The organism is Ruminococcus albus 7 = DSM 20455, assembly GCF_000179635.2.
GTDB classification, from domain to species: domain Bacteria; phylum Bacillota; class Clostridia; order Oscillospirales; family Ruminococcaceae; genus Hominimerdicola; species Hominimerdicola alba.
Map to the genome: position 1 here is coordinate 2,553,840 of NC_014833.1, position 230,686 is coordinate 2,784,525.

At 44.7% G+C, this 230,686-nt stretch carries 199 protein-coding genes, 4 tRNA genes and 1 pseudogene (2 of these 204 only partly in view); 84 read left to right on the forward strand and 120 right to left on the reverse strand.

Features of this window, described 5'->3' with window-relative positions; all coding sequences use genetic code 11:
- The 6 genes from RUMAL_RS11500 to RUMAL_RS11525 all read right to left on the reverse strand — a co-directional run.
- Positions 1 to 379, reverse strand: the 5' portion of a protein-coding gene (locus RUMAL_RS11500) for a beta strand repeat-containing protein (RefSeq protein WP_013498897.1). The gene continues 8,060 nt to the left of window position 1, outside the view; the window shows 379 of its 8,439 coding nt (coding positions 1-379); its start codon is at positions 377 to 379; its stop codon lies beyond the left edge, outside the window.
- Positions 380 to 397: 18 nt separating this feature from the next.
- Positions 398 to 1,489: a hypothetical protein gene (locus RUMAL_RS11505; protein ID WP_013483892.1), complete on the reverse strand. Its 1,092-nt coding sequence runs from the start codon at positions 1,487 to 1,489 to the stop codon at positions 398 to 400.
- A 33-nt stretch (positions 1,490 to 1,522) separates the two neighbouring features.
- Entirely contained in the window at positions 1,523 to 2,302 is a 780-nt protein-coding gene (locus RUMAL_RS11510) for a hypothetical protein (protein WP_013483893.1), read from the reverse strand.
- 13 nt (positions 2,303 to 2,315) lie between these two features.
- Positions 2,316 to 3,305, reverse strand: coding sequence for a hypothetical protein (locus RUMAL_RS11515; protein WP_013483894.1), 990 nt, complete (start codon positions 3,303 to 3,305; stop codon positions 2,316 to 2,318).
- Between the two features lie 20 nt (positions 3,306 to 3,325).
- Positions 3,326 to 4,339: a hypothetical protein gene (locus RUMAL_RS11520; protein ID WP_013483895.1), complete on the reverse strand. Its 1,014-nt coding sequence runs from the start codon at positions 4,337 to 4,339 to the stop codon at positions 3,326 to 3,328.
- Positions 4,340 to 4,568: 229 nt separating this feature from the next.
- On the reverse strand, positions 4,569 to 5,660 hold the full coding sequence (locus RUMAL_RS11525) for a hypothetical protein (protein WP_013483896.1): 1,092 nt from the start codon (positions 5,658 to 5,660) through the stop codon (positions 4,569 to 4,571).
- Positions 5,661 to 6,640: 980 nt separating this feature from the next.
- On the opposite strand from RUMAL_RS11525, the gene RUMAL_RS11535 reads away from it, so the two are divergent.
- The 7 genes from RUMAL_RS11535 (at position 6,641) to RUMAL_RS11565 (ending at position 14,174) form a co-directional block, all read left to right on the forward strand.
- The gene (locus RUMAL_RS11535) at positions 6,641 to 7,399 is read left to right on the forward strand and encodes an EAL domain-containing protein (RefSeq protein WP_013498899.1); all 759 of its coding nucleotides are present in this window, start codon (positions 6,641 to 6,643) and stop codon (positions 7,397 to 7,399) included.
- A gap of 55 nt (positions 7,400 to 7,454) precedes the next feature.
- Positions 7,455 to 8,174 (forward strand): hypothetical protein, encoded by a 720-nt coding sequence (locus RUMAL_RS11540; protein ID WP_013498900.1) that lies wholly within the window; start codon positions 7,455 to 7,457, stop codon positions 8,172 to 8,174.
- A gap of 18 nt (positions 8,175 to 8,192) precedes the next feature.
- Complete coding sequence (locus RUMAL_RS11545; protein ID WP_013498901.1) at positions 8,193 to 8,864, forward strand: signal peptidase I; 672 nt, start codon at positions 8,193 to 8,195, stop codon at positions 8,862 to 8,864.
- A gap of 32 nt (positions 8,865 to 8,896) precedes the next feature.
- Positions 8,897 to 10,477 (forward strand): hypothetical protein, encoded by a 1,581-nt coding sequence (locus RUMAL_RS11550; protein WP_013498902.1) that lies wholly within the window; start codon positions 8,897 to 8,899, stop codon positions 10,475 to 10,477.
- 71 nt (positions 10,478 to 10,548) lie between these two features.
- The gene (locus RUMAL_RS11555) at positions 10,549 to 13,509 is read left to right on the forward strand and encodes a signal peptidase I (RefSeq protein WP_242837785.1); all 2,961 of its coding nucleotides are present in this window, start codon (positions 10,549 to 10,551) and stop codon (positions 13,507 to 13,509) included.
- Entirely contained in the window at positions 13,481 to 13,936 is a 456-nt protein-coding gene (locus RUMAL_RS11560) for a hypothetical protein (RefSeq protein ID WP_013498904.1), read from the forward strand. Before RUMAL_RS11555 ends, RUMAL_RS11560 begins: the two co-directional genes overlap by 29 nt.
- A gap of 13 nt (positions 13,937 to 13,949) precedes the next feature.
- Entirely contained in the window at positions 13,950 to 14,174 is a 225-nt protein-coding gene (locus tag RUMAL_RS11565) for a hypothetical protein (protein WP_002851980.1), read from the forward strand.
- Between the two features lie 44 nt (positions 14,175 to 14,218).
- Here RUMAL_RS11565 and RUMAL_RS11570 read toward each other — a convergent pair whose 3' ends face one another.
- Positions 14,219 to 15,859 carry a GGDEF domain-containing protein gene (locus RUMAL_RS11570; RefSeq protein WP_013498905.1) on the reverse strand — a complete coding sequence of 547 codons (1,641 nt, stop codon included), beginning with the start codon at positions 15,857 to 15,859 and terminating at the stop codon, positions 14,219 to 14,221.
- A gap of 517 nt (positions 15,860 to 16,376) precedes the next feature.
- Between RUMAL_RS11570 and RUMAL_RS11575 the strand changes: the two genes are divergently transcribed.
- The 3 genes from RUMAL_RS11575 to RUMAL_RS22160 all read left to right on the forward strand — a co-directional run bounded on the left by RUMAL_RS11575 (position 16,377) and on the right by RUMAL_RS22160 (position 18,713).
- Positions 16,377 to 17,171, forward strand: coding sequence for a hypothetical protein (locus tag RUMAL_RS11575; RefSeq protein ID WP_013498906.1), 795 nt, complete (start codon positions 16,377 to 16,379; stop codon positions 17,169 to 17,171).
- 430 nt (positions 17,172 to 17,601) lie between these two features.
- Positions 17,602 to 18,402: a hypothetical protein gene (locus RUMAL_RS11580; RefSeq protein ID WP_013498907.1), complete on the forward strand. Its 801-nt coding sequence runs from the start codon at positions 17,602 to 17,604 to the stop codon at positions 18,400 to 18,402.
- A 158-nt stretch (positions 18,403 to 18,560) separates the two neighbouring features.
- Positions 18,561 to 18,713 carry a hypothetical protein gene (locus tag RUMAL_RS22160; RefSeq protein WP_013498908.1) on the forward strand — a complete coding sequence of 51 codons (153 nt, stop codon included), beginning with the start codon at positions 18,561 to 18,563 and terminating at the stop codon, positions 18,711 to 18,713.
- Positions 18,714 to 18,725: 12 nt separating this feature from the next.
- Here the strand turns inward: RUMAL_RS22160 and RUMAL_RS11585 are convergent, their stop codons facing one another.
- The 10 genes from RUMAL_RS11585 to RUMAL_RS11625 form a co-directional block, all read right to left on the reverse strand.
- Positions 18,726 to 20,483: an ABC transporter ATP-binding protein gene (locus RUMAL_RS11585; RefSeq protein ID WP_013498909.1), complete on the reverse strand. Its 1,758-nt coding sequence runs from the start codon at positions 20,481 to 20,483 to the stop codon at positions 18,726 to 18,728.
- Positions 20,476 to 22,215: an ABC transporter ATP-binding protein gene (locus tag RUMAL_RS11590; protein WP_013498910.1), complete on the reverse strand. Its 1,740-nt coding sequence runs from the start codon at positions 22,213 to 22,215 to the stop codon at positions 20,476 to 20,478. The genes RUMAL_RS11585 and RUMAL_RS11590 overlap by 8 nt, the downstream gene beginning before the upstream one ends.
- Positions 22,216 to 22,299: 84 nt before the next feature.
- Positions 22,300 to 24,522: a polyphosphate kinase 1 gene (gene ppk1, locus RUMAL_RS11595; protein ID WP_013498911.1), complete on the reverse strand. Its 2,223-nt coding sequence runs from the start codon at positions 24,520 to 24,522 to the stop codon at positions 22,300 to 22,302.
- A gap of 326 nt (positions 24,523 to 24,848) precedes the next feature.
- Positions 24,849 to 25,019 carry a hypothetical protein gene (locus tag RUMAL_RS21800; protein ID WP_154662920.1) on the reverse strand — a complete coding sequence of 57 codons (171 nt, stop codon included), beginning with the start codon at positions 25,017 to 25,019 and terminating at the stop codon, positions 24,849 to 24,851.
- Positions 24,994 to 25,146 (reverse strand): hypothetical protein, encoded by a 153-nt coding sequence (locus RUMAL_RS11600; protein ID WP_157865480.1) that lies wholly within the window; start codon positions 25,144 to 25,146, stop codon positions 24,994 to 24,996. The genes RUMAL_RS21800 and RUMAL_RS11600 overlap by 26 nt, the downstream gene beginning before the upstream one ends.
- 225 nt (positions 25,147 to 25,371) lie before the next feature.
- Positions 25,372 to 25,932 carry a GNAT family N-acetyltransferase gene (locus RUMAL_RS20800; RefSeq protein WP_013498912.1) on the reverse strand — a complete coding sequence of 187 codons (561 nt, stop codon included), beginning with the start codon at positions 25,930 to 25,932 and terminating at the stop codon, positions 25,372 to 25,374.
- Positions 25,933 to 26,086: 154 nt separating this feature from the next.
- On the reverse strand, positions 26,087 to 26,383 hold the full coding sequence (locus RUMAL_RS11610; protein ID WP_013498913.1) for a hypothetical protein: 297 nt from the start codon (positions 26,381 to 26,383) through the stop codon (positions 26,087 to 26,089).
- A 200-nt stretch (positions 26,384 to 26,583) separates the two neighbouring features.
- The gene (locus tag RUMAL_RS11615) at positions 26,584 to 26,898 is read right to left on the reverse strand and encodes a hypothetical protein (RefSeq protein WP_013498914.1); all 315 of its coding nucleotides are present in this window, start codon (positions 26,896 to 26,898) and stop codon (positions 26,584 to 26,586) included.
- A gap of 381 nt (positions 26,899 to 27,279) precedes the next feature.
- Positions 27,280 to 27,723, reverse strand: a complete 444-nt coding sequence (locus RUMAL_RS11620) for a GNAT family N-acetyltransferase (RefSeq protein ID WP_013498915.1) — start codon at positions 27,721 to 27,723, stop codon at positions 27,280 to 27,282.
- Positions 27,724 to 28,110: 387 nt separating this feature from the next.
- Positions 28,111 to 28,446, reverse strand: a complete 336-nt coding sequence (locus RUMAL_RS11625) for a hypothetical protein (protein ID WP_013498916.1) — start codon at positions 28,444 to 28,446, stop codon at positions 28,111 to 28,113.
- 438 nt (positions 28,447 to 28,884) lie between these two features.
- Between RUMAL_RS11625 and RUMAL_RS21805 the strand changes: the two genes are divergently transcribed.
- The 6 genes from RUMAL_RS21805 to RUMAL_RS11660 all read left to right on the forward strand — a co-directional run bounded on the left by RUMAL_RS21805 (position 28,885) and on the right by RUMAL_RS11660 (position 33,364).
- Positions 28,885 to 29,058 carry a hypothetical protein gene (locus RUMAL_RS21805; RefSeq protein WP_013498917.1) on the forward strand — a complete coding sequence of 58 codons (174 nt, stop codon included), beginning with the start codon at positions 28,885 to 28,887 and terminating at the stop codon, positions 29,056 to 29,058.
- A gap of 970 nt (positions 29,059 to 30,028) precedes the next feature.
- The gene (locus RUMAL_RS11640; RefSeq protein WP_013498919.1) at positions 30,029 to 30,658 is read left to right on the forward strand and encodes an NAD(P)-dependent oxidoreductase; all 630 of its coding nucleotides are present in this window, start codon (positions 30,029 to 30,031) and stop codon (positions 30,656 to 30,658) included.
- Positions 30,659 to 30,675: 17 nt separating this feature from the next.
- Entirely contained in the window at positions 30,676 to 31,113 is a 438-nt protein-coding gene (locus tag RUMAL_RS11645) for an Rrf2 family transcriptional regulator (protein WP_013498920.1), read from the forward strand.
- A gap of 50 nt (positions 31,114 to 31,163) precedes the next feature.
- Positions 31,164 to 31,781: a 4Fe-4S binding protein gene (locus RUMAL_RS11650; RefSeq protein ID WP_013498921.1), complete on the forward strand. Its 618-nt coding sequence runs from the start codon at positions 31,164 to 31,166 to the stop codon at positions 31,779 to 31,781.
- Between the two features lie 4 nt (positions 31,782 to 31,785).
- Positions 31,786 to 32,550 (forward strand): protein-ADP-ribose hydrolase, encoded by a 765-nt coding sequence (locus RUMAL_RS11655; RefSeq protein WP_013498922.1) that lies wholly within the window; start codon positions 31,786 to 31,788, stop codon positions 32,548 to 32,550.
- A complete protein-coding gene (locus RUMAL_RS11660; RefSeq protein ID WP_013498923.1) occupies positions 32,516 to 33,364 on the forward strand; it encodes an SIR2 family NAD-dependent protein deacylase in 849 nt (282 codons plus the stop codon). The genes RUMAL_RS11655 and RUMAL_RS11660 overlap by 35 nt, the downstream gene beginning before the upstream one ends.
- Positions 33,365 to 33,469: 105 nt before the next feature.
- Here the strand turns inward: RUMAL_RS11660 and RUMAL_RS11665 are convergent, their stop codons facing one another.
- A complete protein-coding gene (locus tag RUMAL_RS11665; RefSeq protein WP_013498924.1) occupies positions 33,470 to 35,068 on the reverse strand; it encodes a recombinase family protein in 1,599 nt (532 codons plus the stop codon).
- A 93-nt stretch (positions 35,069 to 35,161) separates the two neighbouring features.
- Entirely contained in the window at positions 35,162 to 35,326 is a 165-nt protein-coding gene (locus RUMAL_RS22500) for a transposon-encoded TnpW family protein (protein WP_080557294.1), read from the reverse strand.
- Positions 35,327 to 35,440: 114 nt separating this feature from the next.
- Between RUMAL_RS22500 and RUMAL_RS11670 the strand changes: the two genes are divergently transcribed.
- The gene (locus tag RUMAL_RS11670) at positions 35,441 to 37,753 is read left to right on the forward strand and encodes a tetratricopeptide repeat protein (protein WP_013498925.1); all 2,313 of its coding nucleotides are present in this window, start codon (positions 35,441 to 35,443) and stop codon (positions 37,751 to 37,753) included.
- On the opposite strand, the gene RUMAL_RS11675 is transcribed toward RUMAL_RS11670, so the two are convergent.
- From RUMAL_RS11675 to RUMAL_RS11695, 5 genes are read right to left on the reverse strand one after another with little or no spacing between them, the layout of a single operon-like run.
- Positions 37,728 to 38,033, reverse strand: a complete 306-nt coding sequence (locus tag RUMAL_RS11675; protein ID WP_154662872.1) for a hypothetical protein — start codon at positions 38,031 to 38,033, stop codon at positions 37,728 to 37,730. The two genes, RUMAL_RS11670 and RUMAL_RS11675, sit on opposite strands and share 26 nt — an antisense overlap.
- Positions 37,960 to 39,069 (reverse strand): relaxase/mobilization nuclease domain-containing protein, encoded by a 1,110-nt coding sequence (locus RUMAL_RS11680; RefSeq protein WP_013498926.1) that lies wholly within the window; start codon positions 39,067 to 39,069, stop codon positions 37,960 to 37,962. Before RUMAL_RS11680 ends, RUMAL_RS11675 begins: the two co-directional genes overlap by 74 nt.
- A complete protein-coding gene (locus RUMAL_RS11685; RefSeq protein ID WP_013498927.1) occupies positions 39,069 to 39,407 on the reverse strand; it encodes a plasmid mobilization protein in 339 nt (112 codons plus the stop codon). Before RUMAL_RS11685 ends, RUMAL_RS11680 begins: the two co-directional genes overlap by 1 nt.
- 12 nt (positions 39,408 to 39,419) lie before the next feature.
- Entirely contained in the window at positions 39,420 to 39,806 is a 387-nt protein-coding gene (locus tag RUMAL_RS11690; RefSeq protein ID WP_013498928.1) for a hypothetical protein, read from the reverse strand.
- 1 nt (position 39,807) lies between these two features.
- A complete protein-coding gene (locus RUMAL_RS11695) occupies positions 39,808 to 40,725 on the reverse strand; it encodes a ParM/StbA family protein (protein WP_013498929.1) in 918 nt (305 codons plus the stop codon).
- A gap of 918 nt (positions 40,726 to 41,643) precedes the next feature.
- Here RUMAL_RS11695 and RUMAL_RS11700 point away from each other — a divergent pair.
- The 13 genes and pseudogenes from RUMAL_RS11700 to RUMAL_RS11755 all read left to right on the forward strand — a co-directional run bounded on the left by RUMAL_RS11700 (position 41,644) and on the right by RUMAL_RS11755 (position 54,372).
- Entirely contained in the window at positions 41,644 to 41,880 is a 237-nt protein-coding gene (locus RUMAL_RS11700) for a helix-turn-helix domain-containing protein (RefSeq protein WP_013498930.1), read from the forward strand.
- Entirely contained in the window at positions 41,877 to 43,670 is a 1,794-nt protein-coding gene (locus tag RUMAL_RS11705) for a DNA methyltransferase (RefSeq protein WP_013498931.1), read from the forward strand. Before RUMAL_RS11700 ends, RUMAL_RS11705 begins: the two co-directional genes overlap by 4 nt.
- Positions 43,667 to 45,457 (forward strand): Eco57I restriction-modification methylase domain-containing protein, encoded by a 1,791-nt coding sequence (locus RUMAL_RS11710; RefSeq protein WP_013498932.1) that lies wholly within the window; start codon positions 43,667 to 43,669, stop codon positions 45,455 to 45,457. Before RUMAL_RS11705 ends, RUMAL_RS11710 begins: the two co-directional genes overlap by 4 nt.
- Entirely contained in the window at positions 45,454 to 48,666 is a 3,213-nt protein-coding gene (locus RUMAL_RS11715; RefSeq protein ID WP_013498933.1) for an N-6 DNA methylase, read from the forward strand. Before RUMAL_RS11710 ends, RUMAL_RS11715 begins: the two co-directional genes overlap by 4 nt.
- 379 nt (positions 48,667 to 49,045) lie before the next feature.
- Positions 49,046 to 51,085, forward strand: a complete 2,040-nt coding sequence (locus RUMAL_RS11720; RefSeq protein WP_028504397.1) for a hypothetical protein — start codon at positions 49,046 to 49,048, stop codon at positions 51,083 to 51,085.
- The gene (locus tag RUMAL_RS11725; RefSeq protein ID WP_013498935.1) at positions 51,066 to 51,473 is read left to right on the forward strand and encodes a hypothetical protein; all 408 of its coding nucleotides are present in this window, start codon (positions 51,066 to 51,068) and stop codon (positions 51,471 to 51,473) included. Before RUMAL_RS11720 ends, RUMAL_RS11725 begins: the two co-directional genes overlap by 20 nt.
- A gap of 100 nt (positions 51,474 to 51,573) precedes the next feature.
- The gene (tnpA, locus tag RUMAL_RS11730; protein WP_013483496.1) at positions 51,574 to 51,891 is read left to right on the forward strand and encodes an IS66 family insertion sequence element accessory protein TnpA; all 318 of its coding nucleotides are present in this window, start codon (positions 51,574 to 51,576) and stop codon (positions 51,889 to 51,891) included.
- Positions 51,885 to 52,240 (forward strand): annotated as a pseudogene (gene tnpB, locus RUMAL_RS21550) (IS66 family insertion sequence element accessory protein TnpB). The gene tnpA and the pseudogene tnpB overlap by 7 nt, the downstream one beginning before the upstream one ends.
- 92 nt (positions 52,241 to 52,332) lie before the next feature.
- A complete protein-coding gene (locus RUMAL_RS22505; RefSeq protein ID WP_013498936.1) occupies positions 52,333 to 52,542 on the forward strand; it encodes a hypothetical protein in 210 nt (69 codons plus the stop codon).
- A gap of 64 nt (positions 52,543 to 52,606) precedes the next feature.
- Complete coding sequence (gene tnpC, locus RUMAL_RS21375) at positions 52,607 to 53,461, forward strand: IS66 family transposase (RefSeq protein ID WP_050793284.1); 855 nt, start codon at positions 52,607 to 52,609, stop codon at positions 53,459 to 53,461.
- A gap of 25 nt (positions 53,462 to 53,486) precedes the next feature.
- Positions 53,487 to 53,843: an IS66 family transposase gene (locus tag RUMAL_RS22950; protein ID WP_050793285.1), complete on the forward strand. Its 357-nt coding sequence runs from the start codon at positions 53,487 to 53,489 to the stop codon at positions 53,841 to 53,843.
- Positions 53,833 to 54,045 (forward strand): hypothetical protein, encoded by a 213-nt coding sequence (locus RUMAL_RS11750; RefSeq protein WP_043550632.1) that lies wholly within the window; start codon positions 53,833 to 53,835, stop codon positions 54,043 to 54,045. The genes RUMAL_RS22950 and RUMAL_RS11750 overlap by 11 nt, the downstream gene beginning before the upstream one ends.
- A 3-nt stretch (positions 54,046 to 54,048) precedes the next feature.
- A complete protein-coding gene (locus RUMAL_RS11755; protein WP_043550769.1) occupies positions 54,049 to 54,372 on the forward strand; it encodes a hypothetical protein in 324 nt (107 codons plus the stop codon).
- Between the two features lie 403 nt (positions 54,373 to 54,775).
- Here RUMAL_RS11755 and RUMAL_RS11760 read toward each other — a convergent pair whose 3' ends face one another.
- The 8 genes from RUMAL_RS11760 to glpK all read right to left on the reverse strand — a co-directional run bounded on the left by RUMAL_RS11760 (position 54,776) and on the right by glpK (position 62,075).
- Entirely contained in the window at positions 54,776 to 55,630 is an 855-nt protein-coding gene (locus RUMAL_RS11760; protein ID WP_013498937.1) for an aldo/keto reductase, read from the reverse strand.
- 30 nt (positions 55,631 to 55,660) lie between these two features.
- Entirely contained in the window at positions 55,661 to 56,590 is a 930-nt protein-coding gene (locus RUMAL_RS11765; RefSeq protein WP_013498938.1) for a S66 peptidase family protein, read from the reverse strand.
- A 249-nt stretch (positions 56,591 to 56,839) separates the two neighbouring features.
- Positions 56,840 to 57,298: an NUDIX hydrolase gene (locus tag RUMAL_RS11770; RefSeq protein WP_013498939.1), complete on the reverse strand. Its 459-nt coding sequence runs from the start codon at positions 57,296 to 57,298 to the stop codon at positions 56,840 to 56,842.
- Between the two features lie 55 nt (positions 57,299 to 57,353).
- Positions 57,354 to 57,812, reverse strand: a complete 459-nt coding sequence (locus tag RUMAL_RS11775; protein ID WP_013498940.1) for an NUDIX hydrolase — start codon at positions 57,810 to 57,812, stop codon at positions 57,354 to 57,356.
- 13 nt (positions 57,813 to 57,825) lie between these two features.
- Entirely contained in the window at positions 57,826 to 58,194 is a 369-nt protein-coding gene (locus RUMAL_RS11780; protein ID WP_013498941.1) for an HIT family protein, read from the reverse strand.
- A gap of 260 nt (positions 58,195 to 58,454) precedes the next feature.
- Positions 58,455 to 59,021, reverse strand: a complete 567-nt coding sequence (locus tag RUMAL_RS11785; protein ID WP_013498942.1) for a DUF3592 domain-containing protein — start codon at positions 59,019 to 59,021, stop codon at positions 58,455 to 58,457.
- 197 nt (positions 59,022 to 59,218) lie between these two features.
- Positions 59,219 to 60,454: a dockerin type I domain-containing protein gene (locus tag RUMAL_RS22510; RefSeq protein WP_050793286.1), complete on the reverse strand. Its 1,236-nt coding sequence runs from the start codon at positions 60,452 to 60,454 to the stop codon at positions 59,219 to 59,221.
- A gap of 115 nt (positions 60,455 to 60,569) precedes the next feature.
- On the reverse strand, positions 60,570 to 62,075 hold the full coding sequence (glpK, locus tag RUMAL_RS11795; RefSeq protein WP_013498944.1) for a glycerol kinase GlpK: 1,506 nt from the start codon (positions 62,073 to 62,075) through the stop codon (positions 60,570 to 60,572).
- An 842-nt stretch (positions 62,076 to 62,917) separates the two neighbouring features.
- Between glpK and RUMAL_RS11800 the strand changes: the two genes are divergently transcribed.
- The 10 genes from RUMAL_RS11800 (at position 62,918) to RUMAL_RS11845 (ending at position 70,129) form a co-directional block, all read left to right on the forward strand.
- Complete coding sequence (locus RUMAL_RS11800; protein ID WP_013498945.1) at positions 62,918 to 63,208, forward strand: Dabb family protein; 291 nt, start codon at positions 62,918 to 62,920, stop codon at positions 63,206 to 63,208.
- Between the two features lie 8 nt (positions 63,209 to 63,216).
- A complete protein-coding gene (radA, locus tag RUMAL_RS11805; RefSeq protein ID WP_013498946.1) occupies positions 63,217 to 64,593 on the forward strand; it encodes a DNA repair protein RadA in 1,377 nt (458 codons plus the stop codon).
- A gap of 160 nt (positions 64,594 to 64,753) precedes the next feature.
- Positions 64,754 to 65,065 (forward strand): 50S ribosomal protein L21, encoded by a 312-nt coding sequence (rplU, locus tag RUMAL_RS11810; protein ID WP_013498947.1) that lies wholly within the window; start codon positions 64,754 to 64,756, stop codon positions 65,063 to 65,065.
- Positions 65,066 to 65,081: 16 nt separating this feature from the next.
- Complete coding sequence (locus RUMAL_RS11815) at positions 65,082 to 65,393, forward strand: ribosomal-processing cysteine protease Prp (RefSeq protein WP_013498948.1); 312 nt, start codon at positions 65,082 to 65,084, stop codon at positions 65,391 to 65,393.
- A gap of 36 nt (positions 65,394 to 65,429) precedes the next feature.
- Complete coding sequence (gene rpmA / locus RUMAL_RS11820; protein WP_013498949.1) at positions 65,430 to 65,711, forward strand: 50S ribosomal protein L27; 282 nt, start codon at positions 65,430 to 65,432, stop codon at positions 65,709 to 65,711.
- A gap of 154 nt (positions 65,712 to 65,865) precedes the next feature.
- Positions 65,866 to 66,621: a hypothetical protein gene (locus tag RUMAL_RS11825; protein ID WP_013498950.1), complete on the forward strand. Its 756-nt coding sequence runs from the start codon at positions 65,866 to 65,868 to the stop codon at positions 66,619 to 66,621.
- Positions 66,622 to 66,682: 61 nt separating this feature from the next.
- Positions 66,683 to 67,960: a GTPase ObgE gene (gene obgE, locus RUMAL_RS11830; RefSeq protein WP_013498951.1), complete on the forward strand. Its 1,278-nt coding sequence runs from the start codon at positions 66,683 to 66,685 to the stop codon at positions 67,958 to 67,960.
- Between the two features lie 11 nt (positions 67,961 to 67,971).
- Positions 67,972 to 68,397: a Mini-ribonuclease 3 gene (locus tag RUMAL_RS11835; protein WP_013498952.1), complete on the forward strand. Its 426-nt coding sequence runs from the start codon at positions 67,972 to 67,974 to the stop codon at positions 68,395 to 68,397.
- 5 nt (positions 68,398 to 68,402) lie between these two features.
- Positions 68,403 to 69,146 carry a YebC/PmpR family DNA-binding transcriptional regulator gene (locus tag RUMAL_RS11840; protein ID WP_013498953.1) on the forward strand — a complete coding sequence of 248 codons (744 nt, stop codon included), beginning with the start codon at positions 68,403 to 68,405 and terminating at the stop codon, positions 69,144 to 69,146.
- Between the two features lie 188 nt (positions 69,147 to 69,334).
- The gene (locus tag RUMAL_RS11845; protein WP_242843387.1) at positions 69,335 to 70,129 is read left to right on the forward strand and encodes a PfkB family carbohydrate kinase; all 795 of its coding nucleotides are present in this window, start codon (positions 69,335 to 69,337) and stop codon (positions 70,127 to 70,129) included.
- A gap of 203 nt (positions 70,130 to 70,332) precedes the next feature.
- Here RUMAL_RS11845 and RUMAL_RS11850 read toward each other — a convergent pair whose 3' ends face one another.
- Positions 70,333 to 71,835: a WG repeat-containing protein gene (locus tag RUMAL_RS11850; protein WP_013498955.1), complete on the reverse strand. Its 1,503-nt coding sequence runs from the start codon at positions 71,833 to 71,835 to the stop codon at positions 70,333 to 70,335.
- 460 nt (positions 71,836 to 72,295) lie between these two features.
- On the opposite strand from RUMAL_RS11850, the gene RUMAL_RS11855 reads away from it, so the two are divergent.
- Positions 72,296 to 73,534 (forward strand): hemolysin family protein, encoded by a 1,239-nt coding sequence (locus tag RUMAL_RS11855; protein WP_013498956.1) that lies wholly within the window; start codon positions 72,296 to 72,298, stop codon positions 73,532 to 73,534.
- Complete coding sequence (locus RUMAL_RS11860) at positions 73,535 to 74,032, forward strand: hypothetical protein (protein WP_013498957.1); 498 nt, start codon at positions 73,535 to 73,537, stop codon at positions 74,030 to 74,032.
- Between the two features lie 157 nt (positions 74,033 to 74,189).
- Here the strand turns inward: RUMAL_RS11860 and RUMAL_RS11865 are convergent, their stop codons facing one another.
- On the reverse strand, positions 74,190 to 75,491 hold the full coding sequence (locus tag RUMAL_RS11865) for a transglutaminase domain-containing protein (RefSeq protein ID WP_013498958.1): 1,302 nt from the start codon (positions 75,489 to 75,491) through the stop codon (positions 74,190 to 74,192).
- 314 nt (positions 75,492 to 75,805) lie between these two features.
- On the opposite strand from RUMAL_RS11865, the gene RUMAL_RS11870 reads away from it, so the two are divergent.
- The 5 genes from RUMAL_RS11870 to RUMAL_RS11890 all read left to right on the forward strand — a co-directional run bounded on the left by RUMAL_RS11870 (position 75,806) and on the right by RUMAL_RS11890 (position 81,674).
- Entirely contained in the window at positions 75,806 to 76,873 is a 1,068-nt protein-coding gene (locus RUMAL_RS11870) for a branched-chain amino acid aminotransferase (protein WP_013498959.1), read from the forward strand.
- 371 nt (positions 76,874 to 77,244) lie between these two features.
- Positions 77,245 to 78,126 carry a diadenylate cyclase CdaA gene (gene cdaA / locus RUMAL_RS11875; protein ID WP_013498960.1) on the forward strand — a complete coding sequence of 294 codons (882 nt, stop codon included), beginning with the start codon at positions 77,245 to 77,247 and terminating at the stop codon, positions 78,124 to 78,126.
- Positions 78,114 to 79,451 carry a CdaR family protein gene (locus tag RUMAL_RS11880; RefSeq protein WP_013498961.1) on the forward strand — a complete coding sequence of 446 codons (1,338 nt, stop codon included), beginning with the start codon at positions 78,114 to 78,116 and terminating at the stop codon, positions 79,449 to 79,451. Before cdaA ends, RUMAL_RS11880 begins: the two co-directional genes overlap by 13 nt.
- A gap of 67 nt (positions 79,452 to 79,518) precedes the next feature.
- Positions 79,519 to 81,105 (forward strand): NAD(P)/FAD-dependent oxidoreductase, encoded by a 1,587-nt coding sequence (locus tag RUMAL_RS11885; protein ID WP_013498962.1) that lies wholly within the window; start codon positions 79,519 to 79,521, stop codon positions 81,103 to 81,105.
- 14 nt (positions 81,106 to 81,119) lie between these two features.
- Entirely contained in the window at positions 81,120 to 81,674 is a 555-nt protein-coding gene (locus RUMAL_RS11890) for an HD domain-containing protein (RefSeq protein WP_013498963.1), read from the forward strand.
- 107 nt (positions 81,675 to 81,781) lie between these two features.
- On the opposite strand, the gene RUMAL_RS11895 is transcribed toward RUMAL_RS11890, so the two are convergent.
- The 4 genes from RUMAL_RS11895 to RUMAL_RS11910 form a co-directional block, all read right to left on the reverse strand.
- Positions 81,782 to 82,096 (reverse strand): DUF3784 domain-containing protein, encoded by a 315-nt coding sequence (locus RUMAL_RS11895; RefSeq protein WP_013498964.1) that lies wholly within the window; start codon positions 82,094 to 82,096, stop codon positions 81,782 to 81,784.
- Positions 82,097 to 82,265: 169 nt separating this feature from the next.
- Positions 82,266 to 82,643: a metal-dependent transcriptional regulator gene (locus tag RUMAL_RS11900; protein ID WP_013498965.1), complete on the reverse strand. Its 378-nt coding sequence runs from the start codon at positions 82,641 to 82,643 to the stop codon at positions 82,266 to 82,268.
- Between the two features lie 98 nt (positions 82,644 to 82,741).
- Positions 82,742 to 82,996 (reverse strand): hypothetical protein, encoded by a 255-nt coding sequence (locus RUMAL_RS11905; RefSeq protein WP_013498966.1) that lies wholly within the window; start codon positions 82,994 to 82,996, stop codon positions 82,742 to 82,744.
- Positions 82,997 to 83,017: 21 nt separating this feature from the next.
- A complete protein-coding gene (locus RUMAL_RS11910) occupies positions 83,018 to 83,545 on the reverse strand; it encodes a helix-turn-helix domain-containing protein (RefSeq protein WP_013498967.1) in 528 nt (175 codons plus the stop codon).
- 295 nt (positions 83,546 to 83,840) lie between these two features.
- Here RUMAL_RS11910 and RUMAL_RS11915 point away from each other — a divergent pair, with 295 nt between their 5' ends.
- The 7 genes from RUMAL_RS11915 (at position 83,841) to RUMAL_RS11945 (ending at position 92,461) form a co-directional block, all read left to right on the forward strand.
- The gene (locus RUMAL_RS11915) at positions 83,841 to 84,554 is read left to right on the forward strand and encodes a hypothetical protein (protein ID WP_013498968.1); all 714 of its coding nucleotides are present in this window, start codon (positions 83,841 to 83,843) and stop codon (positions 84,552 to 84,554) included.
- 21 nt (positions 84,555 to 84,575) lie between these two features.
- The gene (locus tag RUMAL_RS11920; RefSeq protein WP_013498969.1) at positions 84,576 to 84,902 is read left to right on the forward strand and encodes a DUF3784 domain-containing protein; all 327 of its coding nucleotides are present in this window, start codon (positions 84,576 to 84,578) and stop codon (positions 84,900 to 84,902) included.
- A gap of 279 nt (positions 84,903 to 85,181) precedes the next feature.
- Positions 85,182 to 86,126 (forward strand): hypothetical protein, encoded by a 945-nt coding sequence (locus tag RUMAL_RS11925; protein WP_013498970.1) that lies wholly within the window; start codon positions 85,182 to 85,184, stop codon positions 86,124 to 86,126.
- 186 nt (positions 86,127 to 86,312) lie between these two features.
- Complete coding sequence (locus RUMAL_RS11930; protein ID WP_013498971.1) at positions 86,313 to 87,773, forward strand: flotillin family protein; 1,461 nt, start codon at positions 86,313 to 86,315, stop codon at positions 87,771 to 87,773.
- A gap of 772 nt (positions 87,774 to 88,545) precedes the next feature.
- A complete protein-coding gene (locus RUMAL_RS11935; protein ID WP_419247549.1) occupies positions 88,546 to 90,159 on the forward strand; it encodes a dockerin type I domain-containing protein in 1,614 nt (537 codons plus the stop codon).
- A 193-nt stretch (positions 90,160 to 90,352) separates the two neighbouring features.
- Positions 90,353 to 91,960 carry a hypothetical protein gene (locus RUMAL_RS11940; protein WP_013498973.1) on the forward strand — a complete coding sequence of 536 codons (1,608 nt, stop codon included), beginning with the start codon at positions 90,353 to 90,355 and terminating at the stop codon, positions 91,958 to 91,960.
- A gap of 36 nt (positions 91,961 to 91,996) precedes the next feature.
- Positions 91,997 to 92,461: a hypothetical protein gene (locus RUMAL_RS11945; RefSeq protein ID WP_013498974.1), complete on the forward strand. Its 465-nt coding sequence runs from the start codon at positions 91,997 to 91,999 to the stop codon at positions 92,459 to 92,461.
- Between the two features lie 63 nt (positions 92,462 to 92,524).
- Here RUMAL_RS11945 and RUMAL_RS11950 read toward each other — a convergent pair whose 3' ends face one another.
- The 17 genes from RUMAL_RS11950 to pepF form a co-directional block, all read right to left on the reverse strand.
- Positions 92,525 to 93,280, reverse strand: a complete 756-nt coding sequence (locus RUMAL_RS11950) for an HAD hydrolase family protein (RefSeq protein ID WP_013498975.1) — start codon at positions 93,278 to 93,280, stop codon at positions 92,525 to 92,527.
- Position 93,281: 1 nt separating this feature from the next.
- The gene (locus tag RUMAL_RS11955) at positions 93,282 to 94,337 is read right to left on the reverse strand and encodes a cysteine protease StiP family protein (RefSeq protein WP_013498976.1); all 1,056 of its coding nucleotides are present in this window, start codon (positions 94,335 to 94,337) and stop codon (positions 93,282 to 93,284) included.
- A gap of 3 nt (positions 94,338 to 94,340) precedes the next feature.
- Positions 94,341 to 95,492, reverse strand: a complete 1,152-nt coding sequence (locus RUMAL_RS11960; protein WP_013498977.1) for a phosphoribosyltransferase domain-containing protein — start codon at positions 95,490 to 95,492, stop codon at positions 94,341 to 94,343.
- 141 nt (positions 95,493 to 95,633) lie between these two features.
- Positions 95,634 to 98,399: a calcium-translocating P-type ATPase, PMCA-type gene (locus tag RUMAL_RS11965; RefSeq protein ID WP_013498978.1), complete on the reverse strand. Its 2,766-nt coding sequence runs from the start codon at positions 98,397 to 98,399 to the stop codon at positions 95,634 to 95,636.
- Between the two features lie 121 nt (positions 98,400 to 98,520).
- The gene (locus RUMAL_RS11970; RefSeq protein WP_013498979.1) at positions 98,521 to 99,171 is read right to left on the reverse strand and encodes a TerD family protein; all 651 of its coding nucleotides are present in this window, start codon (positions 99,169 to 99,171) and stop codon (positions 98,521 to 98,523) included.
- 18 nt (positions 99,172 to 99,189) lie between these two features.
- Positions 99,190 to 99,771 (reverse strand): TerD family protein, encoded by a 582-nt coding sequence (locus RUMAL_RS11975; protein ID WP_013498980.1) that lies wholly within the window; start codon positions 99,769 to 99,771, stop codon positions 99,190 to 99,192.
- 165 nt (positions 99,772 to 99,936) lie between these two features.
- On the reverse strand, positions 99,937 to 101,124 hold the full coding sequence (locus RUMAL_RS11980; protein ID WP_013498981.1) for a toxic anion resistance protein: 1,188 nt from the start codon (positions 101,122 to 101,124) through the stop codon (positions 99,937 to 99,939).
- A gap of 2 nt (positions 101,125 to 101,126) precedes the next feature.
- Positions 101,127 to 103,412: a YceG family protein gene (locus RUMAL_RS11985; protein ID WP_013498982.1), complete on the reverse strand. Its 2,286-nt coding sequence runs from the start codon at positions 103,410 to 103,412 to the stop codon at positions 101,127 to 101,129.
- Positions 103,413 to 103,758: 346 nt separating this feature from the next.
- Positions 103,759 to 104,574, reverse strand: coding sequence for a polysaccharide deacetylase family protein (locus tag RUMAL_RS11990; RefSeq protein ID WP_013498983.1), 816 nt, complete (start codon positions 104,572 to 104,574; stop codon positions 103,759 to 103,761).
- Between the two features lie 93 nt (positions 104,575 to 104,667).
- The gene (locus RUMAL_RS11995) at positions 104,668 to 104,913 is read right to left on the reverse strand and encodes an IreB family regulatory phosphoprotein (protein WP_013498984.1); all 246 of its coding nucleotides are present in this window, start codon (positions 104,911 to 104,913) and stop codon (positions 104,668 to 104,670) included.
- A 173-nt stretch (positions 104,914 to 105,086) separates the two neighbouring features.
- Positions 105,087 to 107,498 carry a phenylalanine--tRNA ligase subunit beta gene (gene pheT / locus RUMAL_RS12000; RefSeq protein ID WP_013498985.1) on the reverse strand — a complete coding sequence of 804 codons (2,412 nt, stop codon included), beginning with the start codon at positions 107,496 to 107,498 and terminating at the stop codon, positions 105,087 to 105,089.
- 40 nt (positions 107,499 to 107,538) lie between these two features.
- A complete protein-coding gene (pheS, locus tag RUMAL_RS12005) occupies positions 107,539 to 108,558 on the reverse strand; it encodes a phenylalanine--tRNA ligase subunit alpha (RefSeq protein ID WP_013498986.1) in 1,020 nt (339 codons plus the stop codon).
- A 135-nt stretch (positions 108,559 to 108,693) separates the two neighbouring features.
- On the reverse strand, positions 108,694 to 109,446 hold the full coding sequence (locus RUMAL_RS12010; protein ID WP_013498987.1) for a class I SAM-dependent methyltransferase: 753 nt from the start codon (positions 109,444 to 109,446) through the stop codon (positions 108,694 to 108,696).
- Between the two features lie 405 nt (positions 109,447 to 109,851).
- A complete protein-coding gene (locus RUMAL_RS12015; RefSeq protein WP_013498988.1) occupies positions 109,852 to 110,736 on the reverse strand; it encodes a DMT family transporter in 885 nt (294 codons plus the stop codon).
- Entirely contained in the window at positions 110,729 to 111,136 is a 408-nt protein-coding gene (locus tag RUMAL_RS12020; protein ID WP_013498989.1) for a DUF3783 domain-containing protein, read from the reverse strand. The genes RUMAL_RS12015 and RUMAL_RS12020 overlap by 8 nt, the downstream gene beginning before the upstream one ends.
- Positions 111,137 to 111,147: 11 nt before the next feature.
- Positions 111,148 to 111,792 (reverse strand): hypothetical protein, encoded by a 645-nt coding sequence (locus RUMAL_RS12025; RefSeq protein ID WP_013498990.1) that lies wholly within the window; start codon positions 111,790 to 111,792, stop codon positions 111,148 to 111,150.
- Between the two features lie 79 nt (positions 111,793 to 111,871).
- Positions 111,872 to 113,674, reverse strand: coding sequence for an oligoendopeptidase F (pepF, locus tag RUMAL_RS12030; RefSeq protein ID WP_013498991.1), 1,803 nt, complete (start codon positions 113,672 to 113,674; stop codon positions 111,872 to 111,874).
- Between the two features lie 436 nt (positions 113,675 to 114,110).
- On the opposite strand from pepF, the gene RUMAL_RS12035 reads away from it, so the two are divergent.
- Positions 114,111 to 114,773: a fibronectin type III domain-containing protein gene (locus RUMAL_RS12035; RefSeq protein ID WP_013498992.1), complete on the forward strand. Its 663-nt coding sequence runs from the start codon at positions 114,111 to 114,113 to the stop codon at positions 114,771 to 114,773.
- A gap of 153 nt (positions 114,774 to 114,926) precedes the next feature.
- Positions 114,927 to 115,154, forward strand: a complete 228-nt coding sequence (locus tag RUMAL_RS21380; protein WP_013498993.1) for a hypothetical protein — start codon at positions 114,927 to 114,929, stop codon at positions 115,152 to 115,154.
- 40 nt (positions 115,155 to 115,194) lie between these two features.
- On the opposite strand, the gene RUMAL_RS12040 is transcribed toward RUMAL_RS21380, so the two are convergent.
- The 7 genes from RUMAL_RS12040 to RUMAL_RS12070 form a co-directional block, all read right to left on the reverse strand.
- Positions 115,195 to 115,494, reverse strand: coding sequence for a hypothetical protein (locus RUMAL_RS12040; RefSeq protein WP_013498994.1), 300 nt, complete (start codon positions 115,492 to 115,494; stop codon positions 115,195 to 115,197).
- Positions 115,495 to 115,681: 187 nt separating this feature from the next.
- Positions 115,682 to 119,737, reverse strand: a complete 4,056-nt coding sequence (carB, locus tag RUMAL_RS12045) for a carbamoyl-phosphate synthase large subunit (RefSeq protein WP_013498995.1) — start codon at positions 119,735 to 119,737, stop codon at positions 115,682 to 115,684.
- 16 nt (positions 119,738 to 119,753) lie between these two features.
- The gene (locus RUMAL_RS12050) at positions 119,754 to 120,866 is read right to left on the reverse strand and encodes a carbamoyl phosphate synthase small subunit (RefSeq protein ID WP_037303577.1); all 1,113 of its coding nucleotides are present in this window, start codon (positions 120,864 to 120,866) and stop codon (positions 119,754 to 119,756) included.
- A 210-nt stretch (positions 120,867 to 121,076) separates the two neighbouring features.
- Positions 121,077 to 122,630, reverse strand: coding sequence for a PAS domain-containing protein (locus tag RUMAL_RS12055; protein ID WP_013498997.1), 1,554 nt, complete (start codon positions 122,628 to 122,630; stop codon positions 121,077 to 121,079).
- A gap of 6 nt (positions 122,631 to 122,636) precedes the next feature.
- On the reverse strand, positions 122,637 to 126,047 hold the full coding sequence (locus tag RUMAL_RS12060; RefSeq protein WP_013498998.1) for a transporter substrate-binding domain-containing protein: 3,411 nt from the start codon (positions 126,045 to 126,047) through the stop codon (positions 122,637 to 122,639).
- 247 nt (positions 126,048 to 126,294) lie between these two features.
- Entirely contained in the window at positions 126,295 to 127,797 is a 1,503-nt protein-coding gene (locus RUMAL_RS12065) for a dockerin type I repeat-containing protein (protein WP_013498999.1), read from the reverse strand.
- A 39-nt stretch (positions 127,798 to 127,836) separates the two neighbouring features.
- The gene (locus RUMAL_RS12070; protein ID WP_013499000.1) at positions 127,837 to 128,328 is read right to left on the reverse strand and encodes an SMI1/KNR4 family protein; all 492 of its coding nucleotides are present in this window, start codon (positions 128,326 to 128,328) and stop codon (positions 127,837 to 127,839) included.
- 282 nt (positions 128,329 to 128,610) lie between these two features.
- Between RUMAL_RS12070 and RUMAL_RS12075 the strand changes: the two genes are divergently transcribed.
- From RUMAL_RS12075 to RUMAL_RS12090, 4 genes are all read left to right on the forward strand, one after another.
- On the forward strand, positions 128,611 to 130,596 hold the full coding sequence (locus tag RUMAL_RS12075; protein ID WP_013499001.1) for a DNA gyrase/topoisomerase IV subunit B: 1,986 nt from the start codon (positions 128,611 to 128,613) through the stop codon (positions 130,594 to 130,596).
- A gap of 163 nt (positions 130,597 to 130,759) precedes the next feature.
- Positions 130,760 to 131,230 carry a hypothetical protein gene (locus RUMAL_RS12080; RefSeq protein WP_013499002.1) on the forward strand — a complete coding sequence of 157 codons (471 nt, stop codon included), beginning with the start codon at positions 130,760 to 130,762 and terminating at the stop codon, positions 131,228 to 131,230.
- An 82-nt stretch (positions 131,231 to 131,312) separates the two neighbouring features.
- Positions 131,313 to 133,550 carry a DNA gyrase/topoisomerase IV subunit A gene (locus RUMAL_RS12085; RefSeq protein WP_013499003.1) on the forward strand — a complete coding sequence of 746 codons (2,238 nt, stop codon included), beginning with the start codon at positions 131,313 to 131,315 and terminating at the stop codon, positions 133,548 to 133,550.
- Between the two features lie 155 nt (positions 133,551 to 133,705).
- On the forward strand, positions 133,706 to 134,269 hold the full coding sequence (locus RUMAL_RS12090) for a hypothetical protein (RefSeq protein WP_013499004.1): 564 nt from the start codon (positions 133,706 to 133,708) through the stop codon (positions 134,267 to 134,269).
- A 140-nt stretch (positions 134,270 to 134,409) separates the two neighbouring features.
- On the opposite strand, the gene RUMAL_RS12095 is transcribed toward RUMAL_RS12090, so the two are convergent.
- Positions 134,410 to 135,480: a type IV pilus twitching motility protein PilT gene (locus RUMAL_RS12095; RefSeq protein WP_013499005.1), complete on the reverse strand. Its 1,071-nt coding sequence runs from the start codon at positions 135,478 to 135,480 to the stop codon at positions 134,410 to 134,412.
- A 105-nt stretch (positions 135,481 to 135,585) separates the two neighbouring features.
- Complete coding sequence (locus RUMAL_RS12100; protein ID WP_013499006.1) at positions 135,586 to 137,262, reverse strand: GspE/PulE family protein; 1,677 nt, start codon at positions 137,260 to 137,262, stop codon at positions 135,586 to 135,588.
- Between the two features lie 155 nt (positions 137,263 to 137,417).
- On the opposite strand from RUMAL_RS12100, the gene RUMAL_RS12105 reads away from it, so the two are divergent.
- Entirely contained in the window at positions 137,418 to 138,251 is an 834-nt protein-coding gene (locus tag RUMAL_RS12105) for a prepilin peptidase (protein ID WP_013499007.1), read from the forward strand.
- Between the two features lie 149 nt (positions 138,252 to 138,400).
- On the opposite strand, the gene RUMAL_RS12110 is transcribed toward RUMAL_RS12105, so the two are convergent.
- The 9 genes from RUMAL_RS12110 to RUMAL_RS12150 all read right to left on the reverse strand — a co-directional run bounded on the left by RUMAL_RS12110 (position 138,401) and on the right by RUMAL_RS12150 (position 150,738).
- Positions 138,401 to 140,404, reverse strand: a complete 2,004-nt coding sequence (locus RUMAL_RS12110) for a PilW family protein (RefSeq protein ID WP_013499008.1) — start codon at positions 140,402 to 140,404, stop codon at positions 138,401 to 138,403.
- Positions 140,405 to 140,416: 12 nt separating this feature from the next.
- Complete coding sequence (locus RUMAL_RS12115; RefSeq protein WP_013499009.1) at positions 140,417 to 141,178, reverse strand: type IV pilus modification PilV family protein; 762 nt, start codon at positions 141,176 to 141,178, stop codon at positions 140,417 to 140,419.
- A 21-nt stretch (positions 141,179 to 141,199) separates the two neighbouring features.
- Positions 141,200 to 143,632, reverse strand: a complete 2,433-nt coding sequence (locus tag RUMAL_RS12120; protein WP_013499010.1) for a hypothetical protein — start codon at positions 143,630 to 143,632, stop codon at positions 141,200 to 141,202.
- Positions 143,633 to 143,756: 124 nt separating this feature from the next.
- Positions 143,757 to 144,554, reverse strand: a complete 798-nt coding sequence (locus RUMAL_RS12125; protein WP_013499011.1) for a hypothetical protein — start codon at positions 144,552 to 144,554, stop codon at positions 143,757 to 143,759.
- Positions 144,555 to 144,556: 2 nt separating this feature from the next.
- Entirely contained in the window at positions 144,557 to 146,050 is a 1,494-nt protein-coding gene (gene pilM, locus RUMAL_RS12130) for a pilus assembly protein PilM (protein ID WP_013499012.1), read from the reverse strand.
- Positions 146,051 to 146,145: 95 nt separating this feature from the next.
- Complete coding sequence (locus tag RUMAL_RS12135; RefSeq protein ID WP_013499013.1) at positions 146,146 to 147,342, reverse strand: type II secretion system F family protein; 1,197 nt, start codon at positions 147,340 to 147,342, stop codon at positions 146,146 to 146,148.
- A gap of 300 nt (positions 147,343 to 147,642) precedes the next feature.
- Complete coding sequence (locus RUMAL_RS12140) at positions 147,643 to 148,251, reverse strand: V-type ATP synthase subunit I domain-containing protein (protein WP_193384649.1); 609 nt, start codon at positions 148,249 to 148,251, stop codon at positions 147,643 to 147,645.
- Positions 148,252 to 148,326: 75 nt separating this feature from the next.
- Positions 148,327 to 150,363, reverse strand: coding sequence for an ATP-dependent DNA helicase RecG (recG, locus tag RUMAL_RS12145; RefSeq protein WP_013499015.1), 2,037 nt, complete (start codon positions 150,361 to 150,363; stop codon positions 148,327 to 148,329).
- Between the two features lie 183 nt (positions 150,364 to 150,546).
- On the reverse strand, positions 150,547 to 150,738 hold the full coding sequence (locus tag RUMAL_RS12150; protein WP_013499016.1) for a hypothetical protein: 192 nt from the start codon (positions 150,736 to 150,738) through the stop codon (positions 150,547 to 150,549).
- A 180-nt stretch (positions 150,739 to 150,918) separates the two neighbouring features.
- On the opposite strand from RUMAL_RS12150, the gene RUMAL_RS12155 reads away from it, so the two are divergent.
- Positions 150,919 to 152,256 carry a hypothetical protein gene (locus RUMAL_RS12155; RefSeq protein WP_013499017.1) on the forward strand — a complete coding sequence of 446 codons (1,338 nt, stop codon included), beginning with the start codon at positions 150,919 to 150,921 and terminating at the stop codon, positions 152,254 to 152,256.
- A 55-nt stretch (positions 152,257 to 152,311) separates the two neighbouring features.
- Here the strand turns inward: RUMAL_RS12155 and RUMAL_RS12160 are convergent, their stop codons facing one another.
- From RUMAL_RS12160 to RUMAL_RS12195, 8 genes are all read right to left on the reverse strand, one after another.
- Entirely contained in the window at positions 152,312 to 154,726 is a 2,415-nt protein-coding gene (locus tag RUMAL_RS12160) for a glycoside hydrolase family 94 protein (protein WP_013499018.1), read from the reverse strand.
- A gap of 250 nt (positions 154,727 to 154,976) precedes the next feature.
- The gene (locus RUMAL_RS12165; protein ID WP_013499019.1) at positions 154,977 to 155,375 is read right to left on the reverse strand and encodes a hypothetical protein; all 399 of its coding nucleotides are present in this window, start codon (positions 155,373 to 155,375) and stop codon (positions 154,977 to 154,979) included.
- 149 nt (positions 155,376 to 155,524) lie between these two features.
- A complete protein-coding gene (locus RUMAL_RS12170; RefSeq protein WP_013499020.1) occupies positions 155,525 to 156,271 on the reverse strand; it encodes an amino acid ABC transporter ATP-binding protein in 747 nt (248 codons plus the stop codon).
- 12 nt (positions 156,272 to 156,283) lie between these two features.
- Positions 156,284 to 156,967 (reverse strand): amino acid ABC transporter permease, encoded by a 684-nt coding sequence (locus RUMAL_RS12175; RefSeq protein ID WP_013499021.1) that lies wholly within the window; start codon positions 156,965 to 156,967, stop codon positions 156,284 to 156,286.
- Positions 156,964 to 157,821 (reverse strand): amino acid ABC transporter substrate-binding protein, encoded by an 858-nt coding sequence (locus RUMAL_RS12180; protein WP_013499022.1) that lies wholly within the window; start codon positions 157,819 to 157,821, stop codon positions 156,964 to 156,966. Before RUMAL_RS12180 ends, RUMAL_RS12175 begins: the two co-directional genes overlap by 4 nt.
- A 142-nt stretch (positions 157,822 to 157,963) precedes the next feature.
- Complete coding sequence (locus tag RUMAL_RS12185) at positions 157,964 to 158,599, reverse strand: response regulator transcription factor (protein WP_013499023.1); 636 nt, start codon at positions 158,597 to 158,599, stop codon at positions 157,964 to 157,966.
- 3 nt (positions 158,600 to 158,602) lie between these two features.
- Positions 158,603 to 159,877: a sensor histidine kinase gene (locus RUMAL_RS12190; protein WP_013499024.1), complete on the reverse strand. Its 1,275-nt coding sequence runs from the start codon at positions 159,875 to 159,877 to the stop codon at positions 158,603 to 158,605.
- On the reverse strand, positions 159,874 to 161,529 hold the full coding sequence (locus RUMAL_RS12195) for a histidine kinase N-terminal 7TM domain-containing protein (RefSeq protein WP_013499025.1): 1,656 nt from the start codon (positions 161,527 to 161,529) through the stop codon (positions 159,874 to 159,876). The genes RUMAL_RS12190 and RUMAL_RS12195 overlap by 4 nt, the downstream gene beginning before the upstream one ends.
- 326 nt (positions 161,530 to 161,855) lie before the next feature.
- Here RUMAL_RS12195 and RUMAL_RS12200 point away from each other — a divergent pair, with 326 nt between their 5' ends.
- Genes RUMAL_RS12200 through argS form a run of 4 tightly spaced genes read left to right on the forward strand, consistent with a single transcriptional unit; the run spans position 161,856 to position 166,009 of the window.
- The gene (locus RUMAL_RS12200) at positions 161,856 to 162,941 is read left to right on the forward strand and encodes a D-alanine--D-alanine ligase family protein (RefSeq protein WP_013499026.1); all 1,086 of its coding nucleotides are present in this window, start codon (positions 161,856 to 161,858) and stop codon (positions 162,939 to 162,941) included.
- Positions 162,934 to 163,755 carry a glutamate racemase gene (murI, locus tag RUMAL_RS12205; protein WP_013499027.1) on the forward strand — a complete coding sequence of 274 codons (822 nt, stop codon included), beginning with the start codon at positions 162,934 to 162,936 and terminating at the stop codon, positions 163,753 to 163,755. Before RUMAL_RS12200 ends, murI begins: the two co-directional genes overlap by 8 nt.
- Positions 163,756 to 163,793: 38 nt before the next feature.
- A complete protein-coding gene (locus RUMAL_RS12210; RefSeq protein ID WP_013499028.1) occupies positions 163,794 to 164,234 on the forward strand; it encodes a YwiB family protein in 441 nt (146 codons plus the stop codon).
- 14 nt (positions 164,235 to 164,248) lie between these two features.
- Entirely contained in the window at positions 164,249 to 166,009 is a 1,761-nt protein-coding gene (argS, locus tag RUMAL_RS12215; RefSeq protein WP_013499029.1) for an arginine--tRNA ligase, read from the forward strand.
- A 67-nt stretch (positions 166,010 to 166,076) separates the two neighbouring features.
- Here the strand turns inward: argS and RUMAL_RS12220 are convergent, their stop codons facing one another.
- The 10 genes from RUMAL_RS12220 to RUMAL_RS12265 all read right to left on the reverse strand — a co-directional run bounded on the left by RUMAL_RS12220 (position 166,077) and on the right by RUMAL_RS12265 (position 177,690).
- The gene (locus tag RUMAL_RS12220; protein ID WP_013499030.1) at positions 166,077 to 168,155 is read right to left on the reverse strand and encodes an EAL domain-containing protein; all 2,079 of its coding nucleotides are present in this window, start codon (positions 168,153 to 168,155) and stop codon (positions 166,077 to 166,079) included.
- A gap of 129 nt (positions 168,156 to 168,284) precedes the next feature.
- The gene (yfcE, locus tag RUMAL_RS12225) at positions 168,285 to 168,797 is read right to left on the reverse strand and encodes a phosphodiesterase (RefSeq protein WP_013499031.1); all 513 of its coding nucleotides are present in this window, start codon (positions 168,795 to 168,797) and stop codon (positions 168,285 to 168,287) included.
- A 4-nt stretch (positions 168,798 to 168,801) separates the two neighbouring features.
- Complete coding sequence (locus RUMAL_RS12230) at positions 168,802 to 170,085, reverse strand: bifunctional folylpolyglutamate synthase/dihydrofolate synthase (RefSeq protein ID WP_013499032.1); 1,284 nt, start codon at positions 170,083 to 170,085, stop codon at positions 168,802 to 168,804.
- 54 nt (positions 170,086 to 170,139) lie between these two features.
- Entirely contained in the window at positions 170,140 to 171,384 is a 1,245-nt protein-coding gene (locus RUMAL_RS12235; RefSeq protein WP_013499033.1) for an ROK family transcriptional regulator, read from the reverse strand.
- Positions 171,385 to 171,638: 254 nt separating this feature from the next.
- A complete protein-coding gene (locus RUMAL_RS12240) occupies positions 171,639 to 171,887 on the reverse strand; it encodes a YdbC family protein (RefSeq protein ID WP_013499034.1) in 249 nt (82 codons plus the stop codon).
- A 53-nt stretch (positions 171,888 to 171,940) separates the two neighbouring features.
- Positions 171,941 to 173,929, reverse strand: a complete 1,989-nt coding sequence (locus RUMAL_RS12245) for a lipopolysaccharide biosynthesis protein (protein WP_013499035.1) — start codon at positions 173,927 to 173,929, stop codon at positions 171,941 to 171,943.
- 117 nt (positions 173,930 to 174,046) lie between these two features.
- Positions 174,047 to 174,625, reverse strand: coding sequence for a 5'-deoxynucleotidase (gene yfbR / locus RUMAL_RS12250; RefSeq protein WP_013499036.1), 579 nt, complete (start codon positions 174,623 to 174,625; stop codon positions 174,047 to 174,049).
- Between the two features lie 17 nt (positions 174,626 to 174,642).
- Positions 174,643 to 175,473 (reverse strand): AraC family transcriptional regulator, encoded by an 831-nt coding sequence (locus RUMAL_RS20815; RefSeq protein WP_013499037.1) that lies wholly within the window; start codon positions 175,471 to 175,473, stop codon positions 174,643 to 174,645.
- Between the two features lie 160 nt (positions 175,474 to 175,633).
- A complete protein-coding gene (locus RUMAL_RS12260) occupies positions 175,634 to 177,289 on the reverse strand; it encodes a DAK2 domain-containing protein (protein WP_013499038.1) in 1,656 nt (551 codons plus the stop codon).
- Positions 177,290 to 177,342: 53 nt separating this feature from the next.
- Entirely contained in the window at positions 177,343 to 177,690 is a 348-nt protein-coding gene (locus tag RUMAL_RS12265) for an Asp23/Gls24 family envelope stress response protein (protein WP_013499039.1), read from the reverse strand.
- A gap of 348 nt (positions 177,691 to 178,038) precedes the next feature.
- Here RUMAL_RS12265 and sufC point away from each other — a divergent pair, with 348 nt between their 5' ends.
- Genes sufC through RUMAL_RS12310 form a run of 9 tightly spaced genes read left to right on the forward strand, consistent with a single transcriptional unit; the run spans position 178,039 to position 186,047 of the window.
- On the forward strand, positions 178,039 to 178,785 hold the full coding sequence (gene sufC, locus RUMAL_RS12270) for a Fe-S cluster assembly ATPase SufC (protein WP_013499040.1): 747 nt from the start codon (positions 178,039 to 178,041) through the stop codon (positions 178,783 to 178,785).
- 2 nt (positions 178,786 to 178,787) lie between these two features.
- A complete protein-coding gene (gene sufB, locus RUMAL_RS12275) occupies positions 178,788 to 180,197 on the forward strand; it encodes a Fe-S cluster assembly protein SufB (protein ID WP_013499041.1) in 1,410 nt (469 codons plus the stop codon).
- A gap of 12 nt (positions 180,198 to 180,209) precedes the next feature.
- Positions 180,210 to 181,019, forward strand: a complete 810-nt coding sequence (locus RUMAL_RS20820) for a SufB/SufD family protein (protein ID WP_013499042.1) — start codon at positions 180,210 to 180,212, stop codon at positions 181,017 to 181,019.
- On the forward strand, positions 181,003 to 182,232 hold the full coding sequence (locus RUMAL_RS12285; RefSeq protein WP_013499043.1) for an aminotransferase class V-fold PLP-dependent enzyme: 1,230 nt from the start codon (positions 181,003 to 181,005) through the stop codon (positions 182,230 to 182,232). Before RUMAL_RS20820 ends, RUMAL_RS12285 begins: the two co-directional genes overlap by 17 nt.
- A complete protein-coding gene (gene sufU, locus RUMAL_RS12290; RefSeq protein WP_013499044.1) occupies positions 182,222 to 182,647 on the forward strand; it encodes a Fe-S cluster assembly sulfur transfer protein SufU in 426 nt (141 codons plus the stop codon). The genes RUMAL_RS12285 and sufU overlap by 11 nt, the downstream gene beginning before the upstream one ends.
- 48 nt (positions 182,648 to 182,695) lie before the next feature.
- On the forward strand, positions 182,696 to 183,841 hold the full coding sequence (locus tag RUMAL_RS12295; RefSeq protein WP_013499045.1) for a glutamate-cysteine ligase family protein: 1,146 nt from the start codon (positions 182,696 to 182,698) through the stop codon (positions 183,839 to 183,841).
- A 10-nt stretch (positions 183,842 to 183,851) separates the two neighbouring features.
- Complete coding sequence (locus RUMAL_RS12300) at positions 183,852 to 184,607, forward strand: class II glutamine amidotransferase (RefSeq protein WP_013499046.1); 756 nt, start codon at positions 183,852 to 183,854, stop codon at positions 184,605 to 184,607.
- Positions 184,608 to 184,649: 42 nt separating this feature from the next.
- Entirely contained in the window at positions 184,650 to 185,099 is a 450-nt protein-coding gene (locus tag RUMAL_RS12305; protein WP_013499047.1) for an RrF2 family transcriptional regulator, read from the forward strand.
- Positions 185,100 to 185,144: 45 nt separating this feature from the next.
- Complete coding sequence (locus RUMAL_RS12310; RefSeq protein ID WP_013499048.1) at positions 185,145 to 186,047, forward strand: homoserine O-succinyltransferase; 903 nt, start codon at positions 185,145 to 185,147, stop codon at positions 186,045 to 186,047.
- Here RUMAL_RS12310 and RUMAL_RS12315 read toward each other — a convergent pair.
- The 10 genes from RUMAL_RS12315 to RUMAL_RS12360 form a co-directional block, all read right to left on the reverse strand.
- Positions 186,023 to 186,370, reverse strand: coding sequence for a hypothetical protein (locus RUMAL_RS12315; RefSeq protein WP_154662715.1), 348 nt, complete (start codon positions 186,368 to 186,370; stop codon positions 186,023 to 186,025). The two genes, RUMAL_RS12310 and RUMAL_RS12315, sit on opposite strands and share 25 nt — an antisense overlap.
- Positions 186,371 to 186,442: 72 nt before the next feature.
- Entirely contained in the window at positions 186,443 to 186,775 is a 333-nt protein-coding gene (locus tag RUMAL_RS12320) for a NifB/NifX family molybdenum-iron cluster-binding protein (RefSeq protein ID WP_013499049.1), read from the reverse strand.
- A 52-nt stretch (positions 186,776 to 186,827) separates the two neighbouring features.
- Positions 186,828 to 188,168: a nitrogenase component 1 gene (locus RUMAL_RS12325; protein WP_013499050.1), complete on the reverse strand. Its 1,341-nt coding sequence runs from the start codon at positions 188,166 to 188,168 to the stop codon at positions 186,828 to 186,830.
- Between the two features lie 14 nt (positions 188,169 to 188,182).
- Positions 188,183 to 189,652 (reverse strand): nitrogenase component 1, encoded by a 1,470-nt coding sequence (locus tag RUMAL_RS12330; RefSeq protein ID WP_013499051.1) that lies wholly within the window; start codon positions 189,650 to 189,652, stop codon positions 188,183 to 188,185.
- Positions 189,653 to 189,668: 16 nt separating this feature from the next.
- Entirely contained in the window at positions 189,669 to 190,526 is an 858-nt protein-coding gene (nifH, locus tag RUMAL_RS12335; protein ID WP_002851636.1) for a nitrogenase iron protein, read from the reverse strand.
- Positions 190,527 to 190,613: 87 nt separating this feature from the next.
- Positions 190,614 to 191,495 (reverse strand): radical SAM protein, encoded by an 882-nt coding sequence (locus RUMAL_RS12340; RefSeq protein ID WP_013499052.1) that lies wholly within the window; start codon positions 191,493 to 191,495, stop codon positions 190,614 to 190,616.
- Positions 191,471 to 191,842 (reverse strand): NifB/NifX family molybdenum-iron cluster-binding protein, encoded by a 372-nt coding sequence (locus RUMAL_RS12345; protein ID WP_013499053.1) that lies wholly within the window; start codon positions 191,840 to 191,842, stop codon positions 191,471 to 191,473. Before RUMAL_RS12345 ends, RUMAL_RS12340 begins: the two co-directional genes overlap by 25 nt.
- 19 nt (positions 191,843 to 191,861) lie before the next feature.
- Positions 191,862 to 192,770 carry a PLP-dependent cysteine synthase family protein gene (locus RUMAL_RS12350; RefSeq protein WP_013499054.1) on the reverse strand — a complete coding sequence of 303 codons (909 nt, stop codon included), beginning with the start codon at positions 192,768 to 192,770 and terminating at the stop codon, positions 191,862 to 191,864.
- 1 nt (position 192,771) lies between these two features.
- Positions 192,772 to 193,929 (reverse strand): trans-sulfuration enzyme family protein, encoded by a 1,158-nt coding sequence (locus RUMAL_RS12355; RefSeq protein WP_028504093.1) that lies wholly within the window; start codon positions 193,927 to 193,929, stop codon positions 192,772 to 192,774.
- 352 nt (positions 193,930 to 194,281) lie between these two features.
- Positions 194,282 to 195,355, reverse strand: coding sequence for a LacI family DNA-binding transcriptional regulator (locus RUMAL_RS12360; protein ID WP_013499056.1), 1,074 nt, complete (start codon positions 195,353 to 195,355; stop codon positions 194,282 to 194,284).
- A 400-nt stretch (positions 195,356 to 195,755) separates the two neighbouring features.
- Between RUMAL_RS12360 and RUMAL_RS12365 the strand changes: the two genes are divergently transcribed.
- From RUMAL_RS12365 to metF, 3 genes are read left to right on the forward strand one after another with little or no spacing between them, the layout of a single operon-like run.
- A complete protein-coding gene (locus RUMAL_RS12365) occupies positions 195,756 to 196,631 on the forward strand; it encodes an IS1595 family transposase (RefSeq protein ID WP_013497884.1) in 876 nt (291 codons plus the stop codon).
- Between the two features lie 55 nt (positions 196,632 to 196,686).
- The gene (gene metE, locus RUMAL_RS12370; RefSeq protein ID WP_013499057.1) at positions 196,687 to 198,960 is read left to right on the forward strand and encodes a 5-methyltetrahydropteroyltriglutamate--homocysteine S-methyltransferase; all 2,274 of its coding nucleotides are present in this window, start codon (positions 196,687 to 196,689) and stop codon (positions 198,958 to 198,960) included.
- The gene (metF, locus tag RUMAL_RS12375; protein WP_013499058.1) at positions 198,947 to 199,825 is read left to right on the forward strand and encodes a methylenetetrahydrofolate reductase [NAD(P)H]; all 879 of its coding nucleotides are present in this window, start codon (positions 198,947 to 198,949) and stop codon (positions 199,823 to 199,825) included. Before metE ends, metF begins: the two co-directional genes overlap by 14 nt.
- 83 nt (positions 199,826 to 199,908) lie before the next feature.
- Here the strand turns inward: metF and RUMAL_RS12380 are convergent, their stop codons facing one another.
- From RUMAL_RS12380 to RUMAL_RS12400, 5 genes are all read right to left on the reverse strand, one after another.
- Positions 199,909 to 200,967 (reverse strand): GGDEF domain-containing protein, encoded by a 1,059-nt coding sequence (locus tag RUMAL_RS12380; RefSeq protein ID WP_013499059.1) that lies wholly within the window; start codon positions 200,965 to 200,967, stop codon positions 199,909 to 199,911.
- Positions 200,968 to 201,149: 182 nt separating this feature from the next.
- Positions 201,150 to 204,152: a glycoside hydrolase family 9 protein gene (locus tag RUMAL_RS12385; RefSeq protein WP_013499060.1), complete on the reverse strand. Its 3,003-nt coding sequence runs from the start codon at positions 204,150 to 204,152 to the stop codon at positions 201,150 to 201,152.
- Positions 204,153 to 204,832: 680 nt separating this feature from the next.
- Entirely contained in the window at positions 204,833 to 207,529 is a 2,697-nt protein-coding gene (locus tag RUMAL_RS12390; RefSeq protein ID WP_013499061.1) for a glycoside hydrolase family 9 protein, read from the reverse strand.
- Between the two features lie 320 nt (positions 207,530 to 207,849).
- Positions 207,850 to 209,358 carry a GGDEF and EAL domain-containing protein gene (locus RUMAL_RS12395; RefSeq protein ID WP_336470116.1) on the reverse strand — a complete coding sequence of 503 codons (1,509 nt, stop codon included), beginning with the start codon at positions 209,356 to 209,358 and terminating at the stop codon, positions 207,850 to 207,852.
- A complete protein-coding gene (locus RUMAL_RS12400) occupies positions 209,262 to 209,483 on the reverse strand; it encodes a hypothetical protein (protein ID WP_013499063.1) in 222 nt (73 codons plus the stop codon). The genes RUMAL_RS12395 and RUMAL_RS12400 overlap by 97 nt, the downstream gene beginning before the upstream one ends.
- Positions 209,484 to 209,914: 431 nt before the next feature.
- Here RUMAL_RS12400 and RUMAL_RS12405 point away from each other — a divergent pair, with 431 nt between their 5' ends.
- Both RUMAL_RS12405 and RUMAL_RS12410 read left to right on the forward strand, forming a co-directional pair.
- Complete coding sequence (locus RUMAL_RS12405; RefSeq protein WP_028504092.1) at positions 209,915 to 210,841, forward strand: aldo/keto reductase; 927 nt, start codon at positions 209,915 to 209,917, stop codon at positions 210,839 to 210,841.
- Between the two features lie 160 nt (positions 210,842 to 211,001).
- Positions 211,002 to 212,372: an MATE family efflux transporter gene (locus RUMAL_RS12410; protein ID WP_013499065.1), complete on the forward strand. Its 1,371-nt coding sequence runs from the start codon at positions 211,002 to 211,004 to the stop codon at positions 212,370 to 212,372.
- A 104-nt stretch (positions 212,373 to 212,476) separates the two neighbouring features.
- Here RUMAL_RS12410 and RUMAL_RS12415 read toward each other — a convergent pair whose 3' ends face one another.
- The 5 genes from RUMAL_RS12415 to RUMAL_RS20825 form a co-directional block, all read right to left on the reverse strand.
- Positions 212,477 to 213,118, reverse strand: a complete 642-nt coding sequence (locus RUMAL_RS12415) for a hypothetical protein (RefSeq protein WP_013499066.1) — start codon at positions 213,116 to 213,118, stop codon at positions 212,477 to 212,479.
- A complete protein-coding gene (locus RUMAL_RS12420) occupies positions 213,118 to 213,831 on the reverse strand; it encodes a hypothetical protein (RefSeq protein WP_013499067.1) in 714 nt (237 codons plus the stop codon). The genes RUMAL_RS12415 and RUMAL_RS12420 overlap by 1 nt, the downstream gene beginning before the upstream one ends.
- A 294-nt stretch (positions 213,832 to 214,125) precedes the next feature.
- A complete protein-coding gene (locus tag RUMAL_RS12425; RefSeq protein WP_013499068.1) occupies positions 214,126 to 214,509 on the reverse strand; it encodes a hypothetical protein in 384 nt (127 codons plus the stop codon).
- A gap of 373 nt (positions 214,510 to 214,882) precedes the next feature.
- Positions 214,883 to 216,130, reverse strand: a complete 1,248-nt coding sequence (locus tag RUMAL_RS12430) for a leucine-rich repeat domain-containing protein (protein WP_013499069.1) — start codon at positions 216,128 to 216,130, stop codon at positions 214,883 to 214,885.
- A gap of 133 nt (positions 216,131 to 216,263) precedes the next feature.
- Complete coding sequence (locus RUMAL_RS20825) at positions 216,264 to 217,643, reverse strand: leucine-rich repeat protein (protein ID WP_013499070.1); 1,380 nt, start codon at positions 217,641 to 217,643, stop codon at positions 216,264 to 216,266.
- Positions 217,644 to 217,959: 316 nt separating this feature from the next.
- Here RUMAL_RS20825 and RUMAL_RS12440 point away from each other — a divergent pair, with 316 nt between their 5' ends.
- Positions 217,960 to 218,889, forward strand: a complete 930-nt coding sequence (locus tag RUMAL_RS12440; RefSeq protein ID WP_013499071.1) for a LysR family transcriptional regulator — start codon at positions 217,960 to 217,962, stop codon at positions 218,887 to 218,889.
- Positions 218,890 to 218,922: 33 nt separating this feature from the next.
- Here RUMAL_RS12440 and RUMAL_RS22515 read toward each other — a convergent pair whose 3' ends face one another.
- From RUMAL_RS22515 to gdhA, 3 genes are all read right to left on the reverse strand, one after another.
- Complete coding sequence (locus RUMAL_RS22515; RefSeq protein ID WP_013499072.1) at positions 218,923 to 219,225, reverse strand: hypothetical protein; 303 nt, start codon at positions 219,223 to 219,225, stop codon at positions 218,923 to 218,925.
- A gap of 145 nt (positions 219,226 to 219,370) precedes the next feature.
- Complete coding sequence (locus RUMAL_RS12450; RefSeq protein WP_013499073.1) at positions 219,371 to 222,235, reverse strand: ABC transporter ATP-binding protein/permease; 2,865 nt, start codon at positions 222,233 to 222,235, stop codon at positions 219,371 to 219,373.
- A 557-nt stretch (positions 222,236 to 222,792) separates the two neighbouring features.
- The gene (gdhA, locus tag RUMAL_RS12455; RefSeq protein ID WP_013499074.1) at positions 222,793 to 224,142 is read right to left on the reverse strand and encodes an NADP-specific glutamate dehydrogenase; all 1,350 of its coding nucleotides are present in this window, start codon (positions 224,140 to 224,142) and stop codon (positions 222,793 to 222,795) included.
- 694 nt (positions 224,143 to 224,836) lie between these two features.
- On the opposite strand from gdhA, the gene RUMAL_RS20830 reads away from it, so the two are divergent.
- Genes RUMAL_RS20830 through RUMAL_RS12470 form a run of 3 tightly spaced genes read left to right on the forward strand, consistent with a single transcriptional unit; the run spans position 224,837 to position 228,851 of the window.
- Positions 224,837 to 226,540 carry a PIN domain-containing protein gene (locus RUMAL_RS20830; protein WP_013499075.1) on the forward strand — a complete coding sequence of 568 codons (1,704 nt, stop codon included), beginning with the start codon at positions 224,837 to 224,839 and terminating at the stop codon, positions 226,538 to 226,540.
- 51 nt (positions 226,541 to 226,591) lie between these two features.
- Complete coding sequence (gene uvrC / locus RUMAL_RS12465) at positions 226,592 to 228,436, forward strand: excinuclease ABC subunit UvrC (RefSeq protein WP_013499076.1); 1,845 nt, start codon at positions 226,592 to 226,594, stop codon at positions 228,434 to 228,436.
- 4 nt (positions 228,437 to 228,440) lie between these two features.
- Entirely contained in the window at positions 228,441 to 228,851 is a 411-nt protein-coding gene (locus RUMAL_RS12470) for a peptide deformylase (RefSeq protein WP_013499077.1), read from the forward strand.
- Between the two features lie 115 nt (positions 228,852 to 228,966).
- Here RUMAL_RS12470 and RUMAL_RS12475 read toward each other — a convergent pair whose 3' ends face one another.
- The 6 genes from RUMAL_RS12475 to hslO form a co-directional block, all read right to left on the reverse strand.
- The gene (locus RUMAL_RS12475) at positions 228,967 to 229,344 is read right to left on the reverse strand and encodes a VOC family protein (RefSeq protein ID WP_013499078.1); all 378 of its coding nucleotides are present in this window, start codon (positions 229,342 to 229,344) and stop codon (positions 228,967 to 228,969) included.
- 58 nt (positions 229,345 to 229,402) lie between these two features.
- Positions 229,403 to 229,473, reverse strand: a tRNA-Cys gene (locus RUMAL_RS12480).
- A 9-nt stretch (positions 229,474 to 229,482) separates the two neighbouring features.
- Positions 229,483 to 229,555 (reverse strand) — tRNA-Gly (locus RUMAL_RS12485).
- Positions 229,556 to 229,594: 39 nt separating this feature from the next.
- Positions 229,595 to 229,668, reverse strand: a tRNA-Asp gene (locus RUMAL_RS12490).
- Positions 229,669 to 229,693: 25 nt separating this feature from the next.
- Positions 229,694 to 229,769 (reverse strand) — tRNA-Val (locus tag RUMAL_RS12495).
- A gap of 304 nt (positions 229,770 to 230,073) precedes the next feature.
- On the reverse strand, positions 230,074 to 230,686 hold the 3' portion of the coding sequence (gene hslO, locus RUMAL_RS12500) for an Hsp33 family molecular chaperone HslO (RefSeq protein WP_013499079.1). It continues 266 nt past the right edge of the window; the window shows 613 of its 879 coding nt (coding positions 267-879); its start codon lies off the right edge, out of view — the gene reads right to left on this strand; the stop codon is at positions 230,074 to 230,076.

Consider the following 230,686-nt stretch of genomic DNA (forward strand, 5'->3'; position numbering starts at 1 on the left):
AACCCGTATCAGAGCCAAATGTCAACGTCAAATTATCGTTTTGATGAGCATCTGCAAACTGTTTGGTGACCTGCTGAGATATAAGAGTACCTTCTTCACCTTCGGGGTCTTGTATCATTTCCTCAACAGTGATCATACAAGTATCATCGGCATAGTAAGAACAATAGTCGATAAAATCATATGGTGTTGAAAAAGACACTTCGCCTATATTAAAGCTGTCAGCCGCAACCGCATTCGCCTTGATGGTGGAAGCTGTAAAAATAGACGGAAGTTTTGGAAAGTGAATAGGTAGATTCATCATCTCATCAAGCGGCATAAGATTGCTCATCATAACCGTTGCAGTCAGAAAACTGACAAACCTTTTATGAAGTTTTTTCATTATCTGTTCACCTCACAATCATGATGAAGAATTCTCACTATGAAATTCGCAATCAATAAAGTTAGATGCACTATTTGTTCCAATGTACTGTGTTTCGCCATCAACTTTATATAACTGTATTTGGTATCTGTTTATATCAGTGGAGTCAACCATTAATGTTACCATTTTCCAGTTTGCACGAGTAGCGTTCTTGATTATAGAACCCGTTTCAGCAGCTTCACCATTGCTGTCATAAAGAACAAATTCGTTTCCTGACAGCTCACTAAAGAAGAACTCGTTTATCTCAAATTTGGTTGAATCCCACATTATGTCTACCGTTCCGACACCGCTTCCGGTTAAAACATAATTATAAAAATCATAAGACACACTTGAACAATCATCTGACTCAACCAGTTCTCCTGTCCATGAAGCAGCTTCCGCTGTACTTTCAGCAGTTCCGAAATAGTTACTAAGAGTTGTATGTAAAGATGCAGGGGACGAAGGAACTGCCTCAACATAAATATAGAACTCAGGTTCGGTCTTTTCTTGTTCAGCATCATCAAGAATTATCTTGAATGAATCAGTAGAGCTTACCGTCCCTTTAAGAGCGCAATTGGTGGTAAACGTTGTACTATAATCTGACTCTGTAACAAGGTTGATGGCATCACCGAGACCAGTTGCATTCTCATCGTCTTTTATGAATTGGATGGAATAGGTTCTCTGCTCGTTAGTCCCTAATTTCAACTTAGAAATGTAGTCTGCTTTATCAGCCCCTGTGTACTCTGAAAGTTTTACAAAATCATTACCGTTTTTTATTGCTAAAGATGCATTCAAAGTATAGGTGATATTATCAGGATTTACTTCTAAGGCATTTTCCTGAGCAAAATTACAAACTGTAATAGTATATGCCGTTGAGGATAGTCGCTGAGAAGTTGCTGATGATTTCAAAGAATTAGATGAAAACATCACACTGTCTGCCGGTCTTGTGGAAACTACACGTTTTACAGAATTAACACCGGTATATGATGCAAAGACCACGAAAACACTTACAGCAAACAACGTACTAACAAGCCATACCAGTGCCCAATGCTTTTTCAGCCGTTTCTTAATGCTTTCAAAGTTTACTTTCATGATCTCATCCCTTTCTATAACTTGATTTCACTTTTATTCGGTGGTTCGGCTGGCTGTAATGTAAATGATGTCTGTTTCTTTATTATTTGATGCTGCATTCCATTTGGTAAAGTTCGTAGAGGAGCTTTCAGAAGCCCAACCTATTTCCAAAATATAAAAGTCGTGATTAACGTCCCGTGTTTCTAATTCCTGAACCTGTGAATATATTGGAACTGCATATATCTCAGGCTTATCATTTCCGTCATAAACAAGGTCATAAAAATCATCACCTTTTAGCCCAAGTATTCTTCCATAGTAATCCTCGTTATCCTCATCAGGATTCAAATCAACTAAATCTAAAGGTTCGGCTACCGTTTTTCCAGATTCAATGGTTCTTTTATAGTTTACGGTTTTATCTCCAACAGGTGATTCATAAGTAACAATATCCGTATCAGATGCCAATGCTTCTTCTGCTCTGTATAGAGTATATGTGAAAGGAATATTTGTAGTATGAGCAAGCTGAATATCGTAATATGTTTTTGAATTTCCTGTTATTACACCAAATACATAACATTGTGGTTTCCCCGTCTTCTGAATATTCTCCAGGTCGATGTTACTAAGCTCAAAATATTCAACAGTATCACCATCACCGGCACATAAGTCAAGGCTGGGTGGCTCTTGAACTTTCGTCATTGTTTCGATTTTACTTGTATATGAAAGCCACGCATAGACAGGTACTGCTACCATAAGAAAAAGGGTAGCAACAGCGGCAATGGCGGCTTGAATCTTCTGTGCAGTTGTAAGTTTATTGATAAATTCCTTCATTTGGTTCATCAAAGCCACCTCCTTATGATACGGAGACTGTCATCGACAATAATAGATAACGTACTCTCGCACCTATGATGTTATCAGCTTGATTGTATCTTCCTCCGTAATATAGGTAGTTACTGTTAATATCTGATATAGACACATTGTCAGCAGTTGTAATGCCTTTCATAAAGTATTGTGGATTATCTTCGATATAATCAAGAAAATCGCTATCATCACAAAATGGGTATGTAACTTCAACATCTTCATTAAGAACATCATCGTGTTCTGTGACGGTGTGCGTATTCAGCAGATCGCTAAAGTTGTTTACCCAAACCCAATAGATATTTACGGGGATTGTTGTATCTTTACCCGTGTACGTCTTATCTGAAAGAAGTCGGCTTAATGAAGTAGTATTCTTTATTAGTCCTGAGTATGTATCCGTAGCCAGATCATAATCTTCAAATAAAAGAATATGACCATTCAGATAATTGATGACATCAGCATCATTGGTTGAATCAAGCTGTACCATTGATGTTATATTATTCTCCGTTACGGGATTATAACCTATCAATTCAAATGAAAAGTCTAAATCAACCGAACTTACTCTCGGCGTAACATAGAAAGTTACATAACCTCTGCAATCAGGGTGAATACCGTCATCTTCAACGCCTGTAATTGAGTGATAGTTGCCTATATTCTGTTCCAGACCGTTGGAGTCAGTGCCGTTCATCTTCCATATGATTGCTGTATCATCGTGTACTAAATCAAGATAATCATCATATACACCATTATTTCCATTGGTAAGTACTGAGATCTCATATTCCGGACCCTTTATAGATACTTTCATACCGCTTGCCGAGTTTTCAGAATTATTTGTAAACCAAGCTATCGAGGAAAAAATCAGCATAATAGTGCTTAAAACAAGCATAGCTCCCATTTTTATAAGAGCTGCCTTTTGCATTTTCTTACGCTCCAACAATTCCTCAGAGGCAGAATCCGCAAGATTTATATTATTCTTTTCATTCATCTGCCCCACCTCGCTTATCATTACTCGGCATAAGTGCGAACGTTAAATCCGAAGTATTTTGTATTTTCAATAATCAGCTTATCGCCGTTATCGTAATAATCGCTTAGAATGTCATAGTCGGTCATTTCCGTTCCGTCGGGAATTGCTCCGATTTCTGCGGTACACAGGAACTCGTCAGGATTGTTCTTGATATATTCAAGCATTTCAGCCTGTTGGTCGCTGTTATCAAACAACGCTCCGTCAGCCTGAGTATTGACTAATTGCTCATAATATTCTGCCCATATCCAATAGACCTTTATCTTGTATTCTCCGCTGGCGTTCAGATCGTCCATGTGTTCGCTTGTGCGGTATATCATTTCGCCGTTTTCAATCAGACCGCTGTACTTTCCGTTGCAATTTTCCCTAAAGAAAAGGATATGACCGTTCAACAGCTCGTCAATATTGTCAAGACATTTACGTTCGGTAGTGTCAGAACAATCCACCTCTGACATCTTCACCAAGCTGCCGTCTGCAAGCTCCGTAACAGCAAACACATCATATGTAATATGAATAGAGAGGTCGGCATCTGCTTTCTTAGGCTTGATATAAAATGTGGTAGAGCCATAGGAGCCGGGGAGCGTGACCGATCTGCCGTCCTCCTGTTTCAGATACATAGCTGTGTTGCGGTTGAAAGCAGATGTTTTCAGGCTATCGGAATAACCGTTATCCTGCATAAACTTTGAGACTTCTTCATTGGTGTTCGCTTCAAAATCTTCATCAACACGCATTTCATAGTAGTCCGATCTCATAGGCATAAAGAAATCAGATATAGCTTCTTTCGGAGAAGTTATCTTACCGCCCGAATGTTTGACTGCGATTAGGTACATTGTGAATAATATCAAAAGGACTATGCTGATAAATGACATTAGAGGTGACAGCGAACCCTCCACCTCGATCAGCCGACTATCCTCGGCTTTATATTCCTCCGAAAACTCATAATCATCATCTGATATTTTCCTTGATTTGGTATGCCGAAAATGAGATTTTCTTTTCATACGCAATCGAACCTTTCACGATATTTTCTCAGGTCAAATTGCGATATAATTATTATACTACTTCACTATATATTATATCACAAAACGCCTTGTGTTTCAATAGTATAGGCGTAGATTTTACCCGATTTTCACTTATTCCTGTTATGAAGTAAACCCGCCGAGCATTAGCTGTCCGGCGGGTTAAGTATTCTATCAGAGTAGATCAGTTTTGTATTTAGCCTTGACAGCTTTACTTAAGACCGAATACGATCTCAACAGTCAATTCATCAAGATCAGAATAAATATTATCAGTATTACAGTTAGAGTCTTCGCCCTCAAACCAAATGTATACATCAATTTTTGCACCATCAGATGTTGTAGCCGGAAGAGTCGCAAGGCTTAAACCATCAGTAGTATTCGATGCAGTAGTTGCAGTCCAAGTGGATACAGCTGATGTTCCTGTCAAATCAAGTCCTGCTGTTCCAGTTGCCAACGATGCCGCTGCACTTGTTACTGCCTTTGTAGAAGTATCATATGCAGACGCTATAAAATAACTACTATCAGCACCAGCAACTGGAGCAAACGTCAATGCACTACCGCCAGTAGGCAACACAGCAACACGGAGAGTTTTATCTAAGTCGTGTGCAAGAGCATCTCCGTCTGTATTCTTATCCAGTCCGCTTACCTTTATTTCCTTTACATAAAGGGTATCATCACCATCGTTAGTCAAATCTGCATTGAGTGTTATTGCGTTAGAAGAAGACGACTTAACATAGTAAGTATACTTGATAAATGCTCCATCATCATTATCGCCTATTGCAGCCGCCGTACCATCTTTTTCCTTGTAGTAGATATTTGCTTCTGCATCCGTTCCAGCTGCCGCAGCAGTCGCCTGTATAAAATCAAGTTTTCCACTCGAAAGATTATTTCCACCAGCAGTAGTTGCTAAAGTGAAAATTTCATAACCAGCACTGCTAAGTTTATCACTTTTAGTATTAGCTGCGGTTCCTTTTGCCGATGCGTTAGCGGCAACGCTGTTAGCATGAGCCCATGTTGACATATCTGCACTGGACATAGGAATAAGTGTTGCACCAGCATTAGCTGTACTCTTAGCCTCTTCATCCCAATTGGTATCGCCCGAAGTTGCTACTTCATTGATAAGCAAGCCTTTCTCAGCCTTTGCCTTGACTTCCATACCTGTCACCTGAACTTCTTTGTTCATTGTGAACCATGCGAACGTACTTGTCGCCAGCATTGTAGCGGAGATCATGAGCATTCCGGCAGCGGGAATGAGCTTCTTCATAGGAGAGCTGCCCTTTGTATTCTTAGTATTAGCTTTCATAGTAATGTTCCTTTCATAAGAGGATTTTAGCCTTTGAGTGGTGGCTAATGACCTTTCCTTATATTCCTTGTTGGGGTTGTCATTTTTCGTGAAACGGCTCTATAACCAGTAAAAATGGTCATCTAAACCGTTAGAGCCTGTTACGTACTTGTCGAGAGCATGGCAGCCGAAATAAGTAACGATCCGGCAGCGGGTATGAGCTTCTTCCTTGTGGAAGACTTCTTCTTAGTGTTTATATTAGCTTTCATAATCATTATCCTTTCTTATAAGAATTTTAGCTTGCGGTAAGCTAATCACCTATCATAACTCTACGTTAAAAATCGAATGAGAAAAGAGCTTAATCCGTCAACTATTTGGTATCAACGAGTTAGGTCGATGTTGCAAGCATCGATGCGGAAATCGCAAGCATACCTGCCGCGGGAACTATCTTCTTAATAGTATTGTTCTTCTTGTTTTTAGTATTAGCTTTCATAGTCATTTTCCTTTCATAATAGATTTCGACGCCACGACCGCCGATGGTCCAAAACTTCCACGAAACAAATTGTTTTGTGTTTTTTAACTTGACTATATTATACATGATTTTGTTATCCGTGTCAAGCGTTTTCTATTTTATTCATATTTTTAACTACCAAAATCAGTTAAATGCACAAAGGCGGTAGACTTTGTTGTGCAGATTTTCCAGTTTATTGCTTAATTTAACGTCGATTAGTTACAAAGTGATATGATTTAACAAATTTATATGTGTCCAAACAGCACATTTCAATGATCGGTATTTTGTTAAGTGCAATATATTGGCATTTAATATTTTTTAACATTTTATCATTTATACGGCTAATCGTACATTATTTAAATAAAAGATTAATGCAGCCGTTAAATAATAATTAATTAAATCTATAAAAAATACCCAATTTCGATTGACATTATTTACAATATGTTGTATAATAAAATAGAATAAATAGTACGTTAGGGAGGCGGTAAAAATGAAGAACGATATTCAGACCACTGTCGGCGGTATGAGAGCTGTAGAACTCTATTTCAGAACGATACGCAATATCGCAGCAGGCAACACCGCCTTCTATCAGTCACAGACCAGACTCAACTCCCCCGGGCTCGGTGTACTGATGCCCGAGAATTTCAGGGATGTATCCGAGATAACCCAGCAGTGCTTAAACCTCTTTGATCTGGAACTCTATCAGGCGATGCAGGCTGTATCCACCTTCAGTGAACGAGAACTGATCTTCAACTGGATATCCGTATATATGCCCGCAAAGTTCCTGAGGGATGTTGAAGCTGAAAATAAGATAGTCGATACCAGTGAAAAACAAGGCATAAATTCTTCCCAGCTGTGTTTCGCCCTGTCCGAGAAGCTTTTTGAGGAGACCGATACCGTGGTAGCAGACAATATAAAAAAACTGCGCAACAGAGGTTTCCACTTTATGCTTATGGATTTCGGCAGCATAAGCTCGCCTATAATGAAGCTTTCGGAGTATGAGGTAGATTATGTTATGCTCAGCCCCGAGCTCACTCAGTATATCGGCAAAGGTGAAAGATCTGACAGCGCAGTTAAGTCGCTTATCGACTTTGTGTCGGGGCTTGGTGCCGAACCTATAGCAGACGGCATATCCAACGTAGGTCAAGCAGAGATACTTTACGAACTTGACTGTCAGTACTGTGCCGGAGAGCTTGCAGGAAAATACATGGCTGAACGATATATAAGACGCAAAGGCAAAGAAGATTGACTTGTATATGACAAGATATATTACTTTACATATATAAAGAAATGGGGAATCTGATTTGGCAGAAGAAAAGAAGGTTGTTGACGTACTGACCCTGCGGCGTTCCGCAAAAGAAGCCAAGCGGTACGTTGTTGTAATGAGGATACTTGGTCTGCTGGTAATACTGCTCATCGCAGTTATAGCTATTGCATACGCAATATCCTACTTTTACGACAAGTACGGCAGCTTTACAGTAAAGATCAACAAATACGACATGATGCGTCAAGGTCTGACGCTTTCCGAAACTCCCGAGTTCGATAAAACGACCTCAGTACTCAACGCGGATATAGTTTATGATATGACTAATATAAGCGGTGAAGATCTTCCGGACAATCTTGACATGATAAACGGCTGCCACAATGGCGAGAGCTATATCGCCTACACATTCTACCTTATAAACGGCGGCGATGATACTATCAGCTACGAAGGCGAGATGTCCATTGAAAATGTTACCAGCAACGTTGATGAAGCTGTCCGCGTTGCAGTATACGTAAACGGTGAGAAAACCGTATACGGCAAGACCAAATCCGATGGTACCGGTAAAGAGAGCGACTGCGACAGTGAATTCAAATCATCGACCATCGTTATGGATACAAAACATACAAAGTTTGAACCGAAGGCAAAGGATAAGTTCACAGTAGTCATATGGCTGGAAGGAAACGATCCCGACTGCACCGATGATCTTATCGGCGGTACAATGAAGCTTGGTATGGACTTCAAAATAATTGAGACCACATAAAAGTTAGGAGAGAAGAGTATGAAAAAAGTTCTGAAGATCACAGCGAATGTACTGGTGTGGATAATACTGATATTGGCACTGCTGATAACTATAATGGTATTCTCATCAGGCAGGAACAACGGTATTTCCAATCTGCTGGGCTACATCCCGATGACAGTCGAATCAGACTCCATGAAGCCCACATTCAAGAAAAATGACCTTATAATATGTAAAGAAGTCGATGATGTATACTCCCTTAAAAAGGGCGATGTCATCACCTTCTGGACTATTATCGACGGCAAGAAGGTAAAAAATACCCACCGTATCGTTGAAGTCAACGAATTTGAAAACACCAGAAGCTTCGTTACACGAGGCGATAACAACAACCAGGATGATACAATGCCTGCATACGCAGGTGATGTTATCGGCAAGTGGACAGATGTAAAGCTTGACGGCTTCGGCAAGGTCATGAACTTCCTTAGAACTAAGACAGGCTTCTTCGTATGTATAGTTATACCTATGGCAGTATTCTTCCTGATAGAGCTTTACAAGTTCGTAGTTACTCTCATTGAACTCAAAAAGCCTCAGCTTACGGATGAAGACGAAGAAGAGATCAAAAAACGTGCTATCGAGGAGTACCTTGCTGCACAGAAAAAAGAAGCGACCGCAGAAGACAACGGAGCATCAGCCGAGGTACAGGTCAACAAATAAGGCTGATATCCCCGTGAGATAAGGAGAAGACTATGGCAGGATTTCTCAAATGGTTTTTTGTATTTATCTCCGAGATGCTGAAAGGCTTTGCGATGATATTCTCAGGGCTTTGGAACGGCATCAAGCAGATATTCAACATCAAAAATTACATAAAGGTATTCAAAAGCTATTCCACCGATTTCGGTGCCCTGGGCTGGGTATTGTCTATCCTTGCGATAATCCTTGTAGCCGCAGTATTTGTACTGATAGGCGTGATAATAATCATCGCGGTAAGAAAGTACATCAGGTTCAGGCACTCGATAGTCAGTAATGAGGACTTGCTGGAAGAGATCGCAGATCTTCAGAGGCAGGTACTTAAAATGACCAAGGAAAAGGACGAGATCATGGCGATGAAGGTCGCCCAGATGGGCATACCTACCTCAGGTGCCCTCTCTCTTGCCGGTGTTGGCGGAGATATGTCCGCATTCAATGCAGAGGGTGCCGAAGGTGCTGCTGCGGGTGAGACTTCCGATGACGGTATTGTACAGACAGCGGACAGAAGATTCTCCAGACTTATGGAAGTCGACAGCTTCTACCGCACCTACACTCCTCCCGAGTACGACAATACCATCACCCTTGCATCACTTTGCGATACCTACAGGAACTTTGCGTGCTCGCGTATGCATCTGTTCTATGAACCCAAGACTATCAGACTTTTCATAGCCGGCATGGCTTCCACCAAGCTGATAATCCTGCAGGGTATCTCAGGTACAGGTAAAACATCGCTCCCCTACTCCTTCGGTAAGTTCTTGCAGCATGATACCACCATAGCATCGGTACAGCCCTCATGGCGTGACAGGACCGAGCTTTTCGGATACTTCAATGAATTCACCAAGAATTTCAACGAGACCGAAGTACTGAAAAGGATATACTCCTCCAGCTATAACAACGACATCAACCTGGTGCTTCTCGATGAGATGAACATCGCCCGTGTCGAGTACTACTTCGCGGAGATGCTCTCCATACTCGAAATGCCAAACGCCGACGAATGGGAGCTTGACCTGGTGCCAAATGTATGGAGCACCGACCCTGTCAACCTCAACAGAGGCAAACTGAAGATACCGCAGAATGTATGGTACATCGGTACAGCGAACAACGACGATTCGACCTATGCTATATCCGATAAGGTATACGACCGTGCACAGCCCATAAACCTCGATGCCAAGGGCGTAGCCTTCGATGCACCCGATACAGCACCCATTAATCTGGGTTTCGATCATCTCGATCAGCTTTTCAGGGAGGCATTCGACAAGTACCCCATTTCCCAGGAAACACTCAAGAAGATACAGCAGCTTGACCTGTGGGTAATAGAGAAGCTGCGTGTAGCTTTCGGTAACCGTATACTCAAGCAGATGGGTCTGTTCGTACCCGTATATGTAGCCTGCGGCGGTGAGGAACTGGAAGGCGTTGACTACGTACTTGCTACTAAGATATTCAGAAAATTTGAATCCCTGAACCTTGCTATGCTGAGAGATGAGCTCAGAGAGCTTGTAAACTATATGAACAAATCCTTCGGCAAAAACAAGATGAAGGAATCCATAGAGTATCTTGAAAGACTTCAGAAGCTGTTCTGACAGCTTGCTTGATAAAAGGACATTGTACTTTGTATGTGTCCTAATCTATATCGAAAAGGCAGGTGAGGCGATTGGATAGCTTGTACGGCAAATGGTATGAGGATTTTAAAGAGTCTACAGAGCTTTTTGATGATGATGAGCTGTTCGGATCGCTGGACGCTCTGCTCCATTCAAGCAGGAACACCTTCGCTATGAACAAAAAGCTCATGGCAAAGGCTATAGATGTAAGCTGGGTAGAAGCGATAGAGAACGGTCTTGTTCATCTGGATAACGTACTGAGAAATCCCAGACGTACCATAGAAGACGTTGAGGAGATAGTGCCTATCGCACTTTCAAGAAAGATAACTGTTGAGTCGGTAAAGCATCTGGCCCAGCACACAGATCTTATACAAAGCTATGACGCTAAGACAAACAAGGTAACACCATCAAAGGTGCTGAATGTACATAAGGAAGAAAGCCTTATGACCTATGAGAACAAGTTCGTTAATACGCTTGTTGACAGGCTTTATATATTCATCACCACAAGATACGAAAAACTGGCACAGGTGGCAAGGGATGAGGAAGTATTCACCCTTGGGTATGATACCTCCATAGATGACGGTGCCGGCGGAAAAATGAAGATCGAAGTCAAGCTGGAGACCACCAACAGCCTTGACAGCTACAACAAAAGCGGATATACCGTATGGCAGCGAGTCGAAAAGCTCAAAAAGATAATCGAGGGCTATAAGGGCTCAGAGCTTTGTCAGGCACTCGGCAATACCTTCGTAAGACCGCCCATAATGCGTACCAACGCGATAATGAAAAACGTAGACCTAAAAGCCTGCCTGACCCTGTGGCAGTACATAGTAGGCTATGAAAAGGTAGGATACGAGATAAATGTTGAGGATACAGCGGTAAAGCCCCAGGATAATTACATCGAGGATTTTTACAAGCTGGTCATACTCAACCTTCTCCTGTTCAGGTCATATACGGATAAAAAGTCAAAGGCTCTTGAGGAGCTGAAGACCGATAAGCTGAAACGAGCCGCACCGAGGGTCATCAAGCGGTTCAGCAACGAGATCTCAGGCGATTACAATATCTACGCTGAGGGCGTTGCGGGCTATGTGGCAAAAGAGGGAGAATTCAAACTTAAAAAGAATCTTCCCCAGGATGTGCGAAAGATATTCGATGAAGTAAATAACGTCATAGATATCGAACGCGCATTCATAGCACAGCTTGAAGCCGCAAGACTGAAGGCTGAGCAGGAGCGTCTTGAAGAAGAAGCAAGGCTGGAAGAACAGCGTCGCATCGAAGCTGCAAGACAGGAAGAGCTGGAAAAGATCCGCAAGCGCAAGGAGGAGGAAGAACTCCGACTCCAGCAGATGCTGGAACAGAAGCGGCTTGAACAGGAAGAGGAAGAACGCCGCAGGCAGGCTGAGGAAGCTGAACGTCAGGCAAGACTCGAGGATATGCGCAGGCGCGAGGAAGAAGAACGCAAGCGCCGCGAGGAAGAGGAACGTGCAGCTGCCGAGCGTGAGCGTATCAGCCTGAACAGATCCAAGATGAGAAACGAGCTTGGCGAGGCTGAGGGTCTTGACAGCGAAGAGATAAACAAAGTTCCCGACGAATCAGAGCTTGAAAAACAGGCTTATGAAGAAGTCACCGAGGACGATATCGAACAGGCTATGGCTGTTATGGAGGAGCAGGCTGATGAAGCTCCCGAGTTCGAGGATCCTCGTGCGGTAGCCGCAAGGCTCAAGCTGGAGCAGCAGAAGAAAGAAAAGGAACGGCGTGAAGCTGAACGTGCCGCAAGGCTCAAGGCTGAGAGAGAATACTTCGAGAGCAAGCCGTTCTGGACGATCTACAAAGAGTACTCCAAAAATCCCGTGTATGTTATACCGAGATTCATCACCTACCTGCTGGTAATATGGTTCGGTATAATACCCAAGGATACCGATAACCCTGATTATAAGCGCAGACGTGCCGAGATAGAAGAACAGAAGCGTCTTAAAAAGGAAGAGCAGGAAAAGCGCAGCGAGATGGAAGCATACTACAAGAAGTATGCTCAGACCTTCAAGTACCGCTTTATGAGAATGCTTGCAGACCGCAAGTTCAAAAAGCGTAAGCGTCTTGAAATGAAGGGCAAGCCAAAGCCCGTCTATGTACCGCCCAAGCGTACACCTGAAGAACAGCAGGCTATCGACACCGAGATGAAGCGTCTGTATAAGGAATACCACGTAAGTGTATTTGAAAAGATCCGCAGACGCATAGATGCCGCAAAGCGTTCCTTCGATGAGAGCCATAAGAAAAAGCGAATGACTCAGGCAAACGAACTGATAGGACGTATACAGAACGGCGAAAACGATGTTTCAGACCGTGAAGACAGCGGCATACAGAAAATTGCCAACATCATCACTACGATAATACTGATAGCAGCAGTTATCTTCACAGCGTATGTTATGATATGCGCAGCAAGGAACAAGGCTGTTGATGTATTCGGCAAGAGCGTGCTGAAAGTGGTCACCGGCAGTATGGAGCCTTCCATAAGCGTAGGTGATTACATCGTGGTTGAAAAGGTCAATACCGATACGCTGAAAAAGGATGATATAATATCCTTCTATTCCGAGGATCCTGACATCTACGGTATGCTTGTAACACACAGGATAGTCAGTGTGGAGGCTGACGGCACATTCATAACAAAGGGCGATGCGAACAAAACCGAGGACAGTGTTGCTGTAAAACCCGACAAGATAGTTGGCAGATATACAGGCAGAGCAAGGTTCTTTATATGGGTCAATTCCTTTGCAAGCCCGAAAAAGCTTCTGATGATACTTGTTATAGTACCTACGGCGATCATATTCATGCTTGAACTCAGAAGCCTTGCTAAGCTTGGCAAGAAAGTCAACGAGGCAAATAAGATCTCGTATGAGGAGCGCAGACAGGCACTTATCAGAGAAGCTATAGAAAAAGAAAAACAAAGGCTGGCTGAAGAAGATCAGCAGCGCAAAGAAGAGGTGACAGCGGATGAACCAAGAGAAGATACTGAAACGTAGAATGATCACAGCACTGATACTCTGGATCATCACGCTGATAGCACTTCTGGTGTTTATAGGATTATATATCGATGAAACAAGACGAGTTCAGGAAACCTACAGAAAACAGTACAAGACCGAGCTTACCCACGCAGTAAAGGAGATAGACTCCTATCTTGAAAATAAAGGCGACACAGCACTGCGTTACAAGCGCATAACCAGCTACGTCACCTGTGCAAGCTCTTACGCTTTCCTGATAGAAAACAGTTTTGACAAGCAGCAGAAGGTCATCAACGAAGTGAACACCTGCATGATAAAATATCCCGAGCAGATGAGCACCAGGCTGGAGGAGCTGAAACAGGCTTTCGATGATATCGGCGCAGACCTTGACAAGGGCTACGAAGAAGCGCAGGCTGTTGTGGATTCTGTAAACAAAAAAGGTAACTAGGGAGTGGTCAACAATGAATGAAAAAAGAAAGCTGAAACGAGAGATCAAGATCTGCCGTCAGACTATCGAGGAGATAGAACGAAAGCGTTCAAGATCACAGTCAGCGCTGGTACAGGCAGTGCTTCTGCAGGAAGAACCCGACGAGAACGATGTCGAGTGGTTCAACAAGTACACAGGCGAGATCACAGCCTGCAGAAATCACATGATAGAATTGCAGAAAAAACTGAATTCGCTGTAAAAAAAGAAATAACCGCAGTCCCGATCAGGGGCTGCGGTGTTGTTTTATCTGATCTCTGCACCTGATATTCGGTGCATACGTTGTTTTTCTTCGTACATGGCTTGATCAGCGCGTGAAAGTATCTGCTCGTAGCTCTCATCACCCTCGGTATACGAGGAATGACCTATGGCGATACTCAGTGAGAAGCTTTCTTCATAGGCGAAAGCTCCGTACTCATCACGTTCGGAATTCATCCTGTCCATAAGACTCTGGAGCTCATCGTTAAGCTTTTCAAGATCCTCCTCAGTCTTATCCTTCAGCAGTGCTATGAATTCATCACCGCCCACTCTGTAAACATTGGCGAAAACAGTGCTCATACACTTGGCTGCCGAACGCAGCAGCGTATCACCGCCAAGATGACCGAAGCAGTCATTGGTAGGCTTCAGCAGATTAAGATCCATTGAAACCACGCTCATCTCTTCAAGTGGTATTATGCCTGCATCTCTTTCAAGTGCATACCTGTTTCCAAGACCCGTCAGCTGATCTGTGTACGCCAGTATCTCCAGCAGCTGATCCTCACGCTTACGGCTCATCTCGTTCATCAGCTTGCGTATGCCGTTCACCAGCTCGAAAGCAAGATACATTATGAAGCCTATCCTTACTATGAACGTCTGATCACCCAGTGTAGTCACGAATATAAAGAATATCGCATTGGCAAAAGAGAAGCCCAGCAGTATCAGTATACCCAGCCTGTTTATGGGGTCTATCAGTTTCAGACGCTTCACATTTACAGCAAAGGTTATGAATGACATCACGCCCAGCGAGGTGATGAACACCTTGACAGTTTCAGTATATGTGGCTACACCTGTAAAGTGCAGCACAGATAGTATGACCTCCAGCCCTGCAAATGTAAAGAACAGCCAGCCCAGCTTCAGCGTAGGCACTATGTCCTCAAAATACAGCATGGCTGCAAGCGGCACCATGAAGATCATGAAATAGTTCATGTAGTATTGCATGATTGGATTGCCGAAAATGTACTGATTGAAAAACAGCGGACAATTAACGTATAACGCAAACAGTATCGAAAGCGAACCCAGCGAAAAAGCCTCGGGAGCTTCTATCTTCTTGAAAGTACATATCACGTGTATGACCAACAGCAATACACCGAATATACCCATGATGACATTGATCGTGTACAGCTCGAACTCGTCTTTGAGATAGCTGTATATCAGCTCATTCTCAGCACCGATACGTATCCTGTAACTCGGCATATATTCGCTGCGGAATACTGTATCAACAGTGATGTTGATGTATTTGCCTCCGTTTTCCGGAATATAGATAAAGTGAGTATAGGTACCCGGTGAACAGCCAAAGACAGGTTTTTCACCAAAATGATAAATGGCTTCCCCGCTAAGGTCGCCTGCTGTATCACTTATATCTGCATCAACAAATGAATCATACGTACGAAAAGAAAGGGATTTACCCCTGACATCATCAGTTATCTCATGGCTCATAATAAGACGAAGGATCGTTCTTCCATCCTCACCTTCATACTCATAATGCTCATAAGTCCAGTCCGTATCATAATGATCAACCTTCCCAGAACCCACAGGAACACTGTCATTTAACTTAAAAGCAAGTATCAGCACCACTACCGTTATTATAAAGAGATATAGACCTATATACCTCTTTTCAAGCAGTTTCATATGGTATTCTCCTTTACGGACAGAAATTAATAAAAAATCTGATCATCCCGTTTACACACCAATTAATTTGGTGTAATATCAGAACTAGAAATGATAAACATCAACATGATGATTCATTGTTATATAGCACTTTGTAATGGTGTGTTAATGGGATAACCATGATAAATAATGTTATTACTGCTTTCTACATTATATCATATTATAACAAATTGGTAAAGGTTCTTTTGAAAATTTTATCGTAATTGATTAGATGTATTACTAATAACAAGTTGTTCACAACAAACTTTGATTGTACAAAAGCGCCCATTTCAGGGAATATTCGCCATTTTTCAATGCAGGATATAAAAAAATTAAGATAAATAAAAATTTGCCCAAAATATTATTAAATTTCAGTACAACGATTGACTAATCTGTGTTTATATGGTATAATATACACAAGATATAGTTAGATATCTCCTGCTTTTTTATAACATATAAATAGGCTAAATAATTATACTATTGACGGAGGAGAATGAATATGCGTTTTAATACTTATGGCAACAGCAGAAATCCTATAATTATAATGCTCACTAGTTCTTTCTGTTCTGCAGAATCCTTATCTTATCTTTATGAAGAGCTTACAAATGACTACTATATAATCGTACCCGAATATAACGGACACTATGAGGGCAGTGTTGACTTCACCACAAGCCATGATGAAGCTAAGCAGGTAGTACATTTCCTGAAAGAAAACAGTATCAGTGATATCTGTCTGATATACGGTCAGGCTATGGGCGCTGAGATCGGTATGGAACTTATATCTCAATGTCTTAAACAGCATATAACTATCGAATCAGCTTTCTTTGACGGCGGCACATTCCTGAAGCAGCCCAAGCTTTATAAGGCGATAATGAACTTCAAGCATAAGTCGATGATGAACAAGATGAAGAATCAGAGCGTTGACGAAGTCGTAAGCTGGAAATCCGTAGACCAGTTCACCAAGGAAGATACCAAGACTATGCGTCCTGTTATAGAGTCCATGGTAAAGACCGCTCCCGTTATAACCGACGGAAGTATCAAGAACGAGACCGAAGCCAGGTATACCTTCAATTTTCCCTATCTCCCCGATGAGATGCAGGAGAACATCTTCTTTGTTTATGCCACAGATGAAAAGAATTTCAAATCATGTTTCAAGCACCTGATCGAAGCTTATCCCTCTGCCAATTTCAAGACACTGAGGGGTGAGGGTCACCTTACTTATTCTGTAAGAAAGACCGACGACTATCTGAGGGTAATCAGGGCTATCTGCAACAGGAACAATGAAGACGACTGATCGTACTCCACAGACTTATGGCAAGTACTTATATTGAATAATTTTGATAACTGCCGGAGGATGACCTTTCTTGCTAAAGGTCCCCTCCGGTTTTCTGCTTTGCCGGAAATCGCTTGATTTCCAAATACAGACACTTGCTGCTGAGGTATTTTTCATTCTGATTTGATCTATGTTTCAGACGCCTTTCACATAAGATCATATTGATATAACGTTTATAGATTAATATAATAGTATTCTTCAGCCGTTGGTTATCGTATGGGTGAAATAAAGTATGATCCAAAAATACAAAATTAAGTATCCCGGGACAAAAAAATATTTAGTCAAAATGTCAAATGATACGATGATTTATTGACATATCCCACAAAGGCTGATATAATATAAACCGTTGAAAAACGGAATATCAATACTTGAACTAAAGGAGATATAACTGATGAAAAACAGAATTCTTGCTGCCGCTCTTGCGCTGACAATGAGCGCCTGCATCTGTGGATGCAGTGAATCCAAAAAGACTTCCGATAAGGATACCGCCGCTGATGCCGGTAAAAGAAGCACCGCCATTGACGGCACAGTTACCGATGAAGAAACCACTCCGGACGAAACCACATCGGAAGAGGAAGAAGCTGCCGATGTACCGTTCATTGATCCTCAGGCAGAACAGACTGAAGGTACACATGAGCTGAAATGCAACGTTAGATTTGCCGCTCCCGATGATAAGAACGGTTTTACCTTTGAAGTAACACTCTCTGAGAGCGAGGCTGCATCAGGTATAAATGTAGGTCTTTATAATGAGCAGGGCGAAAAGGTAGCTGATATGGTGGATGACGGCAGCAAAAAGCCCGATAAGGAAGCCGGAGACCATATCTACAGCTGCTACTACAAGCCCGAAAGTGACAAGGCTGCTACTTATGAGCTGACCGCAAGGATCGGCGCTATTCAAACTGCACCTGTCAGAGTTCGCGTTTATGACGAATTTGACGATGAAGATTTCAACAAGCTGAAAGAAGTAACCGCTCAGTTCACCGAGATAGATAAGAAGTACAGAGATGCATCAGGCAAGATCCCCGATGACAAAAAGGATGCAGTCCTTGATGAAGCAGAAACGCTTACAAAGAAGCTGTACGATAACGGCGAGGTCATCGAATACTCCGTTGACAGAAAGAACGGCATCGTAAACATCTGGCTCGAAAGCTACCTGCCCTACGTATACAATATCGACAACGTGACCGAATAATAACCAGTACTCCCGTTAAGGCGGGTACCCATACAGAAGTTTATATTATTTATCGGGGGAAACTTTTCTGAAGAAAAGTTATCCCCCGAACCCGTCTGCAAAGGCTTTGCCTTTGTAGATTCAAACAGACTTTTATCTCTTTTGGGCAGGGGGTAGCTATGTTTGCAAACATAGCTACCCCCTGCCCAAAAGAAATAGAAGTTTTCGGAAAGGGGTCAGCATCAGCGAAGCTGACGCTTAGGAATAACCCTTTTTCAAAAGGGTTTTCCCCAATAGATAGCATAAATATTCTGTATGGGTACCAGCCTTAACAGTGGAGGGTGTTATTCCGCCGCAAACTGCGAATTATAAAGCTCGCTGTAAAAGCCGCCTTTTGCGATAAGGCTTTCGTGAGTGCCCTGTTCGACGATATGACCCGAGCGCATAACAATGATATTCTCGGCTTCCTTGATTGTAGAAAGTCGGTGGGCGATGATGAAGCTTGTCCTGCCCTTCATCATCTCAGCGAAGGCACGCTGTATCATTATCTCGGTACGGGTATCGATTGAAGATGTAGCCTCATCAAGTATAAGCATAGGAGGCAGGGACAGCATGACCCTTGCGATACACAGAAGCTGCTTCTGCCCCTGTGAGAGCGTGCTGAAAGCATCGGATACAACAGTATCATAGCCCTTTGGCAGACGCTTTATGAATCCGTGGCAGTGGGCTGACTTTGCAGCGGCTATGACTTCTTCCTCGGTGGCATCCGGCTTGCCGTAACGGATATTATCACGTATGGAAGCAGTTTTCAGCCATGTTTCCTGCAGCACCATACCGTACATTGAACGCATGGAATCGCGTGTACAGTTCTTTATGGGCTTGCCGCTTATGTTTATGCTGCCGCTGTCTGCATCGTAAAAGCGCATCAGCAGATTTATCATGGTTGTCTTTCCGCAGCCCGTAGGGCCTACTATGGCAGTGCGTTCACCTGCCCTGACGTGCAGGTTGAAATCCTCGATAAGCTTGACTTCGGGGTCATAGCTGAAATATACGTGCTCGGCATCCACACTCCCGTCAACTTTGGTGAGTACTTCGGCATCGGGGTCATCGGGTATCTCTTCCCTTTCGTCGATAAGCTCGAATACCCTTCCTGCTGATGCAAGTGCACTCTGGAGTTCGGTGATAACGCCTGATATCTCATTGAATGGCTTGGTATACTGATTAGCATACGACAGAAAAGCCGACAGCGCTCCCACAGTGAAGCTTCCGCCGCTGAATACCGTAAGTGCACCGAGTATACCGACAGATGTGTACACAAGACCGTTTACAAATCTTGTACAGGGATTTGTCAGTGAGGAGAAGAATATCGCCTTGACACTGACCGCCTGCAGTTTTTTGTTGTACACATCGAACTGTTCTTCGGCTTCATCCTCGTAGCTGAAAGCCTGTACAGTTTTAAGATTTCCTGTTATCTCCTCAACAAGCGCGGTCATCTCACCGCGGGCTACTGACTGCTTGTGAAAAAGGTCAAAGGTGTTCTTCGCTATGAACCTTGCCACAAACAGCGAAAGCGGTGTCAGCAGTATTACCACAAGAGATATCTTCACGTTTATGGAAAGCATGAATATTATAGTACCAATAATTGTACATATACCCGTGAAGAGCTGTGCAAACCCCATGAGCAGACCGTCGGATATCTGGTCTATATCAGTGATGATACGGCTGATTATATCACCGTGAGGGTGTGCATCTATATAGGAGAGAGGCAGACGTGACAGCTTAGAGAATGCCTTGCGGCGTATATCTCTCACCACATTGAAGGTTATCTTGTTGGTGCACAGTGACATGAGCCACTGTGATACTGCTGTTATGGATACTGTCACACAAAGCTTCACAAGCACAGGAGTCAGTGCTTTGATATCAACATTTCCCTTGCCTATTATAAGGTCAACACACTGTCCTATAAGTATCGGAGCATAAAGAGTAGTCGCCACAGTTATAAGGGCTAGCAGCATTGATATGCCGAATAGTCCCCTATACGGTCTTGCATAGGCAAGGAGCGGTTTCAGTACAGATTTTTGTACTTTATCAGCTTTAGCCAATCTCCTTCACCTCCTCCTCGGAAAGCTGTGACAGGCATATCTCACGGTATACATCACATGAGTTACAAAGCTCTTTGTGGGTGCCTATGCCTGCTATCTTTCCGTCATCAAGTACTATTATCTTATCAACGTTCTTTATGGAGGATATCCTCTGTGATACAATGAATACCGTCATATCCCCTGTCTTATCGGAAAGTGCTTTTCTCAGCCTTGCTTCGGTGGCAAGGTCAAGTGCGGACGCTGAGTCATCGAGCATTACTATCTCGGGTGAACCGACGAATGCCCTTGCTATGGTAAGGCGCTGACGCTGTCCGCCCGAAAGGTTCTTGCCCTCCTGCATTATCATCTCGTCCAGCTTATCGGGCTTTTCCATAACGAAATCATAAGCCTGTGCAAGTTTCAGGGCGGATATTATCTCCTCATCATCTGCGGAGCTGTCACGCCATTTCATATTATCTCGGACAGTACCCTTGAAAAGCACTGCACGCTGTGGTACTATACCTATCTTGCCCCTTAGCTGTGCGAATGGGTACTCTTTAACGTCAACTCCGTCGATAAGCACCTGACCCTTTGAAGCATCATAGAATCTCGGGATAAGGTTTACCACCGAGGATTTGCCCGAACCTGTACCACCGATTATGCCAACAGTCTCTCCCCTGTTCACGGTAAAGCTGATATCCTCAAGGGCGTACTCCTCGCTGTCATGGTAAGAGAAGCTCACTCCGCGGAATTCCACCGCAGGTGCTGAGGTATCTGCTGTTACATCGGTATTTCCCTCATCGCTGACAGTAGGTCCGATATCAAAAATATCATTTATACGTATGGCTGAAGCCTGCATCTTGGTGATATTCGTGACGAGTATCGCCATAGCGAGAAGTGCCAGAAGTATCTGGTTCATATAGTTCACAAGGGCTATGACATCGCCCTGAGTAATAACGTCGTTATACACCTGATGCGCACTCGCCTTTAAAAGTACGGCTATGCCCAGGTTCACGATGACGTAAGTCATGGGGTTCATAAGGGCATTTATCCTGCCAGCCTTTATCTGCAGGTCGGCAAGTTCATCGGTGAGCTTTTCAAACTCATTTTCTTCTGACTTCTGTGCAGAAAAAGCACGTATCACCCTTGCACCCGAAAGTGCTTCTCCTGTCAGCAGATTAGTGCGGTCAAGGGTCTTCTGGATATTCTTGTAGCGCGGTATGGTGATGCTCATTATCTTATAGATAACAAAAGCAAGACATGGGGCTATTACAAGGAATATAAGCGTGAGCTTCACCGATATGGCGAATGCCATTATCACCGCACCCACCACGATGAAGGGCGAACGCAGGAGAAGTCTGAGCAGTATATTCACACCGGATTGGGCGGTATTGATATCCGCAGTCATACGTGTAACAAGTGTACTGCTGCCGACCTTGTCTATCTCGGAATAGGAAAGCCTGTTGATATGGCGCAGCAGATCGGTGCGCAGTGCGGTGCCGAATCCGACGGAAGCCTTTGCCGCAAAATACTGTGCCGTAAGGGAACAGGCAAGCCCCAGGAATCCCAGCAGCACCATGATAGCGCCCATACGGAGTATATACGGCACATCCTCATTCTTTATACCGATATCTATTATACGCTTCATGACCACAGGTACGGCAAGCTCGAAGCAAGCTTCGATAAGCTTGAAGAGAGGTCCTATAAAACTCTCCTTTTTATAGTTTTTAAGATAGCGAAACAGTTTGAACATATTTTTCTCCAATACACAGACAGACGGACAGTTTAACGCTGTCCGTCCGATATTTACGTTATCTGATCTTTCTGACCTTTACCTTTACGACGGAATAACCCGATGAACCACGACCAAAAGCTTTTTTTTTTCGGGCGCAGGTTCTGCGGGCTTTTCAGCATTTTCCGCAGCAGGAGCATTCTCCGTCTTTTCGGGTATTTCAACAGGTACCTCAGCAGGAGGATCCACAGGCTCCGGCTTCGGTTCGGGTACAGGCTTGGGCTTTGGTACATTGGCATAAGCCTCAGCGTAAGCCCTGCTCTGGGCATCCACACGTACACCGTCAGATGGCTTGCGCACATATCTGCCGTCGGGCTGCATATCCCTTGCTTTAACATTATCATTCATCTGGGTATCGAACATATCCAGTATGCGCTGACGGATGTCGGGGTCAAGCACAGGTGCGGCTACTTCGACGCGGCGTGTGGTATTTCTGGTCATATAGTCAGCGGAGGATATATATACGTTCTTCCTGACACCGCTGCCGAATATGTATATACGCGAATGTTCGAGGTAGCGTCCCACTATGGAACGTATGCGAACGTTTCCGGTAACACCCTCAACCCCTGCAACAAGGCAGGAAATTCCGCGTATCACCATCTCCACCTTTACGCCTGCCTGAGAGCATTCGATGATCTTATCCATTATCACCTTATCAGTAAGGGAATTAAGCTTAGCGCCAACATAACCGTCACCGCCTGCCTTAGCTATTGCTATCTCGTTATCCATCATTTCAAGGACACGGTTCTGCAGACAATGGGGCGCTACCAGCAGAAGGCTGCTTTTCTCAACAAGCTCGCCTATGGACAGTGTGCGGAATACTTCCTCTGCATCCTTAGCTATATCCCTGTTTGATGTCATAAGACAGAGGTCGGTATAAAGCTCGGCTGTCTTCTCGTTATAGTTGCCTGTGCCTATCTGGGTGGTATACTTTACACCCTCAGCGGTCTTTCGGGTGATAAGACAGAGCTTTGAATGCACTTTCAGACCCTTGGGACCGTACATGACTCTGCAGCCTGCTTCTTCAAGCTGCTTTGACCAGCCGATATTGTTCTCCTCATCGAACCTTGCGCGGAGCTCTACCAGCACGCATACCTCCTTGCCGTTTTCGGCAGCGGTGCACAGTGCCTTTATTACCTTGGAATGCTTTGCCACGCGGTAAAGGGTCATCTTTATGGATACAACGCTTTCATCCTTTGCGGCTTCATTGAGAAGTCTTATAAAAGACTGTATGGATTCATAAGGATAGGACAGGAACAGATCCCTTTCGTCGATCTGATCTATCATCGGACGGCTCTCGTCTATCATACGTGACAGCTGAGAGGTACGCGGTTCAAAGAACAGTTCCTTTTTAGCCTCAGCCTTACTGAATATCGTGAATACATAGGATAGATCAAGGGGTGTTTTTTCAATAAAGACCTGTTTTTTGGACAGTTCAAGCCTGGTGCACAGTTCCTTCTGCAGCGGCTCGGATATCTGCTTTGAAAGCTGCAGTCTTACAGGACACAGACGCTTTCTCTTGTTTATCAGCACAGACATATTCTGCCTGAAATCCAGTTCACGGTCAAAGCTTTCATCCACGTCGATATCGGCGTTGCGGGTTATTCGCATGAGGGTCTTTTCCTCCACCTTATAACCGTGGAATATCTTATCTGTAAAGTGGAGTATAAGCTCCTCCACCAGCACGTAAGCTATGGTATCATCCTGAGCAGGCAGGAATATCACACGTTCAAACTTCTCGCTGCAGCCGATTATACCCAGCGTCACACCGCTTTTTGAAGTAAGCTTGGCAGCCACGTATATGCTCTTGTTAGGCAGAAACGGGAATGGGTGCCGCTTGTCGATGACCAGCGCATTCAGGAAAGGCTTTATCTCATAGGCATAGTAAGCCTCAAGAAATTCAAGCTCCTGCCCCGTAAGGCTCTTGATACTCTTATGAAGTATATTATTAGGTTCAAGTGCTTTGTGTATAGCCTTGAAGCTTTCATCCTTAGTCGGTATAAGCTCGCGCACCCCTGAATATATGGCACTCAGCTGCTCGGACGGCTTCATCTTTGATTTGTTGTCCTTCTGAGAATCATCCACAAGGGAGGCATCATAAAGAGAACCTACTCTCACCATAAAGAACTCATCAAGATTGCTGCCGTATATGGACTGGAACAGCAGTCTTTCAAGCAGAGGATTGCGCTCGTCACGGGCTTCTTCAAGCACACGTTCATTGAATTTGAGCCATGAAAGCTCACGGTTATCGTATACCCTGTTTTTCACGGTATTTTCTCCTATCGTATATAATAAGCTATTATATATTATAGTACACTGTGACGAAATTGTCAACAGTTCAAGGACAGGTTATTTCTATTTTAAGATGGGAGAATACAGAAAGAAATGCCACAATGGTGAAGACGGGTACTGATAAATAATTTTTGAATCTTTGAAGAGAAGGTCACGTATCACAGAATCCACCGCAAATCAAAAATCTCAGAGCACAGCATCATCTTTTTTGACCTCTTGTTTTTTGACCTCTTGTTTTGGTTTACGGTACGCCCTACGCATCACCTTATCAACACTAAAAAACACCGAAATTCCGCACATTTTCAAATGCTGAATTTTACCTCAATACCTGTTTCATCGGATATAAGCACGACATCTATCATCGCTGCCGCTACATCGTACTTCTCCCGCACCGTCAGCTTATCCCACTGCTTCATAGGTTCTTCCAAAGGCTTTGTGTCGATTGCCTTACGCTTGCGGCACATAGTCTGCATTTTTTTTATCAAGCTCCGACTTCTGCTCACTCAGCTTTTCACATTCAGCCGTATCGGACTTGATACGTTCTTTCAGCTTTCCGATCTTCTCATCGAGCTTCGTGATCTTCTTTGCGATGTCAGCCATATCATCACCCCCAATCGTCTGTACTTCGGAAATCAATTTCCATACTCCAATTATAGCGCGCAACAAGGGGCTTTGTCTACTGGTATTGCGCACGAAGATTTGTGTGCCGGATAGGTTTTCCGTTCGACAGATTGTTATGGGGAAAATCAAAAAGCTGTGTAGCGGAGTTTGCTCACACAGCTTGTAAATTTTCATTCTCTTTTGAAATTAAATATTTGTAGGTTGTTATATGTCCCTATTTAGCCATTCTTCCCTTAGAATTGCATACTGGTATTTATCACACCACCTATGATCTAATGCACTATTTCCTTGATACATCTTTACAAAATGTGCCTCTCTGCGCATTCCTATCTTTTCCATAATTCTATATGATCCTATATTCAGCGTGTTGCAATCAGCTATCACTCTTCTAAGTTTGAGAACATCAAAAGCAAGTCTCAATAAAGTATTTCCTATTTCAGTTCCATATCCCTGCTTCCAATAGTTACGATGCAATTCCCAAGCTAATCCAGCAGGATCTTTGTCTGTAAAATACAGTTCGCATGACCCGATCAGTTCGCTGGTGTCTTTCAGTTCAACAGCATATCTGAAATTGACACACGGATTATCTTCGGCACATTTTATAGCCCAATCAAGATAATCGTGAGCTTCTTTTTCATTTTTAGGCTCACTTGAGCGATATTTCATATTTTCAAGACTGCTCAGCCAATCATATACAATTGGGAAATCACTTTGTCTGAATTTTCTGAAAAGAAGTCTTTCTGAATATAACTCGATATATTGCAATTGAAACATCTCCTACTTTGGATACACACAAGCAAGCCAAGTGCTTACTCTCACTTCACCATTATATCACACCACATCCGAAAAAGCAATACCCACCTTCAGTAATTTTCCTGATAACTATCAACACTAAAAAATACCGAAATCCCGCACTTTTTCAAATGCTGAATTTCACCTCAATACCTGTTTCATCGTATATAAGCACGACATCTATCATCGCTGCCGCTACATCGTACTTCTCCCGCACCGTCAGCTTATCCCACTGCTTCATAGGTTCTTCCAAAGGCTTTATGTCGATAGCTTTACGCTTGCGGCACATAGTCTGCATTTTTTTATCAAGCTCCGACTTCTGCTCACTCAGCTTTTCACACTCAGCCGTATCGGTCTTGATACGCTCTTTCAGCTTGCCGATCTTCTCATCGAGCTTCGTGATCTTCTTTGCGATGTCAGCCATATCATCACCACCAATCGTATGGACTTCGGAAATCAATTTCCATACTCCAATTATAGCGCGCAACAATGGGCTTTGTCTACTGGTATTGCGCACGAAGTTTTGTGTGCCGGATAGGTTTTCCGTTCGACAGATTGTTATTGGGAAAATCAAAAAGCTGTGGAGCGGAGTTTGCTCACACAGCCTATGGGGATATTCAGTTTTTAGTTTGTAAGTTTTAATACTCTTGCCTCCCAAGAAGTACGAGCAACAAGATATTCATGATTAGGATACTGTTCTATCTCATATACAGTCCAGACCCCATCTGTTGTTTTACAGACCACTTTCCATGTTTCTTTATATGGTTGTATTTCGGTATAGCTGGTTTCCTCATATACCTTACCGTCAAAGCTAAGTTTATTGCCAGTATACTCTGCTCGTCTTAGATTACTATCTCTTATTCGCAGACCTAATATAACACCTATTATGACCAGTATTATTATTGACAAGATAATTGTAACCTTCTTCTTTTTAGTCATAGTACACCCCGATTTTTTGAAATGATAAATATTGGCAAGCCGTGTGCTTACTCTCACTTCTACATTATACTACACAGCAACTGAAAAAGCAACCCCCACTTTCATCAAACTGCCGCTCAGACTGCGCAATAACTGCGCCGAACACCGGTAAAAAACTCTCAGAGCCGTGCGGATAAAGAGAAAAGTCGCATAGCTCGTACATGAACTTTGTTCATGTATATCACAGCAGTAGCGTGACAGTCAGAGAACGCTTGCCCGATATATGCAGAACGAACAGGCTGCCAAGAAAAAGAAAGGACAGCTTGAATAAAAAAATACGGCAGGGAGTATCCCTACCGCAGTGATGTGTATAGTTGCTAAGATGGATCAGAATTCGTCTGTCTACAGACTAATATGAAACAGTTGATCTTTTGTTCCATATATCGTATGAAAATCACCGATCTTTTCAAACCCATATTTTTCATATAAGCCTTGTTCTCCACTCATGATGTAAACAGTCCGAAATCCAATGGATTTTGCATAGGATAAGATATGCTGAATCATCTTTTCCGATATTCGCTTGCCACGATGCTGTTCGTCAACAAAAACAAAACCAATAAACGGTGAATACTCATATTCTTCCGACAATTCATCTTTTTCAGAAAGTGTACAATAGCCGATTATGTTTTCATTTTCAATGGCAGCGACTACCCGCTCCCAATCTTTAAATGCATTCACCTTCATACGCTCTGCAAGATATGATCCTGCTTTCCATGAACATGACTGAGCAAACAAAATCGTCTTATCCCATAGGATATGTCCTTTTTGCATCATCTGAATTTCCAATAATTAATCCTCCCACGAATTCCGATCTACACGAGCAAGCCGATTGCTTGCCCTTACTCTCTACATTATACCATACCGATCATGAAAAAGCAATTCCCACTTTCATCAAATTGCCGCCCACCCAGCATCATAACTGTGCGCCGAAGCCCGGTAAAATACTCTCAGAGCCTTGCGGAACAGAGAGAAAGTCGCATAGCTCGTACATGAACTTTGTTCATGTATATCACAGCAGAAGCGTGACAGTCAGAGGACTGTAAAACGGTACTTACAGAACGAACAAGCTGCCAAAAGAAAGAAAAATCAGCTTGAATAAAAACAACGGCAGGGAGCGTTTGGCACTCCTTGCCGTGGTGATATGTGTAGTTACTTAGAAAAATCATAATTTAGCTAACCCAAGTCAAACCAATAATCCTCATATTTGTGTTCTTTATAAAATTGTATGAGAAATGGTTTCAACTGTTCATGAATACGCCACAAAACATACTCTGTATCTTCGCTACCGTTAATCTGTACCCATTCATAAATCCTGTCAAGTTCTTCAAGGACTTTCGGTATTTGTTTGATAGAAAAATAGTGACAATCTACGAATATTTGTATTTTGCATTCTTTGAGTGCCTGATTCCATACCTTATTCCAAACTTTTTGAAATGATACTGGTACATCATCAACAAATTCGCCACTGTTATAGTCTTTTCCTTTATATATTCCTAATGTTACTGACATTATATCTACCTCTGAATTCCGATCTACACGAGCAAGCCGATTGCTTGCCCTTACTCTCTACATTATACCATACCGATCATGAAAAAGCAATTCCCACTTTCATCAAATAGCCGCCCAGACTGCGCAATAACTGCGCCGTACCAGTTTAGAATATTGACACCGATGATGATTGAGAGCATCACGCAGGAGCGTGAACGAGTATGACCACCGACCTAAGCGGCGGAGAGATTAAGTCGCATAGCTCCAAATTCGCTGACGGAGCATCGAAAGCCTGCGTGATATGCAAATCCCACAGGAAAAAATAGCAAGCATTGTATTTTGCACCGCACACGGACGAAAATACATCTGCTTGTTGGGGACACCCCAAGCCCCGAAATGACCGCACAGCGATCAAAAAATATCGGCTTACGCCGAAATAGAAATAAAGGAGACACTACTATGGAAAATACAAAACGCAAGAGGGGCAGACCGCCCAAACGCAAGGTTATGTCCGACAGGTCAGAAACTATATCAACGAAGAACATAACAGGCGTGAGCATGAGAAGTACAGACAGAATAAGCTCACTCAGCAGAGAAATAAAGACACTCTGGAATAAAAAACAGCAAGGATAGCTGATTTCCTTGCTGTGGTGGTATCATAATTCCTTGAATGTCTCTTTGTCATATCGTTTCACAACTTTGTGAAATGCAGAATATCGAAGCGTAAGTGTTATTGTATCTTCGCTATCTTCCCGAATAACCTGCGGTTTTCCGTTCACTATATCACAGACTTTCACAGGAGCATGATTAGTTCCAATTAGTGAAATAGTGCCGCTTCCTCTACTCTTGTAAAGATGTAATTTCTTTAGTAGCTTTTTGATATATCTATTCATGTTAACCTCACATAAATTTCGGATTTTCGTCAGAGAAAACTGACTGCCTACATCAGTAATTATACATCATCACCGCCAATTAGTCAATCATAAATCACCAAAAAGAAAGGAAACAACATCTATGAGCAAAATAGGTTATATCCGTGTTTCAACGGAACATCAGGAGACAGCGAGACAGCAGGAGATCATGTGCGGCTACCACGTTGACTGTGTTCGCAGCACTCTCACAGTTGGAGCGTGAACAACTCAAACAGCGACAACGTGAGGGCATCGAAATCGCTAAGCGGAAACTTCCGGGGGACGTTTCCGGGGGCAAGTACACAGTCAGAAAGCCCACCCCGATCGACTGGACGAGGTTCGTGAAGCTCTATGGGGAATGGAAGTCCAAGAGCATCACAGGACGTGACTTTATGCGGAGAATGGGCAGCATGAACTTGTTCATGCGGTCGGCATAACTCCTTTTACCGCCGTGTCAGGGAGTATGAAGCGGAACACGGGATCGCAGAGCCGACCTCTGCTTGATATATAGCAATATAGTTTGCTGAGTATGCACATATTTCTCACAGTCTTTTTATGCAACCCTCCAAAGTTGTAATATATCCATTGACAACTTTGCAATTGCATGATATACTAATGTCAGAAAGTTGAAACAAAAGTGTTTACAACTTTACAAAACACCATAATCATGATATAATCAGGAGGTACTTATTATGAAAATTGCAGTAGTTTGTGCAAACGGCAAGGCAGGTCAGCTTATCGTAAAAGAGGCTGTAAACAGAGGGTTTGACGTTACCGCAGTTGTCAAGGGCGAGAACAAGTCCGCTGCTCAGAACGTTATCATGAAAGACCTGTTCGACCTGACCGCAGCAGACCTCACGGACTTTGATGCTGTTGTAGACGCTTTCGGCGCATGGACACCCGAGACACTTCCTCAGCACTCCACTTCACTTGCTCACCTGTGCGATATTCTTTCAGGAACTGACACAAGACTTCTCGTTGTCGGCGGCGCAGGAAGCCTGTATGTGAACGCTGAGCATACCGCCTGTGTTTCTGACGGTGCTGATTTTCCCGAAGTGTTCAAGCCGCTGGCTTCTGCTATGGCAAAGGCGCTTGGTGAACTCCGTCAGAGAAATGACGTAAAGTGGACATACCTGAGCCCCGCAGGAGATTTTCAGGCTGACGGCGAGCGCAGCGGCAAGTACATTCTCGCAGGCGAGGAGCTGACGCTCAACTCTAAGGGCGAGAGCATTATCAGCTATGCGGATTATGCTGTTGCTATGGTGGACGAGATCGAAAAAGGCGGTCACATCGGGCAGCGTATCAGCGTGGTAAGAGAGTAAGAAAGAGATGAACATCTATGCAGATAACAAGTAAATTCACAGCAGCGGTGCATATCCTTACCTGTATCGACGTTTTTGACGGACAGATGAGAGTGACCAGCGATTTCCTGTCGGGCAGTACGGGGGTAAATGCGGTGATCGTCCGTAATGTTCTCGGACAGCTTCGCACGGCAGGTATAGTCGAAACACGTCAGGGCAGCGGCGGCGCACACCTTGCAAAAGCACTTGACGAAATAACGCTGTACGATATTTACAAGGCGGTTGACTGCGTAGACGATGAGGGTCTGTTCCACTTCCACGAAAATCCCAATGCGGATTGTCCTGTGGGACGGAATATCCACAAGGCTATGGACGAAAGGCTTGAAGCGGCGCAGGCGGCTCTTGAAAACGAGCTGAAAAGCACGACTCTTGCACAAGTTGTCTCTGACACACGAAAGTTAATTGACGAGGAATAAAATGAGAGTGTGCTGAAAACATCGGCACACTCTTTCCATAGGAGGACAATATGACAGCGAATGATTATCTGAGATTTATCGTGGACGTGATACACTCTACCGTTGTTGCAACGGTGGATAGCGATGGTCTGCCCGTGACCTGTGTTATCGACATGATGTATGCAGACGAGAACGGACTGTACTTTCTCACCGCAAAGGGAAAGAACTTCTATCAACGGTTAAAGGACAAGGGCTATCTTGCACTTTCGGGAAAAAAGGGCGATGATACCATGAGCTGTACGGCGATCTCTGTCCGCGGCAAGGTCAGGGAGTTAGGCTCTGATATGCTCCCACTGCTGTTTGAGAAGAATCCCTATATGTGTGAAATATATCCCACCGAGGAAAGCCGCAAGGCACTCACAGTATTTCAGATCCATGAGGGCAGCGGAGAGTGGTTCGACCTGTCGAAGAAGCCTATCGAGCGTGACAGCTTCACATTCGGCGGTGTCGAAAGCAAGGCGAGTGGGTATTTCGTGAACGATGATTGTATCGGTTGCGGTTCGTGCCTAAGCGCCTGTCCGCAGAGCTGTATCGAGCTGAACGGCAAAGCTGTTATCCGTCAGGAAAACTGTCTGCACTGCGGTAACTGTGCGGAAGTCTGTCCTGTGGGAGCAGTCATAAGGAGATGATCGTATGGAGAAGCTCGACTTTCTGATAAACTATCTGCTGTCCGAGAGAGATGATTTAGGCAGGATAGAGATACCAAATAATGATACAGATAAATTCCGCCTTTACCGCAGCCTTGTGAATATCCGCCCTGCTGTCAAGGCAGACGAGGATTATCTGCAAGCCGAGGACGAATATCTCACAGCCTTGACCGAGAGCAAGGGCATCACGGATATTGCAGACCTAACACCCATAGAGGACGGCATTTATCTCTGGAAAGGTGATATTACCACTCTCCGATGCGGAGCGATCGTCAACGCTGCCAATTCGGGAATGACGGGGTGCTGGCAGCCGTGTCACTCTTGTATCGACAACTGTATCCACACCTTTGCAGGGGTACGGCTTCGTTACAAGTGCGGTCAGATCATGCAGGCACAAGGTCATGAAGAACCCACAGGCAAGGCGAAGATAACAAAAGCCTATAATTTACCCTGCGACTATGTGATACACACCGTCGGACCGATCGTAGACAGTATTCTTACAGATGAACATTGCCGTCTGCTTGAAAGCTCCTACAAAAGCTGTCTTGAGATAGCAGTACAGAACGGTATCGGTAGTATCGCTTTCTGCTGTATCTCAACGGGTGTATTCGGATTTCCGCAGGATAAGGCGGCAGAGATAGCAGTCCGCACCGTCAGGGAGTTTCGCAAGAGCCACGATATACAGGTGATCTTCAATGTATTCAAGGAGGACGATCATGAAATTTACAAGAGATTACTCGGCGGAAATTGACCGTCTGAAAAAAGAAATACAGACCGCTGATGCGATCGTCATCGGTGCAGGTGCAGGTCTTTCCACCGCCGCAGGCTTTACCTATTCGGGAGAGCGTTTGCAGAAGTATTTTGCCGATTTCGTGGAGAAATACGGCTTTCGGGATATGTATTCCGGCGGTTTTTATCCCTTTGAAACGTCCGAAGAAATGTGGGCGTACTGGTCACGCTACATCTACATCAACCGCTACATGGACGTGGACAACGGCACATACAAGCGCTTGTTTGAGCTTGTGAAGGACAAGGACTATTTTGTTCTCACCACCAATGTTGACCACCAATTTCAAAAGGCAGGATTTGACAAGCACCGCCTGTTCTACACGCAGGGCGATTACGGGCTTTGGCAGTGCAGTGAGCCGTGCCACCAAAAGACCTATGACAACGAGGAAACCGTCAGGGCGATGTTTGAGCGGCAGAAGGATATGCGTGTTCCGTCAGAGCTTGTACCCCACTGTCCTGTCTGCGGAAAGCCTATGAGCATGAACCTCAGAGCAGATGACACCTTTGTCGAGGACGATGGCTGGCACAGAGCAGCGGAGCGTTATGATGAATTCCTGCGCCGCCATGATGGACTGCATATCCTGTTCTTAGAGCTTGGCGTAGGCATGAACACGCCTGTCATCATAAAGTATCCGTTCTGGAAGATGACCTATGCAAACCCGAAGGCTGTCTATGCCTGCCTGAATTTCGGGGAAGCGTATGCACCAGACGAGATCAAAGAGCAGAGTATTCTTATCAATGGGGATATTCATGAGTTGCTGAATGTCTTAGCTTAAATCAATTCAAGCCTTGCACTCAAAAACAGAGTGCAAGGCTCATTTTACGCCAATAGGGTTTGCTTTAATTAGTCGGCAGCCCACAGCGTACACCAAAATTTTTACTTACGAAATATTCCCCACAAAGTTATAGAATATCTCGATTTTGCGTGTTTTGTTTACCTTGTCTTTTTCATAGATATAAATTTTGTCGATGAAATCTCTTAGCAGGTCGTAGGTCAGTTCTTTAATATCGGTGTATTTATCAACAATCTTCAAGAAACGCTCGGTATTCTCTTCATCGTTCTTGATTTGTTCAAGAGTCTCCGAAAGCTCTTTGATAGTCTGCTCAAGCTGAACCTGCTCCGATTTATATGTTTCAGACAGCATTTTGAAAGTGTCGTCCGTCAGCTTGCCGAGAGCATTATCTTCATAGATCTTCACAAACATTCTCTTGATCTCCGATAAACGTTTTTCAGATTTTGTAAGCTCTCGTTTCTTAGCAGCTTGTTCTTTCTTTGTTGCCGATGCAGAATTTTCCTTACATATCACAATGAACCTGTCACGGTTCTTCCTTGCCTCCGAAGTTACTCGTAAAAGGTCATCAAGAACTATTTCAGACAGCAACTTTTTTGTAATGCAGTGCGTTGAACATTGATTGGCTTTTTCAGCCCTTTTCCGATAACCTTCACAAGTATAAAATATTCTCGGATGACTCTTGTCTCTGTGTACAGACATTCTTGTTCCGCAGTCTCCGCAAAACAATAATCCCGAAAAGCTGTCCACTTCATTATGACGGTTAACTTTGGGTCTGTCAGCCTTTCTTCTCTGCACGATGTTCCATGTATCAATATCAACCAGAGGTTCATGAGTATTAAGAAACTCGAACTGCTGCTCCTTCGGAAATTTCACGAAACGCTTTGATTTGTATGACACCCTGCTTGACTGATGCGTATATGTATGCCCGAGATATGCGGGATTGTCAAGTATCTCACTTACTGCATGTCTGTTCCAGACATATGGCTCGTCAAGAGTGTTAATGTCAAATTCAGAATTTTCACGCAGCTTTCTGACCGCAGTAGGATTAAGATATTTCTTTTCCTTTAAATAACGGACTATCTCCATTATACCCTTGCCGTCAGCATACAGCTTAAATGCTTCACGGATAGCAGGTGCATATCTTTCATCAATGATAAGATGATTCTTGTCTTCGGGCGAAGGCATATATCCGTAAGGAACAGCACCGTTCACCCTTTCCCCACGCATAGCCTGCGCCAGCTTTACAGCTTTGATCTTCTTACTGGTGTCACGAACATACCACTCATTAAATAATGACCTCAGCTCCGTAAATTCATCATCGCCCTGAATGGTATCGACGTTGTCATTTACTGCGATATATCTCACGCCATATTCGGGAAATATGATCTGAAGATACTGTCCCACCAACAGAAAATTCCTGCCGAAACGTGAAAGGTCTTTTGTTATGACCGTTCCGACATTTCCCTTTTCTATCTCGGAATACATTTCCTTGAAGGCAGGACGATTATCAAAGCTGACACCGCTGTAACCGTCGTCAACATAGAATTTACAGTTTTCAAAGCCGTTATCCGCAGCATACTTTTCAAGCAGCTTTTTCTGATTTGTTATACTGTTGGACTCGCCGAGATTAGCATCGTCCTGTGATAGTCTGCAATAAAGTGCAGTTATTTTGTTTGGCTGTATCATTTCTACTCCTTTCCGACAGCCAAATCGATCATGTATATTATACCATAAATCAGTTCGGCTGTCTACACACATTTTATTAATTTCAGGAATTTGCTATCCATTAATATCTCTTTTTATCAATCTCTCGATTTTATCCTCAGCGGTATCAGTCGAAGTTTCGCTGAAATGCGATACCACAATATATGTCATATTTCCGATAGTGATCTTACGCTCTATCGGTTTTATTTTATCTGTTTGCTCCGTTGTCTTTCTGTTCAATCTATCATCCCTTCCAAAATAATTATTTAAGTCCAAATAAACGCACAATAATACATTGCAAATCACCCCAATTTGTGATATAATAGTTGTATAATTCTTTGTAGGAGGCACCCCATGACCCGCTGCGATTTCTGCTCGATAATCAACATCATAACCGAATATATCAGCGAAGCAAAAGCCCTGAGCCAGACCGAGCTTGTATTTCAACTTTTCACCGAGTTCGCCAACGAGAATGACGATTTCGATTTTGATCAGGGCAGAGTCAACCGCTGGTTCAAGGGTAAGGACGCGGTCAGTCCGACTATCACGCGCTTTTACTCTCAGGACGGTTACGCCGAATATCTCGCCTCCGACCTTGAAGAAAAAGTGTTTCCGCTGATGACCGACTACGATATGGCGGCGAAGGATATTTACGATCTGCTGATGAACGATATTTCAATTTCAGATACTAAGAAAAACGAATTGTCAGAACTATATCCACCGCAGAACTCGACCGATACCGCCGACTTCATTTCCGCTGTTCTGCTTTTCGGCATGAACCGCAAATTTCAGAAGCGAGATACCAAAATGCTCACAAGCGGCACTTTGTCAGCGCCCGCCGCTGACATTATTATGTCGGGCTCTGTTCCGAATCCTTGTAAACACTTCTGCGGCAGAGATACCGAGCTTGAAGAACTTCACGCTCTGCTCGAAACTCACAGCAAGATTTTCATAACAAGTCTCGCCGGCATAGGTAAAAGCGAGTTTGCCAAAGCCTACGCCAAGACCTACAAATCAAGCTACACCAATATCCTATATTTCACCTACCCCGGCAGCCTGCAAACGCTCATTGAGGACATGGATTTTGCCGACGATCTCCCGTCTGACGATAACACCACCCGCTTCAAAAAGCACAACCGCTTTTTGCGGAGCATGAAGCCCGACACGCTGCTGATAATCGACAATTTCAATACCACCGCCGCGAACGAACCGCATCTTGACCTGCTGATGAAATACGGCTGTAAGATAATTTTCACCACGCGCAGCCGCTTTGAGGTCGGATATACATACGAACTGAACGAGATCAGCGACCTCGAAAGTCTGTTATCACTTGCCGCGTATTTCTATACCGACACTCCCGATCAGCGGCAGATAGTCGAAAGCATTATCGAAACCGTACACCGACACACTCTGTTGGTTGAACTATCAGCAAGGCTATTGCAGACGGGAATCCTTGAACCGAACGAAGTCCTCTCCAAGTTATCCGAAAGCACTGCCGCCCCCGAAGCGAACGACAAGATCAGCATAACGAAAGACGGTCATACCAAAAAGGCGACTTATCACAACCACATCAAGACGCTGTTCTCACTTTTTGCGTTGTCCGATGAAATGCAGGCGGTCATGCGCTATGCAACTTTTATTCCCGCAAATGGTATTCGCAGGAGACTTTTCGCAAAGCTCATAAGCCTTGAAAGCATGGACACGATCAACGACTTGACCGAGGTGGGCTTTATCCAAAACCCCGAAATGGATAAGATCGTTCTTTACCCGCTTGTGCAGGAAATTATATTATCTGACCTTTGCCCCGATACCGAGAATTGCAGACCGCTGCTTGATAATATTCACCGCACCTGCTTGCAGCATGGCGTTGATATTCCTTACTATCCCGCGTTGTACGCAATTACGGAAAATATCGCGTACAAGATCACGGTTTGCGACAAATCCGATTATCTGCTTTTCGTAGAGGACGCTTTCGCCTATATGGAGAAATACCGTTACGCAAGCGGCATGAAAAAACTTGTTTCTGTGATGACCGACTTACTCTCAGATGAAACCGTAGGCACTCAGAACGACCGCGCCCTGCTGCTGAACAACCAAGCATCCTGCGAGGGTCTGCTGAACGGCAATTACAAAAAAGCCATCAACCTTGAAAAGCGCGCAATAAATATGTGCGAACCGACAGACAATCCCTTGCTTGCCGCAAACCTCCACATGAACCTCGGCTATCTTTACCAGGCGAACGGCAAGACCGACCTTGCGAAGCCGAGTATGGAGAAAGCTATGCAGATTATCGCGGAGGTGAACACTTCGACCCACGATATGATTATCATGTCGCGCAACTACGCCCGACTTCTTGCGGAAACAGGCGAAGCCCGCCGGGCAATCACAGCTCTGCAAAAGTGCGCAGATTTCGTAAAGGCGACCAATTCCGAGACGACCTCCGACTACGCTGACCTCCTTTTCGACATAGCCGGGATCACCTCTCAGTTAAGCGGCATCCAAGCCGCCGAGCCGTATTTTGTTCGTGCTTTCAAGATATACCGCGATATATTGCCCGATGATGATCTGCGCGAAAAAGCCGCGCTTGCCGTAAGATATTTTGAACGTGCCGGAGTAAAGTCTATCCCGAATTACCTCGCTCTCAATGAAAATGCTGCCACACCATAATGACCGTCTGCACGATGACCGCAACAGGAGCAAGGCTGTACCAAAGCCACGCAAGCCCCGTCGCATGACTTGCGGTATTCAGCTTTTCGGCGCTCTTATCCACCGCCGTTTCGATATTAGTTACGGAGGTTTTGGTGTGTTCAAGCATCTTATCGACCGCCTCGTTCTGCTTCTTCATAATGTTTGTTAGGTTGTCGTTAAGCACCTTAGCGGTGTCTTTTCTTACGCTTTGCCGGTACTCCTCCTGCAAGTCGAGCAGGCGCAGTTGGCTCTCTTTCATCTCGCGGAGCTCGTTCTGAGTATCGCGGGTGTAGTTCGTCAACACCTCGTAAAGCCTGTCCACAGTCGCGAGCAGTAGCGTGATCTGGTACTTGTCCTCTGCTGCCCGACGGTCTTCCTCTCTCAAATGCTGCACCTTCTGCCACAGGCTCGACAATTCTTCCTGCGGCGTGGCTCCTTGTGTATTTCGTGGCAAGCTCATATTCTATCCCCTTCCTTGTGTATAGATCTCCTAACCGACTTCCGCGCACCGAAACCGGTTCTCCATTCTTATTCAAATACTGCGGGTGCCGATACGAAACCGTATTCCCTGCGACCCTGCACTCAACATTATAATGCTCCTTCAGCCCGAGAATGACATCATCAAAAGTATGATTCAGCGGATCGGCGATCTCAATTCTTATTACCTCGCGCAGCTCGTCCTTGAAGCTCTCCGCACCGCGCTTTTTCATCTGCGCTTCACCGAAAGTCAGCTTATCTTTCTGACGTCCCATGTCATGGTTATAGAAATTGTCTCGAACCGAATTGGTAAAACCATATTCAAGGCATTTTCGCCCAAAGTATTCAGACATTTCATATAAATCCTTTTGACTTCTGCGATATGACCTTCCCGTATTCATATTGCAATTACTGATGAGAAAATGCACATGAACATGGTCTGTATCGGTATGCACCGCGAAAAGCACCTCAAAACCTTTGCTGTGTATAAAATGTTCAGCGAAATCCAGCGATATCTCGAATGCGGTTTTGTGATCGACATTATCCAACGGGTGAAATGATATTGACATTTTATGCGCGAGGATCGTATTCTTCTTGTGCTTTGAATAGCTTTTCCCGTTCAGCTTGCGGGTGACGAGTATATTATTTGCAAAGTTCTCACGGTTGCAGCCGAGCGCGGTGTAAAGCTCGATATCGGTTTTCTTCACACCGCTTTCGACCTGCTGTTTTTGCCGACCGAGCATATACTCCGCTGCGGCTTTCAGCGCCCCGACCGACTTGCATGGCGCATAATCGACATTCACATTCCCGAACGGCATTATCCCTCCGTGAGCGGCTTGTCAAGGAATGCCGAAAGCCTGTCCATCGCCGCACAGAAGCTGTTCTGATAATACCGGAGCGCAGTCTGCGCCTTGTCGCTCTGAAACGTATTAGCGAGATACGCCACCTGATTCAGATTTACGCCGATCTTCCGCAGTTCGTGCATTATCGCTTTGACATCATCATCGAAGAGATATACCTTAATATCAGTATCACGAACCATTTTTACGAAGAAATCAGTCTTTCCGAGACCACTTGCGGTACGTTTTTTCTCGAATGCCGCAAGTTCTTCCTTGGTCAGCCTTATGTTAAACTGCTTGTCTCTAACTCTATTCATTTAGCTCCTTTCTCAGCCGCCGACAAAATCCATATCAATGTCATCGGCTGAAACGTCGTTATCATTATTATTCGTTATGTTTATCGTCGGCGCAGCGCTGTATGGCATGACCATTTTCGTAAAGCACGCCGCGAGGAACGACGGAAGTGCTTTCTCAACACCGTTTTCCACCGCATTTACTATCTGCTCTACAAAACGTTCCTCTCGCTCGCGAGTCTCGAAATACGGGTCATCTTTCCGTCGGTAATACCGCTTGAAATACTCCGTAACAGCCATCGCGACCGCATGACTGTATGACTTGAACTCGTCCTTGTCCATACTATGCAAGTATTCCCAAGCCTGACGGTCGAGCGGCTTGTCAATGTTGAAACGCAGCGTTGTGCATTTTATGTTGCTCATATTATCCCTCCTTCAACTGCTGAAAAGCAATAGTTTCGTAGCCCTTAGCAGCGGCACAGATGTCATCAATTATCGTTACACGGCTTGCATCAAACTCTCCGAAATTCTTGACGATACAGCCGCCTCCGCCTGCAACATAGAGCCGCATCAGCTCGGGGTCATACTCATACTTTGCAAGGGTCTGGAGCAGATCAGTGCAATATGATTTGATAGTATCGGTTATGCAATTCAAATATTTTTCCGAAATATCCGCCTTGCCTGTTCTTATCACCTGCTCAATAATGCTCTCGTCGATTTTCGTGCAAAACTTGTCCATTACCGCATTTTTCGCAGATATCACGCACTGATTTACGCCGAGCTTTTCCGTGTAGCACTTGCTCTCGATAGGGCGTTTGTTGTTGATGAACATGATGTTCATGGTTCCGTTGCCGATGTCCGCGAGCATATTTACGCCGGTCAGCTGCGTCAGACGGTCGATCACGGCAGGATACCCCTGCGGATAGATCGAGCAGCCAACAATATGCAGCTTGTACGCCACATCATTGAACGTGAATTTGACGTTCTTATTCTTCGTAATGTACCTGCGGAAATCCTCTCTCTGCGTCTTGACCCAAGTCAGTGGTAGCCCTGCTGCGATATGCACATCGGCTTCGGTGCAGTAAGTACATTTCAGTTCCTGAGCTATTGCCACAAGCGTCAGTAAGTAAAAATCCTCGTCCATGCTTTTATCAGCGATAAACGCCTTATGTCCTTCGCCTATGCGATAATACATACTGTCATACTGCAAGATATTTCCATCAAAGGTCGGCTTTGTAGGGTATGCCGTTATCCCCGTCGGCATGATCGTGTTTGCTGTTTTGATGTTGCCATATCCGTGGTCAACGCCTATGATCTTCGTTCCATTCTTTAGTTCTCTCATTAAAAATCCCTCCGTTTCATGTTGTGACGGTTTTAGTATCGCTCTGATACCTCCCGTCAAGAATAATTATACCAGCGATCTCACGATTTGACATTGACTCAAAAATGACTGAAAAATGATTGTTTTTACGCTGCAAAAACACCTCTGATACCAAAAATCGGCGGGCGCATACGCGCCTGAAATCAAATTGAAGTAAAAATGATATTAAAAATATGCACAAAAAAACAGCGGTACCGAACATAGTGCGTTTCGGTATCGCTGTTATGCGTTTTATTCGGTTTTCGGTGCCAGCCTTGAAAACGGTGAGGCAAAAACATTTCATGCTGCGTAAATGGCAGCATAGGCAGGTAGCACCGCTGGCTATACAAACCCCGACTTTGGGCGGGCTTTGCATAGGCTGCGCGGTACTACCTGCTCAGAGGGGAAGACCCCTCCGAGACCTCCCCTAAAGCAGAGCATATGCTCTGTAAAAGCAAGGCTTCTGCTGAGGTGTGTGCAGAAGCCTTTGATCCTGCTAATTACATATATAGAAAGATATATAAGCTAATTACAGTGTTTATAAACAGATTATTACTCTTCGTTCATCACTTAGACACAAACGTCTTGCTCCTTATTCCTTTGATCATAATAACGTTTTGAATGATTGCACATACAGATGAGAAATAAGCTTAGAAGATAACCTAAATCATTACGTTATGAGTTTTGGACCGAGTGAATATGAAAACAGAAATTAAATAACTTTTATTTAGGCATTTATGAAATTGATGGAATAACCTTTAATTGTGATAAATAGCGAAAAATTTAGTTTGTACTAAAAAAATCACCGCAAATCTGTTGACTTTCAACGGAATTTAATATATAATAATATTTGTTTAGTATTTGGGATTATTTGCAATTTTTTTCTTCGGGGGTGATAGAGTGGCTGTGAGTTACAGAAAACTATGGCATTTAATGTTGGATAAGAGAATTAGTAAAACTGAACTTGAAAAGTTGGCAGGTATTTCAGATTATACTATGCGAAAACTAAATAGGGATGATGACGTATCAACTGAAGTTCTTACAAGTATATGCGCTGCACTGAATTGTGAAGTTCAAGACATCGTTGACTTCATACCTACAAAAAATAGTAATTTTGTGTTTGAGGATGACAAATGAAAAAGACAGAACAATCTATTAAAAAGTTATTTATGAAGCCGCTTTCCTCAACTCGCGGTGGTGCATTTTATAATGCTTTCCCATATCCTACTAAGATTTCTCCGGAAGCAATTGCCATATATATCGCTTCAGCAACTAAGCCAGGTGAAAAGATACTTGATGCGTTTTCCGGAAGCGGGAGTACTGGAATAGCAGCTCTGCTTTCGGAATATCCGACTAAAAAAATGATTACAACAGCAATGGCACTCGGGATAAAACCAACTTGGGGTAGCAGAAATGCAGTACTTTATGAGATTGGGACTTACGCTACTTTTGCAACGAGAACGCTTACTAACCGGCTCAAGGCTAAGGATTATTCGATTGCCGTCAAGAGCTTTATTGAAAAAGCTAAGGAACTTGTTGGTGGTTATTATTTTGCCAAATCGCCTAATGGCTCATCTGGAACAATCCGCTACGCCATCTGGACTGAGTTTTTAGTTTGTCCTGAGTGTGGGGCTGAAATTGACTATTTTACGAATGGAACATCGAGAAATCCAGCAACGTTCAAAAAATCTGTCGAATGCCATCATTGCCGAAAAACCTGTTCAGTAGACGAAATGACTTTTGCAACTGAAGAATACTACGACAAGCTACTAAAAAGAACTATATCTCGTAAAAAGCGAAAGTTAGCATGGATTTATGGAACAAGCAAAGGCGAAAACTGGGATCGAGCAGCGACCACGGAAGACGAAGCTTTTATAAGAAAACTCGAAAATGAGTTTGTTCCAAATGAGTTACCACGGGAAATTAAATGGGGAGATTTGCACCGTGCAGGATATCATTATGGGATCACGCATCTCCACCATTTTTATACTATTAGAAATTATCGAGTGATGTCAGCACTTTGGGAACTGGCAGGAACGTATCCAGAACGCGAGGCTGATGCGCTCAAGCTCCTCCTTCTTAGCTATAACGGAGCGCACTGCACTCTTATGACCAGAGTTGTTGCTAAACATAACGCAAAGGATTTTGTTCTGACCAGTGCCCAAAGCGGAGTACTTTATATTAGCAAGCTGCCGGTAGAAAAAAATATCTTGCTCGGATTGCAAAGAAAGGCAAAGCCGTTTGAGGAATGTTATAAGATGCTCGAAAACTGTCACGGAACGATCGAGATTAGGAATGTTTCGAGTACAAAAATGATTGAACTAGATAAGAGTATCGACTTTGTGTTTACTGATCCTCCGTTTGGAGACTATATTCCTTATGCTGAAGTGAACCAAATCAATGAGCTTTGGCTTCCGAAGGTCACAGAGCGGTCTGAAGAAGTGATTATTAGCAACGCTCAGCAAAAGAATGAAGATAATTACCGAGATATGCTAACAAAAGTTTTCAGAGAGATAAATCGCGTCGCTACAGATGATTGTTCAATTGCTATGGTTTTCCATGCCGCAAAAGCATCGATTTGGGGGACATTCGCAGATGCTGTCAAGTCAGCTGGACTAGAGATTGAGCAATCTAGTTTTCTTGACAAAACACAGGCGAGCTTTAAACAAGTTGTCTCAAAAACAGCTGTTCAAGGCGACCCCATCTTTCTTCTTAAAAAAAGTGAATCAGGAAAAACGGTGATTATAAATGAAGAATTAATTCTTAGGCAAGTTGTCGCGGACAATCCACATGAAACGGAAATTGAACAACGCCATTGTTATTCTCTATATATAGGAAAATGCATGGAAAACGGTATTAGTGTACAAAGAGACGCTGTTCAGGTATATGAGTATATTCGTAATCTGCGGGAGGCAGAAACATTATGACGCAACCAAAGACAATCCAACATAAAAAAAGGTTTGGACAGTTTTTTTCTGGAAAGACGGTAGCAGATATGCTCTTCTCTTTACTTCCTCAAGGCTACAAATGGTCAAGTGTTGTCGACCCAATGGTTGGAATCGGTGATATGTTAGTTGCTGTTCAAGAGAATACCAAAGACTGTCCAACAATGCTTGGAATTGAGATTGATAAGGTAGTAGCCAAGAAATGCGCTGAGCGAGTTCCGAATGCGAGTATTCTTTGCTGTGATGCGTTCAAAAATGATAATGTCGTCACATCAAATGGGTTTGATCTTGTCATTACGAATCCTCCTTATGTTAGGTATCAATTGCAATACGATGACAAGGTAATGCCATCGGCACGTGAAATACGAGAAAACCTAATTCGTCAGATTCAACGGATTCCTTATCTCTCTGAAAAAGAACGATTTCTATTTCTACAGCTCGCAAAAAACTATTCCGGATTGTCTGATATGGCAGTTCCGGCATGGCTGCTATGTGCAGCCTTGGTAAAAAAGAATGGCTATTTAGCTATGGTTGTACCAGAAACTTGGCTAAATCGTGATTATGCTTCGCCTATACAATATTTGCTTTTAAAATGCTTCAGAATAGAAACTATTGCAATCGATAAGAACGCAAGCTGGTTTCCAGAAGCACTGGTCAAGACTTGTCTTGTTGTTGCTAAGCGAGTTGAAATACAGCCGCTACATGAAACAGAAAAACTTATTACTCGGATCATAGAAAACAAGAGGATTTATAAACAGCCAACAACTACGCTTTTCTACTATCTCAAAGGAGCAAAGGAAGCAAACAAGTGGTGCTTGTCGGAAGATGCAACTTTTTTCTCCAAGCGCTTGGAATTACCGCATGATCTTGCGGAGATCCTCAAAAGAACCGAGCCTGTTGAATTTATGACCCTTGCAGAAATGGGTATTGAATGTGGTCAGGGCCTTAGGACAGGAGCTAATGATTTTTTTTATATCAAAATCAAAAAGGCTGAAAGAAAAACGATTAGGATTCATAGCAGGGTATGGGATCACGGGGGGAGAGATTATACTTTCCTAAAAGACGATATCATCCCTGCATTGCAGAACAGGGGAGAAATCAAAGGATTGGTTGTTACTCCAGGTAAGCTCAAAACAGGTGTTATTTATCCGCAGAGCGAAGTCAAGGGAGACTTGCAGAATTATATAGGCTCGGCAGAGAAATACATCGATACAAAGGGACGACGGTTCAAGGATTATAGTGCTGTTGTACCAAACGAAAAGAAAGATGGAGATAGAATTGTCCGCGAGTGGTTCCGACTCCCGAAAATGGCAAATCGTCACCTTCCGAATCTTTGCATTACAAGAGTCTCGGCAGGAATTCCCGAGTGTTTGTTTGTTGAGCAAAATGAAAGTGAACCAATTGCAATTGACGCAAATATGGTAACAATCTGGGGGCATGATTCTCAGATGGTTTGGGGTGTTTTCGCATTGCTAAATTCAACATGGAGTAAACTATCACTTGAACTAATCTGCACCGTTATGGGTGGTGGTGCGCTAAAAGTCGAAACGAGTCATGTAAAGAAGCTTCTTGTTCCAAAGCTCAACTATGACCAGCTAAATAGATTAGGAAATATTGGTAAGGAATTGTTTAACCAAGAATGCATGACTGAAGGAATTCAAGATAAAATTGATAATATTATCGCTTCTGCTTTGGGTGCAAAAGAAATAACGTCCAAAATGCGGAGCCTTTTGGAGCGGAAATATCAAGAAAGGAGCACACGATCGTGAATAGAAATCAACTTAGAGACTATGCAATACAAGCGCAAGCTATGATTGATTCAGGTGCTGTTGAAGACAAAATTCGCCACTACTTCTCTTCTAGATTGTTGAGTATTTTTCCAGATTATCCTTGGTGGGTTCAAGCACATATGCAAGGAACGGAGGAACACGTTCATTTTTCTACAGCGGGTAGCAATCGTGAGGGGTTTGTTGACGCTGTGGTTGGAAAAACTGCCATTGAATATGAGAAGAATTTGATGATTCAAAGCATATTTGAGGAAGGCTATCATCAGGTCAAAGAGTATTCAGCTGCGCTTTGCAATATTGGTATACCCGAAACTGAAGTTTTAGGAGTGCTGTCAGATACAGTCAGATGGTACGGATTTAAAGTAAGAGTTATTGGAGAACAGACAGAGGGGATTTTGCTCGGCCCAGATGATGTAGAACTTGAAAGAATAATGTTCGTTGATCTTTCAATTGAAACTGACGAAGAATATTCTCGATTCGAACAGTTTATAGCTCAGTTCATGGCGCGAGAAGAATCGCGTATTCTAAACGCTAAGACACTTGTAATGGATTTTGGTGTTGATAGTAACTTCTACAGATCATTTATCGGAGCATTTTCTGAAGCAACTAATACAGCAATGGCAGAAAAGCCAGATTATGCAGAACTAATCAAACAGGTGTGGCAAAACTTTATCGCATATCTCGGTGTATCAGATTATGGCTCATTTTCAACAGAAACATACGTGAGCGAGTTTTATCTTGTGACAGTTGCAAAAATACTCTGCGCCAATATACTTGCGGGTAGAGCAATCATAAGCTCAGACGACGAGATCAAGGCGATACTTAATGGCGAACACTTCTCAAGGCAAAACATATATAATTTCGTTGATTACGATTATTTTGGATGGCTTAATAGAAGCCCATATGTTGATATTATCATTCCTAGCGTCAGGGAGATGCAAAATCGGCTCAAAGCTTATGATTTTTCTCGGCTTGGAGATGAGGATATATTTGGAAGACTTCTCGCTCAGCTTGCCAACAAGGAGCATCGGCTTATGCTGGGACAGGAGTTCACACCGCATTGGATTGCCAGGGATATTGTTAAGTATAACATAAATAAGATTGGAGACGAGGTTCCACACATAATGGATATGTGCTGTGGATCAGGAGTGTTCCTGATTGAATCGATTAATGCTGTACGAGAGAAATATTCAATCTCTTCGGATAAATACGATGCTAAGAAGGATGCTATCATTTTTTCTGCTGTGATGGGGTTTGATATTGATCCATTGGCAGTAATGCTTGCAAAGGTCAATTGGATTATGACAATGAGGGATTTGTTCCCTTTACATTCGGGAAGTATTACAGTTCCGATTTATCATGCTGATTCCCTATTTGTTGCTACGCCGATTACACATAAAATGCCAACGCAGGATGAGGATTATTATATCATTACACTTAATCATCAACAAATCAGAGTACCTGCATTCCTGTTTTCTACGATGTACAGAAAGGTGTTTGACTCTTTTATATCGAAAGTCTATAGGGTAGCAATGGCGAGAGCGAAACAAGCAGAAGATACAATAGATGCATTTGATGCTGAATCGCTAATCAACGCCGTAGAACGCGAAGGTGAGATTGAACTTGGAAAGCATAGGAAAGCTGAGCTTTCTTTGACGGCAAATCAAATGGTTTTTCAACTTGAAAGTCTCCAGCGTCATGGACAAAATGGTATCTGGCACTTTATTATCAGCAACAGTTATAGACCGGGGCTTACAGAAAAGCAGTTTAATTGCATCGTTTCTAATCCTCCTTGGATGGCAATGAGCAAGCTGGCAGATAATCCTTATAAGAATGCACTTCATGAGATTGCAGAAAAGTATTCGATTCAGCCTAAAGGTGCTGCACATCCGCACATGGAGCTTGCTACGATTTTTTTAGTCAGTTCCATTGACCGTTATCTTCATGACGGAGCATGCTGGAGTTATGTCATGCCTGCAAGTCTGATGAGCGGACTTAATCACGAACCGTTTAGGAAAGAAAAGTTCATAACTTCGGACGCCGAATTAGAAGCGAAAGTCGAGGCAATTTGGGAACTTCCAGTTGATATGTTTAAAAACAAAGCAGTAGTGCTTTCTGGTAAAAAAACTACTCAGGTGCCAGAGACAATCGACGGGCGCGTTTATGAAGCAATGAATAATTATAAAGACTGTATATATACACTCAATCGTCAAGGAAACCGTAGTGCTTGGACAAATAGAGGTAGCACTGTTGATGTTGCTGATGTAATTGCTAGTGATAGGCTCAGTTTTTTACAAGGATGTGACATGTTTCCTAGAACAGCGCTGTTCCATCAATTTGTTCCCAGACCGAACGGAAACTGGGATATTCGACCGATTGACCGCACTGGTGATTTATGGTATCTCGTTAGTGATAGCAAGAAGAATATCTGCAATGACCTTATTTCAGAGGATTTTGATAACGAGTTTATTTATGATACGTTTATTTCTAAGCACTTATCTCCATTCATTATGGCTGAGCCAGCAAAAGGATTAATTCCTGGGCGTAAGGTGGATGGAGTTTGGAAACCACTATATGCAGAGGATTTAGCGCTTTTAAACGCTGGAACGGAATATGTTTTCCAGCAGATTTCAGATGCGATCAAGCAAAACCTAGTTCAATTTCTTAACGAAACAATAAATATTTATGGTAAACTATATAGGCAGAATTTTTCAATGAAAAATTATCTGGTACTTTCAAGTGCGAGCGGATCGAATCCGTGCGCAGCATACCTAGACCTTAGAAATCTCAACAGAAACAGGCTCGTGATTGATCAAACACTATATTGGTATCTTGCTGAAACAGAAGACGAAGCAATCTATATTTCTGGACTTCTTAACAGTTCTGCACTATGGGATGCCATATCAGATTTCCAACCAGAAGGAGGTTTTGGTAAGCGTCACATACACACTCTGCCATATAAGATTATTCCGTCATTCGATTCAGAAAACGATGTACATATAAAAGTAGTTGATGCTACAAAAAATTTGATACATGAATGGCAAACAGTTTGCATGAACGATATATATCGGAATCTTATCAAGCCAAATGGAGGTACGCTTTCCAGCAGACGTAAAAAACAGCAGAGCAAGATACGTGAGCTTACTTCATATGAAATATATGCAACGGCTTGTATGGAATTATTAAGATGAATATGTAACAACACGTTTTATTTTTGAATTAATAAATCTATTAGAAGAATCAAACCATATGTTAAAAACAAACTCGATTCTTGCTGTATCGAAGTTGGTTTTCTTTTCATGTTATCGTTATTCACTATTGCTTTCAATTCGAGCAATATGGAACGAGCGGGACGAGTTATATTGCCATGTGAAGAGTAAAAGAAAAGGATCTGCGGATTGACTTTTGCATGAGTGTCTGGTATATTATAAATTAGGTTTTGTTATCATTTTTTCTGCCTATTACTATGCTATCATTTATGCAAAACAGGAACTAGATAAGTGGAAAGATATGAAATTAATTTCTATTACAATAGCTGTTTGTATAATTGTCAAGAGAGGTGAACTTGCTTTGAAAAAGTTAGATCTTCATATACATACCAAAAAATCAGTAAGTGATCATCCATTTGAATTCTCAATTGACAAGTTGAAAGAATACGTCACTCAAATGGGAATTGATGGAATCGCTATTACTAACCATAACCTATTTGATAAAGATCAATTCTTTGCAATTCAAAATGAATTAAATGGAGTTTGTGTTGTATTGCCTGGTATTGAAATTGATTTAGGCATTAAGTCAGATGGCCATATCATCTGCATTACTACACAAGATGACATCGATGATTTTTCTCAAAAATGTGATAAGATAAATGCCTTAATAAAAGAGCAAAGCGACTTTGTAAAGTATGATGATTTTAAGTTGATATTTACTGATTTAGGTAAATATCTATGGATTCCGCATTATGACAAAGATCCCATTCTAGACAAAGAAATAATCAAAGATATGGGAGAAAATATAAAATGCGGCGAAGTCGGAAGTGTAAAGAAATTTATATACAATCAAAACAATCCTGAATGTCTCATACCTGTTTACTTTAGCGATACTCGTTTTACGGCCGATTTGCCCAAACTTCCTTTAAGGCAAACCTATTTTGATATCGATGAAATAAATGTTGCTACGATTAAGCGCTCTCTTTTGAGTCGCACTCATGTTTCTTTGACGGAGGAAGAAGGTCATAGCCTTTTCTATGTATTGCCAGATCTAAAAATATCTACTGGATTAAATGTTATCGTTGGTGGTAGATCGTCTGGAAAAACTTACACACTAAATGAGATTTCCAAAGCCAATGATAATGTTAAATACCTAAAGCAATTTTCGCTAATTGAACAGGATCCAGAAACATCAGCAAAAATATTTGCAGACAAAATTGCAAATAAAAGAAATAGTTTTGCTGAAGAATACTTCGATCTTTTTAAAGAGGCCGTCTCATCAGTAAAAAACATCTCTATTAAGGATGACGAAGCAAAAATCGAACAATACATAACCAGCCTTGTAAAATGCGCTAAAGAAACTGATAGGGTTGATATGTTTTCAAAGTGTGCCTTATATAACGAAGAAACATTTCCCAAAAGAAAACTTGAAGGCTTAGAGAAGTTAATATCAGCCACTGAAACACTACTTGGAGCAAGAGAGTATAGAGAGCTTATTGATAAGCATATCCCCTACAGCTCTCTTGTTTCGTTGTTGCATGATTTAGTGTATAAATATCGTCAAGAGAAAGAACTCTCACTAAAAGAAAAATGGGTTGGAGATTTAGTCAAAGACGTTAAACGCGCACTTAAAACACGTAGCGCAACAACTGAAATATCGGAAGTTGATTTTTATGAATGTCAGCTTAATAGAAAGAGAGTGCAAAAGTTTAACAAGTTAGCAAAGCTTGTTAAGCAAGAGGAAATAATTAGCAATCAAGAAATTGAAAATTTTAATGTTCAAGCTAAGAAAAGAGCTTTTAAAAATGCTCAGGAACTTAAGGATTTTAGTGGGCGTAGGAATATTAGGTTTTCTGATGTTATTGATCTTTACGATAACAATCCGCAAGAGTATCTTCTGGCATTAAAAGAGATGGAGAACATTCCCGATTCGGATTATTATAAATATTTTGCTTATATCGAATATGCCGTTTTGAATCAATATGGTTTTGAAGTATCTGGCGGCGAACGTGCGGAGTTTAATTTACTTCAAGAAATAAATGATGCATATAGATATGATTTATTACTTATTGATGAGCCAGAATCATCTTTTGACAATATTTTCTTAAAAGAAAAGGTGAATCATATTATCAAAGAACTTTCTAAGACTATGCCCGTAATATTAGTTACTCATAATAACACGGTTGGTGCCTCAATAAAACCTGATTACCTAATACATACTAAGCGAATTATCGGAAAAGATATACGTCATGAAAGATACTGTGGTCTGCCAAGTAGTAAAAATCTAATATCCAATTCTGGTGAATCAATAAAAAATATCGATGTGATGATGGATTGTTTAGAGGCAGGACAAGCTACATACGATGAAAGGAGAAACGATTATGAACTACTTAAAAATTAGTAATGGAAAGGGTTCCTTTAGAAATAAAGACGGCGAATATAAGGAAATAGATACTATCACTAAGGAAGATATACTTTATTTACTTGACGAGGCGACGGATTCAACAAGCAATTTTGAAATGGATGAGATTACGGACGATTCTATTAAAAACGAAGCACATAAAATTATTTATAAAAGTATTTACTCAAAATTCTCTAATCTATTAAATAACAAAAAGCAATTTCTAGACGAGTGTGATGGGCTCTACAAAGATGCACTTCAAAAATACAAACCAAAAGAAGAAGTTATGACAAGCAACGGCAGTAGTTCAGATAATATCGCTCAAGTCGATGTATCATCATTCAAAAGTAAGCGTATAACCCCCAGCACCTACCCCACCGAAGTCTAATAAAGTATAATAAACTCCAAGGAACACCATGAAGTAAATTGAATAATCCAAATTGATCCATGGAGTTCATTGGAGACGATTAGACAAGGAGGTAACAGGTATGGACAAAACAACATCCATCACAACAATCAAAAAAGAAATGCAGCTTCAGGAATGGTCTGCGCAGATCAAAGCACAGCAGGCAAGCGGTCTGACGATCCGGGAATGGTGCAAAGAAAAAGGGATCAAGCCAAACACGTATTACAACCGCCTAAGAAAAGTTCGTGAAAAGTATATCGAAAATTCTCCGACCATCGTTCCTGTATCAGTTCCTTGCTCAAACGAAAATATCCGCATTGAGAAAAACGGACTTCAAATATCTCTTCCGGCAGATATATCTGCGGACACTCTGACCGCTTTGGTGCATGAGCTATGCTGAATGATCTGGCAGCGGACGCACAGGTCTATCTTGTTACGGGATACACCGACCTTCGACGCGGGATAGACGGACTTGCGACTATCGTTCAGGCTCAGCTTCGACTTGACCCGTTCTCGAAAGCATTGTTTTGTTCTGCGGCAGACGTTGTGACCGCATCAAAGGTCTGCTGTGGGAGGGCGATGGTTTTCTGCTGTTGTACAAGCGCCTTGACAACGGAAGATTCCAGTGGCCGCGCAGTGAGACCGAAGCAGTAATGCTCACATCTCAGCAAATTCGCTGGCTTCTGGAAGGCTTGAAAATAGAGCAGCCGAAGGCTATCCGTGAGGGAAAGCCGGGGGCGCTGTATTAAGGCAATACTTACCGAATATTCAGAATATGTGCTTGAAAAGCCCCTCTTTTCGTGGTATCATTAAAGTATCATCACGAACGGAGGGGTGCTTTATGTCCGAACCAAATATGACATCGGAAATTGTATCGCTCCGTAATGAAAACGCTGTTCTCAAGGAAGAACTAGCACTTGCCAATCAGCAGTTAGCGTGGTTCAGAAAGCAGATATTCGGAAGAAAACAGAGCAGACATCTGTTGTTATGGAAAAGGAGTTCGGTGTTCAGCTTTCCATGTTCGGAAACAATGAAGAAAATCCGCAGCTAAATCTGCCGAAACAATTACTGTTCCCGAACACAAGCGCAAGAAAAAACGCACTCACGATGAATGGATGAACAATCTGCCTGTAAAAGAAGAACATCACAAAATTGACAACCCGGTATGCGAAATATGCGGCGCCGAAATGGAAGAACTGACTCCCGAAAAGGCTTACGATGAACTTATATTTACGCCGCCAAAATATCATATCCGCAGGCATATAGTACATAAGTACAAGTGTCCCGAGTGCGGAGAAAAGCCCGAAGAAAGGGACGAACCTTGTCATATCATCCGTGCGCCATATCCTCACGCTATGATCCCGGGAAGCTATTGCTCTCCCGAACTTCTGGCTCATATCATCTACGAAAAATATGCAAAGTCAGTACCTCTGCACCGTCAGGAAAAGGACTTTAATTCCAAAAACATACCTCTGCTCAAAGCGACTATGTCTAATTGGGTAGGCACTGCTGCCGAAAAATGGTGTTTGCCGATTGTGGAGAAAATGCATGAGACGCTTATCGCAGGGCAGATGATCCATGCCGATGAAACGACCGTTCAGGTGCTTCACGAGGAAGGCCGAAAGCCTACCACGACATCAAGAATGTGGGTCTACTGCAACGGCAAAATGAATGACAGGAGCATCATCATTTTCGATTATCAGCCGACACGAAAGGGTGAGCACGCCTCGAATTTCCTGAAAGGATTTATCGGCTATCTTATCTGTGACGGATACGATGCCTACAATGCAGTCGAGGGTGCTAAGCGATGCGGCTGTATGACTCATGCAAGGCGTGGTTTTATTCAGGCTCTTCCGAACGACCAAAAGCTGCACAGCACTTCTGTTGCGGCAAAGGCAGTAGAATATTTCAACAAGATATATCACGAAGAAAAATCTGCTTGCCGACAGCTCCACAGAATACAGATATAAACAGCGCCTTGTGAAGGTAAAGCCTTTGCTTGACGAGTTTTTTGCGTGGCTTGAAAATGTTCAGGTCAGTGGTAAGGGCAAGCTGACAGATGCAGTAAGATATGCGTTGAATGAACGGAAATATCTTTACACGTTTCTTGAAAACGGAGACGTGCCTATCGACAACAACAGAGCCGAAAACGCAATAAGACCGTTTGCGTTAGGCCGAAAAAATTGGCTGTTTTCAAATACAGCAAACGGAGCCAGATCAAGTGCAACGCTGTATTCGATCATTTCAACTGCACAGGCGAACGGTGTTGATGCTGAGAAATACCTGACCGAGCTGTTTTCACAGCCTGCGGGAACGATATTATTACCATGGAGGGAAGAAAATGAAACTTAGTAATGAAGATGCAAAGCTGTTTTATGAACTGTTTTTTCCACTGCTTGACTATGTGAACAGAGAATATCATATACTTCCTGAGGAAGATTATTTCGGGCAAGGAATGATCGACCCACAGGATGCTGCGGAGGTTGCCCACTTTTTATGGGAACGGACATGGATCATTGATGATTATCTTGAGCGATCGGATCTGCCCGAATAACACATGGAGATACTTAAAAGCTGGAAAGGGTGCATCACCGGCAGATTTATCATTGAGCGACATTGGAAAAAGGGATCGGTATTTATATCGATCGATGACAATTCTGTTTTTCTTGTAAACGGCATTGTCAGCAGTTGGGAGGAAATGCTGAGAAATGCACCGATGCCAACTTTGCTTGATGCAGCGCTTCTGCCATTTAAAAATGCGATCATTTCCGATGGCCTTGTATCTGTTATGCCGATCATATTCGGTCCGAACAGCAAAGCTGATTTCAAAGAAATATACATGGACGCAAAGAGAAATGGAGAAATCAAAGCCAGAATATGATGTTACAGCCGGGTGTTATCTGCCCGGCTGTTTGCTTTTATGATGCGGGGGGTTATACGCTTACATTCAAAATGAAATAATATAAAAACACAGTGAAAAAATGACAAAAATCGGGCAGCATATTTGCCACCCGATTTTTTTGATTGATGTTTGATCGATTCGGCTGTCAAGTGTACGTTGTGAGCAGCCTGTATTGTGGTGTGCGCCAAAATAATATATTGGACTTGTGCGGAACGGATTTTGTGTGCGCCAATAGACTACGGGCTATTGGAACATACAATCATGTTAGTCCCAAGCCACTTTTATAAATTCTTCCCAAAGAACGGCAAAATACGCTCAAATGCCGATGTTACATAGGGTTCAAGGTCATATGGCTCGCTTCGGGAACAACGAATATTTCTCCTTATACCTTCATTCCGTTCAGAGCCTTAACAAATTCAGGCGAATCATGGTCAACGATCTCGCTGTGACCAAGGTCAAGTTCTGCGATCTTCTGCATATCCTCATCGGTAAGTGTGAAGTCCCAGATGTCGATATTCTGCTCCATACGCTCCACATGAACAGACTTCGGCAGAATGGAAACACCACGCTGCGTGTTCCATTTGAGGGCGATCTGTGCGGCGGTCTTTCCGTACTTACTGCCAATTTCCGAGAGAACAGGGTGAGAGAAGATGCCGTGCAGGTCTTCCACGGTCAGCCTGTCTTTTTTCGCAAGAGTATCATAGACCGACACCGCACAGCGCATCGGTACATCCGCTACGAACTGCGCCGCACACTGCCAGTTTTTCAGCGCACGTTCGTCATAAACTCCGCACACGATGTCAATGTTCTTTCCCATGTTTTTGAGTATCTCCCTTGCGTTTTCGGGCGTATTCTCAAAAGGCACGAGTTGAAATTTGATGTCGGGAATCTCCTCTCTGATCTGCGTCCACATATCCACAATGGTCTGTCCGGGTGTCATGGTCGATGTACCGATACGAAGTACAGACGGTTGTGTGTCATCGGCTTTCTTCGCACGCTCCACAGATTCACGGCAATAGGCGATGATATACCGTGCGTCCTCGTATACTGACTGTCCTGCCTTTGTAAGCTGTAATCCTCTGTGCGTGCGTGTAAACAGGCGAACGCCGAGACTGTCCTCCAAAAGATTGATCTGCTTGATGACCGCAGGCGGCGAGATGAACAGCGCTTCCGCCGCTTTATTGAAACTGCCGCTGTCAGCGACAACAATGAACGTGTCGAGTTGGTGGTTGTACATGAGGTTTTCCTTTCTAAGATAAATCAGAATTTAATGCTCTATGATTTTAAGGTCAATGCTATTATTTACCGATAAACGAACTCTTCCACCGATAGGAAAAGAGAACATCGGAAATACATGACCGAAATCTACACCAAATACAATTGGAATGTCAGGAGATACTTTGTCCTTGACGATTGCTTTTACAATATCTTCGGTCATTTTGCAGCTTTCATCAAATCTGCCGAACACGATTCCTCTTATCGTGTCTGCTCCGCTGATTTGAAGAAGCGATTGCAGATTACGGTCAAATTCGCACACGAAGTAATCGCCCATGATATTATCATCTTCAAGGAACAATACTCTATTTTCAATCTCAGGCATATAAGGCGTACCCTGTAATAGATTCAACGTACAAAGATTTCCTCCTATTATCTCGCCCTCACATTTTCCTTTCTGAATGACTGTATAACTTTGCGAAGCTACTGACGGTGTGACAGCGAAAGAAGCGTCACTCATTATACATTCCGAAAAGTATTTTTCCGTATATTCACGCTCGTTAAGAAATCCGAGTGCCGCAAGGTGAGGTGCATGGTATGTCACCAAGCCCGTTTTTGCATAAACGGCATTAAGTAAAGCTGTTATATCCGAATATCCGCAAAGTATCTTCGGATTTGCTCTTATCAGCTCATAATCAAGATACGGCAATATTTCATTTGCATTAAATCCACCGATACAAGCCATTACTGCCTTGACGTTTTTATCTGCAAATGCTTCATGTATATCATCGACACGAGAGCGAATAGACGAAGATAAAAACATATTAGTTTCTCTGCAATTTTTGGAAAAGGTTATATTGAAGCCCTTGTCCTTCAGAAAAGTGAATGCGCTGTCATAAATATCAGGACGAACTCTCGTCAAACTGCTTGACGGAGCGATAATGCGAATCTCATCTTCTGGGTTCAATTTTTGGGGTATCATTCTGCCACCGCCTTATTAAATTCCGATTTATACCAGTCCCTTCTGGCTCTATTTCTATTATATCACACCAAAACAGAAAAAACAAGCATAAACCCAAAGGTTCACACTTGCTTTTTGCGGAGTTACCAGTTCTTTGTTTCCTTTTCGCTGCGATTATTCTTCTTGCGTTCCTCGACCATTTTCACGAACCACTCCACCATTGCAGGATAAATGCCATTGTCAAGCCTGTCACCTATCATCTCCGAATTATCAAGAGTGTTTCTCCCATATTGCTTTAATCACTTCTTTATCATTCTCACACAAATTTTCCGGGAGTTCTCCTTTAGCAAAAAATTGAAGCCGTAGGACTTCCTCTTCCTGTCGCTTTAAATTTCCCTCATATGACCTGCAAACAAAGTTAATGTCCAATGCATACACTTCATCTCCATTGGGATAGGTAAAGTGACATTTTTCGCCCGACTGCATATTGTAAAATTGCAAATCCTTTACACACAAGCCTGTTTCTTCCAAGCACTCACGTCTGGCAGCCTCTTCCGGTGTCTCCCCCAGTTCCATACTGCCTGCGGGTACACACCATGTACCGTCATCTGTTCGCTGCTCCAACAAAACCCGGTCTTGCTCATCAAAGATAAACACTCCACATCCCACCATTTGAAGCGGTCTGTGACCAACACCTTCTATTTTTCTAAGATCTAATATATAACCCATTCTATTCTCTCCCTTAGATTAACATTGCTTTTTTTACAGTCATTCAGCTTTCATATCAAACCCCATATATCTCATATTTATCAGCCGTTGTCGATCTCGGCACATAATCGCTCTTGCCAAGCACATTAGCCTTGTCAGTGATATACGCCCGAAGTATCTCCCTGCTCATATTCGTAATATCCTCACGCTCTACTGCTTCCTCGGCGGGCAAAAGCAGCACCTCGTTATTCTCATAGCCGTCCGACTTTGGTTCACCGCTTACATACTCCAAAGTGAACACCACACACCACTGCTCGGGCTTGAACTGCACCGAGAATACGGCTTTGGTTTTTGCGCTCACGCCTGTTTCTTCCAGCACCTCACGCTCGATCGCTTTTGAGGGCAGCTCGCCCTCCTGCACATAACCTCCCGGAACGAGTATCCTCCCCTCGGCAGTACCGTAGGTGTGGCGGACGAGCAGGATTTTCCCGTTTATCTCGACTATGCCGCATACTGTGAAATACTTGTTATTCATTGCAATTCTCCAATTACTCAAGCAGCCTGCTTTTCATATCCGCAAGCTGTTCCTCACTTGGTTTGTTGTCATCTGAATACATCTTCTCCATAGGATACCACCATACCGGACCCCTGCCGTTGTTACCGTAGTTCTCAATATCTCCGTTTACCCTCGGGAGCAGATGCCAGTGCAGGTGCGCATCACCCATACCAAGCAGCTCATAATTTATCTTCTCCGCACCGAATGCCCTTGACACCGCCTCGGCAACGATAGTCATTTCTTCAAGGAACTTTGCCCGCTCTGTCGGGTCAAGGTGGAACAGCTCGGTCTTGTCTCCGTGGTGCTTGTAGAGGAACAGTGTGTAGCCGTGAAAAAGCTGATTATCGCATATCAGGCACATTTAAGACCTCCTCAAATCCGATCAATAACGGTGTGATCTTTCGTATATCCATTTTTGTATCATTCCTATGCATGGCGATATTTATATCTATAATTATAGCAGATAGGATAAGATAAGTCAATTGGCAGATAACAAACAGAATCGGAATAAGATAAAACGGGATATGCCTTTCATCAAAAAAGCATGACCCGTTATTATCAAAAGATATAACTGTTTTCATATACACCGCAATATCGACTATACATACCGTAACTTTTCGTTTAGTGGGAGTGCCGCAATTGGTACCTCCATATACAAAAGATCAGGAAAACCCATATAGCATCCCAGAAGGCCCCGAAGATGATGATAAATACCATCATTACCGAATCACCAAGATTCTTGACATAATGATCTTCAGGGTCATCAGGATCACATCTGACTTTGATCTCCTGTCCTTTTTTGATCTTGTGTGTAGTTGTAATTCTGTCAGTGAAAGCTTCGCCATTGTATTCAAAAGTATAATTGGCTGAATAATCATATCTTGTATAACGGGTCCCCTTGCCGGTTCTGCTTCTTACTTTTTGTACAGATACATCCGTGACTATCACGCCCTTAACTTCGGCTGAGCAGGCTTTCCGATGCGAGATCTCGAATATACCCATTTTTATCATAGCTGCTCCGAATATCAGAAATGGCAGGAAACAGACAGAAGCGATGATCACCTTCTTGACAGGTGAGATCTTTTTTCGCTGTTCTGCGGGTCCGGAAACTTTTGCTTTTTTCGGGGTCTGTTGGTTGCAGCGGTAATTTTGTGTCTTTTGATTTTTCTTGTTTTTCTTTTTATTCAACTTGGTTCTCCTTGTCTTTCTATCCTCAATTGCTATCAAAAATTATGTTGTTGCCCTGACAATAATTATTAATAACGATCATCCCTTTACTGCACCACTACAACGTGCTGTAAATATCGTGTTAACGTTATTCTCCCCCCGACTGCGTCGGGAGGAGAATAATAGCCTTAGTATTTCATGTTCCGATAAAGCACTGATCAATCCGGTATGTCAGTGGGATCAGTATATTCCGGATCGATAAGCAGTCTCCTGCCCTTGATATGTGCTGCAAGCTTTGAAAGATCGGTGATATCCGTCTTTCCGTCGCTGTTGAGATCTGCAGCTGTGGTGTCGGGGAGTTTTCTCCTGCCCTTGATGTGGGCTGCAAGGAGCGAAAGATCTGTAACATTGACCATACCGTCATTGTTCAGGTCACCGACTATTTTTTCAAGGGCTTCGATCTCGGTGTAGAACACACCGCCATTAGTTATATCGTTACCCAGATATTGAACCTTTTTGCCGTTTACAGTGGCTTCAAACTTCTTTGAAAAAAGACTGCCGTTTGCAGGGGAAAGCCTGAACTTAAGACCGTAGACCTTCCCTGCCGTGAATTTATCGACCTCGCCGAATTCGTTGAGTGAATCCAGTTCAGTCCACTCCATATCACTTATCTCGACACCATCGGGGATCTTGCCGAACCATTCCTTGGGGTCGGTTGAAGTTTTTCTGCCATCGCGGGGTATTTTAAGGGTCATGTCGGCTTTTTTGGTTCTCGGGTCGCCGATTATCTTTATATATCCGTTATATATGCCCTTGGTGAACACGAATGTCATCTGGGCTTTTTCAGCATAGTCACGATTATTACCCATAAAAGTATCACATACTACACCATCATCGACGTATGACATACCGATAGGGTAAAGTTCCCCGGGTTCAGCATCTTCGGGTACACGGAAATCTATCGTAAAAAGGCTTGCCTTTTCGATAGGTACTGCTGTGTCGGAATAGGCATAGAACGCCAGCTGACCTTCCTCCACCATTGCAGAACCTGTGGTAAATCCTTCCACAGCTTTACCGGGGGTTATCAGTTCGCCCTTGTAGTTTTCAACGACCTTCAGTCTGGTGTCATAGAAGATATGGAATTTCATTGTGCTTACAGGGGTTTCAACACCCAGCAGACTGAAATATACCCTCTGCACCTTGCCGTGCGCGTATTCGGGTTCAAGACCTATCTTGTCGGCAAATAACATTACCCAGCCGTCAAAATCCCGCGGATCGATCTTCGGGGTGTTCCAAGAAGGCGGCTGTATCCAGTAGGAACTGTCATACTTTACTTCCTTGTCGTCCTGTTTGTTGAAATAGTTTTCATAAGGCGCCGCCTTTGCACTGACAGCAGTATACGGCAGGAATAATACCAATGTCAGCGCCATAATAAGTGCCGTTAAAAAGCTCAATGATCTTTCAATTTTTTCCTCCAATAGAAACAGAGTTTTACGGACGTATTATTATGGCTAAATTATATAACATATTTTTCCTGATGTCAATGAATTAGCGTATTATTGTAAGAAATCACCTATTTTCGTCTGCTTTAATTATGCTTCTTCCCACCGCTTTTTTCCAGCCGCCGATGAGTTCTTTTCGCTTATCATCTGTCATGGCGGGGATAAATTCGCGGAATTTCTGAGAGATGCGGTTGAGGTCTTCGCGGTTCTGCCACATACCGCAGTGAAGTCCTGCAAGGAATGCGGCACCTGCGGCGGTGGATTCGATATTGCGGGGACGTATCATGCTTCTGCCAAGGATATCAGCCTGAAACTGCATCAGGAAATCGTTCTGTGATGCGCCGCCGTCAACCTTGATAAGCCCGAGGGCTGAGGTGTCTTCCTCCATGGCTTTTATGACATCTGCTGTCTGGTAGGCTATGGCTTCAAGGGCGGCACGAACGATATGGGCGCGTCCGGAACCCCTGGTAAGTCCGCAGATAACGCCGCGTGCATCGCTGTCCCAGTAGGGGGTGCCAAGACCCACGAATGCGGGTACGAAGTATACTCCGCCGTTATCGGGTACGCTTTCGGCTATGGCGGCAGTCTCCTCCGCGGTGGAGATTATGCAGAGTTCGTCCCTCAGCCATTTTATCACCGCACCCGATACAAACACAGAACCCTCCAGCGCATAGGTGACTTTTCCGCCGATGCCCCATGCGATAGTGGTCAGCAGACCGTTGGCGCTTTCAACACATTCGTCCCCTGTGTTCATCAGCAGGAATCCGCCTGTGCCATAGGTGTTCTTTACATCGCCTTTGAGGAAACAGCACTGTCCGAAAAGTGCCGCCTGCTGGTCGCCTGCACAGCCGCAAATGGGTATCTCGGCACCTATCAGCGACTTGTCGGTAATACCGAAATCCCCCGAGGAATCCCTTACATCGGGGAGGATATTTTCGGGTATGCCGAGAAGACCCAGTATCTCCTTATCCCATTGCAGAGTATGGATATTGAAAAGCATGGTGCGGGAGGCGTTGGTATAGTCGGTGGCATGGACTTTTCTGCCTGTGAGGTTCCATATCAGCCATGTATCCACCGTTCCGAAGAGGAGTTCGCCCCGCTGCGCTTTTTCGCGGACACCTTCAACGTTATCGAATATCCACTTTATCTTTGTGGCAGAGAAATAGGGGTCTATAAGCAGACCTGTCTTGCTGCGGAAGAATTTTTCAAGCCCCTGTTCGGCAAAACGCGAGCAGGTCTCGGCGGTGCGGCGACACTGCCAAACTATTGCGTTGTATACAGGTTCGCCTGTGTTTTTATCCCATATCATGGTAGTCTCGCGCTGGTTGGTCACACCGATGGCGGCTATCTCGGATATATCCTCGCCGTTGGCAGTGAGGTAGGAGGTGCAGTCGTTGACGGCGCGAAGCTGGGAATCGAGTATATCCTTGGGGTCATGTTCCACCCAGCCAGCTTTCGGGAATATCTGGGGGAATTCGTACTGTGCTGAAAATACCTTTGCACCGTTTCTGTCAAAAAGCACTGCACGTGAAGAAGTTGTCCCCTGATCCAGGGAAAGTATATATTTTTTCATAATTTATCATCCTTTCGTTTAATAGTAGACCACATATAAATTTTCACTTTGACCGATCACAGCTGTGGTCGGGGTAAGTACGAAAATTTATGTCGTTAACTGTAATACCTTTTGTATATGATACTGCAAAAAGCGTAAGTTGTCAACTGTGACTTTGTCTGATGTTTATAATTAAAAAGGGTGTGCTGTCGCCAAACGTATTATGCATCCTGAAATCATATGAGCCCGCGGAGGTACTGAGTCCCCTGAGTGTAAAATGCGATATACTACTCACACGGGTATTGTCAAGATTCTGAAATATCCCCCTTTATACAGTATGACACGCACCTCATATCCCGTAGTCATATTCGGTGCTGCCTGCCATCGTGCGCATAAGCGGGAGAATTATCAGGGGACAAAGCTTTATCCAACATCCGCACCCACGTACCCCGATGGCGATAGTGTCGGCTGCGTTTACATCGTTTCACGCTTCGCAAACTCGGTCAGTATCACGGTCGGGCATCGCAGTGTCGGAAGTGGCTTTGTGCTGTTTGTCGGGCATTAAAAATTTATGCCTTTCTACTATCAGCGATTTCAGGCGAAAAGTTGTACGTTTTTGTACAACTTTTGCAGAAATATGTCTGAGTTAAATATAAAATCATTTGTTTATACAACTTCCGCGTGCGATCTGTGTGCAGTTCTCACATAAATCTAATGGTAAATTTTAGGAGGCTGTCAGCTGTGTCCATACGCAAGGAAACTCTGTTTCAGGGTAAAAAAACGGACTTCTGATTTTTGGGGCTTTACATTTTTATTATGAGATGTTATAATGGTTGCAGTAACGATCTGAGGAGGTCAAAAAAATGATAAGACACATTTGTATGTTCAAACTTAAAAACGAAAACAAGGACGCGCTGATAAAGGAATTCTGCGAGAGGGCTGAAAGCCTGAAAGCTATCCCTCAGCTGAAAAGATACGAGGTAGTATACAACGACAAGAGAACTCCCGACAGCAACTATGATGTTTCGCTGATATTCGATTTTGACAGCGTTGAAGACCTTAACGCTTATCAGACTTCCGATACACATATAAACTTCGGCAAATTCGTGGCGACCGTAAAGGAAGAAAGAGCCTGCATCGACTACGAATTCTGAGGTGAGTGATGGCTAAGGCGAAAAGCGCTTATGTATGCTCGAACTGCGGTTTTGAAGCAAGCAAGTGGAACGGAAAATGCCCCGAATGCGGCGAATGGAACACCTTTGAAGAGGTGGAGATACAGGTATCTGCGAGAACTGCGGGCAAAAGCAGGGGTTCGGCTGTAAAGGATATCTCCGACAGCATACTGAACATCGGTGCAGTGGATGCAAGTGTCCGCGAGATACGCTATGACACGGGAATGAATGAACTCAACAGAGTGCTTGGCGGCGGACTTGTAAAGGGTTCGCTGGTACTTCTGGGCGGTGAACCCGGCATAGGCAAATCCACCATGCTTTTGCAGATATGTCAGACCATGGGCGACGACCATACTATATTATATGTATCGGGTGAGGAATCCGCAAGGCAGATAAAGCTGAGGGCTGACAGGCTGGGTGTGGATAACGAGAACCTCTACCTGCTGGCTGAAACGGACGCTGAAAGCATATGCGCGGCGATAGTCAAGGAAAAGCCCGAGATAGTCATTATCGACTCGATACAGACCATGAGCATAAGCGGAATATCCTCGGCGCAGGGGTCGGTGACACAGGTGCGCGAGTGTACCAATATGTTCATGAGGACGGCGAAATCCGAGGAGATACCCATATTCATCGTGGGTCACGTAAACAAGGACGGCGCTATCGCAGGTCCTAAGGTCATGGAACATATCGTTGACTGCGTGCTGTACTTTGAGGGTCAGAGGAATATGACTTACAGGATACTCCGCGCGGTGAAGAACAGATTTGGTTCAACCAATGAGATAGGCGTTTTTGAAATGGCTGACGCGGGACTTCTGGAGGTGGACAACCCCTCGATGCTGATGCTTGAGGGCAGACCGCTGAACGTTTCGGGCAGCTGTGTAGCCTGCGTAATGGAGGGTTCGCGCCCTATCATGGCGGAGGTTCAGGCACTGGTATCGAAAAGCAGTACCTCTCAGCCAAAGAGGACGGCTACGGGATTTGACTATTACAGGATGTCCATAATACTGGCGGTGCTTGAAAAGCGGCTGGGGTATTTCTTCGGCGGGCTGGACGTATTTATTAATATAGTAGGCGGTCTGAAGCTGGACGATACGGCGGCTGACCTTACAGTGGCTATGGCGCTGTATTCAAGCGTGACGGACAAGGTGGTTGACGAAAAGACCATCGCACTGGGCGAGATAGGTCTGGGCGGAGAACTCAGGAACATCACCCATGCGGAACAGCGCATACAGGAAGCCGAGAGAATGGGGTTTGAAAAGGTCATAATCCCCTATTATGCGGCTAAGAAGATAAACGCCGCAAAGTACGGCATAAAGGTCATAGGTGCAAGGTCGATAAAGGAAGCTTTCAAGGAACTGGGATAAAGTGTAAAATTTCTGTTAAGTCACACAGATACCTTGACTTTTAATAAGAAGTATGTTATGATAATTAAGCCGCATATTTACGGTCTGTTTAAGTGTGTCATGGCGATGCCGCGGCACCACCGTACGTAGCGAGTTCATGAAAAGGCAGGTGCATATAAAGATGTACGCAGTAATTGAAACAGGCGGAAAGCAGTATCAGGTAAAGGCAGGCGATGAGCTCTTCATCGAGAAGCTGAACGTTAATGCTGATGACAGCGTTACTTTTGACAAGGTAATGGCAGTTGGTTCTGATGCAGGTATCAAGGTTGGCGCTCCTTACGTTGAGGGTGCAACTGTATCCGCAAAGGTAGTCAAGAACGGCAAGGCTAAGAAGATCACAGTCTTCACCTACAAGCCCAAGAAGGGTGAGAAGAGGAAGATGGGTCACAGACAGCCCTACACCAAGGTAGTTATCGAAGCTATCAACGCATAATTTGTGAGTTGGTCTTATGATCGCCGCAGATTTTTTCAAGAATGAGAGCGATATGCTTACAGGCTTTCGCGTTTCGGGTCATGCAGGTCTGGCAGATCTCGGGTATGATGTTTGCTGTGCAAGTGTCAGTTCCGCTGTTATGATGGCGGCTAACACCCTCACTGAGGCTTTCAAGCTGGAGGCTGATATCGAGGTGGGTGAAGACGAGATAAAGCTTACCATGAAAGATACCGATGAGAACGCGGATAAAGTCCTGATGGGACTGCTCATCCATCTGTACAATCTGAAGGATGAATTTCCGGGGCATATCAAGCTGAAAGTCGGCTGAGCTGACTTATCACGTTACATGGAGGTGTAATTTCAAATGATAAAGATCTCAATGCAGTTTTTCGCTCATAAAAAGGGAATGGGTTCTACAAAGAACGGCCGTGAGTCCGAGTCCAAGAGACTTGGTGTAAAGAGAGCTGACGGACAGTTCGTACTGGCCGGCAACATCCTGGTTCGCCAGAGAGGTACTCACATTCACCCCGGTGAGAACGTTAAGCGTGGTTCTGATGACACTCTGTTCGCAACCAGCGACGGTGTTGTAAGATTTGAAAGAATGGGTAAGGACCGTAAGAAGGTTTCTGTTTATCCTCAGGCTTAATTGCGAAAAGACAGACCCTGAGCTTACTTTGCTCGGGGTCTTTTTATAAGAGAGAAAAAGACAAAAGAAACAACAAAAACAAGGTATACAAGGCTACATAAATACATCCCGCGTATACTATACAAATGTCAACATTTTTTTGAGGACGACAAAAATGAACAATAATCAGAATATCAATAGAGAGCTGAGCAAGTCCTACTTTAAATTCGGACTTGTTGTTATCTGCATAACTCTCGCTGTTTTTGCGTATAAAAGCTTTTTCGGCTACAGAGATGTCAGGATGTACGAAACCTATGACAACTGTACTGTTACTACAAGTTCAAAGCAGCACAGGGGTTCAAAGGGTGCTATGATAACAACGTATTACGTAAAGGTAGTCTGTGAAGACCCTGCCATTGTCAGCAGTGAGGCTGATGATACTGATGAAGAAACACAGCCAAAAGAAAGCAGGATGAAGGTCAACATAAACTACAACAGCGAAAGTGACAGCGAAAAAGAAGACTCAGCTGTGCTGTTTTCGGATCACGTTCCTTATGAGTATTACAAGCTTTTCAGGAATTACAGCAGCTCAAAGGTGACTATGTATACCACAGACTGGGGCAGGCACTATCCTGTTTCGACGGTAGACTGTGACAAAGCGAAAGCAGAGCGCGACTACAGAAAGCTGGATCCTCCCACCGGAACGCAGTTTTTGCTGGGAATATTCGGCGCCATCGGGTTATTGAATATATTCCTTGGATTAAAGTCAAAGAGTGTAGCCGATAATTACAGCAGCGACAGAGTATACGTACCCGATTTTGCTTTCAAGGATAAAGAAGACGCTCTTGCAGGCATGGCACACGCAAGGATACAGCGTGAAAAGGAAGAGGAATACAGGCGCAGAGAGCGCAACGACAGAGGTTTTTACTGATATTTCATGTGATATCTTTTTAATACATAGAAATTACCGGTTATGATAAGGAGGTCGGAGAATGTTCGTCGATCAGGCAAAAATCTATATCAAAGCAGGCGACGGCGGCGATGGTGCGGTATCGTTCCACCGTGAGAAGTATGTCGCAGCAGGCGGTCCCGATGGAGGTGACGGCGGAAAAGGCGGAGATATCATCTTTAAGGTCGATGACAACATCTCGAACCTTATTGACTTCAGATACAAGAAAAAATACGTGGCTGAAAAGGGTCAGAACGGCGGCGCGAAGAATTCCTACGGAAGAAGCGCTCAGGATCTTGTGATAAAAGTACCCAGGGGCACAGTTATCAGGGATGCCGATACGGGCAGGATACTGGCTGATATGTCAGCTGACGAGCCTGTATGTGTCGCACACGGCGGCAAGGGCGGCAGAGGTAATGCTCATTTTGCCACATCTACAAGACAGATACCAAGATTCGCTAAACCGGGCTTCAGGGGCGAGGAATTCAATATAACCCTTGAGCTGAAGCTGCTGGCAGACGTGGGTCTGGTGGGATTCCCCAATGTGGGCAAATCCACACTTATATCAGTTGTATCTGCTGCAAAGCCGAAGATAGCCAACTACCACTTCACAACACTTGTACCTGTACTTGGTGTTGTTAAGGTCGGGGAAGAAAGGTCATTTGTTATGGCTGACATTCCCGGACTTATTGAAGGCGCAAGCGAGGGCGTAGGTCTCGGGCACGAGTTTTTAAGACACGTTGAAAGATGCAGACTTATCGTCCATGTGGTGGATGTATCGGGTATCGAGGGTCGTGACCCTATCGAGGATTTTGAAGCTATAAACAAGGAACTTGCTAATTTCTCGGAGGACTTAGCGGCTGCACCTCAGATAGTAGCTGCCAACAAGACCGATATGGCTACCCCCGAACAGATAGCAAGGTTCAAGGAATACATCGAAAAGCTGGAGCTTCCCTACTACGAGATATCTGCTGCCACCACCAAGGGCACGCAGGAACTTATCTATGGTATAAACGAAAAGCTGGCTGAACTGCCGCCTGTAAAGAGATTCGAGGCTCAGCCCCTTACACGCGAGGAAGTCGAGAGGAAGAGCACAAACAACCGCGAATTCTCCATTACTGTGGAGGACGGAGTATACTTCGTGGAGGCAGACTGGCTGTACGATATACTCAGAGTTGCGGATATGGACGATTACTCATCACTGCAGTACTTCCAGAACGTTCTGGTATCCAGCGGCATAATAAGAAAGCTGGAAGCTATGGGCATTCAGGAGGGCGATACCGTTGCGGTGTTCGATTTCGAGTTTGAGTATATTCCGTAAGGGAGATACCTATGGATATCGAAATGACAGAGCACGAGGCTTATCAGTACGCTCCTCTTTCACTGGCTTTTCTGGGCGATGCGGTCTATGAACAGCTGGTGAGAACAAAGATACTTCTTGCGGCAGATATGCCCTCACACAAGCTGCACAAGCTGGCGGTGAGCAGGGTATGCGCGGAGTATCAGTCCGAATGTATGCTGCTTTTAATTGATAAAGACATACTTACGGAGAGAGAGTTATCTGTTTACAGGCGCGGACGCAACACTAAAGTTAATGCACCGAAGCATTCTACTATAGCCGAATACCGCAACGCAACGGGGCTTGAATGCTTGTTCGGTTATTTATACCTTACAGCACAGCAGGAGCGTATAGATGTGCTGTTCAGTCTTTGCTGGGAACACGGCGAGGACGAATTCAATGAAAAGATCAAGGAGTGAATTTTATGTCAGGACATTCAAAATGGGAAAATATCAAGAGAAAAAAGGGTGCTACCGACGCTGCGAGAGCTAAGATATTCACCAAGATAGGCAGAGAGATCGCAGTTGTAGTTAAGATGGGCGGTCCCGACCCTGCAGGCAACGCTAAGCTGAGAGATCTTATCGCTAAGGCAAAGGCTAACAACGTGCCTAACGACAACATCGACAGAATAATCAAGAAGGCTGCCGGCGACGGTGACAAGAACAACTACGAATCAATGGTATACGAGGGCTACGGTCCTAACGGTGTTGCTGTTATCGTTGAGTGCCTGACAGACAACAAGAACAGAACTGCTGCTGATGTAAGAAGCTATTTCAGCAAGTTCGGCGGAAACATGGGCAACTCGGGCTGCGTATCCTATCTGTTCTCTGATGTTGGTACTGTTGTTATCGAGAACAACGGTGCTGACGAGGATAAGATAATGGATGACGTTTTCGAGGCAGGTGCTGATGACTTCAACGTTGATGAAGATGTTATCGAGATCGCTTGCGCACCCAACAGCGTTACTGCTGTAAGAGAGGCGCTGGAAGGTCAGGGATACAAGGTACTTTCCGCTGAGGCAGACAAGATACCTTCCACTTACGTTACCCTTACAGACGAGGATTCCATCAAGAAGATGGGTCTGCTTCTGGAATATCTCGAGGATAACGATGATGTTCAGAACGTTTACCACAACTGGGAGAATATGCCCTCTGACGATGAGGAATAATTGACCTTGAAAAAAACGAGCCGACTGTTTTATATGCGGCGCTGATATAGAAGTTTTTCGCCATAGTATTTCTGATATTCAGTCAGAAGTACTATGGCGTTTCTATTGACAGTGCAGAGATTATATGCTATAATTGTTGCTAACATAAATCGTATTTTACTTTTCCAAAACAGAAAGGTTGGATAAATGTGAATATTATTGCTATGACTTGTATGTGCGTAGATGTTTTTGATGATACTGGAGAAATCCGTCCCGGTGGTGAAGCATTGAACTTTGCTGCAATTGCATCACAATACAATCATATTTCAGTTGATCTTCTTGGTGCAATTGGTGACGATGATTATGGTAAGGCAATATTGAAATCTATTGAAAATAAACCTATCAACAAAGAGTTTATCCACATTATTCCAGGCTCTGCTACTGCAAACAATCGGATTTATCTTACTGAGAAAGGTGATAGATATTTCAAGGATGATTCATGGAACGGTGGTATTCATGACACATATCTTCTTAGCGATTCTGACAAGAACAGAATTGCAAGTGCTGATATTATCTTTATAACCTTTGATTCTCCTAATTTTGATGATGTATTAGAACTTAGAAAGAGTTGTCGTTTTCAGCTTGCCGTTGACTTCAACGTGCTAAGAGATTTTAAGAAAATAGAAACTATTGTACCGTACATTGACTTCTTTTTTATCAGTGGTGAGAAGAGTATTCTTTTACAATTTCAAAAATGGTCTGAACGGTATGACAACATATTTAACATTACACTTGCAGAAAATGGCAGCGTTACTTATTATATGGGAAAAGAATATAGAGTGGATGCTGTGCCTGTCAATAATGTAATTGATACAACTGGGTGCGGTGACAGTTATCATGCTGGCTTTCTTTGTTCATATTTGAGAGATTGTGATATTATAAATGCAATGAATGAAGGTTCAAGAGTCGCTTCTAAAACATTAAGTCATATTGGCGGCTTTTAACGGGTATATGTTAATCTTGCAACATCAAATTCTGATTTGGTTTATCTTAGCAACATAAATAAACACAATGCCCCGAAGCGAATTAAAACGCTTCGGGGCAAAACTTCTATATTGGTATCCGCATTATGCTGTCGGCTTTTTTGTTTACATAAGGAAAAGCGACCGACACTGGATTGTCGGTCGCTTTTGTCGATATTCGATATTCAATAATTAATAGCTATTCTTTCAGGAGGGTATATGAAGTCAAACATATTGTTACATATCTGTTCGCCCTTGCTGTCGATCACTGCATATTTATCCGAAGAGATCTGTACGACAGCGTAGCCATCTGAATAGAATGGTGTTGCATACTCGTAGATGCCGGTGATATCTGCCTCGCCCTTATAATTTATGTAACCGTAGTTACGGTTTAGTTCGTATACCAGATGCTTATTATCTTCACCGAACTTTAACTTGTCATACTGGGGTTCAATGATGGTCTTGCCCTTTTTATTGATGACGCCGTAAATCCCATAATCATTACTTTTGGAATATGTGCTGACGATAGCAACACCGTTATGGAAGCTGCTTGCAGAATCGTACTGAGGAGATATTACGTATTCGCCCTTTTTGTTGATATATCCGTAAAATGTGGAATTTTTGCCTTCTACACCCACAGGTGCTAGACCTTCAGCAAAGGCACCCGCTTTGTCAAACTGAGGATTTATGACACATTCGCCCTTCTTGTTGATGTAGCCGTACTTCTCATCGAAACCTACTGCCGCCATACCGTCAATGAATTGATCTGCTTCGTCGTACTGAGTTTCGATAACTGTCTTGCCCCTGCTGTTTATGTATATGTAATTCCCTGTTATGGTCTTCAGGGGGATAGTCTTCCAGTCCACCTTATTCTTATCGCTGCCCCATTCTTCATTGTAGAAAGGGCAGATAGTTTCAAAATTAATGGGATAATCAAATCTTGTATCGTTGATACTCTTGCCCTTTTTATTGCACAGCGTCCAGAAATCGCCGCCGATATCTTTTATAAGGAACATATCATATCCGATATAGTAGACAGAATCGTCATTATACTGAGGGTTGATGATATACTTGCCCTTTTTGTTGATGTAGCCTATGCGACCGTCTACTAAAACTTCTGCCATTCCGTCTTTGAAATCTGTAGCTCTGTCGTACTGCATATCTATGACGACATCGCCCTTTTTGTTGATGAAGCCTGTAAGTTCATCACCCTTTTTTTCTACGCTGACACAGGCAAGACCTTCGGAGAATCCATGGGCACGGTCATACATGGGAGCAATAGCTATCTCGCCCTTTTCATTGATGTAGCCGTATTTACCATCGCTTTGGAATGGTACAAGACCATCACGGAAAAGGGTCTTTTTGTGCGAACCACCCGATGATATAAGCGATACAACACCGATGACGGCAACTGCCGCAACGACTGCCACGCCTGCAAGTATTCCGACTTTTTTAAGTTTCTTTTTATCAAGGGGCTTTTTTGCTGCTGCCGCTGAAGGCTGAGGGATAGTTTCCTGCTCCATGGTTGCTGCCTGTATTGGCGCCTCCGTGATCGGAGCCTGCTGTATGGGTGCATCCTGTATAGTTGGTACAGGCTGAGCATTTGCAGTGCCGCCTACTTTAGTTCCGCAGTTAGGGCAGAAGCTGAGACCCTCACCTATCTGCTGACCGCAATTTGAACAAAACATAGTTGATCCCTCCCTGTGGGATGACCATTATCCCGTTGAAGATATTGGTATCCACATAATAGAATATGGTTATCCCTTTAATACACCATTACAAAGTGCTATATAACAATGGATCATCGTGTTGATATTACACCAAATCAATTGGTGTGTAAACGGGATAATCAGATAATAGAATATAACATTAATAATATATGTAAATTAACATCTGTAATAATAAGACCTAAGTATTATATCATATCAGTATAAATATGTCAAGAAATCCGAGTCCCTGCGTAAATAAAATGTTAATAAAGTCAAAAGCAAAGCTATTATAGTTGAACGAATTATAAATAATACTGCACATCATACACGGGCTGATACTATATATTATTAACATAGCGCGCAAGGACTTTACTTTTGCAAAGATTTATGTTATTATATAAAATGATCAATTCTAATCGAAAGGATGAACTTTTCTTTTATGGATATAGCTTTGATAGCACTGCTGCTGATACTCTCGGCAGTATGCTCGGCTACAGAAACAGCCTTTTCATCATGCAACAGGATAAGGCTGAAAAAAATGGCTGACGGCGGCAGCAGGAGCGCTGCTAAGGCACTTGATATATGCGAAAATTTCGATAAGGCTCTTACTGCCATACTTATCGGCAATAACGTGGTAAACATCGCATCATCGGCTATTGCAACAGTATTTTTCACGGAGAGATTCGGTTCGGGCAGCGTGGGTATCGCTACGGCGGTAATGACGGTGCTGGTACTCATATTCGGTGAGATACTTCCGAAAAGTCTGGCTAAGGAGAATGCTGAGAGTTTCTCGATACTTATGGCGGCACCTCTGGCGGCTTTCATGTTTGTTATAACACCGCTGATATGGCTTTTCACGGGTATTAAAAAAGGCGTGGTGAAGCTGGTGGGCTCGGCAGATGAAACACCTTCGGTTACGGAGGAGGAGCTCAAATACATCATCGAGGAGATAGAGGACGAAGGAGTGCTGGAGGAACAGGAATCCGATCTGGTACGTTCTGCCCTTGACTTCGATGAGATCACCATAAGCAGTATATTCGTGCCCAGGGTGAGCATAGCGGCGGTGGAGCTTGAGGATGATATCGAAGATATAAAGGATCTGTTCCTGAAAACAAAATACTCCCGTCTGCCTGTATACGAAAAGGACATAGACCATATAACAGGTGTGATACATCAGGCGGATTTCTTTGAGATGTATGTATCAAAGGGCAAGAAGGACATATCCCGAATACTCGGAGAACCTATATACATCACGGAGAGCAGGAAAATATCTGAAACGCTGAAACTGATGCAGAAGGAAAAGGTGCACATGGCAGTGGTGCTGGATCAGTACGGCGGTACTGCGGGGATATGCACGCTGGAGGATATCATCGAGGAACTCGTCGGGGAGATATACGACGAGAGCGACGAGGAAGACACCTCGTTCGTGAAGCTTTCGGACAATTCCTGCGAGGTATCTGCTGAACTTTCCATATCGGATTTTCTGGAGAGATGGGAGCTTGATGAGAACGCCATAGAAACGGAAAGACATTCCGTCGGCGGCTGGATAATGGAGCTTCTGGACAGGATACCCGAGGAGGGAGAGCGGATATTCTCACCTCCCTTTGAAATGGAGATACATATGCAGGACGATCAGAAGATAGGTCGGGTAAAAATAACTTTAACGGAGGATGAGTAAATGCCTGTAAGGATAAAACACCCCGAGATGAAACCTCGTGAAAAGAGCTTTTGTGTAAGCACGCTGATATGCACTGTGATATCGTTCCTGTTCACAGTGGAGATATTAACTATGCTGAGAAGTATAGTAACTAATGGCAGCAAAGTGATGACCTGCGCTGTGGTGGCAGGGTATCTGCTGTTTACGGTGATATGCGGCATCTGTCTGTACAAGGGGTTTGCGGCTTATAAGTACGAGGACAGCATGAGCGCACTGGGCAAGGGTATCATCTACTTCTTTGAGGTGATAGTATGTCTGATAAATCTTAGGTTTGCCCTTTCGCTGGTATTTTCGGTATTCGGTAAAAATGAGATAACCGAAAAGATCGTCGGTACAGATCAGAAAGCATTCGTACAGGCGCAGGTCATACCGTGGACTGCCATGCTGGGAGGACTTTTCCTGGCAGATATCATCGGTATTTTCAGTGCGTGGAAGCTGCTGAAATATCAGAAAAAATAATTTCTGAAATGATATTAATATCATTGAAGGAATATTATGCGTTAAAAACGCCCGCGGAGGGATGATCCTCTGCGGGCGGTCTTGTTTCAGTTATTGTATTTCACCTGACGTAAAAACGGATACGGATTCACGGATATTATATGAACACTGCGGCGGATCACATCAGCTTATTATTCATAATATAATGTGAATTGTAGGAGTAGGGTCTGGTCTCGCCGTAGGTTGCGCATACGAAATACCAGTCGCCGTCAGTGCCGTAGTTGTAGGAATCCATGACATAATCTGTGCCGTTTATAGTTACCTCACACCAGAAGTGCTGCCACTTGTTGCCGAGTGATGAACCGCGCCAGCCCTGTACAACTCTTGCATCGTAGCCGAGATATCTCAAAACGGCGCATATTGCCGAGTTATACTGTATGCACTGACCTACCTTGTAGTTGAAGCAGTTATCAACATGGCTCCTGTTCCATATAGTGCTGTATGCGGGGCCGTGGTAGCCGTCGGCATAGGATATCTTCTTGTTCAGCCACTGAACAGTGTAGTCAAGGAATTCTCCCACTGACATATCTGACGTATAGTGGGTATCCACAAAGCGCTTTACTGTTGCAACATCTGCATCACTGAGGGTGATGAGGGTCTTTGTTTCGGTGCTGCCCTGACGGTTGCACTCGTAGTAGGTATTCATCGAGGATGAACGCTTGGCCTTATCCAGCCTGTCGATAAGGTACTGACTGCTCCTCTTGTAACCGAAATCGGCTTCGGGCGCGGGAGCGGATTTGGTATTGATATTGACGGCAGAAGAATAATCACTGTATACAGTACTTCCGTTATCCGCCTTTACAAAAGCCCTGACCCTGACGGAATACTTGGTATTGGCATTAAGATCGGTGATGTCAAGGGAGGTAGTAGCGGAAGAAGTGATCTTCTTCGGAGCGCTCCAGCTGCCGCTGCTGTTCTTATAGGTAACTTCATAACCTGCGCACCTGATCTTATTCCAGTGTACGCTGATACTGCGGATATCGGCTGAAGTATTGGATATAACAGGCGCTGACGGCTTGGTGCAGGCGGATATCTCACTGCTCCTGCTGCTCAATATGCGCTTGCTGCCTGATCTCTTGTATGCAACGATATAATACTTGTACGATGTGCCCGATGTCACCTTGCTGTCAGTATAAGTAGAAGCCACTGCGGGTAAAGTGCCTACCCTTACCCATGCAGGTGCAGATGATGACCACCTGTACACATAGTACCCTGATGCGCCGCTGACCTTATTCCAGCCGATAGTGATATTCTTATCGGTAGAAGAATAAGTCATCATGGCGGAGGGCGCTTTGGCATAAACTGACGATGATGCATATACAGCGTCCTGTACCGAGGCGGATACAGGCAGAGCCGATATACCGCTGCCGACAGTCATCGCTGCGATCAACAGCGCTGCTGCGCGTGTTTTTATACTCATAAAGTTCACTCCATTCAATACTCATTGATAGTCTGGCTAAAATCATACTACCTAATATACAGCTTTTTCGTCAATTTGTCAAGTCCTGACAAAAAATGCAAGTCATCTGCTGTGATCTCACAAGCGCTGATTTGCGGAGAAAGAACTTAAAAAATTCAAGACAGACAGCTGCTGCCCCGTTTTTTCAACAGTAAGATCGTGATTTTGCAGGAAAAAATCAGAAATATTTCAAGAAATGTGATTTTACCCCTTGAAAAATCGGAGAAAGTGTATTATAATAATAGCAGATCAAATTTTAAGAAAGAAGGATCACTATGGAAATCAAAATCGAACTGACCAAAACTCCCAAGGCTAAGCCTACTGATGAGACTAAGCTTGGTTTCGGTCACGTATTCACCGATCATATGTTTGCTATGAACTATGACACAGGCAAGGGCTGGCACGATGCTCGTATCGTTCCCTTTGACAACGTTACACTCTCCCCTGCTGCTATGTGCCTGCACTACGGTCAGGAGATATTTGAGGGTCTTAAAGCTTACAGAACTGCTGACGGCACTGTTCAGCTGTTCAGACCCGATGAGAACTACAAGAGAATGAACGTATCTGCTGAGAGAATGGTAATACCTCAGATAGATGAGGAGTTCATGGTAGAAGCTACCAAGAAGCTGGTAGAGATCGAGAAGGACTGGGTACCTCACACTGACGGTGCTGCACTGTACATCAGACCCTTTATCTTCGCTACCGATCCTTTCGTTGGTGTAAGACCTGCAGATCACTATCTGTTCCTGATAATCCTTTCTCCTTCCGGTGCTTACTACTCCACAGGTCTTAACCCTGTTAAGATCTATGTTGAGCAGAACTACGTAAGAGCCGTAAGAGGCGGTACAGGCTTTGCTAAGACTGCTGCTAACTACGCTATATCCCTGAAGGGTCAGGACGAGGCTCACAACCAGGATTATGAGCAGGTACTTTGGCTGGACGGCGTTGAGCAGAAGTACATCGAGGAAGTTGGTTCGATGAACATATTCTTCGTTATCGACGGCGAGGTAGTTACACCTAAGCTGACAGGCTCGGTACTGCCCGGCATCACAAGAAAGAGCGCACTGGAAGTATGTAAGAGCAAGGGCATCCCATGTTCTGAAAGACGTATCACCATCGAGGAAGTTGCCAAGGCTTACGATGAGGGCAAGCTGGACGAGGTATTCGGCACAGGTACTGCTGCTGTTATCTCCCCTGTTGGTCACCTGAAGTGGGGCGACAAGGTAATGACTATCAACGACAACAAGATAGGCAAGATCTCCCAGATGCTGTATGATACCATGACAGGTATCCAGTGGGGCAAGATCCCCGATACCTTCGGCTGGACCGTTAAGGTAGACTGATAATCTAAAATATTCTGACCCCTGAGTGACATAAACTCCGGGGTCTTTTTTCATCCGCATAACCGATGTATCAAGTGTTGCGATAAAGGATGACCGATAACAGTTTATGAACGGCTGCAGAGATGATCATTTATTACACAGTGCCTTATATGTCAAGGGTATTATTAACGGATGTGCTGCATATCATTATACAGCAGGGTAAATTGTTGGACACTTGTTAACGGCTTTGTGAAACCTATGCAAAATTATTGCCAGATTAGTTACAATTTGTATAAAAAAATTCGGAGAATGCTATTGTACTTTTTTATTGATTATGCTATAATAATATAGAATATAGTATTCATTTTATTAATTTGCAAAGGGTGTGGAATATGCTTCAAACAATACAAGAGACCTTGAATTCTGTATGGGGCGTGTTTCTCAATATACGTCTTAACGATATTGTTGACATAATCATACTTTATTTTCTTATATACAACGGCATAAAGCTGATACGTGAGACCAGAGCTCAGCAGCTGACAAAGGGTATCGCGGTGCTGCTTGCCTGTTATGCCATAGCTTATCTGTTCAATCTCAATACCATGCGCTTTTTGCTGAAGCTGTGCTTTCAGTGGGGCTTTCTTGCGCTTATCATACTTTTCCAGCCTGAGCTTCGGCGTATGCTGGAAAAAGTCGGCAGAACAAGGATAGCGGAGCTGAGTTTTCTGAATCCACAGGATGCGACCTCGGATGAGATGAAGTGGAGCAGTGCGATAGAAGCTATATGCGATGCGGCTCAGAATCTTTCATCCAGCAAAACAGGTGCGCTGATAATATGCGAGCGCAAGACCAAGCTGGGCGAACAGATAGCTACGGGTACAGTACTGAACTGTACACCCTCTGTGGCGGTGTTCGGTAATATATTCTACCCGAATACTCCCCTGCATGACGGCGCGGTGATAGTAAGGGACGGTGTGATACTGGCGGCAGGATGTTTTCTGCCAAGACCCCAGAAGGATGAACTGATAAACAAGCAGCTCGGATCAAGACACAGGGCAGCAATAGGTATGAGCGAGAACTCAGATGCGCTGGTAGTCGTTGTATCCGAGGAAACAGGTGCTATATCCGTAGCGGAGAACGGTGAGCTTACAAGAGGATATACCAAGGAGTCCCTGAAAAAGCTGCTGACCTCCTCGCTTATAACCGATAAGGATAGCGGATCGGCAAAAGAAAGATCATTTGCAGGAAGGGTGTTCTCAAGATGGAAGAAGTAAAAGAAAACGTCAGGAACACCGGTATATCAAAAAAGATCAGAAACATCAAGAACAAGGGCACAGACCTGTCGCTGAGGATACTGGCTTTTATAATCGCGGTGATAGCCTGGTTCATAATGTCAATAACCCAGTTCCCTACCATAAACAAGACCATAACAGGTGTTCATGTTGATTTCAGCATGAACGGCACTATTGCTGAGGATAAGGGGCTGGCGGCTCTGAACTACAAGGATCTTACGGTCGATGTTGAGATAAAGGGCATGAACTATGAGATAGGTACGTACACAGAAAACGACCTTATCGCTACGGTGAATCTTGACAATGTTACAAAGGAAGGCACGTACAAGCTGGATATAGATGTCAAGAGCAGTCACACTACGGACAGATGCACGATAGTATCCGTATTGCCCGAGAGCATAGAGGTGGAATTTGACAGGATCACACAGAAGACCATTGATGTGACCCCCGAGGCTCCGCTTATCTCTGCGGAGGAAGGATATACCCTCAAGGAAACATCGGTATCACCAAAGGAGATATCCATAGGCGGTCCCAAAAACGAACTTGATAAGATCGAAAAGGTGTCTGCACGTATATCCAAATCTAAAAAGCTTTCTGAGGATACTCCGATGCAGGCTGAGGATCTGATATTCTACGATGCCGACGGCAACAAGCTGGACAGCTCAAAATTCACTTTCAGCAAGGCTTCGGAATTCAATGTGAACTTCGTAATATACAAGAAGAAAGTGCTGAACCTTTCGGTAGATATCGGAAGCACGCCCGATGGATTCGATAAATCGTCGATACCCATCAAGCTGTCGCAGGATAAGATATCGGTAATAACTCCGCATCTGGACGAGCCCGACGAGGAGGACATAAGTCTTGGTACAATACCGCTTTCAAGCATAGATCTGAAAAGGGTGTTTAATTTCAAGATCCCCCTGAACACAGGCGAAGTCAATATGAGCGGAAATGATTCCATAGCAGTAAGCTTTGACAAGAAGGGCTACACATCGGCTTCATTCACCCTTTATGCGGATAACATAGAGCTTATTGGTACACCTTCGGATTTTGAGAGCGAGATAGACAACGAGAAGATACCTAATGTGGTGTTATATGGTCCGGAAGATGTCATATCAACACTGACTGACGAGGAAATATATGCCAGTGTATCCCTCAGTGATATCAAGGAATCAGGCTCGTACACCAAGGAATTAATGATATACGCCAAGGACAGGAAAAACGTATGGTGCTTCGGAAGCAACGAGGTACAGATAACTGTATCCAAGCCAAGGATCAACGAGAGCAGTGAAAGCGATATATCATAAGTGATCATAAAAGAAACAGGCGGTTCGGCGCGTAAGCCGTCGAGCCGCTTTTTTGGAGGAAAATAAAATGCCTGTAATTGTAAACCAGATAAGCTCGGCGCCGGGGACGGATGAAAAGAGCATAATTGAAACAGCAAGAAAAAAACTGGGGATATCACCTGCAAGCATCCGCGGTGCACATATATACAAGACCTCACTGGATGCGCGCAAACGCGAGAACATACACTATGTACACTCGGTAATATTCACACTGAACAGCACTGACGAGGAGATACGTATATCAGACAGGGATGCTTTATTCACCTACGCCGCACCTGCTGAATTCAGACCTGTGATATCAAATGACCATGCGGACGGCCGTGTTGTTATCGCAGGTTTCGGTCCTGCCGGAATGTTCTGTGCGCTGGCACTGGCAGAGCAGGGATATCGTCCGCTGGTGCTTGAACGCGGCGAAAGCATGGATGAGCGTGTGGCTTCGGTGGAACGATTCATGGGAACGGGCATACTCAACGAGAAATCTAACATACAGTTCGGTGAGGGCGGTGCAGGAACATTCTCGGACGGAAAGCTTACAACGAGGATAAAGGATCCCCTTTGCAGATATGTGCTGGAAAGAATGACCGCCTTCGGTGCACCCGAGGAGATACTCACAAAGGCAAAGCCCCATATAGGCACAGACAAACTAAGGGGCGTGGTAAAAGGCATAAGAGAGAGGATAATCGAACTTGGCGGCGAGATAAGGTTCTGCACTCAGCTTGAGGATATCGAACTTGACGGCAGACACGCCCGCGCTGTAAGCTTCACGGGGGGCAAAGAGGAAGTATCTGCGGTGGTGCTGGCGATAGGACATTCAGCGAGGGATACTTTCGAGATGCTCCACAGAAAGGGCATATTCCTTGAAGCAAAACCATTCTCCGTAGGGGCGAGGATAGAACACAGGCAGACGGAGGTCGACAGAAGTCTTTACGGGGAGTACGCAGGAAGTCCCATGCTGCCAAAGGGAGAATATCAGCTTTCATACCGTGAGGGCAGCGGACGTGCGGCTTACACCTTCTGTATGTGTCCGGGCGGTACGGTAGTACCTGCGGCTTCGGAGACAGGCGGCACTGTAACGAACGGTATGAGTGTATTCGCACGTGACGGTGTATATGCAAATTCGGCGCTGGTGGTATCGGTAAGTCCCGAAGATTTCGGCAGCAAGCCCCTTGACGGTATGTACTTTGCGCGGGAGATAGAGCAGAAAGCCTACAAGGCTGCGGGCAGCTACAAGGCTTGCGCTTCAAGCGTAAAGGGATTTCTTGCCGGCAAAGCTGACCTAGATACAGACATAGAGCCAAGCTATTCCCTTGGGGTGACGGCGGTAGATTACGAGAAGATATTCCCTAAACAGGTGACTGAAATGATGCGCACCGGTCTGAAAGTATTTTCACGGAAGATGAAATGCTTCGGGGACGGAAAAGCACTTCTCTGTGCACCCGAAACGAGGACGAGTTCACCCGTGAGGATAACAAGGGACAAAGACAGAATGACTTCCCTTTCCTGCGATAATCTTTACCCCTGCGGCGAGGGTGCGGGCTACGCGGGAGGAATAATGAGCGCGGCAGTGGACGGACTGAACACGGCACTGAAGATAATGGCTGAGATAGCGCCATGATATACGGAGGAAACATGACACCGAAAGAATATCTGGAAATACTGCACACCGCAGAAAAGTTGAAAGACACCACAAGGCACTGTACGACATCCAAAAGACGTACCGAAAGTGTGGCAGAACACAGCTGGCGGCTGGCGCTGATGGCGATACTCCTTCGCGGAGAATTTCCCGAAGCCGACATAAACAAGCTGACTGCCATGTGTGTGATACACGACCTTGGGGAATGTTTCACAGGTGACATACCCACATTCAGCAAGACTGACAAAGACCGTGAGACCGAAGACAGACTTCTGAATGAATGGGTAGGTTCTCTGCCCGCGGAAATTTCTTCTTATTTCAAGGCACTGTATCGGGAGATGGAAGAACAGAAAACGATAGAAGCAAAACTGTTCAAGGCACTTGACAAGCTTGAAGCCCTGATACAGCACAATGAATCACCGCTGGATACATGGTCTGAAAATGAACGTGAGTTAAATCTGACTTACGGTACAGATACAGTGGCTTTCTCGGAATGGCTGACAGAACTCCGAAAAGTGATACTTAACGAAACACTGGATAAACTCGGATAATAAAAACGGCGGAGCGTGTAAGACGGTACTCATATAGAATTTTTGCCCCTGAGCCTTTCAAAGTGCTCAGGGGCATTGTACTTATTGTTACTAAGCTAAATCAGAATTTAACGATTGTACTTTGCGCCAGCAGTAATTAACATGGCTAATCCCACTACAAAGCAAACAGCAAAACATAGAAAACTGTAAGCAGAATCTGTCACGAAAAGTATTACCGCAGATATCAGCAACCCAATTCCTATTACAATAAGACCAGTTCCTGACAGCCTGCAAAACGCCGTCTTGTTTTCCGCAGAGACTTTATTGACATGATAATCATGCATTAGGGAAAGTTTTTCTTTTTTCCAGATCAACCAACCCATAACAGCAATAATGGTACCTACTCCTCCAGTTATTAAGACTCCTATTATTTTTCCTATCATATCGAGGATCTCCCTTACAAATTCCGATTTATGCCAGTAATTATAGCACAGCATTGAAGGTCTGTCAATGGAAACGCCATAGTACTTTTGACCTTGCATCAGAAATACTATGGCTTAATGCTTCTGTATGAGTACCGGCTATAGCTCCGCCGTTGATTTTTTTCTGAAATTATTCAATAAGACCTTTTTCTTTCAAAACCTTCTTGATAGCCGCATATGTCTCATCGCTGAGGATATGTTCAACACGGCAGGCATCCTTGGAAGCAGTAGCTTCGCTTACGCCCAATGATACGAACAGCTTGGAAAACAGCTTATGACGCTCATACATTTTTGCAGCTATCTCCATACCTTTATCTGTAAGTGTGATGTAACCATCCTTATCAACGAGGATATATCCGTTCTCACGAAGATTCTTCATGGCTATGCTGACGCTGGGCTTGGAAAATTCAAGTTCGTTAACTATGTCGATGCTTCTGACATCGCCTTTGCGCTCACTGATCATGAGTATGCTTTCAAGATAATTCTCGGCAGATTCCTGTATTTTCAAAGCTGCACCTCCGTTGTAATTAATTATACCATATTATAACACATTTATATAAATATTGCAAGTGGTACAAAAGAAATAATCAGCAGAAGTTAATAGCGTCATATCCTGCGGAATGAACCTGTGAACATTTTTGCTGAACGTATCAGCATTGTCACGCCCATAACTGCACATACCGAACCTAAGGTTATGGAATTTCTGAGGACATATATGCCTGCGGCTGTCACTAAGACACTTACCGCCATGCAGAGGATGAAAAATCCTGCGCGTAGGATAACTCTTACAGAACGGGGTACATATCTGCTGTTCAGAAAACCGCTTAATACCTCTTCAGCTATATCTATGATGATATCCATAATGCTGTCCTCCTTTGATATTTATATCAGGCTGCTGTAATAAGCGCTCAGCTTTGCAGCGGCTTTTTTTATGAGCTGTTCAGCCTTATCGTGAGCGTTTATATCTGCAAAAATGCCCTGAGTGGAAAGTGTCTGTGCCTGCTTTGCAAGTTCTACTGCACGCTGGAATGCTGCTATATCCTCATTTTCTGTAAGCTGTTCCGCAAGGTGCAGACAAGCACGTGCTTTCAGCGCGGTAAATTCGTCGATATATCCATGTGGCGGCTCCGCCTTGACTATCTCCTCATAAACGCCTGCGGCATAGAGGTTGCGAAGTTCGATATAACTTACCATACCTGTATCTGCGGCAGGTGAAGTATCATAGGCTTCAAGCTGTATATCAAGCACTTTGCAGAGATATTCAAGGGTCTTAACCGAGGGCATGGCACTGCCACTCTCTATCTGGCTGAGCATATTTCTGGTTATGAAATCGCCCACCACCTCATTCTGTGTCATCTTTTTAGCGAGGCGTGCTTCCTTTATAATACGTCCGATATTTTTTGCATCCATTTGTTAGCCTCCTTTTTACGTGTCAATTTCATTTACATATAATATAACACACTTTCCGCACAATTGCAAGCGTTTTACAGAAATTTAACATTTGCATTTACTATGTATGGATGTGTGATTTACCAAAAAGGTAAAAAGAAAACTTCTTGCCATATTATAAAGGTATTATATATTATAATACTGCGATTCTGTAAAAATTTTTTTGAAAAACCTCTTGACAAAGTAAATCGTTTGATGTATAATAAGGTAAATTAAATTTACAAGTTCAGTTTACCAAGTAAAGGAGGCGGTAAATATGATGGAAAGATTTGATATTTGGTGGGACGGACTCAGCGGACTGCTGAAGGTGCTTTACTGCATCGCCTTTCCTTCAACTATGCTGCTTATATTTCAGACCCTTATGGCAATGTTCGGTATGCACCACGGTGCACATGATATCAGCGATACCTCGGGACTGGATATGCACACGGATGTGGGCGGACACGATTTCGATATCGGACATGACATAGGCGGTCATCACGGATTTGATATCCACCACGATATCGACGCACACCACAACGGCGACTTCCACGATCATTCTATCAACGATAACGTTACGGACACCTCGATGCACTTCTTCACTTTACAGACGATAGTTGCATTCCTTACAGTGTTCAGCTGGTCGTCGATAGTTCTGGTTGGGTCAAGCGTACCTAAGATAGCGGCACTTGCAGTTGGTTCAATACTTGGCATCGGCACGATGGCACTGGTAGCAAAGATGGTACAGTTTTCCATGAGACTTGCAGAGAACGGAACAGTTGACCTGAGAAACGCAATTGGCGAGAGCGCAACGGTATATATCCCCTGCCCCGCAAAAAATCAGGGAATGGGAAAGATAACCATGACGCTGCAGGGTCAGATGATGGAGCTTGGCGCTTTCAATGAGGGCGAGGAAATGCTGAAAACCGGTACCAAGGTAGTTGTGGTAGATGTCCGCGGTGACGATGTGATAGTAGAAAAAGATGCATGACAGATCCGGGAGGTGCGGGATATGACGAGGACAATTATTTCTATAATACTATTCGTGATAAGCGCACTGTTAGCGAAATGCAGCATAAGGCATTTTCTCGGGCGCGGATACTTACTAAACAATGCGTACATATTCGCACCGAAAACAGAACGGGAGTCAATGAACAAAAAGCCGTATTACAGACAGTCCGCTGTTGTATTTTTACTGATGAGCGCGGTATTCATCGTGCTGGGACTTGCGGTTTTATTTGAGGATACAAAGCTCGAACTTATCGAGCTACCTCTGATTGCGGGTGCTGTGATATACGCAGTTATCTCCGAGGTAAAGATAGAAAAGAAGTCAAAATGACACGGGAAATAAATAAAAAACTATAAGACAAAAGAAGAGACAAAAATATCCATGTGTAGAACAGAAGAAAGAAGACAACAGGACGTATAAAAACAAAAGAAAGAGACATAAAAAAGAGACAATAACTTATGTGTAGGACAAAAGAAGGCAGACAACAGGACGTATAAAAACAAAAGAAAGAGACAAAAAAGAGAGACAATATCTTATGTGTAGGACAGAAGAAGGCAGACAACAAAACGGCTTTTGGTTAAGGCACAAAAGAGAGAAGAGGTAATTTGAATGAAAACAAAAGCAAAAGCCGCACTGATATCCGCAGCAGCAGTTGTGGGTGTTGCAGGTGGGATATGGTTTTCATGGTGCAGTGGAATCAATTACGAGAGAAGATACAAAAAGCTGTTCGACAAGACATTTAAAGGTGACTACAAGATAACCGTTACCGAAAGCGGGTTTTATACCAATAAGAAAACTCCGATAAAGCTGCCTGTACGATACAAAGTCTATGATGTTGAATACAAGGATAAAAACGACAAAGAAAGACATTTTGATCTTGACAGCAGATATCCGTACATTTATGAACCTGATCATGAGACTCTGTTGGAGTATATAAAAAACAAAAACATAAATGCAGACAAAGATGTAGCTATTACACTGAATAATGAAATACATTTGATCACATTAGATGATGGGTTTGATGACCTTCTGCCAAAATATTTTGACGATGTAGAACGCAAGTACGACACAAGTATCTTTGCAGATAGTGACGGATATAGGGTCATTTTATTACCGATAGATAATTCTTTCGATTATATAGACAATTACTACAATCACAATAACGATGATAAAATGCAAGAGTTCATATCACCCAAAACTTGTCCTGTACTATCAGACTTAGATTGGAGATCAGCCGCAGACATCAAGACTTTTTCTCTGGATCTATCTGTCATAATAACCGATGAAAGCAAATTTGGTTTGATGGATGAATATACCGAAAAGGCGGAAGCTCTATGTAAGGAATTCGCAGATGCTTCAGACTTCGGAGGAAATTACAAGTACTTAGTCAGGACAATAAAAGAAGATGGCGAAGGATCTAAAGCTATCGACAGTAACGCCCTCTATGTAATAAACGGTAAGAAAGTAGACTTAGATCCGGATGATAATATAACTTATCAAAAGTTCAAAGATATGATAGTTGAAAAAGCCGGATATGACATATCCGACAGATAAAGGAGAAGAACATGAAAAACATACTTCAGAAGTCCGTATACCGATACGAATCGGACGGCAAGCAGTTCACGGGAACATACCGATGTTAACGCCAATTCCCGAAAGAAAGATAAAGAAGATCAGAACAAAGAAAAAAGACAACATCTCACACAAAACAAATTCTTTGACAGATAAAGGAGAATAACTATGGGAACCGAGTCGATCATTATTATTTGCGTTATAGTTGCGGTACTTTTCGCAGCACTTATGGCTATACTTTCAAGATACAGAAAATGCCCTTCGGACAAGGTGCTGGTCATCTACGGTAAGGTAGGTACAGACAAGAACGGACAGGCAAGGAGTGCAAGATGTATCCACGGCGGTGCGGCATTCATCATGCCTGTAATACAGTCCTATGAGTACATGGACCTGACACCTATATCCATAAACGTTGACCTGAAAAATGCGCTTTCAAAGCAGAATATCCGTATCGATGTTCCTTCAAGATTCACAGTTGGTATCTCTACCGAACCCGGCATCATGCAGAACGCCGCTGAAAGACTTCTCGGTCTGAAGCTGATGGAGATACAGGAACTGGCTAAGGATATCATCTTCGGTCAGCTGAGACTTATCATCGCTACAATGGATATCGAAGAGATCAACTCCGACAGAGACAAGTTCCTGCTGGCAGTATCCAACAACGTTGAGATCGAGCTGAAAAAGATCGGTCTGAAACTGATAAACGTTAACGTTACCGATATCACAGACGAGTCCGGATATCTGGAAGCTCTCGGTAAAGAGGCTGCTGCAAAGGCTATCAACGACGCTAAGAAGAGCGTTGCAGAGAAGCACAGAGACGGTGAGATCGGTCAGTCGCACGCACAGAAAGAGCAGAGGATCGAAGTTGCAGCTGCAAACGCTGACGCTATCAAGGGTGAGAACGATGCTAAGGTAGCTGTTGCACAGTCCGAGGCTGAGAGAAGAGAAAGAGAAGCAGAATCTCTGCGTAAGGCTACCGCTGCCGAAGCAGTTCAGGCTGCAAAGGCTAAGCAGGAAGCTTACATCGCTCAGCAGGAAGCAGAGCTTACAAGAGCAGAGCTGGAAAAGGCTACACAGAAGGCTGACGTTATCGTTAAGGCTGAGATCAGCAAGCAGCAGGCTGAGATCCAGGCTGAGGCACAGGCTGAAGTTACAAGACGTAAGGCAAAGGGTGAAGCTGACGCTATCTTCGCTAAGATGGAAGCTGAGGCTAAGGGTAATCAGGAGATACTCACCAAGCAGGCAGAAGGTCTGAAGCAGATAGTTGCTGCTGCAGGCGGTGATGCTGATGCGGCTGTAAGACTTATCATCGCTGACAAGATGGAGCAGCTGATAGCTATTCAGGTAGAGGCTATCAAGAACATCAAGATCGACAAGATCACTGTTTGGGACAGCGGCGCTAACGGCGGACAGGGCGGCGGCTCTACCGCTAACTTCCTCAGCGGTCTGATGAAGAGCGTACCTCCTCTGAACGATCTGTTCGAGCAGGCAGGTATGTCACTGCCCGAGTTCCTTGGCAAGGACATGAAGGATGCTCTGGAGAAGTCCCGCGAGGAGGCTATCCAGAGAGTTGCAGCAGAGGAAGCTGAAAAGCTTGGCAGCAACGATGTTGAGATAATCGAGCAGTAAATAGTCATAATGCACAAATAACCTCTCAAAATGCACATATCACCTCAATTGATATACTGCTGTCCGGTGCTGCAGATGCTGTGCCGGACAGCAGCTTTTTTATAATAAACTAATTGAAAACCATGCTATATGAGCATGAGAGAACGATCCGAAATGCATTTATGAAGGCTTTTGTACGTTAAGTTGTACGCGAGGCAAGAAAAGGCGCGGAGAGAGGGCTAAAAATCTTTCATGTTTTATCATTTAATTATTTCTAAGCCGTGTAAATTCGACAAATAAATGCTTCTAAAACGTTTTCTAAAAAATCGTTGGCCAAGACGTGAGTTTCATATCTTCGTACTATCTTTTAACCAAACATAATATTGCGATTATGATAAATTCATTTAACATTCGGTTTTCTCGGAAAAACAGGCAAATCCGGTTACAATCGTTGTAACAATTTTAACATTACGGTAACGGGATATAAATTTCTGACGCTAAGATGTTCAGAATGTCAAAACTAACCTTAAAATTTCGTGAAAATTACCCACAATCACACCAGCACATTTGTTTCTATACTATATGTTGTATGTTGTATAATTTTAACCACTAGATTTGTTGTAATTATTTTGTAACCAGTGAATAAGATAATTAAATTTAACTTAAAAGGCGTTTCGTTAATAATATCAATGGTTGACAATGCTAGTATTTTCATATATAATAGGAATACAACAAAACAAACAGTACGAGTAAAGAACAGTCATAAAATTATGTTCCTTTTGTTCACCCGGAGGTGAGTTCGTTGAATATTAAAAAAACAGCGGCAGCTCTTATGGCAGCTGCAATGATGCTCGGTACAACAGCTGTAACAGGCGGTAATGCCATAACAGCTTCCGCAGCTAAAAACAGAAACGGAATTTGTACATATACTTACATCGACGTCAAGACAGACGCTGATGCTTACGCAAGCAAGGCAGGCTGGCTCGACGGCGGAGATGCGGTAAGCATCCTCGGTGAAAAATATGACAGCAACGGAGAACTGTGGTATAAGATACAATATGAACTTCTTATAGGCTATGTTCCCGCAGCTTCCATAAGTGAAAACGGCAAGGGCTATCAGCCTGCAGACTATAGCGGTGATTTTGAGAGCTATATGGAATCTCAGGGCTTCCCCGAGAGCTACAGGATATACCTCAGAAAGCTCCATGAGCAGCACCCCAGCTGGATATTCAAAGCTCAGCATCTGGATATAGACTGGAACAATGCGGTTAATGCAGAAACCGTTGTCGGCAGGAACCTTGTTCACAACGGTGCTCCCGAGTCATGGAAATCTAAGGCAAGGGGCGCTTACGATGCTAATACAGGCACATGGTATCAGCTTGATACAGGCTGGGTAGCAGCATCTGATGAAATAATAAAGTATTATCTCGATCCCAGAAATTTCCTGAGCGAGAACTACGTATTCATGTTTGAGAACCTGTCCTATGATCCTGCTGTACACACCCGTGACGGTGTTGAGGCTATCCTCAGCGGCACATTCATGGACGGCGGCTATACCTGTCCTGATACATGGGAGTGGTTCACCTATGCTGATACCTTTATGGAAGCAGCAGAAATATCAGGAGTATCACCCTATCATCTGGCATCGAGATGCCGCAACGAGCAGGGTGTATACGGTGCTCCGCAGTCTCTCGGTACTATATGGGGATATGAGAATTATTTCAATTTCTTTGATGTAGGCGCATACGCTACGGCTTCACTGACAGCAGGCGAAATGGCTGCAAGATATGCGACAAACTATGATCCTGATTATCTTTTACCATGGACAAACCAGTACAGATCAATTGTCGGCGGCTCCATATTCCTGGGCAACGGCTATATCAACAGAGAGCAGGATACCCTGTATCTTCAGAAATTCGATATGGTCGACGGCGGTAACGGCTACTACGCTCACCAGTACATGACCTGTGTATTCGGACAGGCTAACGAAGCTGTCAGCCTGCTGAACGCTTACAGCGATGATGTGCTTGCTTCTGCTATGGAATTCAAGATACCCGTATACGATAATATGCCAGAAACTCGCTGTCTGAAACCCGGCACTGTTCTCGGTGAGGACGAGATACCTGTAAAGAACAGCGGCAAGACCGTTAAGAAAGACAATAACAATAATACTAACAATACCAATACTTCTAACAATAGTAACAGCGTCTCCAAAGTAGATGAAAAATATGATATCAACAGTGACGGTAATGTGAATATCACAGATGCCAGCGTCATGACAGCACATATCTTATCAAGAAAAGCTATGAATTCTTCAAGCCTTAAAAAAGCCGATATTGACAAGAACGGCAGATTTGAAGTAACCGATGCTATTCTCGTTATAAAGTACTTAAAGAATATCGTATAGTTATATCTGCGAAGTATAGTTTTATAAAGACTGTCCCGATACCAAGTTATCGGGACAGTCTTTTTTTGGAAGAATTGACATATTTAACTTGACATTTATTCAAATTAATATTATAATTATAATAACCGATATGTTACTGCGGTAATAGTTCATTTACGACAACCCCATATGGATTGTCGGGACAGGAGGATATATGCTGATATGCAATAATTGCGGCAAGACAGGTAAACGCGGAAAATTCTGTGTATACTGCGGCGGTGAGCTGACCGAGTTTTTTACGCTGAAGACCGCTGAAAATAATGATGCCCCAAAGGGTAAATGCCCACAGTGCGGAAAGGAATTCGCAGGGGGCAAGTTCTGTGTGTTCTGTGGAACAAAGCTTGATATGGGAGATCAGGAGAACGCTTCGGCACTTGTTCAGGAGATACCTGCGCAGGAAGTAAGCGAAGTTCCTGTTTCTGAGCCTGTACAGGAAGTCATCGAAGCTCCTGTAGAAGATGTCGTTCAGGAAATCACCGAAACTCCTGTCGAAGAAACCGTTCAGGAAGTGAACGAAACCACTGTTGAAGAGGTCGTTCAGGAAATCACCGAAACCACTGTTGAAGAAGCCGTTCAGGAAACAGAACCTATCGAAGCACCTGTACCTGATGTATCATCTGAGGATAACGGCTTTAAATGCAGCGTATGCGGAAAGCTTCACAGCAAGGGAAAATTCTGCACAGTATGCGGAGGTGCTCTTGTACCTGTTGACAGCGGATCTGACAAAAGCGCTGTTCCTTCACCTGCGGCATCAGCTGCTGTTACGCTGAAATGCGCTAAATGCGGCAAAGTTCATAGCGGCGGAAAGTTCTGTACCGCTTGCGGAGGTGAGCTTGTAGCTGCCGATGAAGCAGCTGATACATCAACAAAGGAAGAAACTGCTGCGCCTTCACTTATATGCGAAGTATGCGGAAAGCCCCATGAAAAGGGCAAGTTCTGTACCGCTTGCGGAGGTAAGCTGATAAACGCAAATGCTGCAAATCAGACCGATTCGACACCTGAGCCTGCACCGTCTGTTATACCAACACCGGTATCTGCGTCAACGGCAGAAACTTCTGCACCCGTAACTCAGGTTGCTGGCAAGCTTGTTTGCAAGGAGTGCGGAAAAGCGCATGAGAAAGGCAAATTCTGCACCGCCTGCGGAGGACAGCTCATTCCTGCCGATGATACCCCTGCGGCACCTGAAAGTGCTCCTGTTGCGGAATGGCTGAAATGTTCGGTATGCGGTAAGCTTCATGACAAGGGCAAATTCTGCACATCATGCGGAGGTCAGCTTGTATCTGCAAGTGCGGCAGCTGACACGGTTTCGGCTATACCCACCCCTGTTACACCTGTATCATCGGTGATACCTACACCTGTATCCGCTCCCCTGCCGAATACATCAACAGCGCCAATATCTGCACCTCTCCCTGCAAGCACTGAAACATCGGGCAAACTGGTATGCAAAGTGTGCGGCAAGATACTCGACAAAGGCAAGTTCTGCACTGCCTGCGGCGGTGAGCTGGTTCCTATGGAAAGTCAGACGGTGAGCGCTCCTATTGCAGAAAACAGCAGTCTTGTATGCCCTTCCTGCGGCAAGACATTTGAACGCGGCAAATTCTGTACCACCTGCGGCGCTACTCTCGTTCCGCAGACTTCGGCTGCAGCTCCCGTCAATGACGGAAAACTGCACTGCGTACAGTGCGGCAAGATATTTGACCACGGCAAGTTCTGCACATCATGCGGAGGTCAACTTGTTACTTCGGATAAGCTGAATGTGTGATAATTCATTAGTACAAAACAGAGATGAGGTCTGAGTATGTCTAACGGACAATGCGGAAAACTCAGCATAGACGGATATGTATTTCAGGTAAAGGACTGCGGATCAACAAGGCTCTATATATTCGATAACGACGATGACATCGACGAAGAAAGAGATGTCATAACCAAAACGATATCAATGGATGTATGTTTTGAAAAAGGGCAGTTCGGTAATGAAGAAGTATCACCAAAGCTTGTTATCAACGAATTTCCCACAGGGAAAGCTGATATCCGAGACATGATCGGCATGGAGTTTGAAGTTAAAAGCGCCGATGAAGCTTACGAACGTGAAGACACAATGTATATCTTTGAGCACGAACCTCTCATAAACTACAAGCTGAATATCGTTGACATTGAAACCGATCTGATGCACGTTAAGATAAGCGGAACTGCTGTTACGGACGGATATTCCACCACTGTGAAGACTGCGGAGTTTGAGGGAGAATTCAGACTTCATATTTAAAATGGTACTATATAAATGTGTAAAGGCACTTCTGACAAATATATGTCAAAAGTGCCTTTGTATTTATTCTTTGCATTTATCAAGAAGTGTATCAACGACAAATTCCGCAAAATCACCATCGCCTTTAAAAACGCTTCGGTTGGGGTTTTTAAGGAGCGGATCAAGTGCTTCCGGGATAATGGCGTGGTCTGCTTCTTCAAGCATGGGCAGGTCGATGGTGCTGTCACCTGCGGCGATGATGAATGCACCGCTCTCGCCCTGTGCAAGACGTTTGAGCGCTCTGCCTTTGGTGATATCGGGCGGCAGGAAGTATATCTTTCTACCCGAGGGCATTACATCAAGTTCGGTGAGTTTTCCGTATCTGTCCATAAATTCGTCCACATATTCCGGCTTTGCACAGGATATATAAAGGTACATCTCATCGACAATACGCACCACATTCAGCTTCTCGTTGCCGTCAAGCTCGGCGCGGAGCTTTTCCATAAGGGGCATCAGTTCATCGGCATAGCGCTTTTCACGGTTGCGCCATTCTTCATTCTGAATGCCATTCTCTATCAGTATTGCACCGTTGGTGGTTATTGCCCTGGTGTAACAGCCTTCGGGCAGTTGTATCCTTTCAAACTGCGCCACCGAACGTGTCGTAAGCGGGACAAGTTCGACATTTTCGGGTAGAGAGGACAGATGTGAGCAGACTTTTGCGCTCATGAAACCCTGTTCTGCACCGTTCAGAAGTTCAACGCATATATCGCCCTCACGCCTGTGCTTATAGGAATGTATCAGCGTATTATCGAGGTCACTTGCAATCAGTATCTTTCTCATATCAGTTATCCGCCATCGCTTTGATAAGACCGCAGGCACGGTAGTGTTTCAGCGGATACTCAACAAGCTCACAGCCCTTTTCTTCGGCAAGCTGATAAAGATGTCCCAGATGCTCATTATCATCCAGGCTGTGTACCAGCATTTTCCAGGGCATACGGCGCAGCAGCACTCTTGTGGCTTCACCTATGCTGGGCTTTACAAGATTGATATCAGCGATACCGTATTCCTGACAGATGGCTTTTACCTCCTCCATAGTATTTTCGGCTGTATCGGCAGCATTATCGTTAAGGTCATAGTCATCAAAGCTGAAATGCTCCTCTACTGTATCTATAAACTTATATGTGAGGTCCTTATGGGCAAGCTCCTTGTAGTACACCGCACCGTGAAAGTCCTTTTCGCCTATGATATCGCTTCTGAGGAAAGTCCTGCTGAGAAGTCCCGATACTGTGGAATTAAGGCAGCTGCTGGCGATAAGAAAATCATCGTGAGTGCCGCATTTTTCAGAGATAAAGGCGGGGTCGGAAAGAACACCCAGCCCGGGACTGACTTCTGGATAATCCTTCATAGCTTCTTCCAGCTGACGGGTGATAGCGCCTTTGCCTGTCCAGCCGTCGATGAACTGGATATCCTGAGGTCTGTGTCTTTCAAGGATATAGTTCATGGCATTTTTGTCTATGCCCCTGCCGCGGATTATAGAGATAGTATAGTGAGCGACATTTATTCCGTACTTTCTGTCCATATAGTGTTTCAGCAGTACACCGATAGAAGTGCCTGCCCTCGCAAGGGATACAAGCACTGCGTTTTCGCCCTTGTCCTTAAATATCAGCTGACCCAGCCTGCCCACAGCCTCGGCGGTGATGCCGCTGTACATATCAAGGGCTGTATAGAATGACTTCATGTACTGCTCGGAGGGTTCGTACTCTATTGGCAGCATCTCACAGTAGTGTCTGCCGCCCTGTATAAGCTTTTCTCTCTCCTCGGTGCTCTGAGGTTTTACCTTACCTGTGATATCTTTGAGAAGAATCGTAACGTCTTCATTTTTATATGAACCAAACATCTGCTATATCCTTTCAACAATTATCTCATTACATCCGTAATGGTGAAACAGTGCTGCAAGCTCATTCATGGCATCAGTATTTTCGGGGGCTGAATCTGTTACGATAAGCACAGAATCGTACTTTTTAATATCGTACAGGAAAGTCTGCCTGCCTTTTTCGTAGAAGCTTTGCAGCTTATATCCGTTGAATACGGGATAGTCTGCGGCTTCGCATATCCCTATGGGACTGCGGGTGGTGGCATGGAACTTCACGCTGTTGTATCTGCCGCTGTTTTCAAGCTTTTCAGCTATGATAAGACCTGCATACATACATTCCTCGGTGCCGATGACGGCTATATCTTTCCCTGTGGGTATCATGGTGCTGTCGGCTGAATCTATCATATCATGCCGTGATAGGATGCTGTCAGCATACTCCCCTATCTTAACACCTGTTCTGGGTGTAGTGCAGGGATCAGGTTTAGTAAGGCATGATGCTTTTATCATACTGTCAGCTTCAGGCAGGTCATCTGCACCGCGGATATTGAATGCGTTTACTGTATCTGTATAGTCAATATTCTCTATCTTCAAAAGCTGTCTGCAGATCATGCCGCGGCTTTCAAGGCGGCTGATATTCTCATCGCTCATGCGGTTTATGACCGAAGCGGCAACTATCCTTTTGTCGCAAAGCTGAGGAAATTCATCCCTCATCTGTTCTATCATATTGATAAGGGTCTTGCCTGTAGAGAACTCATCGTCCACGAATATGACAGTATCGGTATCACCGAGGGCTGCAGCAAAGCCGTCTGCAGAAAGCTTCTGCTCGGTAGCATGGCTGTGTTCCTCCTGAAATTCTATCCACCTGCTGACCTCCGTTACTTCCTCACGGGTGGTCTGTATATATGTACAATCCCTGCCCATACATTCAGCAACGGCAGCACCAATGGCTGTAGCGGTTTCGGCAAAGCCTACCACAAGCTTTGTACCCGGAAATTCCCTGCTCAGTTCTCCGCCAAGAGTGCGCATCATAGCAAGGGATGCCTTGGGACTGACAGGTATATGCTTGCCCTGCAGGGGGTCTACCAGAAGATAGGTGCGCTTTGTGTTGTGAAAGCGTTTTGCAAGACGCATAAGCTGTTCCACGGAATATCTTTTTATCGTGGTCTGTTGGTTTTCCATATTTTATCTCCTTTGTCCAAATAATATATGCTCAGTAAAATGCCCGTGATATCCTCACAGACATTTTACCGTTCACATAGTCATTACCGTAAACACGGCTCGCACAAAAACGTGTGAGCCGTGTACAGTATGATATTTGTTTTATTCAGCCTTAGCAGGTGCAGATACTGCCTTTCTGATAAGATCGACAGGTATCATGGTGAGTGCCATGAGTACTACTACGATCCAGCCTGAGATACCGAAAGGTACACAGCTGAACATCTTACCCAGCCACTGGAAAGGTGCCAGGGGGATAAGTGCGCAGTTTACGATCACTGCCTGAACAGCCATAATTGATATCATAGTCTTCAGGAAACCGGGATTAAGGTTCAGACCCTTGAAGATGCCGAACTTTTCATCTCTAACATTGAAGCCGTTGGCAAGTGCGCTGACAATAAACAGTACGAAGTAGCCTGTCTTCAGTTTCTCGATATTACCGCCGAAGAAGTTCTGGCAAAGCAGACCCTTGGAAAGATCCTTCATAACGTCGCCCACGCTGTTGCCTGCTGCAGGGATCAGGAAGTACAGGAAGCTCATGATAGTCAGCCATGCGCCCATTACACCGATCTGTACAGCCATAGGCTTGCTGATGATGCTCTCATCTCTTCTTCTGGGCTTCTCGCGCATATACTTCTCAAATGCGGGCTCATTACCCAGCATGATAGCGCCAAGACCGTCCATAACGAGGTTGACGAACAGCAGGTGTGTTACCTTCAGGGGTTCTTCGATACCGAAGAAAGGTCCGAAAGCGGATACCAGTACAGCTGCAACGTTGATCACCAGCTGGAACTTACAGAATTTAAGGATATTGTTGTAGATGGTTCTGCCGTAGAGGATAGCATCCTTGATGGACTTGAAGTTATCATCGAGGATAACGATCTCGCCTGCTTCCTTGGCAGCTTCGGTACCGCTGCCCATAGCAAAGCCGACATCAGCCTTTTTAAGTGCAGGGCTGTCGTTTACGCCGTCGCCTGTCATACCTACAACGAGGTTCATTTCCTGACAGATCCTTACCATTCTTGACTTATCTGTAGGAAGCGCTCTTGCAATAACACGGATATCTCTTACGATCTTCTTTACTTCGTCATCAGACATCTTGTTGAGTTCAGCAGAAGAAAGTGCTATATCCTTGTCACTCTTGATAAGACCTGCATCCTTAGCGATAGCCTTTGCGGTTTCAAGACGGTCACCAGTGATCATAACTACCTGGATGCCTGCCTCCTGTACCTCGTGGATAGCTTCCTTAGCCTCGGCACGAACATCATCACGTATACCAACAAGACCGATGATAACAACATCATCATTGATCTCATTCTCTACCATAGGCTTTTCGGAATAACCAAAGCTCAGTACACGCATTGCCTTGTTTGCAAGTGCATCGATCTTTTCGTTCAGCTTGTCCATATCTATATCCTTGATATTGCCGTCGGCATCAAGGTACTTTGCAGCCTTTGCGAGAAGTCTTTCGGGAGCGCCCTTGTAGAAGGTCTTGCCCAGATTATCTATTCTGGACTGGCTGAACTTGTTAGCGGAGTTGAAGCCCTGATATGTGGTGACTTCATATTCCTTGTTATCCTTCAGTGCATTGAAATCAGCCTCACCGATGAAGTGCATCAGAGCCTGATCTGTGAAGTTACCGCCGATGACATTGTGGTTGCCGTCGAACAGTGACTGTGTATTCTTACCGATGGAGATATCCAGCAGTTCTTTGACTTTCTTGCTGTTTGCAAGCTTGTCTGCGGGAACGACTTCGCCGTCAGCAGTGAAGAATTCAACAACTTCAAGCTTACCCTTTGTGATAGTACCTGTCTTATCGGAGAACAGAACGTTCAGCGAACCTGCTGTTTCAATACCGACAGCCTTGCGGACAAGTACGTTATGGTCGAGCATCTTGCTGGTGTTCTGCATAAGAACAAGGGAAATCATCAGCGGCAGACCTTCAGGTACTGCGCAGACAACTATGATGATAGCGATAGATACACCTTCAACAAACTTGCCTATGATATCACCGATAGTCCAGTTCTCTGTTATATTGAAGAAAACAGAGGGACCCTTGCCAAGTATCTCACCGGCATCGGTAGTTACATTTGCAAAGAAAATGAAATAGATCATGTAAACGATAGCTATAACGATAGCAGAGATATAACCGAATACGGAGATCTGCTTAGCAAGCTTGGCAAGCTTTACCTTCAGAGGTGAATCTGGTTCTTCCTCATTCATCTCCTCAGCCATCTTACCCATCATGGTCTTCAGACCGACCTGTCTTACATCGAGGTATCCCTCACCGTCGATACATACAGCACCTCTGAACAGCGAGTGTTCATCAACGAAGGTATCACCTGTGATATCTGTAGGCATCTCAAAGCCTGCCTCAGCAGCAGTCTTTTTACATTCCTCTGCCTCACCGTTAAGTGCGGAGTTATCGACTTTGATATTGCCGTGTACAAGCACACCGTCTGCGGGTATTTTGTCACCGGACTGGAGAAGTATCAGGTCACCCTGAACGACATCATCCACTTCGATAACATTGGTTGCACCGTCACGGATCGCCTTACACTTATCCTTTTCGGAATTTTCCTTGAGCTCGATATACTTCTGGTCGCTGGCTACATTAGTCTTTGCAGAAACAAATGCTACTATCAGTACAGCAACTATGGTACCAACAGGCTCATAAGGTTCAGCATAACCTACGAAAGCCATTATTATCATCAGTACTGCTATAGCCAGCAGTATCTTGATCATAGGGTCACCGAAGGTTTCAAGAAACTCTTTCAGGAACGTCGTGGGCTCAGCCTCAGGTATGGCATTGGAGCCGTTTTTGGCGCGTGATTCTTCGACCTGCTTTGAGGTCAAACCTTTAAGATCCATATAATTATACTCCCTTACAGATTTATCCAACAAAAACGTTAGAAATATTTGTCAGAAAATAAGGAGAAACCGCGGCGCCGCCGCAGTTCTCCTGTTTTCTCGGTTTAGATTCGGGTCTTTATCACATACCCGCATATCTCTTGGCGAGATCGGCTATGCTGCCGTCATTGGTACCCTGACCAATGGCATTGAACTTCCATTCGTTGCCGTGTCTGTATATCTCACCGAATACCATAGCAGTTATGCCGGGGTAGCTCTCGGTAAGATTGTACCTGCATATCTCATTGTTGTTCCTGCCGTCCACCAGCCTGATGAATGCATTTCTTATCATGCCGAAATGCTGGTTCTTCTGCATAGCATGGTAGATATTTACAGAAACTACTATCCTGTCATACATCGGAGGCACCTGTGAGAGATCTACAACGATCTGCTCATCATCACCGTCACCCGCACCTGTCAGGTTATCGCCCATGTGGACTACAGAACCTGTTGCATGACGAAGATTGCCGTAGTATACGATATCGTTCTTGTTTGTGAGTCTGCCGCCCTGAAGGAGGAAAGCCGAAGCATCGCAGTCGATAGTATCGCCGCCGACACTCTGCATATTTCCGGAGGTGTTTCCGCCGAAGAGGTTGGAGAAGAATCCACCCTGCTTCTGCTGTGCGGGTGCAGGCGCAGCCTCATCCCAGCCCAGACCGACAATTACCTTTGAAAGTCCTGCACTCTCTTTTGAAAGGCTGACTTTTTGTCCTTTTTGCAGATTGATAGACATGATCTGATCGCTCCTTAATTACTCAGCGTCGATGCCGTAGTGACCGCAAAGTGCAGCCAGACCGCCCTGGAAGCCGCTGCCGATAGCGTTGAACTTCCACTCGCCGTTATTTCTGTAAAGCTCGCCTACAACGATCGCAGTTTCGATGGAGAAATCCTCACCCAGATCATATCTGATGATCTCCTCACCGGTTGCCTGATCTACAACACGGATGAAGGAATTGGATACCTGACCGAAGTTCTGTCTTCTGTTGTCAGCATCATATATAGTAACAGTGAAAGCTATCTTGGAGATATTTTCAGGGATCAGGCTCAGGTCGATCATGATCTGCTCGTCATCGCCGTCGCCGCCGCCTGTCAGGTTATCACCCATGTGCTTAACAGAACCGCTTGCGTGCTCAAGGTTGCCGTAGAAGATGAATTCCTTCTCGGTGGGGCATCTGCCGCTGTCATCTACCATGAATGCAGCTGTATCCAGGTCGAAATCAGAACCTGAATCGAATGCGTTTACGTCCCAGCCCAGACCTACCATGATATTCTTCAGTCCGGGATTACCCTTTGTTAAGCTTACTTTCTGTCCTTTGCTAAGATTGATAGGCATAATATTGTCCTCCTTATAAATACATTTTGGCTTATTGCCTTTCTTTTGGTTTCGGGCTTTCGCCCATTTATCTCTCCGTATTTGCAATTATAGCAGATTTTACCCTGCTTGTCCAGCTACGCAAGTTGGAACTTCCGCAACGGGCAGTTGCAATTTACAGACAGCTTACTTTCTCTTGTCGGGAACATCGTAGTGAGCCTTGAAATCCTGCTTGATAGCTTCAAGTCTTACCTTATCTTCCTGACGCTTCTTCTTAGCCTCAGCCTCGATACCTCTTGTTTCCTCGATACCGTTCATGATGGTCTTCCATGTGGTCTCGAGAGTTTCGATCTGTATGGAGCTGCCTGAAGCAAGTCTTGCGGTCATCTTGGACTGCTCAACTGTATTATGTGCATTCTTTATGAGCATCTCGTTTGTCTTCTGATCGAGTGCTGCCATAGACTCAGCCTGTATCTTCTGACGTTTCAGAAGTATAGCCTGTGCCAGAGCCTGCTTGAATATAGGCAGGGTGATTATGAATGCGGAGTTTATCTTTCTTACCAGGTTGTAGTTTGAGAACTCCATGGTCTTGAGCATTGGTATGGACTGCATAGCAACGTTCTCGGCTGTTCTCAGGTCCTGTACTCTCTGTTCAAGCATCATAAGAGCCTGATTGAGGGACTGGAGCTCGAACTGTATGGAGTTGTCGCCTGTCTTGGTAAGCTCATCCTGCTTCTGTGCTATGTAAGCTTCCAGCTCACGGCAGCCCTGCTCACCTGCGAGTATATACTTTACAAGGTCGTGATAGAAGTTAACATTAGCCTCGAACATGGTGTTCAGCTTTCTGTTGGACTGCTTGATCTCATCCTCATATTTTCTCAGCTGAACGTAGATCTTATCCACCTCGTCACCCATAGTATGGTACTTTGCGAGTATCTTATCCAGCTGTTTTCTTGCGTTGTTGAAGAACTTCTTGAAGAACGAGGGATCGTCCTTTATCTCATCAACATCGAACTTAGACATGATATTGGCAAGCACCTGCATAAGCTGGCTGGTCTCGTCGATCTGTGTCATATTCATGCTGTTGAGCACCTGGTCGGAAGCCTTTGCTATCTCGTCGGCAGCCTCAGCGCCGAAGGTAACGATAGAATCCAGGTTATCAAGCTCGATAGTGCTTACAAGAGCATCTACCTCGGGTGAATTTACCAGCTCGGTGGTCATCTGCTCTCTGTCAGCCACGATATCGTACTTTTCTACTACTGAAAGCTCTGTCTCCTGTGCCACAGGAGCAGCAGCTGCGGTAGGTATTGCGTCTGTTGTCGGTGCTGCTGCAGGTGCGGCCTGGGGAGCAGCCTTTGAAAAATCAAGTCCCATAGTTATTTACCTCTCTTAAATATTCTTTCTCGCCATGAAGTTGGCTGTTTTTTAACTACAAATCTTCTCAGGTCTGGCACGTTAAGGTCGTAGACGTACTGCCCTACCTGATGCTCCTCCATAACGGTGGAGCTGAAGAATTTCTCAACGCTCTGATACCCTGTGGGCACGAAGAATACTATATCGAAGCCTATAAGGTTCAGGAATGCGATGATTATTGAATCCTCCAATGATATTACCCTTTCGCCGGGATTTACATATACCAGCTTGGGGTTTGACTTTGTAAAATCAAAACTCTGTATCTTTCTGACCATATCCATATTCAGGTTCATTATGGTCGCAACTATCGTATACTCTGTGCCGTTTTCAAAAGTGCCCTTTATCATACGGCTGTCGATGAGCAGCTGAAGCTTATCGAGTATATGATCCTGTATCTCATCCCTCAGGAAACCGTAGTGGTAGCTGGGGTGATTCTTTATCACCTGTCTTTGCAGCACTCCCCTTTTCAGGAACTCAGTGCTGTAGCTCTTCATCTCGTTATAGCTGTCAGAGCTTATATACGGCGCCTGTGTGATAAGGAATGTATCGGGGGTCAACAGCTGCTTGATGCTGCCCCAGTACTGTTCAAGGTCGCCGTCCTTTACACCTGATACCTTTGCGAAGATGACGGGCATATTCACCACGTCTTCAACTGTACTGAAATTCGGACGGTATTTAAGTTCCTCTTTCCAGAGCAGTGCTATCTCCTCGTACATTGTCTTTAGTGTTACCGCATTGGCCTTGGAATACTGCCTGTTGCGGTATATACCCGAGTCCTGATACATCAGTGTATCCAGTTCGCGCTCGGCATGGTACGCAAGGGTAGGCATCTGCAGCTGAGTAGTCTCCGACGGGAATTTCTTCGCATCAAGAGTTTCAGCACAATTCTGCTCAAACAGCAGCTTATCTTTAAGGCAGCACTTATCAGCGCTAAGGTCGGGCACCAGTATCAGCACATCCACAGGCAGCCTTGCCAGAAATCTCAGGAACATGGCTTCGTGCTCGTTCTTGCAGCCGCCCATGAGTATGAAGCAGGCAAGTTCGGGCATACGCCAGTTTGTGAAAAGCTGCGCCATATAGCGTTTCAGCCAGCATATCATATATACTGCCTTGTTGGTCAGCCTGTTGAGGTTGCTCGGATCAGCCGCACATTCGCCCAGCATGATATCCACAAAGTTTTTCGCCATTACCCTCTGCAGTTCGATGTTATTGCCGTAGCGTATCTGCAAAGCCAGATCGGCTATCATCTGTTCGGGCTGGTTATAGTATTTTCTCGGCACACCGTTTATCTCGTCCGGTGACGGCAGAGGTATGCCCTCATCTATCACCACGACTTTTCTGCCGTTCTTTTTAAGTTCAAGCTGCATCTGATAAAGGTCATTGAGGTAAGTCATCTTATCCCACACACCGTTTATCCTTGTGAAGATGTTATAATACATCTTCGGGTCAGAACCTCTCTCATTAGCTGGACGCTTGAAATCGGATATATGATCCTCTTCTCCGCTGAGCCATGCATTTGTGCAGTTAGTGAACCTCGGTTCAGCCCCGTATAGCCTCTGCCTGTTCGCCTGAGCCTGCTGCATCTGACGCATATTGTTAAGGCTGAAACCGTCGGGGAAAGCCCCCAGTCCTGCGATATCCAGTTTGAAGGAATCGGCTGACTGCGGATCGAGTTTCAGATATTCATCATCACCATGATACTGCAAAAGCACCACATCGCATCCTGCGTTTGAAAGTACGGTTATCAGCAGAAGTTCATAGTTGCTGATATCGCCCTCATAGAGTATCTTAGGCACCTTGCTCTCACCAAGCTGAGAAGTCACGCGCTCAAACTTATAGTAAAGCCAGCACATGAATTTGATATAACAGTTTTTCAGCATATTATCATTTTTACCCTGAGTTCTCAGCACACTCAGTGTATTGTATATAGAGCCTGCAACGGCACTGCGCTGGTATTCACTCATACGGGGGAGCCATTTTTTCAGCTTCATATTCAGGAAGTTCAGATCCATTTTGAAATCCATGCCCATCATTTCTTCAAAATAGGCGAGGTTCTTGTTATCGGGATTTGGTATCCTGCCCTCGATGATGACACCGCCTGTGCGTGCGGCTTCATAATATTTTTTCAAAAATTCCGCTACCTGCTCGTTATATCCGCAGAAGCGGTAAAAATAAACTCCTTTTTCGGGTCTTGCGCTAAGTTCCTTGAAGTAGTCATCAAGCCCGACCAATCTCTTATGTTCAAACATTCAGACATACCCTTATTTATCCGCTTAATAAGCCCTTATATCGGCTTTTTGCGGAGCATTATTTCTTTTTGGATAAAACCGATTATACGGCTTTATTTTCCTCAATTATTATACCTCATTTCACGAATAAAAGTCAAGGGTTATTCATAGTTTTGACTTCGATTCGTTAATTTATATATATCGGCTCGCTTATACTTAGTCATTTCATATAAAGTGAATATGATGATATTGTTAAAAACGTACTAACGGTCATTTAAAGCTCCAGCGTGTCAAATCACATTGTTTTAATAAGCAAAAAAGACCTGCATTGGCAGGCCTTGATTTGTTTGCTGTATCACGCATCGGATCAGTTTATCTCAAATCCCTTATCGCGGATACCGTCTATCAGATCACCCAGTATCTCCGCGTTGGTAGCTGACACCGAATGCAGCAGATATATCGCCCCGGGGTGAGCGGCATTTTTCAGCTTTTCAAGGGCTTCTGCAGGGTCTGGCTGAGCATCGGGATCCCAGTCGGCATAAGCAAAGCTCCACAGCATCGTCTTATAGCCGCATTCCTGCGTGACAGCAAGGGACTGTTCTGAAAACTCACCCATAGGCGGACGGAACATTGTCATCTCCACCCCGAAATTCTTGCTTATATACTCATGCAGTCCCATTATCTCGCTTCGGGCGGCATCGGGCGCAAGTGATGGCATAGAGTGGTGGTGTACCGAATGGTTCGCTATGGTATGACCCTCATCTATCATGCGCTGCACAAGTTCAGGGTTGCGCTCGGCATAGTCCTGCACCAGGAAGAATATAGCTTTTACATCCTTCTCTTTCAGTGTGTCAAGTATCTTTGCTGTATAGCCGTTTTCATACCCCTGATCGAAAGTTAGTGTGATGGCATCATCATCCTCATTTATGGCGGCTGCATTGTAGCTGCCGTAATCCCTGTTGAAATACAGCGCACCTGTTGTGCGGTTCCTTTCATCAACCTGTACGCCTTGTCCGTAACCGTGCTTCTCCGTCGAAAGCGCTGAGATATCCTTTGGTGTCTGTGTTGTTAGCATGACAGGGTCAGCCGTACCTTTTCTGCCCGACTTCACTGCCACTCCGCAGGCTGTAAGCACACCTGCCGTGAAAAGCGCGGCAAGTCTTGCCAGTATAAGCTTATTCATTCTGCATTCCTCCTTTTTCACATTATCTGCAAAAAAGAAGTTTTGATACACAAAAAGAGGACGGAAAATACTCCCGTCCTCTGAAAGCTCATATCAGTCCTGAAGATAATTCTTTACCAGCGCCTGAAGCAGCTCATCTCTGTCGATATGACGTATCAGACTTCTGGCGTTGTTGTATGTGGTTATGTAGGTTGGATCCTCGGAAAGGATATAACCTACTATCTGATTCACAGGATTATAGCCTTTTTCTTTAAGCGCGTCATAGACCTCCGTCAATGTCTTTTTAAGTTCGGATTCCTTATCACGCTGAAGTGAAAATTCCATTGTTCTGTCATTCATACGATTCATCTCCTTGCTATACAGCACCACTCCGTAAAAGTTAATATCATGACATCGGTGCTTGTATATTGTCCTTGATAATATTATACTCTACTTTTTGGAAAATAACAAGGGGTTGAATAAATTTTATCAATTTTGTACAAATTCAGTAACGAATTTTTAACATTTTGTATTTATCTGAGCTCAGCACCAATTGCAGCCAGTTCCTTTATAGCCTTTTCCATAGCCTTATCAGCCTGATCATCGGTAAGAGTGCCTTCCAGTGATCTCATGGAGATAGAATAGGATACAGACTTCTTGCCGGCCTCGATCTGCTCACCTCTGTATACATCAAAGAGAGTAACGCTCTCCAGTATACCGCCGACAGCCTTCTTTATAGCCTTTTCAAGCTCAGCAGCGGGCAGCTCCTCATCGCATACCACAGAGAGATCTCTTGTTGATGCAGGGAACTTGGGCAGAGGCTTGTATGTCTTGGTATCGCATGAAAGCTCCATCAGTTCGGGGATATTGATCTTGCCGATGTAAGTTCTTGCTTCGATGCCGTAGTTCTCCATTACCTTGGGGTGGAGCTCACCGATGATACCCACCTGCTTGCCGTCAACCTTGATAACAGCACATCTGCCGGGGTGGAAAGCGCTTACCTCAGCGAACTCGCAGTCATCACCGGGTCTTTCGTACTCAGCTTCCTCTGCACCTACCGCATTCAGCAGACCGTCAGCCATACCCTTGAGGGTATAGAAATCAGCCTTATCGGTGGTATCATAGAAACCGAAACCAAGTCTTACAGGCTCATTGGGGAGCACCTCGCCCTCAACGGGGATATACTCGTTGCCCATCTCGAACACATAGCACTCGGGGTTGCGGTAGCTGTAGTTTCTTGCAACAACTTCCAGTACAGAAGGAATGATAGTTGTTCTCATAACGCTGGTATCTTCACCCAGAGGGTTCATGATAGTAACAGTATTTCTCAGCTTGCTGTCAGCAGGGAGAGCTATCTTGTCAAAATACTTGGGCGAGATGAAAGAGAATGTCTCTATCTCGTTAAGACCCATTGAAAGCATAGCTGCCTTTACCTTGCGCTCGTAATTCTGCTTGGGGGTGCGCTGTGCGTTGGCAACACCTCTGATAATGGTATCGGGAATGCTGTTATAGCCGTAGATACGAGCAACTTCCTCAGCGATATCAGCCTTGCAGCCGATGTCAACCCTGAACCACGGAGCGTATACTCTGCCGTCCTTAACGGTGAATTCCAGCTTTTCAAGAATGCTGATCATCTCAGCCTCGGGTATATCAGTGCCGAGGAAATTGTTTATCCAGTCAGCGCTGAACTCAACATTAAGAGGAGTTTCGTTCTGGTAGTTCTCGTCGATAACAGTCTTTACAACTTCACCTGCGCCCAGTTCTTCAACCAGCTGGCAGGCACGCATAAGAGCCTCATAGCACTCGTGTGGGTCAAGACCCTTGTCGTATCTGGAAGAAGCATCTGTTCTCATGCGGAGCTTCTTGGCAGTTGTTGCTATGCTTGCGCCGTCAAAGCAAGCAGACTCAAATACAACGGTGGTGGTATCGTCCATGATACCGCTGTACTCGCCGCCCATAACACCTGCTACAGCTACGGGCTTCTTAGCATCGGCGATGACCAGCATTTCCTCGCTCAGTTCTCTCTCTATGCCGTCAAGAGTAGTTATCTTTTCGCCCTGCTTTGCGTTGCGGACATTTATCTCAGCGCCCTCAACATATCTCAGGTCGAAAGCGTGCATGGGTCTGCCATATTCAAGCATTACATAGTTTGTGATATCAACGAAATTGTTGATAGGACGAACACCGCTGGCACGGAGTCTTTCTCTCATCCATCTGGGAGAAGGTCCTATCTTGACATTCTTTACGATAGCACCGATGTATCTCTTGCAGAGGTCGGTGTTATGTATCTTGACTTTCAGCATCTCGTTGATATCGCCGTCAACGCCCTTGAATTCGGGAGCCTTGACTTTCAGCTCCTTGCCGAAAGTAGCGGCGGTCTCTCTTGCAAGACCGATAACGGACATACAATCGGGACGGTTGGAGGTTATCTCGAACTCAACAGTGGTATCATTGAAGCCGATAGCCTCTCGGATATCCTTGCCGACTGTCTTATCGCAGTCATCACCCAGTATGAATATGCCGTCCTCGATAGCATATGGGAAATCGTGTACCGAAAGACCCAGTTCGCCCAGCGAGCAGAGCATACCGTTAGAAGCCTCGCCTCTCAGCTTGCCCTTTGTGATCTTTACGGTCTTGCCCTCGTGAAGTACAGTTGACTTGTGCTTTGCAACAGGAACGAAATCGTCCTTCTTTACGTTCTGTGCGCCTGTAACTATCTGTACCAGTGCGCCCTCGCCGACATCAAGCTGGCAGATGAACATATGGTCGGAATTGGGGTGAGGAACTATGTCCTTTACCTGACCTACCACAACGTTCTCCAGATAATCGCCTTCTTCGTTATAGCACTCAACTTTTGAGCCCGAAAGGGTTATACCCGAAACAAAATCCTTTATAGGCATATCGCAGTCAACATAATCTGCGAGCCATCTCATTGAAAGATCCATTTATTTAAAACCTCCGTTATTAATCAATATTACCAGCTTATCAGAACTGCTCCAGGAACCTCATATCGTTCTCATAAAGCAGACGCATATCGTTTATGCTGTAACGTCCCATGGTGATCCTTTCAAGACCGATGCCGAAGGCGAAACCGCTGTATACCTCGGGATCTATGCCGCATTCTTCAAGCACCTTGGGGTGTACCATACCTGAACCAAGAAGCTCTACCCAGCCTTCCTGCTTGCACATGGAACAGCCCTTGCCGTGGCAGTTGAAGCACATCAGATCGACCTCTGCTGAAGGCTCGGTGTAGGGGAAGTGGTGGGGTCTGAATCTTACCTGAGTTTCCTCGCCGTAAAGACGCTTCATCAGCAGTTCAAGAGTACCCTTGAGGTCAGCCATAGTAATGCCCTTGTCGATAACAAGACCCTCGATCTGGTGGAACAGAGGTGAATGAGTAGCGTCAACAGCATCAGAACGGTAAACTCTGCCGGGGGAGATTATACGGATAGGAGGCTTTCTGTTCTCCATAGTCCTTATCTGAACGGAGGAGGTCTGTGTTCTCAGCAGAACGTTCTCATTGATATAGAAAGTATCCTGAGTATCTCTTGCAGGGTGATGCTTGGGCATATTCAGTGCCTCAAAGCAGTAGTGGTCTGTTTCTACCTCGGGACCTTCAACGATATCGAATCCCATGCCGAGGAATACTTCCTCTACCTGCTCCAGTGTAACCTGCAGGGGGTGTGCCCTGCCTATCTTCATAGGCTTGCCGGGGAGAGTAACGTCAAGTCTTTCAGCTTTAAGGCGAAGTTCCTCAGCCTTGCTTTTCAGCTCTTCCTTGCGTGCATTGAGAGCTTCCTCGATATCGCTTCTCACCTTGTTTGCCAGCTGACCGATAACAGGTCTTTCCTCAGCGGAAAGCTTGCCCATCTGCTTGAGTATAGCAGTCAGCTCACCCTTTTTGCCGAGGAACCTTACGCGGAAATCCTCCAGCAGCTTGATGTCGCTGATACCCGAAAGTTCGGATTTAGCGCGTTCTTCGATACTGGTTAACTGTTCTTTCATAATTTATCCTCCTAAAATAATACTTAACTTATATACTAAACTCTATTGCAAAATACGCATATAAAGCTCACATGAGCTATGCTTTTTGCAATTGGGAGCTTTAGAGGCGCATATTTTGCTATAGAGTTTAGTATATTATAGCTTACGTACTGTTTTAAGTATGTAAGTATCGTTATATACAACTTTTCCGCCATGCGCCTGCACAGCTTCGTATACCCCCGCAAAGAATGGTGTGCGGTAGGGTTCTTCAAGCGTTATGTGATCGCTGTGGGTGCCGATGTACTGAATATACTCGTCCGCCGTATACTCACGCCTGCCCTTGAAATACTTCGTTTCAAGCTCGGTAAAGCCGTAGTTCACCGCATTGTCGTAAACGAACCCACCCTTGTAGCTGGTCGGCGGCTTGAAGTATTTGTCATAGACCTTCTGTATATCCGCAAAAAGCGCAGGGTCGGGAGTTTTATAGTCCCCGCGGAGATACATCATCGCCAGCATACCGCCGCTGTTCAGCAGTTCAAAGGTCTTGCCGAAAGCGACTATCTCGGGTATCCACTGTATAGTCGCCGCGGAGTAGATAAAGTCAAACTTTTCACCATTAAAATCGTGGGTGATGAAGTCATCATTTATCAGCCTGTAATTGCCGCGTCCGCCGTACTTTTTACGCAGTACTTCCGCGAAATTTGAGCCAAGTTCAATGGCGGTATAGTCACAGCCCGTATCAAGTATCGGGTCGGTAGCCTGCCCCGTCCCGGGACCCAGTTCCAGCACTTTTGTACCCCTGCCGATATCCGCCTTAGCGATGATATGTGCAAACAGTTCATCACTGTAATGTATGCGCCACTTATCGAACTGCTCGGGTATAGTATCAAAACAAAGCCTGTATTCCATACGCCCCCCTTAAACAAAAAACGGTCTTGTCCAAAAAACAGGACAAGACCGACTAAGACGCATCTTGTATATGGTCAAACTTTAAAGTCTGACCGTGACCACCCTGGGGAACCAACATTCCCCTTTCCCGTAACGCAGGCACAGCGTCCGCACTTACAAGCCTAAGCCTTCGGCGCAGCCACTCACAAGTGAACTTCGGCACTCCGCGAAATAAACCGCTTTCAGCACCACAATGGGCGGTTCTCTCTGAAATTCGTGTTGAGTACGTACTCTCTTGGTCATAGTGTTTGATGTGATATAAATTTTACAAACTATATGATATCATATTTTTTCGGAGATTTCAAGGGGTTTACAGAAATTTTACATTCATCTGTATTCTTTGCAGATCATTCCACAAGTCATGGTTCACTCTTTCTTCTCATTCTCCACATGGAGAAAATTGTTATATACAAACACCAGCACAGCCATCGCAATGATTATCACATATCCCACAAAGCTCCATTTATCGGGGAACTGGTTCAGGAATATCACACCTAGGATAGTAGAGAATATCAACTGTGAATAGTCATATACCGATATCTCTTTTGCGGGGGCATGGGAGTATGCCGCGGTTATCGAGAACTGTCCGCCTGCCGCCGAAATGCCTGCGCCCAGCAGCATAAGGAACTGCACCAGCGTCATGGGCTTGTACTGTATTATAAGGAAAGGCAGTGCGAAAAGGCTTGAAAATGCCGAGAAATACGCAACTATCACAGGGCCTTTAACGCCGTGCTGTCCTAAATATCGTACACAAGTATAGGCAAGTCCTGCGCCCATTCCTCCTAAAAATCCGCATATTGCAGGGAAAAGCTCAACATTCGAGAAGCTTGGCTTGATGATAAAAAGACTTCCGATGAACGCGCCCGCTACCGTCAGCGCCTGAAACGGGGTCAGCTTCTCTTTCAGGAATATGAATGAGAAAACTATCACAAAAAAAGGCGACATCTTGTTCAGCATCAGCGCATCCGATAGGTTCATTTTGCCCAGTGCGTAGAAATTTCCCACCATGCCTATGGTTCCGCCGAAGGCTCGCACGAACAGCACTGCATGGTTCTTTTTGTCGCCTATCTCGAATTTCGTACCGCTCTTTTTCAGCGATACGATGGCTATGAACAGCGCAAAGAAGTTTCTGAAAAAGACTTTCTGCATTGTGGGCAGGTCACCCGATGCCGATACGAAAAGCCCCATCAGCGCAAAGCAGAACGCCGAAAGTACTATATAAAATACTGCCTTGTATTTGCTCTTAACCATTTCCGTCACGCTTTCCGCGGGAGGTCATGTACTCGTGCTCCCTTGCAAGTTCGCCTGCCAGTGCTGAAACCGTCCAGTCCCTGTTGTGGGGTGTTACCATAGCTTTCAGCGGAATGTCACAGCCCTTGCTTCTCAGAATGGTGACTGCCTTATTGAGCTCTCTGCCGTCAAGCCCCGAGAATATAAGCAGTTCCTCAGTGACTTCCGTTCTCGATTCGTTTTCTGTATATCCGGGAAGTCCGCACACGTATCCCACGCTGTCTGCACCGCAGTCATTGACTGCCGCTGTATACTTTCCGCCCACATCCGACATGGCTTCTTCAACTGCCGCCGCTTTCTCCGGCAGTACATTTACTCCCACCGCAAGTTTTGGCACAGGTGCGCTCAGCCTTGCTTTCATTTTACCACTTCCTATAATCCGTGTTTATGGAGTGGATCCCACTCCATATCTTCCTTACTGTAATAATCGTCATCGTCGGTGATGACCTTGTAGTTTTTCTTTGGATACTTTATCTCATCATGGAATTTCTCTATAAGGGTAAGCTTAGCCTTTGTGTCGATGAATTTAAGCACTGCCAAACCGTCCTTAGGCTGATATGCACTCTCGCTCCCCTTTTTTCCGACCTTTGCAAACTGCGACTTTTCGCACTTTTTCAGCTTAAAGCACATATTGCCCCTGCCGTCCTGAGAAGTGCGCTCCACCTCATCGTAAAAGAGGGTCACTTTCAGCATATCCCCCATAAGACCAAGCTTTTGCAGATGTTCTATCCTGTCGGTGTATATGCGCGTATACAGCCGTGTATCCCGTGAGAGAGCGTAGTATCTGTACAAAATAATTCCCACCGCGGCATTACCTGCCGCAAGCAGCATCAGCACTATCTTTACAACGATGAACTTCACAAACAGCGAAAGAGCAAATATAACACCTGCCAGTATCAGGTTCCTGTACATTTGTTTGGACATCTTTCTGTGCTCAGCCAGATCGTTGAGTGCCTTTGCCTGCTTTTCAGTACGTGACAGCTCAGGCGGAAAAACATAAACAGGTACACTTTCCAAGCTCTGCACCTCCATTCACACGGCTTACATTATATCATACCGGTATAAAAAAATCAAGCACAAACTGCGCAGGCATCCCTTACTGACCCAGTTCATCCATTTGCTTTATCAGGTCACCAAATAATGCCAGCGCATCGGTGACAGGCTTAGTGGTTGACATATCCACACCTGCCCTCTTCAGCAGTGTTATCGGATCAGCCGAGCATCCGCCCATGAGGAATCCCTCGATATAGTCCTTTACAGCAGGCGCACCCTCTTTGAGTATACGCTGTGAAAGTGCTATGGCTGCAGAATATCCCGTAGCGTACTGGTATACGTAGAAATTGTAGTAGAAATGTGGGATGCGAGCCCATTCCATTTTGATATCCTCATCCATTACTATACCGTCACCGAAGTACAGCTTGTTCAGGTCGCCGTATATCTCGCAGAGTTTATCCGCAGTAAGGGTATCGCCCGAAGCGCATATCTCACTGCACTTCAGCTCAAACTCAGCGAACATGGTCTGTCTGTAAAGAGTAGTGCGGAACTGTTCAAGGAAGTAGTTTATGAGATATGCCTTTTCTTTCCTGTCATCGGTGTGTGCAAGAAGATACTGCATCAGCAGTGCTTCGTTGCAGGTAGAAGCCACCTCAGCCACGAATATAACATAATCGCTGTATACCACAGGCTGGTTCTTGTTTGAGAGATATGAGTGTATAGCGTGACCCATCTCATGTGCAAGTGTGAACATACAATCAAGGGTATCCTTGTGGTTCAGCATAACAAAGGGGTGTACTCTTGCGCCTGCGGAATACGCACCGCTTGCCTTGTTTTCGTTCTCGTAAACATCTATCCAGCGGTTCTCAAAGCCCTCTTTCAGTATGGCGATATAATCCTCGCCCATTGGTGCAAGTGCTTTCAGAACAGTTTCCTTAGCTTCTTCAAAGGTGACCTTCATGGTGAAGTCGGATACTATCGGGGTGTAGAGGTCATAGAAATGCAGTTCATCAACACCGAGAAGCTTTTTGCGCAGTGCGACATAATCGTACATATAGTTAATATTGTCGTGTACTGCCTTGATAAGATTATGGTAGACCTCCACGGGTACCTCATTTGAGGAAAGCGAACCTTCCAGCGCAGAATTATAATTTCTCGCCTTGGTATAGAATTCCAGCGCCTTCATCTGTGAATCGAGCGTAGCCGCACAGGTGTTGCGGAAATTGCCGTAGCCCTTGTATATGGAAGCAAATGCGGACTTTCTCAGTTCCCTGTCGGTGGACTTCACCAGAGGGATATAACTGCCGTGGGTCACCTGATGAGTCTTGCCCTCGCTGTCAACAGCATCCTCAAATTTAAGGTCTGCATCTGAGAACATGGAGTATATCTTGTCTGCCGAATTGCCCATCTCGCCTGCCAGCGCAATTATCCTTTCCTCAGCTTCGGAAAGTACATGGTCTTTCCTGAGTCGTATGCGGTCAAGCTGACGGCGGTACAGTTCAAGCCCGCTGTTCTGCTTATAGAAGCCTTCAAGCACATCATCGGGTATCGAGATAAGCTCGGGACTTTCAAAGCTGCTTGCTGCATTAAACGCAACAAACACATTCATCATCTGACCCACATAGCCCTGATACTTTGCAACAGCCGTATCCTCATCGGACTTGCGCTGTGCATAGTTCACGATGGAATCAGCTGCTACTGATATATCATCGCTCAGCTTTAAAAACTCAAGCAGAGTATCGGCACTTTCACCAAGTCTGCCCTTGTATGCAGCTACCCTTTCGGGGAGCTTTTTAAATTCCTCCAGCGCAGCCTCCCATGCCTCATCTGTTGGGAAAATATCCTCCAATGCCCAGGTGTTTTCCTTGGCAACTTCACTTCTCTTTGGTATTCTTTCTTCGCTCATATCTGATCCTCCATTCGGTAATAATCATAACAGTAATATTATACCACGTAAGTCTGTAAATTACAAGTTTTTTTTGCGAATTGGTTTTTCTTAACTAACCGAAGCCCCCACGCGCAGCATCGTCAGATATATGGCAATTGTAAATTACTTACCGTTAATTAAACTATTATTTTAACAAGTTTCCCAAAGTTTCAAATGGTGTTTTTAGATAATTCTTGACAAATGTTTCCCTCATTGTTATAATATAGTTAATAAGTATCAAGTAGTTTATCATTTTGCTTGACAATTATTGAAATGCATCATTATACCGAAAGCTTTGCTGAATGTATAAGTGATAATACCGAAAAAGGAGGAACTCGAATGAACAGGTTTCATACGAACGTAGCTAAGTATAATGCAAACGTCGATAATATGTAGAAAGGAACGGTGTAATAATATGAAAAATAATACCAAGAGAATCGCAGCAAGTCTTTGCATCATGATGATGATGGGCGCAGCAGTACCTGTAGGAGTTATCGGCGGTGTTGCATCTATAAACGCTAGTGCTGAAACAAGGTCAGTATACACCCCGCCCGTTATAACTTACCTGAAGGGCAACAAAGCTGTCAAGCTGAGCTGGAATGCTATAGAGGGCGCTGAGAGATATGCTGTTGCTGGATATATGAACGGTGAGTGGAAGATGCTCGACAGGACAGAAGACACCACCTATATACTTAGCGGTCTGAAGGATAACACAGAGTACAGGGTAGCTGTTATACCCATGCTGAACGGGAAATACGTGAAGGATTTCTCAAACAGCATAGTTGTAACACCCAAGCCCGCATATCCCAAGGTGACCAATATCGTATACAACAAGACATATCATCAGTTCAAGGTCAGCTGGAACAAGGTCCCCAACGCTGAGTGTTACGGTGTAGCTATATATCTCGCAGGCAAGTGGAGGATAATAGATCAGAACATTTCCGCGGATATAACAACATATACTTCTCCCAAGCTAAAACCCGGCAAGACCTACAAGATGATGATCGGTGCTAAGGTAAACGGCAAGTGGGATCTTTCCAATGTTAACAGCAGATCTTTCATGGTAACAGTAAGGTAAGACTTATACTATTCTCCTTATATACATTTAAGCATGACAAACAGCCGTACTGCACATCCAGTACGGCTGTTTGCTTTTGCTTTTTAGAATATACGTTCCCATGCGACGGCATATAACCGTATACGAACCTATGCACTGCACCTGCTGTAATAAATGCATTCCTATGCCGCATTATGCGATCGCATAAGTTGGTATGCGAAAAATGCCGATAAAGATAAAGAAGAAGATAAAGATAAAGAAAAAGATAAAGATAAATATAAAGATGAGGATGAGGATAAAGAAGAAGATAAAGAGAGTGCGATGACCTTTCCTGCTGACTTCGTCAGCCTCCCCCTCCCCACAGGATACAAAGATCCGTTTTATTTTGACCCGTTGAGATAACAACAGCCGCACCCGGGACGGATACGGCTGTTTGTTTTTTCTACTTCATTTTCCGGTAGATGATATTCGCATATATGAGCCATGCTAACCCTCCCGGGTCTAGCACTATAAATATAAGGGATATCCACGGGTGGGCAAAGCGAAAAGCTATCAGCACGCCAAGAGCACAAAATATCCCGCCCAGGAACGGTGCACCCGAGGGATATCGCTTTCGTTTCTCCACGGGGAGTTTGGAGTTCTTTATTGCCATAACTGTGACATAGTAGTTGAGCGCCACCATAAGTGCCCCCGGCACAAAAAACATCAGCCCTGCAAGTATCCACTGTAATGTCATCGACATAGTCACCGCCCCTTTCACAGAAGCGCCCTGTCGTTTTCGGCAAGGCGCTTTTCGTTGTGTTTATGCACATGATCCTCGAATGGACTTTGTACAAACAAATGATTTTTGTTTTAACTCGGACATATTTCTGCAAAAGTTGTACAAAAACGTACAACTTTTGGCACAAAATCGCTGTATATAGAGGGGCTTATACTCTGATATCGCCCTCGAATACAGTAACTGCTTCACCTGTCATGTAAACTGTTTCATCAGTGTAGCGTATAGTCAGGTTGCCGCCGCGGAGCATTACTGTTACTTCCTCGTCCTTGGGACAATAGCCGTTGAGCACTGCTGCTACTACAGCCGCACAAGCACCTGTGCCGCAGGCAAATGTCTCGCCCGAACCTCTCTCCCATACACGCATTTTCAGGGTATGGCTGTCTATCACCTTGATGAACTCGGTGTTGACTCTCTCGGGGAATATTGGGTCATGCTCAAACTTAGGACCTATCTTCTCTATCTCCATATCGTCGATATTATTCATAAAGACGATGCAGTGAGGGTTGCCCATAGATACGCAGGTAACGTTGTGCTTCTCCCCTGCTATATCAACTTCTCTGTTGACTACCATGCCGTTCTCGTCAGCAGGCAGTGTGCAGGGTATCTTCACAGGGTCAAGGATAGCAGCGCCCATATCAACAGTAGCACCGTTGACCTCGCCGTAATGTCTGCTGAGCTTGACCTTGATGATGCCCGACAGTGTTTCAATGGTCATGAGATCGCGGTCTACCAGACCATTATCACGCATGAACTTAGCCACGCATCTGATACCGTTGCCGCACATCTTGCCCTCAGAACCGTCGAGGTTGAACATCCTCATACGTCCGTCAGCCACCTTGGAACGGCATACCAGTATAACACCGTCGCCGCCGATACCGAAATGTCTGTCGGAAAGGTTCAGCGCAAAGCCCTCGGGGTTATCTATCATACGGTCGAAGCAGTTGAAGTAAACGTAGTCGTTGCCGCAGCCGTGCATCTTGGTGAAGTGCAGAGTGGTCTTTTCGCGGCGCATATTGTTTATATCAACTATCTCGGTGTTGCTCTCGTTGTACTTGCTCCTGATGGAGGAAGCGATAGCGTTTGCAGTATCTATAGAAGTCAGGCAGGGTATGTTCCACTCGACTGTCTTTCTTCTTATCTTAACCGAATCACGGGAAGGTATACGACCCTTTGAAGATGTGGAGATAACGTAGTTTACCTTGCCGCTCTCGATGAGTGTAAGGGTGTTCTCGTCGCTCTCGTGTATCTTCTTTACAGCCTCAGCCTTGATGCCGTGGTCATGCAGTACTCTTGCAGTACCCTCGGTAGCATATATCTTGAATCCCAGGTCAGCGAACATCTTAGCTGTCTGAGGTATCTCCTTCTTATCGGAATCACGTACAGTTATGAATACGCCGCCCTTCTGCTCCAGCTTGTAGCCTGCAGCAGTCAGACCCTTGTACAGGGATTCTTCCAGTGAGCTTGATACTGCCAGTACCTCACCTGTAGACTTCATCTCAGGTCCAAGGTGGTTATCAACGCCTATGAGCTTTTCAAAGCTGAATACAGGCACCTTTACTGCAACATAAGGCGAATTGGGGTGCAGACCTACACCATAGCCCATATCGCGGAGCTTTTCGCCAAGCATAGCCTTTGTTGCGAGGTCTACCATAGGTACACCCGTAACCTTGGAGATATAAGGAATGGTTCTGGAAGAACGTGGGTTTACTTCGATAACATACAGCTCGTCATCATAGATGAGGTACTGGATATTTACAAGACCCTTGGTCTTCAGTGACAGTGCCAGACGCTTTGAGCAGTCAACTACCTTGTCTATAAGTCTGTCAGATACGTTCCATGCAGGGTATACTGCTATGGAGTCGCCCGAGTGTATACCTGTTCTCTCGATATGCTCCATAATGCCGGGGATAAGTATCTCCTCACCGTCGCATATAGCATCTATCTCAAGCTCGATACCCATGAGGTACTTATCTATAAGTACGGGGTTCTCGATGCCCTGGTCGAGTATGATAGCCATATACTCCTTGATATCAGCCTCGTTGAAGGCGATTATCATGTTCTGACCGCCCAGCACGTAGGAAGGACGCATGAGCACAGGGTAGCCTATCTTATCGGCAACGTCCAGTGCTTCCTCACAGGTCATTACTGTGAAGCCCTCGGGACGCTTGATGTGCAGGTCTTCCAGCAGTTCATCAAAACGCTCTCTGTCCTCTGCGGCATCTATGGAATCGGGAGGTGTACCCAGTATCTTGACACCGTTCTCGCTCAGATACTTTGTGAGCTTGATAGCGGTCTGTCCGCCGAAGGCTACCACTACGCCCACAGGCTTCTCAACGCGGATGATGTTCATAACGTCCTCGTTGGTCAGCGGCTCGAAGTACAGTCTGTCAGCTGTATCGAAGTCGGTGGAAACAGTCTCGGGGTTATTGTTTACGATAACTACGTCATAGCCGTGTTCTTTCAGCGCCCATACGCAGTGTACGGAAGCGTAGTCGAACTCGATGCCCTGACCGATACGTATAGGACCCGAACCGAAAACTATTACAGTATCCTTCTTCTGCTTCTGCTCAGCGATGAACTCGGCAGCCTCGTCCTCATCATCGTAGGTGGAGTAGAAGTAAGGGGTATTTGCAGCGAACTCGGCAGCACAGGTATCGACCATCTTGAATACTGCGTGTGCGGGTTCATTTATCTTTTCGCCCGATATGCGCTCGATGACCTTATCGGGATAGCCCATGCGCTTGGCTTCAAGGTATGTATACTTGGATACATTTCCCTTAGCCAGTTCTTTTTCCATATCTATCAGCTTGCAGAGCTTGTTGAGGAACCACTCGTCTATCATGGTTATGGAGTGTATCTCATCAACGCTCACACCGCGGCGGAGAGCCTCGTATACCACGAACATTCTCTCGTCGCTGGGCTCATGGAGCCTTGCCTTGATAGTTTCATCATCAAGCTCCAGCATCTTGGGCGAGATAAGGCAGTCGTGACCTATCTCGGCACCGCGTACAGCCTTCATTATAGCCTGCTCGAATGTAGTACCGATAGCCATTACTTCGCCTGTAGCCTTCATCTGTGTGCCCAGTTCACGCTTAGCGTATACGAACTTATCGAAAGGCCACTTTGGCAGCTTAACTACAACGTAGTCCAGTGCAGGCTCGAAGCAGGCATAGGTCTTGCCTGTTACGGCGTTCTTTATCTCGTCCAGAGTATAACCTATTGCTATCTGCGCTGCAACCTTTGCTATGGGGTAACCAGTAGCCTTTGAAGCCAGTGCGGAAGAACGTGAAACTCTGGGGTTAACTTCTATTACAGCATACTCGAAGGTCTCGGGGTTCAGTGCGAACTGACAGTTACAGCCGCCCTCAACTTTCAGTGTGTCGATTATCTTCAGTGCAGCGGAACGCAGCATCTGATATTCCTTATCAGCAAGGGTAACAGCAGGGGCTATAACTATGGAGTCACCTGTGTGTACGCCGACAGGGTCGAAGTTCTCCATAGAACATACTGTTATAACGTTGCCCTTGGAGTCACGCATAACTTCAAACTCGATCTCTTTCCAGCCTGCGATGCACTTCTCTACCAGTACCTGAGTGATAGGCGAGAGGTACAGACCGTTTCTGGTTATCTCGATGAGTTCTTCTTCATTATTAACGATACCGCCGCCTGTGCCGCCCAGTGTGAATGCGGGTCTGATGATAAGCGGGAAGCCTATGCCCTCCTCCTTGGAGAATGCAACAGCATCTTCAACGGTATTAACTACCTTTGAGGGTATGCAGGGCTGACCTATGGATTCCATAGTATCCTTGAACAGCTGTCTGTCCTCAGCCTTGTCGATAGTTTCGGGATTAGCGCCCAGCAGCTTTACGTTGTATTCATCAAGGAAGCCTTCCTTTGCCAGCTGCATGGAAAGTGTCAGACCTGTCTGTCCGCCCAGTGTGGAAAGCAGGCTGTCGGGTCTTTCCTTTATTATTACCCTCTTTACTGTTTCAAGGGTAAGGGGTTCTATATATATCTTATCCGCCATTGCGTTGTCGGTCATTATGGTAGCGGGGTTGGAGTTTATCAGTATTACCTCAAGACCCTGCTGCTTCAGCGCACGGCAAGCCTGTGTGCCTGCATAGTCGAACTCGGCTGCCTGTCCTATAACGATAGGGCCCGAGCCTATGACCAGTACGCGGCGTATCTCATTATTCAAAGGCATTTTTATCTATCCTTTCTTACTTGGTATCGGGAGAATTTTTGTACTCGTCCATCAACTCGCAGAAGCGGTCGAACAGGAAGCCCGTATCAAGGGGACCTCCGCAAGCCTCGGGGTGGAACTGCACCGAGAATGCAGGTTCATCGGTATAGCGCACGCCCTCGCAGGTATTGTCGTTTGCATTCACAAAGCTCTCCTTTGCGCCTGCGGGCAGTGAATCGCTTATAACAGCGTAGCCGTGGTTCTGTGAGGTGATATATACCCTGCCGGTATCAACTTCCTTACATGGCTGGTTTGCACCTCTGTGACCGTACTTCAGTTTCTCGGTCTTAGCGCCGTGTGCAAGTGCCAGCAGCTGGTGACCAAGGCATATACCGAAGGTGGGTATCTTCAGTGCGCTTATCTTTCTGAGCTCCTCTATGATCTCAACGTTCTCCGCAGGATCTCCGGGGCCGTTTGACAGCATTATGCCGTCGGGAGCAAGTTCTTTTATCCTGTCTATCCCGGTGTACGCAGGCACTACCGTTACCTCGCAGCCCCTGTTTACCAGACAGCGGCATATATTAGCCTTTGCACCGAAGTCGTAAAGCACAACTCTGCGCTTAGCCTCACCCTCCGGAGAGAAAGTTTCTTCCTTATCGCAGGTGGTATTCTTCACCGCGTCGATTATCTTATAGTTCTTTACCTCCTCGGGCACTGTGCCGTCGGTGGATGTAACTATCTTACCGTTCATTACACCATGTTCCCTTACTATACGTGTCAGGTGTCTGGTGTCGATGCCGTATAACCCTACTATGCCGTTTTCACGCAAAAAAATGTCAAGATCACCCTCGCAGCGGAAGTTGCTGGGCTCTTGACACCATTGTCTTACGATATATGCTTTTACATGGGGACGGCTGCTTTCAAAATCCTGTGGGATAACGCCGTAATTGCCGATCAGCGGGAAAGTCTGTACAACGATCTGTCCGTAATAGCTGGGATCGGTAAGGGTCTCAAGATAGCCCGTCATAGCGGTAGTAAACACTATCTCCCCGACAGCTTCACCACTTGCGCCAAAGCTTTTACCCTCAAATACAGTGCCGTTTTCAAGAATAAGATATGCCTTCTGCACTTTAAATCCTCCTTTGAACATTCTTCAAGATATTATAGCATATCCCGACTTATTTGTAAAGGGCAATTATTACAAAAAATAGAAACACGCTTTTAATTATCTTTGAAGAAAATGCCATCGCATGGGTACGCAAAAAGCTGTGTGGTCCTATCGGATATTATCCGACGAGAACCACACTACTGCATCTGAATATCGTATTTCTCTATACCTCATCCACACAGTGATACAAAGCTATGCCTGCGTATCCGAAAGCTTCCCGCTCCTCGCTTTAGCCTCACGGGTCAGCTGGTCGATATCCATAAAGCCTATCACGATGAAATGCTCGTCCTTCGCCATGCGTGATATCTTCATGCTGAAATACACAGGTCTGTCCTGTATCAGGCGGCGATAGGTGAAGGTAAAGGTCTGCCTCAGGCTGAGTTCCTTCATCAGCTTTTTGCGGTTGAGGGCTGTAAGAAAAGCATCTCTGTCATCAGGGCATACATCCTCGCTGAGTTCTGCTTTGCAGTCGCTGAAGAAATGCCAGCCGTGACGCACCTCGGAAAGCGTGCTGTCACCTTCTCTTTTCACATACTCCCTGAACTCCTCGCTGTCTGTATCTATATAGAATATTTTTTCATAATCCCTCGCCAGCGTCTGGGCGATACGATTATACATAAGCCCTGTGCTGACTGCTTTTTCGTAGGCTTCCTTAGTCATAGCCTGCTCGTGGCGTATACTCACAAGGTCTGTGATATCCTGACACATACCCAGCACACAGTATCTGCCCTGAGTGTCCTTGTATTTCAGCTTCGTGGTCTGCAGCTGCCTGGGATTTCCCAGCGCATCGGGAACATCTTCATAGTATATATAAGGCTTGCTCATGGAGAGGGCTAATTTATCAGTTTCAACAAAATATTCGGCTGTCTGTGCATCAAATATCTGTGCATCCGTAAGCCCTATCACAAGGTCTGTTGAGCTTTTGTGAGCATAGTCGGCAAAAGCTTTATTGCAGGCAAGGTACTTCCCTGTTTCGGCATCCTTTGTGAAGGTCATGCCGGGCATATTATCAAGGAGTGAGAAAAATCTGTCCTTCAGCTCCGATATCTTTTCTGCCTCTTCCATGCCCCTCTTGTATTCCTCCTTCTCATCATTAGCAACGAATGAGTGCAGCAGGCAGGTGCCGAGCATATAAGCTATGGAATATACGGGAAGCAGCGGGAACAGCAGCTGTACAAAAAGACAGCACGCCATTATCATACCGAAGGATGCCAGTATGCGAAAACGCACACGGTTCTCCGAATCCGCTCCGCTGCTTATCATTGAAGACAAGGCATGGAGGGATATTATCAATAGAAATACTATCTGGCTGACAAGAAGTACATATCGCACAGGAAGTGCTATGTAGGTACATTCGCTATCAACTGTGAACAGCACCGGTGTGAATATGTTTACTATGGTCACAGCCAGTATCAGCCCTGCAAGTATACGTCCTGTATGAACGAGGAACCGTCCGAAACGGCTATTCTCGTGCAGGTAGGCGACAGTATATTCAGCCCAGAATGTCAGTCCTGCCGCCATAGCTATGAAATACACGGTAGTATCAACAAAAAGCGCCCCTGACAGCTTTTTGTAATCAAGTATGCCCCAGAGTATATCCGTTACATAATATACCAGCACAGCAAACAGGAACCGCCTGTATACGTACCATGCAGGCTTATCGTATACTCTCGGATCACGCAGTATATCCAGATTGACTATGCACAGCACCAGGACTGCCAGCAGACCGATCGCGGAATAATACATATCTTCTTATCCTCTCAGTTTCCTTTTATCTTTCAGATAACTCTTGTTTTCATACATTCTCATATCAGCACGTTCGTAAACCTGGGATACCTTTGAATCGCTATTGTAGTATGCCATACCCAGTGCTATTACGATACCGCCGTTTTCAATAGCTTCTTCGTTATGGTCATTCATCACTTTTATAAGTTCATCTATCCTGGCATAATCATCTCCCTGTGAAAGCACAGCGAATTCATCACCGCCCACACGGAATACGGGGCTTCGCTTGAAGGTGGTGCAGATGATCTTGCAGGCATCTCTCAGGTACTGGTCGCCCGCCTTGTGACCCTCATTGTCGTTTACCTTTTTAAGATCGTTGACATCAAGTATGACTATGGCAAATTCCGGTGCGCGGTCCATTTCGATCTGTGCATTCAGACGTTCTTCGTATACACGGTAGGCATTCCTGTTCTTTATGCCTGTCAGCGCATCTATATTTGCCTCTATCCTGGCCTGTGCAAGACGTCTGCTGTACTCTTCCTCCTGACGCACCTGAGAGTCGATATCGTTGACACCGACTACGAGCCTTCTGCCGTCAGTTTCCTCGACTATGGCAGCTTTCAGCTGTACATAGCGCGGTTCATCATTTATCATAAGACGGTAGCTCAGGGTAAATATACCGTTGCGCTCCACTTCCTCCAGAGCATTTTCCATAGTAAGGGCTGTGAACACCCTGTTCTGATCCTCACGGTAGACCACATGGATCGACTTTTCCCTGAGATCTGAGAAGAAGTTATCACCCTCAGAAGGCATACCCATTGAATCAAATCCTGCTTCGGAACTGTATTCACGGTACCTGCCTGTCTCGGGCACAACTATGTATATACTCAGATAATCACCTGCCAGGGCACTTATCCTGCTGTATGCGGTCTGCTCCTCCTGCATACGCTGTGCAGCCTGACGCTCCTTCATCTGCTCATCGACATTGGTCACGCTCATTATTATAAAACGGTCATCATCCTTCATACGTGTTACCTTCATGGTAACATATACAGGCACCCCGTCCCTGATAAGGCGGTACGTCATTGTGAATATGTTATTCTGTTCCAGGGCTTTCATCATCGTTTTGCGTTCCACCGCCCTGATGACCAGATCGCGGTCCTCGGGATATACCATCTCCACAGCTGCATCATAGCATTCCTCAAAGAAATGCCACCCGTGTACAGCATCTGAAAGCACATCGCCGCCGTTATAGGTGTTGTACTCGATATACTCTTCGGTATTGATATCAACATAGAACAGATACATATACCCCTGAGAAAGAGTCTGTGCTATATGTGTGAATATCAGACCTCTGCCGCGGGCTTTTTCGTAGGATTCCTTTGTCGATACTTTATTTCGTGATATGCGTATACTGTCGGAAACGTCCTGTACTATTCCCAGCAGACACAGCCTGCCGTTTGCATCAGTATATTTCACCTTGATATTCTTTACGCTCCTCATGTTCCCGAAGGAGTCTTCCATATCATCATACAATATCAGCGGTTCATCCATAGAAAGGGCTATCTTGTCATCCTCCATGAAGCGCTTTGCTCTTTCCTCGTCGAAAAGATCAGAGGAAGTAAGACCTATGACCTCTGATGGATCCTTCTTGTGTACATAGTTTGCAAAGGTCTGGTTGCAGGCAAGGTATTCACCCGTGTTAGCATCCTTGGTAAGATATATACCCGGTATATTATCCAGCAGCGAGGTTATGGTCTGCTGAAGCTCCGCCACCTGTGCCGCCTCCTCCAGCAGACGCTTCTGATTGTTCGCCAGACGTTCCGCACGCAGCTTCTGTGTCAGCAGGAAAAGTATGACCGCAAACATGACCGTCAGCACTGCCACGACTATCAGCCAGTTGTCTTTAAGGAACTGCATGAAGGATACCTTTTGTTCCTCAAACATATACGAAGCCAGTGCAGCACCCATATCGCTGTGCTGGGTCATGAGCACTGTTTTGTTCAGTATGGTGTAGAGTACACGGTCAGACTTCTTCACAGCAAAGGAGAACGTCAGCGTTTCACCTGCAGGTACAGTGAACAGCTTATTTTTCTTTAATTCTTCTTCAACAGCACTTATCCTGTAATTGCTCACAAGTACGCAGTCAGCTTCGCCCTCCGCAACAGCTTTATAGCACGCATGCAATCCCTTGTAGGGCTTTCTGTCAGATTCGGGATAATGATCCTTTATGAAGCTTTCGATATTGAGCATATCAGCATTTACTGCAAAGGTGATACTGCTCTCATCAGAAAGTGAACGGCGGTCAGAAATGCGCATAATGGCATTTATCTCAGTTTCCATAGCAGGCGCTGACAGCATTATTCCTCTTTGTGCAGCTTCATAGGTACTCATATATACAGGGAAAACACAGTCTATCTCACCTTTATCAAGCGCTTCAAGAGCCTCCTCGGTCGAATCGAAGGGTATGGTGGTGAACTGAAGATCCTGACAGCCCAGCCTGTTTTTTGCATGAGCCAGATAGTCCTTCAGCGCACCTGTAAGCTCTCCGCTGTCCTCATCTGTACTGCAGAAGGGCAGATAATTCGCTCTGTAGCCTACCCTGATCTCACCGTGTTCTGCCAGCCAGTCCTCCTGATCGGGCTTTAATATCGAATCCTTATTGTTGTAATATATACGCTGCCTGGATATTTTTTCATTGAAATACGGATCCTCATCATGTATCTCATACATCGCCTTGTTTAACTCATCTATCAGCCCGGGGCTTTTCCTGCTGACAGCATAGTAGTAGTCCGAACCGCCTATACGGCTGACCGGTATGATCTTATTCTCGTCCTCGGTAGAATATATGGAAGCAAATCCGTCTATCTCCTTGTTGCAGACCATATTCACCGATCTTTCCTCGCTGCCTGTCAGCTCAACTATCTCAACGGATAAGCCGTTCTTTTCCACCCATTCCTTCAACAGGGTTTCCTGATAGCTTTCCTTGTTAACACCGATCCGCTTTCCGTTAAAGGTGGAAAGATCATCACCTGTGATCTCTCTGTTTTCTGCATCTATATAAATATAGTATGCCTCAGTGCCCATGGGCAGCTCTGAGAAATACATGAACTCCTCACGTTCGGGCGTGTATGAAACATCGCTGAGCAGGTCTATATCCCCGTCCTTCAGCATCTGCAGAAGCTCTGACCAGCCGCCCTCAACATATTCATAAGTCCAGCCTGTGTACGCAGATATCTTCTGGTGATACTCATAGTCAACGCCGCAGCGCCTTCCGAATTTGTCGAAGTAACAAAAGGAGGAATCGAACCAGCCGACACGTACTACCCTCTGTTCATTTTTATCAGCTGATACCCCTGTCGGCATAAGTATACCGGAAAATATCACTGTCGTCAGTAAAACTGTTATTATCCGTTTTATGATACCTGAAGACTTCACTCCACAAGCCCCCTTTTATGCATAGTATATTTATCCTGTGACCTTATCGGTATATTTCTCGGTCATCTCCGTCAGTTGACCTGACTTCCATTATTACTATCATTATAACACAATTATATGAATTGTACAAGCTTTTTTGAAAAAATAATTAAAATATCTATTAATTTCAACGAATTAACTAAAATAATATATGACCGCTGATGCTAATAAAAAAGCAGGACATGATCAAATGCCCTGCTTTTAGGTATCATATCCACTTTTTGGGAATGAATTTCTTTGCCTTGACGTGTGCGGATATTACGGAGATATCAGTGATGTTGATAGCGCCCGAACTGTTTACATCTGCTGTGAGGGGTCCTCTGCCGTCAAGCTTTTTTACACTCTTAACGTGTGCCGCGATTATGGCGATATCCGTAACGTTGATAGTGCCGTCACGGTTGCAGTCACCGAGCAGCAAAGGCTTTTTGGATATCTTTATATCAGCCGTCTGCAGAACTTTTGAATCAGTCACATTGATCTGATTGCCTGATATCTGATAATCTCTGCTGTCGATGCGGTCATCTATAACAACAGTGTACTTGTCAGGAACAAGACCGCCGATGCAGTAGCCGGTCTTCGGGAAACTCATAAGCACGTTTATCTTCTCAGCCACCCTGGGAAGTGATGCATAGTACCTGCCTCCGCCGCCTGCACCGGAGGTTATCTCACCGTTCAGTTTGAGTCTGAACGATAAGGTATAGCTGAATACCGCTTCAAGCTTATCATCCCTGACCCAGAACTCCACATAGCCGTTTTCATCAGGTGTGACGACTGAGATCACAGAACCGCTGCAGCATATATTGGATACCTGTGCATAATAACCATTCCCGCGGTCGCAGCTGCCGCGAAGATCATATTTTACTATGACGGGATCGCTGCTGAGTCCCGCATTATCCGTTATGATAAGATCACTGTCAGCTATACCGGGAAAAGCGTCATTGAACTTCATCTTCACCTTAGTGTATGTCACCTTGCTGTCAAACACCTCGCAGCTTTCACCGCCTGTAACACCTGAGTAGGTTATGCTGTACTTACCTGTACTAGCCGAAAGCGCTACCTTCTCTCCTGCGTGTTCAAGGGGATAAAAGGCGTTCTTCGGTGTGAGGGGCGTATTCTGTGAGTACGATGATGCAGGATCAAGATAAAAATACTCATATTTGTTATTGGTGTTCTTGAACGTTTTGGCAGTATCTGCTATGATAGTATTGGCAGGGACTGTCATCCTGTCCACCACCTTGAATTTCGTCTGATCGGTATAATCCATAACAAGCACGTCCGCAGGACTAAGATAACAGCCCTCCTCAGGGTCTATATGATACTGCGCACCGTTTTTCGTGACCTTGCTGGGTGAAGTGCACTTGAAGCTTTCGGGATAGAACTTATCCATTATCTTATCGAGAGGAAGTTTCTTCTGATTGAAACTTGTCGCATTTGTAATGCCTGTAAGGTCACAGGCATTACCGTAGGTAACCACACTGCCGTCTGAACCCGTGAACCTGGCTATAACTTCACCCTTTGAGTTTTTGAGTGCGAACTTCATATTGCTTATGTCGGTATCATCGCCCTTGACCGCTCTCAGACCTATGTAGGGCTTGTTTAGCCTTACGTTCGTCACCTTCTCGGTCGTATTCGCATAAGCCGATAACGGCACAGCCTCCAGCAGCATGATAAATGCCGCAGCAAAAGCCGTGATCTTTTTTCTGCTCATCATATAATATTTCTCCTTAATTCAAATATTTTATTCATTCGATTATAAATCAACGTATTCCTCAGCTGAATTCCTGATAAGCTCCAAAAGCCATCTAAAAGCCAAATAAAAATCATCGAATGTGATTTCTCTGCCATCATAATACCTTATAATTTTTCCTGTTTCCTTTGAAAAGCACAGGATTTCACCATCACCTATTATCTTAGCAATAATAATATAGTCCTCAGGGAAATCCGGTGTTTTTTTTAGTTTATTAATTTTTGCTACTCTTGCGGTATTAGAAAACTCGGCATAATGCCCACATAGTTGCGCACCATTAGAAAAAAACAAGAATTCTTTATACCCAATTGGCAAAGATGTATCTATTTCCTTTTCCAAATTTTTTATTTCTTCTTCTGTTGCAGATGCATTAAAATAAAATATTAAACTATATTTATCATCTTCACTAACTTCTGTATCTATTTTGCTTGCTATGTACACTAGTTCCTCTAATTGAGGCTTTAAATTATTATTCGGTATATCTGGAATATACATATAATACTCTCCTCGTTGTTTTGATAACAAAACTTACTATTTAATAATATCACTATTTTTTGCTTTTGTCAATCAGCTCCGGCCACCATACTCCCACTTTTCTCAGAAAATGGAAAAACCATGCTGTAAAATCCCATGATATCCGATATTTAGTAAATTTTTTTCGTCACCCCCTTTACAAATCAAACCTTGATGTGGTATAATGATTTTGTTTGTAAATCAAAAGAACAAGTGTTCTCCCTCTTTTACGGGAGTGCTTATGATATCAGGTGAGGTTTTGAAATGGCTGAAAAGAAGCAGGATTACGGCAATGAAGACATTACACTGCTGAAGGGCAAGGACAGAGTACGTCTGCGCCCGGCTGTAATGTTCGGTTCTGACGGACTTAGCGGATGTAAGCATTCGGTGTTTGAGATAATATCAAACTCAATAGACGAAGCCCGTGAGGGTCACGGCGACAAGATAATCGTTACAAAGTATTTTGATGATTCCATTGAAGTGCAGGATTTCGGACGAGGCTGTCCCGTTGACTACAACCAACGCGAAAAGCGCTATAACTGGGAGCTTGTTTACTGCGAGCTTTACGCTGGCGGAAAGTACAACAATAACTCAGGCGATAACTATGAGTACGCACTGGGTCTTAACGGACTGGGTGCCTGCGCTACACAGTATTCCTCTGAATATATGGATGTAGAGGTAATACGTGACGGATTTAAATACAACCTTCACTTTGAAAAGGGTGACAACGTAGGCGGTCTTAAAAAGGAAGAATATTCCTCCAAAAAGACAGGTACACGCACCCGCTGGAAGCCCGACCTCGATGTATTCACCGAGATAAGCATCGAGAAGGAGTACTTTGAGGACATAATGAAGAAACAGGCTGTGGTCAACCCCGGTGTTACCTTTATACTCAGAGTACAGCGTGAGAATATGTCCTTTGAGGAGATAACCTATTATTACGAGAACGGTATCGCTGACTACGTCAAGGAAATAGCAGGCGAGGATACCCTCACCAATGTGCAGCATTTCTCAGGTGACCGCAAGGGACGTGACCGTGCTGACAAGCCCGAATACAAGGTCAAGCTGGGCGTGGCATTCGTATTCTCCAACAAGGTGCAGACGCTGGAATACTTCCACAATTCCAGTTTTCTCTCCCACGGCGGCTCACCAGATGACGCTGTAAGGAGCGCTTTCGTTTCACAGATAAACGCTTATCTGAAGTCCAATAATAAGTACAATAAGAATGAAAAGCCCGTTACATTCCAGGACGTTGCCGACTGTCTGGTGCTGGTGTCAAGCTCATTCTCCACGCAGACCTCATACGCTAACCAGACCAAGAAGGCTATCACCAACAAGTTCATCAAGGAGTGCATGACGGAGTTCTTAAAGCACAACCTTGAGGTATACTTCATAGAGAATCCCGATGAAGCCCTGAAAATAGCCGAACAGGTACTTGTAAACAAGCGCAGCCGTGAAAGTGCTGAAACTTCGAGGCTGAACATAAAGAAGAAACTGCAGGGCACTATCGACCTTTCAAATCAGGTGCAGAAGTTCGTTGACTGCCGTTCAAAGGATCTGAGCAGACGTGAGCTTTACATCGTGGAGGGTGACTCGGCGCTGGGTTCTGTTAAACTGGCGAGGGACGCTGAATTCCAGGCAGTAATACCTGTACGAGGCAAGATACTCAACTGTCTTAAAGCCGATTACGACAAGATATTCAAGAACGAGATAATCACCGACCTTATAAAGGTACTGGGCTGCGGAGTTGAAGTAAACACAGGCAAGAAAAAGGATCTCTCCGCTTTCAACCTTGATAACCTGAGATGGAACAAGATAGTCATATGTACCGATGCGGACGTGGACGGCTTCCAGATAAGGACGCTGATACTCACAATGCTTTACCGCCTGACACCTACCCTCATCGAGAAGGGCTATGTGTATATCGCGGAATCTCCCCTGTTTGAGATAACCACTAAGGACAAGACCTACTTCGCCTACGACGAGCCCGAAAAAGACAAGATACTCAAAATGATAGGTGATAAGAGTTTCACCATACAGCGCTCGAAGGGTCTTGGTGAGAACGAAGCCGACATGATGAGCCTTACTACCATGAATCCCGAAACACGCCGCCTTATCAAGGTAAATCCCGATGATATGGATATGACCAGCTGGATGTTCAATATGCTGCTGGGCGACGACCTGGCAGGACGTAAGGAATTCATCACCAACAACGGTGCCGAGTATCTGGAAATGGCAGATATATCATAATTCACAATTCATAATTATTGACAGGCATTATACGCGGCTGAGTTTTCATTTAACAAATCATTTTGTGCCGCGGTTTGAAGTGAGAGATTTTCACCTCAGACGTTCGCTGAAAGGTGATACCACTGAGCTGTTACCAATACAAGTTTAATGAAGGGGAAGTGCTATGAAACAAAAAGTATTTCTGATCATCTCACTTCTGATCATGTTTACAGGCATATTCATTTCTACTTTTGGTGCAAATAATCGTGAAAAACAGATCAGGAAATGTACAGTTGAGACCGACGCCACTGTTACCAAAGTTCAGGGCCCCAATGATGATGGTGAATCCGAGATAACAGCATATTTTATGGCAGGTACTAAATACATTATCAGGTTCAGTACGTACGGATCTATGGAGACAGGAGAAACGTTCTCTATAAAATACGACCCGAACGATCCAATGAATTATGTTATCTCCGGTCTAACCGATGACAATATACCCGAAAAAGCCCACGGCTATCTTTTGACAAAGATGGGCTTGATACTCTCTGTCATATCCGTAATTCTGTATATAGCCTCGCTCAGACGATCAGAAAAACAATGTGATATTATGGTCAAGCAGACTTTACCGTCAGACAAACATGAAGACTGGTAAATATAGTATACTCTCTGAAATCTTATAGATCATTTACCGCAGTGCGGACACCAATACAAGTTAACGAAAGGAAAGTTTATAAATGGCAAAAAAGAAAGCAGAGCCGAAAAAGGCTGCTGCACCTAAGATAGATGCTTACATTGAAGGCGCAGGTCTTGTAGCTGAGGAAAAGATAACCCAGACACTTGAAAAGAACTATATGCCCTACGCCATGAGCGTTATAGTATCCCGTGCTTTCCCCGAGATAGACGGCTTCAAGCCCTCTCACAGAAAGCTTTTGTACACCATGTACCTCATGGGACTTATAAAGGGCAAGCTGACCAAGTGCGCCAATATAGTCGGTGCTACCATGAAGCTCAACCCTCACGGCGACGGTGCTATCTATGAAACGCTGGTAAGACTTTCCCGCGGCAACGAAGCACTGCTGCACCCCTATGTGCAGTCAAAGGGAAACTTCGGTAAGTCATATTCAAGAGATATGGCTTACGCTGCATCACGTTATACCGAGGCTAAGCTTGAACCGATATGCGAGGAGCTTTTCAGGGATATCGACAAGGAAACTGTTGACTTCGTTCCGAACTACGATAATACCATGACCGAGCCGACACTCTTCCCTGCCACCTTCCCGACCATACTGGTAAATGCAAATGTCGGTATCGGCGTATCTATGGCTTCATCAGTATGTCCCTTCAATCTGGCAGAGGTATGCGAAACTGCCATAGCACTTATTAAAAACAAGGATGCCAATGCACTGGATACCCTGAAAGGTCCCGATTTCCCCGGGGGCGGATATCTGCTTTACGATGAAGCTGAGCTTGAAAAGATATACCGCACAGGCAGAGGTTCTGTAAAACTGCGTGCAAAGTACCGCTTCAATAAAGAGGAGCGCTGCATAGAGATAACCGAGATACCTGCCACCACCACCATTGAAGCGATAATCGAAAAGATAATCGCACTGGTAAAAGCAGGAAAGATCAAAGAGATATCCTATATCCGCGATGAGACAGACCTTGACGGTCTGCAGATAGGTATCGATATCAAAAAGGGCGTTGACCCCGACAAGCTGATGCAGAAGCTTTACAAGCTGACTCCCCTGCAGGATACCTATTCATGCAATTTCAATATACTTGTACACGGCTACCCAAAGGTAATGGGTGTGTACGAAATTCTGGACGAATGGACACGTTTCCGCGTTGACTGCGTGCGCAGACGTGTTGAATATGATCTTAAAAAGAAGAAGGACAAGCTGCACCTGCTGAAAGGTCTGGGCAAGATACTGCTGGATATCGACAAAGCGATACGCATAATCCGCGAGACCGAAGAAGAAAGCGAAGTTATCCCCAACCTGATGATAGGCTTCGGCATCGACGAGATACAGGCTGACTATGTAGCTGAGATAAAGCTGCGCCACCTGAACCGCGAGTATATCCTCAAGCGTACCTCCGAGACTGAAAAGCTTGAAAAGGAGATCGCTGAACTGGAGGATGTACTGGGCAGCGAGAAGAAGATCAAGGATATCATAATCAGGGAACTGAAAGACGTTATAAAGAACTACGGTCAGGAAAGGAAAACTCAGTTCTTCTATCAGAGCGACATCGAGGAAGTCGAGGAGGAAGAGGAGATCGAGGATTACCCCTGCAAGCTGTTTATATCCGAGAGCGGATATTTCAAGAAGTGTACTATGCAGTCCCTGCGTATGGCAAGCGATCAGAAGCTCAAAGAAGGCGATCGCATGATGTCGGAGACAGAGTCATCCAATCGTGCCGAGCTGCTGTTCTTCTCCGATAAGGCGAGCGTTTACAAATCCAAGGCGAGCCGTTTCGGCAACACCAAGGCAAGCGACCTTGGCGACTATATCCCTGCTGTACTGGGCTTTGATAACGGTGAAGCCTTCCACACCATGGTAGAAACTATGGATTATTCGGGCTGTCTGCTGTTTGTATTTGAAAACGGCAAGGCTGCAAAGGTACCACTGGATTCCTATGCTACCAAGACAAACCGTAAAAAGCTGGCAAATGCTTACAGCGACAAATCCCCCCTCGTGGCTATACTGAAGCTCACCGATAACGCACAGGTAATGCTGCGAACTACCAACGGCAGAGCACTGCTTTTTGATACAGCTCTCCTGCTGCCCAAGACCACAAGAAACACTCAGGGCGTACAGGTCATGACCCTTAAAGCCAAGAATGCAAAGGTCGAAAAGGCATACATCGTATCTGACGAAGAAGCAGAAAACCTTTCCAAGTTCCGCAGCAAGACTATACCCGTAGCAGGCTGCCTGGCAAAGGATCTTGAAGACCCTGATCAACTGTCGTTTTAATTCACAATTCATAATTCATAATTGTTGGCAGGGGCGCAAGAATGCCATTTTGCGTACACTGACATGCCGAATTATATTTAAGAAGTCCTTTTCGGATATTACAGGTTTTACAATAGATAAAGATAATGATATAATGTAGATCAAAAGAGGTTTTGATGACTATAAAAACAGTTAGTAAAAAGAAAAAAATTATAATAATACTTGCAGCTATTGTTCTGGTTGTAAGCATTGCTAAATTTATTTTATATTACACTTCAACAGAGCAGAAAATGATCAGGAGTTACAATAACAACAACGAATTGTATGTAAAACTCATTGATGACTTAAGCGATTATCATAATAGTCTTGATGATGATGTTTCCAGAATTGAAATAGGCTGGGATCCTGAAAAAGAACAGTCAGATACCATAATGCGTAAAGATCTTGTGCATAAGGTCCCAATAGATGAAAACATATACAATGACTTGAAACTTGCATTAGATACTATCGATAACTCGGAAAAAATGTATTTCAAAGTTTTTTTTGATCAGGATCGGGTCATAAGAATGGAGATACATATTACTGATTCCAGTTATAGAAATGGAGAAGATATAGTGATCAATACTGATGAATTGGTATATTCTGTTTTGCCTGTTGAAAACCTGAACAAAGATATTGCTAAATCAAAACCAATTGATGAAAATTGGTATTTTGTCAAAGAAGAATATAGTGCAGGTTAATATATATGATGTCAACATTTTCTTTTGATAATTGTTTTAGAGCGTGGACACATAAATGTCCACGCTCTTTCTTTATGTGTAAAAATATACCTCACCGGAGATCAAAAAAAGGGCTGTACCGAAGTACAGCCCATAAATGCTTAGATATTCTGATTGATGTATCTGTTGAGGTCGTTTGCGTTTACGCACTTTTCGAGAGCGACCTCCTTGGAGATAGTTCTGTTTCTGACCAGCTTAGCAAGCTCCTGATCCATAGTCTGCATTCCGACAGCCTTACCTGTCTGCATAGCAGAACCGATGAGGTGAACCTTATCGTCACGGATCATAGCCTTGATGGAGTCGGTAGCGTTCAGGATCTCACAGCAAGCTACACGGCTTGTACCGTCAAATGTACGGCAAAGAGTCTGAGTACAGATACCAACAAGTACAGACGCCAGCTGAGTTCTGATCTGGTGCTGCTGGTGTGCAGGGAATACGTCGATGATACGGTCGATGGTGGAAGCCGCATCAGTGGTATGAAGTGTGGACATAACCAGGTGACCTGTTTCTGCGGCGGTTACGGCAGCTTCGATAGTCTCGAAGTCACGCATTTCTCCGACGAGTATGATATCAGGGTCCTCACGGAGGGCAGCTCTCAGCGCCATGGAGAAGCTGGGAACATCGGGTCCGATCTCTCTCTGGTTGATCATACATCTCTTGTGGGAGTGCAGATACTCGATAGGATCCTCAACAGTGATGATATGTGAAGACTTATGGATATTAACGTGGTCGATCATAGCTGCCAGTGTGGTAGACTTACCTGAACCGGTAGGACCTGTTACAAGTACAAGACCACGGGGACGCATAACGAATTCAGCCAGTACGGGAGGCAGATCCAGATCGGTAAGAGTAGGTATATCGTTTCTCAGCAAACGGATAGCGATAGCCGTATTGCCTCTCTGATGGTAAACGTTAACTCTGTGACGGAAGCCTCTGCTGGATACATAGGTAAAGTCGGTATCGATCTTATCCTTGATCTGCTGTCTCTGTCTGTCGTTACACATATCCTCACATACTCTGAGTATTTCGATCTCAGTCATATCAGGATAGCTGGACAGTTTTCTCAGGTTACCGCCCTGTCTTACGATAGGGGGGATACCAACTGTAAAATGCAAGTCCGAGCAGCCCAGCGCTCTGGATTCGTCCAGTATCTTGTTAATATCAATTGCCATTTGTTTATACCTCCAAACAATATATTTATAGCTGGCTGTTAAACGTCTGATTTTTTGGATAGTATGCTGACGCGACACCCCAACAGCCACCTAAGCTCAACTAATTTATACAGCGTAGGTAACACGTACCAGCTCGTCCATAGTAGTTCTTCCCTGCTGAACAAGCTCAGAAACGTTGTCACGCAGCAGACGGCAGCCTTCTTCCTTGGCGAGTTCCTGTATCTGCTCACTCTTGGCACCTGCAGCGATGATCTCTTTCATCTTCGGGGTAGCCAGAAGTATCTCATGGATAGCTGTACGTCCAACGTAACCTCTTGTACACTTTACACAGCCAACAGGCTTGTATACGGGTACAGACTCGGTAATGCCCATAAGCTCATTATCCTCTTCTGAGGACATATAGCTTTCACGGCAGTTAGGACAAACGACCTTAGCAAGTCGCTGCGCAACAACGCCGATAAGCGATGTAGCAACCATGTATGCATCAACGCCCATATCCACAAGTCTTGTAACAGTGGAAGCAGCATCGTTGGTATGAAGTGTGGACAGCACAAGGTGTCCCGTGATAGCGGCTCTGATACCGATCTCAGCTGTCTCGGTATCACGCATCTCACCGATCATTATGATATCAGGATCCTGACGAAGGATAGAACGCAGAGCTGCCGCAAAGGTCATGCCTGCCTTTTCATTTATCTGACACTGATTGATGTTTGCTATCTTCTTCTCGACAGGGTCTTCGACGGTGATAACATTGAGGTTCGGCTTAGCGATCTCACCAAGCGCCGCATAAAGTGTGGTAGACTTACCTGAACCGGTAGGTCCTGTAACCAGTACCACGCCCTGAGGAACCTTCAGACAGGAAACGAATCTCTTATAGTTATAGTCTGTCATACCCAGATCCTGAATACGTCTTACAGAGCTGTCACCGGCGAGGATACGGAGAACGACTTTCTCACCATATACCATAGGAAGATTGGATACACGGAGGTCAACGGTAGTACCGTCGATGACCTGTGACATACGTCCGTCCTGAGGTATACGCTTCTCAGCTATGTTCATACCTGAAAGGATCTTGAATCTTGTTACAAGCGATACATGGATCCTTGCATCAAGGTCATCCATAAGGGGAACCAGGTCACTGTTGATACGGACTCTGATCTTGGTATTATTCTTGAAGGGCTCGATATGTATATCGGTTGCGCCCTGACGGTAAGCCTGTTCAACTATGGCAGTTGCCAGCTTAACGATAGGAGCGTTATCAACGGTATCAGAACTGAGGTCGATATCATTGAGATCAATGGTCTCCTCTTCCTTCTGCTGCTTAGCTTCCTCAGCCACCTTTGCTGCAGTACCCTCAGAGTACATCTTACCGATCGCTCTGTTGATAGCGCCCTTGGTAGCCAGCTGAGGTGTGATGTTACAGCCTGTGACCATTCTCAGATCTTCAAATATGTACAGGTTCATAGGATCGCTTGTTGCGACCATAAGACGTCTGCCTATCTTCCTTACAGCTATAACGCCTGATGCCCTGGACTTGGCTTCGGGTATGAGCCTTACAACATCAGCGTTCAGCACAGTGTTGTCAAGGTCGATGAACTCAATGTTCATTCTCTCCGCCAGAGTTTTAGCAAAATCAACATCGCTGACAAGCTTCATCTCAACGACGAGATCACCGAACTTCTTGTCCTTTTCCGTTTTTTGCCTTTCAAGGACAGCGTTAAGCTCCTCTTCGGTCAGCAAGTTCTTTTCAAGCAAATATTGTCCGATTGGTCCGTTTCTCATAGATACGCTCCTAACCTCCGCCCTCAGCGGATAAATAAAATTTTGAATAAATTCTTAAATTCTTAATACCTCTTGTAATTCATGTAGAATTGTGTTAAAATATATATATGAAATGCGAATGCATATCAATTCTTTAAGAAAGGAGGAGATCAAAGGTGAATACCGAAACACTGTATCTTATAATAGTATACGCGTTTGTTTTTATCTTCGGAATATGTATAGGCAGCTTCCTTAACGTATGCATTTACCGTCTGCCGCTGGGTGAAAGCCTTATCAAAAGCAATTCCCACTGCATGACCTGCGGCACACCTATTAGAAAACGTGATCTTATACCGGTTGTCAGCTGGTGTCTGCTGAGAGGTAAATGTCACGCCTGCGGTGCCAGGATCTCTCCGAGATACACCGTAGTCGAGCTGCTGAACGGCATCTGCTACCTAATTATCTTCCTGCATTTTGATGTGGTATCTCATCCGCTGTACGCTTCCATCGTCGCGCTGATGACCTCTGCGCTGATAGTAGTATTCTTCATGGACTGGGATACACAGCTTATAAATACATGGGTGGTAATATTCATAGGTGCGCTGTCAATACCTAAGTACATATTCTGCCGCCAGGAATGCAACTACACACTCACCAAGATGATTGTTGGTGCACTGGTGATAAGCATACCGCTGCTTGTGATCTCACTTGCGAGCCATGAAAAAGCTATGGGCATGGGTGATGTTTACCTTATGGCAGCCGCAGGACTCTTCCTGGGAACACCGAATGTAGTCATCGCTATGCTGATAGCCCTTATAACAGGTTCCGTATGCGGCCTGATAATCAAGCACTCAAACGGAAGCTCCGTATTTGCTTTCGGACCCTATCTTGCAATAGGAATCGCGGTCGCTGCACTTTACGGTGATCAGATAGCTGATTTCTACGTAAAGTTCACGGGGCTTGATGAAACACTATCGGAAGCCGCAATGGTCATCGCGAAGGTGCTCTGATAATCAAAAATATCCGCTGAGTTATTCAGCGGTATTTTTTTGCCCTTTTTTAGGAGCCTGTCACATTTGCTCAAAAGGTCTCCGCAGAAACACTGCGGAGATCTTTTCAGCAAGCGGCTGAATTCAGCCGCTTGTGAATTTGTTTTGGTTTAATTTACTCTCAATGAATTTCCATCATAAACGCACGCACAATTATCGTTAACAGTAACGGAAGAATTATTGAAAGAAACACTTACTGATGCATTATCATAAATGTACAGTTTCAAAACCTGACCAGGTGAAAATACGTTAACAATCTGCTTATAATTTTCAGCGGTTTCAGAAACGATCTCTGTAGTACCATCCTCTTCGCACAGTACGAAATGAGCAGGAGATCCCTGAATTGCTAATGAATTGTACCAAGGATTGATATCCTCGATGGTAATAGTTACTTCATAAGTACCTTCATAAGCGCATTCTTTGTAAATAGGTTTGATGGTGAATCCACCTTTCGAATATTTTTCAAAAATATTCGGATCCGAACCAAAGACACCAAGATCTTTATCAGCAGCATCAAATACATGAAGATTCTCAAATACCTGACCAGCAGGTGCATTGTCCTTTGCTTCCTGAATTAATTGTTGGAATCTACTATCATTCTTATAATCATCACTGGTATAACCATCAACTATTGTAATACTTGTAGTACTACTAAAACCTGCAACATTAAATGCAACAATGTCTTTCTGTTCATAGATAGCGTAGTATGTGTCAACAGAAGTATACTTTGCTCCTGATACGAACCAGCCTGCTTTTATATCTGCAGCAACTGCTTTAGGATCAGGATCTCCCGATGGAGCACCTGTAGCATCCGGCTTAGTATTCCAACCTATAAACTTATACGCACCTACTTTAGGATCATCACCATTTCCACGGTGAAAATCTACTGTACCGGTAAATCCATCAGCTTCAGAATAGAAGTCCGCCGTATCTTCCCAGTATGGTGGGGTTTGACCTGTATGATCTATATGATGATCATCAAATCTATCTCTGAAAAGAAATTGGCCTGTCGGCTTATTTAAAACCTCAGAAGTATAATTACAATAGAAAACCAGTTTGTTAGATATGGGTGCTGATCTGTAATAATCGATAGGCTCGTTATTCTCTGAACTTATACCATTAAAATGTAGGAATGTATTAGTAGCGTAGTCCATTTTCTGATTTTTTTTACCAATATCCATCCAACTATTATATATACTATCAGAGATAGAAGAACCGGAAGAAATAGTTTGCGTATCTAAAAGAGCCTTAGTCTCACTATTTTTTAATAGTATTTGTACTTTTTCACTCGACGGTTTTTCCCTTGTGTAAAGGATATAGGTATATGTTCCAGTTTCATCGAGATGATTTGAACCTAAGGAACCAACATTAGATGACTGGACAAGATTATTATAATCTATAGGGTTAAGAGCATTATCACGACTGCTATAGAAATATCCCTTCATATTTTTTTGTGATGCTTCATCCAGATTGATGTTAACAAGCTCAAAATCACGACTCTGGTTGTAGACTACCTTTTTAAATTCATAACTAAGACCTTCACGACTGGGACGCATGAGCTCGATATCAAGGGTCAGGCACTTGCTCTTACCATTATCAAGAGTTTTCATAGAAGCATCAAACTTACAGCCGTAATCATTGTAAAGATCTTCTGAACGAAGGATGCCCATCTTGTCTATATCGATACCGGCATCATTAATCCTAGCTCTCAGTATACAACCCTTAGCGCCCTTTCTGTGAGCAACAGTACCCTGCGCATCATATCCAGCTAACTGAGAACCTCTGATAGCATTATTATCGATTATAAGAACATCTGTCAGCTTTGCAGTAACAAACGGCTTACTTGTTGAATCAACAAGAAATCCATCGATTAACTGGGGAACGCCCTTATAATCCTGAAGTACAACAACATTGGTCGCATATCTCAGTTCGTCATCCACGTTATCCATAAGAATAGAACCGATATCATTAGTATCGTCCATTGCTTGTGTTCTCTCATAGAACTTATTCACAGGTCTGATAAAATTAAGTATAGCACCCATTACCATTACCATAATCGTCGCAACGATAATAAGTTCAATGAGGGTAAAACCTTTTTTATTCACTTTCTTCATATCAGCACCCCCTTATTCTTCTGCAACTTCAGCAGGATCACTATCGAATTGCTCAGGGGTTTTGAAACCGGATCCATCAAAGTAGATATAGCGCATATTGTCTTTTGTATTAGGCAATCCCATCGAATCAAGATCGATATTTACACCCTCTTGAGGAAGGCCATCACCTGTGATTTTCAGACAACCATTCATACTAGCACCGGAATTATGTCGCTTGACACCAAATTTCATATAACCACCATTAGGTGCCCAGAGATGCGATGGGGTCGATTGCTGTCCGTTATCAACATGTGCATTATTAAAGAATGTGAAATCTGTAGAATTAAGTTCAGCTGTCCATTCATGCTGTACTGTATCATAGTTATACAGCGTTACCCAGTATTCATTTTCTTCAAGGCTTAACTGTTCAGCAGATGAAAAGAATGAAAGATCAAATACACCGTCAGGGTCAGTATTATCGAGCTTTGCATTATAGCCGAAAACATGATCATTAACAACAGTTGCAGACGTAAATGGAAAAGATATTCTCCACTGGTTAGTACCATTTGTCATGGGACGAACATTTGAATACTCAGGATCAAGAACGCTTGCATAAGACGAGAAATGCTCAAGATTGGTCGACTGAGAATTTGTCTTTGTCATTCTGCTTGCGGACTTTGCCTGCGAACGCATAGAAGCGCTCGCAGCCATAACAAATCCCGTAGTAGCAACTGCAAATACACCCATTGCAATAATGCATTCGACAAGTGTCATACCTTTTTTATTAGTTTTCATAATTATGACCTCCCTCCTGCATTAATGATTATCATAGTAATCGAGCATAAAGCTCTTTTCTGCCTTTTCTTCTCCGGAACCCTTTACGTAAGCAAGCATCGACTTTGATGAAAGCTGGTTGTAAACAATGGCATTATTATTACCGGTTTTTGTATTGTAATGTTTACAAACGATATTGCCGATAATATTAAGACACTGCATACGAGAAGTTGAATTATTAATTGCTACCTTACACTGACCGCCCTGATTTGTATTGGTATAAGTTGCTCTCGGCATATACATACTAGCTTGTATAAGTGTCGTTGCCTGATCTACTATAAGTTCGCTTCCTTCAGTAAACAGAAAGATGATGTTGTTTGGAGCCATATCAAAGCCATTATTAATTTGATTCTTTGTAGTATTAGCGGCCTTATCACCACTTGTTGCTCCGTTACGGCCCATGCAGTCAACATTACAGAATGTATCAAAATCCATAACAAGATTTTTTGAACCACCAAATGTAAATTTGGGATTCTTATTGAATGAAGAATGATCGTAGGTAGATATCGTATTTTTATCATGACCACTCATAGCATAATCATCTTTTGTATCACCAAAACCTGAATCACTTACAAAGTAGCAGAACTTAGCATCATCAGATTCAGGGTTTGTTGAGTTCTTAACAAGGATAACATTTTCGTTAACTGTTTTACCTCCGTCCTTGAGGATAACCACCAGGTTCTTTTTCCCTGCAGGCAGCTGATCAAGGTCGATAAGTATATTAGTATTTTCAAGGTAATCAATATAGCAATCATCGGTAACTATATGATCAGGCTTGAATGAGCCCGTACCGGTATTACTGGTATAAACAGTGCCATCAGTTCCAAAACTAGTTGCATTTTTTACATTATCAATATCTAAAGTTTTGCGGTCTGCTTTATACATATCCCTATACTGATTATAGATAGTTGAAACAGTTTCACTATAACCTGGTTCACAAAGCAGGTGCTCAGGGAAGTAATAGTAAGGAGGATTAGTATTATCATTTATCGTAGGAAATTCCGGTCTCTGAGCTCTGATTTCACCGGTCCAATCATCATCATAAGTTACAGAGATACCGCAAACAGTTGCCGGCTGTGTACCAGTTCCGCTACGAGTGGGCTTACCTGATGCATCCACAAATCTGTCCTGGTTTTCAAAAATATAATTACCTTTCTGCATGTGGATTTTTTTACAATTAATATTACCAGTCGAATGCGTTATATACAGATCACCGCCAACATACAGCTCACCATTAATATCCATAGTAGTATTTACTACAACATCACCGTTAAACGAATCGGTGCCATTAGTAAGATCTTTAAAAGTATACACATTTCCATACACCTTAAAACCGGCACCATTACCACTGCCGAATTGATAAGCCTTTTTATTGAAATCAGGATCAGTATTGGAACCCTTTATAGCATTCATCATTCCTGTCTGCATATCGTCTGCTTTACCGATATACAGCAGGTTCGTATAAATATCTACCTGATGAGTATCATCCTTACCGAAACATCCACCATTATTAGCAGTATATACCAGTGCTTCACCTACGTTAACGTAGTTGTAATTATATGGTGAAACTCGGGCATCATTATTATCACTTGCAGTTTTTTCAAAATCAGGTGAAAATTCGGGTTCATTATTGGATATAATTAATGATCTCGTAACATTAAGGACACAGCCCTTACTATCGTCTTCGCCCTGACAGTAATAGGGATTACTCTTAAAATAGTTATGATTCTGTATAACCAATGAACCATTGATATCAACATCACCATAAAGTTCATTTTGATTATTGTCAAATTTGTACAGTGTATTATTGTCGTGCGAATCTTTATCTGTTGCACCTGTAGAACCATATACTACGATATTTTCAAAATAACCTTTTGATGGATTACCACCATCAGTACCGATTATCTCAAGTGCCTTAGGAGTATACTGGCTCTTACGCATTGTCTGTGCTGAGAGATATGCTACAGCTGTCTTTTCCTGGCCAAGGTAGGTCGCTGTAGATATCACTTTTACAGAATTATCATTGATCCTTTCCACCTTGAGTTGACACTTGGCATTGCTCCATCTGGGTTCAACTTTACTAATTGGAGTAGGACTGCCTTTATCCATTTTATCAATCTCAACGTTGACAAATCGATTTTCATCTGCAATATGTCTTATCAGATCGAGCTTTGCCTGGATCTCGGCACTAGTGTAGGTTGAATCTGTATAGCCTGTCGTTTCTGCAACAAAAGCACGCAGACATGATGATGCAACATAGTACGCTTGTTTTTTTCGGTACTCAATGTTTGTTCTCACGTTGGTATGATTTACCAACGAGGTGGCAGCTGCAATAATGACCATCATCATAACCGATACAACAGTTACGGTCATCAGCACAGCGCCCTTGCGTTGTGACGTGAATTTGGTTTTCATAATTACCACCTTTCATTCTTTTGGTTTCCCGACTTTGTGTGTAATGATCAAAATAAAAATTTTAATCATTTTTTATAGCACGATTTGGCAGGCGGAATATTCCGCCCACCAAACGCTATAAACATTACTTATCATTATAATCCGGCAGCTTTTCTACTACCATCATTATAAGGGTCATGTTGCCCTCAACATCGGTATCGGATACCTTTGGCTTTGTTGACTTATCACCGGTCTTCTCATTAACAACATCTTCGGTTACGGTCTTACCGTCCTTATCGGTCTCAGCAGAGAACATAAAGTCAACGTTCTTAACGATCATTGTCTTCATAGACTTCGCTTTAGTTGAATTCTGAAGATCATTACAGAACTTCTCAACATCATCTATCTTGCCCTTGTAAGAGAATGAAACCTCATAGCTGCCTATTATAGCAGGAGCTGCAACAGCTTCACCCTTTGCGCCTGCCTCTGCATCAGCAGTATCAGGTGTTATAGGCTCAGACTGATTTATATAATCCTGTACCGTTGTATCAATCTCAGTTACTGCTTTAGTGCTTACATACTCATAAGGCTGGATAGTATAAGGAGTATAAGCTGAAACTGACATATCAAGGTTTTCGATCTTAGCCGTTTCAAGCAGGTTATCGACCTCCTGAGAAGCGTGCTGATTTGCCTGCACAGAATAGAAGCTTTCAGTCATTTTATTAACCTCTAAATAAGCATCTTGAATCCTTTTTTTGAGGTCCTTATCAGCCTTATTTCTCTCCTTCAGATCGGCAAGTGTAGCCTTTGCATCATCAAGTGCAGCCTGTGAATCCTGAAGACTTTCTATTTTGGGTTTTATAAACAGCATTACACCTGCAACCCAAACAAGAACTACGATAACTATTGTAAGTACGATCCTATCGCGGTAATTAAGCTTCATCGTCACTCACCCTCTTTCTCTAAAATAACAGTAATATCATTAATAACAACAGGATTGTCTTTTTTGCCTGTTCCCGTATAGCCGCTATATACGACCTCTGCAACAAAATCAAGTTTCTTAAGATCATCAACGAACTTTTTGGGCACATCCTGTGCTTTTTCCTGCTCTTCTACAGTTAACTGAGAAATAACTATCGAACCATTGTCAAGGTCATAAGTCATACCACCGTATGTGATCTTATCCTTTTCGATCACTTCCTGTATCTTATCGACCTTTTCTTTCTTCATTACAGGGAGAGTGTCGATATCCAGCTGAACTGTTTGAACAAAGTTCTTATACTTGTTTATAAGTTCCAGTCTGTTATGAAGTATCTGGTTAGCAGCCTTGGTCTTTTCTTCTTCCTTTATCTCAGCATCGATCCCAGCTTTTTCATTATCAACATTCTTTACCTGAACAGCGATGAAACCGGTGATCGCTGCGATAAGTATAGCAGAAGCAGCAGACAGGATACCTGCTGTAGTCAGCATCGAGCTCAGACCTGCAGAAGAATCCTTATTATTGGAGTGATCAACTTCAAGGAGATTGATCCTTTCTGTCTGCTTGTTTCTTCTGTACAGAGCACCGATAGCGTTTGCAAATACGGTGAACTCGAAGTTCTCATAGCCTGTTATCTGAGAAGGTGTTCCCAGAACGGAAGCTCTGATATCCAAACCATCCAGTGCATCAACGATCTTCTTGTAATCCTCGATAAAGCCGTAAAGGATAACGTTTGACAGACCGTTACCGCCTCTTGCCTTGTTGAACTGCTCCATTCTGAATATATTCTCGTTCAGAGCTTCCAGAACGTAGTCATCAGCATCGTACTCATCGGGTGAGATCGGTACGTATCTTGCGAATGCCATCTGTCCGTTTTCAAACAGTGTCAGACCCAGGAAGTTATTATCCAGCTGGCACACCAGCAGAGGCATCTTATCAGCATTGGACTTATCGCTCAGAACGATTCTTGAAATAGAATTGCAGCTGATATTTACTGATCTGAGGTTTATGTTCATTACAGCGAAGAGCTTTTTGAAGCCTTCAACTATGGAGCTGGGGCAGGCAGTAGCCAGTACCTTCAGTGAGCCTGGATTCTGCTCACCTGCTTCACCTACTACTGTATATGAAATGGAATACTCATTGGAGATACCCATTTCCTGACTCATATGATTCTGTACCATCTGCAGGAATTCACTGCCCTTAGCCTTAGGTACGATAAGTTCCTTAAATACAATACTGCTGGACGAGAATGTTACAACTGCGTCCCTGTCCATCATCTGCTCTGATCTCAGCGTTGTGAGCAGCAGCTCTGACAGACCTGAAAGCTGGATAACTTCACCGTTAACGATCATGTCACCGGGTACCTGAACAGTTGCCGAATTATCGATTCGGATCCTGCTTGCTGTGTTATCACCTTTTACGATATTGATCTGCCTATCAGAAAAATCGAATGATAGCATTTATTCCTTCACCTCAATATAAAAATTTTTATGATCTATACGCCGTTTCATACTTACGGCGGTCATATACGAGAGGCTTAGAGCCTCTGCGCATATTATTCCTTTTCCATTTCTGCGATACCACCATAGAGCATTGGGAATACAGCAGCAAGCACAAGACCGATGCCGACACCGAGAACGATGATCATCAAAGGTTCCATCAGTCCTACCAGTCGAGTTACAGCGGAATCGGCTTCTTCTTCGTAGAAGTCCGCAGTCTTTTCAAGAATATCATCCAGCGCACCGGACTCTTCACCAACGTAGATGATCGAGCAGAACATACCTTCAAATATCTCTGTCTTTGAAAGAGCAGTAGATACAGGAGAACCCTGCTTTACTTCGTCTACGACCTGAACGAACATCTTATCGATGTAAGTATTGTTAAGTATCCTCGAAGATCTCTCAAGGCAGTCTACCATCGGTATACCGCTGGAGTAAAGAGAAGAAAGAGTTCTCGAGAAACGACCTTCTGCTATCTTTACCATAAGAGGTCCGATAAGCGGCATTTTCAACTTTGCCTGATCGAATTTCAGCCTTACCGATTCGACCTTCAGTGCATACACGATAACGCCGATCACTACAACAACACCTATCAGAAGAGCATACCACTTATTGATGACGAAGTCACTGAATCCGAACAGTGCTTTCTGGAGCACGTTCATCTTTTCTTCAGGCATCATACTCCTGAATATAGGCAGGATCTTTACGCTCATCAGTATAACAACCGCGATGACCAGTACAAGCAGTACGCAAGGATAGATCATTGCACCCTTGACCTTATTGTTCAGCTTGTTTGTGTTTGCATAATACTCCTGAAGCCTTTTCATGGTGATATCAAGCGAACCTGATATCTCGCCTGCGTCTACCATAGATATGAAGAAATCAGGGAAACAGCCTCGCTTAGCATCCAGCGCACCCGAAAAGCTTTCGCCCTTCTGAACTTCCTCATAAACCTGTTTCCAGACTTCCTTTGCGCCCTTGTTTTCTTCCTCTTTATAAAGGATATCGAGCGCCTTGACAATCGTCAGTCCCGACGACATCATTGCCGACAGCTGTCGGCAGCAATACGCCAGTTCAGCCGTGTTGAATCTGTGAGCAGTTTTCCTTCCTCCGCCCAGAGCTTCACTATAGCTTACACAGAACAGACCCTGCTCATAGATCTTTTCAAGCAGTTCCTGCTCGCTGTCAGCCTCGTAGGTACCTTTAATGGTCTTACCCGTGGTATCCTTAGCGACGTAGCTATAATTTTTCATATTGTAGATACACCTCCACCATTTTAATGCTTCACAGCTCATGCCGTCTGACTCAGCAGTGCATTAAAAACACAACAAGGCATAAAACCACAAAACATATTTTTATCATTATATCATTTTTTTGATTTTTTTACAAGTCAAAATACCGATTTTTTTGCAATTTTATTCACAAAATAATAATGATATTTTTAGTCAACTCTCACTAAAAAGATGCATTATTTAACCTTTTAACAAATTCTCAAACTATGCAGAGAATTTTTTTGTACTCATTTGTTCCGATACATTACAGGGAGCATATCATCAGCTTTCATCATCTGTAATATCCGCATCATCGCTGACGGTCTGCATCATTCTGCGGCTGCCGGATGCAAGGAGAACAGGGTGTTTTTTCACATAGAGCTTGTATGACATTACATAAGCCGCAAATGCCGTTCCCAGCATGACCAGTATCGAACCCATGACACCCACAAGGTAGTTGTCATCCAGCATCTTTATCACCCATCCCGCAGGGTAATAGAGTACCTTATAAAAGATATCCCCTTTGCCCTCGGCATTGAAAGAGTCCCGAAATATTGCAGGAATAAAGTATAGCATACCAACAAGTATCAGAACACCAAGTATAGTTGCAAGGCTCCATTCCTCATAGGCTGTATGCTTCCTTCCATCATCAAAAAACACCCATACAAGAAACAGACATATCATAAGTGTACCTATTGCCGACTTGACATCAGGCTGTGTAAGAAAGTTCTTGACACCTATCATAGAATAAGGTAGGAAAGTCGCAAGTGCCGGAAAGAGTACAGATCCGGCAAACGCTCCGAACACCACAAGTGCCAGCAGCAGACCCAGTCTTGCGGCAGTGTATACCACCACAAATCTCAGCCAATCAAAATTTTCGCTGCCCATCATGCCCCTCCTTCTGTAAAGTAGAATTTCTTGATAGATCACATTATTATCACATTTCTTTATGTAAAATATACAAAATCAGTCATTTGCAGTTTCCTGCTCAAAAAGCCTTTCCACCAGTTCCCTCAGACCTCTGTTTTCACCTTTGTCAAGGTGAGTATCTTTACAGAGTATCTGCTTGGCAGTTTCCTGTGCCCTGACCAGTACATCCATGTCCTGTGACATATCAGCGATCTTCATCTTCGGCAGACCATGCTGTCTGCTGCCGAAGAAATCACCGGGACCGCGTAGCTTCAGATCCTGCTGTGATATCTCAAATCCGTCATGGCAGGAGGACAGTATTTTAAGCCTCTGTACGACTTCCTCGGTTGGATTGTCGGTTATCAGTATGCATACCGATTTGTGTTCTCCTCTGCCAACGCGCCCTCTCAGCTGGTGAAGCTGTGAAAGTCCGAATCTGTCAGAATTCTCTATCACCATCACTGCAGCATTAGGTACGTCAACACCAACCTCTACTACAGTTGTGGAAACGAGTATGTCAAGTTCATGAGCTTTAAATTTCTTCATGACCTTTTCTTTGCTTTCGGCTGACAGTCTGCCATGAAGAAGTCCCACACGGTATCCGCTGAAAGCACCCTCTGATATCTCCTTGGCGTAGCTTTTAACGTCACGAAGATCACTATCGCTTTCCTCGATCATCGGGCAGACGATATACGCCTGTCTTCCCTCTTCAAGATACTGTTTAACATACCCGAAAGCGCGTTCCCTCAGTTTCCCGGTAACAGCGTAGGTCTCCACCGGCTGTCTGCCTTTAGGCAGTTCTTTCAGTACCGAGATGTCAAGGTCTCCGTAGATCATAAGTGCCAGAGTACGCGGTATAGGCGTTGCAGACATTACCAGCTTATGGGGATGATCTCCCTTGCCTGCCAGCATAGCCCTCTGTTCAACACCGAAACGGTGCTGTTCATCAGTTATGACAAGTCCAAGCCGTTTGAATTCAGTGCTTGCCTGAACAAGCGCATGGGTACCTACAATAACATTATATTCACCCGCCGCGATTTCTGCCTTGATCTTTTCCTTTTTTTTCGGTGTAAGTGAACCCGTCAAGAGTACCACCTTGACACCAAGCGGTTCAAGGAAAGCTTTCAGCGTATCATAATGCTGACCTGCCAGTATCTCCGTAGGAGCCATAAGTGCCGTCTGACAGCCGTTTTTATAGGCGAAGTATGCAGCACCTGCCGCGACTGCCGTTTTACCGGATCCCACATCACCCTGAATCAGACGGTTCATGGGAAAAGGCTTGCGCATATCTTCAATGCAGTCATTTATAGCACTTTTCTGTCCTGCGGTCAGTTCAAAAGGCAGTGCCGAGAAGTACTCATCCACACTCTCATCATTCATCTGACAGCCTGTATTATCACGGCTTCGGTTCTTCATCATCAGCATACCAAGTGCCAGTGTAAGCAGTTCATCAAAGACCAGCCTGCTTTTTGCCAGCTCCAGCGTGTGCATATCAGTAGGGTAATGGACGTTCTGCAAAGCATAGCTCAACGAACATAGTCCCTGCTCACGCACCACATCATTCGGCAGCGGTTCATAGATAGAGCCATCCAGCGCACCAAGCGCGGTGTGAACATTCTGCCTCAGCTGCTTCTGTGTCAGCCCCTCGGTCAGACGATAGACGGGCTGAACTGGATCGGTACCTGCAACGGGGTATATCTGCGGCGAGTTGATCTCACGCCTTAACATATTGCCCGTCAGCTTGCCGACAAGGTAATACTCATGCCCGACTTCCAGCGCCTTGAACATGAAACCTGCATTGTAGATGACTATGGTGATATCGGCGGTATCATCGGTGACTATGGCTTTGTATACCGTAAGCCCGCGCCTGATATTTCCCTCGGGGAGCTTGCGCACCACCCTGCCTTTCAGCACCACCTGTTCATTCAGTGGCGCATCACGGACAGCCTGCGGCTCATTGAGGTCGATATAGTATCTCGGGAAATGGTACAGAAGATCATAGACCGTTTTCACACCCAGTTTTTCGTAAAGCTCGCTTTTTTTCGGGCCTACCCCCGATAGGTACATCACGGGCTTTGCCAGTTCACTGAGCATATAATTTCACCGCCTTAACACATCTTCCTACCCTAGTATAACACATTCCCCTAAAAATTGCAATACCATGCTGATATAATTTTGTAAAATGTCACCAAACCGTAATATTCTTAAAAAAAAGAAAACAGCTTTTGTTTTTTCTCAGGAACTAATATTTCCCGGGAAAAGACCGAAAAGCTGTTTTCAATCGTTTTCTGTTTTTTCGTTGTTTTCGCCCTTATCGAGATTCTCCAGTGCGAAATTCAGGCACTGTATCACCAGCTGATTGAGCGACAGGTTGTTTTCGTAGGCTAGTTTGTCGAGTTCGTTGACCTGCTCAACAGGCAAGCGGAAAGTCTTTGTCACATACTCATGTCCCTTTTGTATCTTCCACATAATAGCAACCACCTCTTATACTATTATGCACTATATTTTGTTTAATGTATACAAGTATTTTACAATATATTTAGCTTGCATAACGATTGTATTTTTTCTTTTGTTATGATATAATTTATACAAATCAAGAGCAAATTAACCGTCAAATTAACAACATAATATAAAATAAGGAGTGATAATATGAAAACAACTAAAATAATATCCACTATGTGTGCGTTTTTGATCGCATTGGCTATGTCGGCTTGTGGGGAAACATCACAAAGTAGCACCGAAAGCAAAGCAGAAGCCGAAACAACAACTACAACCGCCCCAGCCACTGAAACAGAAACCACCACAACCACTACAGCCCTCAGTGATGAACAAAAAAATGAAGAAAGAACTACTACCAAAAAAGAAATAGCAAAACCAGTACTCAAAACTGGATTTAATGAAGCCACAAATATAGTAGTTAAAAATGGCGGTTTGATATACAATATCCCAAGCTATTATCAAAAAAAATCTACAGATGAGAATGGAATAACTTATACTTATGAAGAATCTGATGGTTCAGAGGTTGGGATTTATTTTTCATATTTTCCATATGATGAGAACTATAAATTCAATGAAGAATATGCTCAAATTATATTTGACAGCGTAAAGGAAAAAATTAAATTGGACGATGATTTTTCCAGTACCAAAATCGAACAATTCTCATTTTTAGGTAGAACAACATATGGAATCTTATACACAAATATAGACCTCGAAAATAATTATAGTGCTCGAGCATATATGTTTCTCATTCATAACAAAGAAGCATACACACTTAATTATATTCTATCAACATCGGTATTATTTGACGACGGAAAATTCGACTATGATTATTCAGCAGATACTAACAGTATACTCAATTCCATCGAAGAAGATAAAGACTATGTATACGAGAAACCTACCGACGATAAAAAAGACGAAACTTCAAAGTCTGACGAAAGCAAGAATACCTACGAACATAACTCATATTATGATATCGTTGAAAGTGCCAGCTGGACAGATATTATCGGAAGCACACATATCGTACATAAAGTTAAGGCAAAACAAGACGTTTCAATTTCTGCTTCAATATTAGCATATTCAGAAAGCGGAAGCGTAATTGGTAAAAGCTCCAGTGATATAGTATTAACTAAAGGGCAGACAAATTACTTTGAATACTATTTTGACGAAGATGTATCAAATGCTCAGCTTAAACCTTCTTTCAAAGCTAAAGAAGATTCTTTCATGGTCGGTGAACGTAACGGCGTTGAACTTATAGAATATAGCATAACAGATGAAAACCTTTATTTAACGCTAAAGCAAAATGTTGATGACCTTGGTTTATCGAAGTATAAGATTCTCCTTTATAACGGAGACCAAATCGTCGGAACAAAAGAAGGATTTTATTCAATTTCTGCTGAAAACCTAGATGGAAAAGGCTCAACAGACGTTGCAGAAATCTGGACTTACGGGACTGCATATGACCGAATAGAATTCATTTACGAACCATAACACCCAAAAAGACCGCCCCACTCGGGACGGTCTTTATTATTGCCTTATTGAATTATCAGCCCATAACTACGGTGATGTTGGTCTGCTCGGTCATCTTGCACTCGCATACGAAATCGCCCTCAACAGCCTCGCCGTTGACGGTTATCTGCTTGATACCGCTCTCAACGTGGTTCGGGTTCTGTATGTCGATAGACAGATGCTTGCCGCGGAAGTTCTTCTCGATCTTGAAGCCGTCCCACTCAGCAGGGATAGAGGGGCTTATGACCAGACCCTCAGCGTTGGGGCGCATACCGCAGATACCCTCAACACAGCCTACCATAACTGTCGAACCTGTACCTGTCAGCCAGTGAACGTGGCTTCTGCCTGCGTAAGGTGAACGTGTTGACTCGGTGAACTGACCGTGTACGTACGGCTCCATAACTCTCTGCTCAGCCTTGTCGTTCATGCTTGCAGGTGCACTCTCCATGAAGTACTCGAAAGCTCTGTTTCCGTGACCCATAAGTGATTCTGCCAGGATTATCCAGCCCTGTGTCTGGCTGAATATACCGCCGTTCTCCTTGGTGTCGGGGTTGAATATGTGCATCAGCGCACCGTCGAAGTAGTGATCTACATAAGGAGGATCCATTATCTTTACGCCGTAAGGTGTGTTCAGTATCTCGTGTACCTTTTCAAGGGACTTTTCAGCCTGCTCCTTGGAAGCAAAGCCGGAGATAACTGCCCAGCTCTGGGGGTTCAGCCACATTGAAGCCTCAGGATCCTTCTTGGCACCGACAACTACGCCGTTATCGCGGATACCTCTGATGAATCTGTCCTCATCCCAGCAGTCAGCCAGTGCTTTGCCCAGCTCAGCCTGTGCCTTGGTGATGTACTCGATATAATCGGTATCCTTTCTCTCCTCAGCATAGCCCTTGATAACGCTCATAGCGTAGTACAGCTGGAATGCAACGAAAGTAGATTCGCCCTGCTTGCCCATTCTCAGGCAGTCATTCCAGTCAGCGTGAAGACCTGCAGGCATCTTGTGTGCGCCAAGTCTTTCCTGTGAGAAGCGTATAGCGTTCTTGAGGTGCTCGTAAACGGTAGCCTCTCCGCCGCCCTCTTCTGCATAAACGATAACTTCATCCAGGAATGCCTTGTTGCCTGTTTCACCGATATACTTAACGATAGTCGGGAACAGCCAGAGAGCATCGTCTGCTCTGTAAGATGGATGACCTGTTTCCTTAGCGTATACGCTGTTCTCGTCGTTCTCATCGGGGCAAGTTTCGTGACCTGCATTGTGGTCGAACTTAACGAGAGGCAGACCGCCGCCGTTTGATACCTGTGCCGAAAGCATGAATCTTATCTTCTCAGCAGCAAGCTCGGGATTGATGTGGATAATACCCTGTATATCCTGAACGGTATCTCTGTAACCGTAGCCGTTTCTCAGACCGCAGTAAATGAACGAAGCAGCTCTTGACCAGATGAATGTGATGAAGCACTGGTAAGCGTTCCAAACATCGACCATGTTGTTGAATTCCTCGGAAGGAGTTTCAACCTGGAAGTTGTTCAGCTGACCGTGCCAGTAATCAACAAGTTCCTTTACCTCAGCATCTACCTTGCCTGCAGCCTTGTACTCAGACATGATATTCTCTGCGGTAATGGGATCCTTCTGACCGAGGATGAATATAAGCTCCTTAGTCTCACCTGCTGCCAGTGTGAAATCAGACTGGAGCGCACCGCAGGCATTGGAGTTGTAGTTGAGCACGTTATCGCACTTGCCGCTCTCAACAGCGATGGGGTTGCCGTAATCTCTGTAAGCGCCGATAAAGCTGTCGAGATTGCCGTTGTAAGCACTTACGTCAGCGCCCACCAGACCGAAGAATCTCTCTCTGTGGTTGGAGCCGTTAGCGTCCTTGCCGCTGTTCTCGTTTATGTGCTGTACTATCTTATTGCCCTCAAAGGAGGTACGTGTGATGAACAGGGTGTACTGGAGATTTACCTGATCCTGCTCGTAGTTGTTCTCGTTGGTGAACTCGATAAAGCCCCATGTGGAAAGATTCCTTGCCTTATCGCTCTCGTTTGTTACCTTTACTCTCCATACCTCATAGGTCTTGTTCAGGGGCACATAGTAAGTCAGCTCGCTCTTGATGCCGCTGTACTGTGAGGTTATGGTGGTGTAAGCTGTACCGTGACGGCACTCGGTCTTGTACTCGTCAAGGCTCTTGCCTACAGGCTGCCATGTTGCAGACCAGTAGTCCTTTGCATCGTTATCCCTGATATATACATATCTGCCGGGGAGACCGATGTTAGAGTTGAAGCGGTATCTTGCTATTCTTCCGTTAGCGCCGCTCTTTACAAAGCTGTATCCACCGCCGTTGTTTGAAACGATAGCGCCGTACTCAGGTGAACCGAGGTAGTTTGCCCAGGGTGCGGGGGTATCGGGTCTGGTGATGACATATTCCTTGTTTTTCAGATCAAAATATCCATACTGCATAGTCATTCTCTCCTTTAAGTTATTTTCATATCAATTCCCGAACGCTTATGCGTTACCGTTATTGTAACATATATCCGCATTTTTTACAAGGGGGTACGACGACTTTTTTTCAAAATTCCGTAAATTTTTTAGTGCAACATATCACATCACTGCAGATTCATTAACATTTGAAGTTATCAAAAATATATGAAAACGCACCCACAGGCTTATTGCGGGTGCGAAAAGGGTTTCGTTATAGTGTCGGGGATATTCATTCCAGCTGGTCTATCGCCACATAATTTTTATCAATATTATTTTCTGAAATACATTCGATAACAGATTTTCTGACATCACTGAAATAATTGTCCCAGCTCTCTATTTCAGAACTCCTGTCATGATCTTTCTGAAGTCTGACGATTACAATATCATGATTTGGTGCAGAACGATCTATCCAGTCTGAACTGTTACCAAAAACAACTTTGAACCCAAGTTCATACCCATTGTCCGCCAGATGTTCTTCTATCATTTCTTTTATGGTATCAATATCTGTTATAAGTTCGGAAGATGAAGCAGAGAACTTCCCGCTGTCATTCTTCACAAAAGCAAAAATCGCCGCAGCTGCCCCTACAAGAACACAAAGCAATACTGCTATTATAACTCTCTTTTTCATAGCCTTCACCTCCATGATATTATCTGCCATGATTATATCAGTTTGCAGCAAAAATGTCAATATCAGAAAAAACAAACTTTATATCTCGCTTTCAGCTATACTGTACAAAAAAACGGACTGCCGCACTTTTCCGCGACAGTCCGCAAATATCACTGTTCAAGCTTTTTAAGGAAAGCCTTTGTCCTCTCGTTTGAGGGGTTGTCGATAACATCCGCAGGCTTGCCCTGCTCAACGATAACACCGCCGTCCATGAACACCACATGGTCTGAAATGCTCCTTGCAAAGGCTATCTCGTGGGTGACTATCACCATAGTCATCTTCTCCTCTGCCAGTTCTTTCAGAACTTTCAGTATCTCTGCCGTAAGCTCGGGGTCAAGTGCCGAAGTCGGTTCATCAAAGAACAGCATCTTCGGCTTCATGTTCAGAGCCCTTGCTATCGCCACACGCTGCTGCTGTCCGCCCGAAAGCTGATAGGGGTAGTAGTCAGCCCTTTCAGCAAGACCCATTTTTTCCAGCAGCACACCGGCATCGTGCATTACTTCTGCCTTGTTTCGCTTCATAACGTGTATCGGCGCATCGCAGATGTTCTTCATCACCGTGTAATGTGGGAACAGATTAAAGTTCTGGAACACCAGCGAAAAATAGCTTTTGATCTCTTTAAGCTCTTTTTTAGGCATATATTTCGCATTATCCACCGCGGTCTTTCCGCAGTACACCATAGTGCCGCCGTCAACCTTTTCAAGCATCGACATACATCTTAACAGCGTGGATTTTCCCGAACCTGAAGGACCCAGTATCGACACCACCTGTCCCTCGTTAACGTCCATGCTGATATCTTTCAGCACATCAAGGTCATCGAAGCTTTTGCGGAGGTTCTTTATCTCAAGTAATTTCACAGCACAGACCTCCTATCTGAAATAGTTCATCTTCTTCTCGATGAACTCCATAACAAATGCCACAAAGAAGTTGAACACATAGTAGAAAAGTCCTGCCACGAAAAGCGGCATTATCGTTGACTGTGCCGCAGCTACCTGCTTTGCAACGGTGAACATCTCGGTATACGCTATCGCAAAAGCCAGTGAGGTATCCTTTACAAGGGTAATGACCTCGTTTGTTATAGCGGGTATGATGTTCTTCATCATCTGCGGAAATACTATTTTAAAGAATTTCTGCGATTTTGAATATCCCAGTATCTCGCAGGCTTCGTGCTGACCCTTAGGCACAGCCTGTATGCCTGCGCGGTATATCTCGGCAAAGTAAGCCGCGTAGTTCAGCGAAAATCCTATTATCACCGCATAGAATCTGTATTCCGACGATGTACGCATACCAAAAAGGTAGTAAGGTCCGAAGAATACCACCAGCAGTTGCAGCATCAGCGGTGTACCCCTGACTATCGAGATATACAGCTTGACCAAAAGGCTCAGCGGTTTGAATTTTGACATCCTGCCGAAAGCTATCAGCATACCCAGTGGCAGTGCGAACAGCAGTGTCAGGAAAAATATCATAAAGGAAGCGCCCACGCCGCTCATCAGCTTCTGACAGACATCAAGCAGCTTTTCAAAGGTCCCCATTTGTTCTGCAAGTATCATCATTCAGCCTTTGCGTCGGGGTCAAAGCAGATGCTCTGCTTGTCTATACCCTTGTCAGCCCATTCATCGGCGATCTTTTCAAGTGTGCCGTCCTTTGCCATCTCAGCAAGGGTGGACTGCACCTTATCTCTCAGCTCGGTATTGCCCTTCTGGAAGCCTACGCCGTACTGTTCGGTGGATATCTTTTCATCCAGTATCTTGAAATCGCTTCCTCTGTTTGCAACTTCGTATACTGCAACACCGTAGTCAAGGCATACAGCCTCAGCAGCGCCCGAATCAAGGTTCATGAAAGCAGAATTGTAATCGCCCACCTGCTGAAGATCGGCAAATGAAGCTGCCAGAGCCTTGTTGTCATCGCTTGCGTCATCGCCTGTAAGTGCGTGCAGTGCAGAGCTGTCAGCCTGTACGATGACTACCTTGCCCGAAAGGTCGGAAAGCTTCTCAATACCGGAATCAGCCTTTACAACAACTACCTGTGAGTTGTCAACATAGGGGGTAGTCCATGTGTAAGCGTCCTCTCTGCCATTTATAGTGAAGCCGTTCCAGATGCAGTCGATAGAACCCGAAGAAAGCTCCATATCCTTGGAATCCCAGTCGATAGGCTGCTTTACCAGCTCCCAGCCGTTGCGCTTGCATACTTCCTCAGCGAGAGAAAGGTCGAAACCTACATACTCACCATTATCGTCCTTGTAGCCATAGGGCGGGAACTCAGCGTCAAAACCAACAGTGAATGTATTCTCGCCTTTGCTGTTCTTCTTGTCGCCGCTCTTGCTGCCGTCCTTGGCACCACAGCCTGCCAGTGCAGCGGTCATAACTGCCGCTGACAGCATCGCTGTCAATATTTTTGTATACTTCATAATGATATCCTTCTTTCTCGAATTCACTTACGCACAAAACGGCTGCCTGAGCAGCCACAAGGCTAAGTATACCACATTGGTTGAGAATTGTCAATAGAAACGTCACACCACACAGAATTTTAATATTCCGTGCATAAGGAACTCACACATCATCACTGCTTATGGCTATGCCCAGTACCCTAGCCTTGATAGCAAGTTCGGTGCGGCTTCTGAAACCCGTCTTATCAAGCATGGAACGCACATGGGATTTCACCGTATTCTCTGATATGCCCAGCTGTTCTGCCACCTGCTGGTTAGTCGCACCCGTTGTGACTATCCTGAGTATCTCCAGTTCCCTCTCGGTAAGTTCCGAACTGTCCGCCAGACCCAGCTTAACACGGGGGCTGCTGTCGGGATAAACGCTCTCCCCAGCCATAGTCCTGTCCATTACTTCAAGTATGGTCTGCTCGTCAGCCTCCTTGTACCAGAAGCTCTCTATACCTATGCTTTTTGCCTTTTCAAGCCACGAATATTCGGGCATGGAAGTAACAGCGATTATCTTTATATCGGGGCGCAGCTTCTTGATCTTCTCAGCCGCTTCAAGCCCGTTGGAGCCGTCGTTCATAAGTATATCCATCAGTATCAGATCGACCTCATGCCTGAGAATGTATACATCAGCCGCCGAAGCCGAACTCAGCGAGAAAGCCAGCTCATAACTCGGTGAATTGTTGACGTACATCTCAAACAGATGCCTTGATATGGACTGATCGTCAACTATCATTACTCTGTACTTTTCCATCGTTTATTCCTTTCCGCCGACTTTTATGGTCAGCATGAATCTCGGATCTGATGCTATCTCCATCTCGCCGCGCACTTGCTCAACAGCACTGCGCAGGCTTTTAAGACCGCCGCTCTCGCTTATCTCGCCCTCCGGCGGATCGCCGTCATTGGTAAACACAGCTGTCACCGTTCCGTTATCATCTGTTATATCCACCGTAAGTTCTGTACCGTCAGCATGCTTGACGGTATTAGTAAGGCATTCGTGTATGGCAATAGCGATCAGCTTGCGGAGATCTTCAGGTATATCACCGTTCAGTACCAGTCTTACACCCACAGCGTCTGCCGCTTCTTTAAGTGCAGCTATGGGATCCGCACTTCCGTCAGGTATATTCTCGCCCCTGAGAAGTCCGGCTGTGAACTGCCACATCTCCATAAGAGCTTCCCTGTCACCTCCGCGTATCAGGTAGCTTTTCAGCGCCAGCAGTGCCCTGCCGACGTCATCATGTATACGTATCTTAGCAGCAAGTACTTCTTCCTCTCGGATTATAGCGTTCATCTCACGGGTATAAGCCCTTATGCTGCGGTTTACCTCCTCCAGATGAGAATTGCGCTCTTCCAGCTCCATACTTTTGCGGTACCTCTCGGTAACATCATAAGCCAGGATCTCCCATATCTTTTTCCTGCCTATCATTATAATCCTTTTCTGTATATCCCATACGCTTCCGTCTGCCATATGAAGATAGTAGCCCTTGCCGCGTATTTCCGATGAATATCCTTCATTGAGTTCATTCCTTTGCAGACCCTTTTCGAGCCTGTCACTGTCAAAAGATGTCAGACCCAGTGCCTCAAAATACACCCTCTGCATAGAACTGTTGACCAGAAGAGGAACACCCTTAGTGCTTACAAAAGCCACACCGTCGGTCATACTGTTGAGACCGTCCTCCAGTGACTGCGGCGTAAGACTGCTGTATATATACATCTCCTGTCTGAGCCAGAACACCGCCCAGAGCGCTGTCATCACAGCCTCAGTACCCATACAGAAAAGGGCATTGACATCTGAAGCAAATGCCTCAAATACCGACGGTTCATTTTCAGCTATAACGCATCGGCTGACTTCGGTTATGCAGAACAGCAGGAACAGCCCTATCAACAGTGCTGACACGTATATTACGTGCATCCCTTTCCCAAGTCCCGCGATATGGCGGCGCAGTATCACAGCCATATACATAACATCGAGAAGAAACGCTGCAATACCCAGTGCAGAAAGCGTCGTCACTGACATATCTCCAAGTGTCACTGTAAAGCCGCCTCCTTTGCTGTAAATATCACAAAAGTACTGCCGTCCTCATTGACCGTATCCAGTTTTCCCGAAAGCGAAGCCGCGCGTGTGAAAAACTCCTCGGGCACAGGCTGACATTCACAATCAATCTCGGTACGAAAATCTATACCGTCATCAAGGCGAAGCGTCACCATTACAGCGTGGATATCTCCAAGTGCGCCCTTTACTGCCGCGCTGAAAAGCTCATACATAAAAAGCACTGTCTCTCCAGGAAGCTCCCTGCCTTTTGGGATATCAGCCTGACCCCATATATCGGAAAGCTCCAGATATCCCAGTGACTCGCTTATCGAAAGCCCCAGCTCACCGCTGTCTATACTGCCGCTGCTGCCCGAAAGCAGCAGGAGATTTGAACAACGCTTTATAAACACCCCGTCTATCGCTGCACGCTTCATACCCTCACGGAAACCCTCTTCATCCGCAGGTAGTTCATCCAGCAGCCTTGAAAGGCTCTCAAACTCAGGGCTCAGCCTTTCCGATATACTGTCATACAACTCATTCTGTTCTGCAGTGCGACGGCGGCTCTCCTCCAGCTTCTGGGCTGTATCCAGCATAACGTGCTCCTCCTCCAGATAGCTTCGCGTTTCTTCAAGACGCATATTCAGCTTCTGAAGTTCTGTGATATCCTCCAGCCAGTAAAAATATCCACCTGTCACAGGGTATACTTTAAGAAGTCTGCCGTCGCTGACCACTTCGTTCTCCACTGCAGCCGTCAGCTGTTCTTTTGCAGGTCTCAGGCTGTTCTCACCATGTATACGTATATCAAAACCGCTGTCAGCAAGACCTGCATTTATAGAGGATGCACGGAAAAACTCCTCATGGTCTGTATTGGAAGGCAGTATATGTGTTATCACAAGACTCTCCCAGAAACACATGAAGAAAAGACAGGTGAAATCCGAGAATTCGTACATACGCTGAAAAGGCTGTGGAGAACCTGTGTTTTTGTAGCTTACCAGATACACTCCCCCAAGTGCCGTTATGACCGCGGGCAGCAAAAAACTCCGTGAAAACTGACTGCGTGTACAGTTCCTGAGTGCCATGAAAAGAATGCCCGCCACACAAAGTAAAAGTATGCCCATAGCGCTGTAAAACAAAGGACCGTAGCTGTAGCCCGTCGATGATTCGGGTCTGCCAAGATCAAAACGGAATGCCAGCTGATGCTTATCGTTTGTAACTATGCCTGCCGCCACAGCAGATGCCGGCAAGAAGGCTATCAGCCACTTCCTCGGGAGTTCATAGCTGTCAGTCCTGCCGATATATGATGCTGCCATCAGCAACAGCAGCGGCAGCATTATCATAGGCAAAAAATAGCAGTACCATATCTGCCTGCCCAGCATTGACGAAGGGGGGATGAATTCGTACCTGACGGCTTTAACGAAATCCCACAGCATCATCAGTACAGCGGATGCTGTAAGTATGCTGCGTATCCCACGCTGCTGGAAACGTCTGCGCGACGAAAAAAGCCACATCAGGTATACCGCCATCAGGAGCAGCGATACAAGACAATTACAGGGAATATCAGTCCTGTCCAGCGACAGCTTCATTGATCCTGCCGCCAGTACTGCTGCCATGCCGAATATCAGCTCTCTGCGATGTCTGCGGTTTATGGGCATTTTCTCACACTCTCCTTTCGTAGCACAGATCCGTATCACACTTGATTATAACACAGTTTCTGCCTTTTTTCAAGTACACATCAGTCATCGGCATCAATATGACCATACTATTTAATATAGTAGAGCATTTATCATGCAGTTTCTTATACCGTCAGTAAAACAAAATGTGATGCATTCTTTGCCCCACCTCAGCAACATTTTCAAAGCGCATGATATGATATTAAATTGTAAACTTTTTGTTTCAGCGTGATAAGTATTTGCATTCAGCGTAAATATGTGTTATAATATTAAATTGACGTAGTATGAACACGAAAGGACGTAATTTTATGGCAAAGCTTAAAGTCGCTGTTATTTTCGGCGGCAGATCGAATGAACACGATGTCTCGGTAGTATCCGCGGCACACGTTATACGCTCTATCAGTGAGAATCCGGACCGTTATGAGGTCATCTGCATAGGTATAACCAAAAAGGGTCACTGGGTAAGATTCATGGGCAGTGCTGAGGATATAGCTAACGGCAGCTGGGCAGAGAATCCCGACAACGTTGCCTGCATTTTCAGCCCCGACCCTGTACACCGCGGTTTTATACAGCTGGAGGATGACGGCAGCTACACCAATATCAAGGTCGATGCAGTATTCCCAGTGCTCCACGGAAAAAACGGAGAAGACGGCACTATCCAGGGAATATTCCAGATGGCAGAGATACCCTTTGTAGGCTGTGATCTTATTTCCTCAGCCTGCTGCATGGACAAGGATGTTACACATACTATCCTTGAAGCACATGGTGTGCGCACTGCCAAGTGGATAAGCATGATCTACCGCGATATAAGCAAGCTGGATGAAAAGTGCAGGCTTATGGAGAAAGAGCTTGGCTATCCTATGTACGTAAAGCCTGCGAACTGCGGTTCTTCCGTGGGTATAACCAAGGCACATGACTTTGAGGAGCTGAAGGCAGGTATCAAGCTTGCATTCACACATGACCACAAGGTAGTAGTAGAACAGGGCATCAACGGCATTGAGCTTGAGTGTGCTGTTATGGGCAACGATGAGCCTTTTGCTTCAACAGTGGGCGAGATAGCAGCTGCCAACGAATTCTATGACTATGACGCAAAGTACAATAATTCGGACTCAAAGACCTACATACCCGCAAGAGTACCCGATGAGGTGATCGAGGAGATTCGTGAAACTGCAGTACGTGCTTTCAAGGCAATGGGCTGCGAAGGACTTGCCAGATGCGACTTCTTCCTTTCCGACAAGGGTGAGGTCATACTCAACGAGATAAATACACTTCCGGGACACACACAGATAAGTATGTACCCCAAGCTCATGGAGCATGAGGGCATAAGCTATGCCGAGCAGGAGGACAGACTCATCAAGCTGGCACTGGAAAGATCGGAAGTGGATCATGAATAATTCACCCATCGGCGTTTTCGATTCGGGAGTTGGAGGACTTACCTGCGTAAAGGAACTGACAAAGCTGCTTCCCCATGAGGATATCGTATACCTCGGCGACACAGCGAGAGTACCCTACGGCACCCGAAGCAAAGAGACCATTGCCAGATACACCGCACAGGATATGGAGTTTCTGCGTGGCCATGATGTAAAGATGATACTTGTAGCCTGCGGTACGGCTTCATCGGTAATAATGTCGAGTCCTGAGTTTTCAGGCAATACCGAGCCCAGCTACAGCGGTGTGGTAAAGCCCGCCGCCAATGCAGCCTGTGCTGCCACCAAAAACGGCAGGATAGGAGTTATCGCTACAGGCGCTACCATAAGGAGCGGAAGCTACGGCAAAGTGATACGCAGCATCGACCCCGATGCGAAGGTGATAGGCAAGGCTTGTCCCATGTTCGTGCCGCTGGTAGAGAACGGATACGTCGGCAAGGACTGCATACCGACAAGGTATTTCGCTGAGGAATACCTTGAATGCATGAAACGCGAGCAGGTGGATACACTGATACTGGGATGTACACACTACCCTCTGCTTGCTGACCTTATCTCCGACATAATGGGTGATGGCGTGAAGCTTATATCCGCAGGTGCTGAGCTCGCAAGATTCGCGGTAAAGACCCTTACCTTCAGCGACAGCCTTGCAGACAGAGAAGAACAGGGCACGCAGAAGCTATTCTGCACCGATACCCCCGAACTTTTCTCGGAGAATGTGGAAAGATTCCTCGGCGAAAGCTTTTCGGGAACAGTGGAGAAATGTGTGCTGAACACTAAATAGTCCATACAGCACCGATACCCGATGTTAGGAGAATTAGCTTGGATATTAAAGATGTTGATATAAAGCTGGTTAGCCGTCAGTATGAGGATTTTGACGACGACCCTGCGAATTACGAACAGACAGAAGTACTCTCGGTAGGCACATATAAAAAGACTGCCGACGGGTATGTTATAGAGTATGAAGAAAGCGAAGCTACGGGCTTTGAGGGATGTACCACAAGGATAGAGAGCTTCGGAAAGAAAAAAGTAGTGATGTCCAGGAGAGGCAGTGTTTCCTCGGAACTTGTCATAGAACCCGGAGAAAAGCACCACTGTGTATACGGCACGCTTTACGGCAATTTTGAGGTAGGCGTAGAAGCCAGAAAAGTAAGCGACAAGCTGACAGATGACGGCGGCAGGCTAACCTTCACTTATGTGGTGGATGTCAACTCAGGACTCATAGGCACATTTGATATCGATATACAATTAAAAATAAGATAAACGGAGGAAGTAAGATGCAGGATCTGATAAAGGAAGCATTCGCGCAGGCAAGGGAGCTTGTGCTGAAGGCACTGGGTCAGCTTGTGGCAGAGGAGGTATTCCCCGCTGAGGCTGTTCCCGCTTTTAATATAGAAATACCCGCCGACCCCAAGAACGGCGACGTTTCAACAAATGCAGCTATGGTATGCGCAAAGCCTTTCAGGAGCGCACCCAGAAAAATAGCTGAGGCTATCGTCGGCAAGATAGATACCACAGGCAGCTGTTTTGATAAAGTCGAGATAGCAGGTCCCGGATTCATTAACTTTTACTACGGCAAGGGCTGGTTTGGCTCAGTAGTAAAGGCTGTTCTCGATGAGGGCAAGGAATACGGCAAGACTGATTTCGGCAAGGGCAAGAGAGCACTGGTGGAATTCGTATCCGCTAACCCCACAGGACCCATGCACATAGGTAACGCAAGAGGCGGTGCTATCGGTGACTGTCTGGCGGCTGTTATGGAATATGCAGGTTACGATGTAGAGAGAGAATTCTACATAAACGATGCAGGCAACCAGATAGAGAAGTTCGGAAAGTCCCTGAGATTGAGATATATGCAGATATGCGGCGACAAGGGTCAGGAGATAGTTGCAAAGAACCTTGATATGGATACCTTCTGTAAGACCATATACGAAGATACCGAAACTTTCCCCATGCCCGATGATGTATACCTCGGAATGGATATAATCGCACACGCAAAGAATTTCTTTGACGAGTACGGCATGATAGCTTCTGCACAGCCCGAGGAGGAGTGCAAGAAAGCACTGGTAGACTACGCTCTGCCAAAGAATATCGACGGTCTGCACAAGGATCTTGCCAAGTACCGCATAAACTACGATACATGGTTCAGAGAGAGCACACTGCACAATGACGGCTCTGTTCAGGAAGTCATAGATAAACTGAAAGCAGGCGGATACACCTATGAAAAGGATGGTGCCCTCTGGTTCAGGACTACCGATTTCGGTGACGAGAAGGACAGGGTGCTTGTAAGAGACAACGGCATACCCACCTACTTCGTACCCGATATTGCTTACCACTACAACAAGCTGGCTGTACGTAAGTTCGATAAGGCGATAGATATCTTCGGTGCCGATCACCACGGATATATCCCACGTCTGAAAGCCGCTATGACTGCTCTCGGCGTTGACGAAAAGAAGCTGGACATCGTTATCATGCAGATGGTAAGACTTGTAAAGGACGGCGAGACATACAAGCTGTCGAAGCGTTCCGGCAAGGCTATCACATTGAACACTCTGCTGGAGGAGATACCGATAGACGCGGCAAGATTCTTCTTCAACCTGCGTGAGCCAAACTCACAGTTCGATTTTGACCTTGACCTGGCTATATCAAATTCCAGCCAGAACCCCGTATACTATGTTCAGTACGCTCATGCACGTATATGCTCCGTTATCAAGAAGCTGAAAGAGGAGAACATCGAAGCCAAGCCCTTTACTGCTGATATGGCTGAAGCTCTCAGCACACCCGAGGAACTGGAGCTTGTCAAGCTGATGGCAACTCTGCCCACCACAATAACCGAAGCTGCAAAGGCTTACGACCCTGCTAAGGTTACCAAGTACGCTGTGGATATCGCCACACTGTACCACAAGTTCTACAATGCCTGCCGTATAAAAGGCGAGGAAGAGAACGTTATGCAGGCAAGACTTGCCCTGTCACTGGCTGTAAAGCAGATAATCGCTAATATACTTGATATGCTGAAGATAGACTGCCCCGAGAGTATGTAACAGGCAGCCCGCATAGTTCAATTATTAAAACAGATATCCCCCGCATCACTATGATACGGGGGAATTTTTATTTGTCCACATTATTGTACATATACTTTTGTTCAAAGTCATCAAGAGGCATCGCCTTATCAAAGAGCCAGCCCTGTGCTTTGGTATAACCGCTCTGGCAGAGTATCGCTGCCTGTGCATCAGTTTCAACGCCTTCAAAGATTATATCCTTTTTGGCAGTATCGATAAGGCTGCACATATTCGCCACAAAGTCGCGGTCATTCTTGTTCTGCTCAATGTTGTCAATGAATGACTTGTCTATCTTCACAATATCAACAGGCGCATTCATAAGTACACTCAGGGTGGAATACCCTATACCGAAATCATCTATACTTACCTTGAAGCCCACACTGCGAAGCTTATCCATTACCGAGAACAAAGCCTGTGTGTCACCCGAAAAGCAGGATTCAGTGATCTCGATCTCTACATCACCCTTATCTACATCATACTTGTCAGCGGTTTTTATTATGTTTTCCACAAACTTAGGCTGAGTTATATGGTGCTGGCTGAAATTTACAGAAACAGGGATAATGCTTCTTCCGTCATGCTTCCATTTTTCAAGTGTGCGGAGCACCTCACCGTAAATGAAGAAATCAAGCTCATCTATATAACCAACTTTTTCCAGTACAGGTATGAACTCAAATGGCATCTTGTAGGTACCATTCGGGTTTCTCCACCTCGCCAGTGCCTCTGCACCGATAATGACACGCTTTTCAAGGTGGAACTTTGGCTGCAGGAACATTTCTATCTGTCTGTTCTTTATTGCGGAATGAAGTTCGTTGCAGATCGACTGTTCATAAATTTTCTGCATCCTCATGCGCTGTGAATATATACCGCATAGAATACTGCTGGAGTGCTTTACGCTGCGCCTCGCCAGATTAGCGTTATCTATTGCTGTATTCAGCTCGATATCACCGTCAGGAAGGATATACATACCACAGGCGATCCTTATATCACCCGATGGAAATTTTTTCTTCTGCATTGTTGTGAATCTCAGGTTCTGCTGTTCAACGCTGCGTATCAGCGCTGCTCTGTTTTTTGAACGGCAAAGGCATATAAAATAATCCGAGTATATCCGACATCCCATTATATAACTTGCACCGCCGCGAAGGCAGGCTGTATAATCCCTCAGCATGGTATTTCCGGTCTCATAGCCGAAATTCTCATTTACGTATGAAAAATCGTTTATATCAGAGTATACGATCGCATATACCATACCTTCCTGCCGCTCAGAAAGAGCATTAGCGGCATTCTGGGTAAAGCCCTTGCGGTTATAAAGCCCTGTGAGCTGGTCCGTCTGAAGCAGGAACCTGATATACTCCGAATCTTTATCAGACTTGGTAGTAAGAGTTTTCAGCTTCTGGATATTTGAAAGCCTGCCGAAAACTTCCGTTACCTTGCCCGATTCATCGGCAAAGCTGATAAAAGCATCACTATACCAGCAATAGTCATCATCATAAGCCTTGGTTCGGAACTCCATTGTCCCTTTCATAGGTCTTTCCAACGCTGACTTCCAGCCATCGAAATAAGCCTCGCAATCATCAGGATGCAGAAATTCCTCAGCTGCCCTGCTGCCCAGGAAGTTTTCCAGACAATTATCGTAATCGAGCCTGAACCTTGTTATACTTACCGTAAGGTGCATGATATCGCGTTTAACATCATAATCGTAGTATACATCATCAGTATTTTCAGCCACCATATGCAGCTTATCACGCTGTTCTTCTACCTTGCGGATCAGCTTTTTATAAACATCATCTAGTCTGTCATGACAATTACAGTCACTCACGATGATATCTACACACTTTAAGTTCTTAACGATACCACAGCAGTGCACAAACATTGAAGAACCATCACGAGTAATTATATTGTGCCTGACACAGAACACTCCGCCAACTTCGGCAGCAGAATTTATCTGTGCTTCTATATCTTCACGGGCTTTGTCTTCAAACAGCGAGTAAAATGAAACTTCCTTTTCAAGCACATAATCAAGGCTGTATCCTGTTGATCTGAAAAAATCATCATCCACAGATAATATCTTTCCACTATCAGTAAAATCAACACGGCAGACACCTGCATTCAGTCTGCAATTCTCGTCCATTCACTCACCCCCTTGATATATGATACATAATATACTCTACTTACAATATGATTATATCATGTTTTAATAATTTATTCAAGGGGCTAAACTAATTTTTAGTAATTTTACACAATGTAAAGCCTTCGTTTTTTACAATTCAACAAATGTGAATTTTCCGTTTTCCAGGATAAGACAACTATGTGCAGAATTTTCCTTTGGGATAGATACCGAGCCCGGATTGATATAGGTAAAATCACCGTGATCTTCCATAACAGGGATATGTGTATGACCGTGGAGAAGCACTGTACCTTTGCTCATTGGAGGCAGTATATCGCAGTTGAATTTATGTCCGTGGGTTGCGAATATTGTTAAACCGTCGGCATAGATAAAGGCATAATCTGCCAGTATCGGAAATTCAAGCACCATCTGATCAACTTCGGTATCACAGTTTCCTCGCACGCAAAGTATTTTATCCTTCATGGGATTAAGCATAGCTATGACCTTTTTAGGGTCATATCCCTCGGGAAGATCGTTGCGGGGACCATGATAGAGTATATCACCCAGCAGGAGCATTTTCTCGGCACCGCTTTTTTCAAATGCCGCCAGCATTCTCTCGCACCAGTACGCTGAACCATGTATATCGGAAGCTATAAACAATTTCATATTATCACATCTTTCTATTATCTTCTAAGACCTTATGTACTGCAGATACCAAGTACAGTGAACCGCATATCAATGTCAGACCACCTGCATTACTTTGTTTCATATTTTCGATTTCTATATACAGATCATTCTTCGCGGAACGAGCGTTTCCACCAAGGGAACATATCAGTTCGGCAAGTTCCTCCGCATTTTCTGCTCGGTCAGAAAAACCGTCAACTGTAACAAAGCTGTCAACATAGGGTATCAGCACCTTCAACGCTTCACGTAGATTTTTATCGCGGCACATCCCTATCACAGCATGACAGGGACGCTTCCCTGCTATTACCCTAGCCAGTGCCCTAACACCGTCAGGATTATGACCGCCGTCCAGCAACACAAGTGGCTCATGTGAGAGTATCTCCGTCCTGCCGGGCAGTACAGCCGATGCAATACCCTCAGTGATATCCTCATCAGAAAGTTTCAGACTGTCACGAAGTATCTCACAGCCCTCAATGACTGTCAGCGCGTTATCCGTCTGATGTATACCCGCCATTGATGTACGGAAGTTTCTGCCTTTGTAAATAAAGCTTGTTCCTTCTAGTCCTGTTTTTTGCACTTCAATTTGACTTTCCTCTGGTATAACCAGCTGTGAACCCATTTCTTCAGCCTTATCCGACACAACCTTTCTTACCGCATCGGTGTTAGCTGCGCTAAGCACACATGGCACTCCCTTCTTGATGATACCCGCCTTCTGGGCAGCTATCTGTTCAACAGTATCTCCCAGTATAGCTGTATGGTCAAGGTCTACCTTGGTAATGACGGTCAGCATGGGCGTTGTTATGATATTTGTACAATCAAGCAAACCTCCCAGACCTGTTTCCAGGACTACGATATCGCAGCCCTGTTCTTCAAAGTATAGAAATGCTATCGCCTGAGTAATCTCAAACTGAGAAAATCCCGTATCTTCGGGGAATTTTGACACTGCTTCATGGACTTTGCCTGCAAGTCTTGCAAGGGATTCGCTGTCGATATTTTTATCATTCACCTGTATCCTGTCAGAGTACTCTATGATAAACGGAGAGGTAAAAAGCCCTGTTCTGAGCCCTGCATGAACAAACACACCGTCAAGCATACGTGCCGTTGAACCCTTGCCGTTAGTACCTGCTATATGCACAAATCTCAGCCTGTCCTGAGGGTCACCCAGCGCTGACATAAGCATTTTTATTCGGCTCAGGTCTTTAACGGGCTTGCCCGAATGTGAGAACCCGAATATATATTCTATCGCCTTATCGTTACTGTTTTCAAACATAATTTTCTCCAAAAATTATCCCCGAGAGAATATACCCTCGGGGAAGATTGATCATCAGTTAGCATCGAAGCCGCCGCGGTTGAAGAACAGTTCTCTGATAGCCAGAGCACAGCCCGACAGGAAGCGGTGCTTATCTTCGATTATAGAAGTTTCGATCTTGCCTGCCACCAGAGGTCCGCCTATCTCATTGAGGGCGTTTCTGATGCGGTTGAAATCTACTTCGCTGTTGGTATGATTTGTGAAATGATGCAGCACTATCTTCTGAGGGTTGGTCGAGAAGTAAAGGTTGTTTATCAGCACTGCAGTGAGCTTTATCTCGCTGTCGATGACTTCCTTTACAGCCGGGTCATCCTTATCATATGCTGCCTGTACCATATCCATATTAACGTTCTTGAAGTTGCCCTTGGAAGCTTCATACAGATAAGGTGTATTATCAGATGAATATACCTCGCTCAGCTTTACAAGTGTAGCCGCAGGAGTTATCTCGTTCTCAACGCAGCCGCGTCTGCCGCACTTTTCACATACTCTCTCGCTGTAAGGATTGATTATCATCTTATCAACGAAGCCTGTTCTGTTATCGTATGAGAATATAGGCTCATTGAGGTTGGTAACAACGAAGTTCATGTTATTGCCGTACTGCAGGAAAGCGATATTCTGTCTGTTGGGATCCTTGGTCTTTAAGAAGTCTATATTCGCCATAGCCGTACCCTTTACAGAGTTATCGAATACCAGAGGCAGATCAGTATATCCTCTTATAAGGTTGCGCACCTTGGAATAATCGGGTATACCATCCTTGACTTCAACACCAAGCTTATCATACATTGTCGGGAATACACCGAAACCAATGCCGAGGATAGAATTCTTATCCAGGCAGTTATCAGCCAGTACTTCCTTTATAGACTTTCTTACGAAATCGAATATTGCATTGTACTCGATGGTGTGGTCAATCGAAAGATTCCTTTTATCCAGTACTGCACCTGCCAGTGTGGAAAGACCAACACTTACGATATCCTCTTCAAGCGTTACACCTATAACGAACTTGTAGTGATGGTTGATATCTATAAGTATCTTTTTTCTGCCGCGGGGTGCCTTTTCGGTGATATGCTTATATTCGCCTATCTCCTGTATGATACCCTGTTCTATCATCTCGTTGGTAATTATCGTTACAGCCGCTCTGGTGAGTTCCAGAGTTCCTGCGATATCTATACGCGACGTAGGTCCTCTCTGTTTCAGTATTTTAAGAACTTGCATTCTGTTGCGCCTTTTCAGGTCAAGCTTACTTATGCCATGCTGTTCCATATCCGTGTTCCCTCCGAACTGTTTTTTTCTTTCATAAAATTATACTAACTTAATATAATCTATTTGAAATTAATTATATCAGATAATTATTAACTCAGTATGAACATTCGATTAGCATTTAACTATCAATGCAAGTTTTACATTTTGTTAAAATTATTTTTCGTTTAGGACAAATCCCACAAATTCCGAGCAGAAATTTGTGGGATCATACAATTTCTATTTAGTACTGAGCTGTTAAAAGATCGTCACAAGGATCAAAGCATCTGATCCTCGTCAATATCGTCCTCAACATCACCGTTGAGGATATCCTTCAGGGTAGCCAGTTCCTCATCGGTAAGTGTAACACCCTTAGCCATTCTGGTATGGTCAGGTGACCAGTCTCTGATATCGTACTTAGCAGGGTGATCGCCCCAGCTTACCTTGTTCAGTTCCTTTGTCCAGCCCTTAGCGTTTTCGGAAAGCACGCCTACATGCTCAACGATCTCAAATTTCAATTCTGCCATTTTAACTCTCTCCTTAATGTATTATTAACTGTCAGCATCATGCCGACAGGCGATCAGCCGTTATTGTTATTCGTATCACCGCGTCTGACTCTGCGATGACGTCGGTGCGGTATCATACCCGTCACCCTGTCTATCGGACCCAGTGTACCGAATTCGATATAATCAAGTATAAATTCATATATCGAACTGCGGTATACTATTATGAGTACTATAAGCTCTATCAGGAACAGGAACCAGCCAAGGTCACTGAGTATCAGTGTACCAAGGAAAAAGTCCAGTGATACCACAGCAAATGCGATATATCTTTTCTTTTTAAAGTACTTGACTATCGGTGCAGCACACATCACGAACATCAGCCCGGCGCCGAATATACGGCTGAACAGCAGCCATATCAGTGCCGAACAAAGCACCTGACAGAAAAGGAATATCTTTGGTGCATCTATCTTTATGCCGAGGGCATAGCCCGCAGCCAGCACAAGTATCAGAGGTATGCACTTGAACAGCAGGTTGAGCCCTGCAAACGCCACAACTCCCGCGGCGATGAACGACAGCTTCTTGGTACCGAGGTTCGTTACCTTCTCTGCTATGCGCTTTGGCATAAAGCGGAAGAACAGACTGCTTATAGACTCCATATTTATAACGAACACCGCACAGAACAGTGCAAGCACTGCCAGATACAGCAGCTTATGGTGCATAAGATCAGGTTCCATAACAAGAATAACAGTCATCAGCATTACAAGCACGTTGCTGACTATCATCTTGCGGATATCCATTTTAAAAGGAACTATCTTCCTGGAATCAAAAGCACGGATAATGAACACCGTCATATAGCTTGCGATAGTCGAAAGAGGCGGTCCGTAAAGACCTATGGTTGGTATCAGCACTATATTCAGCCCAACATTTATAGCACCCGAAATAAGGCTGGTCACAAGTGAACGCTTGGTAAGCTTGCTTGCAAGATACATACTGCCCATAAATGTTGTAAGGCAGGAGAATATAGTAGAATATATCAGCAGGGGTGAATACTTGACGCATTCACGAAATTCTTCGCCTATCCAGACATTCGTTATTGGCTGTACGATGAACAGACAGCCTGCCGCAAGAATATAAAGCAGGCTCTGGTTGAAATCAAATACCTTTTCGTAGAACGTATCCCTGTCCTCGGAATCGTTCTCGGTTATGGCTGACATATTCCACGCCTGCCCGAACATCATATAGACCGTAGCCACAAGATTCGGTATCTTGTACGCCGCAGAAAGCACGCCGTTCCTGTCCTCACCGATGTAGTGTGTTGTCATGAAGCTGTCTGAGCTGTTGGTTATCAGCCACAGCAGCTGTGCAGGTATCAGCGGTACGGAATACTGGAGCATAGTATGCAGGAGTTCCCTGTCCATATCCTTAAAGTCGATATACCGCCACAGTTTCGCCGCTATAGTCACAAATACCGCAGTTATCGCATCGGATAATATGGTTGACAGCAGGTACTTCTGTATACCCGTATTCGCACCGAGGAAATTTTCCGGGAGCACCAGGTAGAACATAACCATGAAAAACAGTGTGAAGAACGTGGCGACTATGCCCGCCACTGCGAAGAGCCGCACTTTTTCCATCGCCCGCACGAATGTCGTATACAATGTCTTTATACCCGACATGAATACATACAAAAACAACAAGAACGCGTAGCCGCTTATCCATTTATCCGCCACTCCGATAAGGCTCACCAGCCCGAGAATTGCCGCAAACAACAGCATACCCGCACCGCACACCAGATTTCCCAGTGTGAATACCTTTTTCTTATCGTAAGCCTTGTCCAGACCGAAGCGTATTATAGCTTCGCTGATGGTCATAGTAGCGAGGGGGATTATCCAGTTGGCTATCTGGGTGAGGTAATCAGTCCTGCCAAGTTCCGACTGTGTCAGATGTTTGGTATATATCGGCACAAGCAGCAGCACCAGCACTTTTGAGCTGAATGAGCCGATGGCAAAGACGATGGTGTTCATCATCAGCTTGCCGTAGCTTGAGCCTATCCTTTTTTCACTCATTTATCTTTCCCTCATTATTTATTGAGATACTATATTAGTATAACACATATCCGCCATTATTGCAAGAATTTTATAAACAAATTTTCTGCAAGAGTGAAGCGGATTTTATGCGGAGGGTCAAGCCTGTTCATCAAGAGTCAGATCATAGGCGGGTATGAATTCTTCCATGAACACTTCAACCTCCGGCAGAGCCAGCTTATGTATGGCTTCGATGGTGGCTTTCTCAGCCGAAGCAAAATCCGAATTGCCCATTTTCCTCTCTTCGATACACTTTATCAGTGCTGAGAGCTTATCCGCGCCCTTCACAAGCTTCCAGAGTTCCTTCTCCTCCTCTGTGGGAACAAGAAGAGGTTCATAGTACTTTTTCAGGTCATCGGGCAGGTAGGATATTAGTGTATCCTTAGCCTTATTCTCCACCTCCCTGTATGCACCCTTGATCTCCTTGCTGTAATACTTTATCGGTGTGGGAAGATCACCTGTAATGATCTCGGTGGTATCGTGGAACATGGCAAGCAGCGCACATCTTTCTGCATTGACATCACCGCCGAACCGTTCGTTGCGGATAAGTGCCAGCGCATGGGCGATAAATGCCACTTCAAGCGAATGCTCACTGATGTTCTCCTTGATAGTATTGCGCATCAGTGCCCAGCGGTTGATGTATTTCATACGTGAGATAACAGCAAAAAATCTATCCATGATCATGTACTCCTTTATCATTTATCTTTGGTGTCAGCATTGTTTCCGCCGACTGTTCTGCCGCGGTATTCCGTTGGTGTCATACCCTCAGCCCTGCGGAATGCTCTGCTGAAATATTTTTCATCCGCATAACCGCAGGAATATGCGACCTCTTTTATGCTTACAGTACTCTCCGAAAGCAGATCCCTTGCGAGTTCCGTTCTGCAGCTGTTCAAAAAATTGTACAGCGTTTCACCTGTTTCCCTGCGAAACCTGGAAGAAAGGTGATCGGGAGAATAATGGAACCTTTCAGCGATATCCGCAACAGTGAGCCTGCGATGACAATTGCTGCGCACCCACGCCCTGACCTTATGCACAAGCGGACTTACTCCCGACTCCTCTGCCCCTGCCTGGTATGAACATTCAAGCAGCAGCAGTTTAAGTGCACAAAGGGTCATTTCCGCGGCTGAAGCGTCATCACGACGGGAACAATCCAGCATTATTCCAAAAAGCCTTCGGAGCCTGCCTGAATTAGTTACTGCAAAGCTTTCAGGCAGACGACAGGCATATCCGTCAGCAGAAGACGTGCTCCATTCACTTTCTGTACAAAAATGCACCCACATATATGATAACTTGCCCTTGCTGCGCTTTGTGCCGAAATGTTCCAGTCCGCGTGCAAGAAGTATGGTCTCACCGGCATTGACCTCAAATTCCCTGCCGTCCTGTGTGATATACAGCGTACCCTCAACCACAAGTATCAGCACATGGCAGTCAAGCACACGGCGCATATGAATAAAACCATCCTCAGCTTCAAGGTCACCCGCCACAAGATATCTCAGGCTTTCAAGTTCGGTCGCATAGAAATCCATATCCTCACCCGCTTTCTGTTCACAATTATATCACCGCGCATACATGATGTCAATAATTATTATACGGCAGGTTCTCTTGTGTACAATATTATGTACTGATATTATTTTAATGGATCAACCACCAAAAACGCCCCCGAATCCTCGGAGGCGTCTGATAATATCATTCCACAGAGATGATGTAGTAGTAAACAGGCTGTCCGCCGTTTATAAGGTTTACATCAAGATTTGAATACTTGTTGCTTATCTGCTTGTAAAGTGCCTGAGCCGAATCATCGGTAACATCTGAACCGTAAATAACAGTGATATATGAGCTGTCACCCTTTACCAGCTTCTTAGTCAGCTTGAACGCTGCCTTTGCAAGGTCTTTGTCCACGAACGAAAGTCTGCCGTTATCCATAGCAAGTATCTCACCCTGCTTGATCGAATGACCCTCGTAATCAGAATCACGAGCCGCAAAGGTTATCTGTCCCGTAGATACCCGCTCGATAGCTGCTGTCATCTCGATACGATTAGTATTGAAATCAGCATCGGGATCATATGCAAGCATAGCCGACATACCCTGGGGGATAGTCCTGGTCTGCAGTACGCATACCTTTCTGTCGGCAAGCTTTACTGCCTGTTCTGCCGCCATGATGATATTCTTGTTGTTGGGCAGTACGAATACTGTCTTTGCAGGACAGCTCATGATAGCTTCAAGTATATCCTGTGTGGAGGGGTTCATGGTCTGACCGCCCTTTACAACACAGTCAACACCGAGGTCCTTGAACATGGTCTCGATACCGTTGCCTGCGGCTACTGCAACAAAGCCGAACTCGTTGGTCTGCTCAGCGGGAGTAAAGGCGCTCTTGGCTTTTTTCTGCTCCTTCTCATGCTGGAGCTTCATGTTCTCCACCTTAGGGAAGTTTATATAACCGAATTCAAGGCCTTTTTCAATAGCCTTGCCGGGGTTGTTGGTGTGTACGTGCACCTTGATTATCTCATCATCATCAACTACGACCACGCAGTCACCGATAGTCTCAAGGTATGCCCTCAGCTTGATGGGGTCATCACAATCGGGCTTTTTGGTTATGAGCATCTCGGTGCAATAGGTGAAGTTTATCTCAGCATCATACTGACCTACTACCGATGAGAATGTATCCACGGTAACAGCACCCTCGGCCTCAACAGTCTTCTTTTCCACAGGCTGAGCCTTCTGCTCAACTATCTCACCGCCCTCAAATACATCTCGCATAGCCTCAAATATTATCAGCAGACCCATTCCGCCTGCATCCACAACACCTGCTTTAGCAAGTGCCGGCAGAAGCTTGGGTGTCTTATCAAGAGTGATCTTTGCCTGTGCGCATACATCAGCCATGACAGCCCGTGGATCATTTGTGGACTTCAGTGTTTCCCTTGCCTTTTCAGCCGCTTCCCTCGCCACCGTGAGTATAGTACCCTCAGTGGGCTTCATTACCGACTTGTACGCGCCCTGAACACCAAGTTCCAGCGAATTTACAAGATCTTCGGCACCCATCTCGCTCTTTCCTGCAAGACCCTTTGAGAATCCTCTGAATATAAGAGAAAGTATAACGCCCGAATTTCCTCTTGCACCCCTCAGCAGACATGATGCCGCTGTGCTTGCAACAGTACTTACAGGTACATTATCACCCAGATTCTCAAGTTCAGCCACCGAATTATTTATCGTCATGGACATATTTGATCCCGTATCACCATCAGGCACGGGAAATACATTGAGCTCGTCCACAGACTTCTTTTTATTTGTGATACTGTGCGCACCGCTGATAAAAGCACGGCGCAGCATATTTCCGTTTATCACTGCTTGCTCCTCCTAATCAAAAGATATGAACAGACCCCATAACAAAAAAATTATCAATCAGTCATCTCATCAACATAAACGTTAACAGACTTGACCGTTATACCTGCTTCATTTGTCAGAACATAATTGACCTTATGTATGATGCTGTCAACAATAGCGCCGACATTTACACCGTAAGTAACAGTTATATGAAGGTCTACGACCAGTTCGTCGCCATCCTGCGAGATTATGACTCCCTTAGTGGTATTCTGGCGTTTCAGCATAGCATTTACGCCCTGCTTTGCACCATATACGTTAAGTCCCGCTACACCAAAGCAGTTTTCAGCAGTGTTGGATATGAGCTGCCTCAGATATCCTGTAGATATGCCGATAGTACCAAGATGATTTTTTATTTTGATCATACAAAAGCCTCCCTCGGTCAGATAAAATCTATTTAAACTACATTATATCATATACCTTCGGATTTTTCAAGAGATTTAAAAAATATTTTATCCGTTGCTCACCTGAGTTCCATAAATGATGACCTGAGGTACATTTTAGACAGATTTTTTTGTACAGGCTGTAAACACATTTTTAAATCATATAAACATGGTAGGAAATACTGCACAAAGTCACACCACCAAATCATGGAAACATTTGTCTGAATAAGATAAATACGATAAACCCTATTGACTTAGTGGGATATATATGTTATAATACATCATATCATACTAAACAACTCGGAAATATTCTTTGAAAGGACGTTTGTCATGTCAGAATTATTAAAGATAGAAGATCTGGCTGTTTCAGCTGAAGATAAGGAGCTGCTTCACAGCGTAACGATCACAATAGGTGAAGGCGAAACTCATGTACTCATGGGACAGAACGGTGCAGGTAAATCAACACTCGGCTGTACTATAATGGGAAGCCCCGAGTACAGGGTAACAGGAGGAAAAATATACTTTGAAGGCGAAGATATCACCGGTCTTTCCGCTGACAAACGTGCAAGACTGGGATTGTTCCTGTCATTTCAGAATCCAATAGAGATACCCGGCATCACCCTTGCTGAATTTCTCAGAAACGCACTTGAACAGACCACAGGCAAGCGCATAAAGCTCTGGGATTTCAAAAAGCAGCTAAAGGCAGCCATGAAGGTGCTTGATATGGATGAGAGCTACGCAGACCGTGACCTCAATGTAGGTTTCTCGGGCGGCGAGAAGAAAAAGGCAGAGATACTCCAGCTGCTGATACTTCAGCCTAAGCTTGCTATACTTGACGAGACCGATTCCGGTCTTGATGTTGATGCAGTAAAGATAGTATCCAAGGGCATTGAGGAGTACCGTCGTTCTGTAGGCGGTTCACTCATCATAATCACCCACAATGATAAGATACTCGCTTCCCTCAACGTTGACAAGACACATATCCTCGCTGACGGAAGGGTAGCAAAAGAGGGTGACGGTCATCTGGCATTCGAGGTGCTGGAAAACGGTTTTGAGAAATATATCGGTGAGGTGTGAAAATGAGCAGCAAGACACAAGTTACGGATATCGACCGTTCGCTGTATGATTTCCGCTATGAAGAAGATGAGCGGGATTTCTTTGACAGCGGCATCACACCCGATATCATAAAAGAGATATCCGAAGAAAAGAACGACCCCGAATGGATGAAGGATTTCCGCCTGAGATCATTGGATATATACAGCAGGACCCCTATGGTGAAATGGGGAGCTTCAATAGAAGGGCTGGATGTTGACAATATAGTAACATATATACGTCCCAAGAGCCGTATGAACACGGATTGGAACGATGTTCCCGATGATATAAAGAACACCTTTGAAAAACTGGGCATCCCTCAGGCTGAGCGTGAATCCCTGGCAGGTGTCGGTGCACAGTACGACAGCGAACTGGTATACCACAATGTTCGTGAAGAAGTTGCACAGTCAGGGGTAGTATACACCGATCTTGAAAGCGCTATGCATGATCCCAAATATGCTGAGATCATCAAAAGCCATTTCATGAAGCTGGTACCACCCACAGATCATAAGTTTGCTGCGCTCCACGGCGCGGTATGGTCAGGCGGTTCATTCGTATATGTACCAAAAAATGTACGATTGGAGATACCGCTCCAGTCATATTTCAGGCTTAATGCAAAAGGCGCCGGTCAGTTTGAGCATACACTTATAATACTGGAAGAAGGCGCTTATCTGCATTTCATCGAAGGCTGCTCTGCCCCGAAATACTACGAGGCAGGTCTGCACGCAGGCTGCGTTGAGCTGTATGTTGGCAAAAACGCAACACTGCGTTATTCAACAATTGAAAACTGGTCCAAAAATATGTACAATCTCAACACCAAGCGTGCGATAGTCGATGAAGGCGGCAGGATCGAATGGGTATCGGGAAGCTTTGGTTCTCATGTAAGCTATCTGTACCCCATGAGCATACTGAACGGCAGAGGCGCAAGTGCTGAGTTCACAGGCATAACCTTTGCAGGCGAAGGTCAGGATCTTGATACAGGTGCTAAGATAGTCCATAATGCTCCTGATACTTCTTCGTATATGAATACTAAATCCATAAGCAAATCAGGCGGCAAAAGCACTTTCAGGAGTGCGGTAGTCGTTAACGAAAAGGCAGAGGGCAGCAAGTCCTCCGTCAACTGTGAATCCCTCATGCTGGATCGAATATCACGTTCTGATACCGTACCCGTTATTGATGTAAAGACCGATAAATGTGATGTGGGTCATGAGGCAAAGATCGGCAGGATAAGCGATGAAGCTATCTTCTACCTGACCTCCAGAGGTCTTTCGGAGGAAGATGCAAGGGCTATGATAGTACGTGGTTTTGCTGACAACGTATCAAAAGAACTGCCCCTTGAATACGCAGTGGAGATGAACAATCTTATCGGACTTGAAATGCATGGCAGCGTCGGCTGAGGAGGATAGAAAATGGCAGAAACAAAACTGAATATACTCCCTGTACCGACCTTCGGAAGTCTGGGTGTAAACTATGTCACACGGGATATCTCAGGATATGAGACCAAGGATATAGTCATCAGCAGCGGCAGCAGTGAGTCGGTGGTGCAGTATATAGATTCCGATACTGAAACTAATGTAGATATCAAAAGCAATGCAAAGCTTAAACTTATACAGCTTTTCGACAGCAAGAAGAAATGCATATCAAAGCTGGGCATATCCCTTGAAGATAATGCGGATATCGAGCTTATACAGCTTTATCTTGGCGGCGATACCGTAAGCGAGATAGCAGCACGCCTTGACGGAGCAAAGAGCGTATTCAACGCAAAGATCGGTTATCAGCTGAACGGCGAGGACAAGCTTGATATCAACCTGATAGCTGAACATACAGGCAGAAAGAGCAGTTCGGAGATAATGGTCAACGGTGTTCTCAATGACAATGCCGCAAAGACCTTCAAGGGCACCATTGATTTCAAAAACGGTGCAGTCGGTGCACAGGGCAGCGAAAAAGAGGACGTTATTATGATGAGCGAAAAGGTACGCAACAAAACTGTACCTGTTATTCTCTGCGCTGAGGAAGATGTTGTCGGTAATCACGGTGCGACTATCGGCAGGATAGATGATAAACACGTATTTTATATGAAGTCGAGAGGTATTCCCGAAGAAAAGATATATGAGCTTATGGCAAGGTCAAAGCTCGCACAGATCATCGCGCCTATAGATGATGGATCTGCAAAGAAACGTATATATACTGCGCTCGGATGGGGTGAAGATATTGAGTGAATATAATTACAAGCAGGATATCCCGGTATTTGATGTATACAAGGATCTTGTTTATTTAGATAACGCAGCTACAACACAGAAGCCCCGAAAGGTACTGGAAGCTGCAGAGAAATATTACCGCGAAGAAAATGCCAATCCACTGAGAGGGCTTTATGAGCTCAGCGTAAAGGCTACTGATGCTTATGAAAATGCCCGTGAGGCTGTTCGCGGATTCATAGGTGCTGCAAGCACTAAAGAGATAGTATTTACGCGCAACGCAACTGAGAGCCTTAATCTTATAGCATACAGCTGGGGCCGCACAAATATCCGCAAGGGCGATGAGATACTTGTTGCTGTATCAGAGCATCACTCCGACCTGCTGCCATGGCAAAGACTCGCAGCTGATACCGGTGCCGTACTTAAATTTCTTGAATGCACAAAGCAAGGAGAATATTCAGCAGATGATCTTAAAGCTGCACTTACAGCAGACACTAAATTATTCGCCATAGCACAGGTATCCAATGTGTTCGGCAGGATAAATCCGATAAAGACATTTGCTGAGATATGCCATAATAACGGCACGCTGATAGTTTGCGACGGTGCACAGAGCGTTCCTCACATGGCTGTGGATGTAAGGGATCTTGATGTTGACTTCCTTGCATTTTCGGGTCATAAGATGTTCGCACCTATGGGTATAGGTGTACTTTATGCACGCGAGGAGCTTCTTCAGAATATGCCTCCCTTCCTGTATGGCGGAGAGATGATAGAGTATGTTACCAGAGAAAGCGCAACATTCGCAGAACTGCCGCACAAGTTTGAGGCAGGCACTGTAAATGTAGGCGGTGCAGTTGGTCTGCACGCAGCAATAGACTATATAAATAGTATAGGTATGGAAAATATAGTCAGACGTGAAAACGAACTTACCGCACTGGCATTCAATGAGATGAAGCGCATCGGTAATATAAACATAATAGGCTCTGATAAAGCGGAGGAACACCACGGAATAATCTCATTCACAATTGAGGGTGTACACCCCCACGATATCGCAGCCATATTCGACAGCGAAAATGTAGCTATAAGGGCAGGTCATCACTGTGCCCAGCCGCTGCACCAGCACTTAGGTGTACAATCTTCTGTACGCATGAGCCTGGCATTCTACAATGACGAACACGACATCGCGAGGTTCATCGAGACCCTTGGCAGCGTAAGGAGGCGCATGGGATATGTCGGATAATTTTTACAATGAAGTACTCATAGATCATAATCTTCATCCTCAGCATCTTCATGAACTTCCCTGCGCTACCTGTTCAAATGCAGGGCTCAACCCTACCTGCGGAGATTCGCTTACCCTTCATCTTTCAATAGAATCAGGCATAATAAAGGACGGTTCCTTTACAGGTGTTGGATGTGCGATATCTCAGGCTTCCACCGATATCATGCTTGATCTCATCATAGGCAGAACACCCGATGAAGCAAGACATCTGAGCGACCTTTTCGGCAGAATGATAAACGGAACCATATCCGATGAGGAACTGGAAGAACTTGAAGAAGCAGGTGCGTTACAGAATATCTCTAAAATGCCTGCAAGAGTCAAGTGTGCTACTCTCGGCTGGAAAACACTTGAAAAACTTCTGGACGAGAATATCTGATGACCCGTACTGATGCATATATCAATATATCTATTATGAGGAGCATTCATGGAAAACGAACTTTTTTTCAAAGGAAAATTCGGTATTGAACGAGAAACACTTCGCGTGGACAAGGATCTCAGGCTGTCGCAGACACCTCATCCTTTTACTGATACCGCCAACATCACCCGTGATTTCTGCGAAAATCAGATAGAACTGATAACCTCGGTCTGTTCAAGTGTACAGGAAACTATTTCTGAACTTGAAAAGCTGGACAGGACAGTCAGAGATACACTTGACAAATCCGGCGAGATCATCTGGATGTATTCAAATCCGCCCCATATCGCAAGCGAGGACGATATCCCCGTGGCTAATTTCACAGGCAGGCATTCCGAGAAGCGCCGCTACCGCGAACAGCTTGAAAAACGCTACGGAAAACGGCTCATGCTGTTTTCGGGGATACACTTCAACTTCTCCTTCGATGACGGGTATCTGCATACCCTGTATAAGGGCGATGACTTTTCTGCATGGCGGGACAGCTTTTATCTCAGGCTTTATAAGCAGGTAAGCTTTCACAGCTGGCTGCCTCTTCTGCTGACGGCTGCAAGTCCCATATATGATCGTTCACTTGACGAAGACGGTGCAGCAGGTGCAGTGCTTGGTAAATATTCATCCGTCAGAAGCAGTGAACGCGGTTACTGGAACAGCTTTGTACCTATACTCAGATTCGGCAGTCTGGCAGACTTTGTGGAAAGCGTAAAGGAATACGTTGACAACGGAAGCCTGTTTTCCGCAAGTGAGCTTTATCTTCCCGTAAGGCTGAAACCCAAAGGCGTAAATCATATAGATAATTTTGCAGGCGGGGTCAGCCATATAGAACTGAGAATGTTTGACCTCAACCCTACAGAAGATCTGGGAATCGATGCAAATGATCTTGAGTTTGCTCATCTGCTTATAATGTATCTTTCATGTCAGCCCGATCTCGATTTCACACCCGAACGTCAGGTACAGGCTGTGAAAAACCACCAGAACGCCGCACTTTACAATCTTGACGGCGTAACGATAGACGGCGTACCGATACTTGAAAAAGCTTCTGAGATACTTGATAGTATGGAAGAATTTTTCAGGAGTAATACTGATGCTGTCGGTATAATAAGATATGAAAAAGACAAACTGAAAAACAGACTCTGTGAAAGAATAAAAGTCTGCGGATAGAGGTGATGATATGTGCGAGCTGTTAGGTTTTTCAGCAGCCCGGAAAGAAGATCTTTCTGATCTTCTTCGTGAGTTTTTTTCTCACAGCGAAAAAAATCCCCACGGGTGGGGCATGATGTACGATCCCGATCGCAGGATCATCAAAGGCGCCGGAAAAGCCTATGACAGCAGCGAGCTTTACGAACTGCTGGAGAATATTTCTCCTCAGGATACACTTCTCGCACATATACGCTATGCAACGGTCGGCAAGATAAGGATAGAGAACTGCCATCCTTTTTCCGGGAGAGATATTTCAGGACGCGAATGGACACTGATCCACAACGGTACCATATATTCTGGAAAGGATTCGTATAAATATCTGAATAAACAGATCGGCGATACCGACTCCGAAAGATTGTTCCTGTCATTCATGGATACGATGAATGATGCGATCTCAAAGGGAAAGCTCACCGAGCGCGAACGTTTTGCTGTTGTTGACCGTTTCATTACAGACAACGCCCCGAGGAACAAGCTCAATCTCATCATTTACGACGGTGATCTGATGTATGCACATAAAAATCTGAAAAATACCCTTTGCATCAAAAGATACGGCAAAGGTACACTGATAGCGACCGTTCCCCTTGATGACAGCAAGTGGGCACCGTTCCCCATGGCTCAGGTCATAGCTTTCAGACAAGGCAAAGTGGTCTATAAAGGGGAACGCCACAAAGGGATATTTGTCCCCACACTGGAATATATCACAGCGCTTGATGCTATGAATATATGATATCGGTACAGACAATATCTCAAAACGGAAGGAGCATAGTAAATGAAGATCTCAACAAGAGTTGAATACGGGATCATAGCACTTGCAGACATAGCGATAAACGGTGCCAACGGCAAGACCGTTTCATCATCGGATATATCCGAAAGACAGGATATATCTCAGAAATATCTGGAGCAGATTATCATAAGCCTGCGTCAGGGCGGATTTGTAAAAGGTCAGAAAGGCTCGCGCGGCGGATATATGCTTTCTCGTCCTGCCGAGAAAATATATCTTTCTGAGATTCTCAACGCACTCGACAACAGCATCCTTGCCGATGCTTATGAGGAAAGCGAAGAGAATACAGCAGGGATGCGTAACTCGGTAAACTGTTGTCTTTGGGACAAAATAAACAGCTATATGCGCAGCTTCACCGAACAGATGACCCTTGCCGACCTGATAGCGGGACACAAAGAAAACACTGAGGATCCCGAGATCAATATGTACTATATATAATATAAACCAAATATATGAAGATAAATATGACAGGAGGAATACATTATGCCATTAAGACTTAAAGAATCTCTTCCCGTCATCGAAAAGCTCAAAAAGGAAAACATTTTTGCGATGACGGAAGAACGTGCAAGCCATCAGGACATCAGAGAGCTGAAAATAGCTATACTCAATCTCATGCCCGATAAGGAGAACACTGAACAGCAGCTTCTTCGTCTGTTGTCAAATTCGCCTTTGCAGATCGACGTAACTTTTGTAAGACTCGTATCACACAAGTACAAAAATACTCCGCTCTCATATCTTCTGAAGAACTACTGCCCTTTCTACGAGATAGAGAACAAGTACTTCGACGGTCTGATAATCACAGGAGCTCCCGTGGAAAAGCTGGAGTATGAGGATGTGGACTACTGGGGCGAACTGACCTCAATAATGGAGTGGGCAAGGCTCCACGTTACATCTACGCTGTATCTTTGCTGGGCAGCTCAGGCAGGTCTTTATTATCACTATGGAGTTAATAAATTCGATTACGATAAAAAGCTGTCGGGTATATACGAACATACTGTGACTGATCCTACAGATGAGCTGGTAAGAGGCTTTGATAAGAACTTCTATGCTCCCCATTCAAGGTATACAGGAATATCCAGGGATGATATAGAAAAGAATCCCGAACTTACCATACTGGCAGGCTCAGAAATCACAGGTCCTTATATCATATCCGACGGCGGAAGCAATATATTCGTCAACGGCCATCCCGAGTACGATCTCTATCGTCTGGCTGAGGAATACATACGCGATACCGATGCTGGTCTTGATCCCGATATCCCCGTGAACTATTTCCCCGATGATGACCCCGACAACGAACCCGTCAGCCGCTGGATCTCAGCATCCAGTCTGCTGTTCTCAAACTGGCTCAACTATTTCGTATATCAGATAACTCCATACAAATTCTGATCACACCTGAGATCCAATAATATATACAACTCCCGGAAACGCATAGTTTCCGGGAGTTTTTTGTTATTACTTCCTGCCATTCCATATTTTCTATCATTAGCCGATCGTCTTTTGACCAAGATCTTAGACTCTTTCGCCATCACCTCACCCTTCGTCAAATTCATTGGCTCGGGAACACTAGCAGCATACTCTATCCGCTTAGCCTTTGCCTGTTCATTCATCCAATGCTTTGTATGAACGTTCTGCCTACCTTTCTCCGAAGCGTATGACACATCGCAGGTGCAATCATCATGCCGCCTGCACACATCTTCGAGGGACTTCATCAGGGCATCAGTATCTATTTCCTTTCAGAAAAAAAGCGGCGGGAAGCTATCGAACTTCCCGCCATGCTATTTCTATACCAGCTTATCCTCAATAAATCTGTTTAGTACCGCGTCAATAGGTCCGCTTACCTCAAACACTCTCACTCCCCTGCCTATGAGGTATGCTGCTGCACCCTCACCTATCTTCTGGACCAGTACTGCGTCACAGTCCGCGAGAAGTTCGATGATCTTGTCAAAGCGTGTAGTGTCATGCCCAAGTGTCTGTTGTGTAACTGCTACTGCATCACGCACATCACTGAATGTGTATCCGTCTTCGCCAAGATCATAAACCCTGAAAAACTTTGCGTGCCCGAAGTGTTCGTTGACGGTGAATCCGTCAGAAGTTGCTATTGCCAGTCTTGACATAGTATCATTCCTTTCAAAAATATCTCCTGCCGGGTGACAGGAGATATTTTCTTTATTTATATGTTGCCAATGAGGTATTGTAGATGTCCTCTATTACTCTCAGACCGCCTGTATAACCAACGTAATTTGTAGTCAGCACTATGCGGTAAGGTGTGGGGCAGGCTATCGAAAGAAAGTCTGCGTCTATTTCTCCTGCAAGTTCCTTGTCCCAGCCGCTGCCGAGTATAAGTCCTCTTCCCTTGTGTTCAAGACCTCTGATAACGTCCTGCATTGCACCTGCATCTGGATCAAAGTATACAGGTATATCACGCTTGTCAGATACCGACTTTATCTCAGCTTCTATCTCGTCCTGATACTTCTTGGGAACATTGTCCACAATGAACTGCTCCTTGGGAACTACACCTGTTTCATGAAGCAGGAATTTGGTAAGACCAACTACATATCCCGAATCATGCAGAATATGTGCATAGGAAGGCAGACCGTAACGGAATTCCAGCAGGAATGTTGCCAGATTGTCAAGCTCCTCGTAGTAAGCCTTTTCTTCCTCCTCAATGAACTTCTTAGCTTTCTTCTCGTCTATCTCTGCGCCCTGTTCAAGTGCGAATGCAAGCACGCCGTTCAGGAACTTTGTAGTCTCGTTTGCACCGATAGGCAGATAGCCGAACTTGAAGTAAGGCTGACCGTATCTTCTCTGAAGATTCTTTACTATGGGCTCACCGTACCAGGGAGATACGAACACATTGAAGTTCGCCTTGGGTATGGTCTGCCATTCCTTTACACCGCCCGAGTGGGGTCCGAAAAGGATATTGACTTTCAAGCCCAGACCTTCAAGCAGACGCTTGTACTCTTTAAGGTTGCCCTTCCAGAACTGATCCTGATAGGGTATGGAAGCTATAACGTTAACAAGATTTTTCTCAGAACGAGAAGGATTATCATCTTCAAAACGGCTTACGTACTGATCGATGATAGCATTTACCACAGCCGAATGTGATACATAGTTGTTGGATTTGAAACCCGAAGTTTCAACGTGAACTATGGGTCTGTCCTCCTCAAAAAGGAACTCATCCGTTACGCTTGCAACGTCATCACCTACGATACCTGCGGTACATCCCGTGACTACTACCTGCAGGTCTGTATCAAGCACCTTGTAGGTGTTCTTTATAATATTGCGAAGTCTGTCGGTACCACCGAATACTACTTCCTTTTCGCTGAAATTAGTACAGGGTGCGGTTTCACCGCCTGCATAGCCTGCCGAACGCTCAAAAAAGCCCTTTATCATAACTCCGCAGCCCGGTCCTGAATGAAGTATCGGTACAGCGCGGGGGATAGCTACTACAGTCTGCAGTGCTCCGATGGCACAAGTGTAGCGCTCCTGTTCAATAAGTCCTGCCATATATTATTTCTCCTTTACTTTCCCAAGAATGTATAAGGCTCCTGCTCAAGCCACCATTTGGTATAAGGGTTTGTTGAATGCTTAGCCAAATTCTTTACGAACTCATCGTTCTCGATGGTTTCGAGTATTCTCTCACCGTAGTTTACAAGACCCTCATAACCCATACCGAAATGCTCATCGCCTACCAGCAGCGAGGGTATACCAAGCTTAGCGCCCCAAAGGGTCATGCCGCCGTGACGTGCCAGAAGTATATCGGGCTTGATGCGGTTGAGTACGTTCACAAGTTCAAATTCCTGCTTGTTGCAGACATTGTAGTTTGGCACATCGCCGTAATCTGCAACAGTATGGCTGAGTGTATCTGCACGCTCGTCCTCGTTATCGTACTGAGGATCATGGTGGAATATTGCAGCGCCCTGAGGTTCCATACCCAGTTCTTTCAGCAGTGCCAGCAGAGAATGTCCGTGGGAAGCACCTGCTGTAACGTAAGCGGTCTTGCCCTTCAGCTTCTCACGCAGAGCTTCTATCTTTGGCATATATTCAGCCTTCTTGCGTGCAAGGAATTCTTCAACTTCCTTTTCCTTGCCGATTATCTGACCAAGCTCCCTGAACCAGCGGTCTGTCTGTGCAATACCGTAAGGAGGTGAATTACGTATCTCAGGTACACCGAAGCCCTGCTCCAGCGCAGCACCAAGATATGAACCAAGTGTTGAGCAAGCCTGTACAGTAAGTGCAGCTTCACTTGAATAGCTGAGCGAATCAACAGTCGCAAAAGGAGTAATATAGTTTGGCTCATATCCGAACTCAGCAAACCACTCACGGAAAATATCACTGCCCCAGAAGTTGATAACATTGATGATATTTCTCTTCTGTCTTGCAGGCTTGATTATCTTTCTGGCGATGCCGTGGTATCCCGCATCGAAGCCCGATGTCCACATCTTTGAACGGAAGCCCTCGCAGAATACTGCAACAACCGGTATACCAAGCTCTTTCTGAGCCGCATTTGTTACGCTCTCAACATCATCACCGATGATACCTGCAGCACAGGTAGTTATAACGAATATCGCACTTGGCTTAGCACGCTTGTGTACCTCGCGTATAGCGGCTTCAAGCTTCTTGCCGCCGCCGTAAATGGTATCCTTTTCTTCCAGATTGGTAGAGTAAATCTTTCTCTGTGTGGGATGTTCAAGCTGTCTGAGGTATGCATTAACACGGTAGGTGAATGCAAACTCATGCAGGCAGGTCGAGCATCCGACAGGACCGTGGGAGATTATCGCAGCGTCCTGGATAAGGGTCAGTGTACAGGCTGCATTTGATGTTCCGCAGCCAAGGCACTGGCTGAAAGAACGATTCTTGTCCTTCATCTTGCCGCCGCAGGCAGCGCAGGCATCAACGAGTTCTTTAGCTGTTCCCTGAAATCCCGTGATCGAGTTAAGACGTATCTCACGGATCTCGACTTCGGGTATATTCAAATTGACTTTACTCATCTTTATATCTCCTTCATCAGATCTTGTAATCGTCCTTCAGGTCATCCATCAGACCATATTCAACAAGTATCTCCTCAAGTCTTTCCTGAGTCATGGGCTTGGGTATTACGAACATATCGTTCTGCTCGATCTTCTCAGCAAGTGCTCTGTATTCGTCAGCCTGCTTGGACTCGGGGAAGTGCTGGATAACTGTCTTCTTGCGTATCTCTGCACGCTGTACATCGTTATCACGGGGAACGAAGTGGATCATCTGTGTACCCAGTTCCTTAGCGAATGCTCTTACCAGCTCAGCCTCACGGTCAACGTTTCTGGAGTTGCAGATGATACCGCCCAGACGAACGCCGCCCTGTCTTGCATATCTCGCGATACCCTTTGAGATATTGTTTGCTGCATACAGCGCCATCATTTCGCCGGATGCTACTATGTATATCTCCTTAGCCTTGCCCTCACGGATAGGCATTGCGAAACCGCCGCACACAACGTCACCGAGAACATCATAGAATACATAATCAAGATCTTCGGTATATGCACCCAGTCTTTCCAGCAGACCGATAGATGTGATGATACCACGTCCTGCACATCCTACGCCGGGCTCAGGTCCGCCTGATTCTACGCACTTTGTACCCATGAAGCCCTCTTTGAGGATAGCGTCCAGCTCGATCTCGTCCTCACCCTGATCTCTCAGAGTATCCAGAACGGTCTTCTGGTGCAGACCGCCCAGCAGAAGTCTTGTTGAATCTGCCTTAGGGTCGCAGCCGACTACCATTACATTGTTTCCTCTTTCAACCAGACCTGCTGTCAGGTTCTGAGTTGTTGTTGACTTACCGATACCGCCCTTGCCGTAAATTGCGATCTGTCTTAATTCCTTTGCCATCTTACTTTACCTCATTTCATATAATTGATATATCGTATACCTTTGTGGTACTGTGATATATTCTTTTTTAACAACATATTAATTTTTCTACCCGTGTGAGAATGTATCCTTACGGGATAACCTCTTTAAGTTTGTGTATATCTTGCTTCCCAGATCTTCACCGCCGGGAATGCCTACCGCATCTGCGCGGCATCTCTGACAATGCCTGAAAACATCGATATACTTTGAAGCTTTCAGTACCGCTCTCTCGAACTCCATGCAGTCGGGTTCGCGGCAATCCTTCAGCTTTGCGTTCGGTATAAGCGGGATAATATTGTATATATCCGCACCTGCTTCCGCAACGGTCTTTGCCACTTCTTCGATATGATCACCGTTTATCTCGGGAACGAACACGGTGTTCACCTTTACTGTTATTCCTGCCTCGCTTATTATGCGTATACCCTTCAGCTGCTGCTCGATGAGTATCTCAGCGGCTTCAACACCGGTGTAGTGCTTGCCATGCCATACGATACCATCATTGAGCTGAGCTTCTATCTCAGGATCTACAGCGTTTACAGTCACCGTAAGTGAATCCACACCCACGTCAATTATCTCCTGAGCCTTTTCAGCCAGCAGCAGACCATTAGTGCTCATACACTTCACAAGCTGCGGAAACTCCTTCTTTACCAGCCTGAATGTTTCCAGCGCGTATGGACTTGCAAGTGTATCACCCGGACCTGCTATACCTGCTACGTGTATGGCAGGACATAGTTCAAGTGCCTTGCCGATAGCCTCTATGGCTTCCTCAGGTGAAATGACCGTCGAGGTAACACCCGGACGTTTCTCGTATGTATTTACGCTGCGCTCACAGAATCTGCACTGGATATTGCAGGTCGGGCTGACAGGCAGATGCATACGACCGTTGCCGCTGTTTGGTCCCTTTGCAAAGCATGGATGCTTTGTTGTCAGTTCTTCGTATGAGACCGCCATTTGTCCACCTCCCATTGTTTTTCTTCCATCAGCAGACATAGTGCCTGCTCTATACTCAGAGGGATCTGGTATACTCTTATACCCTGCTCCTCTATATACTTCTTAGCTCCCGGACCTGCTCTCTGAGCTACCACTGCGCTGACATCGCCAAGCGCATCCAGGGCTGCTGCAAATCCCGATACCTCATGTTGTCCGCCGTTACATGACGGTTTCACATCAACGTGACCGCCAATATCATAGTCGTCCTTCTCAGTATCGATCTCTGCGATATAAAACTTTTTTGCCGCACCGAAATGCTCGTTAATGTTTTCGCCGTCGCTGCTTGCAAATGCGATCTTATAAATCATCTAAACCATCTTTTCTCCATCAGCCGAATAATCCCGTGCTGAAATATCTGTCACCTCTGTCCGGCAGGACTGCAACGATAACGCCCTTTTCGATCCTCTTTGCCAGCTTCAATGCCGCAGCGGCCGCAGCACCTGAGGATGAACCTGCTATGATTCCCTCATTACGTGCAAGCTGTCCTACTGTCCTGAAAGCATCATCGTCATTCACCTTGATGACTTCGTCTACCAGACCTATGTCCATCGTTTCAGGTATAAAATCATTACCGATACCCTCAATATTATAATCGAAGTGTTCGCCGCCTCCTATGGTCGAGCCTTCGGGGTCTGCAAGCACGCCAACGATATTCGGGTCATGCTCCTTGAGGTATCTTGCTATACCTGTGTAAGTTCCGCCGCTGCCTGCGCCTGCGACGAAATGTGTGACCTTTCCGCCGATATCCTCCCATATCTCTCTGCCCGTATTCTCATAATGTGCCAGAGGATTGTTGGGATTCTTGAATTGCTCCAGTGATATCGAATCGGGTATCTGTGCTTTAAGCTCCTCAGCCTTGCGCACAGCTCCCAGCATTCCCTCAGCGCGGGGTGTATTTATCACCTCAGCCCCCAGCGCCCTCATAAGAGCTTGTTTTTCAGCGGAAAACTTAGTCGGGACTGTGAATATTACTCTGTAGCCTTTTCCAAGTGCTGCGAATGCTATACCGAGTCCCGTATTGCCTGCGGTAGCTTCTATAATAGTACTGCCCGGCTTTAAGCGTCCCTCTTTTTCAGCAGCAGCTATCATGTATTCGCCTATGCGATCCTTAACACTGCCCGAGGGATTATACATCTCCAGTTTACCATATATCTGTACATCGGGGGAGACCCCCATATTATTCAGCCTCACAAGCGGTGTGTGACCTATGAGGTCATGCATATTCTCATATATCATATCACTTTACCTCGCTTGCTTTTATTGCATTGTCAAGATCTTCCAGTATATCGTCTATATTCTCGATACCTATGGAAAGTCTTATCAGACCATCTGTTATGCCTACCTTTTTACGTATATCCTCAGGGATAGATGCGTGTGTCATGCTTGAAGGATGGCATACCAGTGATTCAACACCACCAAGACTTTCTGCAAGTGTGATAAGCTGCAGACTTTCAAAGAACACTCTGATATCGTAGTTGTCCTTCAGCTCGAAGGATATCATCACGCCGCCGTTCTTAGCCTGTTTCCTGTTCACCTCATAACCCTTGTCAGATTCAAGTCCCGGATAATGAACGCTCTTAACAGCTTCATGTCCGGTAAGGAATTTTGCAGCAGCCTCAGCATTAGCTACGTGCCTGTCAAGTCTTACTCCCAGTGTCTTGATACCTCTTATCAGCAGGAAACTGTCAAACGGAGGAAGTACTCCGCCTGTGGAATTCTGTATGAAAGCTATCTTTTCAGCAAGCTCCTTGGTCTTTACAACTGCAAGACCTGCAACTACATCACTGTGTCCTCCGAGATACTTGGTAGCTGAATGTACTACTATATCAGCACCCAGTTCAAGGGGTCTTTGCAGATAGGGGGTCATGAATGTATTATCAACTATCACCAGAAGATTATGCTTGTGAGCTATCTCAGCGATCGCCCTTATATCTGTTATTGTCATCAGAGGGTTTGCAGGACTTTCGATCAGTACTGCCTTTACATCCTCTGTGATATCCTTCTCAAAAGCAGCAGGATCATCAGTTTCTGATATCGTATAGTTTATACCGAAGTGATCAAATACCTGATTCAGCAGCCTGAAAGTACCGCCGTATACATTTGAGGATATCAGCACCCTGTCACCCGTATGCAGAAGACTGAGTACAGCAGTTTCAGCAGCAAGACCGCTCGCAAATGCAAATCCTGCATATCCTCCTTCCAGTTCTGCGATAAGTGCTTCAAGTGCTTCCCTTGTGGGATTGCCTGTACGGGAATATTCATATCCTCTCATCTTGCCAAGACCATCCTGCTTGAATGTTGAGGTCTGATATATAGGTACATTCACAGCACCCGTTCTTTCGTCAGTGGATATACCGCCGTGTATCAAAGCTGTTTCTATTTTTTTGTAACTCATATCTTTCATTCCTTTCATATTTTTCCTATGTGCTTGGTATGAATTAATGATACACGATAAATCCGATTTAGTCAACAGCGAAGCGTGATAACGTTATCACGTCTATGTTCCCCATGTCATGATTTCTATATCCCGGCGGGTGATTTCAGGATGTTAGAGTAAATAATTTTTTGATCAATTATTAATCTCGCCGTTACGGAGATAACGTTGTCACGCTGTATCCCCCTGAATACTTGCTTGTCTTCTCGCATCCGTCAGCACTTTTATATGTATTTGCCCAAATCCAGTGATAACGTTATCGTTTTATTGCAAGCATTATGCCGACGATCTGTCATCGGCATTAAACTTATATTTATATATAGTACTCAGGTTCGTTGAGCTCTCTGTAAGGCTGGCAGCTCTCACGTATGACCAGCGTACCTTCCACCTCCAGCCGCGATACTATTTTATGACCGCCTTTTATGCGGTCAAGCAGCAGCATCAGTGCGAACCTTACCATTTCGTTTTTCGGAAGTGATATGGTCGTCAGCATCGGCTTGGTATACTGTGCCGCCTCAATATCATCACTGGATATCACTGACGGTGCATACCCGCGTCCTCTTCGCCTGTTTAGAGCTTTCAGCATACCCACAGCCAGGATATCATTTGCACAGTATATACCCGTAGGCGGATCATCCAGATTGCTGAAATATTCCATAGCCGCGATACCGTTAGCCTCATTGGGCAGCGTATCGAAGATATGATCAATATCAGGTGAAAGACGGTTGTTTGTCAGCGCCGCCTGATATCCCGCAAAACGCGATTCATTATGGCAATCACCAACGTATCCTATTTTTGTGTGTCCCAGCTTTGCCAGATACCCAACAGCCGTCTGTGCTATCCTGCTGCCGTCACACAAGACCTCGTCCGCCTCGTAATTAGTTGAATTACGGTTTATGGAAACTATATTCTTTTCCTTGGTTTTAAGCAGCTTCAGCGCTCTGGCTGTAACCTTGCCTATCACAATCAGCCCGTCGGAATGCTGTCCCGATGAAGGATAAAGCTCATCTGTCAATATTTTTAGCCTGTCAGTCTTACTCAGCTTTTCATCAGAGAACTCAGCGTTATGCCATATATTACCTATTATACAGCTGCTGTTGCGAAGTTCCTTTTCCAGGGTCATCAGCATTTCTTCATAAAACGGATCTGTAGTTTCATGAGCAAATCTGGTCAGCAGTATATTCACGTGGTATATCTTGTCCTCATTCCTGCTGCCCGATCTAAGGGAACGTGCGCTCGCATTCGGTATATAGTTGATCTCACGTGCTGCTTCCAGCACTCGCTTTCTCACATCTTCGCTGGAGCATTTGTGGTTGGGATCACTAAGTATCCTGCCGACCGTCGAGACTGATACACCCGTCATTTCGGAGATCTTTTTCAGAGACACCCAAACACCCTCCTTTCCGCTATTTCATATCGGGATAATATGAATTATACCAAATATCTGGAAATTTGTCAACAGGATAAATGTTAACTTTTTTTAACTTTGCAGCATTGGATCCCTCAACTTCATTTCTTTATTATATATACATTTATAATAATAATTTATACCTCAGCTATTGGTATAGTTTAAAGCTATATCTATCTATGCATAATAAGTATTTTACTTTCACCTAATGATGTGATATAATATTTTATAGAAAATCATATAGGTTTAATATGATATTAAAAATCATGGTTATCCCTTTAACACACCACAGATAATTTACAATGCTGTCCAAATAAACAGACCTCAAAAACCGGAAAATATAGTATAATAGTGACAGGAAACGAAAGGAGCTGTCGCTATGTCAAAAAGATTTCCGAAACCTGAGATCACACTTGATGGGATATATTCAAAGTTCGCAGATGAAAGCTTTTGCAAGGATTTTCTGCTTGATATCCGCTTTGAAAAGGGCTTTGCCTGCCCGTTTTGCGGTGGCTCTGAGTACCGCAGGATAAGGTCACGCCATCTGCTGCGCTGCAAGTTCTGTAAAGCAGATATATCCGCCACAAACGGAACTTTTATGCACAGAACACATATTCCGCTCAGACTGTGGATAGTCACCGCATTCCTCATTATGAGCAACAAATGCAGTGTTTCTGCTGTTACGCTGATGAGGTCTTTGGGGGTGACCTACAAGACTGCATGGTACATCCTTCACCGCATCAGAAAAGCTATGAAATGCCGTGAAGAACGCTATTTGCTCGACGGAATCGTTGAACTTGATGACACGTATCTCGGTGCTCCGACTCACGGTAAAAAGCGCGGCAGAGGTACTGAAAAAGTCAAGATGATCGTAGCTTTATCGAAGAACGCAGCAGGAAATCCCGAGTACGTTAAAATGAGAGATGTGCCGAATTTAAAGGGTATAACTGTGGGTAGATTTGCCAGGGATAATATCCGCGCTGGCTCGAAGATCGAGAGTGATAATGCTCGAAGTTACAAGAAACCGTTGGCACAGAAATACTTCCATGTTTTTGAAACATATGATCCGACAAGCGGTCAGCTGAATTGGATGCATAAAGTTATATCAAACTTCAAAGCAATGATCATGGGAACTTACCACGGAAACGAAAAGATCCACACAGCGTTATATGCTGCCGAATACTGTTACAAATTCAACCGTCGTAAGCTGGGAAACAGTGCGTATTTAAGGCTTTTGGCTGCTTTGGTGCAGTGATCTTACTTGTGGTGTGTTAAGGGGATAACCATATTAAAAATTGGAGGAAATACACATGAATACATCTATAATCGGTTATCCCCGTATCGGCGGACTCAGAGAACTCAAATTTGCAAGTGAGAAGTATTTCAGAGGTGAGATAGATCAGGCTGAACTGGAAAAAGTTGCTAAGCAGATAAGACTTTACGATCTTGATCTTCAGAAGAAAAGCGGTCTTGACTTTATCCCTTCAAATGATTTCTCATACTATGACGGCGTACTTGATACAGCTTTCCTGCTGAATGCTGTTCCCGAGAGATATACCTCACTTGGTCTTTCTCCGCTTGATACCTTCTTTGCAGCAGCAAGAGGCTATCAGGGCGAAAAGGGCGATGTTAAAGCACTGGCTATGAAAAAGTGGTTCAACACCAACTATCACTACATCGTACCTGAGATCGACGATGCTGCAGATATCAAGCTGGCAGGTACCAAGCCTTTTGATCTCTTCAATGAGGCACTTGAGAACGGTGTCAAGACCAAGCCTGTTATCGTTGGTGCTTACACCTTCCTGAAGCTTGCGAGATATATCGGCAAAAAGACAGCCGCTGATTTTGTTGATGCAGCAGCTGCAGCATATTCCGAGATACTGAAAAAATTTGCAGATCTTGGCGCTGAGTGGGTACAGTTCGATGAGCCATCCCTCGTAATGGATATGACAGCTGAGGACAAGAAGCTGTTTGTATCTCTCTATGAAAAGATACTCTCTGCAAAGGGCAGTGTCAAGGTTCTCGCTCAGACATATTTCGGTGATGTAAGAGATGTCTATACCGAGCTCACTTCCCTCGCATTTGACGGCATCGGTCTTGACTTCGTAGAGGGCAAAAAGTCCCTTGAGCTTGTAAGGGCAAACGGTTTCCCCAAGGATAAGATCCTGTTTGCAGGTCTTGTAAACGGCAAGAATATATGGAAATGCAGCTACGAAAAGGTACTTGCAAATCTTGAGATCCTCAAAGCCAATGCAGGCGAGATCGTTATAAATACATCATGCTCACTCCAGCACGTTCCCGTTACCCTTGCAAATGAAAGCAAGCTCCCCGAGAACGTAAAGAAGCACTTCGCTTTTGCAGAAGAAAAGCTGGCTGAGATAGCAGAACTGAAGAAGATCACAAGCGCAGATGCCCCCGAAAAGACAGAGGAATATCTTGCGAACAAGGCTCTCCACAGTGAAGTACGTTCAGGTGCTAACGACGAGGTAAGAGCAAAGGTCGCAAAGCTGACAGATAAGGATTTCACAAGACTGCCCGCATTCGCAGAGCGTGAAAAGGTACAGAAGGAGCGTTTCAAGCTGCCTCTCTTCCCTACCACTACCATCGGTTCCTTCCCTCAGACCGCTGATGTTAAGGGCGCAAGAAAGGATCTGCGTACAGGCAATATCACCAACGATGAGTATGAGACATTCATGAAGAAGAAGATTGCTGAGTGTGTAGCACTTCAGGAGGAGATCGGTCTTGACGTGCTCGTTCACGGTGAGTTCGAGAGAAATGACATGGTCGAGTATTTCGGTGAGTGCCTTGATGGTTATATTTTCACCGAAAAGGCATGGGTACAGTCCTACGGTACAAGATGCGTTAAGCCTCCCGTTGTATGGGGCGATATATCCAGAGCAAAGCCCATGACCGTTAAGTGGTCTGTATATGCACAGAGCCTTACCTCCAAGCCCATGAAGGGAATGCTCACAGGTCCTGTTACAATACTCAACTGGTCATTCCCCCGTGAGGATATATCCCTCAAAGAAAGCGCACTGCAGATAGCACTTGCTATCCGTGAGGAAGTGCTTGACCTTGAAGCTAACGGTATCAGCATAATCCAGGTAGATGAGGCTGCACTCCGTGAGAAGCTCCCTCTCCGCCGCGCTGACTGGAGAGAAGATTACCTTGACTGGGCTATACCCGCGTTCAGATATGTTCACAGCGGTGTCCGCCCCGAAACTCAGATCCATACTCATATGTGTTACAGTGAGTTCGCTGATATCATCAAGGATATCGACAATATGGATGCTGACGTTATCACATTCGAGGCATCACGTTCCGATCTTACTATACTCGATGTTCTGAAAGAAAACAACTTCCGTACTGAGGTAGGTCCCGGCGTTTACGATATCCACTCGCCCAGAGTTCCCTCCAAGGAGGAGATCAAGGCAGCTGTGGCAAAGATGCTTGACCGTATCCCTGCTGAAAAGCTGTGGGTAAACCCCGACTGCGGACTTAAAACAAGAGGCACCAAGGAAACCGTTCCCAGCCTTACAAACCTTGTTAACGCTGCAAAAGAGGCAAGAAATGAAAACAGCTGATATTTTTAAAAATAAGACCGTTTTTTCGCTGGAGATATTCCCTCCCCGCCCTGACACCGATGAGAGCGTCATTTATGACACTCTCGATCACCTGACTGATATATCCCCCGATTTCATCAGTGTGACCTACGGTGCAGGCGGTGGAAAGAACGGCAGCAGAACAATAAAGATCGCATCAGATATACAAAACCGTTATGGTGTAGAGAGCGTTGCACATCTTCCCTGTATTGGTCTTACCAAAGAACAGGCACGTGTTATACTCGACAGTATGTCTGACAACGGGATCGAGAATATACTCGCACTGCGCGGTGATCTTCCCGAAGGCAGTACACCTGCAGGAGATTTCCGCCATGCAAGCGATCTTATCAGCTTTATAAAAGAAAACTACAGCTTCAATATCCTGGCAGCCTGCTATCCTGAGATCCATCCGGAAAGCAGGAATGCTGTGGATGACCTTCACTGGCTGAAGCATAAGGTAGATTGCGGTGCTGATCACCTTATCACACAGCTTTTCCTTGATAACAGCTATTTCTGTGATTTCAGAGAAAAAGCATTACTGGCAGGTGTTGATGTACCTATCGAGGCAGGTATCATGCCTGTGACAAACAAACGTCAGATAGAGCGTATGGTAAAGCTTTGCGGAGTAGATCTTCCTAAGAGATTCATTCGCGTTCTTGAAAAGTATGAGCACGATCCCAACGCGCTCCGTGATGCTGGTATAGCCTATGCCATAGATCAGATCACCGATCTTATTGCGCTGGGCGTTGACGGCATACATCTTTATACCATGAACGATCCATACGTTGCCCACAGGATATTTGATGCTGTGCATAATATGCTGGCGGTAAGATCATTAGTATCATAACATAATGCTATCTTATGTACCCCTGAATACTTAACAAAGAGTTCCCATTGGATGATCACACCAATGGGAACTCTTTTTACATATCATTTTCTTACACGTCTGTCAAAGGTACTGTAATAAGCCGCCTTATCATCAAACATTTTTGATTCTGCCAGGCGGATCAGCTCATTTATCTTCAATGATTTTCTTGTATGGTACTCATAACCTATGGCAGCATGATATCCGCGTTCTGTTATACTTATCCTGATATTATCTATACGTTTTTCGATCTCGTCACGATCAATATCTGCAGCAAACGCAACGAACTCGTCGCCGCCAACGCGGTAGCTGTCACGTCTTCCGAACTGCTTTTCTACACATTCTGCCACAAAGCAAAGCATCTCATCACCTGCTTTATGACCCTTTGTATTGTTAAGCTCATGCAGACCATTTGCGTCGATATATACGCAGCAGATAGCTTTTTTGAACATATTCTGATACTCAGTGATCCTCCATTCATAGCAATTGCGATTATTAAGTCCGGTCAGCTGATCAGTTTCACTCATAACCTTCAGTTTGTTCTCAAGAACATATCCCTTTATTTTGGCTCTGTATACTACAGCCTCAGATACTACCGATAACGCACCGAATATCACCGCATCAGTAACATCCACCGAAAGCACAGGATCAGTCTTGGTAATATGTGCCATTATAATGAAAGCAATTATATACGTCAGAAGGCTGCCTGCCATCCTGATAGGTCTGTCAACAAATATCAGCGGTACAAATATAAGCATGACCATGAAAGTTACGGTCTGTTCTTCGGGTCTGGTAATAGTTGCTATGGCGATGCCATATATAAGAAAGACAGATACTGCCATATATACCGAAACATACGAAAGGGCCAGCCATTTTTTTGCAGCAAGTGAAACCGCCACCTGTATCAGTGAGAACACCATACCAAATATAAATACGTTGCGCGAGGAGGAGAAACATTCCTTCGTGAATGACAGCAGATACATCGCAAATATCAAAACGGAGGCAACTGATGCGAAGAAAAATGCTATCGTTCGGTTTGATTCTTCAAGCCTTCGCTTTATCGAATCATAGCTTTCAGCATCGGTATCACCATATAATGCGAATCGTTTTATACGTTCAAGCATAATATCAACCCTCCGTATAATTTATTGACAAATCTTCATAAAAGTATTATAACAATAAATTAAAATTTTGTCAACCCCTCACAGTAATAAACACACAAATATACTTTCAAATATTACAAATATATAAAAAATCGACAGTTTCCGAAGAAACTGCCGATCTTTATAAAAGGACTGATCTTTAATTACTTAACTGTAACAGTTATAGCGTTCTTGATAGGATCAGTTGTATTCCACTTACCGTTAACTCTTGCAGCAACAGCTACCTTGTAGGTCATGCCGGGAGTAAGGTTCTTAGGAGTTACATAGCTGTTTGTGGTGATGTTAGTTGTCTGAACTCTCCACTTACCAGCCAGATATACAGCGATGCCGTACTTGTCAGCGCCCTGTACCTTGTCCCATACGAACTGGATCTGGTGATACTGAGTGCTGTAGTTAGCCTTTACGTTTGTAGGATAATCAGTCTTGATAGGAGAACCACCAGCATTATCCATCATGAATGTTGTCATCCATACCAGAGGAGCGTTCCAGTTGATGGTTACTTCGTTTACAGACCAAGACTCTGCGCTGTCTACGTAGCACTTCTGGTTAGCCAGTGTGCCTCTCTTGTAGCCCAGACCGCCGATGTAAGGATCCTGCATACCTGCACCAGGACCACCGGACAGAACGCCGTTAGGAGCCTTCGGGAAGGTAGGATCTACACCCTTAGACCAGAATCTGTGGTGAGGCCATTCCATAGTCTTGTCGCCGTAACCGGAAACATAGGAGAAGCCAAGACCGTTACGTCCGTAGATGTAGTCGAGAGCTTCAGCTGCACCGTTCAGGTACTTAGAGCCCTTAGAAGCATCATAAGCGTAAGCAAGTACCATTGCGTTGTTGATTACGAAGGAGTTTGAACCCCACTCATAACCCTTAACCTTAACACCAGCACCGATGTTGATAGCATCCTCGAATTCAGCCTCTCTGTAAGGAATACCCATGCCTTCCTTAGCCATCTGACCCAGGTAAGTATCACCAGCAGATGTGATAGAAGACTTAACAGCACTCTGCTCGGAAGGAGAGAGTCTGGAGGGGTTCAGGTACAGAGAAAGGGTACCCAGACCGGAAGTACAACCCCAGTTGAAGGAGCTGAATGAACCATTGTTCTCGCCGCCGCCCAGGTTAGTTGTCAGGCTGAATGCCTTATCCTTGCGGGAGTTATCGTTAGGATTGCTGTACTTCTTCAGGAAGTTATAGTATGTAGTATCGCCTGTTGTTGCGAAGAGCTCGCAAGCTGCCCAGTAAGCATCGTCGCCTACGTATGTATCGCCGTAAGCACCGCCACCGATAGCCTGATCCAGAGGAGCGAAGTAAGGATCGGTAGAAGAATCACCCTTCTTGATGTTCCACTTGCTCTCCTTAGCAATTATAGCCTTCCAGCTGTTCTGAGCGTTAGTCAGACACTCCTGTGCGAAGCTGTCATCAATGCCCTTCCACAGACGTGCTGCCTGTGCTGCGCAAGCGATCATGTTGAATGTAGCTGCATAGGTTGCGGGCTTAACTATACGAACTGTGCCCCAGCCCTTCTCGCCGTTCTCCATGGTCTCCTTATCATAGTCCCAAGACTTGGTAGCCAGACCTGTCCACTTGTGGTCGTGCAGCTTGTGATATACAAATCCGTCGCTGTCGATCATCTTGAACATCCACTCGAGCTCAACTCTTGCTTCATCCAGGATATCAGGAGCCTTGTTACGATTCTCAGGGATAGCTATAGTGCCGTTTGTCCACTTAGCAGCGGTACCGTTCTTCTTGGTGAACTCATAGTCATTCTGGAGAGTCCATACGGATATACCACCGTTAACAACGTACTTACCGTGGTCACCAGCATCGTACCAACCACCTGTACCGTCGATGGTCTTGCTCTTCTCAACGTCAGAAGCGTCACCAGCATAGGACTTAACCCACTTGCTCTGTACATAAGCTGTATCAGGGTTGTGGCCGTACTTGCTGTGAGACAGAGCGCTCTTATCACCGGAGGTGATGTACTGAGACTCTATCGGAACACCGGAACGGTTCTGATAATAGTAGTTCATGGAGTCCTTCAGCAGCTGCTCATTATAGATGCTGTCGCTGATCTCGAACTCATGGCTCTGGTTCATTACATACTGCTTTTTGGTCTGAGGATTTGTCCACATCAGCTTGTTGCCGCTGAGCTTGGTATCATTTACGCCCTTAGAAAGCAGTACCTGTGTGCCGGATACGCCAACAGTATCCTTAACAAATATAGTATAGGTACCAGTAGTCTTGAAATCAGAGAAATCAATGATATGTACGTAAGCGCCGCTGTCCTTCAGTCTTGTTACGCTTTCACTGCCCATCTGAACAGTAGTAGTCTTGCTTGTACCTGAATCAGGGTCAGCACCGAATACCTTTGTTGTACCGGTATACTTAACGTTGCCGCTCTTGTCTCTGATCTCATACTGCAGAGGTGAAGAAGCGTCAGTTACGTAAGAAGCCTTCTTAGCAAGGTTAGGATAGTAACCCAGCTGGTTCAGACGAACGTTGCTCTCAGGTCTTACAACACCCATCTCATTTTCTGGATTCCAAGTTCCGGGACCGATCAGAGAAAGATTATCGAACTTCAGAACTGTTCCGTTAGGGAAGCAGTCTCTGGGCTGATACTCACCCTGTCCGCCGTAGTGGAATGCCCACTCAGCAACGTCAACATCTGCTTCAGCAGTAAATGTTGCATCAAACTCGTTGTGACCTGCCTTTATCGGTACGCAGTCCCAGCACTGATTGAATGTGCCGTCTGTGTTGTTATTGTGCCATACTTCAACAGTTCCGCCGTAGTTACCGATCTTAGTGTAGATCTCACCGGAGGTAGAAGCATCAACTTCCCAGTGCACAGTATACTTCTGACCCTTCAGGATCTTGAGACCTCTGTGACGAAGCTGGAGATCCCATCTGGACTCGGGACCATCATTGTTTACGATAGTTACGTTGTAAGTACCGCCGCTGATGTCAAATTTCTGCTTAGCGGGGTTAGTCTCACAAGTGTGCCAAGGCAGACCTACGCCTGCATTGAAATCAGTCTGACCAAGCTCCTGACCAGCGAATACACTCATAGGAGCAATTGCTGCTGCTGTGGAAAGAGAAACTACTGTTGCCAGAAGACCGCTGGCGAATCTTTTCATTGGTTTCTGCATGGTTTTTAACCCTCCCTGAAAAAATAGATAAAATAGATCGAACACAGTTCTGCATCAGTGCAACTGCCGAAGCTGTCATTTTTAATATAAGAAATAAGGAAGTCCTCAACGGACCTGCACTGCCCTTTTTTCCTCTTGCTATTATTATAATATATTTCTCAAAAAAGTCAATTGTTTTGATTAAATTTCATTTACTTTAACGATTACGAAGGGTGTTATTTAGACAATACGTACAACTCCAAAATTGTAAAAAGCTAAGCAACAGCGTGTTTTTCGTACAGTATATTAAATCCGTGGATAATTTTTGTTAATAGGTTTGACCATCTGATTATATAACTTAAAATATTCATAATTCTCAATATTCTTTCAGCTCATCCTGTAAAGTAATATTACTATACATAACACCTCACATTTATCATCGTTTTCCCTGATCGCCTGATAAGCCCGATTTCAAGGCATTTCACGTTCAGATCACGGATGATCTCCCCTGTGGCAAAAATATTCTCTTAGCATATCTGAGCATAGATCATCCGTTTCAGCATATCATATTTTTATACTATGCTCAGAAAACGTTTAATATCGCGATCATGCGCTGAGCCACCATATATTTAAATTTTACAGACAAAACGGCAGCTCCCTCGGGAACTGCCGTTATATAGATCAACTGTTATATGGATCAATTACTTAACAGTAACAGTTATAGCATTCTTGATAGGATCAGTTGTATTCCACTGACCATTAACTCTTGCAGCAACAGCTACCTTGTAGGTCATACCGGGAGTCAGATTCTTGGGAGTTACATAGCTGTTTGTAGTAACATTGGTAGTCTGAACTCTCCACTTACCTGCCAGGTATACAGCGATGCCGTACTTGTCAGCGCCCTGTACCTTATCCCATACTAACTGTATCTGGTGATACTGAGTATTGTAATTAGCCTTTACGTTTGTAGGATAGTCATTTGTCTGAGTGCTGTTCTTCTGGGTCGTAACTGTTATAGCCTTCGAGTAGTCACCGTCATATTTGCCGTTGTTGTTGGCAAGAACTGCTACCTTGTAGCTTGTACCTGCTGCCAGACCGCTGAGTGTGTAGCTGTTAGCGGTAGTCTCAGCAAGACCTGTCCACTTGCCGTTCTTGTAGATGTATACGCCGTACTTGGAAACGCCGCTTACCTTGTTCCAGCTGATCTTTGCAGAGGATGTAGTTACACTATCGCACTTAACGGTAGGATTGCTTATTGTAGAGCCTGATTCGCCGCCGTTTCTCTTGAATACGTACTCAGAACCGCTTGCCTTAGTACCGTCGGGCTCAGTACCCCATACCAGTACGCCGTTAACATACATAGGTATATTCTGGTTGAGTGCACTATCGCTCTTGATATCGGTAGCTGTAGCTATTCCGCCCTTGTAAGACCAGTCGTTTGTAGGATCCCAAGCGCCTGCGGTAGACTTGCCGTTTATAGCATCGGGGATAGAGATCCTGAACTGTACTTCATCTCTGTGCTCGCTCTGACCAGTAGGCTGGATAGCTCTGCCGTCCTCGAACTTGACCTTAGCATAAAGTGTCTTGCCGGACTTATCGCCCTCGTATACATAAGGACCGCTTACAGTACCGTAGCCCTGCTCGCCTTCCTTATACTGCTGGCTGTTGCTTATTACCTTGATGTCGTCGATAGTCAGACCTGCGTCGAATATCTCGGAAGCATCAAAGAAGTATCTGTACTCTATGTCCTTAGCAACTCTTGCAGGCCAAGCGGTATGGTTCATAGCCCATGCCTTGATCTCGGAGTAGCTGTTGCCCTTGCCGTTAAGAACTGCTGCTACTTCCCATTCAGCCCACTTGGGAGTTTCCTTTACAGGGAAGTTATTGAGAGGCTTTCCGCCGTAATCGTCGATCATAGCACACAGACAAGCAGTGTAGCCTGCGTTATAGTCGATAGCAACCTCTGTATACTGGAAGTCAGCTACCTTGTAATCGCCGTAGTCGCCTGAACTGTCAGGACCGCCGATAAGCGCACCATAGAGAGTATGAGCATATTCTGTCTGCCAGCCTTCGTTTCCTCCGGATTCCTGACCGAGCTCGTTCCAGTGGTCGTCGTGTACGCCGGAAGCGGTTCTGTGGTGGATAGCCGTAGGAGACTTATCGCCCATACCGAGAACATAGCTGTAGCCCATTTCATTATCGCCAAAGCAGTAGTTCATCTGGAGATCGCCCCATTTGCTGAACTTATTCTCAACATCTGTACCCTTGAAGAGTGTATCAGAACCGAGCTTTGCAAGGAAAGCTGTAGTAGTTGCGTGACGCAGACAACCCCACTGGAACAGCCATGAAAGTCCCTTAGGTGTTATCTTGCCAAAGAAAGGCTTGGAATCCTCGCCCATCCAGTAAGTGAGGTGACGCTTTACGTGAGCAGTCCATTCCTTGTTGCCTGTTATCTGAGCGTAGAGGAAAGCAGCACCCTGTGAGGTATCGTCCCAGCAGAGACCCCATGTGAACTTACGAGCTGTATCCTGCTCTTCCTTGGGGAATAAGGGGATATAATCCTGTTCAACCTTGTTGAGATATGACTTATCGCCTGTTGCCTTGTAAAGCCAGAGAGCAGCAAACATACAGTCATCTACCCATGACTCGGTTTTATACATACCTGCCATACCGCCGATATCTGAACAGTCTCTTATCTGGTCAGCACCCTTGAAAAGGGACTTAGCGTGCTTGAGGTATTCGTTAGCTCTGTCGGGATCTGTATCCTTGAATACGAGATATCCTTCTGCAAGAGCAGCAGCAGAAAGTCCTGCAACAGAAGCATTTTCGATCACATCATACGGACGCTTCCAGTCACCGTTGTTGAGGTGATGTTTACGGAGATAAACTTCTGAGCTGCACCAGATGTTATGGTCAGTAGAACCGCCTTTGAAATCACCGATAGTTCCGACCATTTTTCCGTTGCCCATATCGCAGTTCATTACATAGTCAAGTCCCCACTGGAGATTGTTTCTGTAAAGCTCGCCCATGCCTGCATTATCGACAGCATCTTTGTACTCAAGATAGCCCCATGCAAGCATTGAAGCTGAATAAGCATTTGTAAGACAGAACTTGAAGTGGTCACCTGCATCGAACCAGCCGCCCTTTACGTAGTCAGTGTCGTTACCGTCCTCATCGACCATACAGTCGTCCTTCCACTGAACAGTGTTCCACTCGGGAAGTACACCTGACTGCTGTACCTCATAGAAGAACATCGACTTCTGGAGTGCCTCTGCATAGTTGTATGCCGAAGCTGCGTTTGCCGTCAGTACCGGTGAACTGTTCTGAGGCAGTACAGAGACCATTCCAGCTGCCATAACAAGTGCTGATACCGCTGCAGTGATTTTTTTGATCAACATTTTCCATTCTCCTCTCGAAAAAATAAGATTTTCCTTTTAGTCATTATGAATATAATATCCTTGTGTTTTTAAATTTTACTATATTATCTGCCTTTTGTCAATGGCTAAAATAATAAATTAAATATCCTAAAAAAACAAAAATACAGCACATTCACACAACTATCCCGCACAAAGTGCGTAGAATGCTATAATAGTTGTATTCTCGTCATGATTTCATATAACAGCAAATTTGAAAATAATTCATCAAAGATAAAACATTATACAAAAAACAACGTCCGACGGCAAACAGCACCGTCGGACGTTTTGTTCATATTTCCTCATTAAAGATACTTCTGTAAAAACACATCAATGACAACAGGTCTGGAGAAATAATACCCCTGATAGCTGTATATGCAGTATTGTCTTGCAAAATCTATCATCTCACGGGTCTCCATGCCTTCAAGGCATACATGTACCTGCAATTCTCTTGCGCAGCCTGTTATAGCCTTGATTATAGCCTGATTGGCAGTATTTGTCATTATATCCTTTGTAAAGCCGCGGTCGAATTTCAGTGTCTCAACCGAAAGATCACTCAGCAGGTTGAGTGACGAGAATCCAGTACCGAAATCATCTATCGCTATGCGAATCCCCAGTCCTTTCAGGAAATTTATCTCAGCCTGAAGATAGCTTTTTTCCAGCTGACGGCAGCTCTCTGTGAGCTCCATGCAAAGGTTTTTCGGCGGGAACCCTGTTTCCTTCAGTATCGCCTTTACGGATTCACGGAAAAGCGGATGCGACAACTGCGTATAGGCTATGTTCACATTAAGCGTGAAATCAGGATATTTTTCCACCATTATCATGCTCTCATTCATCGAACGTCTGAGTATCCAGCAGCCCAGTTCAAAAAAGCTTGGATCATTTTCAAGCATCGGTATGAACTCTCCCGGCATGACCGTACCAAAGTCCTCACTGTTCCACCTAAGCAGCGCCTCTGCCCCTATCAGCTCCTCCTTGTCTGATGACATCAGCGGCTGATAGCACATAAAGAACCCGTCATAATCATTCACCATGGACTTTCGCAGCGCACTCATAAGCCCGAGCCTGCGGCGTGTGGTGTCTTTCATATTGTTTTCAAATACGTACAGTTCCCCGTGATGTTCATGCTTTGATCTTTCAAGAGCATACCTGGCACTGCTCTGCACCGAGAACTCATCGTATTCCCCGTCAAGCAGCAGAGCCCCCGCAGATATACAGACGGGTATACGGATATTATCAACAAAAACATTATACTTCATCTCAAACTGTATCTTACGGTACAGATCGTAAATATACCCCACAGCTACGTCAGTAAGACAGCACGCGAATTTTGCACCGTCCATACGGTAGACCTTGCTGCGTGAACCTATCACGTTCTTCAGTACCATTCCGACCTGTTTTAGCACCTTGTCACCGAAGCTGTAACCGTACATATCGTTTATCTCGGAAAAGCAGTTTATACCTATCAGCAGTTCCACTGCCGTTTGACCCGATAGCTTGAGATCCCGTATGTCCTGCAGGAATTCATATACATTATACAGTCCCGAAGCCGCATCAACTCTCTCAGCTATACCATGGTTCTCAATAGAACCTATAAATATATCAGGCTTGCCTCGCATGACCTTGCCCTTGCAGGTACATATAACATACTCGCCGTCTTTGTTCATCGCCCTGTAGTCAACACAGTGATTATTTTTCACCCCACTGAGCACCGCATTTATATCATCCAGATACTTCTGCCTGTCCTCGGGATGTACATGGTTCGCCCATATCTCACCTGCATTTTCCGATATTCTCCGGGCAGACCAAAATATTCAACCGCTTTAGCTGACCATCTTGATAAACCCGAATCAAGATCGGTCAGAAAAATATAACCTCTCTCAGAAGTTTCAGCAAATCCTTCAAACAGACGGCTGTCAAGTATATCTATTGAATCCACATGATCTCCCCCCTCCGGTTATTTAGCTGGCTAAAGAACAAATAGTTCCCTAAGTTAAATTTATTATACCACAGTTCAAAAAAAATTTCAATATCTTTTTCGGTTATTTCATGTTTGAAATAACGTTTTTAGCATTTTGCACAATTTAATTAAACATTATCAAACTCGATATAGTCCCACATCCAATTTAAAAATATATATTTTTCCAATATTTAAAAATGATATGTTAATATTGTGTATGATACACCATGCTTGTCTATCCGCGCCTCAGGCAGCTGCAACAATATAGCTTTATACAATTTTTATGAGCATATATAACACTTTTCAGAAGAGGTATATGGTATAATTTCTATAGGCAGAAAAGGCTCTGAGCTTTCTGCCTATAATAATGTCATTAAATGAAATAACGATTTTTAAAAGGAGTGGATATGATGAAGATGCTGAATATTGTCAACGGTCCTCAGAACGTTTCAAACATTGTCCTCGGCTGTATGAGAATGCCTGCACTTGATGTGAAAGCTGCGGCTGATATGATAAACAGCGCATACAAAATGGGGATAAACTTCTTTGATCATGCAACCTGCTACGGTGAAGGTGAAGCCGAGACCCGCTTCGGTGACGCACTGCCGCTGACTGGTATAAGCAGAGATGATATAGTACTTCAAAGCAAATGCGGTCTGCATTTTGACCGCGGTGAGTTCGACTGGACAAAAGAAGATATACTGGCAAGTGCCGAAGCCAGCCTCAAAAGGCTCCGCACTGACCGCCTTGATGTACTGCTGCTTCATCGTCCGGACCTGCTGTTCGATCCTGCCGAGGTAGCCGAAGCTTTCGATAAACTGTATGACAGCGGCAAGGTGCTCCACTTCGGTGTAAGCAACATTACCCCGGGTCAGCTGGAACTCCTGAAAAAATATGTGCGTCAGCCGCTGGTATTCAACCAGCTCCAGTTCTCACTGGATCAGACCCAGCTTATCGACTGCGGACTATACATAAACAACCTTACCACAGACCGTTCAACCGACAGGGATAACGGCATCCTCGATTACTGCCGCCTCCACGATATCACCATACAGGCATGGTCACCTCTCCAGAAGGGTATGTTCGGCGGATGCTTCGTAGATGATCCCGAATTCCCCGAGCTTAACGCAGTACTGGCAAGGCTGGGCGAAAAATACGGTGTACCGAAAACTGCCATAGCGATCGCATGGATACTTCGTCATCCTGCAAATATGCAGGCTATCGCAGGCACTATGGATCCTGCTCACCTGAAGGATATCTGCGATGCTTCAAAGGTAACGCTTACACATAAAGAATGGTATGAGCTCTACCTCGCTTCGGGTAAGTTCCTGCCGTAACAGACTTAAAGGAAACGGTTTAACAGACCGTTTCTGCTTTTTACGAAAAGTTAATAATATATCATCAAATGCCTGTTGTAAACAGACAACGCCTATGATATACTTTTTCATTGGTCATATGTTTTTGGTTATAGGATAGAATTGTGAGGGGAAAATTATAATGAAGGATCTGACAAAAGGCGAGCCTACCCGGCTGTTGCTGCTGTTTGCCATACCCATGCTGCTCGGAAACGTGTTCCAGCAGTTTTACAATCTGGCAGATACAAGGATAGTCGGTCAATATCTCGGTGAAAACCCACTGGCTGCTGTCGGCGCTACGTCTTCGATCAACAACGTTATTATCGGATTCATGCACGGATTAACCGGCGGATTCAGCCTTACTGCCGCCCGTGCATTCGGTGAAAAAAATTATGATAAGCTCAAAAAGACTGTGGCTGCAACAGTGGTACTAGGAGGAGTGACCTGTATAGTGCTCACTATACTTAGCCTCCTGTTCATCGATCCCCTGCTGCACGCTATAAACGTGGAACCCGATATCTATAATGACGCTAAAAGTTATATAACAATGATACTCGCAGGAATGGGGATAATCCTCTGCTACAATGCTATGGCATCGCTGATGCGTGCTATAGGCGATACAGTCATGCCGCTGGTATTCCTTATATTCTCAGCATTCGGAAATATAATTCTTGATATACTGTTTGTAAAATATCTGAGGTTAGGCATAAGGGGCGCTGCCGCTGCTACTCTTATCACTTCCGGTATGTCGGCCGTTGCCTGTTTTATCTATATGAAGAAAAAATACCCGTTCCTCATACCCTCAGCTGAGCATTTCAAATTCTCACGCAAGTTTGCAGGTGATATGTACGCATCGGGCTGTTCTATGGGACTTATGAATTCCATGGTAGGTCTTGGCTCCCTTATAATGCAGGGTGCGATAAATAACCTCGGCAAAGATACCATCAACGCTCATATCGCCGCAAGAAAGATAAGTGAGATGTGCATGATGCCTATGATGGCATTCGGCGGTGCTGCTTCAAACTTCGCCGGTCAGAACTACGGTGCAGGAAAATACTCGAGAGTACGCAAGGGTTTTTACAGTGCCACCATGCTTACCTGGATATGGAGCGTATTCGCTATCATAGCTGTATACGTAGGCACACCTTTCTTCGTACAGGCAATAACAGGTCTGCATAAAGAATATATAATCAAAACAGCATCTCAGTATACCCATTTCAATTTCCCATTCTATTTCGTACTCGGTATAATATTCGTGTTCAGGCATTCACTGCAAAGTGTCAAGATAAAGCTTATGCCCACAATGTCCAGCTTTATCGAGCTTGTAGGAAAAATAGTCGTATCCTTCCTGCTGGCACCGAAGATAGGCTATAAGGCTATTATAATATCCGAACCGATCTCATGGCTGTTCATGACACCGGTGCTTATATGGGGATTTGTAAGCTGCAAACAGCTGAAAGAACCCGATGTTCCCGATATCGACTCAAAATCACTTGCAGGCGCAAAACTATAAAAAATGATCCCACAGTTTCCGTTATAGAAACTGTGGGATTTTTTACTATCATATTATCATAAGGCTTATACACCATACCTGACAATGAGTTGGATCTGTCAACATTATTCTGCCTTGACCCACTCACCGTTCTCGTTGAGCATATTGCCGTTGTAATCCACTATATGCATGATAGTGTTCATATCAAATACACCGCTGCTTATATTCTGGTTTGCAGGATTTACCGCTGTAAAGCGGACAGTAACATCTGACATTTTTGACGGCAGTTCATCCAGTGTAAGCTTCTCGATCATCTCACCGGGACGCACCCAGCCCGTTGCACCTATGCGTACAAGGCTCTCATCAGAGGGATAGAACAGATCATGCCAGAAAAGCTTCATCTTTTTATTTCCGAGATTCTTCTTATCAGTGTATATCTCCGCGCGAACAAGCACCTTTGTGCTCTCGGGCGAAACAAAATCTACCTGCACCGTCCTGTCGCGACTGTCACATATAAGTATCGGCTGGAACGCTACCGTCAGATCACTATTGAAGGGCATGACCTGCAGGCTCGATGCATCAGGGTTCACCTCAGATATCGATTTGGTATCCGCAGCAAATTTTACTTTTTCGGGACGCAAATATGTCACATACTTTATAATAAGCATCAGGGCGATAAGTATTATCATTGCCGCCATGAAGATACGACCGATCAGTCGGTGCATTGGCTGCTTCTTGTTCTTTTCGTTTACTGCTGCATCGCTCATCAGTTCGCCACCTCCAATGTAACAGGGATATTTGCGTCATAGGGTGAAAGCACACCCGTTTCGTGATCATAAAAACGCTCGCTCATATTCAAGCTGTAGCTGCCTGCGGGCAGATACGAACCATCAGGCAGAGTTTTCAGCTGTACCTCGCCTATCATATAGCCGGGCTCAAACAGTCCCGACTGCGCGATCAGCCACTTGCCGTCCTCTACGCCGTTCGTACTCAGCCCATGAGCTATAAGCTCGTCCTCGCTTATATACAGGCTCATTACTATATCATGTGTGGAATCCTCCACATTTCGGACATCGCAGTGCAGTTTGCCCGAACCGTTCTCGGCAGTGTAGACATCACCTGCGGAATATACAGTGAAATGACCGTTGGTCTCAGCCTTGCTTTCCTCCTCTGAAGTGTCGGTCTGGTCGGGAGTCACCTGCTTGTCATCATCTTTCGGTGCCGAACTGTCATCAGTTTTTTTCTGATTATCATCCTTCTGCGGATCTATCTTCTGCTGATTTTCATCTGCTGCCGCAGGCTTTTCAAATATATGCGGCTCGTCGTATCTGCGGTATAACGAAAATGTGCATACCAAGATAAATACTGCCGTCAGCAGTATATTGATGATCCAGCCTATGATATCTCTGACACCGTGCTTTTTGCGCTTATTCTCATCGGTCGTCTGCGCATTATCACGCTCCATGATCTCGTTGTCCAATTTTGTTACCTCCTTACGCTGAAAAGCGGCTGTGGTGTACAGCCGCTGATGTAATATTTGCAGTACCGATATCAACGTAGCTTTGTGAATCAAAGCCGCTCATATTTGTAATGTTGATAGTGATAGATGTATCTCTATCACCGCCAACCGTGATAGGTTCCTGAGAATTTGAAACATTAAAGGTTGCGCCAAAATTTTCTGATTGACTGTTATCAGCTATCGATGTAACACTTGTTATGGCAAAGTTGCTGTCATTCTTAATATTGAATGATTTTTCTTCTGTCTCATTGTCTGCTAAAGCATAAGAGGATACGGTTCCTGATCATCTCCTACTGTCTTATTATAGGTATGGTTAACTGGATCCCATGTAATAACCTGATATTTACGAGTTGTATCGGTTCTAACGATATCCCACTGCAACGTATCAGCATCGATTGTTACATTCCAGATATGATTGACAGAATCATTATTATTAGGATCGATATCACCCTCCTCTACAGGAGTATCCACGCTGGAAATCTTTGCCTGAAGTGCAACACTGGCATTTTTGTAATCTGGACCATCACTGTAATTATCTGATGTTATAGTCGGTTCTGCGAAAGCTGATATACTGCCAAGTGCGGAAATGGTCATCATAGTTGCGGTGATAGCTGCGAATCTCTTCATGGTCTTTTTCATAGATTTCATCCTTTCGTTTTAAAATGCAATATTTGAATTGCATATTTAATATAATATTTACAAATAGCATTATCCCCAATATCAGCAGTATACCCACGATAGTTCAGATTTTCCGAACAAGAAGCATAAAAATACCCTGCCGGGATCAAAACCGATCTTCCGGCAAGGTATTGGTCATTCATCGTATATGTAAATCGATACTTTTTTCCATTTAACTGATCAAACCCTTATACTCGCTCTCAGGCGATCAATCATTACTATCTCCGTTTGATCAACATTTATTGCAAGGTCGATCCCCCTTCATATACCGTATGCTCTGTCTTAAAGTATCCCGAGGGTATGTAATTCGGATATTATCCTACAATGCTGCATATCACTTAACTGCAATAGTGAAAGCCCTGTTTGCAAGATCTGATGTATCCCACTTTCCATTGACCTTTGCACATATCACCACGTCATACTTGCTGCCTGCTTTCAGCTTAGGCGAAGTAAATGTCGTGGTCTTTGCGTCGGTGTAAGCCTGTACTTTCCACTTTCCTGCCAGATTAACTGCAACACCGTACTGCTGTGCACCCTCTACCTCCGTCCAGTTAAGGCGGAACTGGAAATAATCCGAATAATTGATCCTTGCAACTTTTGCAAATTTTGCCTCTCTCAGCTCAGGAAATTCAGTCCTGTTTTCAATGTCTATCACCTTGAAATTGGTAGCGTTTGCAAGTGCGTGTTTCTCAGCAGCTGAACCATTATAACACTTCAGTGTGAAAGAAGGTTCTTTATTTTCATTTTCAGACCTGTAATTGTTTGTAAAGGTATTTCCGCCAATTTTCTTTAAGCTTGCAGGAGCTACTAATTCTTTAAGGCTTGTACACCTGTAAAAATTAGAGTTATTTATATAATCAACGTTAGATGATAATTTAACATCTTCAAGAGAAGTACACGCATAAAAAGCCATAGTTCCAATATATGTCACAGTATCAGGTATTGATATGCTGACAATTTTTTTACAGTTTTGAAAAGCATAATCTTTAATAGTTTCCAGACCATCAGGCAGGTTGATATTATCAAGGTTATAGCAAGCACGAAATGCAGCCTCACCTATAGATTTAATACCGGAAGGCAGCTCAACATCCGTAAGATTTTCACAGCCATCAAATGTTGCAATTTCTATTTCAGTTAATTTACTTGATAATGTAACTCTCTCCAGAGCAATGCACGTTGCAAACACACTGCCTCCTAAAGTTTCAACGCTGTCGGGCATTTCCACTTTGATCAATTTCTTACAAGAACAAAAAGACTGTGCACCTAAATTTTTAACACCATCAGGTATCTTGACTTCAAGTAAATCGCCACATTCATAAAAAGCTCTCCTGCCGATACTTGTCACAGCCAAACCGTCTATCTCAGCAGGTATATCAACAACTTCATCGGTACCGTTGTACTTTGTTATCTCAACAGTACCATTATCTAAAGTGTACTCATAATCGCCATAAGTCAGCACTTCTGTATCAGAGCTTGCAGCCGAAGCTGTCACACCACTGTAAACAACTGCACCCGGCAAAGCAGTACCTCCGAATACAAGTGTCAGCGCCAGCAGACCTGATGTAAATCTTTTTTTATTCATATTGATTACCTCCCAAATTAAATTATTTTACATATTGTATGATACCACAGCAATCATTATTTGTCAACAAAAATTTCAAATAAACGCAAAAAACAGCAGAGCCTGAGCCCTGCTGTCGCAATTATTGATCATATTACTTGATAGTAACAGTAAATGCTCTGCCGCTGATATTGCTGGTATCCCATTCACCGTTCACCTTTGCACATATCACCATCTGATACTTATCTCCCGGTTTCAGCTTCGGTGATGTGAAAGTAGTGGTCTTGGCATTTGTGTATGCCTGTACCTTCCACTTTCCTGCCAGCTTTACAGCTATGCCGTACTGCTGTGCATCGGGCACTGCCGACCACTTCACCCTGAACTGATGATAAACCTCGTTGTACTGCACTTCCTCAGGCACAGGATATGCAGGAACAGCCTTTTCGTTGGGTGTTACGGTTATAGCCTTTTCTACATCTGTATACTCCTTGCCGCATATGATAGCTGATACAGCCACCTGATACTCGGCGCCTGGCTTGAGTTTTTCCAGCAGATAGTAAGGAGTATCCACCTCAGCTATCTTTTTCCAGCTTCCGTTCTGTAAACCGTATACTCCGTATTTTTCAGCGCCGAAAGATTCTTCCCATTTGAGTTCAACACTTTCATCGCCTTTTTCAAATGTTACCTCTGGTATCAGATCATTCATATAAACATAGTCCAAACCGATATCATCAGCATACGCCGCCGCAGCAGAACCCTTTACACAGTATATCTTCAATCCAAGACTTGTCGCCTTACTGAATGAGAATGTACCTATATCCTTAACGCTTCCCGCTATCATTACGTCACTCAGTGATATGCAGTAATAGAATGCGTGATTTCCGATAGCTGTTACACCATCCGGTATCACTATGCTCTTCAGTGATTTGCAATTGAAAAACATTTTCTCGCTTATCTCAGTTATACCCTTAGGCAAAGTAATATCAGCCAGACCGTAACAGTTCATAAATGCCTGCTCGCCAATGGTCTTCACGCCTTCGGGCATCCTTACTTCATTAAGTGAATAGCAGTCACTGAATGCCGATGCACCTATGCTCTCGAGTCCGTCAGGCAGATATATACTGCCCATATTAAGGCACCATGTAAAAGCAGAATCACCAATGGTCTTCAGCGTTCCGGGCAGTATGACCTCTCTCAGGAGCTTGCAGTTATCAAATGCGCTATTGCATATCTCAGTAACGCCTTCGGGTATCTCAACGCTTGTCAGGCTGTTCATATTATAGAATGCCTTTTCGCCTATGCTCGTTACCTTTTTGCCGTCGATCTCATCGGGTATCTTAATATCTGCTTCGGTACCCAGATATTTGACTATGCTAACAGTACCGTCATCCAGTTCGCTGTACTCATAATCAGCACTGCCTTCTGCCGCCGCTGAGATAACACGGATCCCGCCATCCCTTGCCATAGGAAGAGCTGTTCCGCCTGTGACCAGTGCCAATGCCAGCAGACCTGCTGCAATTCTTTTAATATCCATTTTAACGACCTCCATAAAAAACAATTTTTCATTTGATTATACCACTAACTTTATTCTTCTATTTTATCATAATTTTTTTAACTATTCTACCATATTTTTTGATAAATGTAAATACAATATCCGACACCCAACTCAGCACCCTTTATAAATGCCGCATGAGCGCGTATTTTCAGAGCTATTTCATTCAGCAGATACGCAGTCAAACAGGGTTTCAGATACACAATTCATTATTTTGTAAAAACACTTGACATATAAATTATGATATTGTATAATACATATGAGCGTATATATTTTATCACATGGACGGAGGATGAAGATGAATCTTACGCATTTGAGATATGTTGTGGAAGTCGAGCGCCTTGGTTCTATAACCAAAGCTGCAGCTGCACTTTATATGGGTCAGCCGAATCTTTCCAAAGCTATAAAAGAAATGGAACATGAAGTTGGTATACCGATATTCAAGCGTTCTGCAAAGGGCGTAGTACCTACCGATAAAGGCAAGGCTTTCCTGCAGTATGCCAAGGCGATACTCGTCCAGCTGGATAAGATGGAAAATCTCTACAAGGACAACGTCAATAACAGAGTCAGCTTTTCACTCCTTCTGCCACGTGCAAGCTATATCACCCATGCATTTACCTGCTTTTTAAACAACGTATCAGACAGTCAGGCTATGGATGTCAAGATCAAAGAAACCAACTCCATGGAAACTATAAACTCTGTAGTCGAATGCGAATATGATATGGGCATAATACGCTATCCCATCGCATACGAAAGCTTTTTTCTTCCGCTGCTGGAGGAAAAGAACCTCACCGTACACAGCAGCTGGGAGTATGACTATGTGCTTATAATGAGCGAGGACAGCCCCCTTGCCCTTGAAGATGATATCACCGAGGATGTGCTTGAAAAGTATATCGAGATACTCCACGGCGATAACACCGTCCCAAATATCGCATCGGTATATCAAAAAAAGAATTCCGATCTCAACCCTCACAGACGGCATATATATGTATACGAAAGAGGAAGTCAGTTCGATATACTGTCGTCGTGTCCCGAATCATATATGTGGGTATCGCCCATGCCGCAGGAGATACTTGACCGCTGCAGACTTGTACAGCGCAGTACCCCGAATATCCGCAAGACCAATAAGGACGTTCTGATATACCAATCCAGCTACCGGCTCAGCGCTACAGATAATATATTCCTGGAGGAACTTGAAAAGGTACGCAAAGAGATCAGTATATTATAATATGGTTATCCCCTTAACACACCACAAGTAAGATCACTGCACCAAAGCAGCCAAGATCCTTAAATACGCACTGTTTCCAAGCTTGCGGCGGTTGAATTTGCAGCAGTATTCAGCAGCATAGTATTGCACCTGAATAGGCCAATGATCCGGTCCCGGTTCAGTCACTTCTATGTAAAAATCATAATCTTGTTCCTCATCTCCCAAATATGCTTCTGCTGATGCACCTGAGTTTTCATCAACCAAAATGCCGTTTTCCATTACAAGAGTATATGAATAATCCGAAGGAAAAGTAACGTAATTATCACTTCTGAAGCGTATCTGTCCACTCGGATCCATAGTATTTCCGTGATCTTCTGGGATACTATGGCGTTCTTGTATTTATGGTTTGTGCCTTTAAGATTGTTTTTGACAGACACTTATACTCAGTAAAACAAACCCGCCGATGTGCTTAATATAAACACATCGGCGGGATAATTTTATATCATTCTGTCCTGAGGGCTGTAACAGGATCTTTCTTGGCTGCTTTCTTCGCGGGGATAAAACCGCCTATAAGTGTCAGGAATATGCTGAGGGCTATCAGTACAAATGCACTTAGCACAGGGAGAGATGCATTAACATCATCTGTTTCTGCCACTTGATGTATCACTGCATTGCCGGGTATCAGCATAAGTAGGGTAAGTCCTATACCTATAATACCCGAACAAAGTCCGATGATAAATGTTTCAGCATTGAATACCTGTGAGATATTCCTCTTTGAAGCACCTATCGCACGGAGGATACCTATCTCCTTTGTTCTTTCAAGAACGGAGATATAGGTGATGATTCCGATCATGATGGAGGATACTATCAGCGATACTGCAACAAAGGCTATCAGTACATAGGATATTGTATTTACTATCTTTGTTACCGAGGACATCATCAGACCTACATAATCGGTGTAGGTTATCTGGTCTTCAGCACCTGCCTTATTGTTATAGTCCCGGATACATTGTGCTATGGCGTCCTTTGATTCAAAATCGTCTGCGTAGATATCTATTGATGAAGGTGCATCTAAACTTACAACGCCAAGTGTCGAGAGTGTATCATCATAGTTGCCGTTTGAGATATACATATCATATATCATCAGCATTACATTATCATCGGGAGATTCAAGATATTCATCAAGTAATTGCGACATATCCATCTCGCTCATATTTTCGGGGTCTGCCATTTCATCAGGCATATCGGGGATATCTGCGTTTTCTGCTGTTTCAGCATCATCGGACTCCCCTGCTTTTGCTGAGTTGCTCTGTTTCTGTATCTCACCTGTAATTTCAGGGATGATGCCTGAAAGGTCATCCATGGACATTCCTGCCATCGACATCATGGACATACTGTCCATGGACTGCATCATCGTAGTGTAAATACCAGCTTTTTCACTTGTGTTAAGGCTTCTTATATATGTCTTTGCATCCTCGATCTTCTGCTTATCATCGGCAGCTTCAAAGCTAAGACCGTTTATGACATTTATGTCCTTGTTTGCCAGCTGTTCTTTTACAATTTCGCTGTTGTTGGTATGATCTATCAGGTAATTTGTCAGCGCCGAGGTATAACCGATCGGTGTGTTGATCAGCTGAACATCAGAATCAGCGTTAGGCTTGATGATACCGGCTATCTTCAGCTTTATTGCACTGTCTATCATTCCCTCTATGGCGGTATTGTCATCCGATATATTATCATATGTGCCGTTCTCGTTCTTTATGAAAAGATCACACTGGGGAATAAGATAATAATCCTTAGCACAGATATCAGCATAATCCAGCTTTTTGGATTCTATTTTGACCTCTTTGCCTGCATCTATCTGATCCACGATATCTTTATATTCCTGTGAGGGAAGTATCCCGAGTTCATAGAGAACAGTTGCTGAGACTTCATTGTTTTCATCAAGTACAAGTACGACCTCATCGTATTTTTCAGGATACTTACCGTAAAGGACTTCATAATTCTCAGTCATAGCATTGCTGACCTGATTACCGTCAGTCCCTGCGATAAGCTGTGAAAAATCAGATGCATAAGCACCGCCCATCATGCCCATTACATCCCTGCCTTCCAGAGGAGTTGCCTTTCTGGAACTGAGGGTACTGCCGTCGGTGTTGACGAATTCGCCGTTTTCATCATATGTGAATACGCCGAATTTTGTATCGTAGGAATAAACTATGCCGTTCTCACCCACGTATTTGTTTATCTCACTGTCTTTATCGTCAAGATATTTTTTGAAAGCGGTCAGGTTGTTTTTTGTGAGGCTCATTGTCATAGCCGCCCTGTCCTCAAAATCAGAGTTGTCAACATAAACGCCGTCCATATCGTGAGTTTTTTCCTCTTCGCTCTGCCTGCCCATGGGAGTGTTTTCTATCACAGCGCTCATATCAAAAGTCTGAGCTTCGATACTTATAGGATACGACGCCATGGTGCTTTTCTGTACATCACTGATATAATTGTTTACACCATTTGACAGTGAAAGTATCATCGCGATACCTATGATACCGATAGAGCCTGCAAAAGAGGTCAGCAGAGTTCTTCCCTTTTTGGTACGCAGATTGTTGAAACTGAGACCCAGCGAAGTCAGCGGTGACATTGACGATCTGCCCATGTTCTTGTGCTCGGGTGAGGCAAGTTCGGTCTCATCTACCTCATAAGGGTTGGAATCGTTTATCATTTTTCCGTCTTTGAGTTTTACTATCCTGTTGGCATATTGCTCCGCCAGTTCAGGGTTATGTGTAACCATTATGACCAGCCTGTCCTTTGCGACTTCCGCAAGCAAGTCCATAACCTGTACACTGGTCTCGGAATCAAGAGCACCTGTCGGTTCGTCCGCAAGGAGTATATCGGGGTCGTTTACCAATGCTCTCGCGATAGCCACACGCTGCATCTGTCCGCCCGACATCTGATTGGGACGCTTGTGTATCTGTTCTCCAAGTCCCACTTTTTCAAGCGCTTCTTTAGCACGTCTTTTTCTTTCGGACTTAGAGATACCCGAAATGGTCAGGGCAAGCTCAACATTTGAAAGCACGCTCTGGTGCGGGATAAGGTTGTAGCTCTGAAACACAAAACCTATTGTATGGTTACGGTAGCTGTCCCAGTCCCTGTCCTTGTATTTCTTTGTAGATATCCCGTTGATGATTAGGTCGCCGCTGTCATAGCGGTCAAGTCCGCCCACTATATTCAGCAGTGTCGTCTTTCCAGAACCCGACGGACCCAGTATCGCAACAAATTCATTGTCACGGAAATTAAGGCTGACCCCGTCCAGCGCGGTCTGTTTCAGATCGCCTGTGATGTACTCCTTTCGGATGTCTTGGATCTTTAACATTTGCTCTCCTTCTTTCGTCTGTCTTTATATATTTAATAGTACAGAGTTTTCACAGCATCAAGATCAACTCCGCCCGCTGAGAAAAACTCGACAAATTTCATTTTATCACACCTTGAACAACTACAAGTAATAACTATGTGATAATTATGTGAAATCAATTAAAGATCAGGTGATACAAACATGGTATTTACTTAACGGATATTTTGTTCTATAATTATTTACAGGCAGTCACGAAATATCCCCTGCTAAAAGTGAACTGTGACACGGATGAAAATTCAGCCATATGAGAAACGGTCAGCTGAAACCCGGATACAACATACAGTCAGCGGTGAAAGGCGTATACAGAACAAAACACCCCCGAGTCCTCTTTTTTGAAGAGGGCTTGGGGGGTGTGCGCACTGAAACAGCTTATTTCACCAGTAATTATGTTTTTTACTCTGATGTTCGGATATAGTTAGAGGGTGCTGCGGTTGCAACACCCTCTTTTGTATAAAAATATACCCGCCGAAACCGACGGGTATATCGATATATAAGGACTAAAGTTTAAATGGCAGAGATTATACCACGCCCTGAGCCTTCATAGCCTCAGCAACCTTCAGGAAGCCTGCGATGTTAGCGCCTGCGATCAGGTCATCGCCCAGACCGTACTCCTTAGCAGCCTTAACAGAAGCGTCGAAGATATTCTTCATGATCTGGTGCAGCTTAGCGTCAACCTCTTCAGCTGTCCAGTTATATCTCATGGAGTTCTGGCTCATTTCCAGACCGGAAACGGAAACGCCGCCTGCGTTAACTGCCTTTGAAGGAGCAACATTCAGACCGTTTTCCTTCAGGTATGCAACAGCATCAGCAGTTGTAGGCATATTAGCAACCTCGATATAGTACTTAGCACCGTTAGCAACGATATTCTTAGCATCATCAAGATTTACTTCGTTCTGAGTAGCGCAAGGCATATAGATATCAGCCTTAGCCTCCCAAGGCTTCTTGCCTGCATAGAAAGGTACACCGAACTTGTCAGCATAATCCTGAACTCTGTTTCTGCAGGAAGCTCTCATCTCCAGCAGGTAATCTACCTTCTCGCCTGTGATGCCGTCCTTGTCGTAGATATAACCGTCAGGACCGGAGATAGTAACTACCTTTCCGCCCAGCTCGTTAACCTTCTTGATAGTACCCCAAGCAACGTTACCGAAGCCGGATACTGCAAAGGTCTTGCCCTCGATGGAATCATTGTAGTGCTTGAGCATCTCAACTGCGTAGTAAACAGCGCCGTAGCCTGTAGCCTCAGGTCTGATCAGGGATCCGCCGTATTCCATACCCTTACCGGTCAGAACGCCAACGAACTCGTTTCTGATCCTCTTGTACTGACCGAACAGATAGCCGATCTCTCTTCCGCCAACACCGATATCACCTGCAGGAACGTCAGTATCAGCGCCAACGTGCTTGCACAGCTCAGTCATGAAGCTCTGGCAGAATCTCATAACTTCAGCGTCAGACTTGCCCTGAGGATCAAAGTCAGAACCGCCCTTGCCGCCGCCCATAGGAAGGCTGGTCAGGCTGTTCTTGAAAGTCTGCTCGAAGCCCAGGAACTTGATAACGGAAGCACATACTGTGGGGTGGAATCTCAGACCGCCCTTGTAAGGTCCGATAGCGGAGTTGAACTGGATACGGAAACCTCTGTTTACCTGTACCTTGCCGTTGTCATCAACCCAGGGAACACGGAACATTATCTGTCTCTCGGGCTCAACTATTCTGTCGAATACGCCTGCATCAATAAGATCCTGTCTCTTGTCAGCAACAGGAACAAGGCTCTCAAGAACCTCATAAACTGCCTGGTGGAATTCCTTCTCGCCGGGGTTTCTCTTCTCGACCTGCTCGTATACCTTCTGGAGGTACTCATTCTTCAATGCCATTGTAAAAACTCCCATCTTAAATAAATAGTCTGCTGTAAGCACGCCACACACGGACATTTGTCCGCGTCGGGCTCACACTGCCTTTATATTATAGCACACAATATCCCATTTTGCAAGTGTAAAAACAAAAAAATTCAGTTTCCGCACAATTTTTAGCTTATTAGAAATAAAACTGCGTAATTTCATCTTGATATTTATGCAATTAGTCGGAATAGTTCAGTATTTTTATATCGCAAAATAATACGCCAAAACATCTCAAACAAACTCAAAATGCCTATTCTGCAGGATTTTATTCAATTATGAATTTTAGAAATCCATTTCCTGCATTACAATGAACCTGCATTAGCCGCCGTGGTATTTCCTTGACTGTTACAACTGCGGATATCAAAAAATCATAGATTTTATTGCTATATATCTTTACTTTTTGGAGTATATATGGTATACTATCTGTGACGGTGCTGTATCTGCACCGAATCTGAAACGGACACGGCAGTGATGTCTGTCACTGCGGCAGCACGGATATCTTTGTACCGACCGACTTATATCATATCCCTTCCCTTTCGCACAGGCGAATACTGACCCTGATGTGCGTCACGGGACGGCAGATGAAATGTCCGAACGGTGCAGAGGTTCTGTGCGAGCCGATGCTGCACAGAACACTGCCTGTCCGTAAAAAACCGAAAGGACAAGACAGATGAAAATTTATCTTATCGACTTTGAAAACGTAAAGTCAAAGGGTCTTACAGGTATCGACAGCCTGACCGAGTATGACCGCGTGATCATATTTTACAGCGAGAATGCCGACACCATCAATTTCGAGATGCACCAGAAGGTGCTCATATCCAAAGCCGAGGTCGAGTATTTCAAGGTACACGTAGGCGGCAAGAACGCACTGGATTTCCAGCTTTCGACTCTGCTTGGATATCTGGTCAGCAAGAATTACTACAGCCATATATTCGTCATCAGTAATGACAAGAGTTTTGATTTCCTTCACGATTTCTGGCACGGCAAATACATAGCAGCACCCGATTGCATAGTTTACCGCACCAAGACCATAGCACAGGCTATCAATTATGCAGGCGGAAAGAAGCAGATAGTGCCCGACGATGACGATACCGACACAGCCGTTTTCGGTGCCGCTGACGATACATCAGCCGAAAACTCAGCCGAAGATATCACAAAAGATATTCAGGCAGCAGAAGAAGTAAACGATACCAAGTCTGAAGCAGCCGAAACCGATACAGCACAGCCGGCTCCAAATAACGAAGCCGCTGAAAAGCCGCCTGTAATGAGTGCAGATCTGACCGAGAAACGCTCTCCCAAGCCGGCGCCCAAAAAGGAAAAGGCTCCTGTACAGGCTAAAAGAACTCAGCCCGATAAAGCTGAAGAATTCACTATCAGCGCAGAAGAGCTCAACGCTCTTGAAGCATCATTCAGCGCTTATTCCATCATAGATGTGAAAAAGAACGATAAAAAGACTGAGAGCAAGACAGAAAATATCCCCGAAAAGAAAACTGCGGATATCCCTGTGGAAAAGCCCTCAGCAGTTCCGGCAGCAAAAAAGGAAGCTGCCGCTGTCTGTGAGCCTGCCAAAGCAGAGCCGCCGACAAAGGAAGCAGTCAGTGAAAAGCCTGCCGATAAGCCCAAAGCAAAATCAAACGGTTTCTTCGCCGCTCTTAAAGAGATAATGAAAAAGACCGATTGCAAGGCTGAGATGATAAACCATATTTCCCAGCTGCTCATTAACTCCGATACCAAAGAGGAGTTCCACAACGCTCTCGCCAAGGATTACAAGCAGGATGCCACCGAGCTTTATAAGCTGCTGCGTCCCAAGTATCTCAGACTCAGAGAGATGTATGCTGCCGAGCACCCGGGATTTGTAACAGCGCCAACTGCAGATACTGCTCCTGTCAAGGCTGAAACTACCGTCAAGACCGAAGCTCCTGCAAAACCTGCATCCGAACCCAAGGCAGATATCTCCGTTCCCGAAACGGAAAAGCCTGCCGAGCAGACCTCCGAAAAAGCCGAGGCTCCTGCCGCAGCTGAGGAAAAGCCCGCAAAGAAGAAGACCAGGAGTACTAAAGCCAAAACCGCCAAGGCAGCTAGATCCGAGGAGGATAAAAAGCCTGCCAAGACAGCAAAGCCGCGAACCAAAAAGAAAGCCGCATCCGATACAGCCTCTCCCGATGTGAACACTCAGACAAAGAGCCTCGATCAGCTCCTTGACGGCAAGTGTTCCCCCGAGGAGATCGAGCTTATCCGCCAGCTTTTCAGAGAAGTACCCTCACGCCAGCAGCTCTACATACGCATGATAAAGCTGTTCGGCAAAAAGGAAGGCTGTGTTTATTACAATGCGATAAAGGCTGAGTACGAAACACTGCGCGAAGCAATAAAGTAATTAAAATATCCCCCGTCAGCCGACGGGGGATAATTCTTGAATGGAGGATATATGCATATCACCGAAGAACACAATCCCCGCCTGCCCTACCTGCGGGACAAGACCTCAAAGCTTACCACTTCACCCGGGGTATATATAATGAAGGACAAAAGCGGTAAGATAATATATATCGGCAAGGCGAAGAACCTGCACAACCGCGTAAATTCATATTTCCGCAAAGGACAGGATCATCTGCCGAAGGTGTGGAAAATGGTATCCAATGTCAACGACTACGAATTCATAGTGACAGACAGTGAATTTGAAGCCCTCGTACTTGAATGCTCCCTTATTAAAATGCACACCCCGAAATACAACATTCTTCTGAAAGATGACAAGGGCTACAGCTATATCCGCGTGACTGACGAGCCGTATCCGCGCATACAAGCGGTTTTGCAGAAATCCGATGACAGTGCCGAATATATCGGGCCATATACCAGTTCATTCACCGTGAAACAAGCGGTAGAAGAAGCAAACCGCGTGTTCAGATTGCCCACCTGTACAAAAATATTCCCTCGCGATATCAAAAAGCAGCGTCCCTGCCTTAACTACCATATCAAACGCTGCATGGGTGTCTGTACAGGTGAATTCAGCGAGGAGGAATACCGCAGCATCGTTTCTCAGGCAGTTGACTATATCAAAAACGGTTCATCCAGTTCAGTTGAACGTCTTACCGAAGAAATGGAACGTGCCGCCGAAAACCTTGAATTTGAACTTGCAGCCAGGCTGCGTGACAGGATAACTGCCATACAGAAAGCTGCCGAGAGCCAGAAGGTCATTGATGAAACCATTCCCGACTGTGATATCATCGCCATATCACAGAGTGCGGATATCGCCTGCGCAAGTGTTATAATGTACCGCGGCGGACGACTGACCGACAAGGCAGATTACTTCCTCGGCGACCGCTCAGAACCTGCTGCGATGATGGAAGAATTCGTCCTCAGCTTCTATGCCATGAAGGATGACGCACCAAAAACTATCATTCTCGAAGAAGACCCCACGGATATCCTTATGCTTGAGCAGTATCTCCGCGAGAAATATGACCACGCCGTTCACGTAAGTGTACCAAAAAGAGGACATTTATTAAGACTATCCACAATGGCAAAAAATAACGCCAACGCATTTATATCCGTCCGCGTAGGCAGAACAGGACGCGAAGTCGCAGGGCTGGACGAACTGGCAAGGGCGCTTGGCATGGAAAAACCGCCCCGCTTCATCGAATGCTACGATATTTCCAATCTGGCATCCACCGATATGGTGGCTGGTATGGTAGTATTTGAAAACGGCAGACCATGCCGCAAAAACTATCGCAAATTCAGTATAAAGACCGTCTTTGAGCAAAACGACTACGCCTGCATGACCGAGGTCATCGAACGACGTTTTGCCGAATACAAAAAAGGCACCGATGACGGTTTCGCACAGCTTCCCGACCTGATACTCCTTGACGGCGGCAACGGTCACGTAAACACCATAAGACCTGTTCTTGAACGTCTTGGTATAAGTGTACCCCTGTACGGTCTTGTAAAGGACGACCGCCACCGTACACGCGCCATAGCTACAGGCAGCGGAGAGATATCCCTGCTGAAAAGCCGCGCCGCCTTCGCACTGGTAACGCAGATACAGGATGAAGTCCACCGCGTAGCAATAAGCTACCAGCGCTCAAAGCGCAGAAAGACTGCTTTCAGTCTTGAACTCACTTCCGTAAGGGGCGTGGGCGAGAAAAAAGCCCAGAAGCTCATGCGCGAATTCAAAACAAAGGAAGCTCTGAAAAAAGCATCCGCCGAGGAACTCCGTGCAGTGGCTGGCATAAGTGCCGATACCGCAGCAGAGCTCAAAAAGATAATAGATGAAATGAGTTGATATTATGGTAAGAGAAATAGTACACGATGTTATATTCCTGAAAAAGAAGTCCATAAAAGCGGACAAGAACGATGTAGATATAATCACAGACCTCCGGGATACCCTGAAAGCAAACCACGACCGCTGTGTAGGCATGGCAGCAAATATGATAGGCTTCAACAAGCGCATCATCATATTCACCGCAGGCATAATGGATATCGTTATGATAAATCCCGTGATAGTAAAGAAAGCCCAGCCCTACGAAACCGAGGAAGGCTGTCTTTCCCTTACAGGCGTCCGCAAGACAAAGCGCTGGGAAAAGATAACCGTTGAATATCAGGATACCTCATTCAACAAAAAGCGCGGTGATTTCACAGGCTTTGTAGCCCAGATAATCCAGCATGAATGCGACCATCTTGAAGGCATAATCATCTGATGTATAACACAGCTATATATACAAAAATACGAGCGTATGCACACCTATGCATACGCTCATACTATGTCCGTATATTATTTCCCGCCTGCGATATCAATGCCGTCAGCAGAATACATCACTTCTCACAGAACAACTCTATCTCCTCACCAAGGGCACCATAGAAGAAAGCCATTCTTGCAGGCAGCGGAGGTTCAGAAGGTATACAGATATCACTCGGTTCTTTAAACACCTCGTATCCTGCTTCACGTACACTCTCTATAATAGTATCAACATCATCCACAGCAAACGCAAAATGCCGTACAGCACCTGTTGTCTTGATTCCCTCTCCGTTTGTGAATACCTCGATAAGACAGTTTCCCGCATCGAACATCACTCCGTCGCACCATTCACGCTTAACTTCAAGACCCAGTATACCCGAATACAGTTCCCTTACCTTCTCCAGTTCATCTCCTCCGTGACATTTCAGCGAAATATGATGTATACCCTTTATCACGTTACCACCTCGTTATTATAGTATAAAAAAGAGTGATGATCATATAATCATCACTCAGAGGCGCCACCCAGATTTGAACTGGGGATCAGGGTGTTGCAGACCCACGCCTTACCACTTGGCTATAGCGCCATAAAAAAGAGCGGATTACGAGGCTCGAACTCGCTACCTCCACCTTGGCAAGGTGGCGCTCTACCAGATGAGCTAAATCCGCAAGTGCCAATATTTTATTGACAGTGCCTTTCGACACAAGCGACCCGGATGAGACTCGAACTCACGACCTCCGCCGTGACAGGGCGGCGTTCTAACCAACTGAACTACCGGGCCGTAAGAGTTTTATTCAAACTCTTGATGGTGGGGACTACAGGGCTCGAACCTGTGACCCTCTGCTTGTAAGGCAGATGCTCTCCCAGCTGAGCTAAACCCCCATTTTGCTGGACTTTGTGAGGTTTTCGTTTTTGTTTTGTCCCTCACAACAGTATCTATTATACACCATTACAAGTGATTTGTCAACCCCTTTTTTCAAAAAAAATAATATTTTTTTATTTTAATTTTTTAACCCTGAGTTAACTTTATTTTCGGCACAAGATCCACGATCACTGCCCCTTTTTCAATATAAAAGGAAGAGCTCACGTTCACTGCATTCCGCAGATCACATGAGCCTTGTTCCAATGTTCGACTAAGCATATTATATACTATAGCAAGTGAATCGTCAAGCTTACAGCAGCTGGTTTATTCCTTACTTTCTGCTATCAGCTTGCGCACCTCATCAGGGGTAAAGGTATACTCCTTTCCGCAGAAGTGACATTTGATATCAACGTTGCCGTCCTTTATGATATCATTGAGCTCCGCCTCGCCAAGAGATATCAGAACCCTCTCCGTTCTCTCACGCGAGCAGTCACAGCGATACTCTACCTTGAAATCATCAAGCACATTAGGCTCAAGACCTTCAAGCGCCATAAGTGCTATCTCATCGGTAGTCCTGCCGTCTTCCATAAGCTTGGTCACAGACTGCATAGCCTGAATATTCTTCTCGATCTGAGTGATTATCTCATCACTTGCGAAAGGGAGCACCTGTATCAGGAAACCGCCTGCGTTCTTTACTGTCAGATCAGCGTTGACCAGTACACCAAGAGCGCACACGCTTGGCACCTGCTCGCTCTGAGCAAGGTAGGCTGTTATATCCTCAGCTATCTCGCCGCTGATAAGGGGCACCTGTCCGACATATGGTTCTTTAAGACCAAGGTCTTTTATAACTGTGATAGTGCCGTCCGTACCGACTGCACCTGCAACATCAAGCTTGCCTATGGCATTAGGCGGAAGTTCGACCACGGGCTGCATAACA

What these genes read in the sequence shown, in the direction of transcription:
- RUMAL_RS11505 (WP_013483892.1), bottom strand. Translation starts at nt 1,489, where the DNA reads ATGAAAGTAAACTTTGAAAGCATTAAGAAACGGCTGAAAAAGCATTGG.
- RUMAL_RS11510 (WP_013483893.1), bottom strand. Translation starts at nt 2,302, where the DNA reads ATGAACCAAATGAAGGAATTTATCAATAAACTTACAACTGCACAGAAG.
- RUMAL_RS11515 (WP_013483894.1), bottom strand. Translation starts at nt 3,305, where the DNA reads ATGAATGAAAAGAATAATATAAATCTTGCGGATTCTGCCTCTGAGGAA.
- RUMAL_RS11520 (WP_013483895.1), bottom strand. Translation starts at nt 4,339, where the DNA reads ATGAAAAGAAAATCTCATTTTCGGCATACCAAATCAAGGAAAATATCA.
- RUMAL_RS11525 (WP_013483896.1), bottom strand. Translation starts at nt 5,660, where the DNA reads ATGAAAGCTAATACTAAGAATACAAAGGGCAGCTCTCCTATGAAGAAG.
- RUMAL_RS11535 (WP_013498899.1), top strand. Translation starts at nt 6,641, where the DNA reads ATGAAGAACGATATTCAGACCACTGTCGGCGGTATGAGAGCTGTAGAA.
- RUMAL_RS11545 (WP_013498901.1), top strand. Translation starts at nt 8,193, where the DNA reads ATGAAAAAAGTTCTGAAGATCACAGCGAATGTACTGGTGTGGATAATA.
- RUMAL_RS11550 (WP_013498902.1), top strand. Translation starts at nt 8,897, where the DNA reads ATGGCAGGATTTCTCAAATGGTTTTTTGTATTTATCTCCGAGATGCTG.
- RUMAL_RS11560 (WP_013498904.1), top strand. Translation starts at nt 13,481, where the DNA reads ATGAACCAAGAGAAGATACTGAAACGTAGAATGATCACAGCACTGATA.
- RUMAL_RS11565 (WP_002851980.1), top strand. Translation starts at nt 13,950, where the DNA reads ATGAATGAAAAAAGAAAGCTGAAACGAGAGATCAAGATCTGCCGTCAG.
- RUMAL_RS11570 (WP_013498905.1), bottom strand. Translation starts at nt 15,859, where the DNA reads ATGAAACTGCTTGAAAAGAGGTATATAGGTCTATATCTCTTTATAATA.
- RUMAL_RS11575 (WP_013498906.1), top strand. Translation starts at nt 16,377, where the DNA reads ATGCGTTTTAATACTTATGGCAACAGCAGAAATCCTATAATTATAATG.
- RUMAL_RS11580 (WP_013498907.1), top strand. Translation starts at nt 17,602, where the DNA reads ATGAAAAACAGAATTCTTGCTGCCGCTCTTGCGCTGACAATGAGCGCC.
- RUMAL_RS22160 (WP_013498908.1), top strand. Translation starts at nt 18,561, where the DNA reads ATGTTTGCAAACATAGCTACCCCCTGCCCAAAAGAAATAGAAGTTTTC.
- RUMAL_RS11590 (WP_013498910.1), bottom strand. Translation starts at nt 22,215, where the DNA reads ATGTTCAAACTGTTTCGCTATCTTAAAAACTATAAAAAGGAGAGTTTT.
- RUMAL_RS21800 (WP_154662920.1), bottom strand. Translation starts at nt 25,019, where the DNA reads ATGCAGACTATGTGCCGCAAGCGTAAGGCAATCGACACAAAGCCTTTG.
- RUMAL_RS11600 (WP_157865480.1), bottom strand. Translation starts at nt 25,146, where the DNA reads ATGGCTGACATCGCAAAGAAGATCACGAAGCTCGATGAGAAGATCGGA.
- RUMAL_RS11610 (WP_013498913.1), bottom strand. Translation starts at nt 26,383, where the DNA reads ATGGCTGACATCGCAAAGAAGATCACGAAGCTCGATGAGAAGATCGGC.
- RUMAL_RS11615 (WP_013498914.1), bottom strand. Translation starts at nt 26,898, where the DNA reads ATGACTAAAAAGAAGAAGGTTACAATTATCTTGTCAATAATAATACTG.
- RUMAL_RS11625 (WP_013498916.1), bottom strand. Translation starts at nt 28,446, where the DNA reads ATGTCAGTAACATTAGGAATATATAAAGGAAAAGACTATAACAGTGGC.
- RUMAL_RS21805 (WP_013498917.1), top strand. Translation starts at nt 28,885, where the DNA reads ATGGAAAATACAAAACGCAAGAGGGGCAGACCGCCCAAACGCAAGGTT.
- RUMAL_RS11640 (WP_013498919.1), top strand. Translation starts at nt 30,029, where the DNA reads ATGAAAATTGCAGTAGTTTGTGCAAACGGCAAGGCAGGTCAGCTTATC.
- RUMAL_RS11645 (WP_013498920.1), top strand. Translation starts at nt 30,676, where the DNA reads ATGCAGATAACAAGTAAATTCACAGCAGCGGTGCATATCCTTACCTGT.
- RUMAL_RS11650 (WP_013498921.1), top strand. Translation starts at nt 31,164, where the DNA reads ATGACAGCGAATGATTATCTGAGATTTATCGTGGACGTGATACACTCT.
- RUMAL_RS11655 (WP_013498922.1), top strand. Translation starts at nt 31,786, where the DNA reads ATGGAGAAGCTCGACTTTCTGATAAACTATCTGCTGTCCGAGAGAGAT.
- RUMAL_RS11660 (WP_013498923.1), top strand. Translation starts at nt 32,516, where the DNA reads ATGAAATTTACAAGAGATTACTCGGCGGAAATTGACCGTCTGAAAAAA.
- RUMAL_RS11665 (WP_013498924.1), bottom strand. Translation starts at nt 35,068, where the DNA reads ATGATACAGCCAAACAAAATAACTGCACTTTATTGCAGACTATCACAG.
- RUMAL_RS11670 (WP_013498925.1), top strand. Translation starts at nt 35,441, where the DNA reads ATGACCCGCTGCGATTTCTGCTCGATAATCAACATCATAACCGAATAT.
- RUMAL_RS11675 (WP_154662872.1), bottom strand. Translation starts at nt 38,033, where the DNA reads ATGAAAGAGAGCCAACTGCGCCTGCTCGACTTGCAGGAGGAGTACCGG.
- RUMAL_RS11680 (WP_013498926.1), bottom strand. Translation starts at nt 39,069, where the DNA reads ATGCCGTTCGGGAATGTGAATGTCGATTATGCGCCATGCAAGTCGGTC.
- RUMAL_RS11685 (WP_013498927.1), bottom strand. Translation starts at nt 39,407, where the DNA reads ATGAATAGAGTTAGAGACAAGCAGTTTAACATAAGGCTGACCAAGGAA.
- RUMAL_RS11690 (WP_013498928.1), bottom strand. Translation starts at nt 39,806, where the DNA reads ATGAGCAACATAAAATGCACAACGCTGCGTTTCAACATTGACAAGCCG.
- RUMAL_RS11695 (WP_013498929.1), bottom strand. Translation starts at nt 40,725, where the DNA reads ATGAGAGAACTAAAGAATGGAACGAAGATCATAGGCGTTGACCACGGA.
- RUMAL_RS11705 (WP_013498931.1), top strand. Translation starts at nt 41,877, where the DNA reads ATGAAAAAGACAGAACAATCTATTAAAAAGTTATTTATGAAGCCGCTT.
- RUMAL_RS11710 (WP_013498932.1), top strand. Translation starts at nt 43,667, where the DNA reads ATGACGCAACCAAAGACAATCCAACATAAAAAAAGGTTTGGACAGTTT.
- RUMAL_RS11725 (WP_013498935.1), top strand. Translation starts at nt 51,066, where the DNA reads ATGAACTACTTAAAAATTAGTAATGGAAAGGGTTCCTTTAGAAATAAA.
- tnpA (WP_013483496.1), top strand. Translation starts at nt 51,574, where the DNA reads ATGGACAAAACAACATCCATCACAACAATCAAAAAAGAAATGCAGCTT.
- RUMAL_RS22505 (WP_013498936.1), top strand. Translation starts at nt 52,333, where the DNA reads ATGTCCGAACCAAATATGACATCGGAAATTGTATCGCTCCGTAATGAA.
- tnpC (WP_050793284.1), top strand. Translation starts at nt 52,607, where the DNA reads ATGAACAATCTGCCTGTAAAAGAAGAACATCACAAAATTGACAACCCG.
- RUMAL_RS11750 (WP_043550632.1), top strand. Translation starts at nt 53,833, where the DNA reads ATGAAACTTAGTAATGAAGATGCAAAGCTGTTTTATGAACTGTTTTTT.
- RUMAL_RS11755 (WP_043550769.1), top strand. Translation starts at nt 54,049, where the DNA reads ATGGAGATACTTAAAAGCTGGAAAGGGTGCATCACCGGCAGATTTATC.
- RUMAL_RS11760 (WP_013498937.1), bottom strand. Translation starts at nt 55,630, where the DNA reads ATGTACAACCACCAACTCGACACGTTCATTGTTGTCGCTGACAGCGGC.
- RUMAL_RS11765 (WP_013498938.1), bottom strand. Translation starts at nt 56,590, where the DNA reads ATGATACCCCAAAAATTGAACCCAGAAGATGAGATTCGCATTATCGCT.
- RUMAL_RS11770 (WP_013498939.1), bottom strand. Translation starts at nt 57,298, where the DNA reads ATGGGTTATATATTAGATCTTAGAAAAATAGAAGGTGTTGGTCACAGA.
- RUMAL_RS11775 (WP_013498940.1), bottom strand. Translation starts at nt 57,812, where the DNA reads ATGAATAACAAGTATTTCACAGTATGCGGCATAGTCGAGATAAACGGG.
- RUMAL_RS11780 (WP_013498941.1), bottom strand. Translation starts at nt 58,194, where the DNA reads ATGTGCCTGATATGCGATAATCAGCTTTTTCACGGCTACACACTGTTC.
- glpK (WP_013498944.1), bottom strand. Translation starts at nt 62,075, where the DNA reads ATGAAAAAATATATACTTTCCCTGGATCAGGGGACAACTTCTTCACGT.
- RUMAL_RS11800 (WP_013498945.1), top strand. Translation starts at nt 62,918, where the DNA reads ATGATAAGACACATTTGTATGTTCAAACTTAAAAACGAAAACAAGGAC.
- radA (WP_013498946.1), top strand. Translation starts at nt 63,217, where the DNA reads ATGGCTAAGGCGAAAAGCGCTTATGTATGCTCGAACTGCGGTTTTGAA.
- rplU (WP_013498947.1), top strand. Translation starts at nt 64,754, where the DNA reads ATGTACGCAGTAATTGAAACAGGCGGAAAGCAGTATCAGGTAAAGGCA.
- RUMAL_RS11815 (WP_013498948.1), top strand. Translation starts at nt 65,082, where the DNA reads ATGATCGCCGCAGATTTTTTCAAGAATGAGAGCGATATGCTTACAGGC.
- rpmA (WP_013498949.1), top strand. Translation starts at nt 65,430, where the DNA reads ATGATAAAGATCTCAATGCAGTTTTTCGCTCATAAAAAGGGAATGGGT.
- RUMAL_RS11825 (WP_013498950.1), top strand. Translation starts at nt 65,866, where the DNA reads ATGAACAATAATCAGAATATCAATAGAGAGCTGAGCAAGTCCTACTTT.
- obgE (WP_013498951.1), top strand. Translation starts at nt 66,683, where the DNA reads ATGTTCGTCGATCAGGCAAAAATCTATATCAAAGCAGGCGACGGCGGC.
- RUMAL_RS11835 (WP_013498952.1), top strand. Translation starts at nt 67,972, where the DNA reads ATGGATATCGAAATGACAGAGCACGAGGCTTATCAGTACGCTCCTCTT.
- RUMAL_RS11840 (WP_013498953.1), top strand. Translation starts at nt 68,403, where the DNA reads ATGTCAGGACATTCAAAATGGGAAAATATCAAGAGAAAAAAGGGTGCT.
- RUMAL_RS11850 (WP_013498955.1), bottom strand. Translation starts at nt 71,835, where the DNA reads ATGTTTTGTTCAAATTGCGGTCAGCAGATAGGTGAGGGTCTCAGCTTC.
- RUMAL_RS11855 (WP_013498956.1), top strand. Translation starts at nt 72,296, where the DNA reads ATGGATATAGCTTTGATAGCACTGCTGCTGATACTCTCGGCAGTATGC.
- RUMAL_RS11860 (WP_013498957.1), top strand. Translation starts at nt 73,535, where the DNA reads ATGCCTGTAAGGATAAAACACCCCGAGATGAAACCTCGTGAAAAGAGC.
- RUMAL_RS11865 (WP_013498958.1), bottom strand. Translation starts at nt 75,491, where the DNA reads ATGAGTATAAAAACACGCGCAGCAGCGCTGTTGATCGCAGCGATGACT.
- RUMAL_RS11870 (WP_013498959.1), top strand. Translation starts at nt 75,806, where the DNA reads ATGGAAATCAAAATCGAACTGACCAAAACTCCCAAGGCTAAGCCTACT.
- cdaA (WP_013498960.1), top strand. Translation starts at nt 77,245, where the DNA reads ATGCTTCAAACAATACAAGAGACCTTGAATTCTGTATGGGGCGTGTTT.
- RUMAL_RS11880 (WP_013498961.1), top strand. Translation starts at nt 78,114, where the DNA reads ATGGAAGAAGTAAAAGAAAACGTCAGGAACACCGGTATATCAAAAAAG.
- RUMAL_RS11885 (WP_013498962.1), top strand. Translation starts at nt 79,519, where the DNA reads ATGCCTGTAATTGTAAACCAGATAAGCTCGGCGCCGGGGACGGATGAA.
- RUMAL_RS11890 (WP_013498963.1), top strand. Translation starts at nt 81,120, where the DNA reads ATGACACCGAAAGAATATCTGGAAATACTGCACACCGCAGAAAAGTTG.
- RUMAL_RS11895 (WP_013498964.1), bottom strand. Translation starts at nt 82,096, where the DNA reads ATGATAGGAAAAATAATAGGAGTCTTAATAACTGGAGGAGTAGGTACC.
- RUMAL_RS11905 (WP_013498966.1), bottom strand. Translation starts at nt 82,996, where the DNA reads ATGGATATCATCATAGATATAGCTGAAGAGGTATTAAGCGGTTTTCTG.
- RUMAL_RS11910 (WP_013498967.1), bottom strand. Translation starts at nt 83,545, where the DNA reads ATGGATGCAAAAAATATCGGACGTATTATAAAGGAAGCACGCCTCGCT.
- RUMAL_RS11915 (WP_013498968.1), top strand. Translation starts at nt 83,841, where the DNA reads ATGATGGAAAGATTTGATATTTGGTGGGACGGACTCAGCGGACTGCTG.
- RUMAL_RS11920 (WP_013498969.1), top strand. Translation starts at nt 84,576, where the DNA reads ATGACGAGGACAATTATTTCTATAATACTATTCGTGATAAGCGCACTG.
- RUMAL_RS11925 (WP_013498970.1), top strand. Translation starts at nt 85,182, where the DNA reads ATGAAAACAAAAGCAAAAGCCGCACTGATATCCGCAGCAGCAGTTGTG.
- RUMAL_RS11930 (WP_013498971.1), top strand. Translation starts at nt 86,313, where the DNA reads ATGGGAACCGAGTCGATCATTATTATTTGCGTTATAGTTGCGGTACTT.
- RUMAL_RS11940 (WP_013498973.1), top strand. Translation starts at nt 90,353, where the DNA reads ATGCTGATATGCAATAATTGCGGCAAGACAGGTAAACGCGGAAAATTC.
- RUMAL_RS11945 (WP_013498974.1), top strand. Translation starts at nt 91,997, where the DNA reads ATGTCTAACGGACAATGCGGAAAACTCAGCATAGACGGATATGTATTT.
- RUMAL_RS11950 (WP_013498975.1), bottom strand. Translation starts at nt 93,280, where the DNA reads ATGAGAAAGATACTGATTGCAAGTGACCTCGATAATACGCTGATACAT.
- RUMAL_RS11955 (WP_013498976.1), bottom strand. Translation starts at nt 94,337, where the DNA reads ATGTTTGGTTCATATAAAAATGAAGACGTTACGATTCTTCTCAAAGAT.
- RUMAL_RS11960 (WP_013498977.1), bottom strand. Translation starts at nt 95,492, where the DNA reads ATGGAAAACCAACAGACCACGATAAAAAGATATTCCGTGGAACAGCTT.
- RUMAL_RS11965 (WP_013498978.1), bottom strand. Translation starts at nt 98,399, where the DNA reads ATGGATCTTAAAGGTTTGACCTCAAAGCAGGTCGAAGAATCACGCGCC.
- RUMAL_RS11970 (WP_013498979.1), bottom strand. Translation starts at nt 99,171, where the DNA reads ATGTCTATCAATCTGCAAAAAGGACAAAAAGTCAGCCTTTCAAAAGAG.
- RUMAL_RS11975 (WP_013498980.1), bottom strand. Translation starts at nt 99,771, where the DNA reads ATGCCTATCAATCTTAGCAAAGGACAGAAAGTAAGCTTAACAAAGGGT.
- RUMAL_RS11980 (WP_013498981.1), bottom strand. Translation starts at nt 101,124, where the DNA reads ATGGGACTTGATTTTTCAAAGGCTGCTCCCCAGGCCGCACCTGCAGCA.
- RUMAL_RS11985 (WP_013498982.1), bottom strand. Translation starts at nt 103,412, where the DNA reads ATGTTTGAACATAAGAGATTGGTCGGGCTTGATGACTACTTCAAGGAA.
- RUMAL_RS11990 (WP_013498983.1), bottom strand. Translation starts at nt 104,574, where the DNA reads ATGAATAAGCTTATACTGGCAAGACTTGCCGCGCTTTTCACGGCAGGT.
- RUMAL_RS11995 (WP_013498984.1), bottom strand. Translation starts at nt 104,913, where the DNA reads ATGAATGACAGAACAATGGAATTTTCACTTCAGCGTGATAAGGAATCC.
- pheT (WP_013498985.1), bottom strand. Translation starts at nt 107,498, where the DNA reads ATGGATCTTTCAATGAGATGGCTCGCAGATTATGTTGACTGCGATATG.
- pheS (WP_013498986.1), bottom strand. Translation starts at nt 108,558, where the DNA reads ATGAAAGAACAGTTAACCAGTATCGAAGAACGCGCTAAATCCGAACTT.
- RUMAL_RS12010 (WP_013498987.1), bottom strand. Translation starts at nt 109,446, where the DNA reads ATGGAATACAGGCTTTGTTTTGATACTATACCCGAGCAGTTCGATAAG.
- RUMAL_RS12015 (WP_013498988.1), bottom strand. Translation starts at nt 110,736, where the DNA reads ATGGTTAAGAGCAAATACAAGGCAGTATTTTATATAGTACTTTCGGCG.
- RUMAL_RS12020 (WP_013498989.1), bottom strand. Translation starts at nt 111,136, where the DNA reads ATGAAAGCAAGGCTGAGCGCACCTGTGCCAAAACTTGCGGTGGGAGTA.
- pepF (WP_013498991.1), bottom strand. Translation starts at nt 113,674, where the DNA reads ATGAGCGAAGAAAGAATACCAAAGAGAAGTGAAGTTGCCAAGGAAAAC.
- RUMAL_RS12035 (WP_013498992.1), top strand. Translation starts at nt 114,111, where the DNA reads ATGAAAAATAATACCAAGAGAATCGCAGCAAGTCTTTGCATCATGATG.
- RUMAL_RS21380 (WP_013498993.1), top strand. Translation starts at nt 114,927, where the DNA reads ATGCATTCCTATGCCGCATTATGCGATCGCATAAGTTGGTATGCGAAA.
- RUMAL_RS12040 (WP_013498994.1), bottom strand. Translation starts at nt 115,494, where the DNA reads ATGTCGATGACATTACAGTGGATACTTGCAGGGCTGATGTTTTTTGTG.
- carB (WP_013498995.1), bottom strand. Translation starts at nt 119,737, where the DNA reads ATGCCTTTGAATAATGAGATACGCCGCGTACTGGTCATAGGCTCGGGC.
- RUMAL_RS12050 (WP_037303577.1), bottom strand. Translation starts at nt 120,866, where the DNA reads ATGTTCAAAGGAGGATTTAAAGTGCAGAAGGCATATCTTATTCTTGAA.
- RUMAL_RS12055 (WP_013498997.1), bottom strand. Translation starts at nt 122,630, where the DNA reads ATGTATTATTCCGCGATCGGTCTGCTGGCAGTCCTGGTGCTGTGCATA.
- RUMAL_RS12065 (WP_013498999.1), bottom strand. Translation starts at nt 127,797, where the DNA reads ATGATGAGCAGAAAAAAGATCACGGCTTTTGCTGCGGCATTTATCATG.
- RUMAL_RS12070 (WP_013499000.1), bottom strand. Translation starts at nt 128,328, where the DNA reads ATGTATATTCCAGATATACCGAATAATAATTTAAAGCCTCAATTAGAG.
- RUMAL_RS12075 (WP_013499001.1), top strand. Translation starts at nt 128,611, where the DNA reads ATGGCTGAAAAGAAGCAGGATTACGGCAATGAAGACATTACACTGCTG.
- RUMAL_RS12080 (WP_013499002.1), top strand. Translation starts at nt 130,760, where the DNA reads ATGAAACAAAAAGTATTTCTGATCATCTCACTTCTGATCATGTTTACA.
- RUMAL_RS12085 (WP_013499003.1), top strand. Translation starts at nt 131,313, where the DNA reads ATGGCAAAAAAGAAAGCAGAGCCGAAAAAGGCTGCTGCACCTAAGATA.
- RUMAL_RS12090 (WP_013499004.1), top strand. Translation starts at nt 133,706, where the DNA reads ATGACTATAAAAACAGTTAGTAAAAAGAAAAAAATTATAATAATACTT.
- RUMAL_RS12095 (WP_013499005.1), bottom strand. Translation starts at nt 135,480, where the DNA reads ATGGCAATTGATATTAACAAGATACTGGACGAATCCAGAGCGCTGGGC.
- RUMAL_RS12100 (WP_013499006.1), bottom strand. Translation starts at nt 137,262, where the DNA reads ATGAGAAACGGACCAATCGGACAATATTTGCTTGAAAAGAACTTGCTG.
- RUMAL_RS12110 (WP_013499008.1), bottom strand. Translation starts at nt 140,404, where the DNA reads ATGAAGAAAGTGAATAAAAAAGGTTTTACCCTCATTGAACTTATTATC.
- RUMAL_RS12115 (WP_013499009.1), bottom strand. Translation starts at nt 141,178, where the DNA reads ATGAAAACTAATAAAAAAGGTATGACACTTGTCGAATGCATTATTGCA.
- RUMAL_RS12120 (WP_013499010.1), bottom strand. Translation starts at nt 143,632, where the DNA reads ATGAAAACCAAATTCACGTCACAACGCAAGGGCGCTGTGCTGATGACC.
- RUMAL_RS12125 (WP_013499011.1), bottom strand. Translation starts at nt 144,554, where the DNA reads ATGAAGCTTAATTACCGCGATAGGATCGTACTTACAATAGTTATCGTA.
- pilM (WP_013499012.1), bottom strand. Translation starts at nt 146,050, where the DNA reads ATGCTATCATTCGATTTTTCTGATAGGCAGATCAATATCGTAAAAGGT.
- RUMAL_RS12135 (WP_013499013.1), bottom strand. Translation starts at nt 147,342, where the DNA reads ATGAAAAATTATAGCTACGTCGCTAAGGATACCACGGGTAAGACCATT.
- RUMAL_RS12140 (WP_193384649.1), bottom strand. Translation starts at nt 148,251, where the DNA reads ATGATGGGCAGCGAAAATTTTGATTGGCTGAGATTTGTGGTGGTATAC.
- recG (WP_013499015.1), bottom strand. Translation starts at nt 150,363, where the DNA reads ATGCTCAGTGAACTGGCAAAGCCCGTGATGTACCTATCGGGGGTAGGC.
- RUMAL_RS12150 (WP_013499016.1), bottom strand. Translation starts at nt 150,738, where the DNA reads ATGTGGAAGATACAAAAGGGACATGAGTATGTGACAAAGACTTTCCGC.
- RUMAL_RS12155 (WP_013499017.1), top strand. Translation starts at nt 150,919, where the DNA reads ATGAAAACAACTAAAATAATATCCACTATGTGTGCGTTTTTGATCGCA.
- RUMAL_RS12160 (WP_013499018.1), bottom strand. Translation starts at nt 154,726, where the DNA reads ATGCAGTATGGATATTTTGATCTGAAAAACAAGGAATATGTCATCACC.
- RUMAL_RS12165 (WP_013499019.1), bottom strand. Translation starts at nt 155,375, where the DNA reads ATGAAAAAGAGAGTTATAATAGCAGTATTGCTTTGTGTTCTTGTAGGG.
- RUMAL_RS12175 (WP_013499021.1), bottom strand. Translation starts at nt 156,967, where the DNA reads ATGATGATACTTGCAGAACAAATGGGGACCTTTGAAAAGCTGCTTGAT.
- RUMAL_RS12180 (WP_013499022.1), bottom strand. Translation starts at nt 157,821, where the DNA reads ATGAAGTATACAAAAATATTGACAGCGATGCTGTCAGCGGCAGTTATG.
- RUMAL_RS12185 (WP_013499023.1), bottom strand. Translation starts at nt 158,599, where the DNA reads ATGGAAAAGTACAGAGTAATGATAGTTGACGATCAGTCCATATCAAGG.
- RUMAL_RS12195 (WP_013499025.1), bottom strand. Translation starts at nt 161,529, where the DNA reads ATGCCCATAAACCGCAGACATCGCAGAGAGCTGATATTCGGCATGGCA.
- RUMAL_RS12200 (WP_013499026.1), top strand. Translation starts at nt 161,856, where the DNA reads ATGGCAAAGCTTAAAGTCGCTGTTATTTTCGGCGGCAGATCGAATGAA.
- murI (WP_013499027.1), top strand. Translation starts at nt 162,934, where the DNA reads ATGAATAATTCACCCATCGGCGTTTTCGATTCGGGAGTTGGAGGACTT.
- argS (WP_013499029.1), top strand. Translation starts at nt 164,249, where the DNA reads ATGCAGGATCTGATAAAGGAAGCATTCGCGCAGGCAAGGGAGCTTGTG.
- RUMAL_RS12220 (WP_013499030.1), bottom strand. Translation starts at nt 168,155, where the DNA reads ATGGACGAGAATTGCAGACTGAATGCAGGTGTCTGCCGTGTTGATTTT.
- yfcE (WP_013499031.1), bottom strand. Translation starts at nt 168,797, where the DNA reads ATGAAATTGTTTATAGCTTCCGATATACATGGTTCAGCGTACTGGTGC.
- RUMAL_RS12230 (WP_013499032.1), bottom strand. Translation starts at nt 170,085, where the DNA reads ATGTTTGAAAACAGTAACGATAAGGCGATAGAATATATATTCGGGTTC.
- RUMAL_RS12235 (WP_013499033.1), bottom strand. Translation starts at nt 171,384, where the DNA reads ATGGAACAGCATGGCATAAGTAAGCTTGACCTGAAAAGGCGCAACAGA.
- RUMAL_RS12240 (WP_013499034.1), bottom strand. Translation starts at nt 171,887, where the DNA reads ATGGCAGAATTGAAATTTGAGATCGTTGAGCATGTAGGCGTGCTTTCC.
- RUMAL_RS12245 (WP_013499035.1), bottom strand. Translation starts at nt 173,929, where the DNA reads ATGAGTGAAAAAAGGATAGGCTCAAGCTACGGCAAGCTGATGATGAAC.
- yfbR (WP_013499036.1), bottom strand. Translation starts at nt 174,625, where the DNA reads ATGGATAGATTTTTTGCTGTTATCTCACGTATGAAATACATCAACCGC.
- RUMAL_RS20815 (WP_013499037.1), bottom strand. Translation starts at nt 175,473, where the DNA reads ATGGATTTCTATGCGACCGAACTTGAAAGCCTGAGATATCTTGTGGCG.
- RUMAL_RS12265 (WP_013499039.1), bottom strand. Translation starts at nt 177,690, where the DNA reads ATGATCAAAATAAAAAATCATCTTGGTACTATCGGCATATCTACAGGA.
- sufC (WP_013499040.1), top strand. Translation starts at nt 178,039, where the DNA reads ATGTCAGAATTATTAAAGATAGAAGATCTGGCTGTTTCAGCTGAAGAT.
- sufB (WP_013499041.1), top strand. Translation starts at nt 178,788, where the DNA reads ATGAGCAGCAAGACACAAGTTACGGATATCGACCGTTCGCTGTATGAT.
- RUMAL_RS20820 (WP_013499042.1), top strand. Translation starts at nt 180,210, where the DNA reads ATGGCAGAAACAAAACTGAATATACTCCCTGTACCGACCTTCGGAAGT.
- sufU (WP_013499044.1), top strand. Translation starts at nt 182,222, where the DNA reads ATGTCGGATAATTTTTACAATGAAGTACTCATAGATCATAATCTTCAT.
- RUMAL_RS12295 (WP_013499045.1), top strand. Translation starts at nt 182,696, where the DNA reads ATGGAAAACGAACTTTTTTTCAAAGGAAAATTCGGTATTGAACGAGAA.
- RUMAL_RS12300 (WP_013499046.1), top strand. Translation starts at nt 183,852, where the DNA reads ATGTGCGAGCTGTTAGGTTTTTCAGCAGCCCGGAAAGAAGATCTTTCT.
- RUMAL_RS12305 (WP_013499047.1), top strand. Translation starts at nt 184,650, where the DNA reads ATGAAGATCTCAACAAGAGTTGAATACGGGATCATAGCACTTGCAGAC.
- RUMAL_RS12310 (WP_013499048.1), top strand. Translation starts at nt 185,145, where the DNA reads ATGCCATTAAGACTTAAAGAATCTCTTCCCGTCATCGAAAAGCTCAAA.
- RUMAL_RS12315 (WP_154662715.1), bottom strand. Translation starts at nt 186,370, where the DNA reads ATGAAGTCCCTCGAAGATGTGTGCAGGCGGCATGATGATTGCACCTGC.
- RUMAL_RS12320 (WP_013499049.1), bottom strand. Translation starts at nt 186,775, where the DNA reads ATGTCAAGACTGGCAATAGCAACTTCTGACGGATTCACCGTCAACGAA.
- RUMAL_RS12325 (WP_013499050.1), bottom strand. Translation starts at nt 188,168, where the DNA reads ATGGCAGGACTTATTGAACAGGAGCGCTACACTTGTGCCATCGGAGCA.
- RUMAL_RS12330 (WP_013499051.1), bottom strand. Translation starts at nt 189,652, where the DNA reads ATGAGTAAAGTCAATTTGAATATACCCGAAGTCGAGATCCGTGAGATA.
- nifH (WP_002851636.1), bottom strand. Translation starts at nt 190,526, where the DNA reads ATGGCAAAGGAATTAAGACAGATCGCAATTTACGGCAAGGGCGGTATC.
- RUMAL_RS12340 (WP_013499052.1), bottom strand. Translation starts at nt 191,495, where the DNA reads ATGGCGGTCTCATACGAAGAACTGACAACAAAGCATCCATGCTTTGCA.
- RUMAL_RS12345 (WP_013499053.1), bottom strand. Translation starts at nt 191,842, where the DNA reads ATGATTTATAAGATCGCATTTGCAAGCAGCGACGGCGAAAACATTAAC.
- RUMAL_RS12350 (WP_013499054.1), bottom strand. Translation starts at nt 192,770, where the DNA reads ATGATATATGAGAATATGCATGACCTCATAGGTCACACACCGCTTGTG.
- RUMAL_RS12355 (WP_028504093.1), bottom strand. Translation starts at nt 193,929, where the DNA reads ATGAGTTACAAAAAAATAGAAACAGCTTTGATACACGGCGGTATATCC.
- RUMAL_RS12365 (WP_013497884.1), top strand. Translation starts at nt 195,756, where the DNA reads ATGTCAAAAAGATTTCCGAAACCTGAGATCACACTTGATGGGATATAT.
- metE (WP_013499057.1), top strand. Translation starts at nt 196,687, where the DNA reads ATGAATACATCTATAATCGGTTATCCCCGTATCGGCGGACTCAGAGAA.
- metF (WP_013499058.1), top strand. Translation starts at nt 198,947, where the DNA reads ATGAAAACAGCTGATATTTTTAAAAATAAGACCGTTTTTTCGCTGGAG.
- RUMAL_RS12380 (WP_013499059.1), bottom strand. Translation starts at nt 200,967, where the DNA reads ATGCTTGAACGTATAAAACGATTCGCATTATATGGTGATACCGATGCT.
- RUMAL_RS12385 (WP_013499060.1), bottom strand. Translation starts at nt 204,152, where the DNA reads ATGCAGAAACCAATGAAAAGATTCGCCAGCGGTCTTCTGGCAACAGTA.
- RUMAL_RS12390 (WP_013499061.1), bottom strand. Translation starts at nt 207,529, where the DNA reads ATGTTGATCAAAAAAATCACTGCAGCGGTATCAGCACTTGTTATGGCA.
- RUMAL_RS12405 (WP_028504092.1), top strand. Translation starts at nt 209,915, where the DNA reads ATGAAGATGCTGAATATTGTCAACGGTCCTCAGAACGTTTCAAACATT.
- RUMAL_RS12410 (WP_013499065.1), top strand. Translation starts at nt 211,002, where the DNA reads ATGAAGGATCTGACAAAAGGCGAGCCTACCCGGCTGTTGCTGCTGTTT.
- RUMAL_RS12415 (WP_013499066.1), bottom strand. Translation starts at nt 213,118, where the DNA reads ATGAGCGATGCAGCAGTAAACGAAAAGAACAAGAAGCAGCCAATGCAC.
- RUMAL_RS12425 (WP_013499068.1), bottom strand. Translation starts at nt 214,509, where the DNA reads ATGAAAAAGACCATGAAGAGATTCGCAGCTATCACCGCAACTATGATG.
- RUMAL_RS12430 (WP_013499069.1), bottom strand. Translation starts at nt 216,130, where the DNA reads ATGAATAAAAAAAGATTTACATCAGGTCTGCTGGCGCTGACACTTGTA.
- RUMAL_RS20825 (WP_013499070.1), bottom strand. Translation starts at nt 217,643, where the DNA reads ATGGATATTAAAAGAATTGCAGCAGGTCTGCTGGCATTGGCACTGGTC.
- RUMAL_RS12440 (WP_013499071.1), top strand. Translation starts at nt 217,960, where the DNA reads ATGAATCTTACGCATTTGAGATATGTTGTGGAAGTCGAGCGCCTTGGT.
- RUMAL_RS22515 (WP_013499072.1), bottom strand. Translation starts at nt 219,225, where the DNA reads ATGGATCCGAGTGGACAGATACGCTTCAGAAGTGATAATTACGTTACT.
- RUMAL_RS12450 (WP_013499073.1), bottom strand. Translation starts at nt 222,235, where the DNA reads ATGTTAAAGATCCAAGACATCCGAAAGGAGTACATCACAGGCGATCTG.
- gdhA (WP_013499074.1), bottom strand. Translation starts at nt 224,142, where the DNA reads ATGGCATTGAAGAATGAGTACCTCCAGAAGGTATACGAGCAGGTCGAG.
- RUMAL_RS20830 (WP_013499075.1), top strand. Translation starts at nt 224,837, where the DNA reads ATGAAAATTTATCTTATCGACTTTGAAAACGTAAAGTCAAAGGGTCTT.
- uvrC (WP_013499076.1), top strand. Translation starts at nt 226,592, where the DNA reads ATGCATATCACCGAAGAACACAATCCCCGCCTGCCCTACCTGCGGGAC.
- RUMAL_RS12470 (WP_013499077.1), top strand. Translation starts at nt 228,441, where the DNA reads ATGGTAAGAGAAATAGTACACGATGTTATATTCCTGAAAAAGAAGTCC.